The organism is Mesorhizobium sp. B2-4-6 (genome assembly GCF_006442775.1).
Classification (GTDB): Bacteria; Pseudomonadota; Alphaproteobacteria; order Rhizobiales; family Rhizobiaceae; genus Mesorhizobium.
Genome location: NZ_VFVI01000001.1, coordinates 170,061 through 392,881 on the forward strand (window position 1 = coordinate 170,061; position 222,821 = coordinate 392,881).

A 222,821-nucleotide genomic window follows, 5' to 3' on the forward strand; every position below is an offset into this window, starting at 1 on the left:
GAAATCGAGATATGGCATCGGCGCCGTTCTGGCACTCGGCGTTCTAACCGCCGCCGCCTTTGCGCAGGACAAGCCTGTGGCGGGCGAGGTCAAGGAGGGGGCGTTGAAAGGCAAGACCCTGACGCTCGTCTCCTATGGCGGCATCTACCAGGACGGACAGGCGGCGGCGCTGAAGGAGTTCGTCGACAAGTCCGGCGTCAAGCTGCTCAATGACGGTCCAACCGAGATCGCCAAGCTGCAGGCGCAGGTCGAATCCGGCAATGTCACCTGGGACGTCGTCGATACCGACGACCTGCCGCCCTACGTCTATTGCGGCAAGCTGTTCCAGAAACTGGACCTGACGAAGCTCGACGTCTCGAAAATCCCGGAAGGCCAGGTCGGCGAATGTTCCGTGCCGGCGATGAATTACGGCGTCGTGCTGATGTACAACAAGGAGAAGTACAAGGATAATCCGCCCAAGAGCTGGGCCGACTTCTTCGACACGGAAAAGTTTCCGGGCGTGCGCGGGATCGACGGCTCCGGCAGCCCGACCGGCGGGCTGCTGGAACAGGCCTTCAAGGTTGCCGGCGGCGACCCGAAGGCGATGACGGTGGCCGATATCGACAAGGCCATCGACGTGGTCCGCAAGCTCGGTCCCGACACCATCTTCTGGAAGACGGGCGCTGAATCGCAGCAATTGGCGGAGTCCGGCGAAGCCGACATGCTGATGATGTGGACCGGCCGCGCCATGACCGCGGTCAAGAACGGCGCCAAATATGCGCCCGCATGGCAGGACTGGCTGGTGGTGATGGACCAGATGACGATCCCGGTCGGCGTCAAGGACACGGATGCCGCTTACGCGCTGCTCAACGCCTATCTCGGCAAGCAGTCGCAGGAGATCCTGGCGGAGAAGACGTCCTACACCCCGATCAACAGCGATGCGCAGCCCAAGGTCGACGCTTCCGTCGCCGCCTTCCTGACCAACACGCCGGAGCGCCAGAAGCAGGGCTACAAGCAGAACTTCAAGTTCTGGGTCCCGAACTTCGCCGTGGCACAGGAGAAGTGGTCAGCGCTGATGGCCGGCAACTGACCGGCTGAAGGAGAGGTCCGTGAGCGCGCTCGAACCGACGACGCCTTCCGCCCCGCAACGGGCGGGCTGGGCATGGCGGCCGTTCGCGCTCACGCTGCCGGCGCTGGTGCTGCTGGCCGCGGTGATCGGCTATCCGCTGATCACCATCGTGCTGCGCAGCCTGTCGGAGCCGCAATGGGGCCTGCAGAACTATGCCTGGTTCTTCGGCGCACCCGTCAATCTGACGGTGCTCCAGCGCACCTTTACGATCTCGGCCTGGGTGACTGTGGTCTGCGTGCTCTGCGCTTACCCTTACGCCTATCTGATGACCGCCGTCGGGCCACGCGCGCGGCTCGTCCTTGTGCTCTGCGTCTTGATCCCGTTCTGGGTGAGCGGCGTGGTGCGCACGCTTTCCTGGGTGATCCTGCTGCAGGATTCCGGCGTCATCAACTCGCTGCTGCGATCGGCCGGTTTTGACGGCATCCGCCTGATCCGCACCCAGACGGGCGTGGTGATCGGCATGGCGCAGGTGCTGCTGCCGTTCATGATCCTGCCGCTCTATTCGGTGATGAAGGGGATCGATCTCAGGCTGGTGCAGGCGGCACGGAGTCTCGGAGCGCGACCGTCGCGCGCGTTCTTCACCGTCTACCTGCCGCTGTCGCTGCCAGGCGTCTATGCCGGCGCGATCATCGTCTTCATCCTGGCGCTGGGCTTCTACATCACGCCGGCGCTACTCGGCGGACCGCGCTCGACCATGCTGTCGACGCTGGTGCAGACGCAAGTGCTCAGCCTGCTGCAATGGGGACGCGGCGGCGCCATGGGCGTGGTGCTGCTGGTCGCGACCTTCGTACTGCTCGCGCTTGCGGCGCCGGTGATGCGGTCCAGGCACCGGGAAGCGGGACGACGCTGATGGAGATGAAGCCGCTCACGCGCGTCGTCCTCGGGCTTGTCTGCCTGCTGGTGGCGATATGGCTGGTGGCGCCGACACTGGTCGTGGTGCCGATGTCGTTCAACGAGAACAAGTCGCTCGCCTTTCCGCCGCAGGGCTTTTCCTGGCAGTGGTACCAGAATTTCGCCACCAACCCCGATTGGTCTTCCAGTTTCCTCAACTCGCTCAAGGTCGCCTCGCTGGTGGCTGTGTTGGCGACGGTGCTCGGCACCCTCGCCGCCTTCGGCCTCGACCGCATGAAAGCGCGACCGGCCAATCTCTTGCGCATGGTGATGCTGACGCCGATGGTCGTGCCGGGCGTGGTTCTGGCCATCGGCATCTATGCCGTCTATCTCGATGTGCAACTCGTGGGCACGCTGACGGGCTTCGTGCTTGCGCATACGATCCTGGCGCTGCCCTTCGTGCTGATCGCGGTTTCGGCCAATCTCGAAGTGTTCGACAAGCGGCTTGAGACCGCGGCGGCAAGCCTCGGCGCCGGCGCGCTGACCACGTTCCGCACGGTGACGCTGCCGCTGATCCTGCCCGGCATCCTGTCGGGCCTGCTGTTCGCCTTCGCCACGTCCTTCGACGAGATCGTGGTGTCGCTGTTCATCACCAACCCCTATCTCAAGACGTTGCCGGTGCAGATATTTTCCTCGATCACGCGCGATGCCGACCCGACGGTCGCGGCCGTCGGCACCATCCTGTTGTTCGCCACCACGATCCTGATCGGCGGCGGCATGCTCCTCCTTGGCCGCGAGCGGAAGGGACGCCTATGAACCCGAGAGCGGAAAATCGCGGCGCCGCGATCGATCTCGACACGGTCAGCAAGGCCTACGGCTCCTTCAAGGCGCTGGACGGTGTCTCGCTCAGGATCGAGCCAGGCGAGTTCATGACGCTGCTGGGGCCGAGCGGCTCGGGCAAGACGACGACGCTCAATGTCGTCGCCGGCTTCACCGACGTGACCAGCGGCAAGCTTCTGGTCGGAGGAAAGAGCGTCGTCGGCGTGCCGGCGCACAAGCGTAACATCGGCGTCGTCTTCCAGCACTACGCGCTGTTCCCGCACATGACGGTCGGCCGCAACGTCGCCTATCCGCTGACATTGCGCGGCATCAAGCAGGACGAGCGCAAGAAGCGGGTCGCGAGGGCGCTCGACATGGTCAAGATGGGCGACTTCGCGCATCGCTATCCGAGCGAATTGTCCGGCGGCCAGCAGCAGCGCGTCGCGCTTGCGCGCGCCATCGTCTTCGATCCGCCGCTGCTCCTGATGGACGAGCCGCTCGGCGCGCTCGACAAGAAACTGCGCGAATGGCTGCAGCTCGAGATCAAGCGCATCCATCGCGAGCTCGGCACCACCTTCGTCTATGTCACGCACGACCAGGAGGAAGCACTGGTGCTGTCGGACCGCATCGCCGTCTTCAATCGCGGGCGCATCGAGCAGGTCGGCACCGGCCGCCAGCTCTATGACGAGCCGACGACGCTGTTCGTTGGCCGTTTCATCGGCGATTCCACCGTGTTGCGCGGCGAGGCGAAAAGCGACGGCACCGGGACGGCTCTGAGCGTCGCCGGCGAGACGGTCGCCGCGCCGCGGCGGCTCGCCGGCGAAGCCAACCCGGTCATGTTGCTGCGGCCGGAGAAACTGGCCATCCGCCGGCCGGGACAGGACGCCGCCGGCAAGAACCGGCTGTCGGGAACGATCGCCGAGGCGATCTATCTCGGCTCGGGGTCGAAATACGAAGTGAAGCTCGGCGACGGCTCGACCGCGATCGTGCGTTCGCCGCTTGCCGGCGAGAGTTTTGGCCTCGGCGAGAAGGTCGAGCTGTGCTTCGACGGCGCCGATGCGAAACTCCTGCCCGACGACAGCACGGCCGACACCACGCTCACCTGATCATCTTTTGTTTTAACGCAATTCCGGACGGGAAACCGTTCCGCACTTTTCCTGGATTGCTTTGGCGGAAACCATCTCATGCAAGTCAAGCGCAATGGCGACATCTCGTTCTGGTATGCGGATCTGGGTCATATCCCCGCGCCGCGTCCGCCTTTGCCCGGCGACATCGAGGCCGATGTCGCGATCGTCGGCGCCGGCTATACCGGGCTTTGGACGGCCTACTATCTGAAGAAGGCGAAGCCTTCGCTGCGCATCGTGCTCGTCGAGCGGGAGTTTGCCGGCTTCGGCGCCTCGGGGCGCAATGGCGGCTGGCTGTCGGGCGGCTTCGGCTGGTCGCGCGAGAAGTATCTGAAGACCTCGACACGGCAAGGCGTCACCGCCATGCAGAAGGCGATGGCCGGCTGCGTCGACGAGGTGATCCGGGTGGCGACGGAAGAGGGCATCGACGCCGACATCCGTCGCGTCGACAATCTGACGGTCGCCACCAATCCGGCGCAGCTGGAGCGCGTGCGCGAGGAATTCGAGACGATACGCTCCTGGGATGCCGACCCCGAACGCATCGAACTGCTAGACCAGGCTGCGACCCGCGCGCGCATCAACATCCACAATGTACTCGGCGGCTTCGTCATCCACGGCCAGGCGCGGGTGCAGCCGGCCAAGCTGGTGCGCGGGCTGGCGGCGGCGGTCGAGCGTCTCGGTGTATCGATCTACGAAAAGACGACGGTGACGACGATCGCCAAGGGCGTTGTGACAACGGACCGGGGTGCGGTGCGGGCCGAAACCGTCATCCGCGCCACGGAAGGGTTCACGGCCGGCATCCCGGGAGAGGAGCGGACCTGGCTGGCGCTCAACAGCGCGCAGATCGTCACCGAGCCGCTGTCGGAAGAGCTCTGGCGCAAGATCGGATGGGAGGGGCACGAGCTGCTCGGCAATGCCGCGCATGCCTATTGCTATGCCCAGCGCACGCGCGAGGGGCGCATCACCATGGGCGGGCGCGGCGTGCCCTACCGCTACGGCTCGCGCACCGATGTCAACGGGCAGACGCAGCAGGCGACGATCGACCAGCTGCACGCGATCCTGACCACGCTGCTGCCGCAGACCGCCGGATGCCGCATCGATCATGCCTGGTGCGGCGTGCTCGGCGTGCCGCGCGACTGGTGCACGACGGTGGGCCTCGATCCCGCGACGCGCATCGGCTGGGCCGGCGGCTATGTCGGGCTCGGCGTGTCGAGTTCCAACCTGTCGGGGCGCACGCTGAGCGATCTCGTGCTCGGCGAGAGCACCGAACTCACGCGGCTGCCCTGGGTCAACCGCAAGGTGCGGCCATGGGAGCCGGAGCCGTTCCGTTGGCTGGGCGTCCATTCGATGTACCAGCTCTACCGCATCGCCGATAACCGCGAGGCCGCCGGGCTTTCGCATACCTCGAAGCTGGCCGCCCTGGCCGACAGCCTGACTGGCCACTAGGGCGGTTCGGCGTCCGCCCAATCGTTCGTTTTCGTGCAGTTCCGGACCGCTGGAATTGCCCTGATCCATGGAGACCAGCTTGATCGATCTTTCGACTTTCCACGACCTCGCCAAGGCCGACATCGGCGCTTTTTCTCCGAAGCCGACCTCTTTCGAAGGGGATCAGCTGGAGGCCGCGCGGTCGTTCTTCCAATCGCCGGACGGAACCATCGATATCGGCATCTGGGAATGCACGCCCGGGCGGTTCACCGCCGATCGCACGAACTCGTCGGAGATATGCCACATCATCTGCGGCCGCGCCGAGGTGAGCCGCGCCGATGGCGAGATGCGCGAGCTGGGGCCGGGCGACCTTCTCGTCCTGCCGCAGGGATGGAAGGGCGAGTGGCGCATCCACGAGACCACCCGCAAGCTCTACATGATCCAGAGCGCCGATTGATCCCTGACCCTTCGGCGCACGTCGTTTGCCGGAAGCGTGCTTCGAACGACGTGCCGTCAGTGATCGATCGGGCCTTTCGGCGAGACGAGCGTCGTGCCCGCGGTGGTCGGGCGCTCGATCATGCGGCGCACGCGCGGCGGGTTCTCGCCGCTGTGCAGCGCGCGGATGCGTTCGCCGACCACGGCGTCGGCATGGGTGGCGCGCCGGTTGTGGCGGATATACTCGACCCAGGTCGGCGTGTGGTAGTGCTCGATCCAGATGCCGGGATTCTCGAGGTCGCGGGCCAAGGTCCAGTTGCGGGCGCCGTCACGGCGGCGGATACGGCCGCGCTCGGCCATGGTCGCGAGGAATTCCGGCACGTCGTCTTCGCGAATGATGTACTCGATCATGATGGCGATGGGGCCGCTGCGTGGCTTGAGGTCGAGCGCCAGCATCGGTTCCTTGAAACGGTTGAGCGGATCGAGGTTGAGCACCGTCTGCCGCGGTAGCGGCAGGGCGAAGCCAATGGCGCCGCCAGCGAGCATCGCGACCGCCGCCGCGATCAGCGCGGTCTCGGCGCCATGCGCGTCGGCGACGACGCCCCAGATCCAGCTGCCCAGCGCGATGCCGCCGAAGGTCGCCGTCTGGTAGATCGACAGCACGCGGCCGACCACCCAGCGCGGCGTCGACATCTGCACCGTGACGTTGAAATGCGAGAGCGCGATCACCCAGCAGGCGCCGCCGATGAGCAGGCCCGCCGACGTCTGCAAGCCATTGTGGCTGACGGCGGCGTTGAGGGCGCATAGGGCGAAACCGCAAAAGGCCATGCGCACCATCGCCTCGCTGGACAGCAGCTGCCTGAGCCGCACGCTGATCAGCGCGCCGCCGACCGCGCCGATGCCGAAGGCGCCGAGCATGATGCCGTAGGTCAGCGCGTCGCCCTTGACGACGTCGCGCGCCACCAGGGGAAGAAGCGCCAGCACCGCGCCGGCGCTGAAGCCGAAGGCCAGACCGCGGACCAGCACCTTGGCGATGTTGGGCGACATGGCGACATAGCGCAGGCCGGCGCCCATCGCCGCGCCCAGCGATTCGCGCGGCAGGGTTTGCTCGGGCAGCGCCGGCTTCCAGCGGGCGAGCACGACGATCAGGCCGATATAGCTGACGGCGTTGGCGGCGAAGGCGGCCGCGGCGCCCGCGGCGGCGACGATCACGCCGCCGATGGCCGGCCCGACGCTACGGGTGATGTTGAAGCCCAGCGAGTTGAGTGCGACGGCCGCCGGCACCTTGGCGCGCGGCACCATGTCGCCGACCGAGGCCTGCCATGACGGGCTGTTCAGCGCCGTTCCGCTGTCGATCAGGAAGGTGAAGGCAAGCAGCGTCCAGGGCGTCATCCAGCCTTGCCAGGTGAACAAGGTCAGCAGCGCCGACACGACCAGCATGAAGGTTTGCGCCACCAGCATCACCTTGCGGCGGTTGAAGCTGTCGGCGATGGCGCCGGCAACCAGCGCGAACAGCATGATCGGCAAGGTGGTCGAGGCCTGGACCAGCGCCACCTGGTAGGGCGAGGTGGCGATCGTGGTCATCATCCAGGCGGCGCCCACGCCCTGGATCAGGCCGCCGAAATTCGATACCAGGCTGGCCGACCAGACGGCGCGGAAGATGCCGTGCCGGAACGGCGCCAGCGCGGAGACGCGTTCGCTTTCCGGCTCGTCGTCGATCATGGTTGCGCCTTCGTCTTCTGTAGAAGCTCGCCGCACCCGGAAGGGCCAGCGACTCGCCAAAGAGTGCGGCCCAACAATAGGAAGGCAAAGGCGAAAATGCGTCGGCGAAGCTTTAAACCAAGCATCAGGCCGGTCTGGACCAACTTTTGGCTATTTCGCGTTTCTCGCCTCGGCATGCAGGGCCTCGGTCAGGCCGCCTGTCGTCTCGCCATTCATGTAAAGCCTGAGCAGCATTTCCATGCCGACGAGACGCAGGCGCGACGTTTCCTGGCTTCTGGCCATGTCGATGAGGTCGTCCAATTCGGAAGCAGACCATTTCATCGCGTCGCGCAGCACACCGCCGCGCAGCAGGCCCTGCGCTCCGGCTGAAAAAGCGGCATCCATCTCGAAGCCGTTCTTCGCGGCGCGAATATTTTCGCGCGGCAGATGGTGCTCGGCGGCCTTCTTCAGAAGCCACTTGCCGGTTCCGTCGCGGTATTTCTGCCTGCGCGGCAGGTGAAGGGCGAAGTCGATCAGCCGGTTCTCGAGGAACGGCACCCTGAGCTCGACGGACGCCGCCATGCTCAACCGGTCGTGCCTGTGCAGCAGGTCCTGCAGATGCGAGTAGAGGTCGTAGAAGCAGCTTGCCAGAAAAGCGCGGTCGCTGGCCGGCGCGACGCCTTCCAGCCTGTCGAACAGCTTTGTCTGCAGGAAGTTCAGCTCGGGCGACAGGGCTCTGAGCGCCATGGTGCGGTCAGTCGGCGAGCCGCGACCGATCGAGTTGCGGAATGGGGCGCGGCGCAATTCGGCGAATTTGCGGTCCCGCCTGGCCTTCGAGCGGAACAGGCGCTGCAGCCAGGATTGGCGCCAGACCCTGATCGTCGATGCTTGCCATTTGTAGCCGCCGAAGAGCTCGTCGGAGCCCTCGCCGGTGAGCAGCACCTTGACGCCGTCGGCGCGACACCGCTCGGCAAGCGCCAGCAGCGCGGCGTGGCTGGCATGCCAGCCGTCGGTTTCAAGGTGCCAGACCGCGCGCGGCCAGAGCTCGAGGAACCGGTCCTTGTCAAAAGGCACCCGGCGCAGGCTGACGCCGGCATGGCGACCGGTGCGCTCGGCGTCCGGCGCTTCGCTGCGCCCGAGCTTCTGGTCGATGACGTAGCCGTGCATCTCCGGCCTGAAGCGCTTGGCAAGCGCGGTGATAAGCCCGGAATCGACGCCACCGCTACAAGCGGTTGCAAGGCTGGCATCGGCGATGCAATGCAGCTCGACACTTTCCTCGAGCAGCCTCTCGAGCGTCGCCATATGCTCGGCGTCGGACGTCCTGTCGCCGGCGATGCGCGTGGTATCGAGAACATCGAGGACGTGCCAGAAGCGGCGCTTGTCGATGCCGTCTCCGGTGATCCTCCAAAGGCCTGCCGGTGGGAGACGCTCGATACCGTCGAAAACGCTGTAGCTCGAATCTCGGCTCTGCCAGGCAAGCCGCAACGTCAGCTCGCGTGTGTCGATCCGGCGCGCAAAGTCGTGGCAGGCGAGGATCGCCTTGTCCTCGGAGGCGAACAGCACGCGGTCGCCGGTTTCGGCGACCGACATCGGCTTGATGCCCAGCCTGTCCCTGGCAAGCCACAAGGCGCCGTCGCGGGCATCGAAATAGGCGAAGGAGAACATGCCGTCGAACAGCGGCACCGCTTTTTGCGGACCCCAGTGATGCAGGGCCTGAAGCACCACCTCGGTGTCGGACACCGATTGGAACGTCAGGCCTTCCGCCTGCAGCGTCTTGCGCAGCGCGCGAAAATTATAGACCTCGCCATTGTAGCACAGCACGCCGTCGCCGGACGCGGTCAGCATCGGCTCGCGCGCGGCGGGCGATGGATCGATGATGGTCAGCCGGCGGTGGCCGAGCGCCAGCCGGGCGTTATTCCAGTTGCCGTGATCGTCGGGACCGCGATGCGCCAATGCCTGCATCATGCGCGCGACGTCGCGACGATCGCCGCTGCCGATCGGATCGCGCTTTCGCCAGACGCCGGCTATTCCGCACATGGCCCGCCGGCCGTTCTTGCCTGATGCATCACTTCCTGAATCGCCTGAGACGTCGGCCGACGCCGTCGCGCCTACAATCTAGCTGCAAGAAACGCCGCCGCAAGCGATCTCGCGGCCTGCGAACAGGCCGCCAGACACTTGCTGAGGCTTCGCGTCAGAAGCCGTGCTCGATGCGCTCGAAGATGACGTTGGTGAAGGCCGAGATCTGGCTGCCGATGAACGGGCCGGTCAGCGCCACCACGAGCATGATGGCGACGATCTTCGGCACGAAGGTGAGCGTGATTTCCTGGATCTGGGTCAGCGCCTGGATGAGCGCGATGCCGATGCCGACCACCATCGCCACCAGCACCACGGGGGCGGAAGCGACGAGAACCGTCCACACCGCGTACTGGACGATATCGAGGGCGTCGGCCTCGTTCATGGGCTGACCCTATGCGAATCCGGCTAAAGTTTTTTTGATTTTAAGCATGTCGTTGTCCCGAAACCGGCCCCACTTTCGGGAGACCTGCTTAGGCGGCCGGCTTGATCGACACGCCCGCGCCGACCGGGACTTGGGTGCCGTCCTGCAGCACGGCGACAAGGCCGCTGCTGGAGAGCGTCACCGAAGCCACCGTGCCGGTGGTCTTGCCGTCGGCCGAGGTGATCGAGCGGCCGATCAGCGCGTCGGCCTGCGACAAGGCCGAGGACTGCATGATCTGGTCGAGCTTGGTGTTGGTCTGCACCGACTGCTCGACCTGGGAGAAGGTGGCGAGCTGAGCGACATATTGCGTGGAATCCATCGGCTTGGTCGGATCCTGGTTCTTCATCTCGGCGATCAGGAGCTTCAGGAACGACTGGTAATCCACCGCTGTCTTCGAGGTCTGCTGGCTGGCCTGGTTGGCGCCAACCGGGATCGTTGTCGTCATGTCGACGGCCATCTTATGCTCCTACAGCCAGTGCGCGCGGCATTTCGGGAATGTCGTCATTGTCCTCGAGCACCCTGCGCTCGAGCGGATAGAGGGCGCGGATCGCTTTCAGCGCCTCATAGATCTCGTCCTCGCCGACCATGCGGTCGATCTGCTTCAGGCCCTTGCAGATGTCCTGGTTCTCGAAGCTCGCGATCAGCATCGGCAGCGAGCGGCGGAACATGTCGCGCGCCTCCGCGGCGCCCGCCGGGTTGATCAGCATGATCTGCACGATGAAGTAAAGCTGCCTGAGCGGCGTCGCGGCCTGGTCGGCCTGGATGACATGGCTTTCGAGCAGGAACTGCACGTCGTTCATCAGCTCGATGGTGACCTTGCGATCGACGCGGATGACCGCGCCGTTGATATAGATCTTCTCGTTGGGCTTCAGCGAGATTTTCAGCGTGTTGGTCATTGGATGCCGTCTCGGATGATCTGGGAGACCTCGATCAATCCTTCGAAATTGTTGGTACGGCCCTGGCGGATGTCTTCCGTCTCGCGCAGCAGCCACAGGCCGATGGAGATCAGGTTGGCGCGCAACTCCTTGGGCAGGGCGTTGTCGCTGGAGCCGAGATCCTCGACGAAGGCGGTCCAGACGCGGTTGGTGAAATGCAGCGCCTCGACCGCTTCCATCGACTCGGTGCCGACGGCTGCCGCGGCGGCCAGCATGTCGATCGAACGGGTGAGCAATTGCCGCTCCCGGTCCTTGGCGTCGGCGACGGAGTCGGTCTGGATGTCGGCGTAGGAGAATTGATACATCGTCGGCGCTCTGGCGTTCCGGTTTATGTTCAAGTCAGATAGTTCAGCAGGCTGAGCTGCTGCAGACGCGCGGTCAAGGCGAAGGAGGTCTCGATATGCTGCGTCAGATCGGCGACGCGGGTGGCGGCTTCGGCCGGATCGACGCCTTCGAGATCGACGATATGCTTCTCGAAGAGGTCGACCTGGGTCTTCATGCGGTCGCTGGCGTCGGACACGCGCTGCTGGGCAACGCCTGTCTCGGCCCGTATCTGAGTAATGCCGCCGATCGCTTCGCCGACCAGCGTCTGGGCACGGCTGACGACGGCGTTCTGGGCGGCCTCGCTGATGCTGCCGGTAAGCAGGCTGCTGACCATGGCGGATGCCATGGCGAGCTTGCGGATACCCTGTTCGTTGGCGCTGACCGAGGTCTGGGTGGTTTCGTTGAGCGAGATGCGGCTGGTGATCTGATCGTCGGTGGCGCTCGACCAGTTGGCCTGCCAGCCGGCGCCCAGGAATTGCGGCTCGACCTGCGTGGTGATGAAGTCGTCCATCTGCGCGGCTGTGATGTTGGCCGCCGCCGGGTCTGTCTGGGTGAAGCCGAAATAGCTCGAAAAGGCGGCATCGAAGGCGGCCTTGGCCGGTGAGCCGACGGCGTTGAAATCGTCGATCGGCTTGACGTCGGTGTTGGTGCCGGCAAACAGATATTCGCCGTTGACGCTGGTGTTCAGGATACCCGTCATCTGCTGCAGCGCCGAGGCGCTGGCAGTCTGCAGGATGCTGGTCGAGGAGTCGCCCGACACGCCGCTGGTCAGGGCCGACAGGAAGCTCTGCGCGGCATCGGAAATCTGGCCGAGCGAATCCTGGGTCGATGTCAGGCGGGCCGAGACGAGCGCGTTGGAATCGACGATGCCGTTCAGCCGGTCGAGATCGCGCTGGAAGGTGACGGCCTGGGTCGTCCGGCTGCCAAGCGCCAGGCCGACATCGGCGACGGTGCCGGTCTGCGATTCCTTGGTCGCCTTGACGAGGTCGGCCTGCATCTTCGCCTGCTGGTAACGCAGGGCGTTGGAGATGGCAGCTGAGGAAACGCCTGTCGCTTTCATGGATTATCCTACCGCGGCCATCAGGGAGTCCAGCATGTCGCTGACCGTCTTCATCATATGCGCCGAGGCCTGATAGGTGTGCTCGAGGTCGAGGAGCAGGGACATCTCCTGGTCGACATTGACCCCGGTGTCGTTGGACAGCGCCTCGGCCGTGCGCGCGGCCAGCGCCTGCTTGCTGTCGGCATTGGTCGAGGCCTGCTGGCGCACGCCTTCGAACCAGCCGATGGCATTGGCCGCGTAGTCGGAGACGCTCGAGCTGACGGTGATGCCGGCCGAGCTGTCGAAGGCCATCGGCTGATCGAGCTTGTTGCCGTAGCTGATCAGCAGGTCCGAATAGGATGCGCCGCCGGTGTTGACGACATAGGCCGCGCCATTGGCGCCACCGTCGCGCAACAGCGCGGGATTGCCGCCGGCGCTCGGATCAAAGGCGGCGTTGACGCTGATCGTGCCGGCGAGGCCATCGATCAAGGTGCCGGCGGCCGGAATTGCCTGGGCGCCCGACCATGTGAACAGGCCCGCGGCATTGGGCTGCGACGACGAGGTTTCGGCAAATGCAGTGACAAGACCACGCGCGATCTCGTCGAGCTGGCTCTGCATGGTCGAAGCGACGCCGTCGCGCAGCTTCAAGAGGCCCGCAATCTTGCCGTCGGCGGTGGTGTCCCCGGTGCCCGCCGAGACCGGCACGTTGTCGATATAGATGGTGTTGCCGGGCGTGCCGGCCGTATAACCGGCCGACGGCGTGAAGGTCACAGAGCGCGGCACGGTCTCGAACAGCGTCGTGCCGTCCTTGGTGGTGATGACCATGTCGTTGTCGCCGCGGGTGAAGGTCGAGACCGGAACGTATTCCGATATCTTCTTCAGGATCGCGTCGCGCTGATCGAGCGCGTCGGACACGTCGGTGCCGGAGCGAGTGCCCGAGATGACCGCCTTGTTGGCGTCCTGGAACTGGCTGAGCAGCGAGTTGAGATCGTTGACGGCGGTGGAGATCTGGCTGTCGGCCTGGGTGCGGAAGTCCTGGATCGCCTTGGTGCCGCTGTTGAGAGAGTTCACCACCTGCTTGGCGGCGTCGATGACGCTGGTGCCGAGGTTCTGGTTCGATGGCGTCGTGGCGTAAAGCTGCAGGGACTGCTGCAGGTTGGCGATTGCCGTCGAGGGGGACGATGCGTTGTCGACCCCGTTGACCGACAGATCGAGCTGATCCATGCCGTTGTAAAGCGCGCTCTGGCCGCTCCATGCCGACAGCGCCGAAAGGTTCTGGCGGAACAGGAGATCATTCGCGGCGCGTTGGATTTCCACCGCCCGGGCGCCGGGCGCCGTGCTGGTCACCACGGCGATGCGGCGTGTGTAGTCCGGGTTCGACGCGTCGGCCACATTGCGCGATACGACGCTGGTCTGCTTGGACGTGGCCAGAAGCGCCGATTGGGCAATGCTTAGTGCGGAGGAAAGCGACATGCTGATCTTTCACGGGCGGCGCCCGTCGTTTATCTCTTCAGGTTGACGAGGACGTCCATCAGGTCCGAGCCGGTCTGGAAGACCTTGGAATTGGCGGTGTAGCTGCGCTGCGCCGCAATCATGTTGGTCAGTTCCTCGGCGATATCGACGTTGGAGTTTTCAAGCGCCCCGGAGACGATGGAGCCGAGCTTGCCTTCATTGGCAAAGCCGATGTGGACAGCGCCGGAGTCGGTGCTCTGCACATAGACGTTGCCGGGCATTGCGGTGAGGTTGTCGGGGCTCTGAACGTCGGCCAGCGGGATCTTGTAAAGCGCTTTGGTCGAGCCGTCCTCGAACTGCGCGTAGATAATGCCGTCCTGGCCGATCTGGACCTTCTGGATGGAGCTCGGCGCGTTGCCGTTGACCTTGGCGTCGGCAACGGTGAAGCCCGTGCCGAGCTGCGTCAGCTGGGAGAGATCGAGGTCCAGCGTCGAGCCGCCCGGTACCGTGAACGAGACGCTGTCCGTCGCGCCGGTAAGCTTGCCTGTCGTGGTGTCGAAGGTGAGGTTGGCCGATCCCAGCGCGCCGCCCGTATAGGGGAAAGAGGTGCCCGCGGTCGCCTTCGACTGGTCGAAGACCGAGACCTGCCAGGTGCCGGCGCCGGTGTTGGTGAAGTAGACGTCGAGCAGCTTCTTGTTGCCGAGATTGTCATAGGCAACCAGCGAGGTTTTCGACGTGTATTCGGCGGTCGCGCTATTGCTGGACGGCAACGGGCCAGAGGGCGGCGTCGCGCCCGCCGGCAGATTGCCGGAGAACAGGCCCTCGGTGCTCGGCGTCGCTGTCATCTGCTGGTCGGAGATCTGCACCGGCACGAGGCCTTCGAAGCCGTTGGCGGTCGCGGCCGGGTCCCCATTGGCGTAGCTGTAGGCCATGAGCTGGTAACCCGCGGCATTGACCAACCGGCCTTGCGCGTCCGGAACGAAGGAGCCGGCGCGGGTGAGATAGGGCGTGCCGCCGGCATCCTGGACGACGAAGAAGCCGTCGCCGTTGACGGCAAGGTCGGACACCGAGGTGGTGTAGGTCATGACGCCTTGTGTGCCGACGGCCGAGCGGATCGTGGTGGTCACGCCACCGGAATTATAGGCGCCCCCGGTGCCGGGCATGATCAGTGTCGAGAACTCGGCCGAAGAGCGCTTGTAGCCCGTGGTGTCCGAGTTGGCGATGTTGTCGGCCACCGCGGAGAGGCGATTGGCCTGCGCGTTCATACCGGAAACGCCGGTCCGCATCATTCCGTAGAGGCTCATCGATACATCTCCGCAGTGCCTGGGTAGGAGGCGATAAAATTATGCCTCGTGTCTTGCGCGAGGCTGGTGCGGGATGTGCCTTGGGCGGCCATCAAAACACCAGCCGGTAGCCGAGGAACCTCTTGGAATCGATCGGGTCGTGGCCGAGCTTCTCACGCAGCTTCTTGCGCAGCTTCGAGATGTGACTCTCCACCACGTTCTCCTCGACCTCTTCGTCGAAGATGCCGTAGATGGCGTTGAAGACCTGGGTCTTGGTCACCCGCCGGCCGCGGTTGCTGGCCAGATATTCCAGGATGCGCCGCTCGCGCCGCGGCAGCGGCAGCGGCTCGCCGTTGATCTCCGGATCGCGGCCGTCCATGAAGATGCGCATCGACCCGACTTCGGTATAGGCGGCCTCTTCGGAGCCGCGGCGGCGAATGGCGGTGATGCGGGCGAGAATCTCACGGATGTGCACCGGCTTGCGGACGACGTCGTCGACGCCGCTTTCGAACAGCCGCAGTGTGTGTTCGAGCGAGTGATGTTCGCTGAGCGCGATCACCGGCGCGCCGGTGCGGTCGCGGATCTGGCGTGGCGATATCGCACCTTCGCGGCAGTCGCCGATGAGAAAGGCCCTGACCGATCTGAGATCGGTGTCGGCGGCGGAACTCACCCACTCGCCGAATTCGCCTGGTGCGAAGCCGGCAGTGGCCACCCCCTCGCGATCGAAAAGTGAAGAGTAGCCCTCTGTCACGAGCTCTCGCTCGTCAACGATCACGATCATCGGCCCGCCCTCCGAATCATTTCACTTGCCCCGTGCGGAAAGGGGTACCCGGCTCGACGAATCCTGAAAAACCATCATTTCTTGTAGCTATTTTCTTGGGAGTTTTTTTGGGAGCCGTAATAAAGCGGCTGCGCGGGTGTATTCGCGCCAACTGTTGGCGCACGAATATTGGCGCCGGCGGATAGGCTGGCGAAGGTCGGCTGGATCCGGAATTTGACAACTATTGATTGCAGAAAGTGCTGGCATTCGGCGTCCATTTGCCGAAGCCGGTGGCGACCATGTTGGCGATGACGCGGCAGACATAGACCTTCTGTGCCGGGTCGTTGTCGGGACCGGCATGGTAGCGAGCGACGGCCATCGACCAGGTCATATGCCGGGCATGCAGGCTCGCCAGGAAGCGCGCCGCGTAGTCGACATTCTGATGCGGGTCGAGCATGTCCTCGACGCTGCGGAAATGATCGCCGTGATAGCGATGGTTGATCTGCATGCAGCCGAGATCGATCAGCGTCTTGCCCTCGCGACGCGCGTCCTCGAATGCGGCGAGCGCTTCGCCGCGACCGCGAGGGAAGACAGCTTTTCCTTCTATATTCAAAGCATTAGGTTGAAGGCTGCCCTTCTTTCCGGTCTCGGTCAGGCCGACGGCGTAGAGGATCCCGGCAGGCACACCGTAGCGATCGGCGGCGCGCAGGATCTCCGGCTCGCAGGGATTGGCGGCGGCGCCGGCCGTGCCGGCAGCGAAACTAGATATACATATCGTCGTCAGCGCGCTCGCCAAGAGACGAAGCGGCACGACCGAATTCCTGTGCGCCATTGCCATCGTTCCTTCCCGGTTGCCGGCCGCCGCCCGCGCCGTTGCCGCCCGAGTTCCCGGGCTGGAACGAAGGCTGATCGCGGCCTGTCGACATCGGCATGGCGCTGGTTGCGTCGGTGCGGCTGGCCGCATGCGCTGCTATCGAAGGTTGCAGGATGGTAACCTTGTCGACGTCGAAGCCGAGGCTGCGCATGGACTTGACGATGGCGTCGCTGTCGGCGGTGAGACGGCGATATGCCTCGTGTGTCTCTGGCTTCATCTCAATCGAAAGTTGCTCCCCCGAGAGCCGCAGGCTGGCGATGACCGATCCGAGCTCCGAAGGGTGGAGCTCGATCTTCAGAACATGTGTCGGAACGGCAACAGAATTGGTCGTCTGCAAGCCTGCCGAGGCGCTTGCGAAGGCCTGCTGGACGCCATTGTCGGAGGCAAGCGTTTCAACCAGCGCCGATGCCGTCTGGCCGATCGGGTTTTGCGCCGGCGCCGGGAAGCTCTGCTGGCTGACGACTTCCATGCGTGTGGCGGAAGAAGACGGCTTGGCCGGTGTCTGCTGCGTGGTCGATTGCGATAGCTGCGAGGCCTTGGAGGCGGAAGCCGGCCGCCAGCCTTGCGGCGGTACCGGGTTGTCGGCCTGCGGTTCATTCCCTTGCTTCGGCAAGATCCTGGTATCGCCGCGGCCCGGCATGTCGAGAGCCATGTCCGCCTTCACCGGCTTTTGCCCGAAGTCGGGCCCGGACGCTACAGCCGCCGTCGAACGAGCGGATCGCGACTGCGGCTCGGCGGAATCGTCGACCGCCGCGCGCTTGCCTGGGCGCAGCCGCGTTTCCAACGATGCTCCCTCGCTCGCGGCCTCTTCACCGTCGGCGGAACCCTTGCCGCCCGTGCCCGACGATTGCGCGAAATGTTTCATGTCGCTCAGCGCCATCAGCAACGGCAGGCGATCCTGCAGCGGCGCGGACTCGTCGGTTTGCACCGCGGAATCTTTGTCCGCCGTCAGCTTCGCCTGATCGTCCTGGGCGGTGGTCTTCCCGGACTTTCCCGTGGCTGCTTTCTGCGCCCCGGTTTTCCCCTGCGGATGCTGGTCCGGCTCCTGCTTGCCGGTATTGGCCGGCGAGCGCCTTGCCGGATGCGCGTCTGGTATCACCGGTCCGGTCGCGTGCTTGTCCTGTGGCCGATCGGTCTTCTCGGGCCCATGCACAAGGTCACCAAAATTCTGATCCTTGTCCTCGCCGCCGGTCGAGTGCTGCCGGGGCTGGGTCGAAGCAAAGCCCGGCAGGGTCTGGTTGACGCTGGTCATTTGGGGGCTGCTCCGAGTAACTGGTCGATCTGGTCTAGCTGACGGCGCGTGCTGGTCACCGCCGCATCGATTGGGTCTTGCGCATCGGGCGTCGCCGGCGCCGATGCCTGCACCACCGGCGCGGCGTCAATCGGTGCCGGAGTGGACGCCGGCGTTTCGGCCGATGCTTGCGCCGGTTGCGGGACAGCGGGCGGCGAGGGCGTGTCTTTCGCCTGATCGCTTGCAGCGACCGGCGGATCGCTCGCCGCGACCGCTGGCTGGTCGGGCATCGCTCCTTCCACCGGCGGCAAGTCCGCATTGGCCGGATCGGCCGAGGCCTCCGTCGCTGATTTCGCCTCGTCACTTTTCACAACGGTTGCCGGCTTAGGTCCGGCATTGGCGGCCGCTTTCACCGGCGCCATCACTTCGCCCGCGACAGCTTGCGCGGCGTCGAGCAGGTCGCGGTCGCTTTGCGAAAGCTTGCCGCGGTCGATCTTGCCCAACTTGGCGCGTGCTTCATCGACATTGGCCGATGTCATGGTGGAGAGGCTCGAATAGAGCTGGGTGCGCGGGTCGTCCCGGTTGCCGTTGCCGTTGCGGCCCAGTTCGGCCTTGGCCGAGGCGAAAGCCGAGAGCTCCGTGATCCCGTCGATCGCGGCACGGCGCGCGATGCGCAGGTAGATCACTTTCTCACGCTCGGGATCCATCATCGAGGTGATGTCGGCTATCTTGTCCTGGCTGATCGCCATGTGCAGCGTGATGACGCCGGAAACAAAGGCATCGGCGAACTGGCTGGCGTAGGGCGAATAAAGAAAGGACGCGACATACTGGGTCGAAGCCAGCGCGAAACGGGCGGCGTCGCCCTGCGCGGCCGCGATGCCCACGGAGCGGCGAAGCGCAGCCTCCTCGACCAGCGTGCCGGGGCTGAGCAGGCGCGCTTCGTCGAGCAGCGCAAGCGCTGCCGACGGGTCGTCGGTCGCAAGCAGCGAGCCCTTGACCAGCGCCAGGAAGGCGCCGAGATCGGCGGGCACGCCCATCGGATCGATCGGCTTCAGCATTTCGATCGCCTCGGCCGGCTGGCCGCTCAGATAGGCGACGACGCCTTTGGCGATGGCCAGGCTTTGCGGGTCGGTTACCGCGCGCGAAGCCGCCGCCGCGACCGTCACCGGATTGCCGCCGCTCATCCCATAGACGAGCAGAGCGCGGAAGTTCTTCGGCTCCTTGAAATCCTCGGCGTTCGCGCCGCGCATCCGGGCGTCGATCATTTCGAGGAGTTTTGCCTGCATCGGCAGCGCGGCGTGATCGCCGCCGGCAATGCGATCCTGGACCAGCTGCAGCGAACGCACCAGTTGATAGGGCTGCAGCGCATCCTGCGCGAAAGCCGGCGGTGACGACCCCGCGGCGAACAGCAGCAGCGCTATCGCGCCGCCGATGACGGTCCTGGCCCTCATCCGCCGGCCGCCATCAGGATTTCGATGCGCCGGTTCGCGGCAGCCATCGGATCGGAGGCGATCTTGGGCTGTCGGTCGGCGAAGCCCGCGACCTCGGTGATGCGGCTTTCGTCGACGCCGCCGCGCACCAGCATATAGTAGGCCGAATGGGCGCGCGCGGTGGACAGCCGCCAGTTGTCGTAAGTGTCGCTGCGGAACGGCCGCGCATCGGTGTGGCCGCTGATTGTGATGGTGCCCTTCTTCTCGTTGATGATGTGGCCGATCTTTTCCATCGCCCGCACCAGCTCGCGGCGCGGCATGGCCGAGCCGATCTCGAACATGCCGAAGTCGAGCTGGTCGGTGATCGAAATGACGACACCCTTGTCGGTGGCCTCGACCGAGACACCGTCGGCGAGCTTTTCGCCCGGCAGGAATGCCTTGGCGAGTTCCTTCTTCATATCCGCCGCTTCCTGAAGAGCGGCTTTGCTCGGCGCCTTGTCACCTTTGTCGGCGGCCTGCTCGGATTCGGTCTTTTCCGCCTTGGCCGCTTCAGCCTTGGTGTCGGTGTCCGCAATCTCGCGCTTGTCGGCGTCGGCTTTCTCGCTCTTCTTCCCTTCGCTCGACGGCTTTCCGGCCCTGCCTTGCGCGGCTTTCTGTATGCCCTTGGCGTCGGTGCCTTCCGGGGCGGCCAGCGGTTCCATCGGCGCAGCGGTCAGCGGAGGGGCGGCCGGAACGGCCTTCACCTTCGGCACCGCGGCGGCGGCGACCTTGTCGCCGGGCTTGACCGGATCGCCATCGAACTTGGCGCGCTCGGCGGTTGCCTCGGCGTCAGGCACCGCCACCTGCTGCGACCAGAAATCCGGCGCGAATGGATCGCGATAGGATTCGCCGCCGGAGGCGCCGGTTGCCGGACCGGCCGTCTGGGCGCCGCCTTCACCCTTGGCGCTGACGTTCTGCATCACGCCCGTATCGGCGGCGATCTCCGCCAGCACGGCATAGGGATCGGCGAACAGCTTCTCATCGGAGAGCTGGGCATCCTGCGCCCCGTCCTTCGTCTGCCGGCGCTCGGAGGAACCGGCGCCGCCCTTGCCGTTATCGCCCGCCTTGGTCGCGCCCTGCTGCGGGTTATCCGCGGTCAGCCCGACCTTGCTGGGGCCGTCGCCGAGGTCCTCCAGGCCCTTGCGGCTGGAATTGCGGTCGATCAGCTCGACCGGATTGAAATAGCTGGCGACGGCTGCCTTGGTCTGCTCGTTGGCGGCGTTGATCAGCCACATGACGAGGAAGAAGCACATCATCGCCGTCATGAAGTCGGCGAAGGCGATCTTCCACACGCCACCATGGTGAGCGTCGTCATGGCCGTCGTGATTGCGCTTGACGATGATGATCTCGTGCCGGGGGTCGGCATGGTCCACGGCGCTCATGACAGGACCTCCGACAAGGACGCCGACCATTCGGCGATACGCGTCTCGAACACTGTTTCGTCGATGGTGACGGTCAGGTCGAAGCCCGGAGCCTCGGTGAAGTCGAGATTGGCGGCGCGCGATCCGAGCGCCGCCCGCAGCGGCTCGAACAGCGAGAGCGGCCCCCGGACGCCGATGCGCACGGCCTCGCTGTCGGCGACCGCTGCACCGATGGCGCGGGAAAGGGCGGCGAGCGAGCGCTGTTGCAGGTCGTCGCTGAGAAGGCCGCCGACGATGCGCGCGACGGTCGCGCCGGCAAGCTCGGCAACGCGCTGCTCCATGGCTTCGATGCGCGTGGCGACGGCGGCGCCGAGATCGCCGCCGAAGCTTTCAAGGAATGTTTTCGCCGCATCGTCGCTGGCCTGACGCTCGGCGTCGAGCGCAGCCTGATGGGAGAGTGCAAGGCGTGCCTCGAGCGCCGCCTCCGCATCGGCAACCGCCTCGGCGATCAGCGCGCCGATATCGGCCTGCGGCGCCGGCGCGGCGGCAGGCATATGCTCGGCGGCGCGTGCGGACGGCGGCTGGCTGGCACGCGGGGTCCGCGAACCAAAATCGGGCAGGAGGTCGAAGAGCGCCGAGGCCATGGCCTAACCCACGGCCTCTGGGGCGGCTGCCCATTTGCGCAGGATCTGCGCGGTGCGCTCCTCGTTGAGGTCGACCATGCGGGCAAGCCGCTCCTGCGGCGCCGGCCGGATTTTCTGGCGCAGGTCATCGAGCGGCGTCGCGCCGGCGCGCGTACCGGCCGGGGTCTCGGCGGTGATCGCGGCGACCGGCGCATCGGGCGTCGGCAAGGAACGCTGCACGTCGTCGAAGCTCGGGCCGGCAATGGCCGCAGGCTTCGCCGACGCCGTCAGCGCGGCGGCCATCGGCTTCAGGCCGAAGAACGCCACCAGGAAAACGACGACGATGAAGGCGCCGGCATTGATCAGGGTGCCTGTATAGGTACCGATCGAGGCGAGGATGCCGGGCTGATCGATCGGCTCACCGTCGAGGCCGTTGATGAACTCGACCGCCGAAACGTCGATGACGTCGCCGCGCTTGTCGTCGAAGCCGGTCGCCGAGGCCACCATCTTCTGGATATCGGCGACGCGCTTGGCGATCTGCTCCGGGGTAGCGTCCTTGCCGAGGATGGTCTTCAGGCGATCCTGGTTGACGACGACCGCGATCGACATCTTGTTGACCGTGTAGCCGTTGGAGACAGTGGCGATCTTCTTCGAGTTGATCTCGTAGTTGGTGATCTCTTCCTTGCGGTCGTTCTGCGAGGTGGATTGCGGTCCCTCGGTGCTGGTGGTCTGCGTCTCGGGCAGGTTCTGCTCGACGCTGGTCGGGGTCGAGGCCTGTTTCTGGTTGCTGGCCTCGTTGGTCTTCACCGACTGCACCGAACGCTCGACGCGCGAGTTCGGATCGAAGATCGTTTCCTCGGTCTGGCGCGTGTCGGTGTTGACGTCGGCCTTGACGCTGGCGCGGAAATTGTCCGGACCGAGATAAGGGGTGAGCGCGCGGCGGATGTTGTCGCCGATCTGCGCCTCGACCGTCTGCTCGACGCCGAGCGTGCGCGCCGCACTCGTGTTGGACGGATCGTCGCCGGCGGCCAAAAGGTTGCCGTTGGAATCGAGCACCGTGACCTTGTCGGCCGAGAGGCCGGGAACAGCCGCGGCGACGAGGTGGCGGATCGACATGGCACTCTTCTCGGCATCGTTGCCGGCATAGCGGATGACCACCGAGGCGGAGGGCTGCTGCTCGTCGCGACGGAAATTGGCGCGCTCGGACATGACGATGTGGACGCGCGCCGCCTTGACGCCGGAGATCGACTGGATGGTGCGCGCGATCTCGCCTTCCAGCGCGCGCACGCGGGTGATCTGCTGCATGAAGGAGGTGAGACCGAGCGAGCCGACATTGTCGAACAGCTCGTAGCCGGCGTTGGCGCTGGTCGGCAGGCCTTTCTCGGCAAGCAGCATGCGCGCCTGCGCGGTGGTGCCGGCCGGCACCAGCACGGAGGTCCCGTCGGAGCCGACATCGAAACCGATGCCGGCATCGGCCAGCACCAGGCCGATCTGGTTGACGTCGGAACGCTCGAGGCCGACATAGAGCGTTTCATAGGCCGGACGGTTAAGATAGACGGACGCGATGCCGATGACGGCCATGACCAGGGCCGCGATGCCGCCCATGAGCGCCAGGCGCCTGACGCCGAAGCTCTTCAAATTCGCGATGATGCTCTGGATCTGTTCCGGCACGTTTCAACCGCTCCCAGCATGACTGTCCGCCGGAAGACTAGACCGCGAAGCTTGTGCGAGGATGATAGGCGTGCCGCCGAAGAGCCCGCAAAGCGTCGAACCGGCGTCTTATCAAGCAACGAAAAAGGCCGCGCCTCAGGCGCGGCCTTTTTCTGGTGGGAATAATCCCGCGGCTTAGCCGTTCTTGAACAGCTGCAGGATCGACTGCGAGGAGCTGTTGGCGATCGACAGGGACTGGATGCCGAGCTGCTGCTGAACCTGCAGGGCCTGGAGGCGAGTCGATTCCTTGTTCATGTCGGCATCGACGAGCTGGCCGACGCCGCGATCGATGGAGTCCATCAGGCTCTGCGTGAAGGTCTTCTGCAGGTCGATCGAGCTCTTGGCGGCGCCGAGCACGGTGGCGGCGTCAGTAAGCTGACTCATGACGTTGTCGATCTTGGTGACCATCTGCGTGATGATGTCGTCGGTCACGCCCGCTGCCGTGATGTCGAGATTGAAGGCGGAGACGTTGTCGATCTTGACGGGCGTGCCCGTCACAGCGCCCTGGCCCGCGGTGTTGGCGGCGATGTCGGTGGCGCCGCCGGCGATCGAGGCCGCATAGGCGGCGTCATATGCCGACTGGTCCGCGGCGGTGGAATAGATCGAAGTCTGGCGATCGAGGATGCCCTGGTTCTTGACGGCGGTGGAGAGGCCGGAATCGAACAGCTTGGTGCTCTCGATATCGATGTCGATGGTGCCGAGAGAGATGGCGCCGGACGAGGAGCGATTGAACGAAGAGACGATCTTGGCGTCAGGCTGGACGCCGTCATTGGCGGCCGCGACCTGCGTCGACGTCACCGAAAGATAATTAGAGCCCGAGAAGGTGGCGGCGTCGGCGAAGGATTTCATCTGCGCCTGCAGCGTGGTGATTTCGGTCTGCGTCTTGGCCTTGTTGGCACCCGACTGGCCGACGGCAGACAAAAGCTTGGTCTTGATCTGGCCGATCGTCGAAAGGACGTTGTTCATGCCGGTATAGGCGGTGTCGACCTTCGAGGCGCCAAGGCCGAGCGCGTCCTGCACGGTCGACAGCGCCGAGTTGTCGGAGCGCATGGTGGTGGCGATCGACCAGTAGGCGGCGTTATCGGAGGCCTCGGAGACCCGGTAGCCGGTCGAGATCCGGGCCTGCGTCTGCTCGAGCGATTTGTTGGTGGCGTTGAGGCTTTGAAGTGCAGTCAACGCCGCAGCGTTCGTCATGATGCTCGCCAAGAAACTCGCTCCTTCTCAAAAGCCGGCATGCCACACAGGCCGGGTCTCGACCTGCCCATCGGTTGCGGTCGTGCCGGTCGGGCCGACTCGACAACCTGTCGTAAGTCGTTGGTTAACCATATCTAGCGCGATATGGTTAATGGCCTGTTAAAAGTAGGCTTTCGAGAAGTTAAGAAACGAGGGTTGCGCGGGCCTTGAGCAAACGAAAATCGGGCCGCGCTTTTGGCGCGGCCCGATGCTTTAGCCTGGTCAGTATAGAGCGATCAGCCGCGGAAGAGCGACAGGATCGACTGCGACGAACCGTTGGCGATCGACAGCGCCTGGACGCCGAGCTGCTGCTGGACCTGCAGCGCCTGGAGGCGGGTCGATTCCTTGTTCATGTCGGCATCGACAAGCTGGCCGACGCCGCGGTCGATGGAGTCCATCAGGCTCGAGGTGAAGGTCTTCTGCAGGTCGATCGAGCTCTTGGCGGCGCCGAGCTTGGTGGCGGCGTTCGTCATGTCTTTGAGCGCAGCGTCGACAACCTTCATCATATCCGCGATCTGGGTATCGCTGGCAGCGGTGGTGCCGGAGAAGATCTTCATGGTGGCGACCGAATAGGTGTCGCCCGCCGCCGATGCCGCACCCAGGGTCGGGTTTTGCACGGTGGTGGTGACAGCGCCGGACGCGCCGACGCGGTCGGCGTCGAGAATACCCTTCGACACACCCGCCGCAGTGCCAGCCTCGTAGAGCTTGATGCTTTCCACGTTGACATCGATCGTCGAGATCGAAACCGAGCCGCTGGCGTCGCGGTTGAAGGCCGAAACGATCTTGACGTCGGCTGCGCTGGTGGCGGTGGCGCCGCTGTTGACCGACAGCATGTTGGTGCCGGAGAAGGTGGCGCCGTCGGCATAGGCCTTCAACTGGTTCTGAAGAGCGGCGATTTCGACCTGCGTCTTTTCCTTCGAAGCATCGGTCTGGCCGTAGGAAGCGGTCAGCTTCTGCTGGATCTGGTTGATGGTCGAGATCGCGCTGTCCATGCCGGTGTAGGCGGTGTCGACCTTCGAGGCGCCGAGGCCGAGAGCGTCCGAGACGGTGGACATGGCCTGGTTGTCGGAGCGCATCGTGGTGGCGATCGACCAGTAAGCGGCGTTGTCGGAAGCCTGCGAGACGCGATAACCCGTCGAGATGCGGGACTGGGTGGTGTCGAGGTTCTTCTGGGTGGCGTTCAAGCTCTGCAGAGCGGTCAACGCCGAGGCGTTGGTCATGATACTGGCCATGGTACACGTACCTTGTTTTTACACGGATTTTTTTGACATACCGGCATGTCCGGTATGACGGTGCGGCATCATGCCAATGATCTGTGAACCCGATCACCCGCCATCTGCAGGCGACTATGGCGGCAAGTTGCTACCAAAGAGCTAAATCGGACGGTTAATCGAAAATATATTGCGTAAAATTCGAGTGGAACGGCGCCGTTTCGGCACCCGCGCCGGGTGCGTCAGGTGAAGGATCGCACCAGGCTGCCGACCAGAAGGTTCCAGCCATCGATCAGCACGAAGAACAGGATCTTGAACGGCAGCGATACCACCGTTGGCGGCAGCATCATCATGCCCATGGCCATGGTCACGGTGGCGACGATGAGGTCGATGACGAGGAAGGGCAGGACGATGAGGAAGCCGATCTCGAAGCCGCGCCGGATCTCCGAGATCATGAAGGCCGGCACCAGGATGCGCAGGTCGACGCTCTCGCGCGAGACGGTTTGGCCGCGTTCGCGGGCGAGGTCGGCGAAGAGATCGAAGTCCTTGTCGCGCACATTGTGCAGCATGAAGTCGCGGAACGGGCCGGAAATCTTCTCGAACGCCTCGGCCTGCGTGATCCGGTTGTCCATCAGCGGCTTGACGCCGGTGTTCCAGGCCTGGTCGAAGGTCGGCGCCATGACATAGAAAGTCATGAACAACGAGAGCGAGATCAGGATCAGGTTGGCCGGCGTCGATTGCAGGCCGATGCCGGCGCGCAGGATCGAGAAGGCGATGACGAAGCGGGTGAAGCTCGTCACCATGATCAAGAGGCCCGGCGCCACCGAAAGCACGGTGAGCAGGCCGAACATCTGAATCAGATAGCCGACGGTCGTACCGTCGGCCTTGCCGATGCCGCCAAGATCGAGCTGCTGGGCCGCGGCGACGGAAGTGGTGACGACGATGAGCGCGGTGGCTATGAGGAACTTTCTCATTCGAGCAGCATCGTCCTGACGAGAACCTGTTTGACGTGGCCGCCGCTGCGCAGCGCCGCGCGCTCCTCGAGATCGGCCTTGAGATGCTGGTAGCCGCTGGCGCCTTCGATCTGGTGCAGCTTGAGCGTGCGCACATAGGCGAGCAGGTCCTGGTGGATCTGCTCGGCCATTTCCGTCGGCTGGGGAGCATCGTAGAGCAGCGACGCCTCCAGCCGGATCCAGACGTCCGACGGCGAGGCGAGATTGGTGGTGATCGGCGCCAGTTGAACCAGCGCCGGCCCGGCGGCCGCCTTGCCGCCTTCGGCGGGTTTCTCCGCGGTGCCGGCGTTTTCCGGCGCCGCGGGCACCGGTGCCGGCGTTTCGCCTTGCTTGAGATAGCCGCCCGAAAGCCAGCCCATGCCGACCGCCGCGCCCGTTATGACCAACAGCATGGCGAGCTGGATCGCCAGGGAAGGTCCCTTCTTGGGCTGGACCTGTTCGATGTTCGCCACGGCAGCGCTTCCCCCGGCCCTAGAAAGGAAGAACCTGGTCGAGCACCTGCTGGCCATAGGCCGGCTGCTGGACCTCGCTCACACGGCCTCGGCCGCCATAGGAAATGCGCGCTTCGGCGATGCGCTCGTAGGGGATGGTGTTCTCCGCGCCGATGTCGGACGGACGAACCATGCCGGCGATGGTCAGCACCCGAAGTTCGTAGTTGACGCGGACCTCCTGCGAGCCCCTGATCATCAGATTGCCGTTGGGCAGCACCTCGGTAACGACGGCGGCGACGTTGAGGGCGATGTCCTCCGAGCGCTTGATCTCGCCGTCGGCATTGGTCTCGGTGCTGGAGCTCAGGCCGGCGTCGCCCTTGCCGCTGGTGCTTGCACTTTCCCAGCCGAGATTGACGTCGTAGCCGAGCTTGCGCGCGGCGGTGCGGCTGCGGTCGTTCTGGTTCTTGAAATTGGCCCTGTCGTTGAGCTTGATGTTGACGGTAAGGATGTCGCCGGCGCGCAGCGCGCGCGGATCGGTGAAGAGCCGGCTCTGGCGATCGTCCCACAGCGAGAATTTCTTCGGCCGCGAGGCAGGCGGCTCGGGATAGCTGTAGGGGCCGGAACCGCCCTCACCGATGCCGGAACCGACCGGTGACAGAGCGGGCTCCCGGCCGATCTCCTTGAAATTGGTGCCGCAGCCGGACAATGCCGCAACCGCGACGAAAACAAAGAATTTCAACTTCATGACGGATCAACCCTTCGCGCCGCGCTGGCCATGATGCCGGTGAGCGTCGCCGCCGCCTTCTGGTCCATTTCGTTCAAGATGACGCCGGCCTTGCGCGAATCGAGCTTCATCAGGATGGCTGCCGCGAGCTCGGCATTGACCATCGCCAGCCGTTCGGCGGCAGCGTCGGGCTTCATGCCGGCATAGATCTTGACGACGCCGTCCTCGGCGCGCGCCAGGAACACTTCGCGGCGCTTCAACCATTCTTCGTACTCGGCCCGCTTTGCCTCGAGCGCTTTCATGCGCTCATCGATGCCGGCCTGCAGCTGCTTCAATTCCTCGGCCTGAAGCGCGTAGCGGCGGTCGCGCGCGGCGTCCGCGATGTTGGAGCAGAAGCGCTGGACCTCGCTTTCGTCAGGCGCCTTGCCGGCCGCGAGCGCAGCCGGCCGAAGCGGCGCGCTTTCGTGTGTGAGCTCGGCCGGCTGAACCGGCGCCTGACCGCCCGGCAACACCTGCCGTACCTCGTCCGCATGGGCGGCGGTCCCGCCAAGCAGAGCAACCATTGCTCCGATGGCGCAGAAGCTCAGGTGACGGCGGCGTGTTGGGGAGGAAAGTGGGGTCATCGGCGTGCCTATTGGAGAACCAGGTCGGCCTGCAGGGCGCCGGCCGATTTGATGCCTTGCAGGATGGCGATGATGCCGTCGGGCTTCACGCCGAGGCGATTGAGGCCGGAAACGAGCGTTTCGAGGTCGGGACCGTCGAGCACGGCGACGCGCGCGTCGGGCCGGCTTGCCTCGATGGCGGTGAAAGGCTCGACCGCGGTCTCGCCTCTGGAGAAGGGTTCCGGCTGGACCACCTTCGGCGCTTCGGTGATGCGCACCGTAAGCGTGCCATGGCTGATCGCCACGCGCGAGATCCTGACATTGCTGCCGATGACGATGGTGCCGGTGCGTTCGTCGATGACGACGCGGGCAGGGGCGTCGGATTCGACGACCAGATTTTCGATCTCGGCATAAAAACGCGCGGCGGAGACATTCTTCGGCCGCCTGATCTGCACCGTGCGGGCGTCGCGTTCGGCGGCGACCCGCATGCCGAAGCGCTGCGAGGTGTAATCGTTGATGGCGTCGGCGATGCGGATGGCGGTGGAGAAATCGGGATTGCGCAATTGCAGCGTCAACACGCCCTGGTCGTCGAATTCGGCCGGCACCGAACGCTCGACGATGGCGCCGTTCGGCACGCGGCCGGCGGTCGGCACGCCTTGAGTCAACTGCTCGGCCTGGCCCTGGGCGGTGAAGCCGCCGACGATCACCGAGCCCTGTCCGACGGCATAGATCTCGCCATCGGCTGCCTTCAGCGGCGTCATCACCAGCGTGCCGCCGGCGAGCGAGGTGGCGTCGCCCATCGAGGAGACGTCGATGTCGATGCGGCTGCCCGACTGGACGAAGGGCGGCATGTTGGCGGTGACGATGACGGCGGCCACGTTCTTGGCGCGCGCGCTGCCGCCTTCGGTGGCGATGCCGAGATTTTCCAGCATGGCGCGGATCGACTGTTCGGTGAAGGGCGAGTTGCGCAGGCTGTCGCCGGTTCCGGCGAGGCCGATGACCAGGCCGTAGCCGACGAGCTGGTTGTCGCGCGCGCTCTGCAGCTGGGCGATGTCCTTGATGCGCGCCGCGACCTGGCCGGGCGGCAGCGTGCTTGGCCCGGTGGAGACCCGGAACATGCGCTGGGTGGTGGCCGGATCGTATTCCGGATCGTCGTAGACGCCGCCGTTTTTCTGCGCCAGCTCGCGCTTGGCCTTGGGCGTCAGACCGTCCGCCAATGCCGGCTGAAGGCCGATGGCCGCGCTCAGCAGGAGGACAAGCACCCGCATCACGAAGCGCCGACCTGGATGGTGCCGTCGGCCATCACCGTGCCCGAGATGATCTTGCCGCTGTCGACGTTGCGGATCTTGATCTGGTCGCCTGCGGCGCCTGGCTGCAGCGTGACGCCGGCGGCCGAAATGGTGAGCGCGCCGGCGGTGAAATAGACCTGCACGGAAGCGCCCTGCTCGACCAGCCAGGCGTCGCGGATGGCGCTGACCGGAATATACCGGCCGGGCAGAAGCGTGCGCTTGGCGACCTTGCCCTGGAGTTCCTCGGAGCGCGTCGCCATGCCGTCCGGCTTGTGCTTGCCGGGGATGAGCGTCACCTGCTTGAGCGAGGCGGGCTCGATGGTCTCGCCGGGATAGATGACCCGGTTGGGGATCAGCACGGCCTCGCCGACGGCCTGGCCGGCGGCGATCTGGTTCGCCGACTGGCCGGTCGCGTCCTGCGCGAAAGCCGGCATGCCGGCGGCCACCAGGGCGGTGGCCAGCGCGGCGCGACGGAGTGCGGAGGAGATCGGCCCGGCCATCATCCGTTACCTGATGTTCTTGGAGACCACCGAGGCCATGTCGTCGGCGGCCTGGATGACCTTGGAATTCATTTCGTAGGCGCGCTGGGCAGAGATCAGCTCGGTGATTTCCTTGACTGGATCGACGTTGGAAGACTCGAGATAGCCCTGCTGGATCGTGGCGAAGCCCGGATCGCCGGGAACGCCGACATTGGCCGGGCCGGAGGCAGCCGTTTCCTGGAAAAGGTTGTCGCCGAGCGGCGCCAGACCCGCCTCATTGGCGAAGTTGACGATCTGAAGCTGGCCAAGCAGCTGCAAATTGGTCTGGCCGTCGATGCGGGCAAAGACCTGGCCGGTCTTGTTGACGATCACCTCGATGGCGTCGGTCGGCACGGTGATGGCGGGGATGACGTTGGCGCCGTCGGCGGTCACGAGCTGCCCGGTGGCATTGGTGTTGAAGGCGCCGGCGCGGGTATAGAGCGTGCCGCCGTCGGCACCCTCGATCTGGAACCAGCCCCTGCCGGTCAATGCCAGGTCGAAGCTGTTGCCGGTGCTGGCCAATTCACCTTGCGTGTGGACGTTGCGCACCGCCGTCGTCTTGACGCCAAGACCGATCGAGACGCCTTCCGGCACCAGCGAGGTATTGGAGCGGTTGGGCACGCCCTGCGTGCGGTCGACCTGGTAGAGCAGGTCGGAGAATTCGGCCCGCGCCCGCTTGTAGCCGGTGGTGTTGATGTTGGCGATGTTGTTGGCGATGACTTCCAGGTTGGTCTGCTGGGCGTTCATGCCTGTGGCGGCGATGGCGAGGGCTTTCATGACGCGCTCCTAGATACTCATGCGGCTGATTTCGAGATAGGCCGAGACGACCTTGTCGCGGATCGCGATGGTGGTCTGCAGCGCCTGCTGGGCGCTCAGCACAGCATCGACGACCTGGCGCGTGTCGGCATCGCCCTTGAGCGCCTGTATCGACATCTGCTCTGCGCCCTGCAGCGTGTTGACGGTCTTCGTCGCCGCCTGGCCGAGGACTTCGGCGAAGGTGCTGCCGACGCTTTCGCCGGCCTGCGTTCCGACACCGCCCCGCAGCAGACCCGGTGAAGCCTGTTCCGCTCCATCGACCGCCGTTTTGAATTGTATTGCCCCGATACCGCCGATCATTACTGGTTCCTCATCAGGTCGATGGTCATGGAAATCAGATCGCGAGCCTGCTTGATGACCTGCAGGTTGGCTTCGTAGGAGCGGTTCGCCTCGCTCATGTCGGCCATTTCGACCAACGTGTTGACGTTGGGCATCTTGACGTACCCTTTGTTGTCGGCGGCTTCGTTGCCGGGCTGGAATTCGATCGGGAAGTCCGAAGGATCGCGGGAGATCGCGCTGACTTCCACCAGCGAGCCCCCGGTTGCGCGGTCGACCTCGGACTGGAAGGTGATCGTCTTGCGACGATAGGGCTCGGCGCCCGGCGTGCTGCCGGTCGATTGGGCGTTGGCTAGGTTTTCCGAGACCACACGCAGGCGCTCCGACTGGGCGCCGAGACCGGAAGCCGCGACTTTGAGGGCTGCAGTCAGCGCGTCCATGATCAGCTCTTCACCACCATCGTCATCATCGAATGGAAGGCCTTGACGATCGCCGTGTTGAGCTCGAAGGAGCGGCGGACCTCGCCGGCCTTCATCAGCTCCTGCTCGAGGACCACGGTGTTCTTCGACGGCATGATCGCGCCGTCAGCGTCTTCCGGCTTGACGTTGAAGCCGGCATGGGCCGTTTCGGCGCCAAGGTGGCCAGCCTGCGTGGCGGCAAGCGTCACCGCGGTGCGGTCGAGGACCTTTTCGAAGGGCTCGACGTCATTGGCCGTGTAGCCCGGCGTGTTGGCATTGGCGATATTCGAGGCAATCGCCGACTGGCGCACGGCCAGCCATTGCGATTGCCGCGTGGCAAGATCGAAAAGATTTACGGGTTCCATGGGAATCTCCCGGGCAAGTACGCACAAGACTAGGCGGCCAGTCTTGCGCGGACCTTGCGCGGGACGAGCTGTAAGGCCCGGGTTCTTACTTGGAGAGCTGGATCACCTTGTCGGTGCTGGTGACGATCACCCACTTGCCGCCGCGCTGCTCGATCGAGGCGACGCGGCTGGAATCGGGCAGGACAGAGCCGCGCTGGACGATCCACAGACCGGTATCGTCCTCGATCATGGCGCGGCCGTTGGCGACATGCACCATCTTGAATTCCGAGGCGGCGGCCGGGAAGGGCTGGTCGCCGGGCGGCGGCGCGAGGTCGTCCTGCACCGTTCCGGTGGCGAACAGGTCGATATCGGCATTGGGAACGTCCTTGGCCGTCAGCGGTCCGCTGCGTTCGGCCACGACGCCACCGCCGGCGCGTCCGGAATTGCCGCCGCTGCCGCCGAACTTGATCGCCTGAACGCCGAACTGCTCCTGGTTGAAGAAGATATACCAGGGGAACAGCGCGCAGATCAGGCCGAGCGTGATGCCGAGCGCGGCGATGACAAAATCGCTGCGGCGGTCAGCGCTCTTGTCGGTGAGGCGCGGGAACTGGGCTTTCGGCGGCTCGGGCCATTCGGCGCGGGGAAAAAGGCCGTCGAGCAACGAATCGCGGCTGGCTTGTGCAACGTCGGCGGTACTTGTGGCGGATGTCCGCGGCGGACGCGGCCTACCGGCTTTGGTCAGAAGCGCGGTTGCTTTCTCAGCCTTGGCGCGCGCGGCCTTGTCCTTGGCAGGTCTTGCCGCGTCGGCCTCGGCTCTTTCCGCCGCCTCGGCCTCTGCAAGCATGTCGCGCAGCATGCGCTCGGTGTATTGGAGATCAGTCTCCTTGATCGCCATTCAGCTTCCCCTTGAGATGGCGGGCGAGGTCGGCGAACGGATCGGCCGATGCGCGGTCCCTCGGCGACTGCGTGAGCGCCTCGTAAATCAGCGGCACCTGGCGCACCGCGTTGTCGAGCTCGGCATCGGCGCCGCTCTGGTAAGCGCCCAGCAGACGGATGTCGCGTGTATCCTCGAAGCGCGCGATCATCGATTTCAGCCTTGTCACCAGCATGCGCTGCTCGGCGCTCCAGGCCTTGTCGGCAAGGCGCGAGATCGACGACAGCGGATTGACCGGCGGATAACGACCCTGCTCGGCGAGCGCGCGGTCGAGCACGACATGGCCGTCGAGGATGCCGCGCACCGAGTCGGCGACCGGATCATTGTGGTCGTCGCCGTCGACCAGCACGGAAATGATGGCGGTGATCGAACCCCTACCTTTAACCCCGGGGCCTTCGGCCCCCGGCCCGGCGCGTTCGAGCAATTTCGGCAGGTCGGTGAAGACCGACGCCGGATAGCCGCGCGCGACTGGCGGCTCGCCCGTTCCGGTCGCCACCTCACGCAACGCATGCGCGAAACGCGTGATGGAGTCCAGCACCAGCAGCACGCGATGGCCCTGGTCGCGGAAATGCTCAGCCACGCACATGGCCGTGTCGGGCGCGCGCCGGCGCATCATGGCGCTTTCATCGCTGGTGGCGACGACGGCGACGGTCTTGGCCATGCTCTGGGCGCCGATCGTATCCTCGAGGAATTCGCGCACCTCGCGGCCGCGCTCGCCGATCAGCGCCACGACCACCGTATCGAAAGCCTCGGCGCCGGCCAGCATCGCAAGCAGCGTCGATTTGCCGACGCCAGAACCGGCGAAGATGCCAAGCCGCTGGCCGAAGCAGAGCGGCGTGAAGATGTCGATCACCCTGACGCCGGTGAGGAAGCCGGTGCCGACGCGCTGGCGCGCCAGGGCGCCGGGCGTCGCGCTATGCGCGGCATCGGCTGCATTCGGCCTGACCAGCGGCGGACCGCCGTCAATGACGCGGGTCAAGGCGTCGATCGCGCGCCCGCGCCAGGAGACATGCGGCGTGACCGCGAGTGGGCCGCGGCGAAAGACGGCATCGCCGATTCCGGCATCGGTGCTGCGTTCGAAAGGCGCGACCACCACCTCGTCGCTGCCGATCTTGACGATCTCGCCGCGGCGTGCGCCGGCCTTGCCCCGCTGCTCGACGATGTCGCCGAGCCTGGCAATCCCGGACAGGCCACGGACCTTGTAATGTGTCGGCGATATCTCGACGACGCGGCCGCCGCGCGAAAGCAGCACCTGCGGATCGTCGAACCGCTGCCAGACGCGTTCGAGCGCGGCCAGCCTGTCGGCACGTCCGGTATCCGCCGGGCTATCGGAAGCGCGCAACAAGGACGAGCCGTTCGTCATGCCGTCACTTCGAGCCAAGCGTCTTGATCGCGTCGTCGGTGGAGGAATCGGTCTGCCGCATCAGCGCCGCCGTGTTCTCGAAAGCGCGCTGCACCTGGATCAGCCGGGTCATTTCCAGCACCGGGTTGACGTTCGACTCTTCCAGAAATCCTTGAGCGACGCCGACGTCCGAGCGATCGGTGACGGGTTCGGGCGTGCGCGCCGGAACGATGCCCGAATTGCCGTAGCGGACGAAATTCTCGCCGGGGTCGAAATTGTAGAGACCGATGGCGCCGACCAACTGGTCGTTCTGCCTGAGCGAGCCGTCGGCGCCCGCCTTGGGCGGGCCGTTGCGCGGATCGAGCTGGATCGGAGCGCCGCCGCCGTCCAGCACCGGATAGCCTTCGGTCGACATCAGTTCGCCGTTCTCGTTCATGGAGAAGCGGCCGTCGCGCGTCATCACCGTGCCGGCGGGTGTCTCGATGGCGAACCAGGCGTCGCCCTGGATGGCGAAGTCGAACGGATTGCCGGTTTCGGTCAGCGCGCCATGCGCGCCGGAAAGGTAGGTCTTGCCGGAGGAGGCGAAGGAGACCGACTTCGGCCCGGTGCCCGAGACCACGTCCTCGAACTTCACGCCGGTGGCGCGAAATCCGATGGTCGAGGCGTTGGCGACGTTATCGGCGATGGTGTCGAGACGGCGCTCGAGCGCGATCTGCGAGGAAAGGGCGACGTAAAGACTGTCCTGCATGATCTTCTCAGAACTTCAACTGCTGCATGGCCATCATCAGATCGGTGGAGATGCCGACACTGGTCGGCTGCGCGAAGAGCACGCTGACAGACGTCACCGCCGTCGAGGTCGGGTGGTTGATCTCGTACATGCTGGTGAAGCGGGTCAGGAACTTGCTGAGCTTCTCGGGGTCGGAGAAGTCCGAGATGTCGAGCTTCTGCTCGAAGAGCTGCGCCTGCTTGTCGATGTCGGCGGTGGCAAAGGAATCGGGCAGGCCGAGCGCTGCGCGGACCACGCTGGCTAAAGCGGTGTCGGCGAGCACGTCGTACCAGCTGGTGATGTCGGGCGCCTTGCGCTGGAAATAAAGCGCCAGCCGCACGCCTTCGTTGGTCTGGCCGGCATTCTCTTCCAATGTCTGGCGCAGATACATGTCGACGGTCGGCTGCTGCGCCGCAACGCGAGTGGTGGTCGTGTCGCCGTACTGTGCGAAGTTGAAAGCGGCGGCGAGCCCGGCATAGGCCTTGTTGGTTTGCTGGTTGGCGACGCTGTCGGGATCCTTCACGCCGCCTTGCAGGACGGACTTGATGAGGTCCTTGTCCTCGGTGGCCGAATCCAGGCCGAATGCGGCCAGCGCGTAAGTGTAGAGCCGGTCGTTCGACATCAGATCGTCGATCGACTTCACCTTGGTGATGTTGGCGAGATAGTAGGTCGTCTCGCCTTTTACATAGTCCGAATCCGGATCAAGGCCGGCGATCTCGGCCTGTGTAGCGTAGTTCGCCGTAACCTGCTGCTGTGTCGGGTTGTAGATCGTCGCACTGGTGCCATCGGTGGCGAAGTTGAAGGCAGCGACGAACTGGGCGTAGCGCTTGTCGGTCAGCTTGTTGGCGAAGCTGTCGGCGTCGGAGATGCCTTCCTTCAGCGCCTTGACCATGAAGGCCTTGGCATAGTCCATGTCCTCCAGCCCGTAAGCCTTCATGGCATATTTGAACAGGCGATCATTGTTTACGAAATCGTCGATCGATGTAACCTTGCCGATATTGGCCAGATAATACTGCGTATCGCGATCGACCATCGGCTGTTTCTCAACCTGGACGATCGATTTGTTGATGTCTTTCGCGATCAACTGGTAGCTGGTGTAGGTACTGAGCAAGGACACGCCTCCGGCCGAAGCTATCCCTGCACAATAACGTCACTTCCTTGCGCGAAGCTGAATCGCGTTCGCGGCCTTCGATTCAAGCCTCACACAAGGCACGAGGACTATCCCTGATCACGACGTGACATGCGGAAGGACCTGTCGTGGGCATTCTGATCGGACTTGTGGTGACGCTCGGCTGCGTCCTCGGCGGCTTCATGGCCATGGGCGGGCATCTGCATGTGCTGATGCAGCCATGGGAAGCGGTGGTGATCTGCGGCGCTGCGCTCGGCACCTTCCTCGTCGCCAATCCGATGAAGACCGTCAAGGATACCGGCAAGGGTATTCTCGAAGCATTCAAGCAGGCGGTGCCGAAGGAGCGCGACTACCTCGAGACGCTGGGCGTCCTGCACAGCCTGATGCGCGAACTGCGCTCGAAGTCGCGCAGCGAAGTCGAGGCGCATATCGACAATCCGGAGGAGTCGGCCATCTTCCAGGCTTTTCCGACCGTGCTGAAGAACCACGACCTGACGAATTTCATCTGCGACTACTGCCGCATCATCATCATCGGCAATGCCCGCTCGCATGAGATCGAAGCGCTGATGGACGAAGAGATCCAGACGATCCGCACCGACAAGCTGAAAGCCTATCACGCGATGGTCGCGGTCGGCGACGGCCTGCCGGCGCTGGGGATCGTGGCGGCCGTGCTCGGCGTGGTGAAGGCGATGGGTGCGTTGGACCAGTCGCCCGAAATCCTCGGCGGCCTTATCGGCGCGGCACTCGTCGGGACCTTCCTCGGCATCTTCCTGTCCTACGCGGTGGTCGGTCCGGTCGCCACCAAGATCAAGACGGTGCGCGAAAAGAAGAATCGCCTCTACATCATCGTCAAGCAGACGCTGCTTGCGTATATGAACGGCGCCTTGCCGCAGGTGGCGATCGAATTCGGCCGCAAGACCATCTCTTCCTACGAGCGTCCGACGATCGATGCCGTCGAGCAGAGCACCATGAACGCCGGCTCCGCCGAGAAGAAGGCGGCCTGAGCATGCTGCATCCGAGACAGGGCCGCCTGCCGTCATGACAAGTCCGGGCAGTCCTTCGCAAACCCGGGAGTTGATCATCGAGCGGCTCGTCGGCGACAGCGGCGAGGCGGCGCAGGTGATCGGCGTCGGCCGCGGCATGGCCGAACGGGCGCTGCCGGTGCTGCAGAAGGCGCTTGCGGGCGAGCTCGGCGCGCCAGTGATCGTCGATCTGCAAGTGGTGGAGGTCGGCCGCGTTCCCGAGGCGCGTTCGCGCGCCGGCGATGCCTTTGCGCTGACCGTTGTTGCCTCGCCGGCCTCGGCCGACGCCATGACGCTGGTGATGGATGCGCAAGCGGTCGCCGTCATGGTGAGCGCGCTGTTCGGCGGCGATCCCGACCAGCCGGTGGCGCCGATCGAGCGCGACCTGTCGCAGATCGAGGCCGATGTCGCGACCAGCGTGTTCCAGGAGGTTGCGACGGCACTCAACGGATCCGGCAAACGTTCGCTCGACCTGCGCCTGCCGGTGCCGAAAGCAATGTCCGGCAACGATGCGAGGCGGCGGGTGCTGCGCGACGGCGCCGCCGTGCGCATCGTCTATGGCCTGTCGACGCCGTCCGACAGCGGCACGCTCACGGTGATGATCCCGCAGCGCTTGCTGCTTTCCTCGCGCAGCGGCGACGTCGCCACGGGCGAGGACGGCGAGACCACGGAATTCGACTGGCGAGCCCGCTTCTCCGAAGAGGTGATGCGCTCGACCGTCCGGCTCGAAGCGACGATGCCGCTCGCCCGGCTGACGCTCGGCGACCTCGCCGCGTTCGAACCCGGCCAGGTGATCGAATTCGAGGACAACGCGCAGCTCAACGCCAGGCTCAGCGCCCGCGACAAGACACTGTTTGTCTGCGAGTTCGGCAAGCTGGGGCAGAATTACACCGTCCGCATCAGTCATCCGCATGATGCCGGGCAGGATTTCATCGACGGACTGATGCCGGGCTGACGCCAGGCCCGGGATTCATGGAGACGAAGCATGGCAGCGACAAATGTGGAAGCCGAGGCCGAAACGGAAACCGGCCAACCTAGCGAGCAGCTTGATCGCGCTATCGAAGAACTGCGCGGCGTGCTCCGTGAAGAGGAGGGCCGTCCGGACGCTGCGCTTCGGTCTGGCGCCAATTCCTCGATCATCATGACCATTCCGGTAGACGTGCAGATCATCCTCGGCAGCACGGAGATGCCCGTGTCGGAGTTGATGGCGCTGCAGAAAGGTTCCACCGTCGCGCTCAATCGCCGCATCGGCGAGCCGGTCGACGTCGTGGTCAACGGCCGCAGAATAGCGCGCGGCGAGATCACGGTGCTGGAAAGCGATCCGACGCGTTTCGGCATCCGGCTCACCGAAATCATCGCCGCGACGAAGAGCGCCTGAGAATGGCCGGCGAGCGGACCAATCGGCAGCGAGGACAGCACGCATGACGACGGCATTGGCGCTCACACGTCCGCAAAAGGCGGCGGCCATATTGGTGGCCATGGGCAAGCCCGCGGCGAGCCGCCTGCTCAAATTCTTCAAACAGGACGAGTTGAAGGCGCTGATCGAAGGCGCGCGTCTCTTACGCACCATTCCACAGGCCGACCTGGAGCGCATCGTCGCTGAGTTCGAAGCCGAGTTCACCGAGGGCGCCGGCCTGCTCGATTCAGCCGACCGGATGGATACGATCCTGAACGAATCGCTGTCGCCCGAGGAGATGAGCGCCATCATGGGCGAAAAGAAGTTCGAGCCGGTTCCGGAAGGACCGCCGCCGATATGGCCGGACCTTGAGAAGCTCGATCCGGCGCGCCTTGGCGGCTTCCTTGCCGGAGAGCATCCGCAGACGTCGGCCATGGTGCTTTCGAAGCTCGCGTCGCAGACGGCCGCCAACGTGCTGCTCACCATGGAAAAACCGATGCGCAGCCAGATCATCAAGCGCATGGTGACAATGGCCAACGTCCCGGAAGCGGCGTCGCGGATCGTCGAGAACCAGCTGCGCGTGAGCGTGCTGTCGCAGAAGGCCAGCAGGGACACGTCCGCCGGCCAGGAACGCGTCGCCAGCATGCTCAACGAGATGGCGAAGCCGGAACTGGACGACCTCATGCAGGACCTGGAGGACGTCGGCACGCCCGATCTCGCCGGCGTCAGATCGCGGCTGTTCGCCTTCGACGATCTGCCGCTGCTTCCGCAGAAAGCCCGGGTTTTGCTGTTCGACGGGCTATCGACCGAGCTCGTCACGCTGGCGCTGCGCGGCGCGTCGCCGGAACTCGCCGAATCGGCGCTCTCGGCGATCGGCGCGCGCTCTCGCCGCATGATCGAATCCGAACTCGGACAGGGATCGGAAGGCATTGCGCTTGCCGACATCATGGCGGCGCGCAAGAGCATATCGGTCGCCGCCATCCGGCTGTCACGCGAAGGAGCCTTCGAGCTGCCCTCGACGCAGACCGCCGCCGCCGAAGCCGCTTGACGATAATCACCCGGTCAGAGCGCCATGGCTGAAGCGGTCGACAAGGATTCCAAAACAGAGGAAGCCACAGAAAAGAAGATCCGCGACACGATCGAACAGGGCAAGCTGCCCCATTCGCGTGAGACCGCGATCTTTGCGTCCTTCCTCGCCATACTGGTTTTCGCCGTCTTCTATGCCAAGGACGCGATCGTCGATCTCGGCATGTTCCTGTCGACGTTCCTGGAAAAGCCGGAAGCCTGGCCGATGGACACCGAGACCGACGTCATCTCGCTCTACAAGCAGGTCATGGTCGAGATCGGCGGCGCCGTCGTCAGCCTGCTGGTGCTGCTGACGGTTGCCGGCATCGGTGCCTCGGTGTTCCAGAACATGCCGCAAATCGTCGGCGAACGGATCAGGCCGCAGCTGTCGCGCATCTCGATCGCCAAGGGCTGGAGCCGGATGTTCGGCGTGCAGGGCTGGGTCGAATTCCTGAAGTCGCTGGCCAAGCTCGGCTTCGCTATCGCGGTGTTGAGCTTCACGCTCTCGCAAGATCATCGCAAGCTGCTCGCCGGCATGATCACCAATCCGGTCTCGTTCGGTCTGGTCATACGCGGCATCTTCGTCGACATATTGGTGGCGATCGTCTTCGTCATGGGGCTGATCGCGGTGGTCGACATCGTCTGGTCGCGTTTCCACTGGCGGAGCGACCTGCGCATGACCAAGCAGGAAGTCAAGGACGAGATGAAGCAGTCGGAAGGCGATCCGATCGTCAAGTCGCGGCTGCGCTCGCTGGCGCGCGACCGGGCGCGCAAGCGCATGATGACGGCCGTGCCGCGCGCGACGCTGGTGATCGCCAACCCGACGCACTATTCGATCGCGCTGAAATATGTGCGGGAGGAAGATTCCGCGCCGATCGTGCTGGCCAAGGGGCAGGACCTGGTGGCGCTCAAGATCCGCGAGATCGCCAGGGAGAACAACATCCCGATCTTCGAGGACGTGGCGCTCGCGCGCTCCATGTACAAGCAAGTTTCGGTTGATAGCGTGATCCCGTCGCAATTCTACCAGGCCGTCGCCGAGTTGGTGCGGATCGTCTACTCGAAGAAGGCCACGCGCAAAGCAACCCAATGAACGGACGCCGCTAATCCATGGACCGGCAACCACACGCCAACTCCCGCGAGCTGATCGTCGCCAGCGCCATCGAGCCCGTGGTGGGCGAATTGAGGCTCATCGACGTTGCCGACTATATCGCCTTCATCCGGCTCGAGCATTTCGCCTGCCTCTCGGACCTGGTGGATTCGGCCGCCGAGCTTTACTTCCGGCCGGGCAAGCTGCGGCTCGGCCATGGGGGCGAGGCGCATGTCGACTGGAGCGGCAGCCCGCGCATCGTGCTCGATCTCGAGCTGCGCCCGCGCGGCGTGACGGTTTATTTCCAGCTTACGCTGACCGAGCATGAGGCGTCCGTGGTGGTCAACTATGTGTCGTTCGAGAAGCCCGGCGAGACGCCCGAGCACAACACGGCCTTGCTCGAGGACGCGATCGAAGAGGCTCGCACCCGCAGGACCGAGCCGCTCGCATTCCCCTGACGATTTGATTGCAGCCGAGCCAATCTTGCTGCAGCGCGTTTACGGCGCCGCGGCTGTGTAGCTATTCGATCAGGCCGAGTCGCAACGCCTTGGCGACCGCCTGGTTGCGGTTGACCGCGTTGAGCTTCTGCGTCGACTGGGTGAGGTACTGGTTGGCGGTATGCACCGAGAGCTTGAGGAGCTTGGCGATGTCCTCGCTGGTGTTGCCGTTGGCGGTCAGCTTCAGGCATTCGAGCTCGCGCTTGGAGATCGAGCGCGTCCTGCCGGTGTCGCCGGGGCGGATGCGGGCGACCGCCGCGAAAAGCGCGAAGGAGCGGGCATGGATCTCGCACAGCGTTTCGTCGGACAGCGCGATCTCCGAGCCCAGGAAGACGACCAGCCCGCATTGACCGCGATCGGCATGCACCGGAAAGGCGATGCCGTTGGTGCCGGGCGCCAGCGGCGCTGTCGGCTCGGCCCAGGCGAGCGCCTGAAAGGCTTGCCGCGATCCGGCGGTGCCGTCGTCGGCCCACCAGCGCGGCGCCGTCGAGATGCGGCTGTGGCGCACCACATCCTCGCCATTGGCGCCGGAGATGAATTTGGTCGCGACAGCGGTGCCGGGATAGTCGGAATCGAAACACGCCACGAGACGCGCGCGCTCGGGCGACGGGCTGACGAAATAGAGGCCGAAGGCCGAGGCGTTGATATCGACGGCGATCCAGCGGCAGCGACGTACGGCATCCGGAATGGTGACCGCGTGATGGGTCTCCGAGCCGAGCGAGAAGGCGCCGAACGGATTGCATTGATCGTTGAAAAGGGCCGCGGCGGCCTCTTTGACCTGTGCGTGCTTCAAATGATGCCGCTCCTGATCGCGGTCGCGATGGCCATCGCGCGGTTGCTGGCCGCGAACTTCTGGATGGCGTGCGTGATGTAGCTGTTGACGGTGTTCGACGAGACACCGAGGATGACGGCCACCTCATCGGTGGTCTTGCCTTCCGAAACCCAGAACAGGCATTCGCGCTCGCGGTCCGACAGCGGATCCTGCATGGACGCCGCGGCGATCAGCTGCGGAATGCTGGAAAGCGCGTAGCAGCATTTGATCTGCGCCTTCATCAGGGCGGCTAGGTCGATCTTGCCCGCCTCGGCGGCCGAGAACAGCACGAACACGCGCTGCCGGCCGACATTGAGCCGCAACGAATAGATCTCGGCGTGGCCGAGCACGTCGAGCAGGCGGGCTTCCTCGCCGGTCAGCAATGCGCCGGCGTCGGGCGCGTGCGCCGCCACCAGCGGCTTCGGGCGTACGCCCGGCGCCACGGTCAAGGGGCCCAGTGCCAGGTTGGCAATCAGCCTTTTGCCGATCAGCTCTATACCGTCGAAGATCCAGTTCGAGGAGACGATGCGCGCATCGTTGCGGTCCTGGTCGTGCACGATGGCGACCAGCATGTAGCTGTCGGCGCCGATATCGGCGGCAAGCTGCATGAAGAAACTGGTGAGATCGCCGCGCGATGTCAGGCGCGAGGATGAAGCGTCGGGTTGGAGAAGCGCGGCGGGACTGCTCATTTTAATTCTTGGATTCTTGCCGGAATCGATCCTTGTGCCCGATGCTGGCAAAACCAGCGGCCGGACCCGAAACGCGTCACGTTTACGAAGACACACCCACGGGCGCGAACGGCGCCCAACCGCGCCGAATCCCTCTAGGGAACGCGAAACCGTCCGCGTCTGGTACCGGCCTGGCGCCGGAACTCGAGACTTTGGGTGGTCGCCGCGCCCCCCATGGACCGGCTGATTCGGGTCTAATCTACCCGCAGATGAATCCGACATCAAACGCGATTTGACAAAATCGAATCTGATGGACTCGCTTTGCGACTCAGCAGCCGGTCTTCGCGTTACTTGGCGGTGATTTCAAAGCCGAATTGAGCCGATGATTTCGCGGCGGGGTCGCAAAAATACGCCCCCGGCTGCATCCGAGGGCGTATCTCCTTGAAGGGGATTGGCTTAAAGCGCGTCGCGCTGAAGCGGATTCAGGCGACGCGCTTTAAGGCTTTGTTTTCATGCATGTCGTTATCGCAAAACCGCTGCACACTTTTGCGCGACACGCATTAGCGATCCTCGAAACCGGTCAGCACGCCGACGGCGTTGATGCCGATCTCCTCGACGGCGTAGCCGCCCTCCATGACGAACAGCGTGGGCAGGCCGAGCCTGGCGATGCGGCGGCCGATCTTGGGATAGTCCTCGCTCTTCAGCTTGAACTGGCTGATCGGATCCTTCTCGAAAGTGTCGACGCCGAGCGAGACGATGACAACATCGGGGGCGTAGGCCGCGAGCCTGGCGCAGGCGTCCTCCAGCGACGCGCTCCAGCCGTCCCAGTTGGTGCCGAAGGGCATCGGGTAATTGACGTTGAAACCTTCGCCTTCGCCTTCGCCGCGCTCGTCGGCATGACCGAGGAAGAAGGGATACTCGACCATCGGGTCGCCATGCAGGTTGAGGACCTGGATGTCGCCGCGGCGGTAGAAGATCTCCTGCGTGCCGTTGCCGTGATGGTAGTCGACATCGAGGATCGAGACGCGTTTGGCGCCCTGGTCGCGATACCACTGCGCGACGACGGCGGCGTTGTTGATGAAGCAGTAGCCGCCCATGAAGGCGGCGCCGGCGTGATGGCCGGGCGGGCGGCAAAGCGCGAAAGCGGTGCGCTCGCCGCCCTTGACCAAAGCGGCGGCGGTCAGCGCGACGTCATAGGAGGACTTGATCGCAGCCCAGGTGCCTTCGACGAAGGTGGCGCCGGCGTCGAAGGAATAATAGCCGAGCAAGGCATCGACGCGCTTCGGCGGCACGTCGCCGCGCAAGCCGCGCGTCGGCCAGGTGAAGCCCATGGCCGAGCCCTTGAAGCCGGCGGCAACCCATTCCGGCCACACCGTCGGCAGGAAATCGATGTAATGGGCTTCATGCACGCGTTTGGCGGCGGCAAGGTCGTGCTCGGTCGGTCCGACGATCGGCCCGAGCTTCTCGCTCTCCACCCGCGCTCTGATGAATTCGGCCCGCGACGGCTTCTCGAAACCCGGCACGATCGCCGATGTGACCAGTTCCATCTGGCCTGAATGGCCGGCATGAAGCGGCGAATAGACAGTTTTCATAGAAATTCCCCTGGAAGTGCGAAATCAGTTGGAGGCGCGAAAATCACTCGAGGTTGAGATGGGGAGTCACCAGAGCAAGCCACATGGCTTCCACATCGTCCTCGATGAGGTCGAATGTCCTGCGGTCCCTCTTCAGCCCGACAAGCCGGCAGACATGGCCGACTTCCATCATCAGCACGCCGAGCCGGCTGGCGATCTTGTCTTCGAGAGCCGGATTCACATGCTGCAGCCAGGCGGCGTAGAGGGCGATGATCTCCTTGTCGTATTCGTCCTGGATCGGTCTCAGGTCGGCATTGCCGGATATGGCCTCGATCACCGGCATCAGGGTGGCGTTGTCGAGATAGAGCCTGGACGTGTCGATGAAGAGCTTACGCACTTCGCGCCGAAATTCGTCGCGGTTGGTTGGCCGGGGGACGTCGATGCGCTTCTGGATGACCTCAGGAAAAGACGACAACCAGCGCCGGGCCAGGTCCAGAAGAATGGCTTCCTTGTTGGGAAAGTACTGATAAACCGAACCGACCGACAAGCCCGCGCGCTGCGCGATGGCGAGCGTCGTCGGCGTTCTGGTTCCTTGCTCGCGCGTCAGGATCAGCGCCGCGTCTAGAATCCTGTCGACCAGCTTGCTTGACCGTTGCTGCCGCGGCTGCTTGCGCGGTTCGAGCGCTATCCTGGTCTTGCGGTCGAGACTGCGCTTCACTGCTCGTTGCCCCCGTTCCCCGCCCGGCCTCACCATCGGCGAGCGGTGCAGTCCACTATACATTCCAAATTCCGGCTGTTGACAAACGCGAATAAACAGTCGCATTCTTTATCCACGCTGTCTTCCACGATAACAAGGGGAATTTCGAAGACGGCGCATCGGCATCGACTTTTGTTCATGGCGTCGCCCGGTGGAGCGGCGGCTCGTCGGACATGGCGTTGTCGGTCCCTCAGCAAATGTGGAGTCGCGATGTCGGTTGCGGATGGTGGTGCGGATCTGGTGGTCGTCAACGGCCGAGTGCTGACCATGGACGATGACAATTCCGCCGCCGAGGCTGTTGCCGTCAAGGACGGCGTCATCATTGCCATCGGCGACCGCGCTTCCATCGAAGCGCTCAAGGGACCGGCGACAAAGGTTGTCGACGCCCAGGGCGGCTCCGTCCTGCCGGGCTTCATCGAGGCGCATATGCATCTCTTCGGCGGCGCGGCCGAGCTCGACAATCTGCATCTGGCGGGCGTGCACGGCTTCGACGCGCTGCGCGACGCGATCCAGGATTTCGCGGCCAGGCGTCCGGACGTCAGGCTCCTGATCGGCGCCGGCGTCGACTACGCGATCCTGCCGGAGCCGGTGACGCGCCACGATCTCGACCGCATCATTCCCGACCGGCCCTTCGCCATGTCGGCTTCGGACCACCACACGATGTGGGCGAACACCAAGGCGCTGGAAGAGGCCGGGCTGCTGCATGGCAGGCAGGTCGGACAAGGCAATGAGATCGTCATGGGCGCCGACGGACTTGCCGCGGGCGAGCTGCGCGAAGGCGAGGCCTTCGGGCCGCTCCTCGACCATTACGGGGCAAACCGGACGCGGCTCGGCCTCGAGGGCGCCGAGCCGGATCCTTATCCTTCGGCGAAGGAACTGGCGGCCGATCGCGACCTGATGCATCGCGGCCTTGAATGGTGCGCCAAGCATGGCATCACCTCGATCCAGAACATGGACGGCAATCTCTACCAGCTCGAGCTGCTGGCCGGGCTGGAAAAAGAGGGGCGGCTGCTTTGCCGCACCAAGATCCCGTTCCACTTCAAGAATTTCATGAAGCTGGACATGCTGGAAAAAGCCTCGCGGATGGCCGCGAGCTACAATTCGGAATGGCTGTCGTCCGGCATGGTCAAGGTCTTCTATGACGGTGTGCTGGATTCCTGGACGGCGGTGATGGTCGACGACTATGCCGACCGCCCCGGATGGCGCGGCGAACCGCTGTTTTCGCCGGAGCATTTCGCCGAAGTGGCGGTCGAGGCCGACAGGCGCGGCCTGCAGATCGCTGTGCATTCGATCGGCGACGGCGCGGTGAGGGCGGTGCTCGACGGCTACCAGGCGGCGCTCAAGAAGAACGGCAGGCGCGACAGCCGGCATCGCATCGAGCATATCGAGGTAACCACGGCCTCCGACGTGCCGCGCTTCGCCGAACTCGGCGTTCTGGCGTCAATGCAGCCGGCGCATCCGCCGGGCGCGCTGAACTTCCCGATGGAGCCGACGATCTCGCGCATCGGCCGCGACAAGTGGGCGCTGAGCTATGCCTGGCGCACGCTGAAAAATGCCGGCGCGCGCGTCGTGTTCGCGTCCGACTGGCCGGTTTCGCCGGTCGATCCGATCCTGTCCATCCAGGCGGCAGTGATGCGCAAGCCTTGGGCAGAAGGCATGCCGGACCAGAGCTTCTCGTTGCAGGAAGCAATAGCGGGCTACACGGTCGAGGGCGCTTACGCCGAGTTCAAGGAGCACCGCAAGGGTCGCCTCAAAACCGGATATCTCGCCGATATCGTCGTTTTGTCGGCTGATATCGAGGCGACCGCGCCGGAAGCGCTGCACACCGTGCATCCGGTCACCACCATCTGCGGGGGGAAGATCACCTACCAAGCCTAACGATGGCGTAGGAATTGCTTAATTGAATAGGGACTCGGATCGAGTCACTGCTCCACAGTTGCCAAGCCGACCGGCTTGTGGTGACAATCAAACAGGAACACACCTGCCGATAAGAGCAGGCTCTCTCAATGGGGTAATCGTGCCGGAACAACCGGGTAAGAACGCGATTGAAGTTCGCGGTGTTCGCAAGGTCTTTGGTACCGGCGAAAACCAGGTAGCCGCTCTCGACACGGTGTCGGTGTCGATCCGCGAAAACGAGTTTTTCACTTTGCTCGGCCCGTCCGGATGCGGAAAGACGACGCTGCTGAGATTGATTGCCGGCTTCGATTTTCCGACCGCCGGCGAAATCCTGCTGCATGGCCAGGACATAGCGCCGCTGCCGCCGTACAAACGCCCGGTCAACACGGTCTTCCAGAGCTACGCGCTCTTCCCACACATGACGGTGGCGCAGAACATCGGCTTCGGGCTGGAAATGCTCGGCAAGTCGAAAGGGGAGACCGAAGCGCGCGTCGCCCAGATGCTGAAGCTGGTCAAGATGGAGGCGCTGAAGGCGCGCCGCACCAGCCAGATTTCGGGCGGCCAGCAGCAGCGCGTGGCGCTGGCCCGGGCGCTGGCGCCGCAGCCGAAGGTGCTTTTGCTCGACGAGCCGCTTTCGGCTCTGGACTACAAGCTGCGCAAGGAAATGCAGATCGAATTGAAGCGGCTGCAGAACGAAACCGGCATCACCTTCATCTTCGTCACCCACGACCAGGAAGAAGCGCTGACGATGTCCGACCGCATCGCGGTCATGTCGGCTGGCAAGATCCTGCAGGTCGGCACGCCGCGCGACATCTACGACCGGCCGGCCGAACGCTTCGTTGCCGACTTCATCGGCGAAACCAATTTCCTGCCTGGCACAGTGGTGTCGAAAAAGCCCGGCGTGGCGACGGTCAAGTTCGCCAGCAACGCGACGATCGCCGCGGGTTATCCAGAAGGCTTCGATCCGACCGGCGAGGTGACGCTGGTGGTGCGGCCCGAGCACGCCGACCTGGTACCCGATCCGGCCAAGGGAACGGTCGCCGGGACGCTCTCCAACATCGTCTATTTCGGCACCGACACGCATTATCACGTCAAGCTCGACGGCGGCGAGAACTTCATCGTGCGCCACCAGAACAGTCGCTCGGCGCCGGTCACCTACGAGACCGGCGCGAAGGTCGGCATCCAGTTCGAGGAGGACGCCGCCCGCGTCCTGAAGGACTGATGACGACAGCCACGCTCTCCCCGACCACGCTCTCCAAGGCCGCGTTGTTCGAAGCCCAGGCGGTGAAAACCAGCGCGCGGCGCAACCGGCTGCTGTCGCTGCCGGCGCTGATCATCATCGGCATATTCGGCGTGCTGCCGCTCCTTATCATCTGCGTCTATTCGTTCCTGGTCGCCGCGCCCTATGGCGGCGTGCAGTGGCAGTTCTCGACCGATGCCTATCTGAATTTCCTGTTCCAACGCGACATTTTCGACGACACGCTGCAATTCACGTCGGATTTCCTGATCATCTACCTGCGCTCCTTCCTGTTCGCGGTGGTGACGACGGTCATCTGCCTGCTGCTCGGTTTCCCGACCGCCTATTTCATGGCCACCCGGCCGCCGGCGCAGCGCAACTGGTGGGTGCTTCTGATCACCATCCCGTTCTGGTCGAACCTTCTGGTCCGCACGCTGGCGATCATGTTCATCATCCGCGACGAGGGCCTGATCAACAACGCGCTGATCGGGCTCGGTGTGATCGATAAGCCGATCACCATGCTCTACACCAATTTCGCCATCCAGCTCGGGCTGCTCTACGCCTTCCTGCCGTTCATGGTGCTGCCGCTCTATTCGAGCCTGGAGAAGCTCGACTTCCGGCTGATCGAAGCCGCGTATGATCTTTACGCGACGCGCCGGCAGGTGCTGTGGCGGGTGATCATCCCGATGTCGAAGCCCGGCATCATCGCCGGCTGCCTGCTCGTCTTCATCCCGGCGCTCGGCGCCTATGTGACGCCGCTGATCCTGGGCGGCGGCATCCATTTGATGATCGGCGACCTGATTGCGCAACAGTTCGGCTCCGGCCGCAACTGGCCGCTCGGCTGTGCGCAGGCGCTGATCCTGATGGCCGCGGTGCTGGTCGCGCTCTACTTCTATGTCCGCAACACGTCGGGGAAGGTGCAGCATGGCTGAGCCCCGCATCATGGACATCAAGGACCAGCCGGGCTTCCGCACCATCGCCATCATCTGTCTCTTGGTACTCTATGTGCCGGTGCTGATCCTGATGGTCTTCTCGCTGAACAGCGGCTCGCTGGTGACGCATTGGGAAGGCATCACGCTCGGCTGGTACGGCACGGCATTCCTCAACGGGGAATTCCATGCCGCGGCGCGCAACACGCTGATCATCTCGGTGACCGCGACGATCGTCTCGACCATTTGTGCGACGCTCGCCGCGATCGGCATGACAAGGGTGAAGCCATGGCGCGGGCTTGCGGCGGCGTTCATGATCATCAACCTGCCGCTGATGGTGCCCGAGATCATCACGGCGGTGGCGACGCTCTCCTTCTTCGCGCTGATCGCCGGCACGTTCGGACTGAACTTCGGCATCGGCAATCTGATCCTCGCCCACACCGTGTTCTGCATCCCCTTCGCCTATATGCCGATCCGGGCGCGGTTGGAGGACATGGACCTGACGCTGGAATATGCGGCGGCCGACCTTTACGCGACGCCGTGGAATGCCTTCAGGCGCATCACGCTGCCGCTGCTGGTGCCCGGCATCATGTCGGGCGGGGCGCTCGCCTTCATCGTTTCCTTCGACGATTTCACCATCACGCAGCTTGTCGCCGGTCCCGGCCAGACGACGCTGCCGCTGTATATCTGGAACCAGATCCGCCGACCGATGACGCCCGAGATCAACGCCATCTCCACCATCCTGCTCATGGTGTCGATCCTGTTCGTCTCGGTCTCCTTCCTGATCGCGCGACGGCGCGCAAAATGACCACGGACTCCAACACAACAATGGGAAGGCAAGGAGAACATAAAATGTCTGCAAAACTGATGGCGGCCGTTTCCGCGGCCGTTCTGCTATCGGCAGCGCCGGCGCTCGCCGACGGCGAACTGCATATCTACAACTGGGGCGACTACACCAACCCGAAGCTGATCGAAAAGTTCGAGAAGCAGTACAATGTCAAGGTGACGCTGGACGACTATGATTCCAACGAAACCATGTTGTCCAAGGTGCGCGCCGGCAATTCCGGTTACGACATCGTCGTGCCGTCGGACTACACCGTGAAGATCATGGTCGAAGAGGGCCTGCTCGAAAAGACCGAGCCCAACGCGATGCCGAACGGCAAGAACATCGATCCGCGGTTCCTCGACATCTATTGGGATTCGGGCCGCCACTACACGGTGCCGTGGCAGTTCGGCACGACGGCGTTCGCCGTCAACACCGATAAATTCAAGGGCGACATCGATACGCTGGCGATCCTGTTCAACCCGCCGGATGAGTTGAAGGGCCAGATCAACATGCTCGACGACGTCACCTCCGTCATGCATGCGGCCGAGCGCTACGCCGGCGTGCCGCGCTGCGGCGCCGACAAGGCCAACCTGAAGAAGGTCAACGACATACTGATGGCCGCCAAGCCGTCGTGGAAGACGTTCAGCTACGACACCATCACCAAGATCACCGCCGGCGACGTCATCGTGACCGAGCAGTGGAATGGCGCGACCTACCGGGCGCGGCAGAAAATCCCGGCGATCAAATATGCCTATCCGAAGGAAGGCATCGAAGGCTGGATGGACAATGTCGCGGTGCTGAAGGGCGCCAAGAACCTCGACAACGCCAAGCTGTTCCAGGACTTCGTCATGGCGCCCGAGAACGCGGCGTTGATCTCGGAGTTCGCCGGCTACGACAATGGCATCGCCGGCAGCCACAAATTCCTGCCTACGGAATTCGCCAACTCGCCGGAAATCAGCCCTCCGGCCGGCTCGCCGACGCCGGAATTCGTGCCGCCATGCCCGCCGGAGGTGGTGGAGATCTACAACAAGATCTGGACCAACCTGCGCAAATAATTTTGCCGGAACGCATGAAGGAGGGGAGGCTCCGGCCTCCCTTTCTTGTGTCTGCCGGGAGGACACTATGACGTCTTATCGCAACTCCGAGCCGCGGCCGCCGATCATGCAGGGCTCGCCGCCGAAGCTGGTGCCGCCGAAGCTCGATTGGGACCGGCCGCCGTGGAACCGCTGGGCCTTCCAGCACATCCGCGAATTCCTGCCGACGGTCGAGGTCTGGCGCGGCAGCGGCCATCGCCATCGCCTGGAGCGCAACGAAGTCGACCTCGATGGCTTGGCTGTCGTGGACAGCAACGGAGCGCCGACGACGCTCGCCGGCTTGCTCGACGAAACCTATGCCGACGGCTTTCTGGTGCTGAAGGACGGCAAGGTCGCCTATGAGCGCTATTTCAACGGCATGGACGAGCGCACGCTGCATCTGTCGCAATCGATGGCGAAGTCGGTCACCGGATCGGTGTGCGGCATACTGGTCGGGCGGGGCCTGATCGATCCCGGCAAGCTGGTCACCGACTATCTGCCGGAACTCGGCGAGACCGGCTGGGCCGGCGCCACCGTGCAGCACGTGCTCGACATGACGACGGGCGTGCGCTTTTCCGAGGAATACACCGACCGCTATTCCGAGATCGGCCAGGTCGATGTCGCGACCGGCTGGAAGCCGATCCCGCCGGGCAGCGATCCGGACTTCGCCTGGCCGTCGCACCTGTTCGAGCTGATCCTGCGGCTGAAGGACAGAGTGCGCCCGCATGGCGAGGCGTTCGAGTACCGCTCGATCGAGACCGACGTGCTCGCCTTCGTCATGGAACGGGTGAGCGGCAAGCGACTGGCGCAACTCGTCTCGGAAGAACTCTGGCAGAAGCTCGGCGCCGATGAGAGCGCCTGCTTCACCGTCGACAGCGCCGGCTACGCGCTGGCCGATGGCGGCTTCAACGCGACGCTGCGCGACTATGGCCGCTTCGGACAATTGATCCTCGACAATGGCGGCGGCGTGATCCCGGCCGACTGGATCGAGGCGACGCGCAGCGGCAAGCACGGGCCGAATTTCAGTCCGAGCCTGCCGGACGGCAGCTACCGCAACCAGTTCTGGATCGAGGATTCGCGCTCGCGCTCGCTGATGTGCCGCGGCGTGTTCGGCCAATTGATCCATATGAGCTGGGAACACCGGATGGTCGTGGTGAAGCTTTCGACCTATCCGGATTTCCTCAACTCCGCCTATTCGGTGGCGACGCAGAAGGCGGTGCATGCCATCGCCGCCGCGCTGGCCTGAAACGGCAAATCCGGGAGAGTGTCATGACCGGCAAGACCGCGTTCGAGGCCCTGTACGGCTTTGCCCGCAAGGATGTGCGGCTCGAAACCTGGCGGCTGGCGCCGTTCAACCGATGGTCCTTCCAGAATGTCGGCGAACTGGTGCCGAGCGCGCATGTCGCGGCGGCGCCCGGCGGCGAGGAGCAGGCGAAATCGCTCGGCGCATTGCTTGAGGAAAAGATACCGATCGCCGGCGGCAGCGAAACCGTCGAGAGCTTCCTGATGCGTTCCGACACGGACGGGCTGACGATTCTCAAGGCGGGGAAAGTGGTCGGCGACTGGTCGGCGCCGCATATGCCGTTCGGAGCCCGCCACATCATCTTTTCGATCAGCAAGTCGGTGACGGCGATCCTCGCGGGCATATTGGAAGGCGAAGGATTGTTCGACCCCAGCGCGCCGGTTACAAAATACATTCCCGAAGCCAAGGGCTCGGCCTATGGCGATGCGAGTGTGCGCAACGTGCTCGACATGACGGTCAGCCTCGATTTCGAGGAAGCTTATCTTGATCCGGAGAGCGCTTTCGCCCGCTATCGCCGCTCGACGTTGTGGAACCCCGGCGGCGGGTCGGAGAGCCTCGCGGCGTTCCTTATGACGATCCAGCGCCTTGCCGAGCCGCACGGGCGGACCTATCGCTACCGCTCGCCCAATTCCGATGTGCTCGGCATCCTGGTCGAGCGCGCTTCCGGCATGCGCGTCAGCCAATTGCTCAGCGAGAAACTGTGGCAACCGCTCGGTGCCGCAAGCGAAATGTCGGTGACGGTCGATATGGAAGGCACCGCGCGCACCGCCGGCGGCATGTCGATGACGCCGCGCGATCTTGCCCGTGTCGGCGAGATGATGCGGCAGGGCGGCACGGCGAACGGCCGCCGCATCGTCCCGGAAGCCTGGGTGCGCGACACGGTCGCCACCGGCGGCAGCCATGAAGCCTGGCAGCGCGGCACGATGGCGTTCCTGTTCCCGAAGGGACGCTACCGTAACAAGTGGTACCAGACCGGCCACGAAAGCGGCGCCTTCTGCGGCATCGGCATCCACGGCCAGTGGCTTTACGTCAATCCGAAGACGGAAGTGGTCATCGCCAAGATGTCGTCGCAACCGGAGCCGGTGGACGATAAGCTGGATGGGGACCTCGTGGCGTTCTTCGAGGGGTTGAGCCGGATAGCCTGATCCGGCCTGGCGGCCGGGCTCAGCGTCTTTCCTGTGGACCTTCCTCGCTGGATGAAGCCGGCGCGGTTGGCTCGGACGGCATCCCGGCCTATGGTCGCCGCTCTTTTCTGCAGGGACCAGCATGGCATCGGACATCAAGCGCATCGCAGCAGTCATCGCGGCCGAGATCGGCGCGCGGCCGGAGCAGGCCGCGGCGGCGATCGGGCTGCTCGACGAGGGCGCGACGGTCCCGTTCGTGGCGCGTTACCGCAAGGAAGTCACCGGCGGGCTCGACGATACGCAATTGCGCGACCTTTCCGAGCGTCTCGTCTATCTGCGCGAGCTCGATGCGCGGCGCGAGACGATCCTCGGCTCGATAAGCGAACAAGGCAAGCTGACCGAGGAACTCGCGGCGAAGATCGCCGCCGCAGGCACCAAGGCCGAGCTTGAGGATATCTATCTTCCCTACAAGCCGAAGCGGCGCACCAAGGCCGAGATCGCCAGGGAGCGCGGGCTCGGACCTCTCGCCGAGGCGATCCTTGCCGATCGCTCGGCGGTGCCGGCCGAGCTTGCGCTCGCCTATGTCACGGAAGAGGTGGCGGACGTCAAGGCGGCGCTCGAAGGCGCGCGCGACATCCTGTCGGAGCAGTTCGCCGAAAATGCCGATCTGGTCGGCAAGCTGCGCGCCTATATGAAGGAACGCGCCTTCCTGCGCGCAAAAGTCGTCGACGGCAAGCAGGAAGCGGGCGCTAAATTCTCCGACTATTTCGACCATGTCGAGCGCTGGGCGGGCGTGCCCAGCCACCGCGCCTTGGCCATGTTGCGCGGCCGCAATGAAGAGGTGCTGTCCCTCGAAATCGAGGTCGACGCGGACGACGCCTCGCCGGTGAAGCCGGTCGAGCGCATGATCGCCAATGCCTATGCGATCGGCGGCAGCCTTCCCGGCGATAGATGGCTGATGGACGTGGCCGGTTGGACCTGGCGGATAAAGCTGTCGCTGCATCTGACGCTCGACCTGATGCGTGATTTGCGCGAGCGGGCCGAGGAAGAAGCGATCCACGTCTTTGCGCGCAATCTGAAGGACCTGCTGCTGGCCGCGCCCGCCGGCTCGCGGCCGACGATGGGGCTCGACCCAGGCATCCGCACCGGGGTCAAGGTGGCGGTTGTCGACGGCACCGGCAAGCTGGTTGCGACGACGACTGTCTATCCGTTCCCGCCGAAGAACGACATGCGCGGCACGCAGGCCGAACTTGCCGCCCTCATCCGCCAGCATAAGGTGGAGCTGATCTCGATCGGCAACGGCACCGGCAGCCGCGAGACCGAAAAGCTGGTTGCCGACATGCTGGCGGACCTGCCGACAAGTGCGGGGCCGAAGCCGCTCAAGGTCATCGTCAGCGAAGCCGGCGCCTCGGTCTATTCCGCTTCGGCCACGGCAGCGGCGGAATTCCCGGGCCTGGATGTCTCGCTGCGCGGCGCGGTGTCCATCGCCAGGCGCCTGCAAGATCCGTTGGCCGAGTTGGTCAAGATCGAGCCGAAGTCGATCGGCGTCGGCCAATATCAGCATGATGTCGACCAATACCGGCTCGGCCGTTCCCTGGAAGCGGTGGTCGAGGACGCGGTGAACGCCGTCGGCGTCGACCTCAACACGGCGTCGGCACCGCTGCTGGCACGCGTTTCAGGCCTTGGCCCATCGCTTGCCGAAGCGATCGTCGCGCATCGCGACACGACCGGGCCGTTTGCCAACCGCAAGGACCTGCTCAAGGTGGCGCGGCTCGGACCTCGCGCGTTCGAACAATCCGCCGGCTTCCTGCGTATTGCCAATGGCAGCGAGCCGCTCGACGCCTCGTCGGTTCACCCGGAAGCCTATGGGGTGGCCAAGAAGATCGTTGCCGCCTGCGGCCGCGACGTGCGCGCGCTGATGGGCGACAGCGCAGCGCTCAAGGCGCTCGACCCGCGCGTCTTCGTCGACGAGCGTTTCGGCCTGCCGACCGTGCGCGACATCATCGCCGAGCTGGAAAAACCCGGACGCGATCCGCGCCCCGGCTTCAAGACGGCGACCTTTGCCGAGGGCGTCGACGACATCAAGGATCTGAAGCCCGGCATGCTGCTCGAAGGCACCGTCACCAATGTCGCGGCCTTCGGCGCCTTCGTCGATATCGGTGTGCACCAGGACGGGCTGGTGCATGTCTCGCAACTGGCCGACCGTTTCATCAAGGATGCGCATGAGGTGGTAAAGGCCGGCGACGTGGTGAAGGTGCGCGTCGTCGATGTCGACATCAAGCGCAAGCGCATCAGCCTGTCGATGCGCAAGGATGGCGGCGAGGGCGGAGCGCCGAGAGGCCCACGCGACAATGGCGGCGGCAAATCGCCACCGCGTTCGCCGGTGCCGCAGCGCCAGCCGGAGCGGCCGTCGCAGGGCGCGTTCGGCGCGGCTTTAGCCGAGGCGATGAAGCGCAAGTAGCTACCACGCCAGGACAGCCGGCTCCTTGCCGATCTGACCCAGCAGCCAGTCGCGAAAACTGGCGACCGGCGGGTGGCCGCGCTTGTCATGCGGCACGACGAGATAATAGGCGCTGCGGCTCTGCATCGGCTGGCCGGGAGCGGGCACCAATTGGCCGCGCTGCAATTCGCCGGCAATCAGGATTTCCGGCAGCAGCGCCACGCCGAGCCCGGCCATGCAGGCTTGCGCGACGGTGCCGAACTGCTCGAACTGCATGCCGGGACCGGTCGGCGCCTCCAGCCTCTGATACTCGAACCATTCGCTCCAGGCGCCGGGGCGCGTCGCCATGTGCAGCAGCGGCAGGTGGCTGATGTCGGCGGGCGTGGCGATGGCGCGGGTAGCGAGGAATTCGGGCGAAGCCACCGGCATCACGGTTTCGCGCATCAACAGCGTACAGTCCGCTTCCGGCCAGTCGGGCATGCCGTGATGGATGGCGGCGTCCAGCCGCTCGCGGGCGAAGTCGAAGCGGCCGATACGGGTGGCGAAGTTGATGGTGATGTCAGGGTGGCGAGCGACGAAATCCGGGATCAGCGGCATCAGCCAGCGTGTGCCGAAGGTTGGCAGGATCGCAACATTGAGGACACCGCTATGCCGATTGCTCATCAATCCAAGTGCTGCGTCGCGAAGCTGGCCAAGCGCCGAGCGCACCGCTTCGGCATAGATTTCGCCCGCAGTCGATAGCCGGACATTGCGGCTGTCGCGTTCGAAAAGCCGACGGCCGAACTGCTCCTCGAGAAGACCGATCTGACGGCTGATGGCGCCTTGCGTCAAATCCAGTTCGCGGGCGGCTGCCGTGAAGGAGCCGAGGCGCGCTACCGCCTCAAAGGCGGCAAGCGCCGCGGTATTCGGCAAAAGACGGCGCTGGACACTCATGATCTATTACTAACGCTCATTGATCCGTGATGCAATTTTGTTTGATTTTTCGCTGGCGCGGGCGGATAAGCCGGGCACATCAAAAAATACCGGGAGCGAGCCATGGCCGCCGAGAAGAATGCCTTCGTGTGGAACGATCCCTTCCTGATCGAGGACCAGCTTTCTGAGGACGAGCGCATGGTGCGCGACGGCGCAGCCGCCTTCGCCGCCGACAAGCTCGCGCCGCGCATCGAGGAAGCCTATGCTGACGAGAAGACCGATCCGTCAATCTTCCGCGAGATGGGCGAGGCGGGCCTGCTCGGCATCACCATTCCGGAAGAGTATGGCGGACTTGGCGCCGGATACGTGACCTATGGCTTGGTCGCGCGGGAAGTTGAACGCGTCGACTCGGGTTACCGCTCGATGATGAGCGTGCAGTCCTCGTTGGTCATGTATCCGATCCATGCCTATGGCGCGGAAGCGCAGCGCAAGAAATACCTGCCGAAGTTGGCGTCGGGCGAATGGATCGGCTGCTTCGGCCTCACCGAGCCGGATGCCGGCTCCGATCCGGGCGGCATGAAGACACGCGCCGAGAGGACCGCGAATGGCTACAAGCTCTCCGGCTCCAAAATGTGGATATCCAACGCCCCAATCGCCGACGTTTTTGTCATTTGGGCCAAGCTGAAAGGCGAGAACGGCAAGGACGAGATCCGCGGCTTCGTGCTGGAGAAGGGCATGAAGGGGCTGTCGGCGCCGAAGATCGGCGGCAAGCTCAGCCTCCGCGCCTCGATCACCGGCGAAGTCGTGATGGAAGGCGTCGAGGTCGGCGAAGACGCGCTGCTGCCCAACGCCAAGGGCCTCGGCGGTCCGTTCGGCTGCCTCAACCGGGCACGCTACGGCATCTCCTGGGGCGCGATGGGCGCCGCCGAGGATTGCTGGCACCGGGCGCGGCAGTATGGCCTCGACAGAAAACAATTCGGCAAGCCGCTTGCCGGCACGCAGCTGTTCCAGCAGAAACTCGCCGACATGCAGACCGAGATCGCGCTCGGCCTGCAGGGCTCGTTGCGCGTCGGCCGGCTGATGGACGAAGGCAAGATGGCGCCGGAGATGATCTCGATCGTCAAGCGCAACAATTGCGGCAAGGCGCTCGATATCGCCCGCCAGGCGCGCGACATGCATGGCGGCAACGGCATCCAGATCGGCTACCATGTGATGCGCCACGCGCAGAACCTGGAGACGGTCAATACCTATGAGGGCACGCATGACGTGCATGCGCTGATCCTCGGAAGGGCGCAGACGGGTATCCAGGCGTTTTTCTAAGCTGGCCACGCTGCTTAAATTAGGTGCAGCGCAACATCTCTGCTTGGAGAATGGCCAGCATTTATGTCAGGGTTCGGCGACTGAAACGCCGAACTCCGGGGCACCATGGCAATTCTGGCAGCCGTCCATCACCTGACCCATTACAAATATGACCGGCCGGTGGTGCTCGGTCCCCAGGTGATCAGGCTGCAGCCGGCGCCGCATTCGCGCACCAAGGTGCTCAGCCACTCGCTGAAGGTCGAGCCGGCAAACCACTTCGTCAACCTGCAGCAGGATCCCTACGGCAACTTCCTCGCCCGCTTCGTCTTCCCGGAGCCGGTGACCGAACTGAAGATCGAGGTCGACCTTGTCGCCGACATGACGGTCTATAACCCGTTCGACTTCTTCGTAGAGGAGAGCGCCGAGAGCTTTCCGTTCGACTATCCCGAAGAGATCAGGGAAGACCTCGCCATCTACCGCGCGGCGGAGCCGGTCGGGCCGCTTTTGTCGGCATTCCTTCGGACAATCGACCGCAGCCCGAGAAACACTGTCAATTTCCTCGTCGATCTCAATGCAAGGCTGCAGCGCGAGATCGCCTATATCGTGCGCATGGAGACGGGTGTTTATTCGCCCGAGGAGACTTTGGCCGCCGGCAAGGGCTCCTGCCGGGATTCGAGCTGGCTCTTGGTGCAGATCCTGCGCAATCTGGGCGTCGCCGCGCGCTTCGTCTCCGGCTATCTGATCCAGTTGAAGCCCGATCTCGTCTCGCTCGACGGACCGCCGGGAACCGCTGTCGACTTCACCGACCTGCATGCCTGGTGCGAGGTTTATATTCCGGGCGCCGGCTGGATCGGTTTCGACCCGACTTCCGGCCTGCTCACCGGCGAAAGCCATGTGCCGCTCGCCGCAACGCCGCATTTCCGCAATGCCGCGCCGATCTCCGGCATGGCGAGCTTCGCCAATGTCGAATTCGGCTTCGACATGCGGGTCGATCGCATCGCCGAGCATCCGCGCATCACCAAGCCATTCTCGGACGAAAGCTGGCAGGCGCTCGATCAATTGGGCGAAAAGGTTGACGCGGTGCTGAAAGACGGCGACGTGCGGCTCACCATGGGCGGCGAGCCGACCTTCGTGTCGATCGACGATTTCGAAGCGGCGGAATGGAACACGGCGGCCGTCGGTCCAACCAAACGCGACAAGGCGGACCAGCTCATCCGCCGGCTGCGCGAGCATTTCGCGCCGGGCGGCTTCCTGCACTACGGCCAGGGCAAGTGGTATCCGGGCGAGAGCCTGCCGCGCTGGACCTTCTCGCTCTACTGGCGCGCCGACGGCGAACCGGTCTGGCGCGACCCGTCGCTGATCGCACGAGAGAACGGCGATGCCGCGGTCGGGCCTGAACAGGCCGAGAGCCTGCTCAAGGCGATCGCCGGCGAGCTCGGCATCGACAAGGCGATGGTCGGCGAGGCCTATGAGGATCCGGGCGAGTGGCTGCTCAAGGAAGGCAAGCTGCCGGACAATGTCGATCCGTCCAATTCGAAGCTGGAAGACCCCGAAGAGCGCAGCCGCATGGCGCGCGTCTTCGAGCGCGGGCTGACCAAGCCGTCGGGCTATGTGCTGCCAGTGCAGCGCTGGAACAGCCAGGCCGCCGGACAGCGCTGGCGCTCGGAGAAATGGACGACGCGGCGCGGCCGCCTGTTCCTGGTGCCGGGCGATTCCCCGGTCGGCTACCGCCTGCCGCTCGGCACGCTGCCTTACGTGCCGCCGGAGCAGTTCCCCTATATCGTGCCCGTCGATCCGTCGCTGCCGCGTGGGCCGCTGCCGGCGCGCGAGGCTATCTTGCCGGGGGCCGCCACGGCGGAGCCTGAAGGCGCCGACGAAATGGCGCGCCGCCAGCAGGCCGTGTCCTTCACCGCGGCGACCGGCCAGCAGGATCGCGTCGAGCAGGAGATCACTGAGATCGGTGGCGCGGTGCGCACCGCGCTTTCGGTCGAGCCGCGCGACGGGCGGCTGTGCGTGTTCATGCCGCCGGTCGAGGCGCTGGAAGACTATCTCGAACTGGTGGCGGCGGCCGAGAACGCGGCCAAGGCCATCGGCCTGCCGGTGCATATCGAGGGTTACGCCCCGCCGCAGGATCCGCGCCTCAACGTCATCCGCGTCGCGCCCGACCCCGGCGTCATCGAGGTCAACATCCACCCGGCCGCCAACTGGCGGGATTGCGTGGCGGCGACCACGGCAATCTATGAGGAAGCCAGGCGGTCGCGGCTCGGCACCGACAAGTTCATGATCGACGGGCGCCACACCGGCACCGGCGGCGGCAATCATGTCGTGGTTGGCGGCGCGACGCCGAACGACAGCCCGTTCCTGCGCCGGCCGGACCTGTTGAAGAGCCTGGTGCTGCAATGGCAGCGGCACCCGTCCCTGTCCTACCTGTTTTCCGGCCTGTTCATCGGCCCGACCAGCCAGGCGCCGCGCATCGACGAGGCGCGGCACGATTCGCTTTATGAGCTGGAAATCGCGTTGGCGCAGGTGCCGTACCCTGACAAGGGCGCGGCGCCTTTGCCGTGGCTGGTCGACCGGCTGTTCCGTAACCTTCTGACCGATGTCACCGGCAACACGCATCGCTCGGAAATCTGCATCGACAAATTGTTCTCGCCGGATGGGCCTACCGGGCGGCTGGGGCTGGTCGAGTTCCGCGGTTTCGAGATGCCGCCCAATGCGCGCATGTCGCTCGCGCAGCAATTGCTGGTCCGCGCCATCATCGCCCGCGCCTGGAAGAACCCGCTCGATGGCCGTTTCGCGCGCTGGGGCACGTCGCTGCACGACCGCTTCATGCTGCCGCATTATGTCTGGGCGGATTTCCTCGACGTGCTGGAGGATTTGAAGCTCAACGGCTTCGAGTTCCGCCCCGAATGGTTCGCCGCGCAGCTCGAATTTCGCTTCCCGTTCTGCGGCGAGGTAAGCCAAGGCGGCGTCAAGCTGGAATTGCGGCAGGCGCTGGAGCCTTGGCACGTCATGGGCGAGCAGGGCGCGATCGGTGGCACCGTCCGGTTTGTCGACTCCTCGGTCGAGCGACTGCAGGTGCGGACCGAGGGCCTCAATCCGGAGCGCCACGCCATCGTCTGCAACGGCCGCATCGTGCCGATGAAGGTCACCGACAACCGCGAGGTCGCGGTGGCTGGCGTGCGCTTCAAGGCCTGGCAGCCGGCTTCCGGCCTGCATCCGGCCCTGCCGGTCAACACGCCGCTGGTCTTCGACATCTACGATCGCTGGTCAGGCCGCCCGGTCGGCGGCTGCGTCTACCATGTCGCGCATCCGGGCGGGCGCAGCTACGACACTTTCCCGGTCAACGGCAACGAGGCCGAAGCGCGACGGCTTGCCCGGTTCGAACCGCGCGGCCATACGCCGGGCGGCTATGTATTGCGTGACGAAGAAGCCTCTGAAGAGTTTCCGATGACCCTTGACCTCAGGCGGCCGGCGAGATTCTGATCGACAATGGCCAAGGGGAATCAGAGACGGGCGAGCGGCAGGCCGCGGGCGCAGGGCCTGCTGGAACGCTACCGGCAGATCGAAGGCGTCGTCGACGAGATGGTCGACGCGTCGGGCAACCCGCGTCCGGCCTGGCGCTTCTTCATCGACGCGCTCGACGATCTGGGCGCGGAACGGCTTGGGCAGCGGTTTGCCCGCGCCGACCAGTATCTGCGCGACGCCGGCGTCTATTACCGCGTCTACGAGCAGGCCGGGGCCAATGAGCGGGAATGGCCGCTCGCGCATGTCCCGCTGCTGATCGACGAGAAGGAATGGGCCGAGATCAGTGCCGGCCTCGTCCAGCGCGCCGACCTGTTCGAGGCCATCCTGGCCGACATCTACGGGCCGAACCGGCTGATCGAGAAGGGTATCCTGCCTGCCGGGCTGATTGCGGCGAGTTCCGAATATCTGCGCCCCGTCGCAGGCGTCCGGCCGGCCAGCGGGCATTTCCTGCATATGGTCGCCTTCGAGCTCGGCCGTGGCCCGGACGGGCGCTGGTGGGTGCTGGGCGATCGCGCCCAGGCGCCGTCCGGCGCCGGCTTCGCGCTGGAGAACCGCGTCGCCACCACGCGCGCTTTGTCCGACATCTATGGCGAGATGCATGTGCACCGCCTTGCGGGCTTCTTCCGCCGCTTCCGCGATGCGCTGAACGGCATGGCGACGGATTCCGGCGGCCGTGTCGCCATCCTGACGCCCGGACCGCTCAACGAAACCTACTACGAGCACGCCTATATCGCCCGCTATCTCGGCATCATGCTGCTCGAGGGCGAGGACCTGACCGTTTCCAGCGGCAGGCTGATGGTGCGAACGGTTTCAGGCTTGCTGCCGATCGGCGTTCTGTGGCGGCGGCTCGACGCGGCGTTCGCCGATCCGCTGGAGCTCAGGCCGGACTCGCAGATCGGCGCGCCGGGGCTGGTCGAGGCGATCCGGCGCGGCTCCGTTTCGGCCGTCAATGCGCTGGGTTCCGGCCTGGTGGAAACGCGGGCCTTGCTTTCCTTCCTGCCCAGGATCGCGCGGGAACTGCAAGGTGAAGATCTGTCGTTGCCGAACGTTGCCACCTGGTGGTGCGGGCAGCAGAACGAACGCGACCACGTGCTTGCCAATATCGACCATATGGTGGTCGGCCCGGCGCTGTCGACGCGGCTCGCCTTCGAGGACGATGGCGCGACCAGGCTCGGTTCGGCGCTTTCGGCGGGGGAACGGGCGGAGCTTGTCGCGCGGATCGAAGCCGACGGCGCCGGCTTTGTCGGCCAGGAAGCGGTGACACTCTCGACCACGCCGGTGTTCGCCGGCGGTGTGCTTGAGCCGCGCCCCGCCAGTCTGCGCGTCTATCTGGCGCGCACGCCGGAAGGCTGGACGGTGATGCCCGGCGGCTTCGCCCGCGTCGGCTTCTCGCTCGACCCGACGGCGATCGCCATGCAGCGCGGCGGCCAGGCGGCGGATGTCTGGGTGGTCAGCGACAGGCCGGTCGAGCGCGAGACATTGCTGCCGCAGGAGCATGACGGCTTCATCCGCACCATGCCAGGCAGCCTGCCCAGCCGCGCGGCCGAGAACCTGACCTGGCTCGGGCGCTATATCGAGCGCTCCGAAGATACGGTGCGCGTGCTGCGCGCCTATCACGTGCGGCTTGCCGAGACGTCCGATCCGGACATGCCGCTGCTCGCCGATATCAGGGACTATCTCGAGCCGTTCGGCATCGAGGCCGAAACGGCGATACCGCCAGGGTTGATCGGCACTTTGGACAGCGCGGTCTACAGCGCCGGCCAGATTCGCGACCGCTTCTCTCCCGACGGCTGGCTGGCGCTGAAGGATCTGTCGAAGACCATCCACAAATTCGCGGAGACGGTCGCGCCCGGAGACGACGCGACGCGGGCAATGACGGTGATGCTGCGCAAGCTCGCCGGCTTTTCCGGTCTGCTGCATGAGAACATGTACCGCTTCGCGGGCTGGCGCTTCCTGGAGATCGGCCGCAGGCTGGAGCGCGGTATCCAGATCGCCGGCACGCTCAGCCGGCTGACCAGGAACGGGGCGCCGGAAGGGGCGCTCGACATGATGCTGGAGATCGGCGACAGCGTCATGACCCATCGCCGGCAGTATCCGGTGCAGGCCGGGCGGCGCACGGTGATCGACCTGCTCGCGCTCGACCCGCTCAACCCACGCTCGATCCTGTTCCAGCTCGAGCGGCTGAAGGCCGAGATCGCCATGCTGCCTTCGATCGGCGGCGAGGGGCATATGTCGCCCGCCGCCAAGGAAATCCTGCAGCTCAACACGGCAATCGCCGTCATGGAGCCGTCGGATATGAGCGCCAAGGAGCTCGACGACTTGGCCGGCCAGATCGGCGCTCTCTACAACAGCCTCGCCAGAGGCTATTTCGGTTAGAGCATTTCCAGCGAAAAGGATCGCCTCCAATGCTCTATCTCTTTGTTTTTGCGCAATTCCGGACGCAAAACCTCTGCGCACTTTTGCTGGAATTGCTTTAATGCTCTACGATATCAAACTCCATCTGCATTACGACTATGCCGCCGCCGCCGGCGGCGGACGGCACCAGGTGCGCGTCATGCCGCAGACGATCGCCGGCGTGCAGCGCGTGATCGCGGCCTCGCTGTCTTTCCAGCCGTCGCCGGCCGAACGTGCCGATTTTTCCGATTTCTTCGGCAACAACGTCACATCGATCGCCTTTCGCGACGCGCATGAGACGCTCGACATCCGAATGAGCGCGCGCGTTTCGGTCTCGCGGCCCGAGCCGGGTCTCGATGTCTCGCCGGATATAAACGGGCTAAGGTCGGAGCTCGATGTGGTGCGGTCACTCTCGCCGTCCGCGCCGCATCATTTCCTCGCCGCCAGCGATCATGTAGGCATCGACGCGGCGATCACGGCCTATGCGCGGGACAGTTTGTCGGGGTCAACCGTCGCCACGGCGACCGATCTCTGCAACCGCATTCATCGCGACTTCACCTATGACGGCAAGGCGACGACCGTGCAGACCCGGGCCAGCGATGCGTTTGCCCTGAAGCGCGGCGTCTGTCAGGATTTCTCACATATCATGATCGCCGGCCTGCGCGGGCTCGGCATCCCGGCCGGCTATGTCAGCGGCTTCCTGCGCACGATCCCGCCGAAGGGCAAGTCGCGGCTTGAAGGCGCGGATGCCATGCATGCCTGGGTCAAGGCCTGGTGCGGACGCGACGCCGGCTGGCAGGAGTTCGACCCGACCAACGGCATGCGGGCGAGCAACGACCATATCACGGTCGGCTACGGCCGCGACTATTCCGACGTGGCGCCGATCGTCGGCGTGCTGAAGACGACAGGCGGTCAGGTCGGCGAGCAGGCGGTCGACGTCATTCCGGTGGCAGCCTGACGCGACGGATGATGCGCATCGCCGTTTGCATCCGGAACCAGTCATCGGCGAGCGGCTTTATCTACGGATAATTTCGCGGAGCCGGCATGTTGCAGCATTCACAATTGTCCTCGGGCCGTTCAACGCGGAACGAGGAAACTCGAAGGAACGGTGCGCAAGATTCGGCCGAGCGAGCGTCGCTCAGCTATGTGAGCGATACCGATCCCGGCGTCCGACGACTGAGAAAAGGCAAGGGATTTTCCTATGTCGGTCCGAACGGAAGCGCGGTCAGCGCGCAGACCCTTGCCCGCATCAAGGCGATCGTCATTCCGCCGGCCTGGACGGATGTGTGGATCTCGCCCGATCCGGACGGCCATATCCAGGCGACAGGCCGGGATCAGCGCGGCCGTAAACAGTACCGCTATCACCCGCAATGGACCGAGGAGCGCGACGGCGTCAAATATTCCAGCCTCGTCGCTTTCGCCGAAAGCCTGCCCGCGCTGCGGCTGCAGATCGATGCGGACCTGCGCCGCCACGGTCTGCCCATGGAGCGCGTCGTCGCCTCGGTGGTCTGGTTGCTCGACAACACCCTTATCCGCATCGGCAACGCCGCCTATGCGCGGGACAACAAGAGTTTCGGGCTGACCACGCTGCGCGACCGCCATGTCGAGATCACGGGCTCCAGCCTGCGCTTCGCCTTCAAGGGCAAGTCGGGCAAGGAATGGAAGCTGAAGCTGGTCGATCGCCGCATCGCCAAGATCGTGCGCGGCGCCCAGGACCTGCCCGGGCAGAAGCTGTTCCAATATCTCGATGAGAATGGCGACCGGTGCCCGGTGCGCTCGGAGGACGTCAACCGCTATATTCGCGAGGCATCCGGCGCCGATTTCAGCTCAAAGCATTTCCGCACCTGGGGCGGCACGATCCATGCGGCGTCGCTGTTTGCCGGGACCGAGCTGCCGGAAAGCAAGACGCGGCAAAAGCGGATGATCAACAGTGTCGTCGACAAGGTCGCCGAGCGGTTGGGCAATACCCGTGCCGTCTGCCGCAAATGCTACATCCATCCGCTGGTGTTCGAGGCATGGAGCAAAGGGCGCCTGCTCGACGAAATGGCCGGGGCCAACAAGCGCAAACGCCGGATATCCGGTCTCGATGAGGAAGAAACGCTGGTGCTCAGATGGCTGCAGGCGCGCGGCGCCTGACAGGCAGGCGCGAAGGCAGCCAAGTCCGGGCTCCCTCGATAAATTTTTTTATCGACCTTGTGTCGGGAAGGGTCCTAGTGTCGCGTCCTTTGATACGGAAAGGACGCACCATGCTCTACGCCATCCTCTGCTACGCTTCCGAAGACGTCGTCTGCTCCTGGAGCAAGGAACAGGACGACGAGGTCATGGCAAAGATCCTCAACGTGCAGGACAAATACGCCAAGGCGGGCCGGCTCGGCCCCGTGGCGCGCCTTCTGCCGACGACCGCGGCGACCACGCTGAGAAAGGTCAAGGGCGAGGCGGTCGTGCTGGACGGCCCGTTCGCTGAAACCAAGGAACAGTTCCTCGGCTTCTACACGCTCGAATGCGACGATCTCGACGAAGCGGTCGCATTCGCGCGCGAGCTCTCCGAGGTCAATCCGAGCGGCGGCTCTTACGAGATCCGGCCGGTTTCGATCTTCAATCCCACAAAGGTAGCGGTATGACCGAGCTTGCCTGGATAAGCACGGCGATCGGCAACGCCCGTCCGCAGGCGATGGGCGCGCTGCTGCGCTACTTCCGCGACCTCGACGCCGCGGAAGAGGCTTTCCAGGATGCTTGCCTGAGGGCACTCAAGAACTGGCCGAAGAACGGGCCGCCGCGCGATCCCGTCGCCTGGCTGATCTTTGTCGGCCGCAACAGCGGCATCGACGCCGTGCGCAAGCGCGCCAAGCAGGCGCCGATGCCGGAAGAAGACCAGGTCTCCGATCTGGAGGACGCCGAGAGCGACATCGCCGAGCGGCTCGACGGCGCGCATTACCGCGACGATATCCTGCGGCTTCTGTTCATCTGCTGCCATCCGGATCTGCCGGCGACGCAGCAGATCGCGGTGGCGCTGCGCATCGTCTCCGGCCTTACCGTCAAGCAGATCGCGCGCGCCTTCCTGGTCGGCGAGAGCGCCATGGAACAGCGCATCACCCGCGCCAAGGCGCGCATTGCCGATGCCGGCGTGCCGTTCGAAACGCCAGGCGCGGTCGAGCGCTCGGAGCGGCTCGCCGCTGTCGCCGCGATGGTCTATCTGATCTTCAACGAAGGCTATTCGACCAATGGCGGCGAGGCACCGGCCCGCGCGCCGCTCTGCGAGGAGGCGATTCGGCTTGCCCGTCTGCTGCTCAGGCTCTTCCAGGCCGAGCCGGAGATCATGGGGCTGACCGCGCTGCTCCTGCTGCAGCACGCGCGGGCGCCGGCGCGTTTCGACGAGAATGGCGAGATCGTCCTGCTCGAGGACCAGGACCGCTCGTTATGGAGCCGCAAGATGATCGACGAGGGCCTGGCGCTGGTCGACAAGGCGCTGCGCCACCGCAAGCCCGGCCCCTACCAGGTTCAGGCGGCGATCGCGGCGCTGCATGCGCGGGCGGCGACGGCGGAAGATACAGACTGGACCGAGATCGACCTGCTCTACGGTCTGTTGGAGCAGATGCAGCCTTCGCCGATTGTGACGCTGAACCGCGCCGTGGCGGTCAGCAAGGTGCGCGGCGCGGAAGCCGCGCTCGCCATGATCGAGCCGCTGGAAGACAGGCTCTCGGGCTATTTCCATTTCTTCGGCCTCAGGGGTGGGCTGCTGATGCAGCTTGGCCGCAACGAGGAGGCGCGCGTTGCCTTCGACCGCGCCATCGCTTTGGCCAATACCGCCGCCGAGGCGGCGCATATCCGCATGCATATCGACCGGCTGATCAAGGAAAGCGCCGAGAAATCCTCGATCCGGAAGGCGCACTGATACGGCTTCGCTGCTTGGCCCAATTTCGCGACCCGGGCTTGGACCATGCCGGGGTGGCGGTTTTTCCCCGAAACGAGTAAATGCCACGCCATGAAGCGCCCGGCTGTGCCCTGCGGTACGGACACGACACGGCGCATGGCTTCCATTCCCGCTCACGAATCGCGGGATCTGAAAGGGATAAAATGACACTGGCGAAGGAAACGGCTGCACTTCTTGAGAAACTCGGCGTTGCCAAGGATGCGCTTTCGGACGGCGACCTTGTCGTGCGCAGCCCGGTGACGGGCGAACAGATCGCGGCGCTGAGATCGATTTCGGCCGCCGATGCCGGCCAGGCCATCGATGCCGCGCACAGGGCCTTCCAGGCCTGGCGGCTGGTGCCGGGACCGAAGCGGGGCGAACTGGTGCGTCTGCTCGGCGAGGAGTTGCGCGCGCATAAGGACGAGCTCGGCCGCCTGGTGTCGATCGAGGTCGGCAAGATCCCGTCCGAGGGTCTCGGCGAAGTGCAGGAAATGATCGACATCTGCGACTTCGCCGTCGGTCTCTCCCGGCAATTGTATGGCCTCACCATCGCCACCGAACGCCCCGGTCATCGCATGATGGAGACGTGGCATCCGCTCGGCGTCGTCGGTGTGATCTCTGCCTTCAACTTCCCGGTCGCGGTGTGGTCGTGGAATGCAGCCCTTGCCTTCGTCTGCGGCGATGCGGTGGTCTGGAAGCCGTCGGAAAAGACGCCGCTGACCGCACTTGCCTGCGAGGCGATCTTCAAGCGCGCCGCCAAGCGTTTCGGCAAGGATGCGCCGGCAGGGCTGCTGCAGGTGCTGATCGGCGACCGCGTCGCCGGCGAGGTGCTGGTCGACCATCCCAAAGTGCCGCTGGTCTCGGCCACCGGCTCGACGCGCATGGGCCGGGAGGTCGGTCCCAGGCTCGCCAAGCGTTTTGCCCGTGCCGTGCTGGAGCTCGGCGGCAACAATGCCGGCATCGTGACGCCCACCGCCGATCTCGACATGGCGCTGCGTGCCATCGCCTTCGGCGCCATGGGCACGGCCGGCCAGCGCTGCACCACGCTCAGGCGCCTGTTCGTGCATGACAGCGTCTATGACGCGCTCTTGCCGCGGCTGAAGAAGGCCTATCAGTCCGTCTCGGTCGGCAATCCGCTGGAAGGCAAGGCGCTGGTCGGCCCGCTGATCGACAAGGCCGCCTTCGACAACATGCAGAAGGCGCTGAAGGAAGCTGAGGCGCATGGCGGCAAGGTGACCGGCGGCGCGCGCGTCGAGAACGGCCATCCGGACGCCTATTACGCGCATCCGGCGCTGGTCGAGATGCCGAAGCAGGTTTCGCCGGTGACGGAAGAGACCTTCGCGCCGATCCTCTATGTGATGAAATATTCCGATTTCGACGAGGCGCTCGACCTGCACAATGCGGTGGCGGCGGGCCTGTCGTCGTCGATCTTCACCCGCGACCTGCAGGAATCGGAGCGCTTCCTGGGCGTCGATGGCTCTGACTGCGGCATCGCCAACGTCAATATCGGCACCTCGGGCGCCGAGATCGGCGGGGCGTTCGGTGGCGAGAAGGAGACGGGCGGCGGTCGCGAGAGCGGCTCGGACGCCTGGAAGGCCTACATGCGCCGCGCCACCAACACGGTGAACTTCTCCAAGGCGCTGCCTTTGGCGCAGGGCGTGTCGTTCGACATTGACTGAGGACGAAGCGACGGGTCAGCCCGCACTCGCGAGCTGACCCGGCCGACTATCGATCGGGTCATGCAGGCGGAAGGCGGGCGACCGCTCAGAAAGCCTTGCCGGTTGCCGGATCGAACAGGCGGAGCGCGCCCGCATCGAAGACGAACGCGCACGGCTGGCCCTTGGCGACACGGGCTTGGGGCGGCAGGGTCGCCGTCAGCCTTTGCGCGCCGACCCGGGCGGTGGTGACCTGTTCGGGGCCTGTCAGTTCGACGACGTCGATCTCGACGGGCAGCGACAGTTCCGCGCCGCTGCCCGGTCCAAGGCGGAGCGCTTCCGGCCTGATGCCGACCACAACTGAAGCATTGTTGCGGGCCGCGTCGGTGTAGCGAGCCGGAATCGCCAGCCGCGCATCCGTGCCTGCAATCGCCAGCTTGCCGTCCTCGACGGTCGCTTCCAGCCTGTTCATCGACGGGGCGCCGACGAAGCCCGCGACATAGAGCGTCGCCGGATGGTTGTAGATATCTTCCGGCGTGCCCAGCTGTTCGATGCGGCCGTCGCGCATGACGGCGATGCGGGTCGCCAGCGTCATCGCCTCGATCTGGTCATGGGTGACGTAGACGACCGTGGTGCGCAGCATTTCATGCAAGCGCTTCAGTTCGGTGCGCATTTCCAGCCGCAGCTTGGCGTCAAGATTGGAAAGCGGCTCGTCGAACAGGAAGACCTGCGGCTTGCGCACCAAAGCGCGGCCGATGGCGACGCGCTGGCGCTGGCCGCCGGAGAGCTGGCCGGGCTTGCGGTCGAGCAGGTTCTCGATCTGCAGCAATCTTGCCGCCTCGCGCACCGCCTTGTCGCGCTCGGCGGCGGGGACTTTGCGCATTTCAAGGCCGAAGCCGATGTTGCGGCTGACGGTGAGGTTCGGATAGAGCGCGTAGGACTGGAAGACCATGGCGATGTCGCGGTTCTTCGGATGCACGCCAAGCACCGACCGGCCGCCGATCAGCACATCGCCGCTGGTTGCCTCGGCGAGACCGGCGATGATGTTGAGCAAAGTGGACTTGCCGCAGCCCGACGAACCGAGCAGCACCAGGAACTCGCCGTTTTCGAGCGCGATGTCGATGCCTTTCAGCGTCTCGACGCTGCCGTAATTCTTGCGGACATCGCGAATTTCAAGCGCGCTCATGAACAGCATCCTCGAACTGGATCGGCCCGCCATAATCGCGGGGCAAGGTTGAAATGGCGCGCGAGGCCACAAGGATGGCGGCGGACAGGCATTTCACCAACGATTGCCCCTGTGCCAGTGCCGCCAGGAAGGCGGCGTTGAAGACATCGCCGGCGCCGATCGTGTCGATGACGGCGACTCGAGGTGCCGGCACTTGAATGAGCTCGCCGTCGGCGCCGATGGCGATCGCGCCGTCCGGCCCGCGCTTGACGACGACCGTCGCTCCGTCCTTCATGCCGTCGCGGATCTTGCGCGCGGCTTCCGATGGACTTGCCAGGCCGGCCAGCGTGGTCGTCTCGACTTCGTTGAAGAGGGCCAGGGCGCAGCGCGACAGCCAGCCGCGCGCGGCGGTGCAATTCGCTTGCGTCCAGCCGTCGATCGGCCAGCCTGTGTCGAGCGCAACGGCGATGCCATGCGCTTCGGCCCAGTCGAAGAAAGCGTCGTAATCGCGCGTCAGGTCGTCGGTGAGGAAAGAGCCGCAGAGCAGCGCGTGGCCGCCAGCAAGCCGATTGCCGTCCAGCACGGAGAGCACGTCAGCCAGGCTGAAGCGGGGCAGGTGGCCGCGCGTGGTGAAGAAGGTGCGCTCGCCATCTGGATGGGTCATGCCGACCGACAATGTCGTGCCTTCGGGACGAACCGGCCATTTCTGCGCGCGGCGTCCGAAGGCTTCGCGCAGCCAGCGCCCGAACTGGTCGTCGCCGATGTTGGCGGCGATGTCGAAGTCGATGCCCAGCGCCTGCCAGGCAAGCGCGGTGTTGCCGGCCTGGCCGCCGACGCGCAGGTCGTCGTGATCGACGACGGTTTCCGTGCCCGCTTTCGGCCACGGCGCGACCGGGCCGACGATCAGGTCCACATTGACGTTGCCGATCACCGCGAGCGGCCGCATCACTCGCTCCTGGTGATCTTGGTGGTGCGCACCGGCGTTCCGGCATTCTCGACGCGGGAATCGGCGAAGGCGATCATCAGGCGTTGCGCAACCGGCAGCATGGCAAAGATCGCCGCCAAGCCCGTGACGGGCTTGAAGGCGAGCGTGACCGCGCCCGCGACCGGCGGCTTGCCAGAAGCGTCGAACATGACCAGCGGCGCGCCGGTCTCGACCGCCGAAACGGCCATGGCGGTCACCAGCTCCGCGGTCGGGTCGTCGCCGCGGAAGAGGACGACGCCGATCTTGGGCCCGAGCATCTCCATCGGCCCGTGGCGAAGCTGACCGCCTTCGAGCGAAAAGCACGGCAGGCGCGACAATTCGGTCAGGCCGAGCCCCAGCGCCTCGGCGAGGCCCTGCAGCCTGCGGCCGGAGGTCACGACGGTCGCGACCGTGCTCAGCGCCGCGAGCGCGGCATCGATCCCGACCGTCTCCGTCGCCTTGAGCACCGCGAGCGCGGCGGCGGGGTCCTCGCCGAGCGCGGCGAGAATGGCGAGGTGCAGGGCGAAGGTCACGGTCAGGCTGCGGGTCGCGGCAAAGGCAAGCTCGGTGCCGCCGGCGCCGACGAGGCAAGGCACCGTACGGCCGAGGAAGGAACCGGCCTCCAGCGTCAGGCCGAAGGTTTCAGCGCGGTCGCCGGTCTCGTCAAACCAGCGCAGCACCTCGGCGCTCTCGCCGGACTGCGAGGTGACGATCACCGTCTTGCCGTCAAGCGGCAGCGGCTGGCCAAGCTGCTCCGAGAGCGGCAGCGCGATGGCGTCGATGCCTTGCGCGCGATAGAGCGGCTCGACGGCGCGCGCGACGGCATGCGAGGCGCCCATGCCGAGCAGGACGAGCCTGCCGTTCTTCCTGATCGAGGCGGCTACCTTGGCGGCGGCCTCTCGATTGCTCTCGAACGAGGCAAGCGCATCCTCATGCTGACGCGCCATCTCGCGGTCGATTGCGACAAGCCCTGCCGGACGTTTCTTCTCTGCAGTCATGATTATCCTTTCACTCCGCCGCTGGTAAGGCCCGAGATCAGCGCGCGTTGCATGACGAGGCCGATCAGCACCGGCGGCAAGGCCGCGAGCACGCCGGCGGTGGCGATCAGTCCGTAGTCGGAAACGCGGCCGCCGGCGAGATCGGCGATGGCGACCGTCAGGGTCTTTGCCCGCTGGTCCGAGGTGAAAAGCAGGGCGTAGAAGAACTCGTCCCAGGCAAGCAGCACGGCAAACAGCGCCGATGTCGCCACGACAGGCGCCGCCAGCGGCAAGGTGATGATGCGCCAGGTCTGGAGCAGCCCGGCCCCGTCGATCATCGCCGCGGCCTCGATCTCGCGCGGGATGGCATCGAAGCCCGATTTCATCAGCCAGGTGGTGAAGGGCGCGAGGATCGTCAGATAGATCAGCGCAAGGCCGAAGATGTTGTTGAGCAGGCCGAGATAAGACAGGCCCATGTAAAGCGGCACGGAGAGCGCTACCGGCGGCAGCATATAGGTTGCGATCACCATCGACAGCGACCAGCCCACCGAAGGGGTGCGCGAAACGGCCCAGCCGGCCGGCACGGCAAGGACAACAGCGGCAAGCGTCGCCATGCCGGCGACTTCCAGGCTGTTGCGCAGCGAAGCGGTGAAGGCGGCGCCGGCGCTGTTTTCGGCCGTCGACAGAAGCTGCGCGTAACGGGAGAAGTCGGCCGCCTGCGGCCACCAGCGCAGCGGCTTGGCGGCAAGATCGGCGGCCGGCGATATGCTCATGACGAAGAGCCAGGCGAGCGGGGCCAGGATGACGGCGGCAAGCAGGATCGCGCAGGCATAGACAAAAGCGGTGAAGACCGGGCTCTTGCGTTCCATCAGACGGCACCCCCCGCGGTTTTCTTGACCAGCGTCGCATAGGCGACGGCGAGCACGGTGACGAGCAAGGTGACGATCAGCGCCAGCGATGCGCCGGAGCCTGCGCGCTGGAAGGAGAAGGCTTCCTGATAGACGAGGATCGACAGCGAGCGTGTGCTGTTGGCCGGGCCGCCGCGGGTCATGACCCAGATGATGTCGAAGACCTTGAAGGCCTCGATGGTGCGCAGCACGAGCGCCACCATCAGCGGGCCGGCAAGATAGGGCAGGATGACGAAGCGAAAGCGGTTGAACGGGCCGGCGCCGTCGACAAGCGCCGCGGCGGTGATGTCGCGCGGCACCGCCTGCAGGGCGGCGAGCGCGATCAGCGCGACAAGAGGAAAATTCTTCCAGCAGTCGGCGACGATCAGCGCCGCGAGCGCCGTGCCGGGCTCACCCAGCCAGGAGCGATAGTCATCGATGAGATGGAGTTGGGTCAGCGCCGCGTTCAGCGCGCCATATTCGGGATTGTAGATCAGCCGCCAGAGCGTCGCGTTGACGACGGTGGGCAGCGCCCATGGCAGGATCATCAGCCCGCGCAAGACGGCGCGGCCACGGAATTCCTGATTGAGCAGAAGAGCCGCAAGCACGCCGATCACCATCTCGGCGGCGACCGAGATGACCGCAAACCAGGTGGTTGTGACCAGCGTGCGGCTGAAGTTCGAGCTCGTCAGCATCTTGGTGTAGTTGTCGAAGCCGACGTAATTGCCAGCCGTGCCGACCAGCTGGGCGTCGGTGAAGGAGAGCCTGATCGTATCGACCAACGGCCAGCCGATGACGGCGACCATGATCACCAGAAGGGGCAGCATCAACAGCCACGCGCGAGTCGTCATCCAGGTGCCTGACATCGGAGGCGCCTCTCTTCCTTCATCCGGTCGGAAATAGCACGGGCGGCGCTCATGTATGAGGCCGCCCGCCCGTCGGGGAACGCCGGATCAGAGGCCGCTGTTTTCAGCAGCGGTCTTGAGCGCGTCTTCCGGCGCCGCCTGGCCGAGCAGCGATTCCTGGATCGCCTGCTGCAGTGCCGTCGACAGCTGCTGATATTTCGGCGTGGTCGGGCGCGGATACATCGCGGCGAGACCGAGCTTGGCGGCGGCGATCAGTTCTTCCTGGCCCTTGGTGACGGCCGGATCGTCATAGGACGAGGCCCAGATCGGCAGCGAGAGCTTGGCATACTGGTTCTGCGTCGCCTGCGAGGTCATGAACTCGATGTATTTCCAGGCCTCGTCCTGGTGCTTCGACACCGCGGTGACGCCAAGGCCCATCGAGCCGTTGACGGCCGAGACCTCGCTGGTGCCGGCAACGCCCGGCGCCGGCACCACGCCGACCTTGCCCGCGACCTTGGAGTCCTTCGGATCGTTGGCCATGTTGTACATGTAGGTCCAGTTCAGCGCGAAGGCGGCATCGCCGTTCTCGAACACCTTGCGGACGTCTTCTTCCAGGAATTCCTTGGAATTCGGATTGGTGAGGCCCGACTTGTAGCTGTCCACCATGTATTTCAGGGCCGATAGGCCGCCGCCGTTCTGGAAGTCGGGCTTGCCGTCCTTGAGGAAGTCGCCGCCATAGGCGCTGACCAGCGTGGTGTAGTCGCAGACAGCGGCTTCGGCCTGCGACCAGCTCCAGGCGATCGGCGTCTTCAGCAGGCCCTTGTCCTGGATGATCTTGGCCTGCTGGCCGAGCTCTTCCCAGGTCTTCGGCGGCGCCTTGATGCCGGCCTTTTCAAGGATTTCCTTGTTATAGAACAAATACTTGGTGTCGAGGATCCACGGCATGCCATAGTACTTGCCGTCATACTGGACGGTGGTCCAGGCGCCAGGCAGCACGCCCTTCTTCATGTCGTCGGTGATCTTCGACGAGACGTCGACCAGCACCTTGTTGGTCGCATATTCGGCCGGCCAGATGACGTCGAACAGCACCACGTCGTAGCCGCCGCCGGATCCTTGAGCGAGCACGGTCTTGTCGTGCAGGCCTTCATAGGGAACGAATTCGAGATTGACCTTGATGTCCGGATTAGCCTTGGTGAAGGCCTCCGTCATCGAGCGCACGTCGGCTTCGCTGTAGGCGGCCTGCGCCATGAAGAGCGCGTTCAACGTGGTTTCGGCGAAGGCGTGGGGGACGAACAGCCCGCCGACGAACACCGCGCCCAGAAGTGTCTTACCGATCGATTTCAGCATTTGTCTTTCTCCCATTTTCGACAACTGCGAGTGGGCGGCCAGGACTGCGCCGCTTCCCCAAATTCGCATCGCGTCTGACTGGATCCGTCCCCAACGGCGTGCGGCGGAGCCCGAAAGCTTTTGCCGTCTTTTTGTAGCGCCGCGCGGGTCTCACCTATTAAGTCAACTCGCTTGACTTAATTAGTCGATCAATCCTTTAATGGAGTCAAGAGGGGAAACGACGGTGCACGACATCAGCCCGATCCGTGCCAAAAGCGGCACCAACCAGGAGGGTACCAGCGCGCATAACCGCCGCGTCATGATCGAGGCGCTGCGGCTCAACGGCGCGCTTTCGCGCGCCGACCTGGCGCGGGCGACGCAGCTTACCAAGCAGGCGGTTTCCAACATCATCGAGGATCTCGAGCGCGACGGGCTGGTTGTCGCGCTGGATGCGGTGCGCAAGGGCAGGGGGCAGCCCTTCACGCCCTACCGGCTGGTTCCCGAGGGAGCCTTCGCCATCGGACTGCAGATCGACCGGCATTTGACGCGCGTCGTGGTGGTCGACCTCGTCGGCAAGGTGATCGCGCGCGCCGAGGCGGGGCTGCCGCTCGACGAGCCTTCGGCGGGTGTCAAGATCATCCTCGGCCTTGTCGATCGCGTCAGGCGCGAGTTGGCTTCCTTGTTTGCCCAGTCCGAGCGGCGTCTGGTCGGGTTGGGCGTCGCCATGCCGGGACCGTTCGGGCTGAAGAACCCCGACAACAAATGGATGATGCCGGCCTGGCAGCAATTTCCGCTGGTGCAGGCGCTTGCGGCCGGCGCTGGGCTCGATGTCGGCCTGCAGAACGACGCGGCGGCCTGCGCGACTGCGGAGCGGATCGTCGGCGCGGCACATGGCGTCGATCACGCCGTCTGCCTTTATGTCGGTTACGGCATAGCCGCCGGGCTGATCCTCAACGGCGAACTCTATAGCGGCGGCAACGGCAATGCGGGCGAGATCGGCATGGCGTTGCTTGCGCCGGCCGGCCCCGGTTCCACGCCGCTCGAACACCGTGCATCGCTGGCCTCGCTCTACCAGCATCTCGGCCTCGACCCCACCGAGAGGGGGCTCTACGAGACGCTCGGCGCGCTGGCGCTTGCGCGGGATCCGCGGGTCATGGGCTGGGTCGAGAAAGCCGCGTCCGACCTGCGCTGGAGCGTGCATCTGATCGAAACGATCTTCGATCCGCAAACCGTCATCCTCACCAGCAGTGCGCCCGAGGCGCTGGCCCGGCTTCTGCTTGAGGCCATGCATCCGCTGCTGCCGTCGATCTCGGATCGTCCCGTCCGACGCCTGCCTCGGCTGCAACTCGGCACCACCGATCCCTGGGCGATCGCCGTGGGCGCCGCTGCAGAGCCGATCAGCCGGGCCTTCGATCCGCGTTTTTCCGCCATCCTGAAGGCGGGATAGAAGCGGTCAGCCCATCCTTTGCGTCGCGGTGGCGGCGAAAGCCGCGTCGATGATGGCGAGCTTGACCGCCTGCGCGGTGAGGTATTCGCCGTAGAATTCGTTTGAGATCCACATGACGGAATGGCCGCGCTGCCCGAGCCAGCCGACGCTGCCGAGTGCCTCGGCGTCGCGCAACTTGCGCGCAAGGTGGGTGCGCGACAGCTTCAGCCATTTGGCGAAGTCGCCGATCGACAGCACGCCGGTCGGGATTCGCTCCTGGCCGGCATTGTCGGGGTCGACGCCGGAGATCAGCCAGTCCATGACGACGCCGCCATTGTTGAGCCAGGTGAACAGCGAGAAAGTCAGTTGCGGCTCGCGCACCGGCACGGAGGAAATCAGGCCGTCCGCGATCAGCGGCTGCAGCTCGGCAAGCATCTGCGGCCTTGCCTGGAACGTTTCCAGCCGGTTCCCATCGTCAAGGGCATCAAGTGTGTTCAGATGCATATGAATCCAGCCGATCAACGGCTCTAGGGTCACGGCCGGCACCTGCAGCGGGCGAATGCGGCCGTCATCGGCCGTCGGCCCGGCCTTGAGGAAATTATAGTGCTGCATTTCCTTGATGAAGGCATGAGCCGTGTTTCGGCTTGCCACCGCATGCTGAACGGTGACGTCGGCAAAACGCGCCGCAGTCAGTTCCTGTCGATAGTCGCTGGGATTCCTGCGGAAATGCAGGGCAAGACCGATATGCGCCATCAGCCAGCGTTGCTGGGTGGCAAAGACCGAGGAGGCTCGCGGGTTTCCTTGATAAGCCTGCTGCATCGCCATGGCTTGCGCACGCACGCAAGCGGGCAATGCCGGGTGACCGGCAATGTCTTCATAGGTCAACGCACCCTCCCAGCTTCCACCCAAAGATGCTGTCATGCTCGCACGTTGCGGATAGCAGTTTCGGCCGTCACCCGCCAGCGCGGGCGCCGGTTTTGCGCGATGTCGCGCCGAGTTTGACGATCAGCGGTCCTTCAGAGCCGAGAGACAGGCTTCGAAGGCTTCGTCGACCACGGCGAGCTTGGCTGCCTGGACGGCCATGTACTCGTCGAAGAAAGCTCTCGAAACCCACATCACGGAATGACCGCGCTGGCCGACCCAGCCGATGCTGCCGAGCGCCTCGGCATCATAGAGTTTGCGCGCCAGATGCGTGCGTGAGAGCTTCAGCCAGTGCGCGAATTCGCTGACCGAGATGACGCCGGTCGGTATCTTGTCGAGATGGACGTCCTCCGGATCGATGCCGCACATCAGCCAGTCCATGACGATACCGCCGTTATTTAGCCAGATAAATAACGAAAAAGTCTGTCCGGGCTCCCGCACGCCGTCGCTGGCGAGCAATCCGTCGGCGATCAGCGGCTGCAAGACAGGCAGCATTTCGGGTCGCTCGAGGAAGGCTGCCAGCCGGATTCCGCCGTCTATGCGGTCGAGAGTCGTCAGATGCGCGTAAATCCAGCCGGTGAAGGTCTCGATGGTGCCCGCCGTGACCCGCATGGGGTGGGCGCGGCCATCGCCGCTGGCCGAAATATATTCGGCGATGTCGTAGTGCAGCATCTCCTTGACGAACGCCTCGGCGGTGTTGCGGCTGGCCACCGAGTTGCGGCGTACGACCTCGATGAAACGTGCCATCGTCATTTCGGTGCGGCGGTCGTTGGGATCGCGCCGGAAATGCAGCGCCAGGCCGACATGGCCGAGCAGCCAGCGCTGCTGGGTGGCAAACACGGCGGCCAGCCGCGGGCTCGTTTCGTAAATATGGATGAGCGCCTTGGCCTGTTCCTGGACACCGCGAAGCGCTGCCGGATGACGGGCGATCTCTGCGGCACTCAGCGGCATTTCCTGCGGCACTCCATGCGATTCCAAGCAACGACAAATGAAGATTTCCAGTCTTCGCCGATTGTGTCCAGTTGCCCATTGGAACAACGGTCGAATAAGTGGTGCATTCCTTGCTAACTCTTTGCACCGGTTCGGGAAAGCCGTCCGGATAATAGTCGGGCCGCCGCCCTCCCTTGAATCGACGAATCCCGCCAAGCAGGCATAGGTTCCGCGCCATCGGGGTTGCGGGGGGCGGCTGGCGTCGGTCGATAATCCGCGCGGCCTTTGCAGCCCGCGGCCGGCGGCCTATCGTGACGGTTGATGGCCGGCCATGGCGCCGCGGGAAACCTTCCTTGGCGAGTGGCTGCGGCAGCCGTGGATTGCGCTGCTCTCAGCCGGATCGAGCGGCATTGCCGGCTACGGCGTGGCGCGCCGGTGCCGGGAAGGCTTCAAGGTCGGGTCGCTGTTCGCCGACGCGACGGACGTGGCCTTGGCAAGGATGGCGGATCTCCCGGACGCAACGGCCGGCAAGGAATTGCATGTCGACGTGCCGGCCGGCCAGGTTCAATTCACCGCCATGCTTCAAGCCGCCGGCTTGGTTCCGGGCTTTACGACGACATGCATGTACAAGGGCGGCAAGCCCGGCAACGCCCCCCTCGACGGTTTTCGGCGTCACGACGCTCGAACCGGGATGATCGCGTTGAGATCATTGTTTTGCCTGGCTGGTCCATGCGACATGGCCCGATGACGTGGTTGCCTTTACCGGCTGCGTTTCGTGGAGGTTATCGAATGGCTGGAAGGACGGTCCTGATCGCCGGCGGCGCTGGGGGAATGGGTCTGGCGACCGGACTGCGCTTCGCCGCTGACGGCGAGCGGATCGCGCTCGCCGATCTTGCCGGCCCCAAGCTCGACGCCGCCGTTGCGAAGATTGCCGCGACCGGGGCGGACGCGATCGGTTTGCCGCTCGACATCCGCTCCGTCGCCGCCTGCCGCGACGTGGTGGGCAAGGCCAGGGAATGGGGCGGCGCCATCGACATTCTCGTCAACGCCGCAGGAGTCTGGCTCGAGGGGCCAGCGAACAAGGTCGAGGAAGAGCAGTGGGACCTGGTGCTGGACGTCAATCTCAAGGGCGCGTTCTTCTTGATCTCGGCCGCGATCCCGCACCTGTCGGCCGCGCAAGGCGTGATCGTCAACATTGCCTCCGACGCCGGCATCGTCGGCAACAATGGGGCGGCCGTCTATTGCGCCTCGAAGGGCGGGCTGGTGCTTTTGACCAAGGCTCTCGCGCTGGAGCTCGCCCCGCAAGGCATCAGGGTCAATGCCGTCTGCCCCGGCGACACGGCAACGCCGATGATCGAATATCAGGCCAAAACCTATGGCGCAGACGACCCCGACGGCTACAAGCGCCGGCTCCTGGGGCACTATCCGCAAGGGGACAGAGCAAGGTTCATTGAGGTGGAGGAGATTGCTTCCTTTATCCACTATCTTTGCCAACCGGGCGCGGCGCCGATCACCGGGGCCGCGCTTTCGATCGATTTCGGCGTCACCGCCGGTTATTGAACCGTTGCGGTTCATCGCGGGTGTGATTGGTCGCGCCGGCATGTCGGCACCTTTATCCTGGAGGGCAAATGGTCGTGTTTCGCAAATCCCGCAAGGCGCTGGTGACCGGCGCGGGCGCCGCCGACGGCATCGGTATCGCGATCGCGCGTGCGCTGGGCGAGGCCGGTCTTTCGGTCACCATCACCGCTTCGTCCGCACGCGTCGAGCAACGAGCGGCGGAATTGCGGGGGGAGGGGCTCGATGTCCGCGCTTTCATGGCCGACCTGACGCTCTCCGGCGATGTCGAGCGGTTACGTGCCGAAACCAGCGAAATCGACATCCTCGTCAACAATGCCGGGATGGGCACCGTCGCCCAGCCGGCGTTGCAGCGGCGGTTTCTCGATCTCAGCGAAAGTGAATGGGACCGCGGCATCGATGTCAGCCTGAAAACCGCCTTTTTGAGCACGCGCGGATTTCTGGCCGGCATGGTGCAGCGCGGCCATGGGCGCGTCGTCAACATGGCCTCGGTGACGGGGCCTTACGTATCCAATGAAGGCGAGGCCGCCTATTCCGCTGCCAAGGCCGGCATGGTCGGACTGACGCATGCGCTTGCCCTGGAGGTCGGCCGCTGCGGCGTCACCGTCAATGCCGTGGCGCCGGGGTGGATCGCGACGGGCGCCTCGACGCTGGAGGAACTTGTCGCTGCCCGGAACACGCCGCTAGGCCGCGCCGGCAGCCCCGCGGAAGTCGCGGCCGCCGTGCTGTTCCTGGCATCCGACGCAGCCAGTTATGTCAACGGCGCCGTTCTCGTCGTGGACGGCGGCAACATCCTGCAGGAACGCAAGGGCTGACCGCGAGGGCGAAGGGATTGGTCGGGGCCGCGTAGGTCGCAGCCTGCGTTTGAAAGTTTGGGGCAAACGGGCACGGCGCCGGATTGTACGCCGCGCCCATCGGGGTCAGGCGGCAGAACGCAGTTCGACGTCGACCTTGGGGAAGTCGATCTCGGTCAACGCGACGTTGTTGGTGTAGTTGGTCAACACATTGATCGCGACGTTTGCGATAATCTCGACAATATGCGCATCGCCGAGACCGGCCGAACGCGCTGCGACAAGATCCGCGTCCAGGACCTGCCCGCGCACGTCGATGAGACGGCGCGCGAAGGAGGCGACGGCAGCGTCGAGCGCGCTTTCTGCCTTGCCCTCACGGGCTTGGCGAATACCTTCCGGGGACAGGCCAGCGCCCTTGCCCATCAGCGTATGTGCTGAGAGACAATAGGAGCATTCGTTCGCCTGCCCGACAGCGAGCGAAATGATCTCGCGTTGCTTCGCCGTGAGCACGCCCTTGCCAAGGGCCTCGGATAGAGCGAGGTAGCCGTTCAGCACGGCCGGCGATTGGGCGAAGGTGGAAAAAAGATTCGGCACCATGCCGAGCTTGGCTTTGACGCCCACCAGCGTGGTGCGGACGGCGGCGTCGGCATGGGCAGTGTCGATGGGAGCGATACGGGGCATGTCAGAGTTCCTTGTGTTGATTGTCCACCATTCCTACATGGAGGACTTCAGGCGCTCTTTGGTGCCAATAATTTTGCTGATCGTCCCAATGGACCCGTTGGCCGCCCTCTTTACCCATGTCACTCCGAGCGCTCGGACGTTCTACACCGGGAACCTGTGTCAGGCGCTGCGATTCTCTGGCGCGGGTCATCTGCACCTGCTCAAGGCAGGCGAGCTCACGGTCAGCCGGAGCGGAGAGGCCGATCTCGAATTCTTTGAGCCAACCCTGCTGTTTTTTCCGCGCGGGCTGACCCATGACTTCGCAGTTGACCCCAAGCGCGGGGCCGACCTCGTCTGCGCAACCGTGGAACTCGGGGGCGCGGAGGGCAATCCCATTGGATTGGGCCTGCCAGAGTGCGTGGTCCTGCCGCTCGCAGAGCATCCAGCGCTGCGGCCGGTTTGTGACCTGCTGGTCGGCGAAGCGTTCGCGGAGGGTGGTGGCCGCCAGACGGCGCTCGACCGGCTCTTCGAGTATCTTCTGATCCTGATCGTGCGACACGTCATTGAGTGCGGCGTTGTTTCGACCGGTGTGCTCGCCGGGCTCGCCGACCCACGCCTCGCCAAAGCGCTGACGGCAATACACGAAGCGCCGAGGAAGCCTTGGAAGCTCGAGGAACTCGCCGAGGTCGCAGGCATGTCACGCACGCGTTTCGCCGAGTATTTTCGGAAGCTGGTCGGCCGCACACCGATTGAATACTTGACAGTCTGGCGCATGACGATCGCGCGCCAGCTTCTTGGCAAGGGGAAACCGGTCAAGAGCGTCGCAGCACAGGTCGGTTACGACAGCGCGGCCGCCTTCTCGCGCGTGTTCAGCCGGGTCACCGGGCACCCGCCGCGCGACATTGGCCAACCACAGTAGGATGCCCGCGGAAGCTTTCGGCGAGGCTGGCGGGTCCATTGCCTCCTGGCGGTCGGAATGGTCTTAGTAGGATTCTCGGTGGATTGATCGGTCACCGGCTGTTGCCGTCTATCGAAGCCCTCGGTGTCGCACGGGCGATCCTCTTGACAGGGACGTTGATGGCCCAGCATTGAAATTGCTGATCAATCTCGACTGGAGGCGCTACCATCCAGCCACTATTTGTCTCTTTATTTCAATGCCTTAGTGAAAATCTGGTAGCGGGAGAGCGCTACCGCCCTTTCCCCCCACTCGGAAAGCATGCGATATTTTCTACAGTGTCGGGCGTGATGGGACCTGTCTCGGTATTGCAAGGACCGGTAGGGAACGGGAGAGTCTGACCCCAAAGCTATCCACGACGCGAACGGCAGCTTTGCGCCTCAAAATTGGCCATTCAAGCGGCCAACTACCTATACCAAAAGCAGACCTCTCTGGCGCGGTCGATGAGGTGCGCTGCGCCCACCTCGGCACTGATCGCCGTCTATGGGACGCTCCAAACCCGACGCAGCTCCGACGGTTTAGGGATCGACCAGGTTCAGATCGTAGCGCAGGTAGTCCATGCGTTTGGCTAGCTTGTCGTAGAGCCGCTGGGCCGTATAGTTGTCGGACTGCGTCATCCAGAAGATCTTGAACCAGCCGGCATCCAGGCCAAGCTGACTGAGGTGGGCGATCATCGCTTGGGCTATGCCCTGGCCGCGGCTCTCGGCAACCACATAGATGTCCTGCAGGTAGCAGGCGTCGCCATTGCTCCAGGTGAAGGGGAAGGCGAGGAAGAGCGTGAAGCCTTTGGGTACGTCTTGCGCGTCCACCGCGACAATGCAGCGAAGGCCTGAGGCGGGGTCCATGATCCGGCCCCAGTTGCGCTCGCCCATGGCATGGTTGCCGGGCTCGTTCGGCGCGAGCGAGACGAAGTCACGCCACATGTCCAGAAATGCCGCGCGATCTTCGGCCTGCGCTGGGCGCACGGATATGGCGCTGACGGTCATCATGTACCCTCCTGATTTTCCTCGCCCGCCGTGCGCGCTTGCTCTGAACGTGCCCGAGGCGCATCGCCAACAATGTTGCCGGTCAGCACGCGTGCCGTTCCCGAAAGAACGACATCGCCGTCGCCTCGTTGCAACTCGACAACCAGGTCCGCTGTCTGCCCCCCGCTGCCTCCCGCCAGAACATCGATGGACCTGCAATGAGCGGTCAGCAAGTCTCCCGGCCACACGGGGCTGTGGAAGCGAACCGCATAGCGGCGGACGCTGCCAGGGCCGAACCACTTGGTCAGCGCGGAGGCCAACATTCCGGCGGACAGCATGCCGTGCGCCATGACGTCTGGCAGTCCGGCTTTTGCCGCGAACTCATGGTCGTGGTGCAGTGGATTGAAATCACCCGACGCGCCCGCATAGCGAACAAGATCGCTGCGTGTCAGCGGGCCGTAGACGACGGGTTCGCGCGGCCGGAGCGTCACGCCTGCTCTCCTGCCTTTTCGATCGCCGCTCGTTCGATCGTTGTCATGGTCTCGCGACAAACCAGATTGCCGGTTGCCGCGGACATGAACTCGACCTCGGTTGTTATCACCCGCATCAACCCGCCGCGGCGTCCCGTCTTGGTCTCGTCGCTCATCATGCGAGCACGACAGCGAAGCCGGTCGCCGGATCTCATCGGCTCGAAATACTCGTAATCCTGTTCGCCATGGACCGTTCGCGAGCGATCCAGGCCGAGCATGCTGGTGATCAGTCTCTCCACGAAATCCGCCGAGGCGACCACGGGAAAGGTCGGGGGAGCAATGTCGGCATTCTCCGAATGGACATCCTGTACCGCGCGCGCGAACTCTCGGACCTTGCCGGCCTCGACAACGAAATCCCATTCTTCCAGAATATCGCCGGCCACGATCATGTCATGCCTTCTCGCAAGGCGCTGTTGCGGCGGGTGAGCAGCAAGAGCACCGCCAGCGCCAGAATATTGAAAGCAATCAGCAGGGTCGCAACGGCCGTAATCGTCGGGTTGATCTGTATGACCAACTCGTTGAACATTCGCTTCGGGATGGTCATGTGGGTCCCCGCGATGAACAGCGTCACCACCACCTCGTCGAAGCTCATGACGAAGGAGAATATCCACGCCGCCGCCGCCGAAGGCGCCATGTTCGGCAGCACGACCCGCGTCAGGATCTGAAGCTGCGAGGCGCCGAGCGTTGCCGCCACCTGCTCGATGCGGACATCGAAGCTCCTGAACGCCGCCTGCATGATCAGGACGACGTAAGGCACCGCCAGAATCGTATGGCCCAGCACGAGGCCGAAGAACGTGCCGAGCAGGCCGATCCGCGCGAAGAAGATGTAAAGCGAGACCGCCGTGATGATGGAGGGCAGGATCATAGGGGCCATGAAGTTCGCTTCGAGAAAGCGTTTGCCTCGGAAATCGCCGCGTACGAGGACATAGGCAGCGAGCGTTCCGCAGACGAGCGCTATGCAGCTGGAAAGCGTTGCGAGAATAAGCGAATTCGTACCCGCTTCGATCCAGACCGGATTGCCGAACAGGCTCTCATACCAGCGCAGCGACAGCGCCGCCGGCGGAAACTCCAGCGATCTCGCGTCCGAAAAAGACATCGGCGCAACGATCAGCACAGGCAGGCAAAGGAACATCAGGACGGCCGATCCGACAACGCCAAGCCAGAGATCGGAGAAGGAAGTTCGCTTCATGCCTGACCTCGCTCGCGAAGCCATTGGTAGACGGCATAGAGTGAAAGCGTGATCGTCATCAGCACCACCGAGATCACCGCCGCGATTTCCCATTGCGCGAAGCGATTGATGAGCAGGTCCATCATGTTGGAGATCAATGGAAAACGACCGCCGCCCAGAACCGCTGGTGTGATGTAGAAGCCGAGGCTGAGAATGAAGATGAGAATGGCGGAAGCGGCAAGCGCCTGAAGCGTCTGCGGGAAAAAAATTTGCCAGAAGATCCGCGTGCGGCTGGCGCCGAGCGTTTCGGCCACCTGCATGAGCCGCCCGTCGACCTTGATCATCGCCGCATAGAGCGGCAGGACGAGGAAAGGCAGCAGCACGTTCGCCATGCCGATCAGGATGCCGATCTCATTGTAGAGGAATTCGACGGGGCGGGTGGTCAGCCCGAGGCTGAGCAACGTCTTGTTGACGAGCCCTCCATTGCCGAGGATCACGATCCAGGCATAGGTGCGCACGAGGATCGAGACCCAGAAGGTCATGACGACGATGCCGAGCACAAGCATGCGCAGGCGAGGCCGGAGCCTGGTTGTCCAATAGGCGAGGGGATAGCCTAGCAATACCGTGACGATCGTTACCTCGAGCGCCACGACGAGCGTGCGCCAGATGACGTGGGAATAGACGTTCGACTGCACGAAATCACTATAGAACCGGGTGGTCAGCGTGCCGGTCTTCGAATCGTCGATGCTCCAGTAGGCGGTGTTCAGCAACGGAAGATCGAAGACCGCCAGCATGAGCAGCGCCATCGGCGCCAGGAGCACAACGAGATCGAGTTTCGAGCGGAAAGACGAGCGCAAGGGCGCGGCGACCTTTCGGGTCGTCGCGTCCTCGAGGGCGATGGAAGCATCGGACATGGATGGCTTCGCTGCGGTCTTCGTCACTGCGCCAACTTGAACTCGTTCCAGCGCTTCTCGACCTCGGCGGCGTGGTCGTACCACCACTGGCCATTGATCAGCCACTGGACCTTCTTGTTGTCGGCGGATGTCGGGAAGGTCTTGAGCACTTCAGGCGTCACGATCTTCTCAAGCTCCGGGCTCGCACCGGGATAGGGCAGGAAGCCGAGTATGCACTTCTGCACCTCGGCGTTGCTCTGCAACTTCATCCAGGCGTAGAGCATGTCGCGCTGTTCGTCCGAAATGCCCTTGGCCACCATCCACCACGAGATGTCCAGCATGCCCTGATTGTAGGTCGAATCAACGCCTTCCTGACCGAGCACGCGGCCCGACCATGCGATTGCGTACTGGACCTCGTTGTCCTTCAGCAACTGGGCTGGCTGTGCGCCCGACTGCCACCAGATCGTATCCGTCTTGATCCGCTCCAGGGTCTTGAAGGCGCGATCGAGGTCGACGCCCTTTTTCACGTCCTCGGGCGTCATGCCATCGCCCATGGCCGCAAAGGCAAGAACGAATTCGGGATAGTCCGGCAGCGCCCGCTTGCCGGGGAATTTTTCCGTGTCGAAGAAGTCGACGAAGTTCTGCGGTGCCTTGGTGTCCTTGCGCCAGGCCATGATCGTGGAGTAGTAGCTGGCCCCGAAGCCGTTGGCATTCTTCGCTTCGTCGAACATAGGCTCGGGATTGAGCTTCGCCCAGTCGATCGGCTCGAGCAGGCCCTCGGCGGCCAGCCGGTACATGTCGCCGGTCGAGCCGTCGGTCACCGTGTTGGTGATGACGCCGGATTTCGCCTGCGCGGCGATCTTTGCGTAACCGCCGGGAGTCTCGGTGATCACCTTGATGTTGGCGTCCTTGAGAAGCGGGCCGTTGACGCATTTGTCGAGCGCATCGCCATACTCGCCGCCCGAATTCATGATGTGAAGTTCCCTGGTCTGCGCCATGGACTGCGTCGAGGTGATCAACGCGATGGCACAAACGAGTGAGATGTTCCCCAGCAGTTTTTTCATTTTCATCACCTTTGTTCCGTTTGGATCGACAGAGATGGAATGAGATCGAGCCGCTCTGTCACGGCGACTTCTATTGCGCTGGGACACCTCCCGTGCCTTCAGGCAATATCCAGACGTTCGCCGGATCCCATGAGAGCCACACCTTGGACCCTTCGGGCTTCGGTCCGCGCGAACCCGCCAGGCTTGCCTTCATGCGGCGCCCATTATCGAGTTCGACATCGTAACGGACGGTCTCGCCGAGGAAGACGACGTCCCTGACCGTACCGTTGACGAAGCCGCTGTCATTATCGGCGCGGATGTCTTCCGGACGGATCATGCCGCAGACGCGATCCCGCACCCGTCCGACCGGCGCATCGCAGGGGAAGAGGTTTCCGTCGTCGCCGACAATCTCGTTGTGCGCCCGCAACCTGCCTTCGAGGAAGTTCGCCATACCTAAAAAGCCGGCGGTGAAGCGCGTTGTCGGCCGATGATAGATTTCACTCGGCGTTCCGGTCTGCTCGACGCGGCCGTTGGCAAGCAGGACGACGCGATCCGACATCGACAGCGCCTCTTCCTGGTCATGCGTCACCATGATGGTGGTGATGCCGAGGTTGCGCTGCAGGTCGCGGATTTCGGACCGCACCTCTTCGCGCAGCTTGCGGTCGAGGGCGGCCAGCGGTTCGTCGAGCAGCAGGATGTCGGGCCTGAACACGACCGCGCGGGCGAGCGCCGCCCGTTGCTGCTGGCCGCCCGACAATTGGTGCGGCTTTCGCCATCCGAAATCCGTCAGCCGGACAAGCCGCAGCGCGTCAACGACACGGTCGCGGAGCTCGGAGGCCGCCACACCGCGCACGCGCAAGGGAAAGGCGATATTGTCGAAGATCGTCATGTGCGGGAAAAGCGCGTAGCTTTGGAACACGAGGCCGATATTGCGCTGCGCCGGGGCTACGAAGGTGATCTCGCGGTCGCCGATCTCGATACGGCCTGACGTCGGGATCGAAATCCCCGCCATCAGGGACAGCATCGTCGTCTTGCCGGAACCGCTTGGCCCGAGGATGGTCGTGAATTCGCCGGAATTCACCGTGACCGAAACATCCTCGATGGCCCTGACCAGACCATATGATTTCGTGACGTTGGAGAATCGGACGAGGGTCATCTTGCCTTGGGTTTCAGGTTCGGTTGCGGCGGATCACTGTTCAGTGCCTCATGCGACAAGCGGCCAGACGGTTCGGTGCGCGATGCCGGCGCGCTTGGCCACACGCTCGGCGGAGTGTCTTGCCAGCCTGTAGATCTCGCCTTCGTCGAGCTTCACCAGCCGCCCATGACGCACGATCATCTCGCCGTTGCAGACGACTGTGTCGACCGCCTTGGTTCGAGAAACGAGCACGAGTTGGCGCACGACGTCGACATTGGGCTGGGCGTCCGGCAGATCGTTGCTGCGCACGACGAGATCGGCCTTTTTTCCGACCTCGATGCTGCCGAGTTGTGAAGACAGTCCGAGCGCGCGCGCGCCGCCAAGCGTGAACATTTCCAGGATCGACTGCGACGGCAGATACTCGCCCCATTCGCGGCTGACGAGATAGGCGATGAAACCGAGATCGCCGAACGCCCATGCCTTTGCGATGTCGGTTCCGAAGGCGATCGAGGTACCCGACTTGTGCAGGCCCGGGAAGCGGCTTCGACCGGTCTGCGAGATGCCGTAGTACATGAAATTGCCGGGATGCCAGACCAGACCCATGCCGGTCGCCGATATTGCGTCGACTTCGCTCGGCTCGAGAATGTTCATATGTGTGAAGAAGCTGTTGGGGCCGATCAGGCCCTTTTCGGCGAAATGGACCAGAGCCGGTTTGCCGAAGCGTGTCTTGTCGTAGTCGGTATCCGCCACCATCAGATTCTGGTGCTGGTGAAAGACCGTGCCGCTGCGATCGGCGAGCGCTTTCGCCTCCTGCATCAATTCCTCGGAGGCGCTGCCGCAGCCATACAAGGCGACGTGGCCGCGCGCCAAACCGTCCTCGTCAGTGTTGCGCTTCAATTGGCCACCCAGTCCCTCGCGCGCCCTTTTCGCATCGCATGGTGCGCGGGGAATATCGGCCGCCATCGGCTCGCCGCCCACGATGTCCCACAGCATGCAGTCGGAAACCGAGCAGCGGATGCCGACGGCCTGCGCACCCTCGACGATCGCGTCGGGCGAATAGCTTGTCGCGGCATCGACGAAGCCGGTGAAGCCGTTGCGCGCCATTTCGGCGGCGGCCATCAGGGCGCTGGCGTATTCGTCTTGGTCCTCGACGGCGTTCATCCAGCGTGTGAACACGCCGGTCCCGGCGCCGCCTTCCTCCCTCGGTGGATTGGGATTGTCGGTGATCGAACCTCGGCTGAGATGCAGGCCCGCGTGGTAATGTCCGTCGATGAAGCCCGGATGCAGCACGCCGCCGGTCGCGTCTATCTTGCGGCTGGAGGTCCATTCGGCTTCGATCCTGTTGGTCGTGCCGACCGCGGCAATCCTGTTTCCCACGATCGCGACCGCGCCGTCCGGATAGACCGTTCGCTGCTTGTCCATGGTCAGGATATAGCCGTGGGTGATCAGCAGGTCGCAGGGCTGCGGGACGCCGGGTTCGGGAGGCGTCGTCATATCTGCACCTTCCCGGTCTCCCGGTCCCACGATCCGACACGCAGGTCCGGCTTTTCCTTGAGCAGCGATTGCTTGTGAACACGCATCGATGGGGTCCGCTCGAAGTCGGTGTCGCGAATCTCGATGAAGCGCGGGATCTTGAAGGCCGCCAGGTTGGCCCGGCAAAACTCGACGATCGTCTCGGGAGACAGGTCATCGCCCGGTCTCACCTGAACGTATGCCTTTACCTCCTCGCCGCGAAGCTCGTCGGGCACGGGTACGACCGCCGCGTCTATGATGTTGGGGTGGGAGCGCAGGACGCCTTCCAGTTCGGCCGCGGAAATGTTCTCGCCAGAGCGGCGGATGATCTCCTTCTTGCGGCCGACGAAGTAGAGCAGCCCGCGCTCGTCGCGGCGCGCCACATCCCCCGAATGATACCAGCCGCCACGATTGGCCTCGGCCGTGGTCTCCGGCCGGTTGAGATAGCCGGCATAGAGATCCAGTCCACCGATCAGGCATTCGCCGGCATCGCCTTCGGCAACGTCATTGTCCTCGTCGTCGACGAGGCGGATCGTCACGCCCGGCGGCTCGACGCCCATCGTGCCGGTGCCGACGAGTTCGTCTGCCATGTGGTTGGGCACGCGGCTCATCACGCCACCCTCGGTGCTGCCATACTGGTTGTGCCAGTGGAAGCCATAGCGCTTCACCATTTCGGCGTGGAGCTCCTTGGGCAGGCCGGCATGGATGGCGAGCCGAATGCGGTGGTCCAGTTCGGCCGGTCCGGGCTCACCTTTCATCAGCAATGCGGGAATGGATGCGATGGACAGGATTTCGGTGGCGTCATAAGTCGTCACCACATCCCAGAAGCGCGATACGGAAAAGCGGCGCATCGCGACCATCGTGCCGCGCGAGGCGAGCGAGGTGAGAAGCTGGATCGCGGGATCCGCATAATAGAACGGCAGGCAGCAGAGTTGCCGGTCCTGCCAACCGCGTCGGAAAAGTCGAAGGTCGACGTCGATGACGCGTAGCCACCAGCCGTGATGCAGCATGCAGCCTTTCGGCGCGCCGGTCGTACCGGATGTATAGTAGACCGTGATGATGTCTTCGCGCTTGCATTCGACCGTGGCGAAATCCAGGGGCTCGCCCACGTTTTCATACGCTGCAAGGCCGTCCGGTTCGTCGCCTTCGACCAAGACGATGTGGCGCAGTGCCGGCAAATTGCCGCGCACGGCCTCCATGATCGGCAGTTGCGGCTTGCCGACGATTGCCACCGTCGGCGCGGCGTCCGTCACGATGTGGCCCGCGTCGTATTGCATCGCGGTCGGTGCGATCGACACCATGGTACAGCGGTTGGCTATGATGCCGAACAGCGCGATCATGAATTCGAGCCGGTTGTCGAGCATGATGACGACGCGGTCGCCAGCCTTGACATGCGGTTTCAGATATCCGGCAAATCGCTGGCAGCGGTCGAGGAATTCTCGCCGCGTCATGATCGGTCCGCCATCGATGATGATGGCGGGGCGCTCGGGATCTTCAAGGCAGCCCTTGGAGACGATCTCGATGACCGTCTGATGGGGAACGCCGCTCCACTCCGGTGCGACGTTCTCATGCCTGATCCAGGTCGATGGTCGCGGCGGAATCTTGGAGACGCCGAGTTCCATGCGCGCTGCTTGTGTGGCAATCTGGCCGCTCATGAAGACACCTGTGCGTAGCCGTTCTTGATCACGATGTTGCCGGCGGAGTCCGAGGCTTCAAAGCCGACAAGCCCGTCCTGTCCGGCCCAGTGGTCGACGGTGATCGATTGGCCCGGCGTCAGGAAAAGCGGATGGGCGAAGCGGCAGCCGAGCCGCTTCAGCCTCGGCGTCTGCCCGCCACAATGGTCGTCCACGACCGCGCGGCCGGCGAAGGACAAGGTGCACATTCCGTGCACGATTGGTGCCGGAAATCCAGCCTTGGCCGCGATGGCCGGATCGATCGTGTAGGCGGAATAATCACGCGCCGCATCGGCATAGCGGCGGGTCTGGTCGGGCGTCAGGCCGTATTGCGCCGAGGCCCCTTGCGTCTTTGCGATCACCGGTCTCGCAGGTGGCGTCTCGCCATGCGCCGCATCGGAAGGTTCTCCGCGGACAAGGCAGGTGCTGTACTGGGTGCAGACAGCCTTGCCGTCATGCGTCACGGTTTCGGAACGAATGACGAAGGTGGTGCCGGCACGGGTGCCGCGCACGCTCGTCAGCGTCGAGGCGGTGAACAGCCGCTGCCCGGGCACGATCGGCGCATGAAAGAAGAAATCGTGCTCGCCATGCAGGACGAAGTCGCCGGTCAGCTTGTCCAGCACCTCGACCATGCTTTGCATGACGGGCACATGGGAGAAAACGGGCGGCGCGAATTCACCTGCCAGATGCCGCGGGTTTTCGTCATCGACCGAGCGTGCGAACTGCGCCAGCCTGTGGCTGCTGGTGCGGAACTCCTCGGAGTCACGTGACATGCCTATGGGCGGAGCCTTGGTGTTGACGTGCCCTGGGGAGCCTAAATTCATAACGGGAGTCCTTCGACGAAATCACCCAGTTGCGGAAGCTTGGGTAGTCTGTGGTTCAACGCCTTCTCGACATCCTCGATCTGCCAGCGCCCATCGGTGCGCAGATCGATCTCGATGGCGCTTGGCGCAATCACCTCGATACGATTGCCATAGGCCTGGAAAACCTGTCCCGTCGCTGGACAGTCTTCCAGCGCAAGCCAGCAGATCAGTGGCGAAACGTTGTCGGGCGAAAAGACGTCGAACACGCCGTCTGGCGGCGCTTGCAGCGACGTCTCGATGCGCGTGCGGGCCGAAGGGGAAACGGCGTTGGAGCGCACGCCGTATTTGGTGCCTTCAAGCGCAAGCGTGCGCGACAGGCCGATCACCGCGAGCTTCGCCGACGCATAGTTTGCCTGGCCGAAACTCCCGACCAGCCCGGCGAGCGAGGTCGTGTGCACGATCGACGCGGCGACCTGTCTGCCGGCCTTGGTCTCGTTGCGCCAATATTCCATGGCGTGGCGCGCCGGCGCCGCATGGCCCTTGAGATGGACACGGATGACGGCGTCCCATTCGTCTTCGGACATGTTCGCGAACAGACGGTCGCGCAGGATGCCGGCATTGTTCACCAGGATGTCGAGCCCGCCGAATGTCTCGACGGCCATCCCGATCAGCGCCTGGGCCTCGCGCCAGTCCGCGACGTCGTGGCCGCTCACCATCGCCTTGCCGCCGTCCGCGATGATTTCGCCGACCACCGCGTTGGCGGGGGATACGTCGCGCCCTTGCCCGTGGAGGTCGGCACCGAGATCGTTGACGATGACTGATGCTCCGTGCCCGGCCAGCGCAAGCGCATAGGAGCGGCCAAGACCCCGCCCCCCGCCAGTTACCACCGCGATCCGTCCTTCAAGCCGGCGCTTCGTCATTACGACAGCCTGTCCGATGATGTCGCGACCACCGCGCGTCTGCGGAAAAAAGGTGCCATCTGATCGCGCACGTCCACCTCGCTTGTCGCCTGCAAGGGTTGCTCCGGCGCCTGACCAACTGAATGGTCCGGCACCCCCCGCAGCCCTCGTCTCGTCCGATATTTGACAGCAGATATTAAAATGAATATGAGGTCAATATCATTTTTCGTCGACAAACCTCTGTTCCAAGTCTGATCGCGGAAAGAGTGAAAGTCGCGGCAGGGATGGCGACAGATGGCACCTCGCACCGTAGCTTCTTCGCCGCGTCCCGCATTCGCTCGGTGGATCTCCCAAAGCAACAGCATCACCCAGCAATTCATGGCGATGGGGATCCAGCCGGAGTTCATCAGCATGGCCGGTGGCTTGCCGGCCGCCGAGTTCTATCCGGCCGCAGCGATTGCCGAGGCGAGCGAAAAGGCCATGGCACGCTGGGGCTCCATGGCACTGGAATATGGTCCGATCGAAGGTTTTCCGGCGCTGCGTCAGCAAATCGCCGAGCGCATCAGCCGCGAGGCGGGCCGCACCTTCACGATCGAGAACGTGCTTCTGACGACCGGCGCCATGCAGGGGCTCGATCTTCTCGGCAAGGTCCTAATCGATCCGGGCGACCGGGTCGTTGCGCAATTCCCGACCTATGTCGGTGCGCTCGATGCCTGGCGCCCGCGGCTTCCCGTCTACGAGCCGCTCGATTGGTCGGCGCCTGGAGGGACCGGTGTCGATGCGCTGCGCCTGGCGAAGTTCATCTACACAGTGCCGAATTATTCCAACCCCACCGGCGCCCGGGTATCAACGGCCGCGCGAAAGGCCCTGCTGGAAAAGGCGATGCAGGCCGGGACCTGGCTTGTCGAGGACGACCCTTACCTGCCGCTGCAATTCGACGGCGCAACCGGACCGAGCATCCTTGCGCTGCATGGGAGGATGGAGCGCGACGGACCTTACGAGGGGCCTGTTGTGTATCTCGGAACGCTGTCGAAAAGCATCGTGCCGGGATTGCGTGTCGGCTGGACGATTGCGTCGCGCGACATGATCCAGGCGCTGACGCTCGCCAAGCAATCGTCCGACATCAGCAGTTCGATGCTGACGCAGGCGATCGCGCTGGAACTTCTGGAATCCGGTTTCGAGGCTCATCACGTGCCGTCGATCGTGCGCCACTACAGGCAGCGGCGCGACGCACTTTGCGCGGCGGCGAATGCCGAGCTTGGCGAGTGGTTCGAATGGGAAATGCCTCCCGGCGGCATGTTCGTGTGGATGCGCGGCCGCCATTCGGCGATCGACACCGACGTCCTCTATGGCTTTGCACTGGACGCCAAGGTGGCATTCGTGCCGGGCAGCGTCTTCGACCCGGCGGCGAAACTCCGATCGGCGATGCGCGTGAACTTCACCAGAAGTGCGCCGACGGTGCTCGAGGAAGGTGTTTCACGGCTTGCGGTAGCGGTCAAACGCTACATGGCGTCAAATCACTGACCGTGACTGGACAAATAGGCGTTCGTCCAACGAACGATCAGCGCCCGGCGGGCGGATCCTTGCAATAGACCGCCCGGTACCAGAGCGTCGACAGCATAAGCGCGAGGTCTTCGTCGCCAGAGAGGCCTTCCTGGTCGAAGAGCGAGTCCCGGCTGACAATCACCGCATAGAGATAGTGGAAGACCATTCCCTCCAGCGCGTGCGCCACCGCGACCGCCGATCCCGGCATGTCTTCCTTGTAGTTGCCGCGTCGCGAGATCGACCGGGCGAGATTCTCTATCCACGTCTGGTGCCGCGGCCGCCATAATTGGCGGAATTCCGGCAACTGGCTCTGCAGTTGCAGATGACACTGCATAAGCCCCGCATTCACGCGATAGGCGGCCACAAAGAACCTGTTGGTGTTCAAGATCGCGTCGAACTCGCCGGTGCCGCGTCCGACCTGGCGTGCGCGATCATACAAATGCTCGACGAAGTCCAGCACCACCTCGATGGCGATCTCGTTCTTGTCGCGGTAATAGACATAAAAGGTTCCCAATGCCACGTCGGCATAGGTGCAGATGTCCGAGACCTTCACGTCCTGATAGCCGATCTCCTCGAGCGCCTGCGCCGCGGCAATCTTCAATCGATACTTGGTCCTGTCGCCTTTCGATGCGAAAGACCGCGAGGTCATCCCCGCGGCCAGATGCTCGGCATACTTCTCGGCCTTGCTGCCGTTGCTGGCCGGCGCGGCCCTTTGTTGCGCCTTCACTGCCATGCGATCATCCTCTGCCCGGTGGTGTTGCGCCAGCGTGTCCGTTTATCATTATTCGGCGCTGGTGTGGTGGATTTGAAGCCCCGTTGTTTGACGGCACCAGCGTTCAGGAGCTTCAAAATCCAAAACCACACGAGAGTCCATCCAGCGCGATCGAGCGGCCATGCTGAAATTGATATTGACTTCATATTCATATTGTATGATTTCTGATTCCGCTGCCGTGCGCAAGCAGTGAGCCAGCGCGGCCTCATTTTTTGGGCGCCGTCCGCGATGTATATCGGCGGCTGAAAGCTGAACAGGCTGGAGGACATCTCTTTGGACTTCGGATCTGAAATGGCGCTTCACGTCTTTCGCATGGCGAGCCTCTGTCTCCAGGATTGGGATGATCCATGCCTCATATCTTGACCGCCTCACCCGTCTATATCGTCGGTGCGGCCGAGACGCCCCTTGGAAAGGTGCTGGATCAGAGCGAGCTGTCGATGGTGGCACTGGCCGCCAAAGAGGCGCTGGGAGAAGCCGGGCTGAGCCTGCGCGACGTCGATGCGCTCTTCACCAACTATATGGGCGAGGAGGGATCCGTCCAGCTTGGCGAATATCTCGGGGTGCGGCCGCGCTATGCCGAATCGTCCGATATGGGCGGTGCCTCTTTCGAGTTTTTCGTACACCATGCCATGACGTCGATAGCGACCGGCCGGTGCGATGTCGCGCTCATCGCCTATGCCTCGCGTCAGCGCAGCCGCCGAAATCGCAAGAAGGCGGCTACTGCGCTGGATGGTTCGCTCTCCGCGCAGTTCGAAACACCCTACGGCATCCATTTTCCGATCGGTCACTATGCGCTGAGCGCGGCGCGCTACATGCATCAATACGGCGCCACGCCAGAGCATCTGGCCGAGATCGCCGTGGCAGCGCGGCAGTGGGCCGGGCTCAACCCGAAGGCTTGGATCCGCGATCCCCTCACCATCGAGGAGGTGATGGCGTCGCCGATGCTGTGCGATCCGTTGCGCAAACTCGACTGCTGCCTGGTCACCGACGGCGGCGGCGCCATCGTGGTGGCGCGCAAGGACCGGGCGCGTGATGCCGCCAAACCGCCAGTGCGCGTCCTCGGTGCCGGCGAGAGCCATGTCCAGTGGCACGTCGCGCAGTGCCCCGACCTGACGGTGACGCCGGGTGTGGCCTCCGGCCGTGATGCCTTCGCAATGGCCGGCGTGAAACCGGGCGATGTCGACGTGTTCGAGCCCTACGACAATTTCACCCACGCCGTACTGCTCTATCTGGAGGATCTCGGCTTTTGCGGGAAAGGCGAGGCGGGCGCCTTCGTCTCGGAAGGCCGCCTCAGGCCCGGCGGCAGCCTGCCCAGCATGACTTCCGGCGGCGGCCTTTCCTATTGCCATCCCGGTGCGCTCGGGATTCTCCTTTTGATCGAAGCGGTGCGCCAGTTGCGCGGCGAGGCCGGCGACCGCCAGGTTCCCGGCGCCGAAATCGCGGTCGCACATGGCACCGGCGGCCTTGCCTTCTCGACAGCCTCGACCGTGGTGGTCGCCCGTGACTGACAATCTTTCCTTCTCCGATCTCGGCGCGGCCGACCCAACCACCGAGCCGTTCTGGCAGGCCTGCGTGGAAAGGCGGCTGACAGTGCAGCGCTGCACGGCTTGCGGGTCGCATCAGTTCTATCCGCGACCGTTGTGCCTTTCTTGCGAGGCGACGGGGCTCGAATGGGTGGATGCCAAGGGAAGCGGCACGATCTATTCGCTTACCACGATCCGCATACCGGTCAGCGAGGATCTGGCACCTCCCTACCTTCTCGCACTCGTCGATCTCGACGAGGGGCCAAGGCTGCTGACCAATATCGAGGCCAAAAGCGCAGGGATCGGCGACCGCGTGACCATCGCCTGGCGGCGGCGCGAAGGATTGCCGCCGCTTCCAGTCTTCAGGCTTTCGGCCGGGTGATGCGATGACGATTGTCGCCGGCGCCGTGGACGACAGCATCGCCATGATCGGCGACCTCATCGGCTTTCCGACGGTGTCGCGCGATCCCAATCGCGATCTTCTGTTCTATGTGGAGGCGTATCTCGCGCGCCACGGGATTGCCTGCGATATCATCTGGAACGACGACCGCACCAAGGGCAATCTGTGGGCGACGATCGGTCCGGCCGATGTTCCGGGCGTCATCCTTTCGGGGCACAGCGACGTGGTGCCGATCGACGGGCAGGCCTGGACAAGTGATCCGTTCGTGCTGCGTCGGGCGCATGGACGCATTTACGGCCGGGGTGCCTGTGACATGAAGGGCTTCATCGGTATTGTGCTCGCCGCCGTTCCCGGTCTGGTGCGGCGCAACCTCAAGGTTCCGGTCCATATCGCGATCTCCTACGACGAGGAGGTCGGCTGCACCGGCGTTCGCAGCCTCATCGACCGCATTGCCGCCATGGAAGTCAAGCCGGCGCTCTGCATCGTCGGCGAACCGACCAGCATGCAGGTGGTCATCGGCCACAAGGGCGGCGGCATGTACCGGGCCACGATCGCCGGCAAAAGCGCCCATTCCAGCCTCGCGCCGACTGCCGTCAACGCCATCGAATACGCCGCGGAACTGATCGCCTTCATCAAGAGCTTGTCTTGCGAACACGCCCTTGGTGGGCCGCACGATCATGTCTATGATATCAGCCATTCCACCCTGTCGGTGACGACCATCTCCGGCGGCACCGCACTCAACATCATTCCTAACAGCTGCGAATTCGGCTTTGACATCCGCTCGTTGCCCGAGGTCGATGCGCGTGCCCTGATCGAGCGTATCCGCAGCCATGCCGATACCATGATCCTGCCCCGGATGCGGGCGACCGCGCCCGAGGTCGAAATCATCGTCGAGCCGATTGTCGAATTCGTTGGCCTGTCGACGCAGGCAGATCATCCGGCGGTGACGTTCATCAAGCGCATGGTCGGGCGCAACGATCACGTCAAGGTGGCCTACGGCACCGAGGCCGGCCTGTTCAGCAATTCGGCCGGGGTCGTCTCGGTCGTATGCGGGCCGGGATCCATCGAGCAGGCCCACAAGCCGGACGAATATCTCGATCTTGCCGAAATCGAACGCTGCCGTGCCTTTCTCGATCGCCTGGCGGGCCAACTCGAGGACGGTGGACTGCCGTGGCTGTGAAACGCGGTTTCGATGCGATCGTCGTCGGCGCCGGAATAGCCGGCACGGCCAGTGCCTATTATCTGCGCCAAGCCGGGTTCTCGGTGGCGCTGGTCGACATGCATCATCCCGGCTGGGGCGCGTCGGGCCGCAATCCTGGCTTTCTCTGGCTGCAGACCAAGGCGGCAGGGCTGGCCATGGATTTTTCGCTTGCCGGACGCCGCTTCGCCGAAACGCTTGCCGGCGAGATGCCGGATTTCGGCTTCCGCGCCAGCGGCGGACTTATCACCTGGCGCGACGACGTCTTCGAGCCGGTGGTGCGCGCCTTCGTCGCAGACCGGGTTGCCGCCGGGCTGCCGGTGTCCCTGCTCGACCGGCCGGCTCTTCGCGATCTCTGTCCTGACATTTCGCCGGAGGTCTCCGGAGCGGTTTGGAATCCTCTCGACGCGCACCAGGACACGCGGCTTCTGGTGCGCCACCTTGCCGATGCTTTCCAAGACGGAGGCGGCAGCATCGTTGCGCCGGCGCGGATCGCAAGTCTCGTCCTGACGGGTTCGACCTGCCGGGGTGTCAGGCTGGCGGATGGCGCGGAAATCGAAAGCGGCGTCGTGGTGGTGGCTGCCGGGCCATGGTCCAACCTTTTGCTCGAACCGTTGGGGCTCGGCATTTCCTCCACGCCGACGCGTTTCGAAGCGGCGGAGACCGCGCCGGCGCCTTTCAGGATAAAGCCCGTGATCTCGGGCCAGTCGCTGTTCCGCTTCTTCACGCCGCCGGGCATCGATGCGACAAGCCTGCCGCGCGAGCCGGTGGAACTCTTGCGCCCCGAACTCGGCTTTACCGGCCAGATCGCAAGCTTCCCCGATGGATCGCTGCAGTTCGGCTGCGCCTACGAGATCGGTAGCGACGATGACCGGGCGACAGTGGCCGGGCAGGCGATGGCATGCTCGATCATGAGCCGCAATTTTCAGGCAATGGCCAGCCTGCCGATCCTGCGGCAATGGGCAGGTATTGTCGCGCAGACGCCGGATGGCCTGCCTTTCATCGATGCCGCGAGTGGCCCCGAGGGATTGATCCTCAACACCGGTCATTTCTTCGGCAACCTCGCGGGCGCATTTTCGGGTAGGATCGTGGCTCAACTGGCAAGCGGGCAGGAGCTTGTCTATCCTGTTGAAGGATTTTCGCGACGGCGTTTCACTGGGGGTGACCACGTAGCGTGGGGCAGGGACGTTGGTCGAAACGATCCGACAGGGAGGAAGCATGCCGACAAGGATTTTCAGGGCCGCGTTTGAGCGGCTGGCGCCGGACGCGTTGGCGGACTGGGCCGCAATATCCGTCACAATCGTTTCCGATATCAGCGCTGGGTATGTGGTGGTCGACCCGCGCATGAGGCCGCTCCCCATTGGCACGAGAATGGTCAAACAAGCGGTCACCGCCAGGCGCGACCGTTCCAATTTCGGGGCGATGCTGCACGCCATCGACATTGCCGGCCAGGGCGAGGTCTTCACCGTCGATGCCGGCGGCTGACTGTAGACAGCCTATGCCGGTGAAATTCTCTGCGGCATGGCGCGGCGCAAGCGGGTCGCGGGCTTGATCGTCAACGGGGCGGTCCAGGATATCGACACGATCACCGGCTGGGACGATTTTCCTGTTCTATGCGCTCGGCAGCGCGGCCAGGGGCCCGCCATCGAAAGAGCATGGCCCGGTCAACGACATCGTCTTCGGCGGCGTCGCGGTAAGGCCTGGAGACATCATACCTGGCGACGATGACGGCATTGCCGTCATCCCGCTGCGCGACGCCGGGGCGCTTATCGAGCTGGCGCAGCAAAGAGCCCGTATGGAAGAAACAGGGTGAGGGACCCGCCTCCGGCAGGCCGCTGATCGATGTCTTCAGCGTTCCAGAGGCGATATGAGCCGAATCGTATCGTGTCCTGAACCACCGCGAAAGACGCTTGAGAGCCGAACGTTACGACAACCCGATCGAGTCAAAAATGATATTGACTTCATATTCATTTCACGGTCTGTTGATATAACGGTATCGGCTGCCGGCGGGAAGCCTATCTCGCCCAGAAGATAGCCATCCTGCTACGTGACTGCGTTCCTCAATCCGGAGGGTTTGCCGATGGCGCTATCGGGCAAAGCCAAGAAACTGGCCAAGTTCGATCCCACGCTGCTCGCAGTGCTGTCGAGCCGGTTCGAGTCGATCATCCGCGAGATGACGAACACGGTTATGAAAGCGAGTCGTTCCAGCGTCATCAAGAACGCCCGTGATATGTCCTGTGGCATCCTCACCTATGATCACCGGCTGGTTTCGGTGGAGGAAGCGCTGCCGATCCACGTCAATGCGCTGGAGCTGACCACCAGGCCCATCACCGAACTGTTTGATGACGTGAAAGAAGGCGACGCATTCCTCAACAACAGTCCCTTCTACGGTGTCACCCATCATGCCGACCTCACGCTTTGCGTGCCGGTGTTCTTCGAAGGCACACCACTGTTCTGGACCTTGTCGCGGTCACACCATGCCGACATCGGTGCGCCGGAACCCTCGACCTACCTGCCGTTCGCGGCAACGATCTACCAGGAGGGCGTGCATTTCCCATGCGTTCGTATCCAGGAGAACTTCAAGGACAAGCAGGATCTGATCCGCATCGGCCTGCAGAAGATCCGGGTCAGCAACATGTGGTACGGCGACTACCGGGCCCAGGTCGGGGCTTGCCGAACGGGGGAGCGCCGTCTCAAGGAACTGGTGGCTCAGTATGGGATCGACACCGTCCGCGACTTCATCGAGGCGTGGATGGACTATGGTGAGCGGCGTGCGATTGCTGCCATCAAGAAACTGCCGGCGGGTACTTACATTTATGAAGTCCGTCACGATCCGGTCGCCGGCGTCGCCGACGAGGGCATACCGATCAAGGCGAAGGTGACGGTCGACTCGAAGAAGGGCCTGATCACCGTAGATGTGCGAGACAACCCGGACTGCGTCCCAGGCGGCCTCAATCTGACGGAGGCTTGCGCGGTGGCTTCTTGCCGGATCGGCGTCTACTACAATCTGGAGGCAAGCGTTCCGCACAATGAGGGCAGTTCGAGCCGGATCGTCCCGGTGCTGCGCGACGGCTGCGTCGTCGGACGGCCGAGCCATCCGATCGGAACGTCCTGCGCCACCAGCAACGTCAATGAACGCCTTGCCAATGCGGTGCAATGCGCATTCTCCGAAATGGGCGAGCCCTATGGCATGGCGGAAGGCGGCGGCAATTTCTCGGCTGCCCTGGGCGTCGTCTCCGGCATCGACAGGCGCCGGGAGGCCAGCGTCGAATACATCACCCAGCTCATGCTGGCCCTGTCTGGCGGCCCTGCCAATCACGGCCATGATGGCTGGCTGACCTATGAATGCTCGGTCGGCAACGGCATCATGGTCACGGACTCGATCGAGGTCGATGAAGCGACCTATCCGATCCTTGTCGAGGAACGGCGCATCCGCCAGGACAGCATGGGCTTCGGCCAATGGAACGGCGCCCCAGCCGTGCAGGGCGCCTACCGTTCGCTGACCGGCGACATGACGCTTTATGTCTGCGGCGATGGCGGCACATTTCCGGCCAAGGGCGTGCTCGGCGGATTGCCGGGTGCCAACGGCGGAACCTGGCGTCGCGGCCGAAATGCCGAGGTCGAGCGGCTGCCGGATTTCTACAACGGTGCGTTTACGGACGGGGAGGCCATCCTCTACCGCTCCTGCGCGGGCGGCGGCTATGGCCGGCCCGACCGGCGCGACCCCGAGCGTGTCGCGGAGGACGTCAATCGTAAATGGCTGAGCGTGGCGACCGCGCGCGAAGTCTACGGCGTCGCCCTGACGCTTTGCGACAACGGTATCGACTACCAGGTCGACACTGCTGGGACCGAAAGGCTGCGCGCGACAAACTGAACGCATGAGAAGAACAAGAAGGCGGCGGCAAGCCGACCGCCAATCTGGAACCAGAGGGAAAAGCAATGAAACAACGTCAATTGTTGAAAACTGGTCTTGTATCGAAAACGGGCCTGGCAGCCCTGGCACTTGCCGCGGCCCTTTCCGCCGCGCGGGCCGAGGATCCGATCATCATCGGAGCGGCGATTGCCCAGAGCGGCGCGATCGCTCCCTATGACGACGGTCCGGCCAAGGCGATGGAGATAGCCGTGGACGAAATAAATGCCAAGGGCGGCATACTCGGCCGGCAGCTCAAGATCATCTATTCCGACACCAAGTCGGACATTGCCTATGGTGCGACGGCGGCGCAGGACGTCATCGACAAGGGCGCGAAGATGGTCGTGGTCACCTGCGACTACGACTATGGCAGCGCGGCGGCGTCAGTCGCCGATGGTGCAGGGCTGATTGCCTTCTCCACCTGTGCCGGCGATCCGAAGTTCGGCCCATCGGGCATTGGCCCGAACGCGTTCACCATGGCAACCGGCGCGCCCGGACAGGCGGTGGCGCTGGCCGAATGGGCGTATAACGTGAAGGGATGGCGCACAGCCTATGTGCTGCTCGACACGACCATCGCCTTCGACGCCAGCTTTGCCGACTTCTTCACGCGTCGCTGGACCGAGTTGGCCGGAGCCGAAGGCCTTATAGGCAAGGACACGTTCGGCGGCGAGGATCCCCAGATCGCCAGCCAGATCACTCGCATCAAGGCACTGCCCAAGCAGCCGGATGTAATGGTACTCAGTTCGTTTCCACCAGGCGGATCGAGCGCGATGCGTCAGTTGCGTGCGGCCGACGTCAATGTGCCGCTGCTCGGCTCCGAGTCCTGGGATGGTGACTATTGGCTTGAGGCCGTTCCCAATCTCAGCAATTTCTACCTCGTGACGTATGGTTCCGTTTTCGGCAACGACAGCCGTCCGGAAGTCGCTGCGTTCATGGAAAAGTTCAAGAAGAAATTCGACACGCGTCCGGTTACTTCCCATGCGATGACTGGCTACAGCGTCATCCAGGGCTGGACGAAGGCTATCGAGAAGGCCGGTACATTCGATACCGACAAGGTCCGCGACGCGCTGGAGACCTTTGTCGGCGAGCCGTTGCTTGCCGGACCAACCACTTTCACCAAGGACACGCACATCAACATGCGGCGCGATCTCATTCTGCTCGAGGTAAAGGACGGCAAGCCCGGCAACGTCATTAGTGTCGTCAAGGCGGAGCAGATGCCGAAGTAGCGCTCGCATCGCAAGCCGCATCATGTCCGTGCAGCAGGCAGCCGGTTCAGAGCCGACCGTGTCCACGTTGGATGTCAGGAATGTCGTCGTCGACTTCCAGGGTCTACGCGCGATCGAGAATGTGAGCCTGACGTTGAGGCCGGGGGAAATCCTGGGCCTCATCGGTCCGAATGGCGCCGGCAAGACGACCCTGATCAACGTCCTGACCGGGTTCCAGACGGTGACGCAGGGCAGCGTCCACATGAATGGAGTAGACATCGGGCCCTGGAAACCGCATGAGCGTAGCCGCAGAGGGCTCGTGCGCACCTTCCAGAGCGTGCTGCCCTTTGTCGGACTGACGGCGCTCGAGAATGTCGAGGCTGGCGGCGTGGCTATCGGCATGAGTCGGCGCGAAGCACGCGCCGAGGCGCGGCGCATCCTCGGCGAGGTGGGGCTTTCGGCCAAGGCCGACCGGCCTGTCGGCACATTGCCATTCGGCGAGGAGCGGCGTGTCGGCATTGCCAGGGCCGTCGCCATGAGACCGCGCTTCCTGTTGATGGATGAGCCCGCGGCCGGGCTCAACGATGCGGAATGCAACGATCTTCAGCAGATCATCAGGACCATCGGAGAGCGGCTCGACTGCGGCATCCTTTTCATCGAGCACCGCATGTCGCTGGTGTTTCAGCTTTGCCATCGGATCCAGGTGCTTCAGCTTGGCCGCACGCTGGCCATTGGTTCGACTGCGGAAATCAGGGCTGATGCCAAGGTCCGCCAAGCATATCTCGGCGAAGAGGATCCCGCGCCTTGCTGAATATCCGCGACCTGCACGTCAACTACGGTAACATCATTGCCTTGCGCGGCGTTTCACTCGATGTCGGTGAGGGCGAGATCGTCGCCGTGATCGGCCCGAACGGGGCCGGCAAGTCGACGCTGTTGCTGGCGGTCGCGGGCGTGGTGAAAGCGCGTGCCGGCAGCATCGAGCTTGCCGGGCGCAATACCGCCCAGATGCAGGCAGAAGCGCTGGTTTCCGCCGGACTGTCGCTGGTCCCGGAAGGCCGCCACATCTTTGGTTCGCTGAGCGTGGCGGAAAACCTGGCGCTCGGTGCGACGGTTCGCCGGGACAGAAAGCGGATCGCGGCCGACATCGACAAAGTGCTGGTCATGTTTCCGGTGCTGAAGGACCGGTATCGGCAGCGTGCCAACAAGCTTTCGGGCGGCGAGCAGCAGATGCTGGCAATCGGCCGTGCGATGCTGGCACGACCAAAGCTCCTCCTTCTCGACGAACCATCGCTTGGGCTGGCGCCACTGGTGGTCAACCAGGTCTACCAGGCGGTACTCGAGCTCAGGCGCTCGGGTGTCACAGTGCTGATCGTCGAGCAGAACGTGACACGCGCTCTGGCGGCGGCCGACCGCACCTATGTGCTGAGTTCGGGAGCAATCGCGATGTCAGGCAAGTCGGCGGACCTTTCGGGCACGGCCGCGTTCGACGCGGCCTATTTCGGTGTCGCGGGTGAAGGGGGAAAACCATGATCTTCCTGCAAAACGCCATCGACGCCATCAGCCTCGGCGCCGTCTATGCGCTGGCGGCATTGGGGATCGGCCTGATCTTCAGCATCATGCGGCTGATCAATTTCGCCCATGGCGAGCTGATCATGGCCGGCGGCTTCACGCTTTTTTCCTTGGTCGGCCAGCCGCTTCTGGTGATGATCCTAGCGGCCATCATGATCACCACGATCCTGGCGCTCGGCATGGAGCGCGTCGCATTCCGGCCGCTGCGCAAGGCCAATCCCGCAACGCTGCTGATCGCTTCCTTCGCGGTTTCCTATCTTGTGCAGCACACCGTGCTGATGATGTTCGGGTCGCGCGCGATCGGCGTCGCCTTTCTCTCCGAACTCGGCACCAGCGTTGAATTCGGCGGCTTACGCGTGCCACGCCTGCAGATCGTTACAATCGCAACCACACTCTGCCTGATGGCCGGTCTTGTCGTGTTCTTCCGCTTTTCGCGGATCGGACTGCAGATGCGCGCCGCCGCCGAGGATTTCACCATGGCCCGTCTCGTCGGGGTTCGTGCCAACCGGGTCATCGCCTTTGCATTCGCCATCTCCGGCGTGCTGGCAAGCATGGTGTCGCTTTATCTCGTCGCCCAGACCGGCAGCGTATCCTACAAGATGGGTGTGTCGATGGTGCTGATCGCCTTCGTCTCGTCGGTCATCGGCGGGATGGGATCGGTCGCCGGCGCGGCCCTTGGCGGCTTCCTCGTCGGCGTCGTCTCGGTCTCGCTTCAGGCCTATCTGCCCGTCGATCTGCGGCCATACCGCGACGCTTTCGTCTTCCTGATGTTCATCTTGTTCCTGTTCTGGCGCCCGGATGGACTGCTGATGAGTCGCACCGACCGGGAGCGGGTGTAAGCATGAACAATGATACCGCGCTTCGTCCGCTGCAGACAGCGGCCATCCTGATCCTGATCCTGCTGACGGTGGCACTGATCGCGACGGCCGCGCCGTCGGCCATGCAGCGCACCGTCGTCGAGGCGATGATCAAGCTTGTCGTTGTGGTCGGCCTGTTCATCTTCGTCGGCAATTCCGGCGTCTTCTCCTTCGGCCACGTCGCCTTCATGGCGATTGGCGGCTACATGTCCGCCATTCTCACCCTGTCGCCGGCGCGCAAATCCGTCCTGCTCGACCTGCCGGGCAGCATCGAGGCGCTACAACTGTCCTGGCCGGTCGCGCTGGTGATCGTAGTGCTCGCCGTCGGCCTGATAGCCCTGCTGGTCGCTTCGCCACTCTGCCGGCTGCGCGGCATCGCGCTGCCCATGGCCACCTTCGCCATGCTGGTCATCACCTTCGTCGTCGCATCGAACTGGCAGCAGGTGACCGGCGGACGCCAGGCACTCGTCGGGCTTCCCCGCTACACCGGCCTGTGGGTGGCTTTCGGCGGCGCCTCGCTCGCGATCATCGTCGCAGCGGTCTATGGTACGACTCGCCATAGCCTGATGCTGCGCTGCTCGCGTGAAAGCGAGGTCGCCGCGGCTGCCACCGGAATCGATATCGAGCGCGAGAGGCTTATCGCCTTCGTCCTCAGTGCCATGGTGGTGGCCCTGGGCGGCGTGCTGTTCAGCCACTTCATCGGCACCATCACCGCCAACACCTTCTATCTCGACCTGACCTTCGTCACGCTGACGATGCTGGTGGTCGGGGGCATGCGCAGCCTGACCGGCGCTTTTGTAGGCGTGGCCTTCATCTCGACCATCTCGGAACTGTTCCGATCCATCGAACGCGGCGTGTCCATCGGCGGGCATGTCCTGTCGGCGCCCCCCGGACTACAGGAAATTGCGCTCGCAGTGATCCTGCTCGCCATCCTGATCACCCGGCCGGCCGGCTTGCTTGGCGATCGCGAAATAAGTTGGCCGCAACGGCCACGGCACTCGAACACGACAACGCAACAGGAATAGAATTATGTTCGTCGCCTGCATCGACATTGGGGGAACGTTCACCGACCTTGTGCTGTATCGCGAGGGCGCGGATCTCGAGATCCACAAATCGCCGACAACACCGGGAATGTTCGAGCGCGGTTTCATCGACGTCCTGGAGGTAGCGGCCAGGAGCCACGACATGGCACTGGCCGATTTTCTATCGAAGATGAACATGATCGTGCACGGCACGACTGTTTCGACGAACGCGCTTGTCGAAGGCAAGGTCGCGCCAACCGGCTTGATATGCAACGCCGGTCATCCCGACATCCTTACGCTGCGCGAGTCCCCGCGCAAGCGCGCTTTCAACATCAAGATCGATTTCCCCCCGCCCTATATCCATCGTAGCCGCACTTGCGAGGTTCGTGGTCGCATCGATTCGATGGGCAATGAGGTCGAAGGCCTCAATGACGACGACGTGCGCGCGGCCGCCCGTCATCTCAAAGCGTGCGGCGTCGAGGCAATTGCCGTGTGCCTACTCTGGTCGATCGTCAATTCGACCCATGAATGCCGCGTCCGCGAGATCATCGAAGAGGAGCTTCCGGGCATTCCTGTGACGCTCAGCCACGAACTCAACCCGATCCCGCGCGAATATCGGCGCACCATATCGACAGCCATCAACGCTTCGCTCTATCCGATCGTCAGCGAATACGTCGGCAACCTCACGCGCGCTCTGAAGAAGGCCGGCTACGATGGCGAGCTCCTGATCGCCAACTGCGTCGGAGGTATGATGCCGCCGGAGGAGATCGTCGCGCGGCCGATCTACAGTGTGATGTCGGGCCCGACGCTGGCGCCGATCGCAGCAACCAGCCTTACGGACGCCAGCAACGTCATCGTCGTCGACATGGGAGGCACCACTTTCGACGTTTCGGCATTGCGCGACCGGCACCTTGTCGTCACCCCGGAGGCGACCTTCGGTATGGAGATGCTGGGCATACCGAAGATCGACGTCCGCTCGGTCGGTGCTGGTGGCGGCAGCATTGCCTGGGTCGATGTCGGTGGGCTCCTGCGTGTCGGCCCGCACAGTGCCAGCGCCGTGCCAGGGCCAGCCTGCTACGGCCGCGGCGGCACGGAGCCGACCGTAACCGATGCCAATGTCGTGCTCGGCATTATCGACCCCGACTATTTTCTCGGCGGTCGCATCAAGCTGGACCGCGCAAAGGCCGAGGCCGCGGTCGGCAAGATCGCAAAGCAGTTGAAGATCGGCCTGATGGAAGCGGCTTACGCGATCTACACCACGACCAACCACAACATGATCGGCGCGATCGAGGATATCACCGTCAACGAGGGCATCGACCCGCGCGACAGCTATGTCGTCAGCGGCGGCGGGGCGACCGCCTGCCACATTGGCGACATGGCCCGCATCCTCGGCATCAAGAGTTTCATGGTGCCGCGCTTTGCGGCAGGGCTGAGCGCCTATGGCGGCCTGATTTCCGACATACGCTGGGAAGAGACCGGCACGCTGAACACCACCGACCGGGACTTCGACCTCGCCGGCGTCAACCGGCTGCTGGCATCGCTCAAGCGGCGGGGCGGGGCTTTCCTCAAGCGGTCCGGGCTCGATGCGAAATGGCAGCGCTTCGAATTTGCTTTTCAGGGTCGCTATCTCTATCAGTCCTGGGACATTGAGGTGCCGTTCGACCTGCCCGAAGGCAAGTTCGCCAAGGGCGCGCTCGCCGAACTGGTGGCTGCTTTCCATGCGCAGCACGAGCGTATCTACACGATCAAGGACGAGGCCGACACCGTGGAGTTCACCACTTGGAAGGTGCGTGCCATCGGCGATACTGGCGGCAAGGCGCGTCGCGGCTCGCCGTTGTCGCCCCAGCAAGGGAAAATCCGACCCAAGTCAAGCCGCAATATCTACTTCGACAAGGGTTATCGCGACGTTCCGGTGTACGACGCCAGCCTGATCGGTGCGGGCGCAAAACTGGAAGGCCCAGCCGTGCTCGAACTGCCGACAACGACGATCCTGCTCCTGTATGACCAGAAGGTGCAGGTCGATGGACAGGGGAATATTCTGGTCGATCTGGTACGGGAATACAGCCAATAGCGAAGGACGGGTCAACTTGGACTGCGACCGCCGGACTTGCCTGTGCGAGAGAACGACGTGCGCAATCGGTAACGATCGCCGGCATAGCGGATCGTAGAGGACAGCAGCGGCCGGCTGGCCGCATCGACGATGAGTTGGCGCATTACAAGGGTCGATTTGCCTACTTCCAAATCGAGGTGGCTTGCTAGCGTCGTATCGGCGCCGCGTGCCTCGATCGTGGTCTCGGCGCGGGCGAGATCGACGCCGGCATTGATCAGCAGACCGAACAGCGACGCCGTCTTGAAGTCGACGTTGCCGAGGTCGGGTACCAGGGCGGCAGCGAAGAACGAGGTGTCGACGGCGACCGGAACCTGGTCGAGCCGCCTTATCCGCTCCAGGTGAAACAGCGCGGCGCCGGGCGCGATCGCAAGCTCCTCTGCCTCGTCGAGCGATGCCGGCGCCTGCTCGGCGCGCAGCACGTCGGAGGAGGGCGTCAGGCCGAGGCGCCGGGCGGTCTCGCTGAAGGATTCCAGCGTGTTGGGGAATTCCTTCGGCACTTTGGCCGAGACATACCAGCCGCGCCCATGCGAGGGCGTCAGCACGCCTTCCTCGACAAGGCTCTGCAAGGCTCGGCGCAAGGTCACCCTCGAGATCGACAGGCGCGTGAACAGGTCGCGCTCGGCCGGCAGCCGCGCGCCCGAGGCGAGCTTGCCGTTGGCGATTTCCTGAAGGATCGCATCGGCCGCTTGCCGCCAGAGCGGCTCGGGTCCGTCCGACTGCAGTGGCGAGCCCTCCATCCCAGTCACCCATCCGTCTTGATCTTTTCCCACACGCCCGTTCGCATCGAACGGTAGCAGGCGTCAATTATGTGGTTGACGATGACGCCGTCCTCGAAGGTTTCGAGCGGCGTCGTTCCCGCCACGAAGTGGTCGACAAAGTGGCGCATTTGCTGGGAAAAGCCATAGGCGCGGGTTTCTTCGGGCACCGGATAGACCCAGCCGGTCTCGGCATCGGCCTTTTCGACGAGATAACCGACCGGCTTCTCGATGAAGCCCCAGACCGGACCGACGGACGTGTCGGTGACGATGCGTCCCGCCGAGCCGACCAGTTCGTGGCGAAGCTGCATGCCGCCTTTCTCGATCCAGGAGGATTCAATGGTGGCGAGCTGACCGCCGGCAAATTTCAACAGCGCGATCGCCGTGTCCTCTCCAGTCGTCTTGTCGCCATGCGCCATGGTGGCGCCCCACGCGAATACTTCGGTGATGAGGTTGTCCTTGCCGAAGAAGCAGCGCGCGCTTTCGACCGTGTGGCAGCCCATGTCGAGCAAGGCGCCGCCGCCGGCAAGCTCGGCGTTCCAGAAATGAGGCGCATGCGGCCCCGAATGCGCCTCACGCGCCCGCATGGTGAGTAGATTGCCGATGCCGCCGGCCTGGATCATCTGGTGGGCCTTGGTGATGTTGGGCGAAAACACCGCGCATTCGGCATAGCCGTGCCAGATGCCAGCACGCTGGACGATGTCGAGGATTTCCTGCGCCTCCTTGCCGGTGCGCGCCAAAGGCTTGGTGCAGATGACGGCCTTACCGTGCGTGGCGGCGATCCTGACCGCTTCGAGATGGATTTCATTGGGCAGCGCGATGACCACCAACTCGACCGCCGGGTCGGCGCACAGCGCGTCGATATCCCGGTGCGCGGTGACCTTGGGACCCCATTTCTTCGCGAAGGCCGTGGCGCGCTTGAAACCGCGCGACGAACAGGCGACCAGTTCGGCGTTGCGCACGTCGAGCAGCGAGTCCGCATAAGTCTCGGCGATGAAGCCAGAGCCCAGAATTCCAACTCCGATCATTCAAGTCCTCCCATGCTTTCCTGTCAGTTTGGCGCTGCCCCAGTGCGGTCTGCGACTGTCGACAGGAAAATACAACACAATACCACTTGTCACAAGATGTATCAGTAGGTATGGTCTGAGGCAACAGTGCAAAATCGTGAATCCACACGAAGCACCGTCTTGAGGGAGGAGCCCGAAATGCGTTCGATCCATGCATCGATCGCGCTCACAGCGACGTTGAGCGCGATGTCTTTCAATGGCGTCGGGATCGCCTATGCCGACCCTGTCACCATCACTTTGAACAGCTGGCGCACCGAGGATATCGCGGTTTGGCAGGATACCATCCTGCCCGCCTTCGAGGCCAAGCACCCCGACATCAAGGTCGAGTTCGCGCCGATCAACACCAATGAATACAACGCAGCCATCCAGTCGCAGATCGAAGGTGGCGCCGGCGGCGACTTGATCACCTGCCGCCCGTTCGACGTGAACCGCGAATGGATCAAGCGCGGCTATTTCGAATCGCTGGAAGGCCTCCCGGGCCTGGCCAATTTCGACAAGACTTCGCGCGCGGCCTGGACCGGCGCCGACGACAAGACCTACTGCCTGCCGGTCGCGGCCGTGCTCGCCGGCTTCTACTACAACGCCGATATCTTCAAGGAATTGAACCTGAAGGTGCCGACCACGACCGCCGAGTTCATCGATGTGCTGACTGCGATCAAGAAGGACGGTCGCTACACGCCGCTCGCCTATGGCTCGGCCGAATCCTGGCAACTCGCTTATAACGGCCTCTATTCGATCGGCCCCGCCTACTGGAAAGGCGAGGAGGGCCGGCTTGGCCTGATCGACGGCAAGAAGAAGTTGACCGATCCGGAATTCGTCGACGCGATCGCCGCCTTCGCCGCCTGGAAGCCGTTCCTACCGGCAGGGCAAGAGAGCCTCAACTATGCCGACATGACGCAGCTGTTCACGCTCGGCAAAGCCGCCATCCTTCCCGACGGCTCGTGGGACATCAACCAGGCGACCTCGACCGATCTCAATGTCGGCGTGTTCGGCCCGCCGGTGCCGAAGGCCGGCGACAAGCGTTATCTGCAGGAGATGCCTGACATGGGCATCGGCATCAACGCCAAGGGCACGCATAAGGAAGCGGCAAAAACCTTCCTCGATTGGGTCGCCGGCCCCGAGTTCCAGGAACTCTACGTCAATGCCGCTCCCGGCTTCTTTGCCATGAGCTCGAAGCCGGTCACCTACAAGAACAAGCTGGCGCAGGACTTCGCCGACCTGAAGAAGGGCGCCGAGCTGACGCCACGCCTGGCGCTCGATCGCCTCAGCGCCGGCACGCCGCCGCTCGACGATGAGACCTGGCGCCTGCTGCAGGTGATGTTCACCAAGACCGACGTCACGCCGCAGCAGGTCGCGACCGAACTCCAGGCCGGTCTCACCTCCTGGTACGGACCGCAGAAGAAGTAATCCGGCACCGCTTCGCGCATGCCTTGCCACGAGGCGGGGCATGCGCAAGCCTGACGGCATGCCGGCGCATTCGTGCCGGCGTGAAGATGAGGTTTTCCGTTGATATCTCCCGCTGCCGCTTATCGAAACCTGCTGCTGTTCGTGCTGCCGGCGCTGGCCGTCTATCTGGTCTTTGCCGTGCTGCCGCTGGCGACCTCGGTCGTCATGAGCTTCTTCCAGACCAGCGGTGCCTCGGGCGATGTCTTTGTCGGCCTCGCCAATTACGAGCGCCTGTTCACGCACTCGACAATCAGCGCCCGATTCTGGAACGCGCTTTTGAACAACATGCAGTATTTCGCCATCCATCTGATCGTCGAAGTGCCGATGGGCCTGCTCTTGGCGGCGTTGCTCACCTCGGGAAAACTGGCGCGCTCGGAAGGCATCTATCGCACCTTGTTGTTCATCCCGGCAACGCTGTCGGTGGTCATCGTCGGCTTCGTCTGGCGGCTGATCATCAATCCGCTCTGGGGCCTGGTCGGCTTCCCGTTGCTGGGCACGGAATCGACGGCACTCACCACCATCTCGCTGATGTCGGTCTGGCAGTATTTCGGCATCCCGATGGTCTTCCTCTACAGCGCCTTGTTGGCGGTGCCCAATGAGCTCGTCGAGGCCGCCAACATCGACGGCGCCGGTGGCTGGACGACCTTCTGGAAGATCAAGTTCCCGCTGATCGCGCCGCAATTCGGGCTGATCGCCATCCTCACCTATATCTGGACATTCAATGGCTTCGACCTGGTGTTCGCACTCAACGGATCGGCGCCCGGACCGAACTACAGCACCGATATTCTCGGCACCTATTTCTACCGCACCTTCTTCGGCTCGAGCGGGCAGCTTGCCGATCTCGATCTTGGTGCGGCCGTCGCGACGGTCATCTTCCTCACGGTGTTGCTGGTCACCGCGGCTTATTTCTGGCTGATCCAGCGCCGCCTGAAATCCTATTCGGTCTAGGAGCCGGGATGAGCGCTCAAGACTTCACCATACCAGCCCCCCGCCGCCGCCGGGATCGCGAACCCTGGACGGTCGAACGCATCATCGTGCATGCGCTGCTGATCATCTTTGTTCTGCTCGCCATCGGGCCGGTGCTGATCGTCATCATCAATTCGCTGAAGACGACACCGGCGATCTTCGGCGGCCCGTTCGATCTGCCAACGGCCAAGACCTTCAGCCTCGAAGGTTACAAGCGGGTCTTCACGCGCGGCAATTTCATCGTCAACTACCGCAACAGCCTGGTCGTCACGGTGACCACTATCGTGCTGACCGTGGTGCTCTCGACACTTGCCGCCTTCGCGCTTGTCGAATATCGCGTGCGGCTGGCATCGCTGCTCGGCGGGCTGTTCGTGCTCGGCATCATGTTGCCGATCCGGCTCGGCACTATCCCGCTCATCCAGATGATGCTCGCCTGGAAACTGATGGACACGCTTGCCGCGCTGATCCTCGTCTACACCGCCATGAGCATCCCGATCGCGGTGACACTGATGGTCACCTATTTCCGCACCGTGCCGACCGATCTCAAGGAAGCGGCTCGCATGGATGGGGCGAGCGAATTGCGCACTTTCTGGATCGTCCTGCCGCTGGTCAGGCCGGGCCTCGCGGCGGTCGCGGCCCTCACCATGCTGCCGGTGTGGAACGACCTCTGGTTCCCGCTGATACTGGCGCCAAGCCGGCAGAACCAGACGGTGACGCTCGGCGTCCAGCAATTCGTCGGCCAGTTCATGAACGACTATCCCGCGCTGCTTGCCGCGCTCACGCTCGGCGCGGTGCCGCTGGTCCTGCTGTTCACGCTGTTCTCGCGGCAATTCATCAGCGGGCTGAGCAAGGGCTACAGCAAATAGCCGGACCTTCGGCAGATTTTAACAAGACCGGACAATTTCGAGCTGATGGAACACTGACATGCAGATAGGCACTTACATTCGCCGGCAGCCCAAGACGCTCGCCAGCCTGCCCGCCGCGATCGGCGCGGAGCTCGACAGTTTTACCAGCTTGCGTGAGACACCGGAGCGGATCGTGCTGCTTGGTACGGGATCGTCGATGAATGCGCTGCTGGCCGGCGCCGAGGCGCTGGAGGAAGGCACCGGGGCATCGGTGATCGCCAAGGAGCCGGAGGCCTTCCTGCGCCTGCCGCCGAGGCCATCGGGCCAGAGCACGCTGGTGCTGGCGGCCTCGCAGTCCGGCATGAGCATCACCACCATCGAAGCGGTGCGCCTGTCGGTGGAGCGTGGCTTCCCGACGCTGGTCATCACCGGCGAGGCCGACAGCCTCATCACCCAGACGGGCGCTGACATCATCGTCATGCCGATCGGCCCGGAGACGGTCGGGCCGAAGACCATGGGCTACACCGCCACTGTCATGTCGGTGCTGGCGGTCGCCGCCAGGCTTGCCGGCAAGACGATCGATGAGTCGGGGCTGCTTGCCGAGCTCGAGCGGACGACCGAGACCGGTCTTGCGGCCGCAAAGGCCCTGGTCTCCCGCTTCGGGGTGCCCGATTACATCCTGGTCGCCGGCCAGGCGACGCATCTCGGCACCGCGCTCGAAACCTCGCTCAAGATCGCCGAGATCAGCGGTGTGCCGACTGCCGGCTTCGACACCGAAGAGGCCTTGCATGGCCATGTCTACGGCACCACCAACAACAGCCTGGTAGTCGCCGTGGCGCAGACCGAGACGGAAGCCAAAGTGGCCGCCAATCTCGGCGAGGCGCTGGCCGAGCTCGGGCCGCGCTCGGTCGTGCTCAACCTCTCCGGGCACCCGACGCGTTTTGATCTGGATGTCAGCTGGCCGACGGCGCCCGGGCAGCAATGGCTTGCCGGCTGCTGGGCGCCGATCCCGCTGCAATGGTATGGCTGCGAGCTGGCGATCGCGCGCGGCATCGACCCGGACAAGATGATCTACCCCAACCTTGGAAAGCGACTCAACGTGCGCATCCGCAAGGAGGCTTGATGGTAACCGCGATTGGAATCGACATTGGCGGCAGCCTGGTCAAGCTCGGCGTTGTCGACGGTTCGGGCAAGGTGCTCGCGCGTGATGCGGTGCCTGTGCATCGCGACATCGAATTCGCCGAATTCGTCCACCTGGTCACCGAGGCGACTGAAGGGCTGAGGAAGTCGCATCCCGGCATCGCCGCCATCGGCATCGGCGTTCCGGGCACCCCCGATCCCGAGACCGGCATGCTCAATGGCCGCTGCCCGGCGATCCCGGCACTGCTCAAGGGGTCGCTGTCGAAACTGTTCTCGATCCGCTTCGGCGTGCCGGCCGTGGTCCGCAACGACGCCGTCAGCGCCACCCATGGCGAAATGCGCCACGGCGCCGGGCGTCCATTCTCGCGCTTTGCGTTGCTGACGCTCGGCACTGGCATCGGGGGGTCGATGGTCATCGATCGCAAGGTCATCGACGGCCCGGACGGGCTGCCGCCGCAATTCGGCTGCATTTCGCTCGACCCGGCCCGTACCGACATCGCCGATCCGGTGCCGGGCATGGTCGAAAACCTCGCCAGTGCTCGCGCTCTGGTCAACCGCTACCGCCAGCTCCAGCCGGACACCGACGCCAGGGACGCCGAGACTGTCGTTGATCTCGCCAAGGCCGGTGATGCGGTCGCGCTGCAGGTGGTCGATGAGGTGGCGCGCTGGCTCGGCCAGATGATCGGCATCATGTCGAACATGCTGAACATCGAGGCGGCGATCATCGGCGGTGGGCTGTCGCTGGCCGGGCCCTTCTTCACCGACCGCATTGCCAAAAACGTCCGGGATTTCGTCCTGCTGAAACCCGGTCGTCCGCCGGTCATCGTGGCAGCCGAGCATGGCAACGACGCCGGGGTGATCGGCACAGCCGCACTGGCGCTCGACATGTTCGCGCCCACGGCAAAGGAATAGCATTATGACCGATGTCGAACTGCGCCAGGTCTCCAAGAGCTTCCAGAATCTGAAGGTCGTGCACGATATCGATCTCGACATCGACAAGGGCGAATTCGTCGTTCTCGTTGGACCGTCCGGATGCGGCAAGTCGACGACATTACGCATGGTGGCTGGACTGGAGAGGCCAAGCGGCGGCGAGATCCATATTGGCGGCAAGCTGGTCAACAACGTCCAGGCCAGGGATCGTGATATCGCGATGGTGTTCCAGAGCTATGCGCTCTATCCGCAGATGACGGTGGCGCAGAACATGGCTTTCGGCCTGCGCATCCGCAAGGTGGCGGAAGCGGAGGTGACACAGCGCATCGCGCGTGTCGCCGACATCCTCGATCTCAGCGAACTCCTGCAGCGCAAACCGCACCAATTGTCCGGAGGTCAGCGCCAGCGTGTCGCCATGGGCCGCGCCATGGTGCGGCAGCCGAAAGTTTTCCTGTTCGACGAGCCGCTCTCCAATCTCGATGCCAAGCTCCGGGTCAAGATGCGCGCCGAGATCAAGAAGCTGCACCAGATGGTCGCCACCACCACGGTCTATGTCACGCATGACCAAGTCGAAGCTATGACCTTGGCCGATCGTGTCGTGGTGATGAACAAGGGCCGCATCGTACAGATCGGTCCGCCCAACGATCTCTATCACGAGCCGGCCAGCCGCTTCGTTGCCGGCTTCATCGGCAGCCCCGGCATGAACTTCTTCAAGTGTCGGCTGGAGGCGCGTGGCGATGGTCTGGTTGTGGCGCTCGGCGACGGCACAGCGCTTGGCGTGCCGGCTTCGCGCACCGCGCGCTATGCCGTCCATGCCGGGCGCGAGCTCGAATTCGGCCTGCGGCCCGAGCACATCACCGAACAGCGCGAACGGCCCGACACCGTCGACATAAAGGTGCCTGTCGAGGTGGTCGAGCCGATGGGCATGGAGACGCTGCTGCATGTGCTGATCGCCGGCGCCGAGACCACGGCGCGCATCGATCCAGCGGCGACGCCGAAGCCCGGCGAAACGGTGATGCTCTCGCTGGACATGGGCCACATGCATCTGCTCGATCCCGAAAGCGGCAAAGTCCTTTGATACGCGACGGGCTGGACACAGATCACAAGTTTGCGGCCATACATTTGTGTGTCGAAACGCAAAAACAATATATTATCCGTTGACAAATATAATTTTGGAGCGAATTTTTAGGTGCGGCGCCAGACGGCCGTGATGGCCTATGGGCCGTGTCCATGCAGTCCCAGGAATGTGCCGGTCATGATCGACATCCACAGTGTGTCAAAGTCCTTCGTGACCAGGGATGCCGATCCCGTCCACGCGCTGAATGACGTCAGCCTGGAAATCTACGACAACGAGTTCTTCACGCTGCTCGGCCCTTCAGGCTGCGGCAAGACAACCCTGTTGCGCCTGATCGCCGGCTTCGAGGCGCCGACCACCGGCGCCATCCGCATTGCCGGCAGCGATGTCGCCGCGCTGCCGCCACAGAAGCGGCCGGTCAACACCGTGTTCCAGAGCTACGCGTTGTTCCCGCATATGACCGTCGCCGAGAATGTCGGCTTCGGGCTTGAAATGCAGAACGCGCCGAAATCGCTGATCGACGAGCGCGTCCGAGAAGCGCTTGCGATGGTGCGACTGGAAGGCTTTGCCACGCGGCGCCCGGCGCAATTGTCGGGCGGCCAGCAGCAGCGCGTCGCGGTAGCGCGCGCGCTGGCGCCGAAACCAAGCGTGCTTTTGCTCGATGAGCCGCTTTCGGCGCTCGACCTCAAATTGCGCAAAGGCATGCAGAGCGAATTGAAGCGGCTGCAGCGCGAAACCGGCATCACCTTCGTGCTCGTCACCCACGACCAGGAGGAGGCGCTTGCCATGTCCGATCGCATCGCGGTGATGCGCAGCGGCGACGTGCTGCAGGTCGGCACCCCGCGCGACATCTACGACAACCCGCAGGACCGCTTCGTCGCCGACTTCATCGGCGAGTCCAATCTCTTGCCAGGTGCTGCCCTGGGCCGGGACCCGGCCAAGACGATCGTCGTGAGGCCTGAGCACATCGTTGTCTCGCCGGCATCGAATGGCGCAAAAGGTCACGCCAGGGGCGCGGTCTCGGCTATCACCTTCCTCGGCTCCGATACGCTCTACGAAGTCGTCCTGGAGGAGGGGGCAAAGCTGAATTCACGCACGCGCGGCGGCGCATTTTTGTCCGCGGGCGACAGCGTCGTCGTCGACTGGTCGCGCCATGTCGAACGCGAGCTTGCGAACTGAGATGGGTCCGAACCGCACCTGGCTCCTGATCGCGCCGGCCATGCTGGTCATCGGCATCTTCATGGTGCTGCCGCTGTTCCTGGCCGTCGGCTATTCCTTCATGACCGCCAACCCCTATGGCGGCGTCACCCAGCCGGCGACCTTCGACGCCTATCTGCAGTTCCTCTACCAGCGCGATTTCGATGACAGCCTGGTGTTCTCGCCGAGCTACGCGCTGATTATCCTGCGCTCGATCTACCTTGCGATTGCAACCACTGTGATCTGCCTCGTGCTCGGCCTGCCGGTCGCCTGGTACATCGTCTGCCAGACGCCGGAGCGCAGGCGTGTGCTTCTGTTCGCCGTCACCCTGCCGTTCTGGATCAACACGCTGATCCGCACCTATTGCTGGATCCTGATTCTGCGTGACGAAGGGCTGGCCAACGGCGCGCTGCGCGGCGTCGGCATCATCTCCGATCCCTTGCCGCTGCTCTACAATGACGGCTCGATCCTGCTCGGCCTCGTCTACACCTTCCTGCCCTTCATGGTGCTGCCGATCTATTCGACGCTGGAGCGCCTCGACCCCAGGCTGATCGAGGCCGCCTACGATCTCTATGCCAGCCGCACTGCTGTGTTCCGCCGCATCGTCTGGCCGTTGGCGAGGCCAGGCGCGCTGGCCGGCGCCACGCTGGTCTTCGCGCCGGCATTGGGTTCGTTCCTGGCGCCCGACCTGCTCGGCGGCGGCAAGAAGCTTTTGATCGGCAGCCTGATCCAGATGCAGTTCACCTCCTCGCGTAACTGGCCGTTTGGCGCCGCGCTCTCGACCGCCGTCACTGTCGTCGTGCTGACTGTCTTCGTCATCCGTTCGCGCAAGGCACAGGAGGAACGGCGATGAACGGCGCAAAGCCTTTCGACTGGCGACACACGCCGGGGCTGTCGGCCTACACGGCGCTGATCTTCGTGTTCTTCTACGCGCCGTTGCTGATCCTGGTGATCTACGCCTTCAACTCGAGCCGGTTGGTGACCGTGTGGGCCGGCTTCAGCGTCAAATGGTTCGCGGCGGTCGCCAACAACGAGGCGATCCGCGACGCCGCCCTCAACAGCGTCATCATCGCCATCGTCGCCACCATCGCCTCGACAGCGATTGCCACCGCCGGCGCGCTGGCGCTGGAACGCGGCAGGCTGCGCTTTGGACGGGGTGCCGCCACGGCGTTGATCGCCATGCCGCTGGTGGTGCCGGAGATCGTGGTGGCGATCACCACGCTGATCTTCTTTTCCGGGCTCGGCATGCATCACGGGCTGATCAACCTGATGATCGCCCATACGGTCTTCTGCATTCCGTTCGCGCTGCTACCGATTCAGGCTCGGCTGCGCGACATGGACGAGACATTGGAGGAGGCGGGCCGCGATCTTTACGCCGACGAATGGCGGCTGTTCACCCGCGTCACGCTGCCCTTGCTGCTGCCTGCGATCTCGGCCGGCGCCATCATGGCCTTCGTCATTTCGCTCGACGACTTCCTGATCTCGATGATGGTGTCGAGCGCGGGCTCGACCACTCTGCCGGTCTACATCTACGGCATGATGCGGCTTGGCGTGACGCCCGAGGTCAACGCCATCTCCACCATCCTGCTTGCCGTTTCCATCGTCTTCGTCGCCACGGCCTTGGTTGTCGGGAGGCGCAACAGATTTGCCTAAACCATGAGCCCCCGTCGGGATCATGGTCCAACGAGAAAGCAAAACCAGAGGAGAATAACCGTGACCAAATGGAAGGAAGGACTTTCGGGGCTGGCTTTGGCCGCAGTCATGCTTGGCGCCATCACCACGACTGCGCTGGCCGACGCCGGCGAGCTGCACATCTACAACTGGACCGACTACACCTCGGACGAGATGATCAAGAAGTTCGAGACCGAGACCGGGATCAAAGTCACCATCGATACTTACGATTCCAACGAGACGGCTTTGGCCAAGCTGAGTTCGGGCGCGGCCGGCTACGACGTGATGATCATCAGCAACGACTTCGTGCCGATCTTCGTCAATCAGAAGCTGTTCCAGGAAGTCGACGCAGGCGCGATGCCAAACTTCAAGAATGTCGATCCGAAATGGCAGCGCCGGCCCTGGGATCCGGATGCGAAATACACCGTGCCATGGGTGTGGGGCACCACGTCCTATTCCGTCGACACGGCCGTCTACAAAGGCCCGACCGACAGTCTGAAGCCGCTGTTCGATCCGCCGGCCGAGCTGAAGGGCAAGGTGGGCATGTTCGGCTCGCCGACCGAGGTGATCTCGCTGGCGCTCGTCTATCTCGGCAAGGACCAGTGCAACAGCAATCCGGCCGACCTCAAGGAACTCGACACCCTGCTCGAGGCGCAGAAGCCCTTCGTGAAGGTCTATAATTCCGACGGAATCGTCGAGCGCCAGGTCGCCGGCGAGACGGTCATGCATGAGCAGTGGTCGGGCAAGGCCCTGGCGACGCGCCAGCAGAAGTCGACGGTCAAATATGTCTATCCCAAGGAAGGCGCCGTCGGCTGGATGGACAATGTCGCCGTGCCGACGACAGCGCCCAATCTCGACAATGCGAAAAAATTTCTCAACTTCCTGATGGATCCTGAAAATATCGCGCTGCAGCAGAAATACACCGGCTACCAGAGCGCGATCACCGGATCGAACAAGTTCCTTGCGGCCGATGTCGGCGGCTCGCCGGAGTTCAATCCGCCGGCCGATCTCAAGATCACCTTCGCACCGTCCTGCGACGAGAAGGCGATCCGTGCCTATGACCGGATCTGGACGAATTTGCGCCAGTAGGCGGTGATGGGAAAACGCCGCCCGTCATGTGCGGGCGGCGTTTGCCTCTGTCCGAGGGCAATCGAATGAGACGCTATGCCTTTTCAGCCGTCTTGCGCGCCGGAAGGTCGGGAACCTCCGCCGCGAGCAGGATATCCGTGGTCACCGCGAGGTGCGCGGCCAAGAGCTCGGCCGCCTTCTCGGCATTGCGGTCGAGCACCGCGTTAGCGAGGTCCTGATGCTCCTTGCTGATGTTGCGGGCCCTTGGCGCGAGCGACACCGAACGGCGGCGATAACGCTCGCTCTGGTCGTAAAGCTGGTCGCGCAGGCGCAGCAGCCAGTGGCTGTCGCAGCCGGCCACCAGCGCCTTGTGGAAGGCCGCGTGCGCGGTCGCCCATTCGTCGCTCGAATGCACAGGGTCGTCGGGCGTGTGCTCCGGCGTGCGCGACAGCCGGTGAAGTGCGGCCACCAATTGCGATTCCCAGGTGACGTCGCCGACCTCGATGGCGCGGCGGATGCACAAGGTCTCGATTTGGATACGCGTTTTGGTGAGATCGATCAGATCCTCGGCCGAGATGGGTGCCGCCCGAAAGCCGCGCTGCGGCTCGGCCACGACCAAACCTTCCGAGGTCAGCCGCGACAGCGCCTCGCGGATGGCGCCGAGGCTGACCGACAGCCTGTCGCACAATTCCTGGACCTTGAGCCGGCTGCCCGGCGCGATCCGGCACGACAAAAGATCGGCGCGCAAATCCTCATACGCGCCTTGGGTGAGATTGATCGAGCCTTCCCTAGCCATGCGTTTGCCTGTGGCCGAATCCGTCCATTGAGGAGCCTTGATACATTATCCCGGGCAGAAGTCAGAATGCAAAATAATATATTCTCTGTTGACAGATATATAATCTCTCAACAAAGTCCAGCCTTCACAAGCGAGGATGTGGCCAGTGCGATTTGCAGCTTATAAATCGCCGCGGGGACCTGGGCTGGCGATCGCCTTGCCGGCAGGCGAGTTCCGCGGCATCGACGCCAGCGACGCGATGTTTCCTGGATGGCTGGACGAGCTGATCGCCGAAGGGTCGCAGGCGTTGCACGCCGCCGGCGAGAAGCTGGCCTGCGGGCGGCGCATCGATCCGAAAGCGGTCGAATGGCTGCCGCCAATCTCGAAACCCGGCAAGATCGTCTGTGTCGGCCTGAACTATGTCGACCATTCGGTCGAGAGTGGCTTCGTGCCGCCCACCTACCCGACGCTGTTCGCCCGCTTCTCCACCAGCCTGATCGGTCATGGCGCGGCCATCCGCCGGCCGGAAGCCTCGATCCAGCTCGACTATGAGGGCGAGATGGTTGCGGTCATCGGCAAGGCCGGCCGCCACATCGCACCGAGCCAGGCGCTCAGCCACGTCGCCGGCTACTCCATCTTCAACGATGCCTCGATCCGCGACTTCCAGACCAAGGCGCCGCAATGGACCGTAGGCAAGAATTTCGACGGCACCGGCTCCTTCGGTCCGATCTTCGTGACGGCCGACGAATTACCGCCGGGCGGCAAGGGGCTGCGCATCCAGACACGGCTGAACGGCCAGGTCGTTCAAAACGCCTCGACCGACGACATGATCTTCGATGTCGTCTCGCTGATCTCGATCATCAGTGAAGCCATTACCCTGGAGCCCGGCGACATTCTCGTCACCGGCACGCCATCCGGCGTCGGCGTGGCGCGCAAGCCGCAACTGTTCATGAAGCATGGCGACATCTGCGAGGTGGAACTCGAAGGCGTCGGCATCCTCTCCAATGTCGTGGCCGACGATGTCGCCGCCCGGCAAGCCGCTAACCAATAACCGCGCCAACTTCGAAAGGACGTTCGCCATGACAAGAGTGATGTTTCGAAATGCCATGATCTGGGATGGCACCGGCGCCGACGCCTTTCCGGCCGATGTGCTGGTCGACAACGGCCGCATCAAGACCATTGCGCGTACCCTCAACCAATTGTCGGGCGATGGCGTCACGACGGTCGACTGCCACGGCATGACGCTGATGCCCGGCCTCGTCGAAGGCCATGCCCACATCTCCTTTGGCGGTGCCATCAAGGATTCCGATCTTGGGCTGATCCCGCCGGAAGAGCATCTGCTGCTCACCATGCGCAACGCCAAGACCTTGCTCGACCACGGCTTTACCAGCGCCTACAGCGCCGCCACCTCGAAGCTCAGGCTCGACATTGTCATCCGCAACGAGATCAACGCCGGCCGTCTGCCGGGACCGCGCATACGCGCCGGCAGCCCCGAGATCACGGTCACCGGCGGCCTCGGCGACGAGCGCCAGCAGCACATGTACCACGAGAGCTTCGGCATGATCGCCGACGGCGTCGAGGAGATCACCAAAGCAGTGCGGCTGTGCTGCCGCGAAGGCGCCGACAACATCAAGATCAATATCTCCGGCGATGATCTCAGCCCTGCGGCGCATGGCGGCCTGACCGTTATGAGCGAGGCCGAGGTGCTGACGGCGGTGCAGGTGGCGCGTGATTTTGGCAAGAAGATAAACTGCCATGCCCGCGCCGCCGGTTCGGTCAAGCGCGCGGTGAAGTGCGGCGTCGACGTCATCTATCACTGCGAATCCGCCGATGAGGAAGCGCTCGACGCGCTGGAATCGGCGAAGGACCGCATCTTCGTCGGCCCGGCCATCGGCATCATCTACGGCACGCTCTACGAGGGCGAGCCCTTCGGCTTCACCCATGAGATGGCGGTGAAGTTCGGCATGCAGCGCATCCTCGACGACAGCCGCAAGGTTTACACGGAACTGCGCAAGCGCGGCGTGCGTGCGCTGATCGGTGGCGACTACGGTTTCGCCCAGACGCCGCAAGGCACCAACGCGCGGGATCTAAAACATTTCGTCGACCTTCTCGGATATTCGCCGAACGAGGCGCTGCAATGCGGCACGCGGCTCGGCGGCCAGGTGATGGGCCTTGGCGACGAGCTCGGCATAGTCAAGGAAGGCTTCATCGCCGACTTGCTGCTGGTCAATGGCGACCCGCTGAAGGACCTCGACATGATGGTGCATGAGAAGAACCTCGTCGTCATCATGAAGGACGGCGAGCTCTACAAGGACGTCTCGGCCTTCGTTGCTTCGCAGCGGCAAGCGGCATAAGCACTATGCAGCCCCAGGTTCCGATCGATGTAGATGAGACGACCGGCATCTGGCGAACCGACCGGCTGCCCATGGTCTACCTGCCCAGGCATTTCCTGGTGAACAATCATCTCGCGGTCGAGGCAGCACTCGGCCGCGAGGCATACCGGACGATCCTGCGCGCTGCGACGGCGAAATCCGCCATCGAATGGTGCGAGGCCCAGCTACGCGACAAGGACCTCGACCGCGAAGCGACGTTCCATCATTATTTCCAGCGCCTGTCGCAGCGCGGCTGGGGTCAGTTCTCCATCGACGAACTGGACATCGCCGGCCGGCATGGCAACATTGGCCTGAAGAACTCGATCTTCGCACTGGAGGCAAGGCAACAGCCGGGCCAGCGCGTCTGCTACATGTTCGAGGGATTCATATTGGGAGCGTTCTCATTTCTGCTAGGCGGCTCCGATCTCAGCATAATTGAGTGCGAAGAGGCGCACTGCAGCCGCGAAGGCCACGACCATTGCCACTTTGCCTTTGCAAAATGCGTGTGAAGCCTCCTTAGGAATAACCGTTTCTGCGGTTATGTGGTTTCGATTTCGCTGCAGTGTCGTCATGCTTAGCCGCGGCACCGAACTCCGGAAAAGGTCGAGAACAATAAAATGTCATTGACCTACGAACAGCGGCGCGTGGCCCGACCCGAAGACGTTCTATGCCGATGAAGTCGAAAACTTGGTCATCAACAGCTTGTGCAAGGAACTCGCCAGCCCCGATCAGATCAGGGTCTATGCCGAACGATACATCAAGGCCCGCATTGTACAGGGAGCGCACGAGAACCACCGCCGTGCCGAGATTGAAGCCCGGATAGCAGCCATCATTGAAGACAATGACCGGCTTCTGGACCTGCTTAAGGCGGGGAAGGGAGATCAGGACGCGGCGGACGCCCGGATGAAGGCACAGGGCAAGGAACGGGACGAACTCAAACAGGAGCTTGCCCGAAGGGAAGCAACGTCATCCTGCACCCGACAGCCATCACGGCATTTGCCGACAAGCTGACAACCCGAAGCGCCAGCCACATTCACAACAGGCGGGCGAAGCTGGAGGCCACGCTTCACTTGCTGGACGACATGGGAGAGCTTGGCCCAATCGTGCGTGAGCTAATCCACTCTGTCACGCTCTATCGCGACAATGACAATCGGCTCGTGATTGCGGTGGAGGCGAGCCTAGTGCCGTTCTTGCAGGGGGACACGGTGCGGGTCCCTAAAACTGGAACTGGACCGTTGGCAGCGGAGGATCGTTGTGATCGGGACAGTCCCCATATCGACATCGACATGGGGATTGAACCGTTGGTAGCGGGAGAGGGACTTGAACCCCCGACCCCAGGATTATGATTCCCGTGCTCTAACCAACTGAGCTACCCCGCCAGGGTGGCAAGCGGCCCGAAAATCCGTCCTGGATGGATGGGTGTTTCAAGGCGTTCGCCGAGGTCGCGCGGATATAAGGTTGGGAGGGTGAGCGTGTCAAGCTTCGAAGTGGCCGACATGCCGGCATAATCCGGCCGGCATAACCTCACCCCAGAAAAGCTTTGCCGGACAGGCACTCAAGGCATGTCCCGGGGTTGAGTTCGGTGGGGCACGTCGCTATGTCTCGGCCATGAAATTCTAGAGTTTGAGCGAATGAAGCCGCGCATCGCCGTCCTCGGTTGCGGATACTGGGGCAGCAACCATATCCGCACCCTCAAGGCGCTTGGCGCGCTCCACGCCGTTTCCGACGTCAACCGCGCTCGCGCCGAAGGTTTCGCCAGCGAGCAGGACTGCCTGGCGTTCGAGCCGGACAAGCTGTTCGAGCGAACCGATATCGACGCCATCGTCATGGCGCTGCCGCCGCAATTCCATGCCGACACCGCGGTGCGCGCCGTCGAAAGCGGCAAGGACGTGCTGGTGGAAAAGCCGATCGCGCTGACGGTCGCCGATGCCGAGCGCGCGGTGAAGGCGGCAAAGGACAAGGCCCGTGTCTTCATGGTCGGCCATGTGCTGCGCTTCCATCCCGCCTTCGAGACGTTGAAGGCGCTGATCGACAATGGCGAGCTCGGCGAGGTGCGCTACATCCATTCGCACCGGCTCGGCCTCGGCAAGTTCCATACCGAAAACGATGCGTTATGGGACCTTGCGCCGCACGATTTGTCGATGATCCTGGCCATCACCGGTACCGAGCCGATCGAGGTGAGGGGCGAGGGGGCGGCGCTGCTCGACAACCTCAGCGACTTCGCGCATCTGCACATGCGGTTTCCGAACGGCCTGCGCAGCCATCTCTTCGCCTCGCGCCTCAATCCCTATCGCGAGCGGCGGCTGACGGTCGTCGGCACCAAGGCGATGGCGGTGTTCGACGACGTCGAGCCTTGGGAACGCAAACTTGCCGTCTACCGCCACGCGGTCTGGCAGGACAGCGGCCAGTGGGCCTTCACCGCCAATGAGCCTGCCTACGTGCCGGTTGGCGAAGGCATGCCGCTGACGCGCGAGCTTGCCCATTTCATGCAGTGCATCGAGACTCGCGCCGAGCCGCGCACCGATGGCGAGGAAGCGATCAGAGTGCTGCGCATCCTGACCGCCGGCACGGTGATCCACACCGGCTCGTCCGCCTGAGGCGTCCGGAAACGGCGGCGATAAGACCAAGAAACTTATTCGGCTGGGATCTGCGCCGGCCTTGCGGCAAGCCTGGACAACATAGCCTCGGCTTCCGCGCCTCGTTCCGAGCGCTCGATGAAGCCGCCGCCGAGCACCCGCGCCTCGTTGCCGTCGTCGGAATAGAGCACGCAGGCCTGCCCCGGCGCGATACCCGACTCGCCGTCGGCCAGTTCGACAGAGGTCACGCCGTCGCGGTGACGCAGCACGGCCGGACGCGGCGGCCTGGTCGAGCGGACTTTCGCGAAAAGCTCGATCCCGCCGGCCGGAACGTCCGACAGCGGTCCATCGCCCAGCCAGTTCATGTTGCGCAGATAGATCTTGTGCGTCTCCAGCGCCTCGCGCGGGCCGACGATGACGCGCGCCCGGTCGGCGTCGAGATGGACGACATAAAGCGGCTCGCCGGACGCGATGCCGATGCCGCGGCGCTGTCCGATCGTGTAGCGCAAAATGCCTTCATGGCGGCCGAGCACGCGGCCGTCGATATGCACGATGTCGCCCGGATTGGCGGCGGCCGGCTTCAGCTTGGCGATGATGTCGGAATACTTGCCCTGCGGCACGAAGCAGATGTCCTGGCTGTCCTGCTTGGCGGCGACAGTCAGGCCCATCTCCTCGGCAATGGCGCGGACCTGCGGCTTCGACAGTCCGCCGAGCGGGAAGCGCAGATAATCGATCTGCGCCTGCGTGGTGGCGAACAGGAAATAGCTCTGGTCGCGGTCGGCGTCGACCGGGCGGTAGAGCGCGCGATGCGCGCCATTGGCGCGCGAACGGATATAGTGGCCGGTGGCCAAGGCGTCGGCGCCGAGATCCTGGGCGGTGGCCAGAAGATCGGCGAACTTCACCGTCTGGTTGCAGGACACGCAAGGGATCGGCGTCTCGCCGGCGACATAGCTCTCGGCAAACGGGTCGATGACCGCCTTGCGGAAGCGCTCCTCATAGTCGAGCACGTAATGCGGGATGCTGAGCGTCTCGGAAACGCGGCGGGCATCGTCGATGTCCTGGCCGGCGCAGCACGAGCCGGCGCGGTGCGTGGCCGCTCCGTGGTCGTAAAGCTGCAGCGTCACGCCGACGACGTCATAGCCTTCGCGCTTCAGGATGCCTGCAACGACAGACGAATCGACGCCGCCCGACATCGCGACGACGACGCGGGTTTCTTCGGGGCGGCGGGGAAGATCGAGGCTGTTCATGGTGCTTTCACTGTGCGGCGCTCAATGCCAATGGCCGGAATATAGGTCAAGCGCCACGTGTGCGCCAGCTTGCGGCGCAAGACGAGTTTACCGGCAAATCAAGGGCTGGAGGCCGGTGTTTCAATTTCTAAACAAAATCCTAACCGGGCGTTCACGATCCTTACCTAGTGGTTAGGGTTCGCTTAGGCAATTTTTAAAGCTGTGGCGGTACTGTGGCGGGGATTGGGTCTTTGAGTTTTTAGTAGAGAGTACGATGACCGATCTGGTTAGACCTAGAGTCAAGTATGTTATCGGGCCTGACGGCAGCCCTCTTACGATCGCCGATCTGCCGCCGACGAACACCCGGCGCTGGGTTATCCGGCGCAAGGCGGAAGTGGTCGCCGCGGTACGCGGCGGCCTGCTTAGCCTTGAGGAAGCCTGCCAGCGCTATAAGCTCACAACCGAAGAATTTCTCTCCTGGCAGGCATCGATCGACGAATACGGCCTTGCCGGGCTGCGCACAACGCGGATCCAGCAATACCGCCACTAGGCCAGACGCTATTAAACGCAAAGGGCGCGAAACACCGCGCCCTTTCGCTTTTGAAGCGGCCTTCCACTCAAACAGTCAGCACGACCTTGCCGATGGGTCGGGTCGCAAGGAAGGCATGGGCGGCCGCCGCCTGATCGAGCGGGAAAGCCTTGGCCACGTGCGGCATCAGCTTTTTGGCGTCGACCAGCGCGGCGAGTTCGACAAGGCCCTCGCGATCGGGCACCACGGACATGCGCTCGACGCGGACACCGCGCGCCTTGGCCTTCGCCCTGGTGGCGTCGTGAACGTTGAGCAGCGACACCAGGACGCCACCATCGCGCATCACCTTCAGCGACTCATCGACATGGTCGCCGCCGATGGGGTCCAGCACAAGATCGACATTGTTGACCTGTTCGACGAAGTTGCCCTTGGTGTAGTCGACGACGTCGTCGGCGCCGAGCGAGCGGACGAAGTCGAGCTTGTCCGGGCTGGCTGTAGCGATGACATAAGCCCCGCGCGCCTTGGCGATCTGAACCGCCAGATGGCCGACGCCGCCGGCCCCGGCGTGAACCAGCACGCGTTGCCCAGCCTGCAGGCCGCCATGGCGCACGAGGCCTTGCCAGGCCGTCAGCCCGGCCAGCGGCAAGGCCGCAGCATGCGCATGGTCGATGGCGGCGGGCTTCGCGGCGATCTCGTCCGCCGGCGCCGCGGCGAGCTCGGCATAGGCTCCAGCCTGTTTGGGGAAACGCGGCATGCCGAACACCTCGTCGCCGACCTTGAAGGCGGTCACGCCGGGACCGAGCGCCGCGACGGTCCCCGAAATGTCCCAGCCCAGGATGAAAGGCGGTTCGCCAAGCAGCGGATAGAAACCGCCGCGCACGGCGCCGTCGACCGGGTTGGTGCCCGCCGCCTCGACGCGGACGAGCACTTCACCGGGCCTGGCCGCAGGGTCGGGCTGCTCGGCTACGAAAAGGACCTCGGGTCCGCCGACGGAAGTCTGGATAACGGCACGCATGAACGCCTCCTGTTCGAATGGATGTTCCGCTATCATTTGGATAGTAATATTCTATTGTCGAGTATGTACCTTTTCTATATATACGCACCTTATGGATAGTGAAGACAGATCGCCATTCGGCTACGACGCGTTCCGGCGCACCTGCCCGTCACATACGGTGCTGGAGATGCTGGCCAGCAAATGGGTTTATCTCACGGTCTGCGCGTTGCGGCGCGACCGGCTGCGCAATGGCGAGTTGGCGCGCAAGCTGGAAGGCATCACGCCCAAGATGCTGACGCAGACGCTGCGGGTGCTGGAGCGCGACGGCCTCGTGCGGCGCGAGGTGTTTGCGGTCATTCCGCCGCGCGTGGAGTATGAACTGACGGAACTTGGCCAGAATCTGGCGGGGCTGCTCAGCCAGATACGCTCCTGGGCGGAAGAGCATGCGCCGGAAATCAAGGATGCCCGGGCCCGGGCATCGGCCGATCATGGCGAGACGGGCGCTGTGCCGTGAAGACGGCGAGGCCGATTTCAGCCGATTGCCGGTTCTGAAGATGCCGGAGATCTCCGGCATGATTGCAAATATGCCAGGCGATCAGCCGATCATGGCGCTGCGACCGCCAATTTCGGTTTCGCGGATCTTGGTGTCTCGCGATTCCAGCATCTCCGCCTTGGACAGCTCCGCTTCAGCTTCGCCGAGTAATGATTCGGCGGTGCTTCGCTGCTGGGCGAGGTCGCTTTGCGAATTCCTGAGGTTGTCGCGGCGCAGGCGAGCCGCCTTGGCGAAGGTTGGGTAGGCGAAATGGTTGATGTCGGTGATGCCGGCTTTTTTCTCTTCGGCGATGATCTGCGCTTCCAGCTCGACGGCCATGCGCTCGAACTCGGCGATCATCATGTCCAGCTGCAAGAGCTGGCGCCGCTTCTCGTTCACCTGAAACTGCTTCAGTCGAACGAGGTTTTCACGTGACTTCATGATTCGATACTCCGCAAACGCACACCTGCAATACCGCCCAGTCCGCCCGGAACGACCCAAGCGCCGCCCGTTTCCCCCGGCTTTCCCTGGGCTATGGGAAACAAAGCCCTAAAGATTTTTGCCGGCGGTAACCATTCGTTTACGGGCATTGTTAATCATACGGGCGAGGACTTAAGGCCGGGTAAAAATTCCGGCTGCGGCGGGAAGCCCTGGCCAGCGAGTCTCTGGAGTCACTTAGGCCGACTTATTAATGTGGTGCATTAGCGATTTTGGTGTGTGATTCGTTATTAGATTCAAGTGGGTGTAGAAAGGGGTTAAAAAATCTGATATCGTGGATGACACGAAATTAGGATTTGTTAACCAGTCGGTGGCACCTTCTGTTCAGGCAATCACTGCTCCGGTCCCGGACGGGTCGTGACACGGTCCGGCAGCAGAAAAGGGGAATGAAATGCGTGTTCTGCTGATTGAAGATGACAGTGCAACCGCACAGAGCATCGAACTGATGCTGAAATCGGAAAGCTTCAACGTCTATACGACCGATCTCGGCGAAGAAGGTGTCGATCTCGGCAAGCTCTACGATTACGATATCATCCTTCTGGATCTCAATCTCCCCGACATGTCGGGCTATGAAGTCCTGCGCACGCTGCGCCTCTCCAAGGTCAAGACGCCGATCCTGATCCTCTCCGGCATGGCCGGTATCGAGGACAAGGTGCGCGGCCTGGGCTTCGGCGCCGACGACTATATGACCAAGCCCTTCCACAAGGACGAGCTGGTGGCGCGCATCCATGCGATCGTGCGCCGCTCCAAGGGCCATGCCCAGTCGGTCATCACCACCGGCGACCTGGTGGTCAATCTCGACGCCAAGACGGTCGAGGTCGGCGGCCAGCGCGTGCACCTGACCGGCAAGGAATACCAGATGCTGGAGCTGCTCTCGCTGCGCAAGGGCACCACGCTCACCAAGGAAATGTTCCTCAACCATCTCTATGGCGGCATGGACGAGCCGGAGTTGAAGATCATCGACGTCTTCATCTGCAAGCTGCGCAAGAAACTCGACGCGGCGTCCGGTGGCCAGAACTACATCGAGACGGTGTGGGGCCGCGGCTATGTGCTGCGCGAGCCGGAAGATATCCGCGTCAGCGCGTAAGCGGTCCAAGTGATTCGAACGAAAAACCCGGCTCAGGCCGGGTTTTTTGTTTGAAAACGGTCTCGGCGAATCAGGCGGCTATCTTCAGGACGCGGAAGCTTTCGAGCAATTGCGCGCGATTGAAGGGTTTCAGGAGATAGCCCTGGGCGCCGGCGCGCTTGGCGCGCATGATCGCAGCCACATCGACTTCGACCAGCGAGACCAGGATCTGCGGCCGGACAGGGCTTTCGATGGCGCGGATGCGGCGAATGAGGTCGACCGCCTGGATGTCGGCAAGACCACCGTCGATGACGATGACATCGGGCATCTCGCCGGCGCAAATCTCGGCAGCCTCGACTCCGGTCGACGCCTCGACGACAATCATGTCCGTGCCGCCAAGAATGCGTTTTGCGACCTTCCTGATGACGCTCGAATCATCGACGAACAGGCAGCGCTTCATGTCCGGGTCCTCTTTGCCATCTGCCGAACCGGCAACCTCCGGCGACCGGAAAGCACCATAGGCCAATCTGGTAAAGAAGCCGAAAAGCCGTTAGGTAAAGTTTTTCCAAACGAGCGTCTCGCGCCGTTTGGCCCGCAGCGCGATTACATGCATCGCGGCTGGCATTGCTCAGCCTGCACTGCCAACACAAATATTAGCAGTAGAGATACTTCGGCTTTTCTTATGCAGCCTTCAACACGATCTCTTCGGCGGTCGCGTGGATCGAGATCGTCATATTGGCCTCGCGCGCCAGAAGCAGCGTATAGTAAGGCTGGACCGAATGGGCATCGATCGGCTCCTCCGGCTTGTGGCCGGAATGCAGTTCGAGGAATTTCGGCGGCACGCGCAGCATCGGGCCACCAGCCGACAGCGAAAAACGCGGCTCGGTTTCGAGACTTTCCAGCGTGACCACCAGCTTGCCGCCGCGCGGTATGGCCGCGTTGGCGACGAGAATGAGGTTAAGCAGCAGCTTGACCTTGTTCTTGGGCAAGAGCGCTCGGGGGCCGTTCCACACCAGTTCCGGCTTTTCGTTCTTCAGGAAGGCGATGGCCACGGCCTCGGCATCGCCGGTGTCGATCATCATGCCGGCGGAACCCGCGGCGCCGAAGGCGATGCGGGCAAACTGCAATCGCGCCGAGGCGTTCTTGGCGCTCTGGCGAATGAGCTTCATGGCGTCTTCGTCGGCGCCGCCTTCGTCGAGCAGCTCAAGGCCGTTGTTGATCGCGCCCACCGGCGAAATGATGTCGTGGCAGACACGGCTGCAAAGCAGCGCCGCGAGATCTGGCGCGGAAAGGGTGAAAAGCTCGGCCATCGGCGAAATCCCTGCTTAAGTCATTTGTTCATGGCCGAGCGACCGTTTTCGCGCCTGCCCACACGAATCACGCTCTTTTCCAAGGCTTTCTGAATACACAGGGCCTGAGCGCGCATCAACAAATCCAAAATTGCCGACGGCGAAAATGGTGTGTTTGCGGGGGGAAACCCGCCGCCGGGGCGCAAGCGCAGCCTTCGAACCGCCATCTTCGTGTGGGAGCTTAATGGTTGAAAAAGGATTACGGCATAGTTTGCCCGTGATAGCCACTCCGAACGGCCGGCAAGAGCCGCAGGGGTGCGAGGCGTCGGCGAAAGTGCTCCCTGACGGAGATTGGAAGCATGTTTTCCCGATACTACGACCGGACGTTCGTCCGTGTCCTCGCCATGACCATCACGCTCCTTGGGGCTCTTGTCTTTTCGACCGCTGCGTCACGGGCTCAACAATACACCGCTCAGGAGATCGTCGATTCCGGTCATAAATTCTTCGGCGAGACGTCCGGCGGCCTGGCCACCGTCGTCGAGAAGATCTTTGCCTCCTACGGCCTGCCCAACGGCTACCTGCTGGGCGAGGAAGGATCCGGCGCCCTGATCGGCGGCCTGACCTATGGCGAGGGGACGCTCTACACCAAGAACGCCGGCGACCATAAGGTGTTCTGGCAAGGTCCGTCGCTCGGCTGGGATTTCGGCGGCGAGGGATCGCGGGTGATGATGCTGGTCTACAACCTCGACGACATCAGCAGCCTCTATAACCGCTTCGGCGGCGTTGCCGGCTCCGCCTATGTCATTGCGGGCGTCGGCTTCAACGTATTGCAAAGCAACCGGGTGCTGATTGTGCCGATCCGCACCGGCGTAGGTGCCCGTCTCGGGGTCAATCTCGGCTATCTGAAGCTCACCGAAAGGCCGACCTGGAACCCGTTCTGATCGGATTGCGCTCGCTACAATCGCTCGGACAGTGGTGATCGCGCCGCGGCAAACTCTTGCCGCGGCGTTGAATTTCCGCCATGCCAAGGTAGCACAATCCAGCGATTGCCGCCCCGTAAAGTGGATAGCACGCCTTGGTCCAGTCGGTTCTGTTCTTCGTACTCGGTTTCCTTTGCGCCGTTTTTCTGGTGTCGCTGGTCGCGCCGGCGGTCTGGCGGCGGGCCGTCGTCCTGACGCGCAGGCGCCTCGAGGCTTCGCTGCCGCTGACGCCAGCTGAAATCCAGGCGGACAAGGACCGGGTCCGGGCGGAATATGCCATGACGACGCGCCGGCTGGAGATAACCGTCAAGAACCTTCAGGAGAAGGCGGCCGAGCAACTGGTGGAGATCGGTCGCGGGCGCGAGGCCCTGAAGGAACTGGCGGTCGAAAAGAAGGACAAGAACCAGGCGCTCTCCGATCTGCAGGCAAAGAATGCGGAGCTCAGGCAGCGCGAGGAGGATCTGCACCGGTTGTCGGAAAAGCACGTACAGACGGAGCGGGCGCTGGAAAAACGCGCGCTGGAGGTGCAGAAGCTCGAGCAGATGTATGACGACGCCAGCTTCTCGTCCTCGAACCGCCAGATCGAACTGGTTGCCCGCGAATCGGAGCTGGAAAAGCTCGCCAGCGACATTGCGTTGCTCAAGGGCCAGCGCAAGGAGGCGGACCGGCGCAATCAGGAGGTCGCGTCGGAAAACAAGGCCGCGCGCGAAGCGTTGAAGGCGGAGAAGAAGAAAACGGCCGAGCTCGACAAGAAGGTCGAGCGGCTGCTTGCCACGCTTGCCGACCGCGAGGAAAAGCTCGACCGGCGCGAGAAGGATATCGCTCAAATGCGCGAACGTTCGAAGGAGAACGCCGCGAACGGCGTCGCGCAGCTGGCCGCCGGCACGGATACGAAAGGCGACAATGTCGACAAGGCGATCGCCAGGCTCGAGGGCGACCGGGAACGGCTGGAGGCGAGGCTGACGGCGCTGGCGCGCGAGAACAAGCGGCTGAAAACCGATCTTGCAGCCTCCGGCACGGCGATCCCCGAAGCGGCGGGCGATGCGCGCTCCGGCGCCGGCCTTCGCGAACAAATGAACGAACTGGCCGCCGAGGTGGTCAATCTGACGATGAAGCTGGACGGGCCGGACTCGCCTATCGCCAAGGCGCTGGCGGGCGAGGGGCAGCAAAATGGGCGCGGCGTCAGCCTGGCCGACCGGGTGAGGGCTTTGCAGAAGGCCGGCTCGGCCAACTGAACGACACGACCGCCGTTATTCAGCCAATGCGTCGCCGGCTTTCGAAAAGCGATGCAGGGCTATTGCCGACGCGGCGGCGACGTTCAGGCTGTCGAAACCTTCCGCCATTGCGATCCTCACCGTTTGCAGCCGGGCAAGCAGATTCCGGGGCAGGCCTTCGCCTTCGGTGCCGAGATAGAGCGCCAGGCGCGCCGAGCGTTCCGCGGCGCGGATGTCGATGTTTCCGCGTGGCGAGAGCGCGAACTGGCTGAAGCCGAGCCGATCGAGCGTCGCGGTGAAGGTTCCGATATCGCCGAAGGTGGCGAAGGGAACCTTCAGCGCCGCGCCGACCGAAACACGGATTGCCTTGCGGTAGAGCGGATCGCAGCACGTCTGGTCGAGCAGCACCGCGCCCGCGCCGAAGGCGGCCGCATTGCGGAAGATCGCCCCCATATTGTCGTGATTGGATATGCCGACCAGGACGACGGCCAATGCGCGCCGGGGCAAGGTTTCCACCAGAATCTCGGCGGGCGCCGGATCGCCACGCATGCCGATCGCCAGGATGCCGCGATGCATGTGGAAGCCGGCGATTCGGTCCATGACCTCACCCGCGGCGACATAGACCGGAAACTCGGGAGTCGCCTTGCGCAGGATCTCCTGAACGCCCGCCAGCCTGTTTTCGAGGATGAGGGCCGATTCGGCGGCGAAGCGCCCGGTCGACAGCAGGAGGTCCAGCACCACCTTGCCTTCGGCGATGAAGCGGCCATGCCGGCCGACGAGATCGCGCTCGCGGATGTCGAGATAGGCGGCGACGCGCGGGTCCCGAGGATCGTCGATGGGAATGAGGTTCATGCAAATCTCGCCGGCAAAAAATGCCAGCGAGGTAAGGGGCTTTGGATGGCGCGGGTCAAGCCCCGGCGCGGCGCAGCCGATAGGCCATCTGGGAGAGGTCGCCGTCGCCGAAAATGCCTTCCAGCATGCGCAGCAATTCGCGCACCGCCTCGGATTTGCAGGAATAGTAAATCATCTGGCGGTCGCGCCGGGTTTCGACGAGATCGAGCGCCCTCAGCTTGGCGAGATGCTGCGACAGCGCGGATTGGCTGAGTTGCACCTTCTCGGCGATGGCGCCGACCGACATTTCATCGTCGATCAGATGGGCCACGATGAGCAAGCGCTTTTCGTTGCCCATGAGGGTGAGAAACGCGGCCGCCGATTCCGCATTGGCGATTAGCTTATTTGAGATCATGGATCCCCCAAGGGTCTTGGCTCATCCAGGCGCCAGGGGGCAATGGTGCCTGATTCCAGGATGTTCAGATGTCGATGGGCGCTGCTGAATCAGCGTCACTACAAGGGTAGATCATTTCGTCTAAATCTCAAGCGTTGCTTTCGCCGGCTCGCGATCAACTACCGCTCTTGCTCCGCGGCGCGTGCCGCCTTTGCCATCTCGACAAGCGCCGAACGCAATTCGCGCGCGCTTTGCAGAGACTGGGGAAAGAAAATCCTGCAGATCGCATCGGCGGCGGCGAGATCCATGCCATCGGGGTCGAAACCGGTGGCGATCCAGCCGTCGCCGTCGGCGCGGCCGAAATGACGGGCATAAAGGGCAAGCGCGTCGCGATGGTCGGCATTCATGTGATCGAGTGCCGCCTGTTCGCTGCCGGCGAACTCCTCGGCAAGGGTGCCGCCGGTGATGAGATCATCGCGGTCGAGAAGAAAGGCCTTGCCGAAGCCGCCGTTCAGGCTGGCGCGCTCGGGCTCGAGCCGGAAGAACGAGAAGTCGCCGAGCCCGGCATAGAGCCTCGCCTTCGGATTGCGGTTGAGGTAGCGCCGCTCGGCGCGGATCTGATCGGCCGATCCCCGCTCCAGCCGCAGGGCCCGGCATGCCAGGCTGATGCGCGGATGCGCCAGCGGATCGCCCTTGCCGGGTTCGCCAAGCAGCAGCGAACAGCGCGGATCGGCGAGCAACGCACCGGTATGCGCAGACAGCATCGAGATCAGGATCAGCGGCGCGCCGTCGATGTCGGTGGCGACGCCAACCCTGCTTGCCAGCGGTGCGCCGGTGCCAGGCTCGACCGCCGCGAGCGCGCCGAAACGTGCCGCGCGGATCAGGGTTTTCGCCAGCCTGATCGCCTCTGCGTCGGTCTCGCGGATGATGTCCTTCTTCGGTCCGGTCACAAGCGCACCCGAGATAAGCTGATTTTCGCTCTCCGGTTATCGACCGAACACGCCAGCCTTTGCAAGCGCTCCGATCTCCTCTTCGCTCAAACCGAAACGGGTCAATATGCCCGAGGGCTCGCGATCGGCGACGGCCGGAGGTGCGGCAGGCGCTTGTGCGCCTTGCGAGAAACGCGGCGCCGGCGCCGGGCGGTCGAGTTCGCCGGACTTCACGAAGCTTTGCCTGGCGCGATTGTGCGGATGGTTCCTGGCTTCGACCAGGGACAGCACGGGCGCCACGCAGGCGTCCGTCGCGGCGAAAAGCTCGGCCCATTCGTCGCGCGTCTTTGCCTTGATCCGGCCGGCAATGGCGGTGCGCATCGCCGGCCATGACGACTTGTCGTACTGGCTGCCGATAAGATGCCCGTCGAGCGGCAGCAGCCTGGCGAATTCGTCGAAGAAGCGCGGTTCGAGACAGCCGACGGCAACGTGCCTTGCGTCCGCCGTCTCATAGGTATCGTAGAAAGGCGCCCCGGAATCGAGCAGGTTCTCGCCGCGCCTGTCGCTCCACAGACCCGCCGCCATATAGGCGTGAATGGGTGCGGCGAGCATCGAGGCTCCCTCGATCATCGAGGCATCGACCACCTGGCCCTTTCCGCTGCGCGAGCGCTGGAAAAGAGCGGCGAGCACGCCCGCGATCAGCATCATGGCGCCGCCGCCTTGATCCGCGACGAGGTTGAGCGGCGGCACCGGCGGCGCGTCCTGCCTGCCGACCGCATGCAGGAGGCCCGCATAGGCGAGATAGGTGATGTCGTGCCCGGCTCGCCCCGATAGCGGCCCGTCCTGGCCGAAGCCGGTCAGGCGACCATAGATCAGCGCCGGGTTGCGCTGGAGAACGACATCCGGCCCCAGCCCGAGCCGCTCCATCACGCCGGGGCGGAAGCCTTCGACGAGCAAGTCGGCCTGTGCTGCAAGGCGCAGCAGCAGCTCCGCGCCCGCCGGGCGCTTGAGGTCGAGCTTGAGGATGGAACGGCCGTGGCGGTCGAGATCGTATTCTTGCGGTAGGCTCAGGAGCGGCTGGCCAGCGTCGGCGCGTTCGATGCGCAGCACCTCCGCGCCCATCTCGGACAGCATCAGGGCGGCAAGCGGCACCGGACCGAGCCCGGCCATCTCGATCACTTTCAGGCCAGCGAGCGGGCCGGTCTTTCCGGCGACGGCACCGGCGCCTGTCGGCGAGCCATTCATCCCCGCTTATTTCGGCGCCATGCGGATGGCGCCGTCGAGGCGGATGGTCTCGCCGTTCAGCATCTGGTTCTCGACGATGTGGAGGGCGAGCGACGCATATTCCGACGGCTCGCCGAGCCGCGGCGGGAAGGGCACGGAAGCGCCGAGCGAATCCTGCACTTCCTGCGGCATGCCTGCCATCATCGGCGTCTTGAAGATACCGGGCGCGATGGTGCAGACGCGAATGCCGAAGCGGGCGAGATCGCGCGCCACAGGCAGCGTCATGCCGACGACACCGCCCTTGGAAGCCGCGTAGGCGGCCTGGCCGATCTGGCCGTCATAGGCGGCGACGGAGGCGGTGTTGACGATGACGCCGCGCTCGCCGCCGGCGAGCGGATCGAGTTTCGCCGCCCGGTCGGCGACGAGGCGGATCATGTTGAAGGTGCCGATCAGGTTGATCTCGATCACCTTGCGGTACTGGTCGAGCGGATGCGGTCCGTCCTTGCCGATCGTCTTCACGCCGATGGCGATGCCGGCGCAATTGACCAGGATGCGCGGCGGCCCAAGCTTTTCAACCACTTCGGCGATCGCGGCGGCGGCGCTGTCGCCGCTGCCGACATCGCATTGGACAGCAATGCCGCCGATGTCGGCCGCGACTTTCGCTGCGCGCTCGATGCCCACGTCGAGGATGGCGACACGGGCGCCCTTGTCCGCCAACGCGCGCGCCGTCGCCTCGCCAAGGCCCGATCCCCCGCCGGTGACGATCGCGATCTGGCCGTTCGGGTTCATGCAAGCCTCCCAGGATTCGAATTATGCTACGAGGCGCGCAAGGGAGGCGCAACCGCCATAGCCGGATCGATCGACGACTGCGCCGTGGCAGCCGACCGCGCCAAGGCCGGCGCAAGTTCGGCAACCCTCGCCGTATTGGCGTGACAGACATCGCCGGCAAAGCGAGCGACGGCTCCGGGCTTGATTTCGTGATGCAGCAGGCGGTCGAGATCGACCGGGCGCGGCATGGTGATCTGCCCGCGCGGAAAGCGCTTGAAGCCCAGCGGCCCATAATATGGCTCGTCGCCGACCAGGATCACGGCCGGTGCGCCGGCTTTCCTGGCCGCCTCCAGCGCGATCGCGACCAGCTTGCGGCCGATGCCGAGATTCTTGTAGGCGGGGCGCACCGCAAGCGGGCCGAGCATCATGGCGCGTCCGGCGCCAGCTGCCACGCGCGTCATGCGCACCGAAGCGATGATCGTACCGTCCTTGACGGCGACGAAAGACATCGAGCGGTCATGTCCTCCCGACTCGCGGATCTTGTAGGCTGCAAGCACGAAACGACCCGGGCCGAAGGCCTCGTCGTTGATGGCTTCGATTTCAGGGTCATGCGCCGGGGTTTCCGGCAGGTATTTCACGTCGGCAAGGCTCATGGTCTTTGCGTTCCGGTATGCGAGGAAGGTTTGCTGCAAGCGGCAGCGTTCGCCAATCAGCGCTTCTTAAGCGCGGGCGCCCTTTCGTCGTCGGTCGAACCGGATCGAGGCAAAGTCGAACATGGGCGCTTCCGCTAGCACCAATTTTGTGTCGCTGCAATCGGTGCTTTCCGGCTTTCTTTGCCTCGCGTGACGAACTTGTCCGTCTCCGACCGTTTCGTCATTTGACGAACTGTTCAGCGCCCGAGGGCTTCGCCGGCCCGGTCATCAACCTAGATAATGTCCAACCGCAAGGGAGATTTTTTGCATGGGATTGCTGATCGAAGGCAAATGGCGGGACCGCGCGCCGAACACCGACAGCGGTGGGCGGTTCGTGCGGACGGAGTCGCAATGGCGCGACTGGATCACGCGCGATGGCAGGCCGGCCGAAGGGCGCGCACGCGGCTTCAAGGCGGAACCCGGCCGCTATCACCTCTATGTCTCGCTCGCCTGCCCATGGGCACACCGCACACTGATCTTCCGTGCTTTGAAGAAGCTGGAGGACATCATCTCGGTCTCCGTGGTGCACCATTTCATGGGCGAAAGCGGCTGGACCTTCAAAGCCGAGGACGGCGCCACCGGGGACACGCTCTACGGCCTCGATTTCCTGCACCAGATCTATGCCAAGGCCGATCCGGCCTATTCAGGCCGCGTGACGGTGCCGGTGCTGTGGGACAAAAGGCAGGAGACCATCGTCAACAACGAGTCCTCCGAGATCATCCGCATGCTCAATTCCGCCTTCGACGAATGGGGCGATGCCGGCCTCGACTTCTATCCGGCGGTGCTGCGGGCGGAGATCGACAAGATCAACGCGCTGGTCTATCCGGCGATCAACAACGGCGTCTATCGCGCCGGCTTCGCCACCGCGCAGAAAGCCTATGAGGAGGCGTTCGGCGAATTGTTCTCGGCGCTCGATATGATCGAGGAGCGGCTTTCGAACCAGCGCTATCTGGCCGGCGAACGCATCACCGAGGCCGATTGGCGGCTGTTCACGACGCTGGTTCGTTTCGATCCGGTCTATGTCGGCCACTTCAAATGCAACCTGCGCCGCATCGCCGACTATCCGAACCTGTCGAACTATCTGCGCGATCTCTATCAGGTGCCCGGCGTTGCAGGCACGGTCAACCTGCATCACATCAAGGCGCATTATTACGGCAGCCACAGATCGATCAATCCGACGGGAATCGTTCCGGCAGGGCCTGAGCTTGATTATACCGCGGCGCATGACCGGGGCAGGTTCAGGAAGGCGGCTTGAAATCCATCGACCGCGAGCAGGTTATTGAAAGGGCTCCGCATCGAGTTGAGCCCGTCTGCCGCGGTTGGCCTTCAAAAACCTTTTGCCGAACCGTTTGTTGAAGCCGATGGCGTTGATGCAAAAACCAAACGGCGCAAGTATTGCCAGAACCATTACCCAGGCTCCGATGGAGACGTGTTCCAAGCTCACCGGCGCGATGCCTACCGCCATTGAAAAACAGCAGGCAAACCATTGAAAACAGCAGCGATGCGGCTGTCGAAAATATGACTATTTTCCAGTACTCATTTCGCTTAAAAAGCCTTCCGTGTCGTTTTATGAATGCCCAGTAAGAGAAAGAGGTGGATGCGAATACTATGGCTAGATTAACGGGTGTTGCCGTGGCTGACTCCATGGATGGAACCATATACACAAAGGCGATCCATGCGAGATACAATACGATTGTAATAGTAATGTAAATTCCAACGTAGCGCCAAATATTCACCGTTTCCATGTTGTCTATGAGCATCATATTTCCTCGCGTTCCAGAAATGATAGAGTCTTGAATTTCAAACGCAAGAAAAATCGCCGTGATCAAGTCACCAATAGTGGGATGGTAATTCGGCTCCAAGAGTTTCAGCGATCCGTCGAAGTGTCGCCGGCGTCGTATTTTCCGGCAAACGATCGAGCGGAAAGAAACCCGCCTCGGCGATCTCATGGTCGGGCAGTTTCGGCGCCGTCTGGCGGAAAGCTTCGATCAGATAAAGGCCGACATGATCGCGCTTGCTGGCGCGGCGGTTGAAATGCATCGACTTCAGCACCGGCGGCGCGGTCAGAGCGATGTTGCCTTCCTCGGCCAGTTCGCGCGCCAGCGCTTCCTCGAGGGTCTCGCCGATCTCGACGCCGCCGCCCGGCAATTGCCAACCGGGAACATAGGTGTGGCGGATCAGGAAGACGGAGTTGGAGGCGCGGTCATAGACCAGCCCGCGCACGCCAAGCGTCATCGGGCGGCGCAACAGGAAGTAAAAATGGAACAGCCGTGCCCGCAACCCCGGCCAGCCGGTCTGGCGGAATGCCTCTTCCGAATCGGTTCGGCGATTCATCCAACGATCCCCAAGCAGATGTTCGTGGGTTGCCCCACGAACATCTGCTTGGCTTTCCTTGTTTTTCGCAGGTTCTGACCGCAAAACCGTGGGACACTTTTGCGGAACCTGCTTGGGCGAACAGCAAACGGTGAGTGGAAAGCCTCGTCAGCGTCGCTTAAGAAGGGGCCATGTTCAGGCTCGCGCATATTTCCGATGCTCATCTAGGACCGCTGCCCGATGTAACCTATCGCGACCTCGCGTCCAAGCGCGTGCTGGGCTATGTCAACTGGCAGCGCAACCGCCGCCGCCATATGCATGACGCGGTGATCGACACCATCGTCGCCGACATCAAGGCGAACGCGCCCGACCATCTCGCCGTCACCGGCGATCTCGTCAACCTGGCGCTCGATGGCGAGATCGAGATGGCCAAGCACTGGCTGGAGACGCTCGGATCGCCGCATGACGTCTCCGTGGTCCCTGGCAATCACGACGCCTATGTGCCAGGCGCCTTCGACAAGGTCTGCCGGGCGTGGGCTCCGTGGATGACGGGCGACGGCGTCAACAGTCCGGTCGACCGCAATTCCTTTCCGTACCTGCGCGTGCGCGGCAATGTCGCGCTGATGGGCGTCACCACGGCACGCGCCACCGCGCCCTTCATGGCCAACGGCTTCTTCATGGAGGGGCAGGCCGAGCGGCTCGGCAAGATTCTCGACGACGCGGCGAGACAAGGGCTGTTCCGCGCCATCATGATCCACCATCCGCCGGTGCGCGGCGCCGTACCGCAGCATAAGCGGCTATTCGGCATCGCTCGCTTTCACAAGGTCATTCGCCGGCATGGCGCGGAACTCGTCCTGCACGGCCATTCGCATCTGCCGTCGCTGTTCACCATCGGTGCACGTGGCGCCAAGGTACCCGTGGTCGGGGTCGCCGCCGCGGGCCAGGCACCGGGCGGCAAGCATCCGGCCGCTCAGTACAATCTGTTCGAAATCGACGGCGAAAAGGGTGACTGGCGTCTTCGCCTGATCCGGCGCGGCCTGACGGGGCCGGCGCTGCCGCCTTCGGATCTGCAAACGATGGATCTCGACGTGCCGGTCGTGAAGGACCGTGAACTCGTCAGAAGCTGATCTTCATCTGCACGATGCGATCCCAGAACAACGCCAGCGAAAACGCCAGGCCGACAAGGGCGCCGGCGGCGATCAGACCGAGGCCGGCGAAGAAGGTCGTCCAGCCATTGCCGCGGCGGGTTTCGGACCGGATCGGCGGCTCCGCTTCCTTGACCATGGGGCGATGCAGGCCCGGAACGGCGCTCTCCATGCTCCCTTCCATCATGCGCTGCCGCTCGACGACACGTTCCGCCACGTAGCGCGTCACCGCATCGGCGATGGCTTTCAGTTCGGCCGATTCGGCCAGCACCACGCGGCCGATGCGCGTATCCTTGAGGAATCGATAGGTGCGGCGGTCGCGTCCCATGGCGACGTGGCTCACCGCGTCGATCCATAGCCGCGGCTGCAGGCCGGACGAGACGGCGAAGTCGAAGCTGTCCATGTCGGCCGGAACATCGGCAAAGACCGGGGCGAGCTCGGTTGCCAGAAGATCGAGGCGCATGCGGTGCGCATCGCGCATCTCCACAATCACATCGTCGCGGTCGGCGAAGGCGTTCTTGACGTCGCGTACCGCGTCGGCAAGCTTCCGCGACGGCTCGATCGGGGTGACTTTGTCGCCTGTATCCTTCATGGCGGCTGCCTCGCTGTTGGTTAACAGCGAGTTAACACAATCGTAGGCAAAATGCACTGCCGACGACGAGTCGTGCGACTGCTGCGGTCCGGCCGAGGCGGGTTACGGATATTTTCGAGGTCGGTCCGGGAGAGGTCAGCTCGCCGCCGCGCCCAGAGGCGGACGCAACCGTCTGCCGTGCCGGCGCGTGTTGCGACGCACGATTTCGGCAATCAGGTCTGGAGCCTCCTCGACCAGCATATGACCCGCGTCAAGGACATGGTGCAGGTGGAAATGCGACGGCAGCGCCTCGGCCTGCTCGACCGGCAGCAGCGGATCCTCCGCTCCCCAGACAACCATCACCGGCATGTCAAGCGTATCCATCTGCGCGCGGGGGATCACTCCTTGCCGGTCATCCCTTGTCATCGCGGCCGCCATATCGATCAGGGTCTGCAACTGGCCTGGCCGGGTGCGCATCCGGTACAACGCATCCACCACGTGGTCGGGCAGCGCGCTGCGCGGACCCGACATGGCCGCAAGGCTGGCGCGGACCTGCTTCCTGCTGGCCGCAGCGGCATAGCGGCGCAGCAAGGCTGCGTTGATCTCCGGGCCGAAGCCGCCGGGCGCCAACAGAGTGAGCGAGGCCACCCTGTCGGGGTCGGCAAACGCCATCAGTGTCGCGATCGCGCCGCCCATGGAGTGGCCGACGAGATGGACCTTGCCCAACCGGCGCGCGGCAAGATCGGCCAGGACGGCCTGCGCGGCCGGCTTGGCGCCGCCCATGCCTTCGCATTCCAGGGACTGCCCATGGCCGGGCAGATCATAGGCCAACATTCTCGCTTCGGCCGCCAGCGATGCCATGACGTCACGCCAAATCTCACGGCAAGCTCCGAAGCCGTGCAGAAAGACGATCGTCTTCGGACCAGCGCCGCCCTCGATGGCATTAGGGAATGGAAGCATGAAAATGGAACGGTGAAGAAGACAGGTAGCAATTCGAAATTGTGGCTGAATTGCTCCCGATCCAGGCCCGTGGCCAGTAAAATTTTCGCGACTGCAGCGCCCGTCATGTGCTGGACGCGCAAGCATGTCCTAATACTTGCCGGATCACAGCATCATATTTCCGTCCTCCGGTAATCGTGTGGCCCAAACACGGGCGCGGGGCTGGATTAGCTCGGGTTGCCGATCCCGGCGGCTCGCAAGGACTGCACCAGCCGGTCGGTGAGATCGGCCGGGTATTTGCGTTCGACGAACGTCGCGCGCGGGTCAGCGACGAAGTTCGGGAATTCGGCGATCAGCTCGTTGGCAAGCTCGGCCGCCAGCTTGTCGCGCCCTGAAATCTTGGCACCGATCAGGCGCGCGGCCAGATAGTGCGACTTGGATGCCGTCGTGCGCAGTGACTCGCTAGCGATCGCGGCCTTCTTCATATCGCCCTGCATGAAGGCGCCGACGAACAGGCCATAATCCCACCAGGTTGGATGGCTGCTGAAGGCTTCGACCGCGTGGCCCAAGATCGGCGTTCCCTCATCATATTTGCCAGCGAAGACCAGCCCGTAGCCATAGGCGGCGGCCATCCCAAGATCATACGGGTTGAGTTCGTAAGCTTTGCGCATCAAGCGGATCGCTTCGTCCGTGTTGCCGAGGCGCGAGTTGAGGTATCCAAAGGCGCGATGCGCGTGCGGGCTCATCGGCCCCATCTGGACGGCACGATGCGCAAGCGACATGGCCTTTTCGAGCGTCGCTTCCGGTGGATAGGCATAGTGCGCGGTGACAGCTTCCACATGGAGCGCGGCCAGTTCCGCGTAGACAAGCGACGATTTGGTGCCTTCGCTGACCAGCTTTTCCAGGCAGCGATACGCAGCCTCGTGGGTCGCGGCGCTCATGTCTAGATAATAGCGGTCGTCGAGCACCAGGCATCCGATCTGGCTGGTCCGAACGTCGCTCTGGTCAATGTAGCTGTAGATCGCGCCCGAGGCGGGAACGGTCGAGGTGAGAAGGCTGGCGATGTTGCTTTCAACCGCGCCAGGGGCGCTTTCGGCGGATGTCAGGTTGCGCGACAGGAGAACCCGGCCGGTCGCGACGCTCTGCAATTCCACCGTGACGTCGCCGGCAGCAGGCCCAGGGACAATTTCGAAAACGAAACTGATTGGATCGGCGGACTGATCGCGCGTCGAATCCGGGTCACGCCCGATGAAATCGATGGTGTCGAAACCGGCAAGCCCGGCGCGCAGCGATGACGCGACGCGAGCCGCCTCCGCTCCATCCGCCTTCACCGCAATGTAGATCAGCGGCAGGGAGTCGAATGTCGGCTGAGCGGCGGTGCCGGCCAAGCGCGGTGCCTCGACTGCCGCGGTCGTGTCGCCGCCGTTGAGGAAGGCACTGCTTTGACGCGCGATGAGCACGCCGAGCATGACAATGACCAAGACCATGGCAGCCCAGAAGAATCGCAGCTGCCGCGTGAGCGACTGGGCGGGTGCTGCCGGCGCCATCAGCGCTGCAGGTTCGCTCGGCACAGAGGTGTCGAGGTGTTCGGTCGCGGCCGGAGCGGCTTCGGCCAAAGCATCGGGCCGCTGCGCGATGTTGCCGGAGGCGGACCTGGCATTGCCAGCCAGCCGGATCGCGTTCAGCTCATAGGAAGGGACATAGCCGCCGCGCGGAATCGCGATGCGCACCGGCTCGGCGACACCTTCATTGGAGAAGTATTGCTCCAGGAGCTCGCGCAGGCGGCCGGCCTGCACCCTGACCACGGCATCGGTGGAAGCGTCGAAATCGCCGTCCTTGCCGAAGACGTCCATGGCGATGGAAACGCCTTTCAGCCTGTCCGCCTGGCCAGCCTGCTCGCGTTCGACCAGATAGCGTAAGAGCCTGCGTGCACGCTCGGAGCGTCCGAACGTTTCGCTGGCAAGCAGTCGCTCCAATGTCTCGCGCACTGCGGGGGCGGCAGGCGGGGCATGCTCCAAGTGTCGATCCTTCCGAAGTCGGCACAGGTTAGGGCGCGATCATATAGCGCTCGCGCCGGCGCACAAGGACGCTTCTATTATGCTTTCGCGTAAGCCACCGGAAATTCCCCCGCCGGTTAACGAATGGCTTTTCGCGTCTGTGTCTGAAGCGTGGCGAAATTGGAATGCGCCACGCTTGGAGAGATCTACCCGGTCAAGCCTGCCGCCGAGCCTGATCGTTTCCCATCACCGCCCTAGCCGCCGATGATCCGGTTGGCTGCCGAAACAACGGCCTCCAGCGAGGCGGCGACGATATTGGTGTTGATGCCGGCGCCGAACAGCTTGCCGCCCGGATATTCCATCTCGACATAGGAGATGGCCGAGGCGTTGGAGCCGCGCTGCAAGGAATGCTCGGAATAGTCGAGCACCGACATGTCGACACCGACATGGCGCGAGAGCGCATCGACAAAGCCGTCGATCGGGCCCGTGCCCGAGCCGGTGATGGTGACTTCCTTGCCGTTGTCGAGGATATCCGCTTCGACCATGCGCCGGCCCTTCACCTCGGTGTCGGGATAGGTGCGATGGTCGAGGAACTTCAGGCGCGCGCCGGGCTGATCGACATAGGTTTCGAGGAAGCGTTCGTGGATGCGCTTGGCCGGCACCTCCTTGCCTTCCGCATCGGTGATCGCCTGGATCGCCTGGCTGAACTCGATCTGCAGATTGCGCGGCAAATTGAGGCCGTAGTCCGCCTGCAGCACATAGGCGATGCCGCCTTTGCCCGACTGCGAATTGATGCGGATGATCGCCTCGTAAGTACGGCCGACATCGGCCGGATCGATCGGCAGATAGGGCACTTCCCAGATCGGCGTGTTGGCCTTCTTCAGCGCCTTCATGCCCTTGTTGATGGCATCCTGGTGCGAACCGGAGAAAGCCGTGTAGACCAGTTCGCCGACATAAGGGTGGCGCTCCGCGATCTTCAGCTGGTTCGAGTACTCGTAGACATCCTTCATCCGGTTGATGTCGGAGCAGTCGAGCTCGGGGTCGACGCCCTGGGTGAACATGTTGAGCGCCAGCGTGACGATGTCGACATTGCCGGTGCGTTCGCCATTGCCGAACAGCGTGCCCTCGACGCGGTCGGCGCCGGCCATCAGGCCGAGCTCGGTGGTGGCGACGCCGGTGCCGCGGTCGTTATGCGGGTGCAGCGAGATGATCAGGTTCTCGCGGTTGTCGAGATTGCGGCACATCCACTCGATGCGGTCGGCATAGACGTTGGGCGTCGACATCTCGACCGTCGAGGGCAGGTTGATGATGAGCTTGTTGTCGGCCGTCGGCTTCACGATCTCGGTGACTGCGTTGCAGATCTCCAGCGCGACGTCGAGCTCGGTGCCGGTGAAGCTTTCGGGCGAATATTCGAAGCGATAGCCGCCGCCGGCCTTGGCCGCCATGTCGGTGATCATCCTGGCGGCGTCGGTGGCGATGCGCTTGATGCCGGCGACGTCCTTTTCGAAGACGACGCGGCGTTGCAACTCGCTGGTCGAATTGTAGAAATGCACGATCGGGTGGTGCGCCCCTTTAAGCGCCTCGAAGGTCCGTGTGATCAGCTCGGGCCGGCACTGCACCAGCACCTGGAGCGACACATCCCGCGGCACGCCGCCTTCCTCGATGCACCAGCGGGCGAAATCGAAGTCGGTCTGCGAGGCCGAGGGGAAGCCGATTTCGATTTCCTTGAAGCCCATGTCGAGCAGCAAAGCGAACATGCGCGCCTTGCGTTCGTGGCCCATCGGATCGATCAGCGCCTGGTTGCCGTCGCGCAGGTCGACCGAGCACCAGATCGGCGCCTTGTCGATCACCTTGTTCGGCCAGGTACGGTCGGTCAGGCCGACCGTCGGGTAAGATTGGTATTTACGTGCTGCATCCGGCATGTGGCCGGCCCCGCGCTTCCCGGCTTCAGCCTCGCCGGCGCGGACTTCTTCTCGTGCGTTCATCGTCTCTTCTCCGGGCGGCTCGCGTTCGCCTTGGGCGGATTGATGGCGAGCGTCGCCTCTACCAGAATTTCGTTCGCTTGATTATGATTTTGCCAAGGAGCATGCGCCTGAGGCGGCGGGTACCGACCGCCGGGCGCTCCTTCAGCGAACCCGGCGATCGCCGATAAGGCCGAGAAGAAGCAGGGTCGAAGCGAGCGCGCGCGCGGTCTCGTCGGCAAAGCCGATGCGAGAGAAAGCGACGGAGCGGACGCGCGTGGTCATGGCGGCTCTCTTACAGGAGCGGCCCTGCGGAGGCAAGCGGGACGCATGGACGAATGCGCCTTGCCTGATATCGCCGCCGTTGCGGGTACTCTTCCCCGCGCCTCGCAAATGCGCCAGACTTGGCTTCGAAGGCTTCGCTACCGAGCGAAGCTTCGGGGAGGGGTCGCCCATGAATTTCGTGTTCTTCTCGCCGCATTTCCCGGCCAACGGCACGGATTTCTGCGACCGGCTGAAAAAGGCCGGCGCCACCGTGCTCGGCATCGGCGATGCGCCTTACGAGACCTTGAACGGCAAGCTGAAGACGGCGCTTTCGGAATATTACCGCATCGCCGACATGGAAAATTACGATGCCGTGTTGCGGGCGATGGGGCATTTCATCCACAAATGGGGCCGCATCGACCGCTTCGAGTCGCTCAACGAACATTGGCTCGAACTCGAAGCCAACATCCGAACCGACTTCAACATCTTCGGCACCAAGGTCGATTTCGTGAAGAATTTGAAGCGGAAGAGCCGCATGCGCGCCTTCTTCCGCAAGAGCGGCGTCGAGACCATTCCGCAGCGCAAATGCTCCGACCGCGCCGGTGCCATGACCTTCATCCGCCGTGTCGGCTACCCGGTGGTGGTCAAGCCGGATTCGGGCTCCGGCGCTTCCAACACCTTCAAGATCTCCAACGCCAAGGAGCTCGACCAGTTTTTCAGGGACAAGCCGGAGGGCGTCACCTTCGTCATGGAGCAGTTCATCGAAGGGCTGGTGGTGACCTTCGACGGGCTGGTCAACCGCGACGGCGAGGTGGTGCTGGCGGCCAGTCACCGCTACGACCAGAGCATCATGGATGCGGTCAACAAGGACCGCCACATGAGCTACACCTGCTTCCCCGAGATCAGCCCGGAGGTCGAGGAGGCGGGCCGCAAGATACTCAAGGCGTTCGACGTGCGCGAGCGCTTCTTCCACATCGAGCTGTTCGAAACCAGGGACAAGCGCGTCATCGCGCTCGAGGTCAACATGCGCCCGCCCGGCGCCTGGATGACGGACGCCATCAACTACACGTTCGACATCGACGTCTACGCCGCCTGGGCCGACATGGTGGTCAAGGATGCCGCGGGCGGCCCTTACAAGGGAAAGTATTTCACCGCCTATGCCAGCCGCAAACGCCATATCGACTATTTGCACAGCCATGCCGACGTGCTAGCCGCCCACGGCGACAAGATCGTCCACCACCAGGCTATCGAAGAGGTCTTTAGCCGCGCCATGGGCAATTACGCCTACCAGATGCGTTCGAAGGATCCGAAGGCGCTACGCCAGGCGGTCGACTATATCCACGCGGAAAAGGCCTGAACCGATGGACGTTTCCTATCACAAGGGCCATGCCCGCAATCTCGGCCGCGATATGGAATACAAGCGCTATGGCCATGCCGGGCGCCCGGTGGTGGTGTTCCCAACCTCGCAGGGGCGCTTTTACCAGTTCGAGGATTCCGGCGGCGTCGGCGCGCTCGCCGAGTTCATCGACACCGGCCGCATCCAGCTCTTCACGCTCGACGGCATCGATTCGGAATCCTTCTTCAACAAGCATGCCGACGCGGCGCATCGCATCGCCCGCCACGAGGCCTATTTCCGCTATGTGCGTGAGGAGGCGCTGCCGGAGCTGCAGGCGGTCGCCGCCAAGTCCAATGGCGGCCGCGCCTTGAAGCCGCTGTTTTGCGGCTGCTCGATGGGCGGCTACCACTCGTCCAATTTCGTGTTCCGCTTCCCGGAGCTGGCGAGCGGCGTGATCTCGCTGTCCGGCGTCTATTCGGCTCGCGATTTCTTCGGCCGGACGCTTGAAGGCAACATCTATTTCAACTCGCCGCTCGACTATCTGCCCGGCATCGTCGACCAGAAGCTGCTCGGGCGGCTCAGGGCGCTGCGCCTCATCTTCTGCTGCGGGCAGGGCGCCTGGGAAGAGCGCATGCTGGTCGAGACGCGCGAGCTGGAACAGGTGCTGCGCGACAAATCCATCCCGGCCTGGGTCGACTATTGGGGCGGGGACGTCAGCCACGACTGGCCGTGGTGGCACAAGCAGCTTGTCTATTTCTTCGGCCGCTGGCTGGATGACGACCTCATGCACAGGTTGGACTGATGACCACGCCCGACGCGATCCGCCGCTTTGTCGAAGCCACCAATGCCGGCGATACCGAAGCCTTTCTGGCCGCATTTACCGACGATGCTTTCCTCAGCGACTGGGGGCGCGATTTCCACGGCCGCGACGGGGTCGCGCGGTGGAACCAGTCGGACAATGTCGGCGTCCAGTCCAACCTTCGCATCGTGCGCGTCGCGCAACGCGACGGCGTCTACCATGCCCGCGTCGCCGTGACGGGCAACGGCTTCAACGGCGAAGGCGACATGGCCTTCACGCTCGACGGCGACCGGATCGCAAGTCTGGTTATCAGCTGAGGCCGGAGTTTGCGGTCAGTAGGTCGTGCGTCCGCCGGAGAGGTCGAAAGTCGCGCCGGTGGTGAAGGAGTTCTCGTCCGACAGCATGAAGACGATCATGGCGGCGGCCTCTTCGACCTCGACGAAGCGGCCGCGCGGCACTTTGCCGAGCATATAGGCGACCTGGGCCTCGGTGAGCTGCTCCAGAATGCGGGTGCGGGCAGGCGAGGGAGTCAGCGCGTTGACAGCGATGTCGTGGCCGGCGAGCTCCTTGCCGAGCGACTTGGTCAGCGCCAGCACGCCGGCTTTTGCAGCGGAATAAGCGGCGGCATTGGGATTGCCCTCCTTGCCGGCCACCGAGGAGATGTTGACGATGCGGCCGTAATTGCGCGCGATCATGCCAGGCACCAGGCGCTTGCAGCAATAGAAGACGCCGTTGAGATCGATATCGACGATCTGGCGCCATGCGGCGGGATCGTAGTCCACCACCGTCGCCGCCGGCCCGGCAATGCCGGCATTGTTGACCAGGAGATCGACGGGGCCGAGCGTCCGCTCGGTCTCGGTGGCGGCGCGGTCGACGGCCTCGATCTGCGACTGGTCGCAAAGGAGGGCCGCGACGCGGCCGAGCGAAGCGAGTTCGGCGGCCTTGGCCATCGCGGCCTGGTCGACGTCCCAGATGGCGACACCGGCGCCCGACGACAACAGGCGTCGCGCGACCGCAAGGCCGATGCCTTGCGCGCCGCCCGTCACCACGGCGATGCGGCCGGAAAGATCGACGACGTTCAAACGGCGGTTCATCGGCAATTCCCCTGCTTCTTTAGAGCAAACCAGCATCCCGACAGGATTGCCGACCTGCTCCGATTTTCTGTTTTTACGCAATTCCGGACGGAACCCGCCGAGTACTTTTCCTGGAATTGCTTGGCATTGGATAGCCCGGATCAGCCCCTGACGTTTCGCGCCACCAGCTTGGCTACGCTTGGCCCAATGAGTAGCACGACCAGGAAGCGCGCCGACTGCAGCGCCATGACGAAGGAGATTCCGCGCCATGCGCTCCAGCAGCGCCGCGTCCGAGGGCGCTCTGGTGAGGAGTCCACCTTTTGGTCTTAGACCCGGAGCCGGGAATGCGAACCCCCCGTGGGACCTTGTTGGCAGGGCCGCAACACCCTCACTTGTCCATGCCAAACAACGCTTCGATCTCTTCGCCACCCATGCGATCGAAGCTTTCGGGGCTGGAAAACTGGCCAGCCATAAAGCCCACACGCCGTATCTGTGCAGCGGTAGGTTGACCGATAGGCACGACCTTGACCAACGGCTTGCCTGTCTTGGTGATGATAAACGGCTCACCTCCGGCGGCCTGGTCTACCAGACGTGATAAATTAGTCTTTGCATGGTGGATGCTCACGGTCCGCATTAGGTGCTCCAACAAACGATAGAGCTGTTCCCCAGTCAGCCGGCCTTTTCCGGTGCGGGAAGGCCAAAGCCGCCGACCGGGTTGGTCTCGACCTGGAATTCGAAGCCGGCGATGAAGGGACGCGCCTTGGCGATCGCGGCCTGGACTTCCGGCAATTGCAGCGAGGCCTTGTGGCTCGCCTGGTCGGTCCACACTTCGGTGACCCAGATCGCGTCGGCGTCGACCGGATCGATGGCGATGATGTAGCTCAGGCAACCGGGGAGAGCGCCGGTGCTTTCGCGCAGCACGTCCATGACCGCATCGCGCTGGCCGCGCGCCGCCCGCATCTTGCCGATCAGTCCGTACATGCCTTTGCTCTCCCTCCAGGTTGCGCGTTGCATCGAGTATGCAGTCGACCGCTCACGGCATCAACTGGCCACCATTGACCTCGATCACCTGGCCGATGATGTAGCCGCTCAACAGGTCGGACGACAGGAACAGATAGGCGCCGACGCAATCCTCAGGCGTTCCGGCGCGGCCCTGCGGTATGGTGGCGACCATCGCCTTGATCTGATCGGCGTTCGAATAGCGTTCGTGGAAGGGCGTCAGGATCGTGCCCGGCGCCACGGCGTTGACGCGGATGCCGAAGCCGATCAACTCCTTGGCCATGCCGCGCGTCACGTTGGAGACGAAGGCTTTGGACGAACCATAGAGGCCGGCCCCGCCGCCGGCGCCGTTGCGGGCGGCGATCGAAGTGGTGTTGATGATGAAGCCGCCCTGGCGCTTCAGCCACGGTATCGCCTTGCGCGAGGCGGTCAGGACAGAGCGCGCATTGAGGTCCATGACCGCGTCGTACTGCGCCTCGTCCTGATCGGCATAAGCGACGCGGCCGAGCATGCCGCCGGCATTGTTGACCAGGCCGTCGAGCCGGCCGAAATGGTTTGCGCTCTCCTCGACGACACGCTCGACGTCGGCAGGTTTCGAAAAGTCGCCCTGGACCAGAAACACCTCGCCGCCATCGTCGCGGATGGATCCGGCCACGATTTCGGCGGGCGCTAGGCTCGCGTTGTAATGCAGCGCCACGCGGCATTTCTGCGCCGCGTAAGCACGGGCAAGGGCCGCGCCGATGCCGGTCGAAGCGCCGGTGACCAGCACCGCCTTTCCGGCAAGATCGGGAATGGCAAGTGTCGTCATGTCGGCTGGCCTCCGGGCTGCCATCCTTCGTAGGCCATTGTCGGCCTGGCCTTCAAGTCCGCGCGCATTCAGGGCCTGAGATAGACATAGCCCTGGTGCTGCAACTCGGCGAGCCTCACGACGCCGCCCTTCTCGGCAAGCTCGAAGCCCGCCAGCAGGTCGGTCAGTGTGATATCCATGCCGTGCAAGGTGTTGCCGCAGGCTTGCGGGACAAGTCCCTGCTGGACCAGGCCGGCGAAGCGGCTGGAAACAGCGCCGGAAGCGCCCTTGGACTTGAAGGCGGCCAGAGCCGGACCGTGCACCACAAGCACGATATCGACATTGCCGCCGGTGCCTTCATAATGGTTCTTGATGTTGCCGAGGACGAAGTTGACCTTGTCGGCGTCGCTGAGGTGATAAGCCACCTTCAGCCTTTCCTCTTCTGTTGCCGCATTTGCACGGCTCAGCCCGAAAAGGCCCGCGGCGCCTGCGAGACCGGCACGAAAAATGTCACGGCGCAGCATCGTGTCCTCCGTTCGCCCGCCCGCTCGCGCGATTTTGCATGGTCCAGGCGGCACTCCTAGACTAGCATATCCCGGCCCTGTCGGTGGGAGGAGGATCACATGTCATCGAGGACCATGGTGGCGAGGACCATGGCGGGCGTGGCGCTTTGCGGCGCCCTTGCCGCATTAGCCGGGGCGGCGCGCGCCGAACAGCCGCCCAAGCTTCCCGAGCTCAGCCCGACCGGCGCCGACGCCTGCTTCGGCCGCGTCTACGACGCTGCCCATCTCAAGGCGCATCCGCATCAGAAGGTGGCGCGCATCTTCTTCCTCTACGGCCATGACCCGATGAGCCGGTCGAACGAAGAACCCCCCGCCAACCAGGATACTTCCTATAACGGCTTCCTCACCACCACGGTGCGCGGCGCCAAGAAGCCGGAATGGGCAAGCAGTTGGTGCAACAAGGAGGATCCAAGCGACAAGGCGAGCGGCATCCGCTGCGGCATGGATTGCGACCGCACGCTGGCTTCGCTGAAAGTCGACGACAACGGAAAGCTGCTTCTATCCGGTCTGTCGCAAGACGTCTATCTCGACCCGGATTCGGAAGAACAGCTCGGCAAAGCGGAATACAACAAGCAGGTGCTGGGCAGCGAGGACGATAATTTCAAGCTGGATCCGATGCCGGCCGACAGCTGCAAGGCGGAGTTCGCGCGCATCGATCCGATCGACCCGGCGCTTGGCGATCCGCTGCGCGTGCGGCTCAAGCCCGATCAGCCCTTCTGCTTCGGGCGTGACTACGACGATGCGCATCTGAAGTCGCATCCCAACCAGTTCACGCAATCGATCCGCATCTTCCGCGGACCCGTCGAGCTTGCCTCCTTCGCTGCTGGCGGCGATGCCGCGAACTGGCCCGACGGCGCCGATATCGCCGTTTCGGTGACGACGAGGCAGAAAGGGAAAAAGGTCACGCAGACCTATTCCTGCCAGGGCGAGGCCGACCAGTGGCGCTGTTCGGCCAGCTCGAAGATGAGCGACTTTTCCTGCGACATCTCGCAGAAGGAAATTTTCCTCAAGCGCGGTGCCAACGGCACGATGATGGTCGCGAACCCCAACAATGCGGTGGCGGTCCTCGATCTCTGCTCGAAGGCGGCGAATGGCAAGACCAGGTCCGACGACAAGGTCTATCGGCTGCAGCCACTGCCACAGTCGGCCTGCGCGCCGTAAGGCCTGCCGATATTCAGGTGAGGCCGGCCTGCAAACGGTGGCTTCCTGCGCTTCCGGTGCTCACGTACTTTTAAGTACGCTCCGCGCCGGTTCTCGGAAGCCATCTCGACTCGGCCTGACCTGAATCTCGACAGGCTTTGGTTAGCGCTAAGCGAAAGGCACCGCCGTGGTGCCTTTCGGCAGCTTGGCCTCGTCGTCCGGCTCGACATGGATGGTGACGCGCACCGAGGGGTTTTCGGCTTTCAGCGCATCCTCGATGCGGTCGCAGATGACATGGCTGGCGCCGACCGTCATGTCGGCGTCGACGACGAGGTGGAACTCGATGAAGGTGGCGCGCCCGGCTATGCGCGTCTTCAGGTCGTGCACTTCGAGCGCGCCCTTCGAATTGGCCGAGATGATGTCGCGGATCTGCATGTGCTCGTGGTTGTCGACGGCGCGGTCCATCAGCCCGTTCATCGACGAGCCGATGACATGCCAGCCCTGCCACAGGATGTTGAGCGCGACGATGACGGCCAGCGCCGGATCGAGAATCTGCCAGCCGGTGAGCACGGCGCCGACAAGACCGCCGAACACGCCGACGGATGTCACCACATCGGTCATGATGTGCTGGCCGTCGGCGACAAGCGCGGGCGACTTCGCGTTCCGGCCGGTGCGGATCAGCGCCCAGGCCCAGATCGCATTGACGACCGTCGCGACGCCGTTGACCGCAAGGCCTTCCCAGGGCTGTTCGAGCGGAGCCGGATGCTGCCAGGACTGCCAGACCTCATTGAGGATCAGCAGCGCCGCGACGACGATCAGCACGCCTTCCAGCACCGCTGAAAGATACTCGGCCTTGTGGTGGCCGAAGGGATGGTCCTGATCGGCGGGCTTGTAGCTGACCTGGATCGCCCAGAAGGCGGCGGCCGAGGCAATCACGTTGACGATCGATTCCAACGCGTCGGAATAGAGCGCGACGGAGCCGGTGATGTACCAGGCGGCAAGCTTCAAGACGAGCACGACACAGGCGACGACGATCGACCAGAAGGCAAGCCTGGCGACCTTCTCCCGGGTCGCGGCTTTCGCTGCGGCCGCTGTCGTGTCCAGCGTTTGCGCCATCTTTTCTAAGCGGCCTTTTCCGTGGCCTTGCGCGGCAGATGCGCGACGATGTTCTCGATGATGCGCATGCCGGCATTGTGACCGAGCGTCATGATCGATTCCGGATGGAACTGCACCGCCGCGATCGGCTCCTTGCGGTGCTCGAAGGCCATGATGACGCCGTCCTCGGTCTCGGCGGTGACCACGAAACCGTCGGGCAGGCGCACGGGGTCGGCGAAGATCGAGTGGTAGCGGCCGACGGTCACTTCCTTGGGCAGTCCGGAGAAGATGATACCGGGCTTCGAGACGCGGATGCGCGACGGCTTGCCATGCATGGGGATGTGCAACTGCCTCAACTCGCCGCCATAGGCCTCGGCCAGTGCCTGCAGGCCGAGACAGACGCCAAAGATCGGCAGGTCCCGGGCGCGCGCCTTCTTGATGGTGGCGGCGCAGTCGAAATCCTTCGGCGTGCCCGGTCCGGGCGACAGCACGACGAGATCCGGCTTGAGCCGCTCGAAGACCTCTTCCGGCACCGGCGAGCGCACCGTGGAAACATTGGCGCCGGTCTGCCGAAAGTAGTTGGCCAAGGTGTGGACGAAACTGTCCTCATGGTCGACCAGCAGGATGTTGACACCGTCGCCGACGCGCGCGGTGGTGCGCTCGGTTCCGGTGGCGTTGCCGGTCTTGGCGTCGCGGATGGCGGAGAGCATGGCGGATGCCTTCAGTTCGGTTTCGGCTTCTTCTTCCTCGGGCACGCTGTCGAAAAGCAGCGTGGCGCCGGCGCGCACCTCGGCGATGCCGTCCTTGATGCGGATGGTGCGCAAGGTCAGTCCGGTGTTCATGTCGCCGTTGAAATTGACCATGCCGATGGCGCCGCCATACCAGGCGCGCGGGCTCTTCTCGTTCTGCTCGATGAAGCGCATGGCCCACAGCTTCGGCGCGCCGGTGACGGTGACGGCCCAGGCGTGAGAGAGAAACGCGTCGAAGGCGTCCATGCCTTCGCGCAGCCGCCCCTCGATGTGGTCGACGGTGTGGATCAGGCGCGAATACATCTCGATCTGGCGGCGGCCGATGACGCGCACCGAGCCCGGCTCGCAGACGCGCGACTTGTCGTTGCGGTCGACGTCCGAGCACATGGTGAGCTCGGACTCATCCTTCTTCGAGTTGAGCAGTTTCAGGATCTGCTCGCTGTCGGAAATGGCGTCGTCGCCGCGCTTGATCGTGCCCGAGATCGGGCAGGTCTCGACGCGGCGGCCGTTGACGCGCACGAACATCTCCGGCGAGGCGCCGATCAGATATTCGTTTTCGCCGAGATTGATGAAGAAGGAATAGGGCGAGGGGTTGATCGACTTCAGCTTGCGCGAGATGTCTGAAGGCTGAGTCTCGCAGCGTTCGTAGAACATCTGTCCAGGCACGACCTCGAACAGGTCGCCGCGCTTGAAGCTCTCCATGGCGCGCCGCACCAGGTTGGCGTATTCGCCCGGCTCGTGGTCGCCGCGCGGCGGGATGCGGTCGGCGGTCTTGAACGGCTCGGCGGTGGCGTCGCGGGGCAACCCCACGGTCGAAAAACCCTCGCCCGAATAGTCGTAGCGGTCGGTCCAGGCCTTGGTCGAATAATGATCGACGACGAGTATCTCGTCGGGCAGGAACAGCACGAGATCGCGCTGGCTTTCCTTGCGCTCGAGCTTGTAGTCGACCGGGTCGAACTGGAAGGCCAGGTCGTAGCCGAAGGCGCCGTAGAGGCCGAGATTGGCGTCTTCGGCGGTCTTGAACAGCGCGGTGATGGCGCGAAGCACGGTGAAGACCGACGGAACGCGGCTGCGTTCCTCCTCGGTGAAGACGCGGCCGGGTTTCGCCACATCGAGACGAATGAGCGTCTTCGAGGTATCGGAGATCGTCACTTCGCCCAAGCCAGCAAGCGCCTTGCCGATCGCGGGCAACAGCGCTTCGCCGCGCTTGTTCAGCGCTTCGATGCGCATCGTGCGGCTCCGCGCGGAGATGACCAGCGGCGGATCGATGATGGCCGTATCCCAGCGCGTGTAGCGGCCCGGATATTCGTAGTTGGAGGAAAACACTGCGCCCCGGCGAGAATTCAGGCCGTCGACATAGGCATCGATCGCGCCTTCATAGGGCCTGTCGTGGCGTTCGCGGGTGATCGTCACGCCGCCCGCGGTGACGAAACGCTCCGCCCCGTTGTCCAGAACTTTAGTCGTCATTGCCGTCTCCATCAGCGTTTTGGGCAACGGACCCGGGAATGGCTTAAAAAACAAATGGCCGCCCGGACATTCCGTTGCGGCCACCCTCTACTTTCACGCGCACACGCACGAACAGGCCGCTGTCAGCGAGCCCACCACCAAACGGTCTTGTTCGAACGCATGTTCATGGCGACTCCCATAGCGGCGAATGACGGTCGGTGCAACTGGATTTCACGCCCATGCTGAAGGCCGCACGCTTCAGTCTTCCAGCGTGCCGGAGCGCGCGTCGCTGCTCCTGGCGTCGCCGGCGAGCTTCAGAAGATCCTCTCCGGCGCGGATGATGCGGCGCGCGCGGCGGGTCAGGATGAAGCCTGATTGCGGCGCAAACACTTCCGTGCGGCCGCCGGCCTCGCCGGGCGCATGCACGATCGTCGCCAGCCTGTCGCCTTTCTTGACGCGGTCGCCGGGCTTGACGTCGTAGAGGATCGCGCCGGCCCTGGGCGAAGGCATCATGTCGATGTTTTCCAGCGGCACGACAGGGCCGGAAAATTTCTCGAATTTCGGTACGGACGGGTCCCGAACGACGCCCCGCGTCACCAGCAGGCGGTAGAGTCCTGCGGCATCGGCCGCGGCCAGGGCGCCATCGACGTCGAGTATGCCGCGATATTCGACCGTGGTGACGGCGCGGCGGTCGAAGCGCGCGACGCTCGCTGGCACGTTCTGATAGGGCATGATCGAGGCGCCTTCGAAGGTGCCGGTGTTGTCTTCGCTCCACAGCAGGACGGCTTCGGCGCCCATGGCGGCCGCGCAGTCGGCCATATGCGGCCACAGGCTGGTGTGGATGTAGAGATAGGCAAGGCCTTCGTCGTCGCAGTGGAGGTCAAGGACGATGTCGTTGCCGAGGGAGAGTTGGACGAGCCGGTTCTTCAGCCGGCGATCGGCGCCGCCGAGGCTGACATCGGGCAACAGCCTGGCGTCGGGCGCCGCAAGCAACGGGAAGGAGCGGTTGAAGTTGGTCCGGGTGCCGAGATTGAAGCGGCCCTGATGCTCGCCGAAATGATATTGCGCGCGGCCGATCGGATTGGCCCAGGGCACGATGGTGATCGGACCCTTGATGCGGCCCTCGGTCTCCGCCTTGGCCAGCATCGGCATCAGCGCGTCGATGGCGACGACGCCCGGCAGCTCGCCGGCATGCAGCGCCGCCTGCAGATAGGCGGAAGGAGCCGCCTTGTCCTTGCCCTCGAAGCGCAGGACCGGAAATTCGTAAACGACACCCTCGCTGTCGCCGGCGATGCGCTCGATCGTCTTCTGCATGGGATACCTCCGCGTGAAGAGGTTTCACCCATGCATTTTTGCGATCGGGCTGTCGAGTGGTCCAGCCGTGCTGCGCTGTCGGGGCAGGCTGGCTACGGCGAAGACGCCGAGCCTTGCTACGGCGAAGACGCCGAGCTGCTACGGCGAAGACGCCGAGCTGCTACGGCGAAGACGCCGAGCTTTATTCAGCTGGTTGTGGCTGCAGGACCGCGCGGCGGTCGAGCGCCTGCGACAGCACGGCCACGGCGACGGCCAGAAGCGCGAGCGCCGCGCCCACCAGCGGCAGGTTGGCGTAGGAGACGCCCCAGGAGATGGCGAGGCCGCCGATCCAGGCGCCGCCGGCATTGCCGACATTGAAGGCGCCCTGGTTGAGCGTGGCGGCCAGGTTCGGTCCTTCGGCAGCCGCTTCGACGACGCGGATCTGCAGCGGCGGCACGACGATGAAGATCAGCATGCCCCACAGGAAGACGATGGCGACAGCCACGCTTGCGATAGCGCCGAGCTCGGTGAAGACGACGAAGAGCAGCGCCATGGCGAGCAGCGTGGCGATCACCGTCGGCATCAGCTTCCAGTCGGCCAGCCTGCCGCCGATGATGTTGCCGATGGTCATGCCGGCGCCGAACAAGAGCAGCACCCAGGTGACGGTCGCCGTCGACAGGCCGGAGACATCGGTGAGGTAAGGCTTGATGTAGGTGAAGACGGCGAACAGGCTGGCGGAAGCGAGCGAGGCGATCAGCATCGCCAGCCAGACCTGCAGCTTGCCGAGCACGCGCAACTCGCCGACCAGGCCGCCGCCGCTCGGCTCGGCGACATCCGACGGCACCAGCCAGGCAATGGCCGCGACCGAGATGAGGCCGATGCCGACGACGGCGAGGAAAGTGGCACGCCAGCCGAAGGCTTCGCCGAGCGCCGTGCCGGCGGGGACGCCGAGGATGTTGGAGAGCGTCAGGCCGGCAAACATAAGCGCGATGGCGCTCGCCCGCTTGTTGCGCGGCACGAGGCTCGCTGCAACGACGGAGCCGATGCCGAAGAAGGCGCCGTGGCCGAAAGCGGTGAAGACGCGCGCCGCCATCAGCAGCCAGTAGTTCGGCGCGATGGCGCAGAAGAGATTGCCGATGACGAAGAGGGTGGCGAGGCCGACAAGCACCGGTTTGCGTGGCAGGCGGGCGGTTGCCATGGCGACGATCGGCGCGCCGAAGACGACGCCCAGCGCATAGCCGGTTACCAGAAGGCCAGCGGACGGGATCGAGACGCCGAGGTCGGCCGCGACTTCCGGCAGCAGGCCCATGATGACGAATTCGGTGGTGCCGATGCAGAAGGATGCAATGGCGAGCGCTAGGATCGGCAGCGGCATGGGATGTCCGGACTGAATCGGTTCAAAGTCGAGACTGGCGCTGGATGCGCCCGGCGCACAAGCGCCATTGTTGCAACGCAGCAATGCAGAAACGGAAGAGCGCCCGGCCGGGCTCAGAGACCTTTGTTTCTCCGCAATTCCAGACGGAAGCTACGGCGAAGTCGCCGAGCCCGACCGCTTCGCACTTTGCCTGGACTGCTCTAAGCCAGCGGCTTCAGCTCCTGGGCAATGGTGGGCAACAGCTCCGAGACGGTGGGGTGGATGTGCATGGCGCGCGCCAGCGTCGCGATCGGGGCCTTGGCGTACATGAGGTCGAGCACGCAGTGGATCGCCTCGTCGCCGCCCGGTCCGAGCACCGAGCAGCCGAGGATCTCGCCGGTGTCGGCATCGGCCAGGATCTTCATGAAGCCTTGCGTCTCGCCCTTTTCGACCGCGCGGCCGACGCGGGTCATCGGCCGCTGTCCGACCAGCGCGCGGCGGCCGGATTTCTTCACGGCGGCTTCCGTCATGCCGCAGCGCCCAAGCGGCGGATCGATATAGAGCGCATAGGCTTCGATGCGGTCGCTGACCCTGCGCGGATCGTTGTCGAGCAGGTTGGCTGCGACGATCTCGAAGTCGTTGTAGGAGGTATGGGTGAAGGCGCCCTTGCCGTTGCAGTCGCCCATTGCCCAGATGCCCGGGACATTGGTGCGCAACTGGTCGTCAACGACGACGAAGCCGCGCTGATCGACCGCGACGCCGGCCTTGTCGAGGCCGAGATCGTCGGTGTTCGGAACACGCCCGAGCGCCAGCAGCACATGCGAGCCGACCGCCGCCGGCTTGTCGGCGGAGAAGGTGACGGCGATCTCGCTGCCTTGTTTGGCGAAACTGATATCGCCGGCGCCGACATGAATGGCGATGCCTTCGTTTTCGAGGATGGACAGGATGGCCGCGGAGGTGTCCTCGTCCTCGCGGCCGGTCAGCCGCGGCGCCTTCTCGATCACCGTGACCTCGGAGCCGAAGCGGCGGAACATCTGTGCGAATTCGAGCGAGATGTAGCTGCCGCCGACGACGATCAGATGGCTGGGCAGCACATCGAGGTCCATCATCGAGGAATTGGTGAGATAGGGTACGTCGTTGACGCCGGGCAGGTTGGGCACCGAGGCGCGGCCGCCGGTGTTGAGGAAGATCTTTGGCGCGGTGAGAAGTTGGTCGCCGACGCGCACCGTGTCGGCCGATTCGAAACGCGCGTGGCCGCGATAGAGCGTGCAGCCCTTCATGCCGGCGATCCATTTTTCGAGATTGCCGCGGGCGTCGTTGGTGACCTTGTCCTTGCGCGCCTTGATCCGCTCGTAATCCACGCCGACGGGGCCCGAGAGCGCGACACCGTAGTCGGCGGCGCGACGGGCGAGATGCGCGGCATAGGCGCTCGCCACCATCGTCTTGGTCGGCATGCAGCCGGTGTTGACGCAGGTGCCGCCGATGAATTTGCGCTCGACCAGCGCGACCTTCATGCCGGCGGCCTCGAGCCGGCCGACAAGCGGCGGGCCGGCCTGGCCGGCGCCGATGACGATGGCGTCGAAGCTCTTTGCGCTCATGCGACCGCCGCCACGATGAGCAGCCCGCCGATGATCGCCACCGCGTCCTCGATGAAGGCGGCGGGCGGATCCTTGCCGAAGGCGGCGGCCAGCCGGCCGCGCGCTTCGGCGCCGCCCAGCGTGCCGATCACCGCGCCGATCGCGCCCGCGATCAGGCCGCCGATGGTGGCGCCGGCCGCGGCGCCGATCACCGCGCCGCAGAAGGCGCCGGTCACGATGCGCGCGCCGAATTGCTGCGGCACCTTGCGGCTCGGCGTCGACGGCAGCTGATCGGTGACCAGTTCAACGATGGCCAGGATGGTGAAGATGCCGACGGCAATCCAGTGACCCATAAAGCTCGCCCAAGTGCCTGCGACTGGGAGCCAGCCGAGATAGGAACCCCAGGCGACGGCGGCGGGCGCGGTCATGGCGCGCAGGCCGGCAATGACGCCTATCAGCAGTGCAAGAATGTAAAGCATGATCGACCCCCTCAAACTGAGACCGTCGCATGGTCTCGCAACGGCAGGCTAGCATAAGCCAAGCGTTTGGCTACGGGGCTTTTGTCAGACAATCGATTATGCTTTGGCGATTATGCTTTGGCAGCAGACGAAGATCTGGAGATGCCACCATGACGAGAAGCGAACGCATGAAGATGGCGGCGGGCGAATGGTACACCTGCATCGACGATGAGCTGGAGGCATTACGCGTTGCCGCGCGCGATGCGGTGTTCGAGCACAACGGCCTGCCGCCCCGGCAGCGCGGCAATATCGCTCCGGCCTTGCGGGCGCTGCTCGGCGGCGCGGGCGAGGGCGCCCTCATCGAGGCGCCGTTCCATTGCGCCTATGGCTTCAACCTGTTCCTCGGCGATGGCGTCTTCCTCAATGCCGGCTGCATCATCCTCGACACCGCGCCGGTGCGCATCGGCAGGGGAACGCTGCTTGGACCCAATGTGCAGATCTACTGCGCCGAGCATCATCGCGAGGCCTCCGGCCGGCTGGCCGGGCTGGAGATCGCCAAGCCCGTGACGATCGGCGACAATGCCTGGATCGGCGGCAGCGCGGTGATCCTTGCCGGGGTCAGCATAGGCGAGGGCGCGATCGTCGGCGCGGGCGCGGTGGTGACGCGCGACGTGGCGGCGAACACCACCGTCGTCGGCAACCCGGCGCGAGGCGTTGCGCCTCGCTGAGCGCACTGTGGTTCGAGCGTTCCGGTATGCCGTTCTATGCGCTTCCTGACGGAAGACCGTCGCGCAGGGTTGCTGGAATTGCTGTGGCGCAAGCAAACCGGATCGTCGCCTCGAAACCGTCTTCGCGGCCCGATGCCGGCGAATTCAGGCTCAGTGTCGCGCCAGTCTGCTGTAGGATCTTGCTGACGATCGCCAGCCCGAGACCCGAGCCGCCAGAAGGCGTCGTTCCGCGTTCGAAGCGTCTCAGCAACCTGTCGGGCGCCGGCACGACGGGACCTTCGTTGATCACGCTCAACCCCGCGCTGTCGTCGACACGTATCACCACCGTTCGACCCCGGGCGCCGTGTCGTAGGGCGTTTTCGATCAGGTTGCGCGTCACGATCGCCAGCGCGTCGGGGTCGATGGCCACCTCCACAGTGCCTTTTGACGGCCTTTTGAGGCTCAACCGGGATTTGTTCTCGGCATACTGCTCGAAATCCGCGACCACAAGCGCAACCACTGCGCCCAGATCAGCCGATTTTCCGGCGGCAATTCCGGCGTCGGCGCGCGCCAGTTGCATGAGTTTCTCCGAAAGATTGGACAGGCTGACGAGCGCGGCCTTGATCTGTCGCGGGCGCTTCATACCCGCGTCGTCGGTGGCCTCGGCGATCATGCGTTCGGCCTGGGCCAGTGCTCCGGCGATCGGAGTGCGCAGTTCGTGGGCGGCGTTGGCGGTGAATTCCTTTTCGGCTTCCATTGCCATGTGGAGTCGCCGCATCAGCCTGTTGACCGACTTGGCGATTGCCGCAAGCTCGACGGGGAGATGCTCGGTGTCGATCGCGGCGAGATTGTCGCCATCGCGGGCGCTGATGTCGGCACGCAGCTTTCCGATCGGGCGCATGAACCGTGTCAGGGTCAGCCAGGCAAATATCGCGCTGAGCGGTGTCAGGGCAATCATCGGCACGAGGAAGCCGGCGGCGGCTTCCAACGTCTCTTCGTTGCGGCGTTCGTCGCTTTCGGCGACCTGGACGAACAAGGTGCCGCTTACCGCCGGCTCGGTGTAGACGCGCCATCCCGCCTCTTGCGAGAAGCCTCGCGTGAGCCCGGTCGTCAGCGGAGTGGCTGGCGCGCCGTGGGAATGGAGCATTATACGACCCTGGCTGTCCCGCACCTGGTAGATCAGCCGTTGGCCATCTTCTTGCGAGACAGCCTCCGCCATTTCGCGCGGAGGCTGAAGCGTTTCGCGTCCAAAGAGGTCGTCAATGACGAGCGGCAGCAACCTGCGGGCCGCCTCCTGCATCGAATTATCCATGGCCTCGTTGATTTCGCGATGAAGCGTGAAGGTTCCGGTGGCGGCAGCCACAACTCCAAACATGACGGTTACGATGATCAACGAGGCGACCAGCCGTCCGACAAGGCTGAAGCGCCAGCTCATCGGGCCACAAGGCGATAGCCCAGCCCCCTCACGGTCGCGATCACGTCGCGGCCGAGTTTTCTGCGCAGGCGGCTCACATAGACCTCGACGGTATTGCTCTCCACCTCGGTGCCAAAAGCGTAAAGCGCGTCCTCTACCTGACCCTTGCTGACCGTGACGCCTGGCCGGCCGAGAAATTGTTCCAGCACGGTCCATTCGCGGGCGGTCAACTGGATCTCCTTGCCGCCGACCAGAACGCGGCGATGGGCAGTGTCGACCTCGACCGGCCCGATCCGGATGAGCGGGTTGGGGTTCCCGACATAGCGGCGCGCCACCGCCGCCAGGCGGGCGGACAGTTCGCCCAGATCGAATGGCTTGACCAGATAATCGTCCGCACCGGAATTCAACCCGTCTATCCTGTCCGAGAGCTGATCGCGAGCGGTGAGGATTATGACCGGAGTGCGGTGGCCGTCGCGGCGGAAAACCTTGAGGAATTCCAGGCCCTTGCCGTCCGGCAAATGCAGATCGAGCAGCATCAGCTGATACGTCGCGACACGCAAATGCTCACGGGCTTCCTCAAGCGTGCCGCTCCAATCGACGGCATGGCCATCGGCGGCCACGTGGTCGCGCACGGCTTCACCCAGCACGCGATCATCCTCGATCAACAGAACACGCACGCCGCCTCCGCTGCCTGGCCCATTCGTCCTGTGCAAAACGATACTGACAGTAGCCTGAACGCCAGCCCCATCAATCGGCGTCTGCTCTCCAAGTGCGGCATTTGCACGAACAGTCCGGCATTCAGGCTGCTGTCAGCTTTCGGTCGCAGGTTTTCGGCATCGGAATCAACCGATGGAGAAAACCGATATGAGAACAATCGTCCTGACCGCGCTGGCGCTGGGCCTGGCTGGGCCAGCCTTCGCAGCAGACCGATGCAACGTGCCGACCGACCAGTGGCAGCCGCGCGAGGCATTGCAAAAGAAGCTGGAAGGAGAAGGCTGGAAGGTCCGCAGCATCAAGACCGAAAACGGCTGCTACGAAGCCAAGGCGGTCGACGCCAGCGGCAAGAGGCTGGAAGGCGTGTTCAATCCCAAGACGCTGGAGTCGGTCGGCGCCGATTCCGACGACGGTTGATCGCCATGAACGCCACTCTTTCGACACAGGAAACCTCGGTCAGGGTCTGGAGCTCCTATGTTCGCCTCTTCCACTGGTCGCTGGTTCTGTGCGTTGCCGTGGCGTGGCTTTCTTCCGGGGAAATCATGAAGGTGCACGAACTGGCCGGCTATTGCGCGGGGGTTCTGATCGCCTCGCGGCTGGTCGCAGGATTGGCCGGGTCGGGATATACGCGCTTCGATCAATTCGTGCGCGGGCCGCGCATGGTGCGATCGTATCTCGCCGACGTGGCGCATGGCCGTGAGAGGCGGTATCTCGGCCACAATCCTGCTGGCGGCGCCATGGTGCTGGCGCTTGTGATTTGCATCGCGGGAATTGCGCTGACCGGATGGATGCAGACCACCGACGCCTGGTGGGGCGTGGCCTGGGTTGAGGACATGCACAAGGTTCTGGGCAATGGTATCCTGGTGCTGATCGGCCTTCATGTCGGCGGCGTGGTTCTGGCAAGCCTGCGCCATGGCGAGAACCTGGTTCGGGCGATGGTCACCGGCCGGAAGCGCGCGCCGTCGCCGGAAGACGTTGCCTGACGAATGAGGCTGGAGAATGCAAAGGGCGCCGCGTGGATGTGGCGCCCTTTGCGTCCTCAAGACGCGTGCTTCATGTGCTCGTCTGAGCGACCCGCCCCGAAAACTCGCGCCTGTACCGCACCGGCGAGGTTCCGAGCCGCGCGGCGAAATGCTGGCGCAGCGACGTGGCGCTGCCGAAGCCGGCTTCGAAGGCCACCATGTCCATGGACTTGTCCGTCTGCTCCAGCACCCTTTGCGCCAGTGCCACGCGCTGGTCGGCGAGCCAGTCGCCGAAACTGGTACCGACCGACTTCTGGAAGCGGCGCGTGAAGGTACGGCGCGTGAGGCCGGCCCTATCGGCGACGCTGTCGAGACTGTGCGTTTCGCTGAGCGTTGCCCGCACCTGGTCGAGAGCACGCGTGAACCGGTCCGCGTTCGGCGTCGGCGCAAGCGGGCGCTCGATGAACTGTGCCTGCCCGCCTTGCCGGTGCGGTGAGAGCACGACATGGCGGGCAAGCCGAAGGGCGGCCTCCGCGCCATAGCGGGCGCGCACGATGTGCAGACAGCAGTCGAGCCCGGCGGCGACGCCGGCCGAGGTTATGATGTCGCCGCCGTCGACATAGAGCACGTCGGCGTCGATCGCGATCTCAGGATGAAGCGCCTGCAACTGGTCCGTATAGGCCCAGTGGGTGGTTGCCTTGCGCCCGGCAAGCAATCCGGCGCCGGCAATGGCGAAGGTGCCGAGGCACAAGCCGACGATCAGCGCGCCGCGCCGATGCGCGCGTCGCAGCGCATCCTTGAACGGCGCGGCCAGCGGAGCCTCGAGATCCCTCCAGCTCGGGATGATGACGATGTCAGCCTCGTCGAGCGCGGAAAGTCCATGCGGCACCAGGATGCTCAGCCCGGCATCGGTATGAATGGGTCCCTCGTCCATCGCGCAGACGCGGAAGTCGAAGCGCGGCAGCCCAAGCTCCGTGCGGTCGGCGCCGAACACCAGGCACGGCACGGAGAGATGAAACGGGCTGATGCCGTCGAAGGCGACGGCGGCGATGATCGGGTTCCTCATGACAAATCTCGTTCCGTTGAAAGTCGAATGTCCCAATTCTTTCGAATGATGTCAATCGGGTCACTTTCTGAAGCCGAACCAGCCGACTAGTTTTGGCCCATCAACACGATCGAAAGGAACCGCCATGTCAGCACCAGCCACCCAGCCACGCCGCGCGCTTGTCGTCGTCGATGTCCAGAACGACTACAATGGCGGCAATCTCGCCATCCAGCATCCGCCATTCACCGAGACGGTCGCCAATGTTGCGCGCGCCATGGATGCCGCCGCGGCGGCCGGCATCAAGATCGTCGTCGTCCGGCAGATGGCGCCCGAGACCTCGCCGATCTTCGCCAAGGGCAGCCATGGCGGCGAGCTGCATCCCGAGATCGCCAGGCGCGGCCGCGATCACTATGTCGAAAAGATGCTGCCTTCGGCCTTCACCGGCACGGATCTCGAAGCCTGGCTGCGCGCCGACGCCATCGATACGATCGCGGTCGTCGGTTACATGACCCACAATTGCGATCTGTCGACCATCATCCACGCTGTTCACATGGGCTTTGCCGTCGAGTTCCTTTCCGATGCCAGCGGCTCGGTGCCCTATGCCAACAGCGCCGGCTATGCATCGGCCGAGGACATCCACCGGGTGGTGAGCGTCGTCTTGCAGTCGCGCTTCGCCGCGGTGCTGAAGACCGCCGAGTGGATCGACTGTCTGAAGACCGGCGCCCTGCCTGAGCGCGACACGATCTATGCATCGAACCAGCGTGCCTTGCAGCGTAATGCCGCGTAGCTTGAACCGCTCTCGAACGGCAAGGCGCCGCCAGGATGCGGCGCCTTTTTCATGGCGCCCGGAACCAAGCGTGAAAGATGCGAAGCAAAAAGGGCGCCGCGGTGAGGCGGCGCCCTTGGTCGTTCAATTCGAACGATGTTTAGAAAAGGCCCTCGATCTGGCCGGCCTCGTTCAAGAAGATCTTTTCCGAGGACGGCGCCTTGGGCAGGCCGGGCATGGTCATGACCTCGCCGCAGATGATGACGACGAAGCCGGCGCCGGCCGAGAGCCTGACCTCGCGCACCGGCACGGTGTGGCCGGTCGGCGCGCCGCGCAGGTTCGGGTCGGTCGAGAAGGAATACTGGGTCTTGGCCATGCAGACCGGCAGATTGCCGTAGCCGGCTTCTTCCCACGCCTTGAGCTGATCGCGCACCGACTTGTCGGCGATCGCCTCCGAGCCGCGATAGATGCGCTGGACGATGGTGTTGATCTTCTCGAACAACGGCATGGCGTCGGGATAGAGCGGCGCGAACTGGGAGGCGCCGGATTCGGCGAGCGCCACCACCTTGTTGGCAAGGTCCTCGATGCCGGCCGAACCGTTGGCCCAATGCTTGCACAGGATCGCCTCTTCGCCCATCGAGGCGACATAGTCCTTCATCGCCTGGATCTCGGCGTCGGTGTCGGAATAGAAGTGGTTGATGGCAACAACCGCGGGCACGCCGAACTGGCGGATGTTCTCGATGTGGCGGCCGAGATTGGCGCAACCCTTCTTGACCGCCTCGATGTTTTCCTTGCCGAGGTCTTCCTTCTTGACGCCACCATTCATCTTCATGGCGCGCACCGTCGCGACGATGACCGCCGCGGACGGCTTCAGCCCCGCCTTGCGGCACTTGATGTCGAAGAACTTTTCCGCGCCGAGGTCCGCGCCGAAGCCGGCTTCGGTCACGACGTAGTCGGCGAGCTTCAGCGCCGTCGTGGTGGCGACGACGGAGTTGCAGCCATGCGCGATGTTGGCGAACGGGCCGCCATGCACGAAGGCCGGGTTGTTCTCCAGCGTCTGCACGAGGTTGGGCTGCATGGCGTCCTTCAACAGCACCGCCATGGCGCCGTCGGCCTTGAGGTCGCGGGCATAGACCGGCGTCTTGTCGCGACGGTAGGCGACGATGATGTCGCCGAGGCGCTTTTCCAGGTCCTTGAGGTCGGTGGCCAGGCACAGGATCGCCATCACCTCAGAGGCGACGGTGATGTCGAAGCCGGCCTCGCGTGGAAAACCGTTGGCGACGCCGCCGAGCGAGCAGATGATCTCGCGCAGCGCCCGGTCGTTCATGTCCATGACGCGGCGCCAGACGACGCGACGGGTGTCGATGCCGAGCTCGTTGCCCCAGTAGATGTGGTTGTCGATCAGCGCCGAGAGCAGATTGTGCGCGGTGGTGATGGCGTGGAAGTCGCCGGTGAAATGGAGGTTCATGTCCTCCATCGGCACGACCTGCGCCATGCCGCCGCCGGCAGCGCCGCCCTTGACGCCGAAATTCGGGCCGAGCGAGGCTTCGCGGATGCAGATGATCGCCTTCTTGCCGATGCGGTTCAGGCCATCGCCGAGACCGACGGTGGTGGTGGTCTTGCCTTCGCCGGCCGGCGTCGGGTTGATGGCGGTGACCAGGATCAGCTTGCCGTCCTTGTTGCCCCTCACCGACTTGATGAACTCGGCCGAGACCTTGGCCTTGTCGTGGCCATAGGGCAGCAGATGCTCGTTCGGAATGCCGATCTTAGCGCCGATCTCCTGGATCGGTTTCTTCTTGGCGGCGCGCGCGATCTCGATGTCGGACTTCACTTCGGCCATGACGGCTTTCCTCTGGATTGGGCGGTGGAAGGGACGGTTTTGATCATCTTTGCATGTTCGAGACGCCGCACGGGCGCAGGGGTGTTTTCTAACCCTGTCGCTGCCGCGGCGTCAACTTTCATGCAACTAAGTTTCCTGCAAAGAAAGAATATTGCTGTTCCCGGTGCGACCCTGTCCGGGTCCTTCGACCCCGGTCGTTTGCGGCGTATAGAAGCCAGAGCGAAGGCCGTTCCGCCGTCTCAAAACAGCCGCTGAATACGCGAAAAGCGACAGAAGCGGCGGCGCAAATCCACCATCCCTGTCTTGGCCGAAGAGGCTGCTACTGCGTCAGCACGTTGCTGATCTCGACCATGTTGGAGCGCACCCGCAGGATGTAGAAGCCCATCGTCGTCAGATGCGTCGGCAGGAGCCAGCCATCCTCGCGGCCATTGGCGATGATGAAGGGCTGGATGCGCAGCGCCGAGACGAATTGCTGGTCCATCGTGTCCCACAGACTCTGCAGGTGCTTTTCCTTGATCACATCCTCGAAGTCGGCCTGGGCGCCCTTCATCAGGCCGTAATAGGCGTAGAGCTGGCCATAAGCGAACCAGAAGCGGTCGTCGGCGCGGGTATCGAACCAGCCATTGTTGTGGTTTTCGGCGCGTTCCTTGAGGATGGCCGAGGTCGAGCCGATGTCCGAAGCGATGCGGTCGATATATTGCTTCAGATTGTCGGCGCGGGCGTCGAAGGTCGCCTGGCAGGTGGCGAGACGGGCGTTGAAGGAGCGCAGCTTGCGCACCGCATCGCGATAGTAGCTCGGCGTCGGCGTCTTGGGCCCGAACGGATTGAGACCGAAATACCAGGTGTATTCGTCAAACTGCAGATTGCCGCGCGCGTCCTGCAAATCGGCGTCGATCTGCGAGGTCGTGCGCACGCGGCCGAGATTGTCGGCAAGCTCCGTCGCGGTGCGCCGCACCGCCTGGTTGATGCCGCGCTGGAAGGACGCCTTGTTGTCCATCCAGGGCGTGTCGTCCCAATCGATGCCGAACAGGCCGAGCTTGTAGAGGATCATCGACGAGATCCAGGCATTCTGGTTGACGTTGAAGTCCGTCAGATCGGCGGCAACCTGGGCGATGGCGGAGTTGCCGCAGGTCTTGGCCGTATCGGTGCCGCTGCCGGCCGAAACCTGCTCGCCCGCCGACACGTTCCGCTTCTCGAACGTGTAGGTGTCGGGATAGTTCGGGTTGAAATTGTTCCACCACTGGGTAGCGTAGAAGAAATTGGCGTAGAGGCCGATCAGCACCAAGAGGGCAAGACCGACCACGGCCTTCAGAATCCAGCCGCGTTGCCCGTACCAGCGGCCGACCCACATGAACGGCCACAGGATGACGCCGATGACGAAGCCGATGCCGCGGCCGATCCACTGGAATATCTGGGTGAAGAAGTTCACGATCGGGTCGAGCATGGCTGTGGCACCCCTTAGCACGATGTCAAAAAGTTGCAGACTTTTTGGATAACATCATGCGCCAAAACAATAAGTTAGAACGAAATGACGGTTCATTTCGTTCTAGTCAGTCAGGCCGTAAAGGCGCGCGCGGAACGCCGCCTTGTCCTTCAAATATGTGGTTTTCAGAACGTCCACAACATCGCTTCTCCAGGCGTCGCTGAAGCCGTCATAGTCCTTGTAGAAACCCGGCTTGTTGAAGACGTAACGCGAAACGAAGTCCTGCGGCACGAAATCCGAGATCAACTGGTTGGTCAGCCAGGCATCGGGGTGGTCTGGCTTGGCGCGCACGACCAGGAATCGCTGGCGCGGCGGCACATCCTCGATCTTGAGATGGCCGAACTGGGCGATTTCGCGCTTGGCGGCATTGAGGAAGGGAAAGTTCCCGTCCTGGGCGATCAGGTCGGCATGGCCGTGGATCCAGGTCTGCAGCCACACCTTGTCGACATCGGTCAGATTGCGGTTGGGCTCGGCGTCGCGGATCAGCGCGCGTACGACCATCTCTGCGCGATGCTCGAGATAGCCGGAAGCCTCGATCCAGGAAGCGCGCGGCAGGTCGAGCCGGCCGGTGGCGGCCAGAAAGCGGAACACCTTGTCGGCGTCGTTGATCGACAGATAGCTAACCTGCCAGGGGCGCGAGCGGCGGAAGCCGGGGGCGGCCGGATCGCTGATCACCGTCGTCATATCGGGGTCAACGAAGACGTAGAGCCCGCCGAAATGGCTGGTCCAGTAGGCGTTGTGACGGAAGATAACCTGGTCCGGCACCAGCGCGTTCTCGCGGATGTCGCCGCAGACCTTGGCGAGATCGACCATGCGCTGAAGCATGGCGTTGTCGCGCCAGGCGTCGGGCTCCTGCTTCAGCCGGTCGACCAGCTTGGCGAGCTCGGCCGCCTTGCCGAGCACGTCCTCGGCCGACAGCACCTTGAACTCGACCTGGTTGATCGACAGCAGGTCCTCGATGTCGTTGACCTTGGGAATCGAGTCCTCGATCTCGCCGTAGATCACGTCCTTGATGGTCAGCGCGTCGATGGCGCGCTGGTTCTTCGACATGAACTCGAACATCAACTGCGAGGTGTTGGAGAAGGCGGTATGCACCACCGGCAGGTCGATCTGCGACGGCGTCAGGATGATGAAGCGGCGGTTGACCTCGTTGGGGTCGAGATAGTCATAGTCGCCGCATTCCTCGGCGATCTCGGGTGAGAAGCCGGTGCGGTCGATCTGGAAGCTTGCGAGCTTGGTGGGCTCGAGGCCGAAGGCGGCAAGCGCCTTGTTGTAGCGCTGGATGAGGTGCGGCTCGTCGATGGCGAGCAAGCGGCCGTAGATCAGCTCGTTGTCGCGCAGAAGATCGGGCTTTTTCATCTTTCCTTCTCCCCGTTAACGGGGAGAAGGTGCCCGAAGGGCGGATGAGGGGCGGCGCCGACTCTCATCATCCTTGCTCCGACGCTGCGGCCGGCAAAAATTTCACATCGACGCCAATCATCTTGCGATCCAGCCGACCATCCAGGGCTGCAACAATTGTGTCCAGCACGCTCGAAAGGCCGGTCAAAACATCCGCATGCCATACTCTCAACACCGACCAACCGTTTTCGTTCATCGTCTCGTCTCTGTATCGATCCCTAGATCGACCGGCATGTTGGCTGCCGTCGACCTCGACGACCAGATTGGCTTCACGGCAAGCAAAATCCGCGAAATAGGGGCCAACCGGCAGTTGGCGAACAAATTTGTAGCCGTTCAATCGCCGTCCTCGCAGTTCATGCCACAGCCGTTCCTCCGCATCGTTTTCGACTTTCCGAAGCTGACGGGCTCTCGCAACCTTTGGCCCATTTTTGCCACGCATGGCGCTGCCCCTCATCCGCCCTTTGGGCACCTTCTCCCCGTAAACGGGGAGAAGGAAAAGATCACCAAAGCCCCTTCTTCTTCAATTCCTCCATTTCCCGCGCGGCGCGCTCGCGCAGCCTTGCGTCGCGCAGGAGCTTCTCCACCGTGGCATCGTCGGACTTGTCGGAATAGCGGAACTCGGAATCGGCGTAGCGGTTGATCTCCTGCATGACCATGTCCATCGAGAATGGTCCGCGCAGTTCCTCGATCATCGCCTTCTTGTCGTCGTAGCTCTTGTGCATGAAGGCTTCCGGCTTCTCGAACCAGTCGTCCGGCAACTCGATATCCATGGCGCGCATCTTGATGGCATCGGTGACGTTCTTGATCGCGCGGCCGGTGAAGCGCGGCTCGGCGTCCTTGATCATATGCAGGTAGGTGCCGACATCGGCCATGGTCTTGGGCGCGCCGTTCTCCTTCATGTAGCGCTCATAGACCTTCATCAGCCCGTCTTCCTGCGGCTTCTCATGCTCCTCATAGGCTTCCTCGACGGCGCGCTGGATTTCCTGCGCCGCATAGAGTTCGTGCTCACCCAGCGGGATCTTGTGGTTCCTGCCGGCGAGCAGCACGAAGATGTCGATATAGTCGTCGCGGGTCTGCGGGCCGTCGACCAGCCATCGCGCGCCGGCGCGCTGGCGCAGCGCATCGTCGACATTTTCCGGATAGTTGGAAAACATGCCGAAGGAGCAGTTGCCGCGCACGACGGTAGAGGCGCCGGCGAAGGCGTCCATCAGCACGCCGGTGATCTCCTGCTGGCCGGCCGAGGCGCGGTCGTCGGAACGGCGCGCCGCCACCTGATCGATGTCGTCGATGGTGCCGAAGCCGATGACGCGCGGGTTGAGCACGTTGTTGATGAACTGGCGGCAGTTCTGGCCCGACTTGCCCTGATAGGACGAGATCTGGTCAACGCCGAAATTCTCATAGGCGAACGGATAGCCGGCGACCTGACAGTAGCCATTGACGAGGCCGGCGATCATCTGGATCAGCGTCGTCTTGCCGGTGCCCGGCGCGCCGTCGCCGATGAAGGTGAAGAGGAAACCGCCGAGCTCGACGAAGGGATTGAGCTCACGCTCGAAATCATAGGCCATCAGCATCTTGGCCAGTTTGACCGACTGGTATTTGGCGATGTGGTTGCCGACGACTTCCTCCGGCTTCTTGAAGGTCATCACCAGCGGCTTGGATCGTTTGCCGGGCGCGAGGTCGAAGCCGTCGAGGGTGAAATCGTCGATATCGATGCGGATATGCGCGTTCTCGAACGGGCCGATGCCGTCGAAACGGCCCTTGCGCGCCAAGAGCCCGTCGATGGCGACTCGGGCAAAGGCCCGCGCCCGCGTCATCAGGTCGGCATCGTCCTTCGAGCCGGCGATCGCCTTGTCGAGGCCGGCGACGATCGACTTCACCGCGTCCTGCGGGGTGTCGAACAGGAAGTCGGGTTCGGGGCTGTCGTTCGGCGCCTCGCCATCGCTGTCGATCAGCTGGAACAGGTAGGAAGCGAAGCTGAACGCGGAAACGTAAGCCGAAGCCGACAGAAGCTTTTTGAACCTCGCGGCTTCGTCGCCTTCGAGCGGCGCGCGGACGTTCCTTGCCTGCAGGCTTTCGAGGTCGGAGCCTTCGGCGAAGACATCCGATATGGCGAGCGCGGTCGCCAGGCCGCGCCGGACGCGATAGAGCAGCGTGTGCTGCGGGATGCTCATCAACTGGTCGTCGGGGTGGATGGCCGCGACCGTCTTCGACAGCTCGACCTCGCGCGTGCGGCGCACCGAACCGACCGACACTGTCGAGACGAAGCGTCGGTTGGTGCCGGCAAGCGCGGTGCCGGATTCGCGCGAGGGGTCCTCCAGCACGACGATGCGGGTGATGAAGCTCTGCGCGGTCGCGCGGTGCTTTTCGATTGCGGCTTCCGAGATCGTTGTCAGGCCGGTGTCCATGAAGGATGCTCCGCGGTTTGACGGTCAGACGTCGCTGATGACCTGTCCGTTGGACAGGATGTGGACCTTGTAGCCGGAAAAGATCTTTTGCGCCTCACCCGCGGCATAGAGCGCCTGGTAGGCCTCGTGCGGGATCAGCGCGTGGTTCTCGTAGCTCGACACGCCCTGGCGCGCCGCTTCGAGGTCGTCGGTGTTGATGAAGAATTCCTGCGTCGTCTTCTCGCTGGAGAACAGGCCCTTGCGGCCGGGTTTCTCGGCCTTGGAGAAGACCTCCTGGATGGTCCAGGTGAGCAGCCAGGCGTTTTGCGGCTTGCGCACCTTGGCCAGCACCTCGGTCACTGTCGAATTGTTGTCGGTGATGCCGGCCGAGTAGAAGGGTCCCAGCACCACGCGCCGCAGCTGCTTGGGATGCAGCGGCTCGAAATCCTTGTCGAGATTGACCGCGATCGTCGCCGGCGAGAGCGTATAGGCCGAGTTCTTCTCGGTGAAGTCGTCGAAGCGGTGCGCAAGCTCGGGGTTGAGCAGGCCGTCGACGGGAAGCGGAATATCGACCTTCTCGTTCAGCTTGCCGTTCACGTCGACCAGCTGGCGCACCATGTTTTCCGAGGAGTCCTCCACCGTCACCATATAGACCAGCGGCAGGTTGGCGCTGCCGTCGAACGTCGCCCAGTGAACGAGATAATAAGGCCGCATGGTCTTCGGGTTGACCGAGACCTTGGCTGTCTGCGCCAGGGTAAACGGACCGAAAGTCGCCTCGCTCTTGACGTCCTCCAGATAGAGCCGCTCGGCCATCGATTTCTGCAGCGCCTCGGGAAACTCCTTGTGGCGCAGGATGAAGTCGGCCATCTCCTCGCGTAGCTCACCAGCCTGTGGGATGTTGGCCAAGCGGGCATCGGCCTGCTGGCGGTCGTTTTCCAGCTCGAGCAGGTTCTGGAAAACGGGATAGCCGCTGTCAGCGCGCGAAATGCGAAACGTGTCCATAAAGCCCAGCCGGTTGCGCCAGCAGGCAAAGGACTTGTCCAGCCGCGCGATATACTCCGCGACGATCCTGGCGACGATGCCGTGCCGGTAGAGCGGCGAGCGGTCGTCGCGCATGAACACTTCCAGCCCGCTCAGCGCCGCCGTGATGGCGGAGAAATAGCGTGCCGCCGCGTCGTTTTCAGGTGTCATGTGGCTGCCGTGGAAATGAAGTCAGCGCCGCCGCCTACGACTGCACGTAGTTTGCCGAATTGTGCTTCTTCATCACATCGTCGAAGCGGCGGGCGAAGGCATCGTCGGCGAGCTTCTTGCGGCGCTGGATGTCGGCGCTGGCGACCATGTTCTTCTCGTGCATCTCGAGCAGGTCGCCGATGTGCTTCTGCGAGGCGGCACCGATGCCGGCCATCGTCTCCTCGGCGGTGTTGTCGACCTGGCTGCCAAGCGTGTTGATCTTGTGGGCGACGTCCTGCTGGGCGGCGGTCTTCAGCGAATCTTCCAGCGCCTTGTACAGCACGATGCGCTGCTCGGTGTCGATCGTCAGCTTGTTGATCAGCGTCGACTGCGCGGCGATCTGGTTGTTGAGCGAATCGACGAAGGTCTGGAACATCGAGGTGTAGCGCTCCAGCGTCTGGCTTTCGGCCAGCAGCTCCTGTTCCTTGGCCTGCTTTTCGTTGTATTCGGTCGCCATCTTCGAGCGTTCACCCTCTAGCTCGGTGCGCTCCTTCTGGGTCGTCGAGGCGGCGATCTTGTTTTCGATATCGAGCAGCTGAGGGTTCAATTCCTCGATGCGCTTCTGCACCGCCTCGAGGTTGGTCATCGTCACCTTGCGGCGCTCGATAACCTGGGACAGGCTGGTCTCCGAGGTCTTGTAGCGCTGGTCGAGGACCTGTTTTTGCGCTTTCAGGATGCCGACGATGGTGTCCGACTTCGCCAAAAGCTCCTGCAGATTGCCGGCCAGCGACATGTTGCGGACGCGCTCGGTGCGCATGCGCTGCTTGCGCTGCGCCGAAAAGACGCCGACGAAGTTTTCCCAGCCGGTGTAGTTCTTCATGCTTTCGAATTCGGCGCCGAAGACGTTGGTGGCGTCCTCCAGCCCGATGATCAGGTCGGCGATGTTGCCTTCCATGACCTTCTGCTGCTTGAGCACGTCCTCGATGCGGGCGTTCTCGATGTCGAAATTGGCGTCGCCGATCTTCTTGTCGGCCTGGGCGAGCGTGTCGAGCACGGTGCCGGACTGCTCGATCTTGGTGCGCATGTCCTGCACGACCTGCTTGGTCTTGGCAATTTCGGCATCGAAATTCTGCAATGTCGCCATTGGGGCCTCCCGCTTCGGCATCCGGTTCCGTGTCGTGGCGGCGAATATATGTGGGGCTTCAGGGGATTGAAAGAAGGAAGACAGGAGAAGCGTCGAAACAAAAGAATTGGTTGGATCCTTGAAAGGCAAGGCAAGCATACGCGTGGCGACCATTAAGGGCATCGCCGCCGAACAGCTTCAGCTTATATGCCTTAAGCTATTGTTTTCACGGACGGCCAAGGCGATGAACCAGCACAGGCAAATCTCTGGCGCCGGCGGCAATACCGGCTTCTTCCTTCCAACATCGATCAGGGTTTGGGGTCGGCCTTGAGATAGGCAATCACGTTGGCGATGTCTTCATCGCTGGTCAGTCCGGTGAAGGCCATTCTGTTGCCTGGAACCTTCTGCTTGGGCGCCTTGAGATATTCGGCAAGATTGGCTTCGTCCCAGATGAGACCCGCGGCGCCGGCATCCTTCATGGCTTGCGAATAATGGCTTGCGAAGCTTTCAGCGGAGCCGGCCTTGCGGCCGACGACGCCCATCAGATGCGGGCCGACCTTGTCGCGGTCGCTTGCCGCCTCATGACAGGCGATGCAGCGATTGAAGACTTTCTTGCCCAGAGCCGGATCGCCATCGGCATGCGCTGCAAGGCCGCCGGCAAGCAGGAAAAGAGCTGTGGGCGAGATGGCTCGAAACATGGCGGGGTCTCCGGCTGGTTCTGGCTGGGCTGGAAATTAGGGCGCCTGCATTAACAAGGCAGCATAGTTCGCGCGACGACGAGATTGCGCCTGATGCGGCCGCCTCGTCCAGATAGCCGCAATCAAGCCTGTTGGGCCAGATCGCGGCGCAGGAAGTCGCTCAGCCGCTCAACGGCTGTCGTCGTCGACAACGGGTTGCGCAAGATGCCAATCTCGAGGTCCGGCAGTCCTGGCAGCCCCTCATTGGTGCTCACGCTCGGCGCTGCCCTGCTTTACGCGGTGGCGACGATCCTCGCCAAGGGTCTCGGACAACAACGGGCCGCGGTCACGGTGCTTTGCCAGACACTTGTGGGCGTCGTGATGCTCGCCCCGTTCGCCGACATCGGTCATCCCATGCCGCCGGCATCGTGGGGCTGGCTGGCAGGGATCGGCATCCTGCCTACGGGCATCGCCTATGTGCTGATGAATTCGGCCTTCCCACGCTTGACGACGCCGGTGATCGGCATCGTCACCTTCATCTATCCGGTCGTCGCCATCATCGACTGGGCTTTGTATGCGCATCCGCTTCGGCCGGCGCAGGCCGCCGGCATTGTGCTGATAGCGCTGGCGACACTCGGCGTTCGGCTTGGCTGGCGGTTTCCTGTACGGCGTGTCTCCGTCGCCTGAAGCAGCTCAGCCGCTCACAAAGCCGATGAAGTCGTCGGGCGCAGCCCTGCCCATCTCCTCTTCCCAATGCCGGCGGCAGAGCGAGACATAGACATCCTTGCCGATCGCCACCTGCTCGCCCTGCTTCGCCACCTTGCCGTCGGGCCCAAGGCGCACCACCATCGTCGCCTTGCGTCCGCAACGGCAGATGGTGCGCACCTCGCGCAGGTCGTCGGCGATGGCGAGCAGCGTTCGCGAGCCCGGGAACAGATTGCCCTGGAAATCGGTGCGCAGGCCGTAGCACATGACCGGAATACCCAGGCGGTCGGCGATGCGGGCGAGCTGCCAGACCTGCTCCTCCTCGAGGAACTGCGCCTCATCGACGAAGATGCAATGCACCGGGGCATGCCGGTGGTGCTCGGCGACCCGGGCAAACAGGTCGTCGCCGCCGCGGAACATCTCGGCCTCGGATTCGAGGCCGATGCGCGACGAGATCAATCCGGTGTCGCCCTTGCGGTAATGGCCGGCGACGAACAGCATCGTCGACATGCCGCGTTCGCGATAGTTGTAGGACGCCTGCAAAAGCATGGTCGTCTTGCCGGCGTTCATCGTCGCGTAGTGGAAATAAAGCTTGGCCATAGGTGCTTTTAAGCCGACTTGCCGCCGTGCGGGGAGAGGGCACCGGCTCCGTCCACCAAAAACTCCCTGCCGTTCAAAAAATCCATGTCGCTCAAAAGGCTGTCATGTCGCTTAATGACCAGCGCGCGCCGTTCATCGTGATGTTGAACCGCTTGAAACGACATCAAAATGGTGTTTGGCTGACGAAACAAGGCGGGCGCAAGAACCGTGACTTCGCTTTGCCTCGAGAATCTAATGGGAGAAAGTTCATGTCGCGTATGAAATCTTTCGTCGCGGGCCTCGGCCTCGCGGCGCTTCTGTCCACGACCGCCGCCTATGCCGGCGATCCTGCGAGCTGCAAGGCGGTTCGGCTCTCCGATGTCGGCTGGACCGACATCCAGGCCACCACGGGGCTGGCCTCGGTGCTGCTCACCGCGCTCGGCTATGAGCCGCAAGTGATCCAGCTCTCGGTGCCGGTGACCATGGCTTCGCTGAAGAACAAGGACCTCGACGTCTTCCTCGGCAACTGGATGCCGTCGATGACCAACGACATCAAGGACTACACCGCCGACGGGTCGGTCGAGACGATCAGCACCAACCTGACCGGTGCCGGCTACGGCATCGTCGTGCCGACCTATGTCGCGGATGCCGGCGTCAAGACGCTGACCGATCTCGGCAAGTTCAAGGACAAGTTCAACGGCAAGATCTACGGCATCGAGGCCGGCAATGACGGCAACCGCATCATCCTCGACATGATCAAGAACCCGAAGGACAACCTCGAAGGCTTCGAACTGGTCGAGTCGTCCGAAGCCGGCATGCTGACGCAGGCCGAGCAGTCTATGAAGAACAACGAGTGGATCGCCTTCCTCGGCTGGACGCCGCATCCGGTGATGGGCGCCATGAAGATCACCTATCTCGACGGCATGGGCGATAGCGGCTTCGGCGCCGCCACCGTCTATACCAATGTGCGCAAGGGCTACACCACCGAATGCCCGAACGCCGGCAAGTTCATCGCCAACCTGAAGTTCAATCTCGACATGGAAGGCGAGATGATGGACGCGATCCTGAAGGGCGGCGACGCCCAGACGGTGGCGACGGACTGGCTGAAGAAGCATCCTGACGCGGTCGCGCCCTGGATTGCCGGGGTCACCACTTTCGACGGCGGCGACGCGGCCGCTGCCGTCAAGACCGCGCTCGGGAGCTGAGCCGGCTTTGAGTCCGGAATGATCATCCGGAAGAGGGCAGCCAGATAGAAAAGGCTGCCCTTTTTCTTAAAGCGCTCCGCACTTTAAGTCTCTGTTTTTACGCATGTCATTTTCCCAAAACCGCTGCGCACTTTTGGGTGACATGCGTTAAGCTGCGAGAAGCTGACCGTACGGCAAGTACGGCGACGCCGAGAGGGGAAGATGGATCCGATTTCGAAATTCCTGACCGACTACAAAATCCCCATCGGGCCGTGGGGCAAGGCCTTCTTCGGCTTCCTGACCGACAATTTCGACACCATCTTCCGGGCGTTTTCAAACGGGCTGAACTTCATCCTCGACGGGGCAGTGGATCTGCTGCTGATGGTCCCGCCCGTGCTTCTGGCGCTGGTCATCGCGATCATCGCCTGGCTGCTGCAGCGTTCGCGGCCGCTCGCCATCGGCGTCTTCCTGGGTTTGATCTTCATCATCAACCAGAATCTGTGGAAGCAGACGGTGCAGACGCTGGTGCTGGTGGTTGCGGCCGCCGCCATGGCCATGGCGATCGGCGTGCCGCTCGGTATCTGGGCCGCGCACAAGCCGAAGGTCTACCGGGTCATGCTGCCGGTGCTCGACCTGATGCAGACGCTGCCGACCTTCGTCTACCTGATCCCGGTGCTGACGCTGTTCGGCCTCGGCAACGCGCCCGGCCTCATCGTCACCATCATCTTCGTCATCCCGACAGCCGTGCGCCTCACGCATCTCGGCGTGGTTTCAGTGCCCAAGGCGATCGTCGAAGCGGGCGAGGCGTTCGGCGCCACCAAGCGCCAGCTTCTGTGGAAGGTGGAGCTGCCGTCGGCGCTGCCGACCATCATGGCGGGCCTGACGCAATCGATCATGCTGTCGCTGTCGATGGTGGTGTTCGCCGCCCTGATCGGCGCCGGCGGCCTCGGCACTGAGATCAACCGCGCGCTGGGTTCGCGCCGCATCGATCTCGGGCTTGAGGCGGGGCTCGCCATCGTCGTGCTCGCCATCGTGCTCGACCGCATGACCCGCATCGGTGTTGGAGGCAAGAAATGACCGTCGCGGTTGATTTCAAAAATGTGGACATCGTCTTCGGCGCCGATCAGGCAGGTTCGCTGGCGATGATCGACAAGGGCGCTACGCGCGCCGAGATCCTGGAAAAGACCGGTAACGTGCTGGGTTGTGCAGGCGCCAGCCTCACGGTGCATGAAGGCGAGATCTCGGTGCTGATGGGCCTGTCCGGCTCCGGCAAGTCGACGCTGCTGCGGGCCGTCAACCGGCTCAATGTGGTGTCGCGAGGCCAGGTGCTGGTCAAGGACGGCGACCGCACGGTCGATGTCGTCACCTGCGACGAGGCGACCTTGCGGCGGTTGCGCCAGAAGCAGGTGGCCATGGTGTTCCAGCAGTTCGGCCTGCTGCCATGGCGCACGGTCGAGGAAAATGTCGGCTTCGGCCTCGAGCTTGCAGGCGTGCCGGAGGCGGAACGCAAGGCGCGCGTGCAGAAGCAACTGCAACTGGTCCATCTCGACCAATGGTCGAAGAAATACGCCCATGAGCTTTCGGGCGGCATGCAGCAGCGCGTCGGTCTTGCGCGCGCCTTCGCCACCGAGGCGCCGATCCTGTTGATGGACGAGCCGTTCTCGGCGCTCGACCCGCTGATCCGCACCAAGCTGCAGGATGAGTTGCTGCAACTGCAGGCCGAGCTGAAGAAGACCATCATCTTCGTCAGCCACGACCTCGAGGAGGCGCTGAAGATCGGCAGTCACATCACGATCATGGAGGGCGGCCGCATCGTCCAGACCGGCGCGCCGGAAGACATCGTTCTGCGGCCTGCGAACGACTATGTCCGCGACTTCATCGCCAATGTGAACCCCTTGTCGGTGCTGACGGCGTGGAACGTGATGCGGGATCGCCGCGACCTGGAGCAGGGCGACAATGGCTGGGTGTGGCTCGACCGGCGTAAGACGACGCGCTTCAAGATCGACGACCACGGCTTGGTGGCCGCGGCCGAACGCGACGGCAAACCGGCGGTGTGGGTCTCCTGCGCCGATGTCGAGCGTCAGCCGGAGGAAGGGGCCCAGGTGTTCTGGGCCAATCCCGGCACGCCGCTGAAAACGGTGATGCTCGCCATGCACCGCTCGCAGACGGCGCCGGTGGCGCTGTTCGACGAAGGCTCGCGCTTCGTCGGCGCGATCGGCATCCGCGACGTGCTGAGCGCGGTGCTGCGGCGCTAGGGTTTCCAGCCTTTTGGATGGGCAAGCGGTCTCCCGCTGGCGGGCACCTCGCGCTTGCTCTAGACTGGCCGACAGCCGGGCCACCGGCCTCAGGCGAGAGAGGCGCGAATGATCTTCCGTCAGTTGTTCGATTCCGTTTCCGGCACCTATTCCTATCTGCTCGCCAGTCGGCGCGGCGGCGAGGCGCTGATCATCGATCCTGTGCTGGAGAAGGTCGAACGCTATCTGCAATTGGTCAATGAGCTGGACCTGAGGCTGGTCAAGGCGGTCGACACGCATCTTCATGCCGACCACATCACCGGCCTCGGCGCGCTGCGCGACAAGACGCATTGCGTGACCGTGATGGGCGAGCAGACCAAGGCCGACGTGGTGTCGATGCGGCTTGCCGATGGCGACAAGCTCGGCATCGAGGGACTGGCGCTCGACGTCATCTACACGCCCGGCCACACCGACGATTCCTACAGCTTCATTCTGCCGGACCGGGTCTTCACCGGCGACACGCTGCTTATCCGCGGCACCGGCCGCACCGACTTCCAGAACGGCGATCCGCGCCAGCAATATGAATCGATCTTCGGCCGCCTGCTCAAACTGCCCGACGAGACGATGATCTTCCCGGCGCATGACTACAAGGGCGAGACCGTGTCGACGATCGGCGAGGAAAAGGCCTTCAACCCGCGCCTGCAGGTGAAGTCGGTCGACGAATATGTGAACATCATGAACAATCTCAACCTGTCCAACCCGAAAATGATGGATGTGGCCGTGCCGGCCAACATGCGGGTCGGGCTGCACCAGGACGATATCGCCAGCCGCGGCTGGGCGGTGAGCGCGGAGCAGGCGCTGGCGCTGGTCGGGCGGCCCGACGTGGCGCTGGTCGACCTGCGCGAGCAGACCGAACGCGAGCGGCACGGCGTTATTCCCGGCGCGATCCATCTGCCCTATGCGCGGTTGCAGGAAAATATCGCCGCCGGCGGCATGCTGCATGAACTGGCGAAGTCTACCAGCAGGCAGATCCTGTTCTATTGCGCCTTCGGCGAGCGCTCGGCGATGGCGGTGCAGGCAGCGCAGGATGCCGGTATTGCCAGTGCCCGCCACATCCAGGGCGGCATGGACGCCTGGCGCAAGGCCAGCGGGCCGCTGATGCATTAAAGCGCGTCGCGCTGAAGCGGATTCAGGCGACGCGCTTTTAAGCCTTTGTTTTCATGCATGTCGTTATCGCAAAACCGCTGCACACTTTTGCGCGACATGCATTAGGCCCGATTGGATTCAATTCAGCCCGATCAGCTTCGCGCCATTCCGGAAGAGAGCCTCACCATCCCGGTCGAAACGGAATGTCGCGATGAAGTCGTCGGCGCGATAATTCGGAAAGGTGTTGCGGATCATGGCGGCGTAATTCCGGGCCTCGTCCCGCCGGCCGGCCAGCGCCAGGCAATGGGCGGCGATCGCCAGGATGATGACATGAGCGTTTGGCCTCGCGGCCGCCTTCAGCGCCCATTCCGCGGCCTCGTTGTATTCGCCGAGCCGCGCATGCGCCATGGCGCGGGCGCCCATCATGCCGAACAGCAGCGGATCGAAGGGGCTGAGATGACGCGAATGATCGGACGAACCGATCGCCGATTGCGGGTCGCCCGACTGCGAATGGACGAAGGACAGCGCATAGTGGCCGAGCGCGAAATTGGGGCTGAGGTCGACGGCGCTCGCCAGCTCGAGCAATGAACCGTCCTGCTCGCCGCGCAGCCACAGCGCCCGCCCCATGGCCCAATGGGCGGCCGGGTTGCGGTCGTCGACCAAAAGGCTCCGGCCGGCGCTTTCGAAGGCAAGCGCGGCCTCGCGATCGCGCTCACCCCAGCGCTGGAAGGCATTCTGCCAATGGGTGAAGGACATGCCGGCATAGGCGCGCGCGAAAGTGGGATCGAGCTTCAACGCCTCGCCGAAGAAATGCTGCGCCAGCTCGTTTTCCTGGCGGGTGAAGCGATACATGTGCCAGAGACCACGATGATACGCCTCCCAGGCATTGAGCGAGTTTGGCGCTTTCAGCAATGCGCGGTTGCGCTCCACCGTCGCGATCTCGGCGGCGATCGAGGAGACGATGCTGTTGCCGATATCCTCGATGACGATGAAGACGTCGTCGGGATTGTGCTCGAAGGTCTCGGCCCAGACGATTCTCGCCGTGCGCACCTCTACAAGCTCAATGGAAACGACGATACGGCCCGGCAGGCTGCGCACCGAGCCCGTCGTGACATAGTCTACATTCAGCCTGCGTCCGGCATCTTCCGGCGCAATGTTCTTCTCGGCGAGCGCGAAGACCGAGCCGCGGGCGATGACGAAGAAATCGCGAAGCTTGGCAAGCCGCGTGATGATGTCATGCGTGAGGCCGTCGGCGAGGCCGCCGCGGAAGCCGCCAGCGCCGGCGCTCTCCGCAAACGGCATCACCGCGAGCGACGCCCGGCGTGTCGCAACAGGCTCGGATTCGATAGCGGCGACGGGCGGCTCCGAGACCGGGAAAGCCGACCCGGATCTGGCGCATGGCGTTGCGCCGGCGTTCCGTGCTCTTATCTCCTGCCACGCCTCGCGCAGCGGCGTGAAATCCAGATCCTCCGAGTGGAACAGCTCCGCCGCCGTGGCAAGATGCTCCTCGCCGGCGCCGATCTGTCCGCGCCGGGCCAGATTTTCCAGCAGCGCCACATGCGCACGGCCATCGAACGGCGCGAGCTCCAGCCATTTGTCGATATAGGCGCCGGCCTCATCGGCTCCGGGCGGGACAAGACCGATGATGTGCTCCAGGACGGCGACATGGCACGCGCTGAAACGGCGGCGCTGCGCCGTCAGCCAACTGCCGAAATGCGGGCTGCGATCGAGCTCAAGACCGTCGAGAAAGTCGCCGGCGAAATGTTGCGAAAGCGCCTGTAACCGCATGAGATCGAGCGTCTCGACCCCTTCGGCCACCGCCGCGGCGGCATCCAGCGCGTCCACATGGACATCGTCGAGGCGAAGCGACACCGTATCGCCATGGGTTTCGACCCGGCGCCGATCCGGGTCGTCAAGCGCGACGCGCAGCTTGCTCAGGCACCAGCGCAGCTCGCCGCGCGGATCGTTGGGCACGTCCCAGAAAAGTTCGCAAAGGCGGCTGCGGCTGACAGGGTGGGGCGCCAGCGCCAGATAGGCAAGCAGCGCGCGCAGCTTGCGCGACGAGGGCAAGGTAACGGGCACCCCATCGCGGGCAACCGTCAGTTGCCCGAGCAGCCTCACGGACAGGCCTACGGGGACGGGCAGGCTCGATCGGGTGGATTCCACGTATGTTTCCACGCTTTCTCCAACGCTGGCCAGTTGGTCCATATTCTATCACCAAAGACGACAGGAGGCAGCCGGCAGCCCCATTCCGCGCCGGACGCCGCCGTTGCCGCTTTTGCGGCAGATCAAGCGACCTATCGCGGCCAGGTGTCGAAACCGCGCCGCCAAAGCTGCCGGTCTGTAACCGGCACGTGAGGACATCGAGGAGAAAGCCATGTTGCATCAATTGAAGATCAGAACCACGTCCGGGCGCGGCCGGCTGTTCGACAGCATTCTCGATACCGTCGGCGACACGCCGGTCATCCGCGTCAACAATCTCGGGCCGGGTCACGCGACGATCTATGTGAAGGCCGAGTTCTTCAATCCGGCGGCCTCGGTCAAGGACCGGCTGGCGCTCAACATCATCGAGGAAGGCGAGCGCAGCGGTAAGCTCAAGCCCGGCCAGACGGTGGTGGAGGCGACGAGCGGCAACACCGGCATCGGCCTTGCCATGGTCTGTGCGCAGAAAGGCTATCCGCTGGTGGTGACGATGGCCGACAGCTTCTCCATCGAGCGGCGCAAGCTGATGCGCATGCTTGGCGCCAAGGTGGTGCTGACACCGCGCGCCCAGAAGGGTTTCGGCATGTACAAGAAGGCGGTCGAGCTCGCCGAAGCCAATGGCTGGTTCCTGGCGCGCCAGTTCGAGACCGAGGCCAATGCCGCCATCCATGAGGCGACGACGGCGCGCGAGATCATCAATGATTTCGCCGGGTCGCGCCTCGACTATCTGGTCACCGGCTACGGCACCGGCGGCACGGTTGCCGGCGTCGGCCGTGTGCTGCGCCGAGAGCGGCCGGAGGTCAAGATCGTGCTGACCGAACCGGCGAACGCGCAGCTGATCGGCAGCGGCAAGCGCCAAGAGCGCGGCACCGGCGGCGCGCCGGCCGCCAGCCACCCGGCCTTCGAGCCGCATCCGATCCAGGGCTGGACGCCGGATTTCATCCCCAACGTGCTGCAGGAGGCGATCGACCAGCGCTACTATGACGAGTTGGTGCCGATCTCCGGTCCCGAAGGCATCAAATGGGCGAAGGCGCTGGCGCAGCAGGAAGGCATCTTCACAGGCATTTCGGGCGGCGCGACGTTCGCCGTGGCGCGGCAAATCGCGGGCAAGGCACCGGCCGGGTCGGTGATCCTGTGCATGCTGCCCGACACAGGTGAGCGCTACATGTCGACGCCGCTCTTCGATGGCATCGAGGCCGACATGGACGCCGAGGAAACGGCGCTGTCGCGTTCGACGCCAAGCTGCCAGTTCGAAGCCTGACAACACCGACCGCGACGCCGCCCCCGCATGGCGGCGTCATTCTTTTATGCGCGGGTCGACCCGCGCCGGCGGGAGAGGCGAGATGGATCCATTTCAGGAAGCGACGAACGCGGAAGAAACGCTCGATCCGCCGGATTGGACCGATGTGGGAGCGCTCTCGCACCGGATCCTCGACGATGCCATCGCCTATCTCAAGGATGTCCGCGACCGGCCGGTCTGGCGCGCGACGCCGACCGAGGTGCGGGCATTCTTCGGCGCACCGTTGCCGCGCTCGCCGGCGCCGGTGGCCGACGTCTATGACGACGTCGCCCGCAATTTGATGCCTTACCCGATGGGTAACGTCCATCCTCGTTTCTGGTCCTGGTACATGGGGTCCAGCAACTTCACCGGCGCGCTCGGCGACTTCCTGGCAGCGATCCAGGGTTCCAATCTCGGCGGCGGCAACCATGCCGCCGGACTGATGGACAGCCAGGTCGTCAACTGGATGAAGGAGATGGTCGGCTTCCCGGCCTCGGCCAGCGGCACGCTGGTCAGCGGCGGCTCGATGGCCAACATCATCGGCCTGACCGTGGCGCGCAACGTCAAGGCAGGCGTCGACGTGCGCGAACGTGGCGTCGGCGCCATCCCCAGGCCGTTGCGCTACTACGCTTCGGACCAGGTGCATTCCTGCCACCGCAAGGCCATGGAGGCGCTGGGCCTCGGCAATCGGGCGCTGCGGCGGATCCCGACCGATGCAGGCCTGTGCATCGATATCGCCGCGCTCAAGTCGGCAATCGCGGAGGACCGCGCGGCGGGATTCAAGCCGGCCTGCGTGATCGGCACCGCCGGGACCGTCAACACCGGCGCCGTCGACGATCTTCAGGCGCTGGCGAGCGTGGCGGGCGAAGAGGACCTCTGGTTCCATGTCGACGGCTGTATCGGGGCGCTGATCGCGATCGCGCCCGAGAGCCGATCGCTCGTCGCAGGCATCGAGCGGGCGGATTCCATCGCGCTCGATCCGCACAAATGGCTGCACGCGCCGTTCGAAGCCGGCTGCGCGCTGGTGCGGGACGCATCCGCGCACCGCAACACATTCGCCGTCACCCCGGAATATCTGGAATCGACGCCGCGCGGCCTCGCGTCCGGAGAGTGGCTTCACGATTACGGCTTGCAGACATCGCGGGGCTTCCGGGCGCTCAAAATCTGGATGGCGCTAAAGGAGCACGGCGTCGAAAAGTTCGGCCGGCTGATCGACCAGAACATCGCCCAGGCTCGCTACCTGACCCGACTGATCGAAGCGGAGCCAACACTTGAGCTGATGGCGCCGACCACAATCAACATCGTCAGCTTCCGCCACCGGCTGGCGGGCGGGTCCGAAGAGCGGCTCAAGGCTTTCAACACGGAGATCATGCTGAGACTCCAGGAGGAGGGCATCGCGGCCCTGTCCGACACGACCGTGCACGGCCGGCACTGCCTGAGGGTGGCGATTGCCAATCACCGCACGCGCCGCGACGATCTCGACCTGGTGGTCGGCGAGATGCTCCGGCTGGGACGGGAAATCGAGGCCGCGACACCGGCCTGAAGCATGCTCGGGAACCTGTCTCAACTTACCGTCAGCGGCGCCCCGGGCAGATAAAGCGCGATCGGTCGGATCTCGTAGACGGCGCTTGGGTTGACGCGCTTGAGATCGCGCACGGCGGCGATCGCCTCGTCCTGGTTCGCACAGTCGAGGACATAGAGGCCGAGCAACTGCTCCTTGGTCTCGGCGAAGGGACCGTCGATCACCATGCCGTCGCCCGGACCGCGCAACGTCACAGCCTGTGCGGTCGCGGCCAGCCGCGCGGCCGGCCCGAGCTTGCCGTCGCGTGTCAGCCTGTCGTTGACCTCGAGCAGGTCCTTCATCAGCGCCGCATCCTCGTCGGGCGTCCAGGACTGCACTGTGTCTTCGACGTGGTAGGCGAGGACGGCGTAGAACATGGGCGTGTCTCTCTCGTGGTCAGGCGGACCGCACTATCACAAGGATGGTTCGGCTGATCCAGAGGCGCGGACGGCGGACTGAGGCCGCTCCTGACTCAAGCTGCCACCGGTAGCCGCAGCTCCGTCAGCAGGCCGCCTCCAGGGTAGTTGGAAAGATCGACCTCGCCGCCCGCGCCGCGGGCGATGTTGCGGGCGATGGTGAGGCCGAGGCCGAGGCCGCCGGTGGTGCGATTGCGCGATTCCTCCAGCCGCACGAAGGAGCCGAACACCGCGTCCAGCTTCGCCTGCGGGATGCCCGGGCCTTCGTCGCGGATCGAGAGCGTGATCGTGTCGCCCGATCGCCGCACGCCGAGATGCGCCTTCTTGCCGTAGGTCACCGCGTTCTGGATGAGATTGGTGATGCAGCGCCGCAGCGCCACCGGCCGCGCGATGCAGATCAGCCCGCGCGACGGGACAACGTCTTCGTCGAAGGATGCGCCGTCGAAGGAGTCCGCGACCGATTCAACCAGCGACCAGAAATCGATCCGCTCGGCCTTTTCTTCGGTCACCTCGAATTTGGCGAAGTCTATGACAGAGCTCGCGATGCTTTCGATGTCGGCAAGGTCGTGCGCCAGCGCCTCGCGCGCCGGCGACCTGCGCAACAGTTCGAGGCGCAGGCGCATCCGGGTCAGCGGCGTGCGCAGATCATGCGCCAGCGCCGCCGCGAGGTGCTCGCGGTCTTCGACATAATCGCGCAGCCGCATCTGCATGGCGTTGATGGCCTTTGCCGCAGCGCGGATCTCGCGGCTGCCGCTTTCGGCGATCGGCGGGCTTTTCAGGTCATTGCCGATGCGGGTCACCGCCGTTTCCATCATCCGGTAGGGCGCGGTCAGCCGGCGCAGCGACCATATCGACATGACCACGATCAAACCGGCGATCAGCGAATAGAGCGGCAGGCTGTCGAGGCTGAGAATAGGTCCCGCCGGCGTGATCGGCTCGGTGAAATTCAGCCACTGGCCGTCGGAAAAGCGCAGGGAGGCGGTCAGTTTGTCGCTCTGCGCGAAATCCGCGGCCAGGACCAGCAGGTCGCGCTCGACCTGGCCGACATCCTTGTTCACCGTCCGGCCATCGGGGACATCGGCCTCCTGGGTGGCCGGATCGCGCCGCACGCGCGCATCGGTGATGCCGAACTTCGACAGGCGGCCGACCAGGATGTCCTCCAACTCGGCAAGCTGGTCGTCGCCGGCGATCGAAGAGGTGACGGCGGGCGTGTCCGAAACCGTCAGCGCATAGGTCGAGTTGAACAGGCCGGACGCGGTCGCCTTGCGCTCTTCGGGCGTGGCGTCATGCATCAGCTGCACCAGCGAATAGGCGCGGTCGTTCAACCGGTAGAGATCGACGACGCTGTTGGCGGCCGCCCGGTCGCGCGCCACGATGTAGAGCGTCGTCACCTGGCTGAGCATGAGGCCGGCAATGACGATGAGCAGCACCCAGACTGGCAGTGTCTGCGGCAGGAAGCGTCTCATTCGGACGTCGTCTCGGGCAGGAACTGATAGCCGCCGCTGCGCACGGTCAGGATCAGTTTCGGCGTCTTGGGATCGTCTTCCATCTTGCGGCGCAGGCGGCTCACCAGAATGTCGACGCTGCGGTCGAAGCTGTAGCCGGTGTCGCCGCCGGAGAGCTCAATCAGTTGCTCGCGGGTAAGCACGCGCTGCGCGCTCTTGACGAAGGTCTGCAGCAGGTTGAACTCCGCCATTGTCAGTTCCACCCGGACGTCGTCGGGCGCCGTCAGGCGGCGCCTCGCGCAATCCATGGTCCAGCCGGCAAAGCGGTAAATCTGCTTGGCCGTGGGGCGACGCGGCTCGGCGCTGCCGTTGCGCCGCAGCACCGCGCGGATGCGGGCCAAAAGCTCGCGCGGGTCGAACGGCTTGGGCACGTAGTCGTCGGCGCCCATTTCAAGGCCCACAACGCGGTCGGTCGTTTCAGTGACCGCGGTCAGCATGATGATCGGCGTGGTGTAGTTGGCGCGGATCTCGCGGCAAAGCTCAAGCCCGCTTTTGCCGGGCAGCATCACGTCGAGAACGATCAGGTCCACCGGCGTGCGGCGCAGGACCGCTTCCATTTCGATGCCGTCGGCAGCCACCGTCGTGTGCAGGCCGCGCTTCTGGAAGAACTCCTGCAGCAGGTCGCGTATGCCCTTGTCGTCGTCGACGATCAGTATGTGTGCATCGGATTTCACTCGAGACCTATCATTCTGTTTGCCGGATATCCCTTCGCTAAACACCCACACGATAGAATTCGGGCCACATCTTGGCCAGTGGCCACGATCGTCGCGCCGGCCGGATTCCCCAGAAACAATCCAGAAACAAAATTCTACAGTCGGGAAAAACTGGTGAAAAATTTCAAGGGCATAACCGGTGCCGTGGCGGTCAGGTCATCGGCTGCGACGCAAGTTTCCGGAGTAACGGACAAGACCAATGCACAGGTTCTGGATCAGCGTGACGGGTGCTTTGCTCAGCATATCGCTCATCACAGCAGCGACCGGCGCCTCCTCCGCTAAGGTCGCGCCGCTCACCCGGACCGAGCGTTGCACCAATCTGAGCCGTCAGGTTGACGAAGCCCTCGAAACCCATGCCGCGGCAACGCAGGTCACCGCGGCGAAAGCACTGCAAAGAAAGGGAAACCGGTTCTGCGCCAACAAGAAACAGGCACAGGGAATCCGGATGCTCGCAAACGCTTTGAAGCTGCTTGGAGTGACACCGATCGATCCCGTTCAGTGACGCTCATCCAGGCCTGCAAGAAAAAGGAAATGAAGCCATGAAGAAGTCCATCCTCTCCGCCCTCGGCCTCGGTGTTGCTCTCGCTTTCGCGATGCCGGCGCTCGGCAACGCCGCCGCCACGACCACCGCCGCCCCGGCTGCCTCGACCGCGACCACCACGGCTGCTCCGGCCGACAGCACCGCGAAGCCGATGAAGAAAGTTGCCAAGAAGACCGTCAAGAAGCACAAGAAGGCTGCGAAGAAGGTCGTCAAGAAGGACGCCCCGAAGACCTGATCCAGGCCTCGGCATCCTATTCTACAAAGCCGCTCCGGCTTCGGCAGGAGCGGCTTACTGGCGGCAGAAGCCCGAAACCGGCAGGCTCTAGCCGCACCCAGTCCAATGCTTAACCCGATCGCAATGCCGGTGCTTTAGGACAATCCGCATGAAGAAGCGGTTTTCGTCCCGGATGCGTTCGCTGATGCTTGGCGGCCTGATCGCCACCGCGGCCGCACGATCGTTGATCATCTTTACCGCAAGCCCCGTGCCGGATCCCGCCAGCGGCAGGACCGAACCCGAGCTCTTCGCGCCCGCCATCTCCTCGAGCTTCCACTACATCACCCCGGCGCAGTCCTGGATCCTCATCGTGCTGACCGGCATGACGCTGATCGGATTGGCCGGCTGGATATTATTTGCCTTCATGGAACGCGGCTCCGGCATGGATGGTGACGCCGGCTCCGGCAGATCCGGCACCGCGATGCGCCGCCCATTCGGGCGCCAGGGCCGTTGACCCATCGGCAGCGCTTACCCACATAGGGTTGATCGTCCAGGCCGGCGATATCCGCGCGCGCAGTTGGACGTATGATTTCCTACGTGACAAAGTGAGAGCGAGAGAGCCCAATTCTCGCTGCCGGATCCGATGCCCGAAACCGTCAACAAACCCCGTACCAAGCCGCAGCCGAAGACCGAGCGGCCGAAGCTCTACAAGGTCATCCTCGTCAATGACGATTTCACGCCGCGCGAGTTCGTCGTGACCGTGCTCAAGGGCGAATTCAAGCTCAGCGAGGATCAGGCGCACCGCGTCATGATCACCGCGCATATGCGCGGCGTGTGCGTCGTTGCGGTGTTTACGCGCGATGTCGCCGAGACCAAGGCGACGCGGGCGACCGACGCCGGCAAGGCCAAGGGCTATCCGCTGCTGTTCACGACAGAACCGGAAGAGTAGGGGGCAGGGCGCTCTTTTCCTTCTCCCCTTGCGGGAGAAGGTGGATCGGCGCGCAGCGCAGAGACGAATGAGGGGTGTTCCAGCTTGGCGCCAACTATCCCTTACCCGGATTGCCAACCGATTTGTGAAGGACAAATCGAGGCAATCCGACCTCTCCCGCAAGGGGAGAGGTGAAGAGCCTACCGCCCTTCGCGATACCACATCGAGCCGATGGCGAGCAGCAGCAGGCCGAGGCCGAGGAAGCCGCCGAACAGAGGGACGCGCGACACGGCCTTGAGCGTGCTGTCGTCGGTGGTGCGCAGGCCGATCCAGTCGTCGCCCGAAGCGGCCGCGGAAGAGCGGACAGGGATGATCGACGGCAGCGTCACGCCGCCGGCGAGATTGCCGAGCGTCGACGACGGGGCCAGCCGCCGCACGCTGCCGCCGGTCGCCTCGGCAGGCGCCTTCAGCCTGTCCTCGGTCGAGATCACGTCGGAAAATTCCGGCGCGTTGATCGGGCCGACATGGGCAAGCGCGGTAAGGTCGCCATTGCCGATCTGGTAAAGGCCTATCTCGCCGGTCTGCAGGCTACCGGTGAAGATGCCGGGCTCGGCTTTCTCGAGCTTGACCGTCACCGCCTTGCCGGATGGCGTGATGACCTGGGCGGGACCGGGATCGTCGCTCATCGTCTGGCGGCGGATTTCAAGCATCATGCCGCGGCCGTCGGCGGTCAGCCGCTCCTCTTCCAGTTCTGGCTCCTTCATCAGCCAGTGGGCGATGCGGCGGTAAAGCTGGACATGCGGTCCACCGCCCTCGAAGCCGCGCGCCCACAGCCAGCCCTGGTCGGAGAGGAGCATGCCGACACGGCCTTCGCCCTTGCGGTCGAGCAGGAGCAGAGGCCGGTTGTCGGCGCCCTTCATCACCACTTCGCCTTGCGGATTCTTGACGCCGATGGTGCGGAACCAGCGGCTCCAATGCGGCGGCTCGCTCGCCGAGCCGTCGAGCCCGCGCGTCACCGGATGGCGCTGGCCGAGATCGGTCAGGCGCGGATAGAAGGCCTTGTCCACCACCTCGCCGGTCGGCATGGCCGGCAGCGCGGCGTTCAGCGGCGTGCGGGCAATGGAGTTTTCGCCGGCATATTCGGGACCGGCGGCAATCAGCAGCGCGCCGCCCTTTTCGACATATTCGGAGATGTAGTCGTAATAGAGGATCGGCAGCACGTCGCGGTGCTGGTAGCGGTCGAAGATGATCAGGTCGAAATCCTTGATCTTCTCGACGAACAGCTCGCGCGTCGGGAAAGCGATCAGCGACAGCTCGTTGATCGGCGTGCCGTCCTGCTTTTCCGGCGGGCGCAGAATGGTGAAGTGGACGAGATCGACCGATGCGTCCGACTTCAAAAGGTTGCGCCAGGTGCGCTCGCCGGCATGCGGCTCGCCGGAAACCAAGAGCACGCGCAGGTTCTCGCGGATGCCGTCGACCAAAGCGATCGCCCGGTTGTTGGCGTCGGTCAGTTCGCCGGGCTCCCGGTCGATGCCGAGCTGGACGATGTTGCGGCCGGCATTGGGTATGGTGACCGAGAGCTTCATCGGCTGGCCGACGGTCGCGTGCTCGACCGAGACCTGCTCGCCATTCACCGAGACACGCACGTCCACCCGAGGGCCATCGCCTTCCGTCGAAATGACGCGGTAGGTCATGTCGAGCGGCTTGCCGACGAGGCCGAAGCGCGGCGCGTTCTCGAAGCGGATGCGGCGGTCCTTCTCGTGCTCGTTGCCGGTGATCAGCGCATGCAGCGGCGCGTTGAACTCCGGTGCGCCGGCCGGCGCATCATGCACCTCGCCATCGGTGATCATGACCGCGCCGCCGATGCGCGACGGCGGCACGTCGCGGAAAGTGCCCTCCAGCGCGCTGAACAGCCTGGTTTCGGTGCGCTCGTCGGCGGCTTCGGACTTGCCGGCCTCGACGACACGGACATCGAACTGCTTGAAGCGGGCAAGACGCTGCTGCAACCCGGCTAGCGCCTCGTCGGTCTGCTTGGCGCGGTCGCCGATGTCCTGGCTCTGGCTGCGATCGACGATGAGAGCGACGACGCTCTTCAGCGCCTCGCGTTCCTCGGCGAGGAACACCGGGTTGAGCAATGCCGCGGCAAGCGCGAGCAGCGCGATGAAGCGCAGCGCCGAGCCGCGTTGGCGGAACCACAGGCCGATCAGCGCCAGCAGCAGCAACGGCACGAAGAGCAGGCCAAAAAGCGGCCAGGAAACCAGCGGTTCGAAGGAGATCGACCAGTTCATGACCTACTGCCCCAGCCGTTCGAGCAGCACGGGCACATGCACCTGGTCGGATTTGTAATTGCCGGTCAGCATGTACATCATGATGTTGACGCCGGCGCGCAGCGCATAGACGCGCTGCATCGGATCCGGCGGCACGGTCGGCAGCATCGGGTCGCCGTTCTCGTCGATGGCCCAGGCGCCGGCGAAATCATTGGCGGTGATCATGATCGGCGAGACGCCGTCGCCGGTGCGCACCGGGCGGTTCTCGGTGTTGCTGGCGTCGAGCGAGGCCTCGACCCAGAGTGGGCTGCCGTTGAAGCGGCCGGGGAACTCCGGAAGGATGAAGAAGGATTTGGTCAGCACGTGATCCGAAGGCACCGGCTCCAGCGGCGGCACGTTGAGATTGCCGAGGATGTCGCGCAGCCGCTCGGTCGCCGGGCTTGCCGAGCCGGCGCCGATGCCGTTTGAAAACTGGTCGCGCGTATCGAACAGAACCGTACCGCCCTGCTGCATATAGGCGTCGATGCGGGCGATCGCCGCCTGGCTGGGCATGGGCGCCGACGCGTCGATCGGCCAATAAATCAGCGGAAAGAAGGACAGCTCGTCCTTGGCGATGTCGACGCCTGCCGGCGGACCGGGCTCAAGCGCGGTCTTCTCGATGAGGAAGCGCGTGAGGCCTTCGAGGCCGGCGCGGCTGATCGAATCGACGCCGGGCTCGCCGGTGATCACATAGGCCATGCGGGTTTTCGAGATGTCCTCGATCGCCTGGGTGTCGCCCGGCTTCGAATCGTCGGCGCGGGCAAGGTCGGCGTGGCCGAAGAGCCCACCCAGCACGACGAGAGCGGCGGCCGTTGCCGTCACGGCCGTGCGGCGCGGCCGGCGCGTCAGCAGGCCGCCCATCCAGAACACGGCCAAAGTGTCGAGCACCATCAAAAGGAGCGCGATGGCGACCAACGGTCCTTTGAGGTTCTCAGATTCGTCGAAGGCATAGGGGACGGTTGTCACCGGCAGCGAAACCTGCGGGCGCGCCAGCGGCGCGAATGTGCTCGAAGCGTTAAGAAGATTATGCGCGAACACACCGGTCTCCGAACCGTAAAGGCCTGGCGGGTTTTCCAGCGTCACCGGCAGCGGACCGGCGCCGGGCACCAGCGGCCGCGCATCCGGCGAGGGCGGCGTCAGCATGCCGTCGGCGCCGATCATGCGGTAGGGTGCGAGCGACGCGGCGGCGGCCTCGGCATTGGCAATCGCAGCGCCCTGGTTGCGCGACAATTGCACGACGCGTCGCAGCATCTCGACGAAGCTGCCGGAGATCGGCAGGTTCGACCAGGTCGCCTCGGGCGTGACATGGAAGAGCACCAGCGTGCCTTTGTCCTTCTTCATGCCCGTCACCAGCGGCGTGCCGTCGGCAAGCGTGGCCCAGGTGCGCTCGACGATGTCGGGCGTCGGCTCGGCCAGAACCTGCCGGCTCACCGTCACCTCGGAGGGCGGTGAAAGATCGGCAAAGGGGCCGTTCTTCGGGAATTCGGTGACGGCCTGCGGCGTCGTCCACGACAGCGCGCCGCCCAACGCGCGCTCGCCACTGCGCAGCCTGACCGGCAAAAGGTCGTCGTCATTGCCGGCCGCGGCAAGGCGCGGGCCGGCAAAGCGCACCAGCGTGCCGCCCTTGTCGACCCAGTCGACCAGCCGCTGCTTGACTTGCTGCGGGATGGTGCCGACATCGGCCATGATGATCATCGCCGGCTTCTGGTCGAGAAGCTGCGGAATGGCGTCGGCAAGATCGGCGCTCGACGGCTCGACCAGGTCGGCAAAGGGCTGCAGGGCGCGGCGGATGTAGTAGAGCGGCGACAGAAGCGGCTGCGCCTGGTCGGCCTCGTTCTGTGACAGCAGGCCGACGCGCCGCCGTTTCGAACTCTCGTCCAGCACCCGCACGGCGCCGGCCTGGCGCTCGCCGTCGAGCGCGATCGAGGCGAAATCGTTGCGCAGTTCGAACGGAACCGCCATGGTGGCCGTGGTCGCCGCCTCGCCCGGCGCGAAGGTCAGCGTCGCATCGGCGATGCGGCGGCCCTTGTCGTCGAAGGCGCCCGCGGTGACCTGCGCCGGGGCCGGATCGCCCGGCGCGCGGATGGCGGTCAGCGCGAAGCCGTCGACCTGGTTGTCGGCGCCAATCAGGCCGGTCAGCGAAGGCCGGTCGGAAATGGCCCAAACCAGCCGTGTCGCGTTCTTTTCGAGCAGCGTCTTGAAAGCGGCCTCGTCGCCTTTAGCGGCAAGGCCATCCGCGAGCACGGCAACGCTGGCGCCGGGCAGGCGCTCCAACGCGGCGGCGACGCGGGCGTAGACGGCGGGCCTGTCGGTGGGGATCGGCCGGGGCTTTGCAGCGCGCAGATGGTCGAGCGCGGCCGAGGCATCGAAGGGGCCGATCTCGGCATTGGGCTTCTCGGCGGTGAAGGCGATGACGACCGGCACGCCGTTCGAGCCGGCATCGGCGATCAGCCGTTCGGCGGTGGCCACGCGCTTGTTCCAGTCGGCGGCGCTTGCCCAGCCATTGTCGATGACAAGCGCCAGGGCCGCGCCTTCCGCCGGCAGTTTTTCGCGCGGATTGAAGACCGGCTCGGCCAACGCCATAACGACGAGCGCCGCCATCAGCAGCCGAAGCAGCGTCAACCACCACGGGCTTTGCTGCGGGGTTTCCTCGCGCCTCAGGACCCGGGCAAGGATTTTCAATGGCGGGAACACTTCCGTTTGCGGCTTGGGCGGGGTGAGCCGCAGCAACCACCAGATCACCGGCAGCGCCAGAAGTCCCCACAGCACCATGGGCGCCCCGAAGGAAAGCGGCAGCCAGCTCATGCAACCGCCTTTCCGACATTATTGCTACCGTCGGCGGTCAGCGCCATGTGGATGCGCACCAGCGCCTCGGAGGCGAGACGGTCGGTGTGGTTGACGGTGTAGCTCCAGCCAAGACGCTTGCACCAGGCGGCCAATTCCTCGCGGCGGGCCCGGTAAAGCAGGCGGTATTCCTCGGCCAGCATCTCGGCGCGGCCGGCGGTCAGCTTGTCGCCGGTCTCGGGATCGGTGAACTCGGTGCGGCCGGCATAGGGGAAGGTTTCCTCGGCAGGATCGGCGACCTCGATCAGATGCGCGCGGACGCCGTGGCGCGCCAGCACGTCGAGCCAGGCCATGGTTTCCTCGACCGGATCGAGGAAATCGCTGACAAGCACGATGTCGCAGAAACGGCGGATGGCCGACAGATCGGGCTTGGCGGGAAGCGCGGCGGCATGGCTCAACTGGGCGGCGATGCGCTCGGCGCCGTTGCGGGCGGTGAACGGGTCGGTCAGGCCCGGCCAGGCGATGCGCTCGCCGCTGCGCGACAAAAGCTCGGCCAAGGCGAGCCCCAGCACCAGCGCGCGCGATTCCTTGGAAACGCCGGCGTCGGCCGATTTGTAGAGCATGGAAGGCGATGGGTCGGCCCAGAGCCAGACGGTATGCGCGGCTTCCCATTCGCGATCGCGGACATAGGTGTGGTCGTCCCTGGCGGAGCGCCGCCAGTCGATGCGCGAGGAATCGCCTTCGACATAGGGCCGGAACTGCCAGAAATTCTCGCCGATGCCGCGCTTGCGGCGGCCGTGCCAGCCGGCGATCACCGTGTTGACGATACGGCGCGCCTCGACCAGCAGGTCCGGCACCAATGAAGCCCGCAACCGGCCACGGGCGAGCGCATCGCGCGTCGCAACCGGTGCCTGGACCTCGCCTATTCGACCCATCAGATGCCTTTTGCCAGCTTCGCCACCACGTCACGCACGGAAGTGCCTTCGGCGCGGGCGGCGAAAGTCAGCGCCATGCGATGCTGCAGCACCGGTTCGGCCAAGGCGCGGACGTCGTCGACCGAAGGTGCCAACCTGCCATCATATAGCGCGCGCGCGCGGGCGCACAGGGTGAGCGCCTGGCTGGCGCGAGGACCCGGCCCCCAGGCGACGTGCTTGTCCGTTTCGGCATTGCCCTGGCCGGGCCGGGCCGAGCGCACCAGCTTGAGGATCGCCTCGACGACGCTTTCCGGCACCGGCATGCGGCGGATCAGCGTCTGGATTTCCCTCAGTCTGGCCGGCTGCAGCACATTGTCGGCCTTGGCTTCGTCGACGCCGGTGGTTTCGAGCAGGATCCGGCGCTCCGCCTCGATCTCCGGATAGAGGATGTCGACCTGCATCAGGAAGCGGTCGAGCTGGGCTTCCGGCAGCGGGTAGGTGCCTTCCTGTTCCAGCGGGTTCTGCGTCGCAAGCACGTGGAAGGGCGCGGGCAGGTCGTGGCGGGCGCCGGCGATGGTGACGTGATATTCCTGCATCGCCTGCAGCAGCGCCGATTGCGTGCGCGGTGAGGCGCGGTTGATCTCGTCGGCCATCAGCAATTGCGTGAAGATCGGCCCGGAAATGAAGCGGAAGGAGCGCTTGCCGAACTCGTCCTGCTCCATCACCTCGGAACCGAGGATGTCCGACGGCATCAGGTCGGGCGTGAACTGGACGCGGCGCGAATCGAGGCCGAGCACGATGCCCAGCGTTTCGACCAGCTTGGTCTTGGCAAGACCCGGCACGCCGACCAGCAGCGCATGGCCGCCCGCCAGCAGCGCCACCAGCGTGCGTTCGACGACCGCCTCCTGGCCGAAGATCACCCGGCCGACCGCGTCGCGGACCATGGAGACGTCGGCCAGCGCCTTTTCGGCTTCCTCGATCATCGCTTTTTCGCTGATCGGGCTTTCCTTGATCATCACGCTCATGCCGTTCGATCCTTGTGGTTGGAAATACCGGCCTGCATTCTCAATGCCGCAGAATGCCGCGATTCGGCCTCGCCTGGCGCCCGTATTCGAACTTAAATCACAGACTTGGACGGACAAGGCTGACAATCGGGACAACAGTGACTATTTCGTGACCATGGCCGAACGCAGCGAACATCGTGAACAAACACCGGGCGAACGGAGCCCGGGCGAGCAGAGCCCGGGCGAGCAGAGCCTGACCGGCGCCACCGAGGCGCGCGGCCTGGAGGCGCTGATCTCGCGCGCGGCCCGGGCCGGCAAGGGGCCGGCGCCGGTCGAGCGCTGGAATCCGGAATTCTGCGGCGATCTCGACATGGAGATCAAGGCTGACGGGACCTGGTTCTATCTCGGCACGCCGATCGGCCGCATGCCGCTGGTGCAGCTCTTTTCCAGCGTGCTGCGCAAGGATGCCGACGGAAAGACCTACCTTGTGACGCCGGTCGAGCGGGTCGGGATCCGCGTCGTCGACGCCCCCTTCATCGCCGTCGAAATGAACGTGTCCGGGAGTGGGAACGACCAGGTCATCACCTTCCGCACCAATGTCGGCGACGTCGTCGCCGCCGGCCCCGGCCATCCGCTGCGCTTCGTCGACGAAGACGAAACCAGCGGACTGAAGCCCTATGTGTTGGTGCGCGGACGGCTGGAAGCTCTGGTGGCGCGGCCGGTGATGTATGAACTGGTCGAGCATGGCGAGGAGATCGACATCGACGGAAAGACGATGTTCGCCGTCCGCTCGGGCGGGGAGGTCTATCCGATCATGCCGGCCGAGAAACTGAAGCGGCTGAGCGCGTGATGGACCAGGTGACGCCGGCGCCGTTTTCGATCGCTGACTTTCGTGCCCGCGTCGCGGCGCAGGCGGCAATCGTCCCCGGCGACGATTTCGGCGACCATCGCTTCAATTCCGGCCATCCCAGGCTCAAACATGTCAAGCCGCTGCGCGACGCGGCGGTGCTGATTCCGGTGATCGACCGTGCCGAGGGCGCCATGGTGCTGCTCACCAAGCGCGCCGAGAAGCTGCGCAGCCATTCCGGCCAGGTGGCTTTCCCAGGCGGCACGATCGATCCGACCGATCCCGGCCCCGAGGCCACGGCGCTGCGCGAGACCTTCGAGGAGATCGGCCTCGAGCGGGATTTCATCGAGATCATCGGCCGCATGCCCGACTACGTCTCCGGCAGCGGCTACCGCATCGTGCCGGTGCTTGCCATCGTGCGGGCGGGTTTTTCGCTGACGCTCAATGCCGACGAGGTCGATGCGGCCTTCGAGGTGCCCCTGAGTTTCCTGATGGACCCCGCCAACCACGCGCGCGACAGCCGTTTCTGGAACGACCTCGAATGGTTCTTCTACGATATGCCCTATGGCGGCCAGCGTATCTGGGGCGTCACCGCCGGCATCGTCCGCACACTCTATGAAAGGCTCTATGCGTGAGCGCTGAGGTGTCTCTCTCGGGCAGGGCCGATTGGCTGGCCGAAAAGCATCTCCAGAAGCTTCTTGCCGTGCTGAAGGAGGGCGGCGACGAAGCGCGTATCGCCGGCGGCGCGGTGCGCAACACGCTGATCGGCCAACCGGTCGCCGACGTCGACATTGCCGCGACCACGGTGCCCGAGGAAACGATCAGACGCGCCAAGGCCGTCGGCTTCAAGACGGTGCCGACAGGCATCGATCACGGCACGGTCACGGTGGTCGCGGGCGGCAAGCCCTATGAGGTGACGACGCTGCGCGCCGATATCGATACCGACGGGCGGCGGGCAAAAGTGATTTTCGGACGTGACTGGAAAGCCGACGCCGAGCGGCGCGACTTCACCATCAACGCCCTCTATGCCGAAGCGGACGGCACGGTCGTCGACCTGGTCGGCGGCATCGCCGACATCGAAGCGCGGCGGCTGCGTTTCATCGGCGACGCGGAGGCGCGCATCCGCGAGGATTATCTGCGCATTCTGCGCTTTTTCCGCTTCTTTGCCTGGTATGGCGAAGGACGGCCGGACGCGGAAGGGCTGAAGGCCTGCGCCAGGCTGAAGGATGGGCTTGCGCGACTTTCGGCCGAACGCGTCTGGTCCGAACTGAAGAAGCTCTTGTCGGCTCCGGATCCCTCGCGCGCGCTCTTGTGGATGCGACAGGCTGGCGTGCTCACCGCCGTGCTGCCGGAAAGCGAGAAATGGGGCATCGACGCCATCCATGGCCTGGTCAAGGCTGGAGAGGATCTCGGCTGGATCGCCGATCCGGTTCTGAGGCTGGAGGCGATCGTCCCGCCCGATGTCGTGCGTATGAAGACGCTTGGCGAGCGGCTGCGACTTTCGAATGAGGATGCCGATCGCCTGCGGCATTGGGCGCTGACCGTTGCGCCGGATGCCAAGGCGACCGAGACCGAACTGGCCAAGAAACTCTATTACGGCGATCGCGACGGCTATCTCGACCGTATTCGTCTGGCGCTTGCCGCCGCGCGGACGCGTGCCGTCGAGGACAATCAGGCGATGATGGAAGCCGGCGGCTTTTCACGCCTGCTCAATTTCACGCTGAAATGGGAAAAGCCGGTGTTCCCGATCAAAGGCGCCGACCTGACCGAGCTTGGCGCGTCGCCGGGACCCAAACTCGGCGCCACGCTGAAGAACCTCGAGAAGGAATGGATGGAGTCTGGCTTCACCCTGGAACGCGGCGCGCTGATGGAACGCGCCGCGCAGGCGCTGGAGCTTTAGACGGCCGGAACGCCGGCGCCCGTCAACGTATCGCAACGGGAGCCAGGGCGCGCGAGAGGCTTGCCTCGCCTTTGCCGTAGATGGACGGGTCGTAATTGACCAGCGTGTCGGTGCGGGCCGTGTTGAGCAGGTCGTTGGTGATCTGAACCGGCGTCGCCTTGGCGAATTTGCTGCCGATGATCGCGGCGTAGCCCGAGATGATCGGCGCGGCGAACGAAGTTCCGTAAAGACCGGTCTTGCTGCCCTCGACGCCGACCACCAGGAAGTGGCTCTGCACGAGCGGGTTGGAGCCGGCATAGTCGGAATACCAGGCTAACTGAGCCTTGTTGGCCGTCGTGCCGTTGGTCGAAAGCGCGCCGACGAAGATCGCCGTCGATTTGCCGATCAGGGCAAGGTCGAGGTAGTCCTGCTGCCCGCCCGTGACCCCACCGACAGCGACCGCGTCGTTGCCGGCTGCCTTCGAGACGATCGCAGAGCCTCTGGTTGCATAGGAGATGATCGACGCCTCCTCCGGGGCCCAGCCGATCTGGTTCACGCCGTAACCCGCGGTGGTGTACATGCCGTAGCTGAGGTTGAGCACGTTGCGGCCGGCGGCCAGCGGGACGGCCGTGCCCGTCGAGAAATCCTTGGAGCGGATGGTCGCCGCGGGAGCGATCATGCCAGCCTCCTCGCGCGTCCATTCACCGTGCCGCTGGGTCTGCACGCCGATGCCGAAATTGCCGGAAAAGCGGGACGAACTGCTGAAGTCGTCGACCATCGTGATGGTGACGCCCTTACCCTTGTAGCCGGCTGCCCACGCGGCGCCGACGTCGGGGCTCATCCAGCTCTGCACGGCTTGCGTCGTCCGCGCGACCGGGATCGTTGCGCTCACGCAGATCGACCCGCCACCATGGCAGAGTGCAGCCATTTCGTCTGGGCTCAGAGCTTCCTGAGCCGATGCCATCGGCGCCGAAAGGACGGCGAGGGCAGCGGCGAGGCCGAACTTCAAGGACTTAACCGACATGTTCATTCTCCAGTCAGACAGAACCAGGACGGACGATCGTGAGTTTCGGGACAAGATGAATTCATTCGCGGCCTCCGATCAGAAAGTGAGACGATAGTTCAGCCAGAGATGCATGCTCTCCGGCTTCGCGCTGACCAGATACTTCAGCGTTTCCTCGGGGGCCGTCTCGCCCGCCGCCAGCCGGCAGTTGACGCTGTAGGTTCCGAACTCGCCGTAGTCGGCCTCGCAAGGCTTTTCGGTCAGGTTGCCGCCGATGACCGAGGTGACCGAAAGGGACAGGGTGCTGTTCGGATTGGGATGGACCTGAGTGAGAAAACCAAGCTTGAGGCTGGGCTCGATGCTGTATTTCTCGCCTTGCTCCCCAGTGCCAAATCCCCAGAGAAAGCCGGTATCGGGCGTGATCTGAGTGAGGAAGTCGACATGCATGTCGACCCAGCTCGCGTGATACCAACGGCCGAAGGAGACCCAGCTTCCGCTCTGCAACTCATAGCCGCCGTTGCCGAGGCCCCTGGCGCGGTCGCTGAGCGGAGAACCCTGATGGATATCGACGAGCGAGGTGGTCCATTCCTGCGCGGTCGCAGCGGACGCCAAGAGGAAGGCGCACGACAGGAGCACCGCCGTGCAGAGACCGCCTCGGATGTTGGACCGCTCGCGCATGCGCGAAGCACCTCGCCCCACCATTCCGGACAGCGCCTTGATGGCGAAGGGCTTCAGCCGCCTCTGGCCGGATCATGCGCGGGAGAATCGCACGCAGACCGTTACCGCCAGGTTATCTAAGCTGTTACGAATATAAGAATTCGCTGGAATTACGCATAAACAGTGCCTTCGCCGGCGATCGAAGGATCGCCGGCGAAAGGGCGGGATGCGCCGGAAGCAACGATCCGTCATCGTGCCTGTCGGCCGGTGACGTTTGGAAGCCTGCGATCTGGCCCGATCAGGCGGCGTCGCGAACTTTCTGGATGCGCGAGCGGATCGCCTCGATCATGGTCTCGCGAATAACGGTCTCGCCATGCGTCTCGCGCATATGCTCGACGGCCCGGCGCATGACCTCCGCTTCCTCGTCGGCGCGCGTATGCCAGTCACAGCCGGGAACCAGCGATCCGCATTGGAATTCCTTCATGACTCTTCCTTTCCTAGCGCGGGTGGTTCGACCTTGGCCGGCCGGCCGCCCTTGATTTTTTTCTTGGCAGTCCGGGAGGGAAACGGCGGCGCGCCTCTTCCGGTGCTCTGCCGGACTACCATAACACGTGTCGGACGGTTCGGTTGCATCGAAAGTCCCCAACCCCGGAATGGAAGGAAAGGCGGAGCGCCATGCCCCGCCTTTCCCTGCTGCCTGAGAACTGGGCCTTCAGAGCAAGGTCGTTACTTCATGATCTTGACGGCCTCGGCGATTTTGTTCTTGCCGCTCATGTCCCAGGACACGCGGACTTTCTCGCCGGCCTGAACGCCGGGATCCTTGAAGGCCTTGGACAGCTTGAATGTCGACCCATCGTCCAGAACAAGGCTCATGGCCGTTCCATCAAAGCTCTTGACGGTGCCGGTGGTGTGCTTCACCGCCGCGAACGCGGCGCCACCGGAGGCGAGAAAGGCGGCGGCTGCCGCCGTCACGATAAGCTTGCGCATGGCATGCTCTCCTGGAAACAAGGGCACCCGTTTGGGAGGGCACCCCTCCTGGTCAGGGCCGTCAAGTCGCGTCGGGTCACGGCCGGCGGAGACAGGTGATCTCCGCTTCGACCGCCGGCGCTTCCCGACCCGTCGGCCTTAATTAGCTCAATTTTTTCAAAAGGATATTAGACGAAAAAGATATCGTCCCTGCCACATTGCCTGCCAAGATTCGGCGAATGGGACAGCAATGCGGCCATGGCCGGGGCTCACCGGATCGTTACGGCCATTTTACCTCGGGCGGCAGGCTGGACAGGATCGAGGCGACATTGCCGCCGGTCTTCAGCCCGAAGATGGTGCCGCGGTCGTGAAGCAAGTTGAATTCGACGTAGCGGCCGCGCCGGATCAGCTGTTCGTCACGCTCGCCGTCGGTCCAGTCCTGGTCGAAGTTGCCCCGCACCAGATGGGCATAGACGACGAGAAAGGAGCGTCCGACATCCTGGACGAAATTGAGATCGGCATTCCAGCCGCCCCTGTCCTCGTCCGAATGCAGCCAGTCGAAGAAGATGCCGCCGATGCCGCGCGCCTCGTTGCGATGCGGCAGGAAGAAATACTCGTCGCACCAGGCTTTGAATTTGGGATAGTCGGCGACGGCGGCGTTCTTCTCGCAGGCGAACTGCATGGCGCGATGGAAGGCAATCGTGTCGGGATCGTCCTGGGTTCGGCGACGGTCGAGCACCGGCGTCAGATCCGCGCCGCCACCGAACCACTGGCGCGTGGTGACGACCATGCGCGTGTTCATGTGCACGGCCGGCACGTTGGGGTTCCAGGGGTGGGCGATCAACGAGATGCCGCTCGCCCAGAAACGCGGGTCTTCTTCGGCGCCGGGAATCTGTCTCCTGAACTCGGGCGAGAATTCGCCATAGACGGTCGAGGTGTGAACGCCGACCTTCTCGAAGACGCGACCGCGCATCATCGACATGGTGCCGCCGCCGCCACGGCCTTCGTCGCGCTCCCAGGGGGTCTTCTCGAAATGGCCGGGCGACCATGATGCTTGCGGGCCGGTGAGCTCCTGCTCAATCTGCTCGAAGGTGACGCAGATGCGCTCGCGCAAGGCCTCGAACCAGAGGCGGGCCTTCATCTTCTTCTGCTCGATGTCGGCCGGCAGGCCCACCGGAAGATCAGGTCTTTCCAATTCGGTCTCCAGTCACAGGCTCACTTGCCTGACAAATGACTCGTTTTTTCTGCGCGCGATCCCTAATCTCTTAAGGACAAGGGTCAAGTCCTGTCTGATCCAGGTGCAAGGAGTTCCTTCGTGCGCACCCCGGCAAGACCGCCGCTGGATGGCTTGAAGAAGAGGCTGGAGCGCTCACGGGCTGAGCGCGAAAACCAGCCGCGCGACGGTTTCTTGCGCGAAACCTTCGTGCTGCCGCGCCCGGATGCGCGCCTCAAGGCCAAGGAGTGGTTCGAGCGTTTTCCGAAACAGGCCTACTGGACCGAGATCGAAAGCTGGTTCGAACGTCCAGGCGACGTGATCGAGTTCACCATGCGGCGGCTGCCGGCGGCCGATTAAGGTGCATTGATATGTAGGTGAGGCCGGCCTGCAAACGGCGGCTTCCTGCGCTTCCGGTGCTCACGTACTTTAAGTACGCTCCGCTCCGGTTCTCGGAAGTCACCCAGTTTGGTCGCTTCGCGCCCGTCTTCGACTCCGGCTCGGCCTGACCTGAATCTCAATGCACCGTGGCGCCAGACCGTCAGCGCACCGCCAGCCGCCTCGCACCTGTTCCCTCCCGGGCCAGCCGGTCTTCCTTGTTTCTCAGCGGACATTTGTCGATCGACATGCAGCCGCAGCCGATGCAATCGGTCAGGCCGTCGCGCAATTTCTTGAGCTGGGCGATCTTCTGGTCGAGTTCGTTGCGCCAGGCCGTTGAAAGCACGTTCCAGTCCTCGCGCGTCGGCGTGCGTTCTTCGGGCAGGGACTGGAACGCCTGGGCGATCCCGGCGAGCGAGATGCCGACTTCCTGGGCGACGCGGATGATCGCCACGCGGCGCAGCACGTCGCGGCCGTAGCGCCGTTGGTTGCCCGAAGTGCGATGGCTGCGGATCAGCCCGCGGGCCTCGTAGAAATGCAGCGCCGATACCGCCACGCCGCTGCGCACGGCCACCTGGCCGACCGTCAATTCCCGCATCGGAGCCATTTTCAAATTCCGCTTGACCTCAAGTTAGGTTGAGCTTGTAGCCAAGAAAAATCGATAGGGCAAATGCAGGAGAAGGCGATGTGCGCCTGGACGAAAATGACGGCGGAAGGGGTGGCGGTTCGGGACAGCGAGGAAACCCGGCGCGTCCTAGCCGAGCTGGCGCAGCGCTTCGCCCGCGACCATGGCGACCGAGAGCGCGACATTGATGCTGCGCGCGCCGGACCGCATCGGAATGGTCAGTCGCGCGTCGGCCGCCCGGTGGACTTCTTCCGTCACGCCCGCGGATTCGCGGCCGAACAGCAGAATGTCGCCGGCGGCAAAGGCGAAGTCCGTATAGGCGCTGGTGGCCTTGGTGGTGAGCAGCACCAGGCGACGCGCATGCGCCTTCCGCCATTCCTCGAAGGCGTGCCAGTCGGCATGGCGGGAAAGCGCCGCCATTTCGAGATAATCCATGCCGGCCCGTTTCAGCGCCCGGTCGGAGAGCGGGAAGCCGGCCGGCTCGATGATATCGACACCGATGTCCAGGCAGGCGGCGAAGCGCAGGATTGTCCCGGTATTGCCGGCGATATCCGGCTGGTAGAGCGCGATGCGGAGACGATCGTTCATTTCCGCATCCTGCTAATAAGTGGCAGATCGGCCACAGGAACCTCCGGCTTTTGGCGATTTCTGGACTGGCGGGTGGCCATTTTCTGCGAAGTCGAGTATATGCCCACCATCGTCAACCCGAACCGAATGGAGGGGAACACATGATGACCATGCACATCCAGCTCCTCTCCGGGGCTCACATATGCCCGCAGGCGGTTTCGGTACGACGATTCTTCTGACACTTTAAGTCCTCATCGCACCGATTCCCGCCGAACCCACTTTTCGGCCTTCGAAGGAATCTTGCGATGTTTTTCAAATTGCCAAAGGGGCGCCGCGCCCCCGCTGAACGTGTCAAGACCGATGCTTGCCATCGTGTCAAGACCGACGGTTGCCGTCGTGTCGAGGCTGACGCTCGTCGTCCGGTTCCGGCCGATTCGATCCGCGCCTTCGGCCGAATGCCGGTGGTCGAGGCCGCATCACCCTTTTTAACGCATTTGCATATGGAGGACGGACCGATGTTCGATCCCTACAAGATACCGGGGTCAAGAAGCCTGCATGAGCGCAAGGTGGCTACTTGGGCGCTGCTGATCGGCGAGACCTATTCGTCGGCGGTGCATGCCGAGGAACGGCGCAGGCCGCATCGCGGCATGCTGCCGGACGTCGATTTCTCGCGCGCGGTGCCCGACCACAGCCGGCCCACGCTGGTGCGCCGGATCATCCGTTTGATCCGGCCGGGCGACAGGAACCGGGCAGGCTCCGGCCTTTCGTCGGGAACCTCGGGGCCGTCAGGATCGTCAAACGAGCCTGTCGGCGAAATGCCGGCGACACCCTATATTGCACGGGATAGGACCGGCGATACGGATGATTCCGTGTCGCCGGCCCGCAATGCCGCGCGGCCGCAAAGCCTTGCCCATCAATCCCGCGCCGCGTGAGCGCACAGATAAGTCGAGTGCCTGGAATGTTCCGCTGGTTTGAAAACAGGCTCGATCCGTTTCCCGCCGCGGAGCCGGTCGAGCCGCCGAAGACGCTGGTCGCGTTTTGCGTGCATTACACGCGCGGCGCCTGGCCCTACATCATCGTCGATGCGATGCTGGTGACGGCGATCGCCTTCACCGAAGTCTGGATGTTCGGCTTCCTCGGCCGCATCGTCGACTGGCTGTCGGCGCAGAACCGCGAAACCTTCCTGCAGACGGAGATATGGAAGCTCGCCGGCATGGCTTTCGTCGTGCTGTTCGCGCTGCCGGGCACGGTATGGCTGCATTCGCTGCTCAACCAGCAGACGCTGATGGGCAATTATCCCATGCGCATCCGCTGGCAGGTGCATCGCTATCTGCTCAAGCAGTCGATGGCCTTCTACCAGGACGAGTTCGCCGGCCGCATCGCCACCAAGCTGATGCAGACGGCGCTCGCCGTGCGCGAATGCGTGATCAAGCTGATCGACGTGCTGAACTACGTCATCGTCTACTTCCTCGGCATGTTGTTCATCGTCGGCTCGGCCGACTGGGGGCTCGCCGCACCGCTCGCCCTCTGGCTGGTCGGCTATATCGGGCTCTTGCGTTTTTTCATTCCACGGCTCGGCAAGGTCGGCGAGGAGCAGGCCAATGCGCGCTCGACCATGACCGGCCGCGTCGTCGACAGCTACACCAACATCCAGACGGTGAAGCTGTTTTCGCATGCGCGGCGCGAGGCAACCTTCGCCAGGGAAGGCATGGCGAGCTTCCTCGACACCGTCTACCGCTCGATGCGGCTGGTGACGGTGCTCTACGGTCTGCTCTACATTTTGAATTCGCTGCTTCTGTTCTCCGTCACGGCAATCTCGCTGTGGCTTTGGCTGGGGCAGGCGGTGACGATTGGCGCCGTCGCCGTGGTCATAGGCCTTGTCCTGCGAATGTGGGGCATGTCGCAATGGATCATGTGGGAGATGTCCGGGCTGTTCGAGAATATCGGCACGGTGCAGGACGGCATCCAGTCGATCTCGCTGCCGCGCCTGGTCGAGGACAGGCCGGGCGCCAAGGACATCAGTGTCAGCCAGGGCGAGATCCGCTTCGACGACATCCGCTTCCACTACGGCAAGCAGAAGGGGGTCATCGAGAACCTGTCGCTTACCGTGAAGCCCGGCGAGAAGGTCGGCATCGTCGGCCGCTCAGGCGCCGGCAAGTCGACGCTGGTCAATCTGCTGCTGCGCTTCTACGACCTGGAAAGCGGCAGGATCCTCGTCGACGGCCAGGAGATCGCGGCGGTGACGCAGGATTCCCTGCGCGCGCAGATCGGCATGGTGACGCAGGACACCTCGCTGCTGCATCGCTCGGTGAGGGAGAACATCCTCTACGGCCGGCCAGACGCGACCGACGAGATGCTCACCGAGGCGGCGCGCCGGGCGGAGGCGCTCGATTTCATCGGCGGGCTTTCGGACCACAACGGCCGCAAGGGCTTCGACGCCCATGTCGGCGACCGCGGCGTCAAACTGTCCGGCGGCCAGCGCCAGCGCGTCGCGATCGCCCGCGTCATGCTGAAGGACGCGCCGATCCTGATCCTCGACGAGGCGACCTCGGCGCTCGATTCGGAAGCCGAGGCCGCGATCCAGGAGAACCTCTACAAGCTGATGCAGGGCAAGACCGTCATTGCCATCGCGCACCGTCTGTCGACCATCGCGGCGATGGACCGGCTCGTCGTCATGGACAAGGGTCGCATCATCGAGGAAGGCTCGCATGAGGAACTCGTCGCCAAGGGCGGGCTCTACGCACAGCTCTGGCAGCGCCAGTCCGGCGGCTTCCTGCTCGATGACGCGCCAACCGAGGTTGATGCCAAGGCGCCGGAATCCGAGATGGCAGCGGAGTAACGCGATCGCGATTGCAGTTTCCGGCGTCTATGAGAGACAAATGCTCGACCGCATCTTCACCTGGTTCGAAAGCCGTTATTCGCCGGTGGCGCTGGCCGAAGACCGGCAGCCGCCAATGGGGCTTTGGCGGTTCTACTGGTATTTCATAAGACAGTTTCGCACCGCCTCGGGCGGGTTCCTGCTGGAGGAAAAACCGGTCGCCGACGATCTGGCGACGAAAGGTGAAGCCGCCGAATGATGCAGGCCATCTATCGCTGGTTCGAGCGCTGGGTCTATCCGTTCCGCGAGCCGGCGAGTCTTCGGCCCCCCGCCAGCGTCGGCGGCTTCCTGTGGCATTATGTCGGGCAGGCGAAACTCGCCTTCTTCGCCATGCTTATCATCGGCGGCATCGCGCCGCTGGTCGAAGCCGGCTTGTTCTATTTCGTCGGAAGGCTGGTCGATATCCTCGACCAGCTGCCCGGCGAGCGCAGCTGGCACGCGCTTTGGGCTGCCGCTGGGCCAGAGCTCTTGTTCATGGGCGCGGTCGTGCTCGTCATCCGCACCGCCGTCGTCGGCCTTTCGGCGCTGGTCGACGAACAGACGATCACGCCCGGATTCTACAATCTGGTGCGCTGGCAGGCGCACCGGCATGTCTCGCGCCAGTCCTACGCCTTCTTCCAGAACGATTTCGCTGGCCGCATCGCGACAAAAGTCTGGCAGGCAGGGCAGGCGACCGGCGACCTGATGGAAAGCTTCATCGAGGTCGTTTGGTTCATGATCGTCTATACGGTGACGACGCTGGCGCTGGTCGCGGGGCTGGATCTGCGGCTGGCGGTGCTGGTGGTGATCTGGATCGCCGCGTTCGGCTGGCTGGCGAAACTCTATCTGCCGGCGATCCGCAAGCATGCCGAGGCGACGGCCGAGGCCGGCTCGATGATCACCGGCCGTATCGTCGATTCCTATTCCAATGTGCAGACGCTGAAGCTGTTTTCGGCCGACGGCGACGACCGCTATATCCGCAACGGCTTCGACATCTATCTCGACGCGCTGCGGCCGTTCACGCGCCGGCTGACCGGCGTGCGCATGGCGCTGACCATGCTCTCCGGCATCATGATCACCGCGATCGCAGCCTTTGCCATCTATCTCTGGGTCGAAGGCTCGATCACGGTCGGCGCCGTTGCCTTCACGCTGTCGCTGGTGCTCAGGCTCAACATGCTGCTTGGAAGGCTGATGATGCAGCTCAACGGCATCCTGCGAAACCTCGGCGTGCTGGAGAACTCCAAGGCGCTGATTTCGCAGCCGTTGGGCCTGACCGACGCGCCGGACGCCAAGGAACTGGTCGTCACCGGCGGCCGCATCGAGGTCAGGAACGTCACCTTTCATTACGGCAAGGGGCAAGGCGTGCTCGACGGCATCGATCTCGTCGTGCGTCCGGGCGAGAAGGTCGGGCTGGTCGGCCCGTCGGGCGCCGGCAAGACGACCTTGGCCAACCTGATTCTGCGCCTCTACGACCTGGAGGGCGGCCAGATCCTGATCGACGGCCAAGACATCGCCGGGGTCACGCAGAACTCGCTGCGCGGCAATATCGGCGTCGTCAGCCAGGATACCGCACTTTTCCACCGCTCGCTGCGCGACAACATCAAGCTCGGCATGCCGAATGCCACCGACGCGCAGGTTATCGCCGCGGCCAGGAAAGCCGAGGCGCATGACTTCATCCTGGGACTGCGCGACAACCGCGGCCGCGCCGGCTACGAGGCCTATGTCGGCGAGCGCGGCGTGAAGCTGTCCGGCGGTCAGCGGCAGCGCGTCGCCATCGCGCGCGTCTTCCTCAAGGATGCGCCGATCCTCATCCTCGACGAGGCGACCTCGGCGCTCGATTCGGACATCGAGGCGGCGATCCAGGAGAATCTGACCAGGCTGATGGAAAGCAAGACCGTGATCGCCATCGCGCACCGGCTGTCGACGATCGCGGCGCTCGACCGGCTGGTGGTGCTCGACGGCGGCCGCATCGTCGAACAGGGCACGCATGACGAACTGGTGGCGCTCGACGGGCTCTATGCGCGGCTCTGGAAACGGCAGTCCGGCGGCTTCCTGTTCAACGAGGAAAGCGCGCTGGAAGAGACGCGGCCGGCGGAGTAGAACGACGTCATGTCGGTACGCATGCCCACCAATTTCGGACGGTCAGGCGCGCAGGAGAGCGCGCTCGACCTGCTCGGCCACGAAATCCTCGCCGAGAAAGCCGCGGCGCTCGGCCGCACCGGCCGGCGTGTCGAGGAAAGCCTTGCCAAGTTGCGCGAGAGCGGCGGGGGCGAGCACCGCAACCGGCTGCTGAAGGAAGCGGCGGCGGCCGTCCACGCCTACTTCATCCAGCGCGAGCTTTGCGGCCTGCGCAAGCATGATGCGGTGATCCGCGAATACGACATCCCGCGGGCGGTGCTGGTCAGGCTCGGCGCCAGCTAGGCGCCGTTTTCCTGGCGAAAGCGCCCCAATCGCGCAGCAAGGGCTCCGGGATTCTCGTCGGCGACGAAGTGGCCGCTAGCCGGGATGATATCGCCTTCGACATTGGACAGGCCTGCTGCCTTCAAGCCGTCGAGATAGTCGGCGATGTCGCCGGATTCGGCCGAACCCCTGAGATAAAGAACCGGCGTGGTGATCGGCATCGCGGATGGGCGGGAATTGACCTTGGCGTCCTCGGCAAAGGCGCGGTACCAGTCGAAGCCGGCCTTGAGGCTTTCCGGCCGCGAATAGGCCTTTGCATAGATGTCCCTGGCTTCTGCGGGGATCGCGGTCTTTTCCTTGGAAAGGATATCGAAGAAGAAATCGAAATAGGCGCGCTCTTGGCCGCCTACCAGCATCTCCGGCAAAGCCGGGATCGCATGAAAGGCAAAATGCCAGATATGCGGATTGCGGATGACATTTTCCCACGGCGCCACGCCGGGGACGACGACGTCCATGATCACGGCGCCGGATAATTCCTCGGGCATGTCGCGCAACAGCGCGAATACGATCTGGCCACCGACGTCATGACCGGCGACGATGACCTGCCGCAAGCCGCAAACGGCGATCAGGCCCTTCATCAGTCTGGCCAGATATGCCTTTTCTCCAGTCTGGGGCGCTCCGCGTGAACCGCCGATGCCCGGCAGGTCGGGCGCGACCACGCGCTGGTCGCCGGCCAGCCGGTCGGCGATTGCCTCAAAAGCATGGGAGCTTTGCGGCCAACCATGCAGCAGCAGAAGGCCGGGCGCATCGGGTGGCCCTGCGTCCCGGATCGCGATAGCCAGCCCCTCGACCTCAACGGTGCGCAGTCGCATGCTTCGTCTCCATCGATGCCAGATCGATGGAACTAGGCTGCAATCAGGCTTTGGACAGGCCCAGTCCGGCGATCGAAAGAATCATTCCAGCCACTCGGTGATGAAGTGGCCGTTCTCGTGGATGTCGGTGCTTTCGAGCGGGCCGGGGCCGAGATTGGTGAATTTGTGCGGCGTGTCGGGCGGCACGATCAGGATCTGGCCGGCCGTGGCCTCGATTTCGCGGTCGCCGATCGTGAACAGGCCGGTGCCGGAGCGGATGACGAAGATTTCCGCATAGGGGTGCTTGTGCAGGCGCGGGCCGCCGCCCACCGCCGGCTGGTAGTTGAAGATCAGGCAGGAATTGGCGCCGAATTGGCCGCATTGCAGCTCGCCTTTCCAGCGGTCGGGGGCGTCGGCCCAGCTGTCGCGTTCAATGACATGCGCCATGGCCGGACAATAGACCGGACCAGGAGCCGATGTCGAGGCGAACACCGGCCCGGGTTCCCCCCGGATTTCCCGCTGTTTCACCCTGTCCGGGCGCCGCGCGGGGATGCGCCGGCCACGGCCGCCGCACATCCCCGCGACAATCTGCCCTTGTGCCTTCACCCGACTGGACAAAAACGGGCCGCACGCATAAACCGAAAATCCAAATGCCGGAGGAATTCGCTAGCCTGTTCGCCATGCGCTGTCGGGCAGGTGCGATTGAGCGGGGACAAGGCTCGGCCTCCGGTTAGGAAGAGGCGAAAGGATCAGGCACCCGTGAGCGCAACCGACATCCACGATCCCAACCGTCGCGATTTTCTCTATGTAGCCACCGGCATGGCCGCCGTTGTCGGCGCGGGAGCCGTCGCGTGGCCGTTCATCGACCAGATGCGCCCCGACGCCTCGACGCTGGCGCTGGCCTCGGTGGAGGTCGACGTCGCCTCGCTGCAGCCCGGCTCTTCGCTGATCGTCAAGTGGCGCGGCAAGCCGGTGGTGGTGCGAAACCGCACCGAAAAGGAAATGAAGGACGGCGAGGCCGTCAACCTCGCCGATCTTAAGGACCCGATCGCGCGCAACGCCAACCTGCCCTCCGACGCGCCGGCGACCGACGCCAACCGCACCACGCCCGGCAAGGAAGCCTGGATGGTGATGGTGCAGGTCTGCACCCATCTCGGCTGCATCCCGCTCGGCCAGGAAGGCGATTTCGGCGGCTGGTTCTGCCCGTGCCACGGTTCGCAGTACGACACCGCCGGCCGCATCCGCAAAGGCCCGGCGCCGGAGAACATGGCGATCCCGGTATTCAAGTTCATTTCCGATACCAAGATCCTTATCGGTTGAGGCAGGGGATATTTCGATGAGCGAGGGACACTCGACCTATACGCCCAGGACCGGTATCGAGCGCTGGTTCGACGCCCGCATGCCGCTGCCGCGGCTGATCTATGACAGCTTCGTCGCCTATCCGGTGCCGCGCAACCTCAACTACATGTGGACGTTCGGCGGCATCCTGTCGATCATGCTGGTCGCGCAGATCCTGACCGGCATCGTGCTGGCGATGCACTACACCTCCGACACCAATCTCGCCTTCGATTCGGTCGAGAAGATCATGCGCGACGTGAATTCGGGATGGCTCTTGCGCTATCTCCACTCCAACGGCGCCTCGTTCTTCTTCGTCGCCGTCTACATCCACATCTTCCGCGGCCTGTTCTACGGCTCCTACAAGGCGCCGCGCGAGCTCCTGTGGATCCTCGGCTGCATCATCTACCTCCTGATGATGGCGACCGGCTTCATGGGCTACGTGCTGCCCTGGGGGCAGATGAGCTTCTGGGGCGCTACCGTCATCACCGGCTTCTTCAGCGCCATTCCGCTGGTCGGGAACTGGATCCAGGAACTGCTGCTCGGCGGCTTCGCCGTCGACAATCCGACGCTGAACCGCTTCTTTGCGCTGCATTACCTGTTGCCGTTCATGATCGCCGGCGTCGTCGTGCTGCACATCTGGGCGCTGCATGTCGTGGGCCAGTCGAACCCGACCGGCATCGAGGTCAAGTCGAAGACCGACACTGTCGCCTTCACGCCCTACGCCACCATCAAGGACGCGTTCGGCATGATCGTGTTCCTGTTCGTCTTCGCCTATTTCGTCTTCTACCTGCCGAACTTTCTCGGCCACCCGGACAACTACACGGTCGCCAACCCGCTGAAGACGCCGGCCCATATCGTTCCGGAATGGTACTTCCTGCCGTTCTACGCGATCCTGCGCGCCATCACCTTCAACGTCGGCCCGATCAACTCCAAGCTCGGCGGCGTGCTGTGCATGTTCGGTGCGATCGCCATGCTGTTCCTGGTGCCGTGGCTCGACACCTCCAAGGTGCGCTCGGCGGTCTACCGTCCGTGGTACAAGCTGTTCTTCTGGCTGTTCGTCGCCGACGCCATCCTGCTCGGATGGCTGGGCTCGCAGCCGGCGGAAGGCAGCTACGTGTTCATGGCGCAGATGGCGACGCTGTTCTACTTCGCCTTCTTCCTGATCATCATGCCGGTGCTCGGCCTGATCGAGACACCGCGCAGGCTGCCGAACTCGATCACCGAGGCGGTGCTGGAAAAGAACAAGGGCGGCAGCGGACATCCGGCAGGCGCGACCGCCGCGCCGGAAACCAAAGGCTGAGGATCTGAGGGGATTTTGGGTATGAAGAAGATTCTCGCCTCGCTGGCGCTGCTCGGCCTGGTGGTTGCGGGTACCGCGGCCATCGCCGAGGAAGAGCAGAACCCGGCCGCGCCGACGCATTTCCCGATCAACGAACCGAAGGAAATGAGCTGGAGCTTCGCCGGTCCGTTCGGCACCTATGACAAGGCGCAGCTGCAGCGCGGCCTCAAGGTCTACAAGGAAGTCTGCTCGGCCTGCCATTCGATGAACCTGGTGGCCTTCCGCACGCTGGAGGGGCTCGGCTATTCGGAAGCGCAGATCAAGACGCTGGCCGCCGAATACACCATCCATGACGGCCCGAACGACGCCGGCGACATGTTCGACCGTCCTGGAAAGCCCTCGGACCACTTCCCGGCGCCGTTCCCGAACGAGCAGGCCGCGGCCTCCGCCAATGGCGGCGCCGCCCCGCCGGACATGTCGCTGCTCGCCAAGGCGCGCGGCGTCGAGCGCGGCTTCCCGCGCTTCATCTTCGATATCTTCACCCAGTACGCGCAGGGCGGCCCGGACTACATCCACTCGCTGCTCACCGGCTACGATCAGACGCCGCCGGCCGGCATGGTGATCCCGGAAGGCACGCACTACAATCCGTACTTCCTGTCCGGCTTGTCGCTGAAGATGCCGAAGCCGCTCTCGGACGGTCAGGTGACCTATGACGACGGCTCGCCGCAGACGGTCGACCAGTATGCCCGCGACGTCTCGGCCTTCCTGATGTTTGCCGCGGAGCCGCATCTGGAGGACCGCAAGAAGACCGGTTTCCGCGTCATGATCTTCCTGCTGCTCTTCGGCGCATTGGTCTACATGACCAAGCGCAGGGTGTGGGCCGACGTGGCGCACTGAGGCGCCTTGCTTCCAGAAAAATGCAAGGGCGCCGAATGGCGCCCTTTTCTTTTCGGCCGCTTGTCGGCAAAACTGTGCGGCAACGGATCAACCGCCCATGAAATCCTCGCTCGAAGATACGCTGCTTGCGGCCATCCGCACCATTCCGGATTATCCCAGGCCCGGCATCCTGTTTCGCGACATCACCACGCTACTGGGTGACGCGCGCGCCTTTCGCCGCGCCATCGACGAGCTGGTCCATCCCTATGCCGGACTGAAGATCGACAAGATCGCCGGCATCGAGGCGCGCGGCTTCATCCTGGGCGGCGCGGTGGCGCACCAGCTTTCGGCGGGCTTCGTGCCGATCCGCAAGAAAGGCAAGCTGCCTTATGAGACGGTGCGCGTGGCCTACAGCCTCGAATACGGGCTGGACGAGATGGAGATGCACAAGGACGGCGTCTCGCCGGGCGAGAAGGTGATCGTCGTCGACGACCTGATCGCCACCGGCGGCACGGCGGAAGCCGCGGTGAAGCTTCTGCGGCAGATCGGCGCCGACATCGTCGCGGCCTGCTTCGTCATCGACCTGCCGGACCTCGGCGGGCGCAAGAAGCTGGAAGCGCTCGGCGTGCCGGTGAGGACGTTGATCGGGTTCGAGGGGCATTAGGAAGTAGTGAATAGCGAGTAGTGAGTAGTGAGTAGTGAGTAGTGAGTAGTGAGTAGTGACTACTCACTACTCACTATCCCACCTTCACCAGAACGGCGCTATCGAACTCAATCACCTTGTCGCCGGTCGAATCGAAACCTTCCGAACGCAGCGTGAGAAGGTTCCAGCCTGGACGCCCGGCAAGCGGACGGTGCGCCAAGGCGGTGCGCGTGAAGGTCACCGTCTCGCCGGCATAGACCGGCTTCAGCCATTTCAAATTGCGGAAGCCGGGCGAGGGGCCGAATTCGGGCTGCGGGCCGGGGCCGGTCCAGCGCACGCCCTCGGTCTCCATGCGTTTTTCCAGGTTGTATTTCATCCAGGTGGCGGCGGTGTGCCAGCCCGAAGCGCAGAGCCCGCCAAGCACGCTTTTCTTCGCCGCCTCCTCGTCGACATGGAAGATTTGCGGATCGTATTTCCTGGCGAACGCCTTGATCTCGTCGGCCTCGAATTTGTGCGAGCCGAGCGTGACGGTCTGGCCGATCAGGAAGAATTCGTCCAAAGTCATCATAGGCCTCGTGCGGCATCACGCGCGAGGAACATACCGGTGTTCTCCAGCTCGAAGACGCTTTCCCCGTGCTGGTTGACGAGCTCACTGCGCATGGTGATCAAGCCGAGCTGCGGCCTCGATTTGGACTGGCGCTTGGAAAGTATGGTGACCATGCCGCGCAGGGTATCGCCGGCCAGCACCGGCTTCTTCCATTTCACATGCTCGATGCCGGGCGACCCTTGAGAGGTCGAATCGAGCAGGAAGGCATCGCACAGCATGCGCATGAACATCGCGCAGGTGTGCCAGCCCGAAGCCGAAAGCCCGCCAAGGATGCTCGCCTTGCCGGCTTCCTCGTCGAGATGCATCGGCTGGGCATCGAACTCGCTGGCGAATTCGATGATTTCGGCGGCACTTACGTCCTTGCTGCCGATGTCGAGCGAGGCGCCCTCGACGAAATCCTCATAGGCCCAGGTCTTTCCGGTCATGCTGACAATCCGGTTGACGAATGCGCGATCCCGCGGGTCGGGCACCTCGGATGAAGGCCAATGGCGATTTGGTCAAGTGATTTCTGGTAAGCCAGCCGTCGCCGGCCGACGCCGTCAGAGCCAGCCGCGGCGGCGGAAATACCAGAAGGGCAGGATGGCCGAGACCACCATCAGGGCGATGGCGAAGGGGTAGCCGAACTCCCATTTGAGCTCGGGGATGATGTCGAAGTTCATACCGTAGATCGAGGCGACAAGCGTCGGCGGCAGGAAGATGACGGCGGCGACCGAGAAGATCTTGATGATGGCGTTTTGCTCGATCGAGATCATGCCGAGCGTCGCATCGAGCAGGAAGGAGATCTTCTGCGACAGGAAGGTGGCGTGGTCGGCGAGCGAGAGCACGTCGCGCGACAGCGTCTTGATGCGGGCGCGCACATCCTTGCTCATCTTGGTCTGAGCAGCGACATGGGCGAGAAAGCCGGCAAGGCGCTGCAACGAAATCAGGCTGTCGCGAACGGAAGAAGCGATGTCCTCCTTGCGGCCGATGCCTTTCAGGAGCTCCTGGAAATCGCGGTTGCGCTTCGAGGCCTTGGTCGAGCGCGCCTCGAAAATGTCGCGCGAGATCGCTTCCACCTCGCGGCCGGCGCGCTCGAGGATGTCGGCCAGGCGGTCGACGATCGCTTCCAGCAGGCCAATCAGGATGGTGTCGCCGCTGGTGCAGCCGGTCGCCACCTTCTCGGCGCGCAGTGGGAAGGTCTTGAAGGCCTTCGGCTCGTGATAGCGGATGGTGATCAGCCTTTTGCCTGCCAGCGCGAAGGTCACCGGCGACATCAAGGGATCGTCCGCCTCGGTCTGCGCCGGCAGCACGGCAGTCATGAAGTAGCCGCCATCCTCGATATAGAGGCGGCTCGAAATCTCGATCTCCTCCATTTCCTCGCGGGTCGGGATGGCAATGCCCAGCCAGCT

221 protein-coding genes and 1 tRNA gene (2 of these 222 cut by a window edge) are annotated in these 222,821 nt (G+C 63.9%); 99 read left to right on the top strand and 123 right to left on the bottom strand.

The window, feature by feature from the left end:
• The 6 genes from FJ957_RS00805 to FJ957_RS00830 form a co-directional block, all read left to right on the top strand.
• On the top strand, positions 1-1,069 hold the 3' portion of the coding sequence (locus tag FJ957_RS00805; protein WP_140827458.1) for a PotD/PotF family extracellular solute-binding protein. The gene continues 5 nt to the left of window position 1, outside the view; the window shows 1,069 of its 1,074 coding nt (coding positions 6-1,074); the start codon falls outside the window, past its left edge; its stop codon occupies positions 1,067-1,069.
• 19 nt (positions 1,070-1,088) lie between these two features.
• Positions 1,089-1,958: an ABC transporter permease gene (locus tag FJ957_RS00810; RefSeq protein WP_140642177.1), complete on the top strand. Its 870-nt coding sequence runs from the start codon at positions 1,089-1,091 to the stop codon at positions 1,956-1,958.
• Entirely contained in the window at positions 1,958-2,755 is a 798-nt protein-coding gene (locus FJ957_RS00815) for an ABC transporter permease (protein ID WP_140827463.1), read from the top strand. The genes FJ957_RS00810 and FJ957_RS00815 overlap by 1 nt, the downstream gene beginning before the upstream one ends.
• Positions 2,752-3,864, top strand: a complete 1,113-nt coding sequence (locus FJ957_RS00820) for an ABC transporter ATP-binding protein (RefSeq protein WP_140827466.1) — start codon at positions 2,752-2,754, stop codon at positions 3,862-3,864. Before FJ957_RS00815 ends, FJ957_RS00820 begins: the two co-directional genes overlap by 4 nt.
• 78 nt (positions 3,865-3,942) lie before the next feature.
• Positions 3,943-5,328: an FAD-binding oxidoreductase gene (locus FJ957_RS00825; RefSeq protein ID WP_140827468.1), complete on the top strand. Its 1,386-nt coding sequence runs from the start codon at positions 3,943-3,945 to the stop codon at positions 5,326-5,328.
• A gap of 67 nt (positions 5,329-5,395) precedes the next feature.
• Positions 5,396-5,764 (top strand): cupin domain-containing protein, encoded by a 369-nt coding sequence (locus tag FJ957_RS00830; RefSeq protein WP_140706994.1) that lies wholly within the window; start codon positions 5,396-5,398, stop codon positions 5,762-5,764.
• A gap of 56 nt (positions 5,765-5,820) precedes the next feature.
• Here the strand turns inward: FJ957_RS00830 and FJ957_RS00835 are convergent, their stop codons facing one another.
• From FJ957_RS00835 to FJ957_RS00990, 32 genes are all read right to left on the bottom strand, one after another.
• Positions 5,821-7,464, bottom strand: coding sequence for an MFS transporter (locus FJ957_RS00835; protein ID WP_140827470.1), 1,644 nt, complete (start codon positions 7,462-7,464; stop codon positions 5,821-5,823).
• Positions 7,465-7,614: 150 nt separating this feature from the next.
• A complete protein-coding gene (asnB, locus tag FJ957_RS00840; RefSeq protein WP_140827472.1) occupies positions 7,615-9,480 on the bottom strand; it encodes an asparagine synthase (glutamine-hydrolyzing) in 1,866 nt (621 codons plus the stop codon).
• A 154-nt stretch (positions 9,481-9,634) separates the two neighbouring features.
• Entirely contained in the window at positions 9,635-9,901 is a 267-nt protein-coding gene (gene fliQ / locus FJ957_RS00845; protein WP_140827474.1) for a flagellar biosynthesis protein FliQ, read from the bottom strand.
• Between the two features lie 88 nt (positions 9,902-9,989).
• Positions 9,990-10,397: a flagellar hook assembly protein FlgD gene (gene flgD, locus FJ957_RS00850; protein ID WP_140827476.1), complete on the bottom strand. Its 408-nt coding sequence runs from the start codon at positions 10,395-10,397 to the stop codon at positions 9,990-9,992.
• Between the two features lies 1 nt (position 10,398).
• Positions 10,399-10,836 carry a flagellar biosynthesis repressor FlbT gene (flbT, locus tag FJ957_RS00855; RefSeq protein WP_140827478.1) on the bottom strand — a complete coding sequence of 146 codons (438 nt, stop codon included), beginning with the start codon at positions 10,834-10,836 and terminating at the stop codon, positions 10,399-10,401.
• Complete coding sequence (flaF, locus tag FJ957_RS00860; RefSeq protein ID WP_140827479.1) at positions 10,833-11,180, bottom strand: flagellar biosynthesis regulator FlaF; 348 nt, start codon at positions 11,178-11,180, stop codon at positions 10,833-10,835. The genes flbT and flaF overlap by 4 nt, the downstream gene beginning before the upstream one ends.
• Positions 11,181-11,209: 29 nt before the next feature.
• Entirely contained in the window at positions 11,210-12,259 is a 1,050-nt protein-coding gene (locus tag FJ957_RS00865; protein WP_140827481.1) for a flagellar hook-associated family protein, read from the bottom strand.
• 3 nt (positions 12,260-12,262) lie between these two features.
• On the bottom strand, positions 12,263-13,711 hold the full coding sequence (flgK, locus tag FJ957_RS00870; protein WP_140827483.1) for a flagellar hook-associated protein FlgK: 1,449 nt from the start codon (positions 13,709-13,711) through the stop codon (positions 12,263-12,265).
• A gap of 29 nt (positions 13,712-13,740) precedes the next feature.
• On the bottom strand, positions 13,741-14,994 hold the full coding sequence (locus FJ957_RS00875) for a flagellar hook protein FlgE (protein WP_140673812.1): 1,254 nt from the start codon (positions 14,992-14,994) through the stop codon (positions 13,741-13,743).
• Positions 14,995-15,085: 91 nt separating this feature from the next.
• Positions 15,086-15,754 (bottom strand): response regulator transcription factor, encoded by a 669-nt coding sequence (locus FJ957_RS00880; RefSeq protein ID WP_140673814.1) that lies wholly within the window; start codon positions 15,752-15,754, stop codon positions 15,086-15,088.
• Positions 15,755-15,974: 220 nt separating this feature from the next.
• The gene (locus tag FJ957_RS00885; protein ID WP_181180459.1) at positions 15,975-16,565 is read right to left on the bottom strand and encodes a lytic transglycosylase domain-containing protein; all 591 of its coding nucleotides are present in this window, start codon (positions 16,563-16,565) and stop codon (positions 15,975-15,977) included.
• Positions 16,495-17,859, bottom strand: a complete 1,365-nt coding sequence (locus FJ957_RS00890) for a flagellar hook-length control protein FliK (RefSeq protein ID WP_140827485.1) — start codon at positions 17,857-17,859, stop codon at positions 16,495-16,497. Before FJ957_RS00890 ends, FJ957_RS00885 begins: the two co-directional genes overlap by 71 nt.
• Entirely contained in the window at positions 17,856-19,289 is a 1,434-nt protein-coding gene (locus FJ957_RS00895; RefSeq protein ID WP_140827486.1) for a chemotaxis protein MotC, read from the bottom strand. Before FJ957_RS00895 ends, FJ957_RS00890 begins: the two co-directional genes overlap by 4 nt.
• Positions 19,286-20,689, bottom strand: coding sequence for a MotB family protein (locus tag FJ957_RS00900; RefSeq protein ID WP_140827488.1), 1,404 nt, complete (start codon positions 20,687-20,689; stop codon positions 19,286-19,288). The genes FJ957_RS00895 and FJ957_RS00900 overlap by 4 nt, the downstream gene beginning before the upstream one ends.
• On the bottom strand, positions 20,686-21,312 hold the full coding sequence (locus tag FJ957_RS00905) for a hypothetical protein (RefSeq protein ID WP_140827489.1): 627 nt from the start codon (positions 21,310-21,312) through the stop codon (positions 20,686-20,688). Before FJ957_RS00905 ends, FJ957_RS00900 begins: the two co-directional genes overlap by 4 nt.
• A gap of 3 nt (positions 21,313-21,315) precedes the next feature.
• On the bottom strand, positions 21,316-22,962 hold the full coding sequence (fliF, locus tag FJ957_RS00910; protein ID WP_140827491.1) for a flagellar basal-body MS-ring/collar protein FliF: 1,647 nt from the start codon (positions 22,960-22,962) through the stop codon (positions 21,316-21,318).
• Positions 22,963-23,136: 174 nt separating this feature from the next.
• The gene (locus FJ957_RS00915; RefSeq protein ID WP_140827493.1) at positions 23,137-24,207 is read right to left on the bottom strand and encodes a flagellin; all 1,071 of its coding nucleotides are present in this window, start codon (positions 24,205-24,207) and stop codon (positions 23,137-23,139) included.
• A gap of 263 nt (positions 24,208-24,470) precedes the next feature.
• Positions 24,471-25,466, bottom strand: a complete 996-nt coding sequence (locus tag FJ957_RS00920; protein WP_140827494.1) for a flagellin — start codon at positions 25,464-25,466, stop codon at positions 24,471-24,473.
• A 221-nt stretch (positions 25,467-25,687) separates the two neighbouring features.
• Positions 25,688-26,419 (bottom strand): flagellar type III secretion system pore protein FliP, encoded by a 732-nt coding sequence (fliP, locus tag FJ957_RS00925; RefSeq protein WP_140827496.1) that lies wholly within the window; start codon positions 26,417-26,419, stop codon positions 25,688-25,690.
• A complete protein-coding gene (locus tag FJ957_RS00930; RefSeq protein ID WP_140827498.1) occupies positions 26,416-26,910 on the bottom strand; it encodes a flagellar basal body-associated FliL family protein in 495 nt (164 codons plus the stop codon). The genes fliP and FJ957_RS00930 overlap by 4 nt, the downstream gene beginning before the upstream one ends.
• 19 nt (positions 26,911-26,929) lie before the next feature.
• Positions 26,930-27,634, bottom strand: a complete 705-nt coding sequence (gene flgH / locus FJ957_RS00935) for a flagellar basal body L-ring protein FlgH (protein WP_140651607.1) — start codon at positions 27,632-27,634, stop codon at positions 26,930-26,932.
• On the bottom strand, positions 27,631-28,176 hold the full coding sequence (locus FJ957_RS00940) for a MotE family protein (protein ID WP_246685744.1): 546 nt from the start codon (positions 28,174-28,176) through the stop codon (positions 27,631-27,633). Before FJ957_RS00940 ends, flgH begins: the two co-directional genes overlap by 4 nt.
• 68 nt (positions 28,177-28,244) lie before the next feature.
• Positions 28,245-29,333 carry a flagellar basal body P-ring protein FlgI gene (locus FJ957_RS00945; RefSeq protein ID WP_226892228.1) on the bottom strand — a complete coding sequence of 363 codons (1,089 nt, stop codon included), beginning with the start codon at positions 29,331-29,333 and terminating at the stop codon, positions 28,245-28,247.
• A gap of 149 nt (positions 29,334-29,482) precedes the next feature.
• Positions 29,483-30,004 (bottom strand): flagellar basal body P-ring formation chaperone FlgA, encoded by a 522-nt coding sequence (gene flgA, locus FJ957_RS00950; protein WP_181180460.1) that lies wholly within the window; start codon positions 30,002-30,004, stop codon positions 29,483-29,485.
• Between the two features lie 6 nt (positions 30,005-30,010).
• A complete protein-coding gene (flgG, locus tag FJ957_RS00955) occupies positions 30,011-30,799 on the bottom strand; it encodes a flagellar basal-body rod protein FlgG (RefSeq protein ID WP_140827503.1) in 789 nt (262 codons plus the stop codon).
• 9 nt (positions 30,800-30,808) lie between these two features.
• Positions 30,809-31,138 carry a flagellar hook-basal body complex protein FliE gene (locus FJ957_RS00960; RefSeq protein ID WP_140827505.1) on the bottom strand — a complete coding sequence of 110 codons (330 nt, stop codon included), beginning with the start codon at positions 31,136-31,138 and terminating at the stop codon, positions 30,809-30,811.
• Entirely contained in the window at positions 31,138-31,554 is a 417-nt protein-coding gene (gene flgC, locus FJ957_RS00965; RefSeq protein ID WP_140827507.1) for a flagellar basal body rod protein FlgC, read from the bottom strand. Before flgC ends, FJ957_RS00960 begins: the two co-directional genes overlap by 1 nt.
• Positions 31,555-31,556: 2 nt before the next feature.
• The gene (gene flgB, locus FJ957_RS00970; RefSeq protein ID WP_140827508.1) at positions 31,557-31,937 is read right to left on the bottom strand and encodes a flagellar basal body rod protein FlgB; all 381 of its coding nucleotides are present in this window, start codon (positions 31,935-31,937) and stop codon (positions 31,557-31,559) included.
• 85 nt (positions 31,938-32,022) lie between these two features.
• On the bottom strand, positions 32,023-32,811 hold the full coding sequence (locus FJ957_RS00975; RefSeq protein ID WP_140827510.1) for a hypothetical protein: 789 nt from the start codon (positions 32,809-32,811) through the stop codon (positions 32,023-32,025).
• On the bottom strand, positions 32,792-34,213 hold the full coding sequence (fliI, locus tag FJ957_RS00980; RefSeq protein WP_140827512.1) for a flagellar protein export ATPase FliI: 1,422 nt from the start codon (positions 34,211-34,213) through the stop codon (positions 32,792-32,794). The genes FJ957_RS00975 and fliI overlap by 20 nt, the downstream gene beginning before the upstream one ends.
• A gap of 4 nt (positions 34,214-34,217) precedes the next feature.
• Complete coding sequence (flgF, locus tag FJ957_RS00985; RefSeq protein ID WP_140827514.1) at positions 34,218-34,940, bottom strand: flagellar basal-body rod protein FlgF; 723 nt, start codon at positions 34,938-34,940, stop codon at positions 34,218-34,220.
• Between the two features lie 7 nt (positions 34,941-34,947).
• Positions 34,948-36,069 carry a DUF1217 domain-containing protein gene (locus tag FJ957_RS00990; RefSeq protein ID WP_140827515.1) on the bottom strand — a complete coding sequence of 374 codons (1,122 nt, stop codon included), beginning with the start codon at positions 36,067-36,069 and terminating at the stop codon, positions 34,948-34,950.
• A 146-nt stretch (positions 36,070-36,215) separates the two neighbouring features.
• On the opposite strand from FJ957_RS00990, the gene motA reads away from it, so the two are divergent.
• The 6 genes from motA to FJ957_RS01020 are packed head-to-tail and all read left to right on the top strand — an operon-like array spanning position 36,216 to position 41,115.
• Positions 36,216-37,091, top strand: coding sequence for a flagellar motor stator protein MotA (motA, locus tag FJ957_RS00995; RefSeq protein WP_140642105.1), 876 nt, complete (start codon positions 36,216-36,218; stop codon positions 37,089-37,091).
• Between the two features lie 34 nt (positions 37,092-37,125).
• Positions 37,126-38,064: a FliM/FliN family flagellar motor switch protein gene (locus FJ957_RS01000; RefSeq protein ID WP_140827517.1), complete on the top strand. Its 939-nt coding sequence runs from the start codon at positions 37,126-37,128 to the stop codon at positions 38,062-38,064.
• A gap of 30 nt (positions 38,065-38,094) precedes the next feature.
• Positions 38,095-38,487 carry a flagellar motor switch protein FliN gene (gene fliN / locus FJ957_RS01005; RefSeq protein ID WP_140827519.1) on the top strand — a complete coding sequence of 131 codons (393 nt, stop codon included), beginning with the start codon at positions 38,095-38,097 and terminating at the stop codon, positions 38,485-38,487.
• Positions 38,488-38,530: 43 nt separating this feature from the next.
• Positions 38,531-39,553: a flagellar motor switch protein FliG gene (locus tag FJ957_RS01010; RefSeq protein ID WP_140827520.1), complete on the top strand. Its 1,023-nt coding sequence runs from the start codon at positions 38,531-38,533 to the stop codon at positions 39,551-39,553.
• A 24-nt stretch (positions 39,554-39,577) separates the two neighbouring features.
• The gene (gene flhB / locus FJ957_RS01015) at positions 39,578-40,660 is read left to right on the top strand and encodes a flagellar biosynthesis protein FlhB (protein WP_140827522.1); all 1,083 of its coding nucleotides are present in this window, start codon (positions 39,578-39,580) and stop codon (positions 40,658-40,660) included.
• A gap of 17 nt (positions 40,661-40,677) precedes the next feature.
• Positions 40,678-41,115: a hypothetical protein gene (locus FJ957_RS01020; protein ID WP_140827524.1), complete on the top strand. Its 438-nt coding sequence runs from the start codon at positions 40,678-40,680 to the stop codon at positions 41,113-41,115.
• A 61-nt stretch (positions 41,116-41,176) separates the two neighbouring features.
• Here FJ957_RS01020 and FJ957_RS01025 read toward each other — a convergent pair whose 3' ends face one another.
• From FJ957_RS01025 to FJ957_RS01045, 4 genes are all read right to left on the bottom strand, one after another.
• Positions 41,177-41,947 carry a helix-turn-helix transcriptional regulator gene (locus FJ957_RS01025; RefSeq protein WP_140827525.1) on the bottom strand — a complete coding sequence of 257 codons (771 nt, stop codon included), beginning with the start codon at positions 41,945-41,947 and terminating at the stop codon, positions 41,177-41,179.
• The gene (locus FJ957_RS01030) at positions 41,944-42,654 is read right to left on the bottom strand and encodes a helix-turn-helix transcriptional regulator (RefSeq protein WP_140827527.1); all 711 of its coding nucleotides are present in this window, start codon (positions 42,652-42,654) and stop codon (positions 41,944-41,946) included. The genes FJ957_RS01025 and FJ957_RS01030 overlap by 4 nt, the downstream gene beginning before the upstream one ends.
• Positions 42,655-43,193: 539 nt before the next feature.
• Entirely contained in the window at positions 43,194-44,225 is a 1,032-nt protein-coding gene (locus tag FJ957_RS01040) for a histone deacetylase family protein (RefSeq protein ID WP_140827529.1), read from the bottom strand.
• 43 nt (positions 44,226-44,268) lie between these two features.
• Complete coding sequence (locus FJ957_RS01045; protein WP_140827531.1) at positions 44,269-44,922, bottom strand: TetR/AcrR family transcriptional regulator; 654 nt, start codon at positions 44,920-44,922, stop codon at positions 44,269-44,271.
• Positions 44,923-45,171: 249 nt separating this feature from the next.
• Between FJ957_RS01045 and FJ957_RS01050 the strand changes: the two genes are divergently transcribed.
• From FJ957_RS01050 to FJ957_RS01085, 8 genes are all read left to right on the top strand, one after another.
• On the top strand, positions 45,172-46,839 hold the full coding sequence (locus FJ957_RS01050; RefSeq protein ID WP_140827533.1) for an amidohydrolase: 1,668 nt from the start codon (positions 45,172-45,174) through the stop codon (positions 46,837-46,839).
• A 139-nt stretch (positions 46,840-46,978) separates the two neighbouring features.
• A complete protein-coding gene (locus tag FJ957_RS01055) occupies positions 46,979-48,079 on the top strand; it encodes an ABC transporter ATP-binding protein (RefSeq protein ID WP_140827535.1) in 1,101 nt (366 codons plus the stop codon).
• A complete protein-coding gene (locus FJ957_RS01060) occupies positions 48,079-49,026 on the top strand; it encodes an ABC transporter permease (protein WP_140827537.1) in 948 nt (315 codons plus the stop codon). The genes FJ957_RS01055 and FJ957_RS01060 overlap by 1 nt, the downstream gene beginning before the upstream one ends.
• A complete protein-coding gene (locus FJ957_RS01065; protein WP_140827538.1) occupies positions 49,019-49,831 on the top strand; it encodes an ABC transporter permease in 813 nt (270 codons plus the stop codon). Before FJ957_RS01060 ends, FJ957_RS01065 begins: the two co-directional genes overlap by 8 nt.
• A 44-nt stretch (positions 49,832-49,875) precedes the next feature.
• A complete protein-coding gene (locus tag FJ957_RS01070; protein ID WP_181180461.1) occupies positions 49,876-50,904 on the top strand; it encodes an extracellular solute-binding protein in 1,029 nt (342 codons plus the stop codon).
• A gap of 67 nt (positions 50,905-50,971) precedes the next feature.
• Positions 50,972-52,168 carry a serine hydrolase gene (locus FJ957_RS01075; protein WP_140827539.1) on the top strand — a complete coding sequence of 399 codons (1,197 nt, stop codon included), beginning with the start codon at positions 50,972-50,974 and terminating at the stop codon, positions 52,166-52,168.
• 23 nt (positions 52,169-52,191) lie between these two features.
• The gene (locus FJ957_RS01080) at positions 52,192-53,370 is read left to right on the top strand and encodes a serine hydrolase (RefSeq protein WP_140827541.1); all 1,179 of its coding nucleotides are present in this window, start codon (positions 52,192-52,194) and stop codon (positions 53,368-53,370) included.
• 121 nt (positions 53,371-53,491) lie between these two features.
• The gene (locus FJ957_RS01085) at positions 53,492-55,810 is read left to right on the top strand and encodes a Tex family protein (protein ID WP_140827543.1); all 2,319 of its coding nucleotides are present in this window, start codon (positions 53,492-53,494) and stop codon (positions 55,808-55,810) included.
• On the opposite strand, the gene FJ957_RS01090 is transcribed toward FJ957_RS01085, so the two are convergent.
• Complete coding sequence (locus FJ957_RS01090; protein WP_140827545.1) at positions 55,811-56,722, bottom strand: LysR family transcriptional regulator; 912 nt, start codon at positions 56,720-56,722, stop codon at positions 55,811-55,813.
• A 102-nt stretch (positions 56,723-56,824) separates the two neighbouring features.
• On the opposite strand from FJ957_RS01090, the gene FJ957_RS01095 reads away from it, so the two are divergent.
• The 8 genes from FJ957_RS01095 to FJ957_RS01130 all read left to right on the top strand — a co-directional run bounded on the left by FJ957_RS01095 (position 56,825) and on the right by FJ957_RS01130 (position 69,511).
• Positions 56,825-58,021, top strand: a complete 1,197-nt coding sequence (locus FJ957_RS01095) for an acyl-CoA dehydrogenase (protein ID WP_140827548.1) — start codon at positions 56,825-56,827, stop codon at positions 58,019-58,021.
• Positions 58,022-58,126: 105 nt separating this feature from the next.
• Positions 58,127-61,486: a transglutaminase family protein gene (locus FJ957_RS01100; protein ID WP_140827550.1), complete on the top strand. Its 3,360-nt coding sequence runs from the start codon at positions 58,127-58,129 to the stop codon at positions 61,484-61,486.
• Between the two features lie 6 nt (positions 61,487-61,492).
• Positions 61,493-63,904: a circularly permuted type 2 ATP-grasp protein gene (locus FJ957_RS01105; protein WP_140827552.1), complete on the top strand. Its 2,412-nt coding sequence runs from the start codon at positions 61,493-61,495 to the stop codon at positions 63,902-63,904.
• A 100-nt stretch (positions 63,905-64,004) separates the two neighbouring features.
• Entirely contained in the window at positions 64,005-64,880 is an 876-nt protein-coding gene (locus FJ957_RS01110; RefSeq protein WP_140827556.1) for a transglutaminase family protein, read from the top strand.
• A gap of 86 nt (positions 64,881-64,966) precedes the next feature.
• Positions 64,967-66,058: a DNA topoisomerase IB gene (locus FJ957_RS01115; RefSeq protein WP_140827560.1), complete on the top strand. Its 1,092-nt coding sequence runs from the start codon at positions 64,967-64,969 to the stop codon at positions 66,056-66,058.
• Between the two features lie 110 nt (positions 66,059-66,168).
• On the top strand, positions 66,169-66,543 hold the full coding sequence (locus tag FJ957_RS01120) for a YciI family protein (protein ID WP_140827563.1): 375 nt from the start codon (positions 66,169-66,171) through the stop codon (positions 66,541-66,543).
• The gene (locus FJ957_RS01125; protein ID WP_140827566.1) at positions 66,540-67,814 is read left to right on the top strand and encodes an RNA polymerase sigma factor; all 1,275 of its coding nucleotides are present in this window, start codon (positions 66,540-66,542) and stop codon (positions 67,812-67,814) included. The genes FJ957_RS01120 and FJ957_RS01125 overlap by 4 nt, the downstream gene beginning before the upstream one ends.
• A gap of 182 nt (positions 67,815-67,996) precedes the next feature.
• Positions 67,997-69,511, top strand: a complete 1,515-nt coding sequence (locus FJ957_RS01130; protein ID WP_140827570.1) for an aldehyde dehydrogenase family protein — start codon at positions 67,997-67,999, stop codon at positions 69,509-69,511.
• Between the two features lie 85 nt (positions 69,512-69,596).
• Here FJ957_RS01130 and FJ957_RS01135 read toward each other — a convergent pair whose 3' ends face one another.
• From FJ957_RS01135 to FJ957_RS01160, 6 genes are all read right to left on the bottom strand, one after another.
• Entirely contained in the window at positions 69,597-70,673 is a 1,077-nt protein-coding gene (locus FJ957_RS01135; RefSeq protein WP_140827573.1) for an ABC transporter ATP-binding protein, read from the bottom strand.
• Entirely contained in the window at positions 70,660-71,598 is a 939-nt protein-coding gene (locus tag FJ957_RS01140) for a PfkB family carbohydrate kinase (protein WP_140827577.1), read from the bottom strand. Before FJ957_RS01140 ends, FJ957_RS01135 begins: the two co-directional genes overlap by 14 nt.
• Positions 71,598-72,614 (bottom strand): SIS domain-containing protein, encoded by a 1,017-nt coding sequence (locus FJ957_RS01145; protein WP_140827581.1) that lies wholly within the window; start codon positions 72,612-72,614, stop codon positions 71,598-71,600. The genes FJ957_RS01140 and FJ957_RS01145 overlap by 1 nt, the downstream gene beginning before the upstream one ends.
• 2 nt (positions 72,615-72,616) lie before the next feature.
• Complete coding sequence (locus FJ957_RS01150; RefSeq protein WP_140827585.1) at positions 72,617-73,462, bottom strand: carbohydrate ABC transporter permease; 846 nt, start codon at positions 73,460-73,462, stop codon at positions 72,617-72,619.
• Entirely contained in the window at positions 73,462-74,346 is an 885-nt protein-coding gene (locus FJ957_RS01155; protein ID WP_140827589.1) for a sugar ABC transporter permease, read from the bottom strand. The genes FJ957_RS01150 and FJ957_RS01155 overlap by 1 nt, the downstream gene beginning before the upstream one ends.
• Before the next feature lie 87 nt (positions 74,347-74,433).
• Positions 74,434-75,672, bottom strand: coding sequence for an extracellular solute-binding protein (locus FJ957_RS01160; RefSeq protein ID WP_140827592.1), 1,239 nt, complete (start codon positions 75,670-75,672; stop codon positions 74,434-74,436).
• 223 nt (positions 75,673-75,895) lie between these two features.
• On the opposite strand from FJ957_RS01160, the gene FJ957_RS01165 reads away from it, so the two are divergent.
• The gene (locus tag FJ957_RS01165; RefSeq protein ID WP_140827595.1) at positions 75,896-77,098 is read left to right on the top strand and encodes an ROK family transcriptional regulator; all 1,203 of its coding nucleotides are present in this window, start codon (positions 75,896-75,898) and stop codon (positions 77,096-77,098) included.
• Between the two features lie 6 nt (positions 77,099-77,104).
• Here FJ957_RS01165 and FJ957_RS01170 read toward each other — a convergent pair whose 3' ends face one another.
• Complete coding sequence (locus FJ957_RS01170) at positions 77,105-77,998, bottom strand: hypothetical protein (RefSeq protein WP_140827599.1); 894 nt, start codon at positions 77,996-77,998, stop codon at positions 77,105-77,107.
• Positions 77,999-78,082: 84 nt separating this feature from the next.
• On the bottom strand, positions 78,083-78,949 hold the full coding sequence (locus tag FJ957_RS01175; RefSeq protein WP_140827602.1) for a hypothetical protein: 867 nt from the start codon (positions 78,947-78,949) through the stop codon (positions 78,083-78,085).
• 310 nt (positions 78,950-79,259) lie between these two features.
• Here FJ957_RS01175 and FJ957_RS01180 point away from each other — a divergent pair, with 310 nt between their 5' ends.
• The 3 genes from FJ957_RS01180 to FJ957_RS01190 all read left to right on the top strand — a co-directional run bounded on the left by FJ957_RS01180 (position 79,260) and on the right by FJ957_RS01190 (position 81,318).
• Complete coding sequence (locus FJ957_RS01180; RefSeq protein ID WP_140827606.1) at positions 79,260-79,676, top strand: hypothetical protein; 417 nt, start codon at positions 79,260-79,262, stop codon at positions 79,674-79,676.
• A 41-nt stretch (positions 79,677-79,717) separates the two neighbouring features.
• The gene (locus tag FJ957_RS01185; RefSeq protein ID WP_140827610.1) at positions 79,718-80,488 is read left to right on the top strand and encodes an SDR family oxidoreductase; all 771 of its coding nucleotides are present in this window, start codon (positions 79,718-79,720) and stop codon (positions 80,486-80,488) included.
• 74 nt (positions 80,489-80,562) lie between these two features.
• Positions 80,563-81,318 carry an SDR family NAD(P)-dependent oxidoreductase gene (locus tag FJ957_RS01190; RefSeq protein ID WP_246685745.1) on the top strand — a complete coding sequence of 252 codons (756 nt, stop codon included), beginning with the start codon at positions 80,563-80,565 and terminating at the stop codon, positions 81,316-81,318.
• A gap of 105 nt (positions 81,319-81,423) precedes the next feature.
• Here the strand turns inward: FJ957_RS01190 and FJ957_RS01195 are convergent, their stop codons facing one another.
• Positions 81,424-81,975: a carboxymuconolactone decarboxylase family protein gene (locus tag FJ957_RS01195; RefSeq protein WP_140827614.1), complete on the bottom strand. Its 552-nt coding sequence runs from the start codon at positions 81,973-81,975 to the stop codon at positions 81,424-81,426.
• On the opposite strand from FJ957_RS01195, the gene FJ957_RS01200 reads away from it, so the two are divergent.
• A complete protein-coding gene (locus FJ957_RS01200) occupies positions 81,974-82,873 on the top strand; it encodes an AraC family transcriptional regulator (RefSeq protein ID WP_246685746.1) in 900 nt (299 codons plus the stop codon). The two genes, FJ957_RS01195 and FJ957_RS01200, sit on opposite strands and share 2 nt — an antisense overlap.
• 554 nt (positions 82,874-83,427) lie before the next feature.
• Here FJ957_RS01200 and FJ957_RS01205 read toward each other — a convergent pair.
• From FJ957_RS01205 to FJ957_RS01255, 11 genes are all read right to left on the bottom strand, one after another.
• Positions 83,428-83,898 (bottom strand): GNAT family N-acetyltransferase, encoded by a 471-nt coding sequence (locus FJ957_RS01205; protein WP_140827616.1) that lies wholly within the window; start codon positions 83,896-83,898, stop codon positions 83,428-83,430.
• Positions 83,895-84,365, bottom strand: a complete 471-nt coding sequence (locus FJ957_RS01210) for a MaoC/PaaZ C-terminal domain-containing protein (RefSeq protein ID WP_140827617.1) — start codon at positions 84,363-84,365, stop codon at positions 83,895-83,897. Before FJ957_RS01210 ends, FJ957_RS01205 begins: the two co-directional genes overlap by 4 nt.
• The gene (locus tag FJ957_RS01215) at positions 84,362-84,793 is read right to left on the bottom strand and encodes a MaoC family dehydratase N-terminal domain-containing protein (RefSeq protein ID WP_140827620.1); all 432 of its coding nucleotides are present in this window, start codon (positions 84,791-84,793) and stop codon (positions 84,362-84,364) included. The genes FJ957_RS01210 and FJ957_RS01215 overlap by 4 nt, the downstream gene beginning before the upstream one ends.
• Entirely contained in the window at positions 84,790-85,593 is an 804-nt protein-coding gene (locus FJ957_RS01220; protein WP_181180462.1) for an ABC transporter permease, read from the bottom strand. Before FJ957_RS01220 ends, FJ957_RS01215 begins: the two co-directional genes overlap by 4 nt.
• Positions 85,590-86,486 (bottom strand): ABC transporter permease, encoded by an 897-nt coding sequence (locus FJ957_RS01225; protein WP_181180463.1) that lies wholly within the window; start codon positions 86,484-86,486, stop codon positions 85,590-85,592. Before FJ957_RS01225 ends, FJ957_RS01220 begins: the two co-directional genes overlap by 4 nt.
• Before the next feature lie 23 nt (positions 86,487-86,509).
• Complete coding sequence (locus FJ957_RS01230; protein ID WP_181180464.1) at positions 86,510-87,529, bottom strand: extracellular solute-binding protein; 1,020 nt, start codon at positions 87,527-87,529, stop codon at positions 86,510-86,512.
• A gap of 70 nt (positions 87,530-87,599) precedes the next feature.
• On the bottom strand, positions 87,600-88,664 hold the full coding sequence (locus FJ957_RS01235; protein WP_140827636.1) for an ABC transporter ATP-binding protein: 1,065 nt from the start codon (positions 88,662-88,664) through the stop codon (positions 87,600-87,602).
• A gap of 48 nt (positions 88,665-88,712) precedes the next feature.
• Positions 88,713-90,137, bottom strand: a complete 1,425-nt coding sequence (locus FJ957_RS01240) for an amidohydrolase family protein (protein ID WP_140827639.1) — start codon at positions 90,135-90,137, stop codon at positions 88,713-88,715.
• Positions 90,134-91,810, bottom strand: a complete 1,677-nt coding sequence (locus FJ957_RS01245) for an AMP-binding protein (RefSeq protein WP_140827641.1) — start codon at positions 91,808-91,810, stop codon at positions 90,134-90,136. Before FJ957_RS01245 ends, FJ957_RS01240 begins: the two co-directional genes overlap by 4 nt.
• Entirely contained in the window at positions 91,807-92,601 is a 795-nt protein-coding gene (locus FJ957_RS01250) for a MaoC/PaaZ C-terminal domain-containing protein (protein WP_181180465.1), read from the bottom strand. The genes FJ957_RS01245 and FJ957_RS01250 overlap by 4 nt, the downstream gene beginning before the upstream one ends.
• 47 nt (positions 92,602-92,648) lie before the next feature.
• A complete protein-coding gene (locus FJ957_RS01255) occupies positions 92,649-93,551 on the bottom strand; it encodes an SDR family NAD(P)-dependent oxidoreductase (protein ID WP_140827645.1) in 903 nt (300 codons plus the stop codon).
• Between the two features lie 357 nt (positions 93,552-93,908).
• Between FJ957_RS01255 and FJ957_RS01260 the strand changes: the two genes are divergently transcribed.
• On the top strand, positions 93,909-95,054 hold the full coding sequence (locus FJ957_RS01260) for a PLP-dependent aminotransferase family protein (RefSeq protein ID WP_210243227.1): 1,146 nt from the start codon (positions 93,909-93,911) through the stop codon (positions 95,052-95,054).
• A gap of 37 nt (positions 95,055-95,091) precedes the next feature.
• Here the strand turns inward: FJ957_RS01260 and FJ957_RS01265 are convergent, their stop codons facing one another.
• Together FJ957_RS01265 and FJ957_RS01270 are read right to left on the bottom strand one after the other, a co-directional pair.
• On the bottom strand, positions 95,092-95,808 hold the full coding sequence (locus FJ957_RS01265) for a TetR/AcrR family transcriptional regulator (protein WP_140827649.1): 717 nt from the start codon (positions 95,806-95,808) through the stop codon (positions 95,092-95,094).
• A 48-nt stretch (positions 95,809-95,856) separates the two neighbouring features.
• The gene (locus FJ957_RS01270) at positions 95,857-96,150 is read right to left on the bottom strand and encodes a hypothetical protein (protein ID WP_140827651.1); all 294 of its coding nucleotides are present in this window, start codon (positions 96,148-96,150) and stop codon (positions 95,857-95,859) included.
• A 44-nt stretch (positions 96,151-96,194) separates the two neighbouring features.
• Between FJ957_RS01270 and FJ957_RS01275 the strand changes: the two genes are divergently transcribed.
• From FJ957_RS01275 to FJ957_RS01330, 11 genes are all read left to right on the top strand, one after another.
• Positions 96,195-97,355, top strand: coding sequence for an acetyl-CoA acetyltransferase (locus FJ957_RS01275; RefSeq protein ID WP_140827653.1), 1,161 nt, complete (start codon positions 96,195-96,197; stop codon positions 97,353-97,355).
• On the top strand, positions 97,348-97,752 hold the full coding sequence (locus FJ957_RS01280) for an OB-fold domain-containing protein (protein ID WP_181180466.1): 405 nt from the start codon (positions 97,348-97,350) through the stop codon (positions 97,750-97,752). Before FJ957_RS01275 ends, FJ957_RS01280 begins: the two co-directional genes overlap by 8 nt.
• A gap of 4 nt (positions 97,753-97,756) precedes the next feature.
• Positions 97,757-98,950 carry an acetylornithine deacetylase gene (argE, locus tag FJ957_RS01285; protein WP_210243228.1) on the top strand — a complete coding sequence of 398 codons (1,194 nt, stop codon included), beginning with the start codon at positions 97,757-97,759 and terminating at the stop codon, positions 98,948-98,950.
• Entirely contained in the window at positions 98,941-100,218 is a 1,278-nt protein-coding gene (locus tag FJ957_RS01290; RefSeq protein ID WP_181180467.1) for an FAD-dependent oxidoreductase, read from the top strand. The genes argE and FJ957_RS01290 overlap by 10 nt, the downstream gene beginning before the upstream one ends.
• An 830-nt stretch (positions 100,219-101,048) precedes the next feature.
• Positions 101,049-102,842: a hydantoinase B/oxoprolinase family protein gene (locus FJ957_RS01300; protein ID WP_140827661.1), complete on the top strand. Its 1,794-nt coding sequence runs from the start codon at positions 101,049-101,051 to the stop codon at positions 102,840-102,842.
• A 65-nt stretch (positions 102,843-102,907) separates the two neighbouring features.
• Positions 102,908-104,104: an ABC transporter substrate-binding protein gene (locus FJ957_RS01305; protein ID WP_140827663.1), complete on the top strand. Its 1,197-nt coding sequence runs from the start codon at positions 102,908-102,910 to the stop codon at positions 104,102-104,104.
• Positions 104,105-104,162: 58 nt separating this feature from the next.
• The gene (locus tag FJ957_RS01310) at positions 104,163-104,894 is read left to right on the top strand and encodes an ABC transporter ATP-binding protein (RefSeq protein WP_246685747.1); all 732 of its coding nucleotides are present in this window, start codon (positions 104,163-104,165) and stop codon (positions 104,892-104,894) included.
• Positions 104,888-105,613, top strand: a complete 726-nt coding sequence (locus FJ957_RS01315; protein WP_140827667.1) for an ABC transporter ATP-binding protein — start codon at positions 104,888-104,890, stop codon at positions 105,611-105,613. Before FJ957_RS01310 ends, FJ957_RS01315 begins: the two co-directional genes overlap by 7 nt.
• Positions 105,610-106,491 carry a branched-chain amino acid ABC transporter permease gene (locus FJ957_RS01320; protein WP_140827669.1) on the top strand — a complete coding sequence of 294 codons (882 nt, stop codon included), beginning with the start codon at positions 105,610-105,612 and terminating at the stop codon, positions 106,489-106,491. Before FJ957_RS01315 ends, FJ957_RS01320 begins: the two co-directional genes overlap by 4 nt.
• Positions 106,492-106,493: 2 nt before the next feature.
• Positions 106,494-107,534 carry a branched-chain amino acid ABC transporter permease gene (locus FJ957_RS01325; RefSeq protein WP_140827671.1) on the top strand — a complete coding sequence of 347 codons (1,041 nt, stop codon included), beginning with the start codon at positions 106,494-106,496 and terminating at the stop codon, positions 107,532-107,534.
• 4 nt (positions 107,535-107,538) lie between these two features.
• Positions 107,539-109,602, top strand: coding sequence for a hydantoinase/oxoprolinase family protein (locus FJ957_RS01330; protein ID WP_140827673.1), 2,064 nt, complete (start codon positions 107,539-107,541; stop codon positions 109,600-109,602).
• Between the two features lie 11 nt (positions 109,603-109,613).
• On the opposite strand, the gene FJ957_RS01335 is transcribed toward FJ957_RS01330, so the two are convergent.
• The gene (locus FJ957_RS01335; RefSeq protein ID WP_140827675.1) at positions 109,614-110,378 is read right to left on the bottom strand and encodes a GntR family transcriptional regulator; all 765 of its coding nucleotides are present in this window, start codon (positions 110,376-110,378) and stop codon (positions 109,614-109,616) included.
• A gap of 5 nt (positions 110,379-110,383) precedes the next feature.
• A complete protein-coding gene (locus FJ957_RS01340; protein WP_140827677.1) occupies positions 110,384-111,424 on the bottom strand; it encodes a Gfo/Idh/MocA family oxidoreductase in 1,041 nt (346 codons plus the stop codon).
• A 177-nt stretch (positions 111,425-111,601) separates the two neighbouring features.
• On the opposite strand from FJ957_RS01340, the gene FJ957_RS01345 reads away from it, so the two are divergent.
• From FJ957_RS01345 to FJ957_RS01390, 10 genes are all read left to right on the top strand, one after another.
• Positions 111,602-112,870: an ABC transporter substrate-binding protein gene (locus FJ957_RS01345; RefSeq protein WP_140827679.1), complete on the top strand. Its 1,269-nt coding sequence runs from the start codon at positions 111,602-111,604 to the stop codon at positions 112,868-112,870.
• A 99-nt stretch (positions 112,871-112,969) separates the two neighbouring features.
• Positions 112,970-113,857, top strand: a complete 888-nt coding sequence (locus tag FJ957_RS01350) for a sugar ABC transporter permease (RefSeq protein ID WP_140827681.1) — start codon at positions 112,970-112,972, stop codon at positions 113,855-113,857.
• Between the two features lie 8 nt (positions 113,858-113,865).
• Positions 113,866-114,741, top strand: a complete 876-nt coding sequence (locus FJ957_RS01355; RefSeq protein WP_140827683.1) for a carbohydrate ABC transporter permease — start codon at positions 113,866-113,868, stop codon at positions 114,739-114,741.
• Between the two features lie 58 nt (positions 114,742-114,799).
• Complete coding sequence (locus FJ957_RS01360) at positions 114,800-115,843, top strand: SIS domain-containing protein (RefSeq protein ID WP_140827685.1); 1,044 nt, start codon at positions 114,800-114,802, stop codon at positions 115,841-115,843.
• Positions 115,843-116,772 (top strand): ROK family protein, encoded by a 930-nt coding sequence (locus FJ957_RS01365; RefSeq protein WP_181180468.1) that lies wholly within the window; start codon positions 115,843-115,845, stop codon positions 116,770-116,772. The genes FJ957_RS01360 and FJ957_RS01365 overlap by 1 nt, the downstream gene beginning before the upstream one ends.
• A gap of 4 nt (positions 116,773-116,776) precedes the next feature.
• Complete coding sequence (gene ugpC, locus FJ957_RS01370; RefSeq protein WP_140827689.1) at positions 116,777-117,868, top strand: sn-glycerol-3-phosphate ABC transporter ATP-binding protein UgpC; 1,092 nt, start codon at positions 116,777-116,779, stop codon at positions 117,866-117,868.
• Positions 117,869-118,045: 177 nt separating this feature from the next.
• The gene (locus FJ957_RS01375; RefSeq protein WP_140827691.1) at positions 118,046-119,044 is read left to right on the top strand and encodes an ABC transporter ATP-binding protein; all 999 of its coding nucleotides are present in this window, start codon (positions 118,046-118,048) and stop codon (positions 119,042-119,044) included.
• Positions 119,034-119,915 carry an ABC transporter permease gene (locus FJ957_RS01380; protein ID WP_246685748.1) on the top strand — a complete coding sequence of 294 codons (882 nt, stop codon included), beginning with the start codon at positions 119,034-119,036 and terminating at the stop codon, positions 119,913-119,915. The genes FJ957_RS01375 and FJ957_RS01380 overlap by 11 nt, the downstream gene beginning before the upstream one ends.
• Positions 119,912-120,715 carry an ABC transporter permease gene (locus FJ957_RS01385; protein ID WP_140827693.1) on the top strand — a complete coding sequence of 268 codons (804 nt, stop codon included), beginning with the start codon at positions 119,912-119,914 and terminating at the stop codon, positions 120,713-120,715. Before FJ957_RS01380 ends, FJ957_RS01385 begins: the two co-directional genes overlap by 4 nt.
• 60 nt (positions 120,716-120,775) lie before the next feature.
• Positions 120,776-121,822 (top strand): extracellular solute-binding protein, encoded by a 1,047-nt coding sequence (locus FJ957_RS01390; protein WP_181180469.1) that lies wholly within the window; start codon positions 120,776-120,778, stop codon positions 121,820-121,822.
• A gap of 73 nt (positions 121,823-121,895) precedes the next feature.
• Here the strand turns inward: FJ957_RS01390 and FJ957_RS01395 are convergent, their stop codons facing one another.
• Positions 121,896-122,597, bottom strand: a complete 702-nt coding sequence (locus FJ957_RS01395) for an FCD domain-containing protein (RefSeq protein ID WP_140827697.1) — start codon at positions 122,595-122,597, stop codon at positions 121,896-121,898.
• Positions 122,598-122,742: 145 nt separating this feature from the next.
• Between FJ957_RS01395 and FJ957_RS01400 the strand changes: the two genes are divergently transcribed.
• The 4 genes from FJ957_RS01400 (at position 122,743) to FJ957_RS01415 (ending at position 125,959) form a co-directional block, all read left to right on the top strand.
• Complete coding sequence (locus FJ957_RS01400; RefSeq protein WP_246685749.1) at positions 122,743-123,627, top strand: fumarylacetoacetate hydrolase family protein; 885 nt, start codon at positions 122,743-122,745, stop codon at positions 123,625-123,627.
• A gap of 28 nt (positions 123,628-123,655) precedes the next feature.
• The gene (locus tag FJ957_RS01405) at positions 123,656-124,930 is read left to right on the top strand and encodes an amidohydrolase family protein (protein ID WP_140827701.1); all 1,275 of its coding nucleotides are present in this window, start codon (positions 123,656-123,658) and stop codon (positions 124,928-124,930) included.
• Between the two features lie 5 nt (positions 124,931-124,935).
• The gene (locus tag FJ957_RS01410) at positions 124,936-125,457 is read left to right on the top strand and encodes a 4-vinyl reductase (RefSeq protein ID WP_140827703.1); all 522 of its coding nucleotides are present in this window, start codon (positions 124,936-124,938) and stop codon (positions 125,455-125,457) included.
• Positions 125,458-125,635: 178 nt separating this feature from the next.
• Positions 125,636-125,959, top strand: coding sequence for a hypothetical protein (locus FJ957_RS01415; RefSeq protein WP_140827705.1), 324 nt, complete (start codon positions 125,636-125,638; stop codon positions 125,957-125,959).
• Positions 125,960-126,250: 291 nt separating this feature from the next.
• Here FJ957_RS01415 and FJ957_RS01420 read toward each other — a convergent pair.
• Positions 126,251-126,327: transfer RNA gene (locus FJ957_RS01420), tRNA-Met, on the bottom strand.
• A 252-nt stretch (positions 126,328-126,579) separates the two neighbouring features.
• Here FJ957_RS01420 and FJ957_RS01425 point away from each other — a divergent pair.
• Positions 126,580-127,545: a Gfo/Idh/MocA family oxidoreductase gene (locus tag FJ957_RS01425; protein WP_140827707.1), complete on the top strand. Its 966-nt coding sequence runs from the start codon at positions 126,580-126,582 to the stop codon at positions 127,543-127,545.
• Positions 127,546-127,580: 35 nt separating this feature from the next.
• On the opposite strand, the gene mnmA is transcribed toward FJ957_RS01425, so the two are convergent.
• Positions 127,581-128,771, bottom strand: coding sequence for a tRNA 2-thiouridine(34) synthase MnmA (gene mnmA / locus FJ957_RS01430; protein ID WP_140827710.1), 1,191 nt, complete (start codon positions 128,769-128,771; stop codon positions 127,581-127,583).
• Between the two features lie 253 nt (positions 128,772-129,024).
• On the opposite strand from mnmA, the gene FJ957_RS01435 reads away from it, so the two are divergent.
• A complete protein-coding gene (locus FJ957_RS01435) occupies positions 129,025-129,300 on the top strand; it encodes a DUF1153 domain-containing protein (protein ID WP_006203587.1) in 276 nt (91 codons plus the stop codon).
• A 67-nt stretch (positions 129,301-129,367) separates the two neighbouring features.
• On the opposite strand, the gene FJ957_RS01440 is transcribed toward FJ957_RS01435, so the two are convergent.
• The gene (locus tag FJ957_RS01440; protein WP_140827712.1) at positions 129,368-130,294 is read right to left on the bottom strand and encodes an NADP-dependent oxidoreductase; all 927 of its coding nucleotides are present in this window, start codon (positions 130,292-130,294) and stop codon (positions 129,368-129,370) included.
• Positions 130,295-130,385: 91 nt separating this feature from the next.
• Here FJ957_RS01440 and FJ957_RS01445 point away from each other — a divergent pair, with 91 nt between their 5' ends.
• On the top strand, positions 130,386-130,787 hold the full coding sequence (locus FJ957_RS01445) for a helix-turn-helix domain-containing protein (RefSeq protein WP_140827714.1): 402 nt from the start codon (positions 130,386-130,388) through the stop codon (positions 130,785-130,787).
• An 81-nt stretch (positions 130,788-130,868) separates the two neighbouring features.
• On the opposite strand, the gene FJ957_RS01450 is transcribed toward FJ957_RS01445, so the two are convergent.
• Positions 130,869-131,246 (bottom strand): flagellar export protein FliJ, encoded by a 378-nt coding sequence (locus FJ957_RS01450; protein WP_140645772.1) that lies wholly within the window; start codon positions 131,244-131,246, stop codon positions 130,869-130,871.
• 448 nt (positions 131,247-131,694) lie between these two features.
• Here FJ957_RS01450 and ctrA point away from each other — a divergent pair, with 448 nt between their 5' ends.
• On the top strand, positions 131,695-132,390 hold the full coding sequence (gene ctrA, locus FJ957_RS01455) for a cell cycle two-component system response regulator CtrA (protein WP_006203583.1): 696 nt from the start codon (positions 131,695-131,697) through the stop codon (positions 132,388-132,390).
• Between the two features lie 70 nt (positions 132,391-132,460).
• Here the strand turns inward: ctrA and FJ957_RS01460 are convergent, their stop codons facing one another.
• Positions 132,461-132,829 (bottom strand): response regulator, encoded by a 369-nt coding sequence (locus FJ957_RS01460; protein ID WP_140827716.1) that lies wholly within the window; start codon positions 132,827-132,829, stop codon positions 132,461-132,463.
• 220 nt (positions 132,830-133,049) lie between these two features.
• On the bottom strand, positions 133,050-133,679 hold the full coding sequence (locus FJ957_RS01465) for a histidine phosphotransferase family protein (protein ID WP_140827718.1): 630 nt from the start codon (positions 133,677-133,679) through the stop codon (positions 133,050-133,052).
• Between the two features lie 383 nt (positions 133,680-134,062).
• Between FJ957_RS01465 and FJ957_RS01470 the strand changes: the two genes are divergently transcribed.
• Both FJ957_RS01470 and FJ957_RS01475 read left to right on the top strand, forming a co-directional pair.
• Positions 134,063-134,599, top strand: coding sequence for an EipA family protein (locus tag FJ957_RS01470; protein ID WP_246674163.1), 537 nt, complete (start codon positions 134,063-134,065; stop codon positions 134,597-134,599).
• Positions 134,600-134,733: 134 nt separating this feature from the next.
• On the top strand, positions 134,734-135,873 hold the full coding sequence (locus FJ957_RS01475) for a hypothetical protein (protein WP_140827722.1): 1,140 nt from the start codon (positions 134,734-134,736) through the stop codon (positions 135,871-135,873).
• 15 nt (positions 135,874-135,888) lie between these two features.
• On the opposite strand, the gene FJ957_RS01480 is transcribed toward FJ957_RS01475, so the two are convergent.
• The 6 genes from FJ957_RS01480 to FJ957_RS01505 form a co-directional block, all read right to left on the bottom strand.
• Entirely contained in the window at positions 135,889-136,704 is an 816-nt protein-coding gene (locus FJ957_RS01480) for an RNA methyltransferase (protein ID WP_140827724.1), read from the bottom strand.
• A 55-nt stretch (positions 136,705-136,759) separates the two neighbouring features.
• On the bottom strand, positions 136,760-137,098 hold the full coding sequence (locus FJ957_RS01485; protein ID WP_140645679.1) for a metalloregulator ArsR/SmtB family transcription factor: 339 nt from the start codon (positions 137,096-137,098) through the stop codon (positions 136,760-136,762).
• A 158-nt stretch (positions 137,099-137,256) separates the two neighbouring features.
• Positions 137,257-138,027, bottom strand: a complete 771-nt coding sequence (locus FJ957_RS01490) for a HugZ family protein (RefSeq protein ID WP_140827726.1) — start codon at positions 138,025-138,027, stop codon at positions 137,257-137,259.
• Positions 138,028-138,063: 36 nt separating this feature from the next.
• Positions 138,064-139,251, bottom strand: coding sequence for a CaiB/BaiF CoA-transferase family protein (locus tag FJ957_RS01495; protein WP_140827728.1), 1,188 nt, complete (start codon positions 139,249-139,251; stop codon positions 138,064-138,066).
• A gap of 6 nt (positions 139,252-139,257) precedes the next feature.
• Positions 139,258-140,019, bottom strand: coding sequence for a 3-hydroxyacyl-CoA dehydrogenase (locus tag FJ957_RS01500; RefSeq protein ID WP_140827730.1), 762 nt, complete (start codon positions 140,017-140,019; stop codon positions 139,258-139,260).
• Between the two features lie 26 nt (positions 140,020-140,045).
• Complete coding sequence (locus FJ957_RS01505; protein WP_140827732.1) at positions 140,046-140,651, bottom strand: N-acetyltransferase; 606 nt, start codon at positions 140,649-140,651, stop codon at positions 140,046-140,048.
• A gap of 307 nt (positions 140,652-140,958) precedes the next feature.
• Between FJ957_RS01505 and FJ957_RS01510 the strand changes: the two genes are divergently transcribed.
• Positions 140,959-141,945 (top strand): glutathione S-transferase family protein, encoded by a 987-nt coding sequence (locus FJ957_RS01510; protein ID WP_140827734.1) that lies wholly within the window; start codon positions 140,959-140,961, stop codon positions 141,943-141,945.
• 21 nt (positions 141,946-141,966) lie between these two features.
• On the opposite strand, the gene FJ957_RS32115 is transcribed toward FJ957_RS01510, so the two are convergent.
• Positions 141,967-142,155, bottom strand: a complete 189-nt coding sequence (locus FJ957_RS32115) for a hypothetical protein (protein WP_140827736.1) — start codon at positions 142,153-142,155, stop codon at positions 141,967-141,969.
• A 365-nt stretch (positions 142,156-142,520) separates the two neighbouring features.
• Positions 142,521-143,024, bottom strand: a complete 504-nt coding sequence (locus FJ957_RS01520) for an NUDIX domain-containing protein (protein ID WP_140827739.1) — start codon at positions 143,022-143,024, stop codon at positions 142,521-142,523.
• A 170-nt stretch (positions 143,025-143,194) separates the two neighbouring features.
• Here FJ957_RS01520 and FJ957_RS01525 point away from each other — a divergent pair, with 170 nt between their 5' ends.
• The gene (locus FJ957_RS01525; RefSeq protein ID WP_140827744.1) at positions 143,195-144,130 is read left to right on the top strand and encodes a metallophosphoesterase; all 936 of its coding nucleotides are present in this window, start codon (positions 143,195-143,197) and stop codon (positions 144,128-144,130) included.
• Here the strand turns inward: FJ957_RS01525 and FJ957_RS01530 are convergent.
• From FJ957_RS01530 to leuA, 4 genes are all read right to left on the bottom strand, one after another.
• Positions 144,120-144,740, bottom strand: a complete 621-nt coding sequence (locus tag FJ957_RS01530) for a hypothetical protein (protein ID WP_140827751.1) — start codon at positions 144,738-144,740, stop codon at positions 144,120-144,122. The genes FJ957_RS01525 and FJ957_RS01530 overlap by 11 nt on opposite strands.
• A gap of 135 nt (positions 144,741-144,875) precedes the next feature.
• Positions 144,876-145,679: an alpha/beta fold hydrolase gene (locus tag FJ957_RS01535; protein ID WP_140829463.1), complete on the bottom strand. Its 804-nt coding sequence runs from the start codon at positions 145,677-145,679 to the stop codon at positions 144,876-144,878.
• Positions 145,680-145,885: 206 nt separating this feature from the next.
• Positions 145,886-147,676: a tetratricopeptide repeat protein gene (locus tag FJ957_RS01540; RefSeq protein WP_140827757.1), complete on the bottom strand. Its 1,791-nt coding sequence runs from the start codon at positions 147,674-147,676 to the stop codon at positions 145,886-145,888.
• 233 nt (positions 147,677-147,909) lie between these two features.
• Positions 147,910-149,640 (bottom strand): 2-isopropylmalate synthase, encoded by a 1,731-nt coding sequence (gene leuA, locus FJ957_RS01545; RefSeq protein WP_140827763.1) that lies wholly within the window; start codon positions 149,638-149,640, stop codon positions 147,910-147,912.
• A 430-nt stretch (positions 149,641-150,070) separates the two neighbouring features.
• Between leuA and FJ957_RS01550 the strand changes: the two genes are divergently transcribed.
• From FJ957_RS01550 to FJ957_RS01560, 3 genes are read left to right on the top strand one after another with little or no spacing between them, the layout of a single operon-like run.
• A complete protein-coding gene (locus FJ957_RS01550) occupies positions 150,071-151,237 on the top strand; it encodes an ATP-grasp domain-containing protein (RefSeq protein WP_140827766.1) in 1,167 nt (388 codons plus the stop codon).
• A gap of 4 nt (positions 151,238-151,241) precedes the next feature.
• Entirely contained in the window at positions 151,242-152,018 is a 777-nt protein-coding gene (locus FJ957_RS01555) for an alpha/beta hydrolase-fold protein (protein ID WP_140827768.1), read from the top strand.
• Positions 152,018-152,332 carry a nuclear transport factor 2 family protein gene (locus FJ957_RS01560; protein WP_140827770.1) on the top strand — a complete coding sequence of 105 codons (315 nt, stop codon included), beginning with the start codon at positions 152,018-152,020 and terminating at the stop codon, positions 152,330-152,332. Before FJ957_RS01555 ends, FJ957_RS01560 begins: the two co-directional genes overlap by 1 nt.
• Before the next feature lie 15 nt (positions 152,333-152,347).
• Here the strand turns inward: FJ957_RS01560 and FJ957_RS01565 are convergent, their stop codons facing one another.
• The 5 genes from FJ957_RS01565 to FJ957_RS01590 all read right to left on the bottom strand — a co-directional run bounded on the left by FJ957_RS01565 (position 152,348) and on the right by FJ957_RS01590 (position 155,398).
• A complete protein-coding gene (locus FJ957_RS01565) occupies positions 152,348-153,097 on the bottom strand; it encodes an SDR family NAD(P)-dependent oxidoreductase (protein ID WP_140829465.1) in 750 nt (249 codons plus the stop codon).
• A 379-nt stretch (positions 153,098-153,476) separates the two neighbouring features.
• Entirely contained in the window at positions 153,477-153,722 is a 246-nt protein-coding gene (locus FJ957_RS01575) for a type II toxin-antitoxin system Phd/YefM family antitoxin (protein WP_140827772.1), read from the bottom strand.
• A gap of 35 nt (positions 153,723-153,757) precedes the next feature.
• Positions 153,758-154,069 carry a putative quinol monooxygenase gene (locus FJ957_RS01580; protein WP_140645698.1) on the bottom strand — a complete coding sequence of 104 codons (312 nt, stop codon included), beginning with the start codon at positions 154,067-154,069 and terminating at the stop codon, positions 153,758-153,760.
• Positions 154,070-154,121: 52 nt separating this feature from the next.
• Positions 154,122-154,895 carry an SDR family oxidoreductase gene (locus FJ957_RS01585; RefSeq protein WP_181180470.1) on the bottom strand — a complete coding sequence of 258 codons (774 nt, stop codon included), beginning with the start codon at positions 154,893-154,895 and terminating at the stop codon, positions 154,122-154,124.
• A gap of 68 nt (positions 154,896-154,963) precedes the next feature.
• Complete coding sequence (locus FJ957_RS01590) at positions 154,964-155,398, bottom strand: DsrE family protein (protein ID WP_140827776.1); 435 nt, start codon at positions 155,396-155,398, stop codon at positions 154,964-154,966.
• 99 nt (positions 155,399-155,497) lie between these two features.
• Here FJ957_RS01590 and FJ957_RS01595 point away from each other — a divergent pair, with 99 nt between their 5' ends.
• A complete protein-coding gene (locus FJ957_RS01595; protein ID WP_140827778.1) occupies positions 155,498-156,598 on the top strand; it encodes a hypothetical protein in 1,101 nt (366 codons plus the stop codon).
• Between the two features lie 147 nt (positions 156,599-156,745).
• On the opposite strand, the gene FJ957_RS01600 is transcribed toward FJ957_RS01595, so the two are convergent.
• The 6 genes from FJ957_RS01600 to FJ957_RS01625 form a co-directional block, all read right to left on the bottom strand.
• Entirely contained in the window at positions 156,746-157,693 is a 948-nt protein-coding gene (locus FJ957_RS01600) for a cation diffusion facilitator family transporter (protein ID WP_140827780.1), read from the bottom strand.
• 5 nt (positions 157,694-157,698) lie between these two features.
• Positions 157,699-159,888, bottom strand: coding sequence for an anthranilate synthase (locus FJ957_RS01605; protein ID WP_140827782.1), 2,190 nt, complete (start codon positions 159,886-159,888; stop codon positions 157,699-157,701).
• Between the two features lie 237 nt (positions 159,889-160,125).
• Positions 160,126-161,181: a succinylglutamate desuccinylase/aspartoacylase family protein gene (locus tag FJ957_RS01610; RefSeq protein WP_140827784.1), complete on the bottom strand. Its 1,056-nt coding sequence runs from the start codon at positions 161,179-161,181 to the stop codon at positions 160,126-160,128.
• 181 nt (positions 161,182-161,362) lie between these two features.
• A complete protein-coding gene (locus tag FJ957_RS01615) occupies positions 161,363-162,535 on the bottom strand; it encodes an MFS transporter (protein WP_140827786.1) in 1,173 nt (390 codons plus the stop codon).
• 200 nt (positions 162,536-162,735) lie between these two features.
• On the bottom strand, positions 162,736-164,112 hold the full coding sequence (locus tag FJ957_RS01620; protein ID WP_140827788.1) for an FAD-containing oxidoreductase: 1,377 nt from the start codon (positions 164,110-164,112) through the stop codon (positions 162,736-162,738).
• Positions 164,109-164,570 (bottom strand): DUF4126 domain-containing protein, encoded by a 462-nt coding sequence (locus FJ957_RS01625; protein WP_140827790.1) that lies wholly within the window; start codon positions 164,568-164,570, stop codon positions 164,109-164,111. Before FJ957_RS01625 ends, FJ957_RS01620 begins: the two co-directional genes overlap by 4 nt.
• Positions 164,571-164,719: 149 nt before the next feature.
• On the opposite strand from FJ957_RS01625, the gene FJ957_RS01630 reads away from it, so the two are divergent.
• The gene (locus FJ957_RS01630) at positions 164,720-165,277 is read left to right on the top strand and encodes a sugar O-acetyltransferase (RefSeq protein ID WP_140827792.1); all 558 of its coding nucleotides are present in this window, start codon (positions 164,720-164,722) and stop codon (positions 165,275-165,277) included.
• A gap of 34 nt (positions 165,278-165,311) precedes the next feature.
• Here the strand turns inward: FJ957_RS01630 and FJ957_RS01635 are convergent, their stop codons facing one another.
• Complete coding sequence (locus FJ957_RS01635; RefSeq protein ID WP_140827794.1) at positions 165,312-166,691, bottom strand: ATP-binding protein; 1,380 nt, start codon at positions 166,689-166,691, stop codon at positions 165,312-165,314.
• Positions 166,688-167,347: a response regulator gene (locus tag FJ957_RS01640; protein WP_140827796.1), complete on the bottom strand. Its 660-nt coding sequence runs from the start codon at positions 167,345-167,347 to the stop codon at positions 166,688-166,690. Before FJ957_RS01640 ends, FJ957_RS01635 begins: the two co-directional genes overlap by 4 nt.
• 187 nt (positions 167,348-167,534) lie before the next feature.
• Between FJ957_RS01640 and FJ957_RS01645 the strand changes: the two genes are divergently transcribed.
• Together FJ957_RS01645 and FJ957_RS01650 are read left to right on the top strand one after the other, a co-directional pair.
• Entirely contained in the window at positions 167,535-167,801 is a 267-nt protein-coding gene (locus FJ957_RS01645; RefSeq protein WP_140827798.1) for a PepSY domain-containing protein, read from the top strand.
• A gap of 5 nt (positions 167,802-167,806) precedes the next feature.
• Positions 167,807-168,367, top strand: a complete 561-nt coding sequence (locus FJ957_RS01650) for a cytochrome b/b6 domain-containing protein (protein WP_140827800.1) — start codon at positions 167,807-167,809, stop codon at positions 168,365-168,367.
• A 70-nt stretch (positions 168,368-168,437) separates the two neighbouring features.
• Here the strand turns inward: FJ957_RS01650 and FJ957_RS01655 are convergent, their stop codons facing one another.
• On the bottom strand, positions 168,438-169,412 hold the full coding sequence (locus FJ957_RS01655) for a helix-turn-helix domain-containing protein (protein ID WP_140827802.1): 975 nt from the start codon (positions 169,410-169,412) through the stop codon (positions 168,438-168,440).
• A gap of 124 nt (positions 169,413-169,536) precedes the next feature.
• Between FJ957_RS01655 and FJ957_RS01660 the strand changes: the two genes are divergently transcribed.
• Positions 169,537-170,178 carry a cysteine hydrolase family protein gene (locus tag FJ957_RS01660; RefSeq protein ID WP_140827805.1) on the top strand — a complete coding sequence of 214 codons (642 nt, stop codon included), beginning with the start codon at positions 169,537-169,539 and terminating at the stop codon, positions 170,176-170,178.
• A gap of 139 nt (positions 170,179-170,317) precedes the next feature.
• Here the strand turns inward: FJ957_RS01660 and FJ957_RS01665 are convergent, their stop codons facing one another.
• From FJ957_RS01665 to FJ957_RS01700, 8 genes are all read right to left on the bottom strand, one after another.
• Positions 170,318-171,997: a formate--tetrahydrofolate ligase gene (locus FJ957_RS01665; RefSeq protein ID WP_140827808.1), complete on the bottom strand. Its 1,680-nt coding sequence runs from the start codon at positions 171,995-171,997 to the stop codon at positions 170,318-170,320.
• A 319-nt stretch (positions 171,998-172,316) separates the two neighbouring features.
• Positions 172,317-173,441, bottom strand: coding sequence for a DUF2333 family protein (locus FJ957_RS01670; protein ID WP_140827810.1), 1,125 nt, complete (start codon positions 173,439-173,441; stop codon positions 172,317-172,319).
• Positions 173,442-173,543: 102 nt separating this feature from the next.
• Entirely contained in the window at positions 173,544-174,839 is a 1,296-nt protein-coding gene (locus FJ957_RS01675) for a DUF6638 family protein (protein WP_140827812.1), read from the bottom strand.
• 67 nt (positions 174,840-174,906) lie between these two features.
• Positions 174,907-175,317 carry a DUF559 domain-containing protein gene (locus FJ957_RS01680; protein ID WP_140827814.1) on the bottom strand — a complete coding sequence of 137 codons (411 nt, stop codon included), beginning with the start codon at positions 175,315-175,317 and terminating at the stop codon, positions 174,907-174,909.
• A 61-nt stretch (positions 175,318-175,378) separates the two neighbouring features.
• Positions 175,379-177,283, bottom strand: a complete 1,905-nt coding sequence (locus FJ957_RS01685; protein WP_140827816.1) for an ATP-binding protein — start codon at positions 177,281-177,283, stop codon at positions 175,379-175,381.
• Between the two features lie 24 nt (positions 177,284-177,307).
• Positions 177,308-178,453 carry a hypothetical protein gene (locus FJ957_RS01690; protein ID WP_140827819.1) on the bottom strand — a complete coding sequence of 382 codons (1,146 nt, stop codon included), beginning with the start codon at positions 178,451-178,453 and terminating at the stop codon, positions 177,308-177,310.
• A gap of 34 nt (positions 178,454-178,487) precedes the next feature.
• Positions 178,488-179,576: a hypothetical protein gene (locus FJ957_RS01695; RefSeq protein ID WP_140827821.1), complete on the bottom strand. Its 1,089-nt coding sequence runs from the start codon at positions 179,574-179,576 to the stop codon at positions 178,488-178,490.
• Between the two features lie 287 nt (positions 179,577-179,863).
• Entirely contained in the window at positions 179,864-180,253 is a 390-nt protein-coding gene (locus tag FJ957_RS01700; RefSeq protein WP_140827823.1) for a cytochrome c family protein, read from the bottom strand.
• A 204-nt stretch (positions 180,254-180,457) separates the two neighbouring features.
• On the opposite strand from FJ957_RS01700, the gene FJ957_RS01705 reads away from it, so the two are divergent.
• Positions 180,458-180,919: a DMT family transporter gene (locus FJ957_RS01705; protein ID WP_246685750.1), complete on the top strand. Its 462-nt coding sequence runs from the start codon at positions 180,458-180,460 to the stop codon at positions 180,917-180,919.
• 6 nt (positions 180,920-180,925) lie between these two features.
• Here the strand turns inward: FJ957_RS01705 and FJ957_RS01710 are convergent, their stop codons facing one another.
• Positions 180,926-181,537: a thymidine kinase gene (locus FJ957_RS01710; protein ID WP_140827829.1), complete on the bottom strand. Its 612-nt coding sequence runs from the start codon at positions 181,535-181,537 to the stop codon at positions 180,926-180,928.
• A 248-nt stretch (positions 181,538-181,785) separates the two neighbouring features.
• On the opposite strand from FJ957_RS01710, the gene FJ957_RS01715 reads away from it, so the two are divergent.
• The 4 genes from FJ957_RS01715 (at position 181,786) to FJ957_RS01730 (ending at position 186,101) form a co-directional block, all read left to right on the top strand.
• On the top strand, positions 181,786-182,721 hold the full coding sequence (locus FJ957_RS01715) for a choline ABC transporter substrate-binding protein (protein ID WP_140827831.1): 936 nt from the start codon (positions 181,786-181,788) through the stop codon (positions 182,719-182,721).
• A gap of 201 nt (positions 182,722-182,922) precedes the next feature.
• Complete coding sequence (gene choW / locus FJ957_RS01720; protein WP_140546562.1) at positions 182,923-183,777, top strand: choline ABC transporter permease subunit; 855 nt, start codon at positions 182,923-182,925, stop codon at positions 183,775-183,777.
• Positions 183,774-184,955 carry a choline ABC transporter ATP-binding protein gene (gene choV, locus FJ957_RS01725; RefSeq protein WP_140827833.1) on the top strand — a complete coding sequence of 394 codons (1,182 nt, stop codon included), beginning with the start codon at positions 183,774-183,776 and terminating at the stop codon, positions 184,953-184,955. The genes choW and choV overlap by 4 nt, the downstream gene beginning before the upstream one ends.
• Before the next feature lie 108 nt (positions 184,956-185,063).
• On the top strand, positions 185,064-186,101 hold the full coding sequence (locus tag FJ957_RS01730) for an MBL fold metallo-hydrolase (protein ID WP_140827835.1): 1,038 nt from the start codon (positions 185,064-185,066) through the stop codon (positions 186,099-186,101).
• Positions 186,102-186,218: 117 nt separating this feature from the next.
• Here FJ957_RS01730 and FJ957_RS01735 read toward each other — a convergent pair whose 3' ends face one another.
• A complete protein-coding gene (locus FJ957_RS01735; RefSeq protein ID WP_246685751.1) occupies positions 186,219-188,288 on the bottom strand; it encodes a transcriptional regulator in 2,070 nt (689 codons plus the stop codon).
• Between the two features lie 169 nt (positions 188,289-188,457).
• On the opposite strand from FJ957_RS01735, the gene FJ957_RS01740 reads away from it, so the two are divergent.
• Both FJ957_RS01740 and FJ957_RS01745 read left to right on the top strand, forming a co-directional pair.
• Positions 188,458-189,543, top strand: coding sequence for a pyridoxal-phosphate dependent enzyme (locus FJ957_RS01740; RefSeq protein WP_140827837.1), 1,086 nt, complete (start codon positions 188,458-188,460; stop codon positions 189,541-189,543).
• An 82-nt stretch (positions 189,544-189,625) separates the two neighbouring features.
• On the top strand, positions 189,626-191,104 hold the full coding sequence (locus FJ957_RS01745; RefSeq protein ID WP_140827839.1) for a pyridoxal-dependent decarboxylase: 1,479 nt from the start codon (positions 189,626-189,628) through the stop codon (positions 191,102-191,104).
• Between the two features lie 20 nt (positions 191,105-191,124).
• Here FJ957_RS01745 and FJ957_RS01750 read toward each other — a convergent pair whose 3' ends face one another.
• The 3 genes from FJ957_RS01750 to FJ957_RS01760 form a co-directional block, all read right to left on the bottom strand.
• Positions 191,125-191,499, bottom strand: coding sequence for a YciI family protein (locus FJ957_RS01750; protein ID WP_140827841.1), 375 nt, complete (start codon positions 191,497-191,499; stop codon positions 191,125-191,127).
• 95 nt (positions 191,500-191,594) lie between these two features.
• Positions 191,595-193,004 (bottom strand): ATP-binding protein, encoded by a 1,410-nt coding sequence (locus tag FJ957_RS01755; protein WP_140827843.1) that lies wholly within the window; start codon positions 193,002-193,004, stop codon positions 191,595-191,597.
• Positions 193,001-193,717, bottom strand: a complete 717-nt coding sequence (locus FJ957_RS01760; RefSeq protein ID WP_140645734.1) for a response regulator transcription factor — start codon at positions 193,715-193,717, stop codon at positions 193,001-193,003. Before FJ957_RS01760 ends, FJ957_RS01755 begins: the two co-directional genes overlap by 4 nt.
• A gap of 238 nt (positions 193,718-193,955) precedes the next feature.
• Between FJ957_RS01760 and FJ957_RS01765 the strand changes: the two genes are divergently transcribed.
• From FJ957_RS01765 to clpS, 4 genes are all read left to right on the top strand, one after another.
• Positions 193,956-194,258, top strand: a complete 303-nt coding sequence (locus tag FJ957_RS01765; protein ID WP_140827845.1) for a hypothetical protein — start codon at positions 193,956-193,958, stop codon at positions 194,256-194,258.
• Between the two features lie 37 nt (positions 194,259-194,295).
• On the top strand, positions 194,296-194,532 hold the full coding sequence (locus FJ957_RS01770; RefSeq protein WP_140827847.1) for a hypothetical protein: 237 nt from the start codon (positions 194,296-194,298) through the stop codon (positions 194,530-194,532).
• A 148-nt stretch (positions 194,533-194,680) separates the two neighbouring features.
• Positions 194,681-195,025, top strand: coding sequence for a hypothetical protein (locus tag FJ957_RS01775; RefSeq protein ID WP_140827849.1), 345 nt, complete (start codon positions 194,681-194,683; stop codon positions 195,023-195,025).
• Between the two features lie 129 nt (positions 195,026-195,154).
• A complete protein-coding gene (gene clpS, locus FJ957_RS01780; RefSeq protein ID WP_140827854.1) occupies positions 195,155-195,460 on the top strand; it encodes an ATP-dependent Clp protease adapter ClpS in 306 nt (101 codons plus the stop codon).
• 179 nt (positions 195,461-195,639) lie between these two features.
• Here the strand turns inward: clpS and FJ957_RS01785 are convergent, their stop codons facing one another.
• The 4 genes from FJ957_RS01785 to FJ957_RS01800 are packed head-to-tail and all read right to left on the bottom strand — an operon-like array spanning position 195,640 to position 202,468.
• On the bottom strand, positions 195,640-197,727 hold the full coding sequence (locus tag FJ957_RS01785; RefSeq protein ID WP_140827856.1) for a hypothetical protein: 2,088 nt from the start codon (positions 197,725-197,727) through the stop codon (positions 195,640-195,642).
• A gap of 3 nt (positions 197,728-197,730) precedes the next feature.
• A complete protein-coding gene (locus FJ957_RS01790; RefSeq protein WP_140827858.1) occupies positions 197,731-200,550 on the bottom strand; it encodes a DUF4159 domain-containing protein in 2,820 nt (939 codons plus the stop codon).
• Positions 200,547-201,464, bottom strand: coding sequence for a DUF58 domain-containing protein (locus FJ957_RS01795; RefSeq protein ID WP_140827860.1), 918 nt, complete (start codon positions 201,462-201,464; stop codon positions 200,547-200,549). The genes FJ957_RS01790 and FJ957_RS01795 overlap by 4 nt, the downstream gene beginning before the upstream one ends.
• Positions 201,464-202,468 carry a MoxR family ATPase gene (locus tag FJ957_RS01800; protein ID WP_140827862.1) on the bottom strand — a complete coding sequence of 335 codons (1,005 nt, stop codon included), beginning with the start codon at positions 202,466-202,468 and terminating at the stop codon, positions 201,464-201,466. The genes FJ957_RS01795 and FJ957_RS01800 overlap by 1 nt, the downstream gene beginning before the upstream one ends.
• Before the next feature lie 154 nt (positions 202,469-202,622).
• Here FJ957_RS01800 and FJ957_RS01805 point away from each other — a divergent pair, with 154 nt between their 5' ends.
• From FJ957_RS01805 to FJ957_RS01815, 3 genes are read left to right on the top strand one after another with little or no spacing between them, the layout of a single operon-like run.
• Positions 202,623-203,297 (top strand): DUF1285 domain-containing protein, encoded by a 675-nt coding sequence (locus FJ957_RS01805; RefSeq protein WP_246685771.1) that lies wholly within the window; start codon positions 202,623-202,625, stop codon positions 203,295-203,297.
• On the top strand, positions 203,297-203,929 hold the full coding sequence (locus FJ957_RS01810) for a CoA pyrophosphatase (RefSeq protein WP_140827864.1): 633 nt from the start codon (positions 203,297-203,299) through the stop codon (positions 203,927-203,929). The genes FJ957_RS01805 and FJ957_RS01810 overlap by 1 nt, the downstream gene beginning before the upstream one ends.
• Positions 203,926-205,194, top strand: a complete 1,269-nt coding sequence (locus tag FJ957_RS01815) for a CCA tRNA nucleotidyltransferase (protein WP_140827866.1) — start codon at positions 203,926-203,928, stop codon at positions 205,192-205,194. Before FJ957_RS01810 ends, FJ957_RS01815 begins: the two co-directional genes overlap by 4 nt.
• Positions 205,195-205,216: 22 nt before the next feature.
• Here FJ957_RS01815 and FJ957_RS01820 read toward each other — a convergent pair whose 3' ends face one another.
• The 5 genes from FJ957_RS01820 to hemF form a co-directional block, all read right to left on the bottom strand.
• Complete coding sequence (locus tag FJ957_RS01820; protein WP_140827868.1) at positions 205,217-206,197, bottom strand: S8 family serine peptidase; 981 nt, start codon at positions 206,195-206,197, stop codon at positions 205,217-205,219.
• A gap of 78 nt (positions 206,198-206,275) precedes the next feature.
• Positions 206,276-206,854, bottom strand: coding sequence for a hypothetical protein (locus FJ957_RS01825; protein WP_140827872.1), 579 nt, complete (start codon positions 206,852-206,854; stop codon positions 206,276-206,278).
• A gap of 277 nt (positions 206,855-207,131) precedes the next feature.
• A complete protein-coding gene (locus FJ957_RS01830) occupies positions 207,132-207,317 on the bottom strand; it encodes a DUF1059 domain-containing protein (protein ID WP_008877709.1) in 186 nt (61 codons plus the stop codon).
• 242 nt (positions 207,318-207,559) lie between these two features.
• Positions 207,560-207,820, bottom strand: coding sequence for a DUF1344 domain-containing protein (locus FJ957_RS01835; RefSeq protein WP_140645747.1), 261 nt, complete (start codon positions 207,818-207,820; stop codon positions 207,560-207,562).
• Between the two features lie 259 nt (positions 207,821-208,079).
• Positions 208,080-208,994 carry an oxygen-dependent coproporphyrinogen oxidase gene (gene hemF / locus FJ957_RS01845; RefSeq protein ID WP_140827875.1) on the bottom strand — a complete coding sequence of 305 codons (915 nt, stop codon included), beginning with the start codon at positions 208,992-208,994 and terminating at the stop codon, positions 208,080-208,082.
• Between the two features lie 120 nt (positions 208,995-209,114).
• Between hemF and FJ957_RS01850 the strand changes: the two genes are divergently transcribed.
• The gene (locus FJ957_RS01850) at positions 209,115-209,372 is read left to right on the top strand and encodes a hypothetical protein (RefSeq protein WP_140645749.1); all 258 of its coding nucleotides are present in this window, start codon (positions 209,115-209,117) and stop codon (positions 209,370-209,372) included.
• A gap of 181 nt (positions 209,373-209,553) precedes the next feature.
• Here the strand turns inward: FJ957_RS01850 and soxR are convergent, their stop codons facing one another.
• Both soxR and FJ957_RS01860 read right to left on the bottom strand, forming a co-directional pair.
• Positions 209,554-209,997 carry a redox-sensitive transcriptional activator SoxR gene (soxR, locus tag FJ957_RS01855; RefSeq protein ID WP_140827877.1) on the bottom strand — a complete coding sequence of 148 codons (444 nt, stop codon included), beginning with the start codon at positions 209,995-209,997 and terminating at the stop codon, positions 209,554-209,556.
• Positions 209,998-210,144: 147 nt separating this feature from the next.
• A complete protein-coding gene (locus FJ957_RS01860; RefSeq protein ID WP_140827879.1) occupies positions 210,145-210,603 on the bottom strand; it encodes a tRNA (cytidine(34)-2'-O)-methyltransferase in 459 nt (152 codons plus the stop codon).
• A 494-nt stretch (positions 210,604-211,097) separates the two neighbouring features.
• Here FJ957_RS01860 and FJ957_RS01865 point away from each other — a divergent pair, with 494 nt between their 5' ends.
• The 5 genes from FJ957_RS01865 to FJ957_RS01885 are packed head-to-tail and all read left to right on the top strand — an operon-like array spanning position 211,098 to position 215,860.
• Entirely contained in the window at positions 211,098-211,514 is a 417-nt protein-coding gene (locus FJ957_RS01865; RefSeq protein ID WP_246674149.1) for a hypothetical protein, read from the top strand.
• 26 nt (positions 211,515-211,540) lie between these two features.
• Positions 211,541-213,421 (top strand): ABC transporter ATP-binding protein, encoded by a 1,881-nt coding sequence (locus tag FJ957_RS01870; RefSeq protein ID WP_140827884.1) that lies wholly within the window; start codon positions 211,541-211,543, stop codon positions 213,419-213,421.
• Positions 213,422-213,461: 40 nt separating this feature from the next.
• Positions 213,462-213,659, top strand: a complete 198-nt coding sequence (locus FJ957_RS01875; protein ID WP_140827886.1) for a hypothetical protein — start codon at positions 213,462-213,464, stop codon at positions 213,657-213,659.
• Positions 213,656-215,539: an ABC transporter ATP-binding protein gene (locus FJ957_RS01880; RefSeq protein ID WP_140827889.1), complete on the top strand. Its 1,884-nt coding sequence runs from the start codon at positions 213,656-213,658 to the stop codon at positions 215,537-215,539. Before FJ957_RS01875 ends, FJ957_RS01880 begins: the two co-directional genes overlap by 4 nt.
• 9 nt (positions 215,540-215,548) lie before the next feature.
• Positions 215,549-215,860, top strand: a complete 312-nt coding sequence (locus FJ957_RS01885) for a DUF6665 family protein (protein ID WP_140827891.1) — start codon at positions 215,549-215,551, stop codon at positions 215,858-215,860.
• On the opposite strand, the gene FJ957_RS01890 is transcribed toward FJ957_RS01885, so the two are convergent.
• Both FJ957_RS01890 and FJ957_RS01895 read right to left on the bottom strand, forming a co-directional pair.
• Positions 215,857-216,711, bottom strand: coding sequence for an alpha/beta hydrolase (locus tag FJ957_RS01890; RefSeq protein ID WP_140827893.1), 855 nt, complete (start codon positions 216,709-216,711; stop codon positions 215,857-215,859). The two genes, FJ957_RS01885 and FJ957_RS01890, sit on opposite strands and share 4 nt — an antisense overlap.
• Positions 216,712-216,792: 81 nt before the next feature.
• A complete protein-coding gene (locus FJ957_RS01895; RefSeq protein WP_140829472.1) occupies positions 216,793-217,137 on the bottom strand; it encodes a cupin domain-containing protein in 345 nt (114 codons plus the stop codon).
• 312 nt (positions 217,138-217,449) lie between these two features.
• On the opposite strand from FJ957_RS01895, the gene petA reads away from it, so the two are divergent.
• The 4 genes from petA (at position 217,450) to FJ957_RS01915 (ending at position 220,847) form a co-directional block, all read left to right on the top strand.
• A complete protein-coding gene (petA, locus tag FJ957_RS01900; protein WP_112099424.1) occupies positions 217,450-218,010 on the top strand; it encodes a ubiquinol-cytochrome c reductase iron-sulfur subunit in 561 nt (186 codons plus the stop codon).
• Positions 218,011-218,026: 16 nt separating this feature from the next.
• Positions 218,027-219,328, top strand: coding sequence for a cytochrome b N-terminal domain-containing protein (locus FJ957_RS01905; protein WP_140827895.1), 1,302 nt, complete (start codon positions 218,027-218,029; stop codon positions 219,326-219,328).
• Between the two features lie 21 nt (positions 219,329-219,349).
• On the top strand, positions 219,350-220,204 hold the full coding sequence (locus FJ957_RS01910) for a cytochrome c1 (RefSeq protein ID WP_140827897.1): 855 nt from the start codon (positions 219,350-219,352) through the stop codon (positions 220,202-220,204).
• Between the two features lie 97 nt (positions 220,205-220,301).
• On the top strand, positions 220,302-220,847 hold the full coding sequence (locus FJ957_RS01915) for an adenine phosphoribosyltransferase (protein ID WP_140827899.1): 546 nt from the start codon (positions 220,302-220,304) through the stop codon (positions 220,845-220,847).
• A gap of 73 nt (positions 220,848-220,920) precedes the next feature.
• Here FJ957_RS01915 and FJ957_RS01920 read toward each other — a convergent pair whose 3' ends face one another.
• From FJ957_RS01920 to corA, 3 genes are all read right to left on the bottom strand, one after another.
• Complete coding sequence (locus FJ957_RS01920) at positions 220,921-221,391, bottom strand: MaoC family dehydratase (protein WP_140827903.1); 471 nt, start codon at positions 221,389-221,391, stop codon at positions 220,921-220,923.
• Positions 221,391-221,858 (bottom strand): MaoC family dehydratase, encoded by a 468-nt coding sequence (locus FJ957_RS01925; protein WP_140827906.1) that lies wholly within the window; start codon positions 221,856-221,858, stop codon positions 221,391-221,393. The genes FJ957_RS01920 and FJ957_RS01925 overlap by 1 nt, the downstream gene beginning before the upstream one ends.
• A 114-nt stretch (positions 221,859-221,972) precedes the next feature.
• Positions 221,973-222,821: the 3' portion of a magnesium/cobalt transporter CorA gene (corA, locus tag FJ957_RS01930; protein WP_140827908.1), read on the bottom strand. Its footprint extends 126 nt past the window's final position; only the last 849 of its 975 coding nucleotides appear in the window; its start codon lies beyond the right edge, outside the window; its stop codon occupies positions 221,973-221,975.

What these genes read in the sequence shown, in the direction of transcription:
- FJ957_RS01825 (WP_140827872.1), bottom strand. Translation starts at nt 206,854, where the DNA reads ATGCGCGAGCGGTCCAACATCCGAGGCGGTCTCTGCACGGCGGTGCTC.
- FJ957_RS01740 (WP_140827837.1), top strand. Translation starts at nt 188,458, where the DNA reads ATGTTGCATCAATTGAAGATCAGAACCACGTCCGGGCGCGGCCGGCTG.
- FJ957_RS01890 (WP_140827893.1), bottom strand. Translation starts at nt 216,711, where the DNA reads ATGCGACTGCGCACCGTTGAGGTCGAGGGGCTGGCTATCGCGATCCGG.
- flaF (WP_140827479.1), bottom strand. Translation starts at nt 11,180, where the DNA reads ATGTATCAATTCTCCTACGCCGACATCCAGACCGACTCCGTCGCCGAC.
- FJ957_RS01240 (WP_140827639.1), bottom strand. Translation starts at nt 90,137, where the DNA reads ATGACGACGCCTCCCGAACCCGGCGTCCCGCAGCCCTGCGACCTGCTG.
- FJ957_RS01870 (WP_140827884.1), top strand. Translation starts at nt 211,541, where the DNA reads ATGTTCCGCTGGTTTGAAAACAGGCTCGATCCGTTTCCCGCCGCGGAG.
- FJ957_RS01680 (WP_140827814.1), bottom strand. Translation starts at nt 175,317, where the DNA reads ATGCGTGGCAAAAATGGGCCAAAGGTTGCGAGAGCCCGTCAGCTTCGG.
- FJ957_RS01060 (WP_140827537.1), top strand. Translation starts at nt 48,079, where the DNA reads ATGACGACAGCCACGCTCTCCCCGACCACGCTCTCCAAGGCCGCGTTG.
- FJ957_RS00960 (WP_140827505.1), bottom strand. Translation starts at nt 31,138, where the DNA reads ATGATCGGCGGTATCGGGGCAATACAATTCAAAACGGCGGTCGATGGA.
- FJ957_RS32115 (WP_140827736.1), bottom strand. Translation starts at nt 142,155, where the DNA reads ATGGCGGTAGGCATCGCGCCGGTGAGCTTGGAACACGTCTCCATCGGA.
- FJ957_RS01075 (WP_140827539.1), top strand. Translation starts at nt 50,972, where the DNA reads ATGACGTCTTATCGCAACTCCGAGCCGCGGCCGCCGATCATGCAGGGC.
- FJ957_RS01480 (WP_140827724.1), bottom strand. Translation starts at nt 136,704, where the DNA reads ATGAACCTCATTCCCATCGACGATCCTCGGGACCCGCGCGTCGCCGCC.
- FJ957_RS01520 (WP_140827739.1), bottom strand. Translation starts at nt 143,024, where the DNA reads ATGAATCGCCGAACCGATTCGGAAGAGGCATTCCGCCAGACCGGCTGG.
- FJ957_RS01755 (WP_140827843.1), bottom strand. Translation starts at nt 193,004, where the DNA reads ATGAGACGCTTCCTGCCGCAGACACTGCCAGTCTGGGTGCTGCTCATC.
- FJ957_RS01830 (WP_008877709.1), bottom strand. Translation starts at nt 207,317, where the DNA reads ATGAAGGAATTCCAATGCGGATCGCTGGTTCCCGGCTGTGACTGGCAT.
- flgD (WP_140827476.1), bottom strand. Translation starts at nt 10,397, where the DNA reads ATGGCCGTCGACATGACGACAACGATCCCGGTTGGCGCCAACCAGGCC.
- FJ957_RS01085 (WP_140827543.1), top strand. Translation starts at nt 53,492, where the DNA reads ATGGCATCGGACATCAAGCGCATCGCAGCAGTCATCGCGGCCGAGATC.
- FJ957_RS01925 (WP_140827906.1), bottom strand. Translation starts at nt 221,858, where the DNA reads ATGACCGGAAAGACCTGGGCCTATGAGGATTTCGTCGAGGGCGCCTCG.
- FJ957_RS01065 (WP_140827538.1), top strand. Translation starts at nt 49,019, where the DNA reads ATGGCTGAGCCCCGCATCATGGACATCAAGGACCAGCCGGGCTTCCGC.
- FJ957_RS01655 (WP_140827802.1), bottom strand. Translation starts at nt 169,412, where the DNA reads ATGAGGAACCCGATCATCGCCGCCGTCGCCTTCGACGGCATCAGCCCG.
- flgC (WP_140827507.1), bottom strand. Translation starts at nt 31,554, where the DNA reads ATGGACGCGCTGACTGCAGCCCTCAAAGTCGCGGCTTCCGGTCTCGGC.
- FJ957_RS01510 (WP_140827734.1), top strand. Translation starts at nt 140,959, where the DNA reads ATGGGATTGCTGATCGAAGGCAAATGGCGGGACCGCGCGCCGAACACC.
- FJ957_RS01790 (WP_140827858.1), bottom strand. Translation starts at nt 200,550, where the DNA reads ATGAGCTGGCTGCCGCTTTCCTTCGGGGCGCCCATGGTGCTGTGGGGA.
- FJ957_RS01590 (WP_140827776.1), bottom strand. Translation starts at nt 155,398, where the DNA reads ATGCTGCGCCGTGACATTTTTCGTGCCGGTCTCGCAGGCGCCGCGGGC.
- FJ957_RS01460 (WP_140827716.1), bottom strand. Translation starts at nt 132,829, where the DNA reads ATGAAGCGCTGCCTGTTCGTCGATGATTCGAGCGTCATCAGGAAGGTC.
- FJ957_RS01275 (WP_140827653.1), top strand. Translation starts at nt 96,195, where the DNA reads ATGCCTCATATCTTGACCGCCTCACCCGTCTATATCGTCGGTGCGGCC.
- FJ957_RS01340 (WP_140827677.1), bottom strand. Translation starts at nt 111,424, where the DNA reads ATGATCGGAGTTGGAATTCTGGGCTCTGGCTTCATCGCCGAGACTTAT.
- FJ957_RS01345 (WP_140827679.1), top strand. Translation starts at nt 111,602, where the DNA reads ATGCGTTCGATCCATGCATCGATCGCGCTCACAGCGACGTTGAGCGCG.
- soxR (WP_140827877.1), bottom strand. Translation starts at nt 209,997, where the DNA reads ATGGCTCCGATGCGGGAATTGACGGTCGGCCAGGTGGCCGTGCGCAGC.
- FJ957_RS01375 (WP_140827691.1), top strand. Translation starts at nt 118,046, where the DNA reads ATGATCGACATCCACAGTGTGTCAAAGTCCTTCGTGACCAGGGATGCC.
- FJ957_RS01265 (WP_140827649.1), bottom strand. Translation starts at nt 95,808, where the DNA reads ATGGCAGTGAAGGCGCAACAAAGGGCCGCGCCGGCCAGCAACGGCAGC.
- FJ957_RS01260 (WP_210243227.1), top strand. Translation starts at nt 93,909, where the DNA reads ATGGCGATGGGGATCCAGCCGGAGTTCATCAGCATGGCCGGTGGCTTG.
- FJ957_RS01615 (WP_140827786.1), bottom strand. Translation starts at nt 162,535, where the DNA reads ATGCCGCTGCCGATCCTAGCGCTCGCCATTGCATCCTTCTGCATCGGC.
- FJ957_RS01440 (WP_140827712.1), bottom strand. Translation starts at nt 130,294, where the DNA reads ATGCGTGCCGTTATCCAGACTTCCGTCGGCGGACCCGAGGTCCTTTTC.
- leuA (WP_140827763.1), bottom strand. Translation starts at nt 149,640, where the DNA reads ATGAACGCACGAGAAGAAGTCCGCGCCGGCGAGGCTGAAGCCGGGAAG.
- FJ957_RS01145 (WP_140827581.1), bottom strand. Translation starts at nt 72,614, where the DNA reads ATGACTGCAGAGAAGAAACGTCCGGCAGGGCTTGTCGCAATCGACCGC.
- ctrA (WP_006203583.1), top strand. Translation starts at nt 131,695, where the DNA reads ATGCGTGTTCTGCTGATTGAAGATGACAGTGCAACCGCACAGAGCATC.
- FJ957_RS01745 (WP_140827839.1), top strand. Translation starts at nt 189,626, where the DNA reads ATGGATCCATTTCAGGAAGCGACGAACGCGGAAGAAACGCTCGATCCG.
- FJ957_RS01550 (WP_140827766.1), top strand. Translation starts at nt 150,071, where the DNA reads ATGAATTTCGTGTTCTTCTCGCCGCATTTCCCGGCCAACGGCACGGAT.
- FJ957_RS01605 (WP_140827782.1), bottom strand. Translation starts at nt 159,888, where the DNA reads ATGACGACTAAAGTTCTGGACAACGGGGCGGAGCGTTTCGTCACCGCG.
- FJ957_RS01595 (WP_140827778.1), top strand. Translation starts at nt 155,498, where the DNA reads ATGTCATCGAGGACCATGGTGGCGAGGACCATGGCGGGCGTGGCGCTT.
- FJ957_RS01385 (WP_140827693.1), top strand. Translation starts at nt 119,912, where the DNA reads ATGAACGGCGCAAAGCCTTTCGACTGGCGACACACGCCGGGGCTGTCG.
- FJ957_RS01360 (WP_140827685.1), top strand. Translation starts at nt 114,800, where the DNA reads ATGCAGATAGGCACTTACATTCGCCGGCAGCCCAAGACGCTCGCCAGC.
- FJ957_RS01070 (WP_181180461.1), top strand. Translation starts at nt 49,876, where the DNA reads ATGTCTGCAAAACTGATGGCGGCCGTTTCCGCGGCCGTTCTGCTATCG.
- argE (WP_210243228.1), top strand. Translation starts at nt 97,757, where the DNA reads ATGACGATTGTCGCCGGCGCCGTGGACGACAGCATCGCCATGATCGGC.
- FJ957_RS01245 (WP_140827641.1), bottom strand. Translation starts at nt 91,810, where the DNA reads ATGAGCGGCCAGATTGCCACACAAGCAGCGCGCATGGAACTCGGCGTC.
- FJ957_RS01020 (WP_140827524.1), top strand. Translation starts at nt 40,678, where the DNA reads ATGGACCGGCAACCACACGCCAACTCCCGCGAGCTGATCGTCGCCAGC.
- FJ957_RS01805 (WP_246685771.1), top strand. Translation starts at nt 202,623, where the DNA reads ATGGCCGAACGCAGCGAACATCGTGAACAAACACCGGGCGAACGGAGC.
- FJ957_RS01865 (WP_246674149.1), top strand. Translation starts at nt 211,098, where the DNA reads ATGTTCGATCCCTACAAGATACCGGGGTCAAGAAGCCTGCATGAGCGC.
- FJ957_RS01560 (WP_140827770.1), top strand. Translation starts at nt 152,018, where the DNA reads ATGACCACGCCCGACGCGATCCGCCGCTTTGTCGAAGCCACCAATGCC.
- choW (WP_140546562.1), top strand. Translation starts at nt 182,923, where the DNA reads ATGGATCCGATTTCGAAATTCCTGACCGACTACAAAATCCCCATCGGG.
- fliQ (WP_140827474.1), bottom strand. Translation starts at nt 9,901, where the DNA reads ATGAACGAGGCCGACGCCCTCGATATCGTCCAGTACGCGGTGTGGACG.
- FJ957_RS00875 (WP_140673812.1), bottom strand. Translation starts at nt 14,994, where the DNA reads ATGAGCCTCTACGGAATGATGCGGACCGGCGTTTCCGGTATGAACGCG.
- FJ957_RS01625 (WP_140827790.1), bottom strand. Translation starts at nt 164,570, where the DNA reads ATGCTTTACATTCTTGCACTGCTGATAGGCGTCATTGCCGGCCTGCGC.
- FJ957_RS01880 (WP_140827889.1), top strand. Translation starts at nt 213,656, where the DNA reads ATGATGCAGGCCATCTATCGCTGGTTCGAGCGCTGGGTCTATCCGTTC.
- FJ957_RS00890 (WP_140827485.1), bottom strand. Translation starts at nt 17,859, where the DNA reads ATGACCAGCGTCAACCAGACCCTGCCGGGCTTTGCTTCGACCCAGCCC.
- FJ957_RS01185 (WP_140827610.1), top strand. Translation starts at nt 79,718, where the DNA reads ATGGCTGGAAGGACGGTCCTGATCGCCGGCGGCGCTGGGGGAATGGGT.
- FJ957_RS01095 (WP_140827548.1), top strand. Translation starts at nt 56,825, where the DNA reads ATGGCCGCCGAGAAGAATGCCTTCGTGTGGAACGATCCCTTCCTGATC.
- FJ957_RS00825 (WP_140827468.1), top strand. Translation starts at nt 3,943, where the DNA reads ATGCAAGTCAAGCGCAATGGCGACATCTCGTTCTGGTATGCGGATCTG.
- FJ957_RS01445 (WP_140827714.1), top strand. Translation starts at nt 130,386, where the DNA reads ATGGATAGTGAAGACAGATCGCCATTCGGCTACGACGCGTTCCGGCGC.
- asnB (WP_140827472.1), bottom strand. Translation starts at nt 9,480, where the DNA reads ATGTGCGGAATAGCCGGCGTCTGGCGAAAGCGCGATCCGATCGGCAGC.
- FJ957_RS01080 (WP_140827541.1), top strand. Translation starts at nt 52,192, where the DNA reads ATGACCGGCAAGACCGCGTTCGAGGCCCTGTACGGCTTTGCCCGCAAG.
- FJ957_RS01425 (WP_140827707.1), top strand. Translation starts at nt 126,580, where the DNA reads ATGAAGCCGCGCATCGCCGTCCTCGGTTGCGGATACTGGGGCAGCAAC.
- FJ957_RS01040 (WP_140827529.1), bottom strand. Translation starts at nt 44,225, where the DNA reads ATGAAAACTGTCTATTCGCCGCTTCATGCCGGCCATTCAGGCCAGATG.
- FJ957_RS00940 (WP_246685744.1), bottom strand. Translation starts at nt 28,176, where the DNA reads ATGGTTGCTCTGCTTGGCGGGACCGCCGCCCATGCGGACGAGGTACGG.
- FJ957_RS01335 (WP_140827675.1), bottom strand. Translation starts at nt 110,378, where the DNA reads ATGGAGGGCTCGCCACTGCAGTCGGACGGACCCGAGCCGCTCTGGCGG.
- FJ957_RS01775 (WP_140827849.1), top strand. Translation starts at nt 194,681, where the DNA reads ATGAAGAAGCGGTTTTCGTCCCGGATGCGTTCGCTGATGCTTGGCGGC.
- FJ957_RS01300 (WP_140827661.1), top strand. Translation starts at nt 101,049, where the DNA reads ATGGCGCTATCGGGCAAAGCCAAGAAACTGGCCAAGTTCGATCCCACG.
- fliI (WP_140827512.1), bottom strand. Translation starts at nt 34,213, where the DNA reads ATGACGAACGGCTCGTCCTTGTTGCGCGCTTCCGATAGCCCGGCGGAT.
- FJ957_RS01485 (WP_140645679.1), bottom strand. Translation starts at nt 137,098, where the DNA reads ATGATCTCAAATAAGCTAATCGCCAATGCGGAATCGGCGGCCGCGTTT.
- FJ957_RS01905 (WP_140827895.1), top strand. Translation starts at nt 218,027, where the DNA reads ATGAGCGAGGGACACTCGACCTATACGCCCAGGACCGGTATCGAGCGC.
- FJ957_RS01205 (WP_140827616.1), bottom strand. Translation starts at nt 83,898, where the DNA reads ATGATGACCGTCAGCGCCATATCCGTGCGCCCAGCGCAGGCCGAAGAT.
- FJ957_RS01750 (WP_140827841.1), bottom strand. Translation starts at nt 191,499, where the DNA reads ATGTTCTACGCCGTCCTCGCCTACCACGTCGAAGACACAGTGCAGTCC.
- FJ957_RS01910 (WP_140827897.1), top strand. Translation starts at nt 219,350, where the DNA reads ATGAAGAAGATTCTCGCCTCGCTGGCGCTGCTCGGCCTGGTGGTTGCG.
- FJ957_RS01465 (WP_140827718.1), bottom strand. Translation starts at nt 133,679, where the DNA reads ATGGCCGAGCTTTTCACCCTTTCCGCGCCAGATCTCGCGGCGCTGCTT.
- FJ957_RS01885 (WP_140827891.1), top strand. Translation starts at nt 215,549, where the DNA reads ATGTCGGTACGCATGCCCACCAATTTCGGACGGTCAGGCGCGCAGGAG.
- FJ957_RS00885 (WP_181180459.1), bottom strand. Translation starts at nt 16,565, where the DNA reads ATGGCGCACAGGAATTCGGTCGTGCCGCTTCGTCTCTTGGCGAGCGCG.
- FJ957_RS00835 (WP_140827470.1), bottom strand. Translation starts at nt 7,464, where the DNA reads ATGATCGACGACGAGCCGGAAAGCGAACGCGTCTCCGCGCTGGCGCCG.
- flgA (WP_181180460.1), bottom strand. Translation starts at nt 30,004, where the DNA reads ATGGCCGGGCCGATCTCCTCCGCACTCCGTCGCGCCGCGCTGGCCACC.
- FJ957_RS01125 (WP_140827566.1), top strand. Translation starts at nt 66,540, where the DNA reads ATGACCGAGCTTGCCTGGATAAGCACGGCGATCGGCAACGCCCGTCCG.
- FJ957_RS00815 (WP_140827463.1), top strand. Translation starts at nt 1,958, where the DNA reads ATGGAGATGAAGCCGCTCACGCGCGTCGTCCTCGGGCTTGTCTGCCTG.
- FJ957_RS01580 (WP_140645698.1), bottom strand. Translation starts at nt 154,069, where the DNA reads ATGTACGGACTGATCGGCAAGATGCGGGCGGCGCGCGGCCAGCGCGAT.
- FJ957_RS01915 (WP_140827899.1), top strand. Translation starts at nt 220,302, where the DNA reads ATGAAATCCTCGCTCGAAGATACGCTGCTTGCGGCCATCCGCACCATT.
- FJ957_RS01875 (WP_140827886.1), top strand. Translation starts at nt 213,462, where the DNA reads ATGCTCGACCGCATCTTCACCTGGTTCGAAAGCCGTTATTCGCCGGTG.
- FJ957_RS01695 (WP_140827821.1), bottom strand. Translation starts at nt 179,576, where the DNA reads ATGGCGACATTGCAGAATTTCGATGCCGAAATTGCCAAGACCAAGCAG.
- FJ957_RS00830 (WP_140706994.1), top strand. Translation starts at nt 5,396, where the DNA reads ATGGAGACCAGCTTGATCGATCTTTCGACTTTCCACGACCTCGCCAAG.
- FJ957_RS01120 (WP_140827563.1), top strand. Translation starts at nt 66,169, where the DNA reads ATGCTCTACGCCATCCTCTGCTACGCTTCCGAAGACGTCGTCTGCTCC.
- FJ957_RS00945 (WP_226892228.1), bottom strand. Translation starts at nt 29,333, where the DNA reads ATGTTCCGGGTCTCCACCGGGCCAAGCACGCTGCCGCCCGGCCAGGTC.
- FJ957_RS01410 (WP_140827703.1), top strand. Translation starts at nt 124,936, where the DNA reads ATGCAGCCCCAGGTTCCGATCGATGTAGATGAGACGACCGGCATCTGG.
- FJ957_RS01135 (WP_140827573.1), bottom strand. Translation starts at nt 70,673, where the DNA reads ATGAGCGCGCTTGAAATTCGCGATGTCCGCAAGAATTACGGCAGCGTC.
- FJ957_RS01610 (WP_140827784.1), bottom strand. Translation starts at nt 161,181, where the DNA reads ATGCAGAAGACGATCGAGCGCATCGCCGGCGACAGCGAGGGTGTCGTT.
- FJ957_RS01235 (WP_140827636.1), bottom strand. Translation starts at nt 88,664, where the DNA reads ATGACCCTCGTCCGATTCTCCAACGTCACGAAATCATATGGTCTGGTC.
- FJ957_RS01175 (WP_140827602.1), bottom strand. Translation starts at nt 78,949, where the DNA reads ATGCCGCTGAGTGCCGCAGAGATCGCCCGTCATCCGGCAGCGCTTCGC.
- FJ957_RS01215 (WP_140827620.1), bottom strand. Translation starts at nt 84,793, where the DNA reads ATGATCGTGGCCGGCGATATTCTGGAAGAATGGGATTTCGTTGTCGAG.
- mnmA (WP_140827710.1), bottom strand. Translation starts at nt 128,771, where the DNA reads ATGAACAGCCTCGATCTTCCCCGCCGCCCCGAAGAAACCCGCGTCGTC.
- ugpC (WP_140827689.1), top strand. Translation starts at nt 116,777, where the DNA reads ATGACCGATGTCGAACTGCGCCAGGTCTCCAAGAGCTTCCAGAATCTG.
- FJ957_RS01150 (WP_140827585.1), bottom strand. Translation starts at nt 73,462, where the DNA reads ATGGAACGCAAGAGCCCGGTCTTCACCGCTTTTGTCTATGCCTGCGCG.
- FJ957_RS01530 (WP_140827751.1), bottom strand. Translation starts at nt 144,740, where the DNA reads ATGAAGGATACAGGCGACAAAGTCACCCCGATCGAGCCGTCGCGGAAG.
- FJ957_RS01820 (WP_140827868.1), bottom strand. Translation starts at nt 206,197, where the DNA reads ATGTCGGTTAAGTCCTTGAAGTTCGGCCTCGCCGCTGCCCTCGCCGTC.
- FJ957_RS01635 (WP_140827794.1), bottom strand. Translation starts at nt 166,691, where the DNA reads ATGAGCTGGCGCTTCAGCCTTGTCGGACGGCTGGTCGCCTCGTTGATC.
- FJ957_RS00820 (WP_140827466.1), top strand. Translation starts at nt 2,752, where the DNA reads ATGAACCCGAGAGCGGAAAATCGCGGCGCCGCGATCGATCTCGACACG.
- FJ957_RS01220 (WP_181180462.1), bottom strand. Translation starts at nt 85,593, where the DNA reads ATGAAGCGAACTTCCTTCTCCGATCTCTGGCTTGGCGTTGTCGGATCG.
- FJ957_RS01770 (WP_140827847.1), top strand. Translation starts at nt 194,296, where the DNA reads ATGAAGAAGTCCATCCTCTCCGCCCTCGGCCTCGGTGTTGCTCTCGCT.
- FJ957_RS01320 (WP_140827669.1), top strand. Translation starts at nt 105,610, where the DNA reads ATGATCTTCCTGCAAAACGCCATCGACGCCATCAGCCTCGGCGCCGTC.
- FJ957_RS01500 (WP_140827730.1), bottom strand. Translation starts at nt 140,019, where the DNA reads ATGAACCCGAACGGCCAGATCGCGATCGTCACCGGCGGGGGATCGGGC.
- FJ957_RS01800 (WP_140827862.1), bottom strand. Translation starts at nt 202,468, where the DNA reads ATGAGCGTGATGATCAAGGAAAGCCCGATCAGCGAAAAAGCGATGATC.
- FJ957_RS01395 (WP_140827697.1), bottom strand. Translation starts at nt 122,597, where the DNA reads ATGGCTAGGGAAGGCTCGATCAATCTCACCCAAGGCGCGTATGAGGAT.
- choV (WP_140827833.1), top strand. Translation starts at nt 183,774, where the DNA reads ATGACCGTCGCGGTTGATTTCAAAAATGTGGACATCGTCTTCGGCGCC.
- FJ957_RS01130 (WP_140827570.1), top strand. Translation starts at nt 67,997, where the DNA reads ATGACACTGGCGAAGGAAACGGCTGCACTTCTTGAGAAACTCGGCGTT.
- FJ957_RS01620 (WP_140827788.1), bottom strand. Translation starts at nt 164,112, where the DNA reads ATGAGCGCAAAGAGCTTCGACGCCATCGTCATCGGCGCCGGCCAGGCC.
- FJ957_RS01690 (WP_140827819.1), bottom strand. Translation starts at nt 178,453, where the DNA reads ATGACACCTGAAAACGACGCGGCGGCACGCTATTTCTCCGCCATCACG.
- FJ957_RS01100 (WP_140827550.1), top strand. Translation starts at nt 58,127, where the DNA reads ATGGCAATTCTGGCAGCCGTCCATCACCTGACCCATTACAAATATGAC.
- fliN (WP_140827519.1), top strand. Translation starts at nt 38,095, where the DNA reads ATGGCAGCGACAAATGTGGAAGCCGAGGCCGAAACGGAAACCGGCCAA.
- FJ957_RS01670 (WP_140827810.1), bottom strand. Translation starts at nt 173,441, where the DNA reads ATGCTCGACCCGATCGTGAACTTCTTCACCCAGATATTCCAGTGGATC.
- FJ957_RS01195 (WP_140827614.1), bottom strand. Translation starts at nt 81,975, where the DNA reads ATGCCCCGTATCGCTCCCATCGACACTGCCCATGCCGACGCCGCCGTC.
- flgB (WP_140827508.1), bottom strand. Translation starts at nt 31,937, where the DNA reads ATGGAACCCGTAAATCTTTTCGATCTTGCCACGCGGCAATCGCAATGG.
- FJ957_RS01675 (WP_140827812.1), bottom strand. Translation starts at nt 174,839, where the DNA reads ATGAAAAAGCCCGATCTTCTGCGCGACAACGAGCTGATCTACGGCCGC.
- flgK (WP_140827483.1), bottom strand. Translation starts at nt 13,711, where the DNA reads ATGTCGCTTTCCTCCGCACTAAGCATTGCCCAATCGGCGCTTCTGGCC.
- FJ957_RS01920 (WP_140827903.1), bottom strand. Translation starts at nt 221,391, where the DNA reads ATGACTTTGGACGAATTCTTCCTGATCGGCCAGACCGTCACGCTCGGC.
- FJ957_RS01230 (WP_181180464.1), bottom strand. Translation starts at nt 87,529, where the DNA reads ATGAAAAAACTGCTGGGGAACATCTCACTCGTTTGTGCCATCGCGTTG.
- FJ957_RS01810 (WP_140827864.1), top strand. Translation starts at nt 203,297, where the DNA reads ATGGACCAGGTGACGCCGGCGCCGTTTTCGATCGCTGACTTTCGTGCC.
- FJ957_RS01115 (WP_140827560.1), top strand. Translation starts at nt 64,967, where the DNA reads ATGTTGCAGCATTCACAATTGTCCTCGGGCCGTTCAACGCGGAACGAG.
- FJ957_RS01305 (WP_140827663.1), top strand. Translation starts at nt 102,908, where the DNA reads ATGAAACAACGTCAATTGTTGAAAACTGGTCTTGTATCGAAAACGGGC.
- FJ957_RS01050 (WP_140827533.1), top strand. Translation starts at nt 45,172, where the DNA reads ATGTCGGTTGCGGATGGTGGTGCGGATCTGGTGGTCGTCAACGGCCGA.
- FJ957_RS01170 (WP_140827599.1), bottom strand. Translation starts at nt 77,998, where the DNA reads ATGACAGCATCTTTGGGTGGAAGCTGGGAGGGTGCGTTGACCTATGAA.
- FJ957_RS01895 (WP_140829472.1), bottom strand. Translation starts at nt 217,137, where the DNA reads ATGGCGCATGTCATTGAACGCGACAGCTGGGCCGACGCCCCCGACCGC.
- FJ957_RS01250 (WP_181180465.1), bottom strand. Translation starts at nt 92,601, where the DNA reads ATGTCACGTGACTCCGAGGAGTTCCGCACCAGCAGCCACAGGCTGGCG.
- FJ957_RS01555 (WP_140827768.1), top strand. Translation starts at nt 151,242, where the DNA reads ATGGACGTTTCCTATCACAAGGGCCATGCCCGCAATCTCGGCCGCGAT.
- fliP (WP_140827496.1), bottom strand. Translation starts at nt 26,419, where the DNA reads ATGAGAAAGTTCCTCATAGCCACCGCGCTCATCGTCGTCACCACTTCC.
- FJ957_RS01650 (WP_140827800.1), top strand. Translation starts at nt 167,807, where the DNA reads ATGAACGCCACTCTTTCGACACAGGAAACCTCGGTCAGGGTCTGGAGC.
- FJ957_RS01505 (WP_140827732.1), bottom strand. Translation starts at nt 140,651, where the DNA reads ATGAGCCTTGCCGACGTGAAATACCTGCCGGAAACCCCGGCGCATGAC.
- FJ957_RS01090 (WP_140827545.1), bottom strand. Translation starts at nt 56,722, where the DNA reads ATGAGTGTCCAGCGCCGTCTTTTGCCGAATACCGCGGCGCTTGCCGCC.
- flgG (WP_140827503.1), bottom strand. Translation starts at nt 30,799, where the DNA reads ATGAAAGCCCTCGCCATCGCCGCCACAGGCATGAACGCCCAGCAGACC.
- FJ957_RS01645 (WP_140827798.1), top strand. Translation starts at nt 167,535, where the DNA reads ATGAGAACAATCGTCCTGACCGCGCTGGCGCTGGGCCTGGCTGGGCCA.
- FJ957_RS01735 (WP_246685751.1), bottom strand. Translation starts at nt 188,288, where the DNA reads ATGGACCAACTGGCCAGCGTTGGAGAAAGCGTGGAAACATACGTGGAA.
- FJ957_RS01365 (WP_181180468.1), top strand. Translation starts at nt 115,843, where the DNA reads ATGGTAACCGCGATTGGAATCGACATTGGCGGCAGCCTGGTCAAGCTC.
- FJ957_RS01835 (WP_140645747.1), bottom strand. Translation starts at nt 207,820, where the DNA reads ATGCGCAAGCTTATCGTGACGGCGGCAGCCGCCGCCTTTCTCGCCTCC.
- FJ957_RS01325 (WP_140827671.1), top strand. Translation starts at nt 106,494, where the DNA reads ATGAACAATGATACCGCGCTTCGTCCGCTGCAGACAGCGGCCATCCTG.
- flbT (WP_140827478.1), bottom strand. Translation starts at nt 10,836, where the DNA reads ATGACCAACACGCTGAAAATCTCGCTGAAGCCCAACGAGAAGATCTAT.
- FJ957_RS01630 (WP_140827792.1), top strand. Translation starts at nt 164,720, where the DNA reads ATGACGAGAAGCGAACGCATGAAGATGGCGGCGGGCGAATGGTACACC.
- flgH (WP_140651607.1), bottom strand. Translation starts at nt 27,634, where the DNA reads ATGAAGTTGAAATTCTTTGTTTTCGTCGCGGTTGCGGCATTGTCCGGC.
- FJ957_RS01255 (WP_140827645.1), bottom strand. Translation starts at nt 93,551, where the DNA reads ATGACGAAGCGCCGGCTTGAAGGACGGATCGCGGTGGTAACTGGCGGG.
- flgF (WP_140827514.1), bottom strand. Translation starts at nt 34,940, where the DNA reads ATGCAGGACAGTCTTTACGTCGCCCTTTCCTCGCAGATCGCGCTCGAG.
- FJ957_RS01200 (WP_246685746.1), top strand. Translation starts at nt 81,974, where the DNA reads ATGTCAGAGTTCCTTGTGTTGATTGTCCACCATTCCTACATGGAGGAC.
- FJ957_RS01660 (WP_140827805.1), top strand. Translation starts at nt 169,537, where the DNA reads ATGTCAGCACCAGCCACCCAGCCACGCCGCGCGCTTGTCGTCGTCGAT.
- FJ957_RS01765 (WP_140827845.1), top strand. Translation starts at nt 193,956, where the DNA reads ATGCACAGGTTCTGGATCAGCGTGACGGGTGCTTTGCTCAGCATATCG.
- FJ957_RS01010 (WP_140827520.1), top strand. Translation starts at nt 38,531, where the DNA reads ATGACGACGGCATTGGCGCTCACACGTCCGCAAAAGGCGGCGGCCATA.
- FJ957_RS00920 (WP_140827494.1), bottom strand. Translation starts at nt 25,466, where the DNA reads ATGGCCAGTATCATGACCAACGCCTCGGCGTTGACCGCTCTGCAGAGC.
- FJ957_RS00905 (WP_140827489.1), bottom strand. Translation starts at nt 21,312, where the DNA reads ATGGCCTCGGCGCTCTTCGACCTCCTGCCCGATTTTGGTTCGCGGACC.
- FJ957_RS01450 (WP_140645772.1), bottom strand. Translation starts at nt 131,246, where the DNA reads ATGAAGTCACGTGAAAACCTCGTTCGACTGAAGCAGTTTCAGGTGAAC.
- FJ957_RS00880 (WP_140673814.1), bottom strand. Translation starts at nt 15,754, where the DNA reads ATGATCGTGATCGTTGACGAGCGAGAGCTCGTGACAGAGGGCTACTCT.
- flhB (WP_140827522.1), top strand. Translation starts at nt 39,578, where the DNA reads ATGGCTGAAGCGGTCGACAAGGATTCCAAAACAGAGGAAGCCACAGAA.
- FJ957_RS01715 (WP_140827831.1), top strand. Translation starts at nt 181,786, where the DNA reads ATGTCGCGTATGAAATCTTTCGTCGCGGGCCTCGGCCTCGCGGCGCTT.
- FJ957_RS01470 (WP_246674163.1), top strand. Translation starts at nt 134,063, where the DNA reads ATGACCATCACGCTCCTTGGGGCTCTTGTCTTTTCGACCGCTGCGTCA.
- FJ957_RS01110 (WP_140827556.1), top strand. Translation starts at nt 64,005, where the DNA reads ATGCTCTACGATATCAAACTCCATCTGCATTACGACTATGCCGCCGCC.
- FJ957_RS01030 (WP_140827527.1), bottom strand. Translation starts at nt 42,654, where the DNA reads ATGAGCAGTCCCGCCGCGCTTCTCCAACCCGACGCTTCATCCTCGCGC.
- FJ957_RS01160 (WP_140827592.1), bottom strand. Translation starts at nt 75,672, where the DNA reads ATGCTGAAATCGATCGGTAAGACACTTCTGGGCGCGGTGTTCGTCGGC.
- FJ957_RS01860 (WP_140827879.1), bottom strand. Translation starts at nt 210,603, where the DNA reads ATGAACGATCGTCTCCGCATCGCGCTCTACCAGCCGGATATCGCCGGC.
- FJ957_RS01705 (WP_246685750.1), top strand. Translation starts at nt 180,458, where the DNA reads ATGCCAATCTCGAGGTCCGGCAGTCCTGGCAGCCCCTCATTGGTGCTC.
- FJ957_RS01730 (WP_140827835.1), top strand. Translation starts at nt 185,064, where the DNA reads ATGATCTTCCGTCAGTTGTTCGATTCCGTTTCCGGCACCTATTCCTAT.
- FJ957_RS01525 (WP_140827744.1), top strand. Translation starts at nt 143,195, where the DNA reads ATGTTCAGGCTCGCGCATATTTCCGATGCTCATCTAGGACCGCTGCCC.
- FJ957_RS01795 (WP_140827860.1), bottom strand. Translation starts at nt 201,464, where the DNA reads ATGGGTCGAATAGGCGAGGTCCAGGCACCGGTTGCGACGCGCGATGCG.
- FJ957_RS01435 (WP_006203587.1), top strand. Translation starts at nt 129,025, where the DNA reads ATGACCGATCTGGTTAGACCTAGAGTCAAGTATGTTATCGGGCCTGAC.
- FJ957_RS01140 (WP_140827577.1), bottom strand. Translation starts at nt 71,598, where the DNA reads ATGCGGCCGCTCGCGGTGATCGGCAACGTCAATGTGGACCTGATCGTC.
- FJ957_RS01685 (WP_140827816.1), bottom strand. Translation starts at nt 177,283, where the DNA reads ATGGACACCGGCCTGACAACGATCTCGGAAGCCGCAATCGAAAAGCAC.
- FJ957_RS01600 (WP_140827780.1), bottom strand. Translation starts at nt 157,693, where the DNA reads ATGGCGCAAACGCTGGACACGACAGCGGCCGCAGCGAAAGCCGCGACC.
- FJ957_RS01405 (WP_140827701.1), top strand. Translation starts at nt 123,656, where the DNA reads ATGACAAGAGTGATGTTTCGAAATGCCATGATCTGGGATGGCACCGGC.
- FJ957_RS01155 (WP_140827589.1), bottom strand. Translation starts at nt 74,346, where the DNA reads ATGTCAGGCACCTGGATGACGACTCGCGCGTGGCTGTTGATGCTGCCC.
- FJ957_RS00900 (WP_140827488.1), bottom strand. Translation starts at nt 20,689, where the DNA reads ATGAGCGCCGTGGACCATGCCGACCCCCGGCACGAGATCATCATCGTC.
- FJ957_RS00975 (WP_140827510.1), bottom strand. Translation starts at nt 32,811, where the DNA reads ATGGCGATCAAGGAGACTGATCTCCAATACACCGAGCGCATGCTGCGC.
- FJ957_RS01495 (WP_140827728.1), bottom strand. Translation starts at nt 139,251, where the DNA reads ATGAATGGCTCGCCGACAGGCGCCGGTGCCGTCGCCGGAAAGACCGGC.
- FJ957_RS01785 (WP_140827856.1), bottom strand. Translation starts at nt 197,727, where the DNA reads ATGAACTGGTCGATCTCCTTCGAACCGCTGGTTTCCTGGCCGCTTTTT.
- FJ957_RS01105 (WP_140827552.1), top strand. Translation starts at nt 61,493, where the DNA reads ATGGCCAAGGGGAATCAGAGACGGGCGAGCGGCAGGCCGCGGGCGCAG.
- FJ957_RS01700 (WP_140827823.1), bottom strand. Translation starts at nt 180,253, where the DNA reads ATGTTTCGAGCCATCTCGCCCACAGCTCTTTTCCTGCTTGCCGGCGGC.
- FJ957_RS01330 (WP_140827673.1), top strand. Translation starts at nt 107,539, where the DNA reads ATGTTCGTCGCCTGCATCGACATTGGGGGAACGTTCACCGACCTTGTG.
- clpS (WP_140827854.1), top strand. Translation starts at nt 195,155, where the DNA reads ATGCCCGAAACCGTCAACAAACCCCGTACCAAGCCGCAGCCGAAGACC.
- FJ957_RS01180 (WP_140827606.1), top strand. Translation starts at nt 79,260, where the DNA reads ATGGCGCCGCGGGAAACCTTCCTTGGCGAGTGGCTGCGGCAGCCGTGG.
- FJ957_RS01575 (WP_140827772.1), bottom strand. Translation starts at nt 153,722, where the DNA reads ATGCGGACCGTGAGCATCCACCATGCAAAGACTAATTTATCACGTCTG.
- FJ957_RS01665 (WP_140827808.1), bottom strand. Translation starts at nt 171,997, where the DNA reads ATGGCCGAAGTGAAGTCCGACATCGAGATCGCGCGCGCCGCCAAGAAG.
- FJ957_RS01710 (WP_140827829.1), bottom strand. Translation starts at nt 181,537, where the DNA reads ATGGCCAAGCTTTATTTCCACTACGCGACGATGAACGCCGGCAAGACG.
- FJ957_RS00895 (WP_140827486.1), bottom strand. Translation starts at nt 19,289, where the DNA reads ATGAGGGCCAGGACCGTCATCGGCGGCGCGATAGCGCTGCTGCTGTTC.
- FJ957_RS01000 (WP_140827517.1), top strand. Translation starts at nt 37,126, where the DNA reads ATGACAAGTCCGGGCAGTCCTTCGCAAACCCGGGAGTTGATCATCGAG.
- FJ957_RS01535 (WP_140829463.1), bottom strand. Translation starts at nt 145,679, where the DNA reads ATGCTTCCATTCCCTAATGCCATCGAGGGCGGCGCTGGTCCGAAGACG.
- FJ957_RS01225 (WP_181180463.1), bottom strand. Translation starts at nt 86,486, where the DNA reads ATGTCCGATGCTTCCATCGCCCTCGAGGACGCGACGACCCGAAAGGTC.
- FJ957_RS00865 (WP_140827481.1), bottom strand. Translation starts at nt 12,259, where the DNA reads ATGAAAGCGACAGGCGTTTCCTCAGCTGCCATCTCCAACGCCCTGCGT.
- FJ957_RS01355 (WP_140827683.1), top strand. Translation starts at nt 113,866, where the DNA reads ATGAGCGCTCAAGACTTCACCATACCAGCCCCCCGCCGCCGCCGGGAT.
- FJ957_RS01585 (WP_181180470.1), bottom strand. Translation starts at nt 154,895, where the DNA reads ATGACGACACTTGCCATTCCCGATCTTGCCGGAAAGGCGGTGCTGGTC.